Source organism: Bulleidia sp. zg-1006, assembly GCF_016812035.1.
Taxonomy (GTDB): Bacteria; Bacillota_I; Bacilli_A; order Erysipelotrichales; family Erysipelotrichaceae; genus Bulleidia.
In genome coordinates this window covers 864,307-1,094,992 of the sequence record NZ_CP069178.1, presented here as the reverse complement: position 1 = coordinate 1,094,992, position 230,686 = coordinate 864,307, and the positions used below count along the sequence as shown (strand labels likewise).

The following is a 230,686-nucleotide window of genomic DNA, read 5'->3' as shown; positions in this document are numbered from 1 at the left end:
GTAAAGTTAAAACCTGAATTAAAGAGTATGGCAACAACCAATACATCCGGTATCACAGGTGATGGTATTAAGATGGCAGAAGCCATTGGGGCTAATACAGTGGACATGAACCAAATTCAAATTCATCCAACGGTTGAATATGAATCAAAATCTTTGATTACAGAAGGTCTTCGTGGTGATGGAGCTATCTTAGTAAATTCAGAAGGTAAGCGTTTCTTTGATGAAGTTGGTACACGTGATGCGGTATCACAAGCTGAATTGAAGCAACCGGGCGGTTTTGCATGGTTGGTTGTGGATCAGGCTATGGTAGATAAATCCAGTGTTATTGCCGGCTATATCAAGAAAGGTTACACCAAGACCGGTAAGAGTGCAGAAGAATTAGCAAAAGTGATTGGTGCTGATGAAGTAAATTTAGCGAACACCTTAAAGACATGGAATGGTTATGTTGCCAATAAGAAGGATCCGGAATTCAATCGTACAAGTTTTACAAATCCTTTAAATAAAGCACCATACTATGCAATTAAAGTAAGCCCCGGTGTACACCACACAATGGGCGGTATCCAAATCAATGAAAAGGCTGAAGTATTGAATAAAGAAGGAAAAACCATTGCGAACTTATTCGCTGCCGGTGAAGTAACTGGTGGGGTGCATGGGGCTAACCGTTTAGGTGGTAATGCGGTAGCTGACTTCGTTATTTTCGGACGTATTGCCGGAACAAATGCAGCTAATAATGTTAAATAAGAATTGAAAAGTCAGTGAAAGCTGACTTTTTTAAATGGTATTGCCGGAATTGGAAGGTGAAGCGAAAGATTCTGACTACCAATGAAAATTGATACATTAGTGGCTGATTTTAATTTAATTGAAGATGGAAAGTTTGAACAGTTCACTACTAAGAATGAAGTACTTAAAAAGCCTCACTAGAGGCTGATTTTTTTAAATTGTTCCCAGGGGAGATAAGGTTTACCAAAGTGACCATAATTGGTGGTTTGGGTATAGATAGGTCTTTCAAGGTCTAATTCTTGAATCATATTTTTTACCGAGAAGTTAAAGTTTTTTTGTACAATAGCTTCTAGTTCTTTATCGCTGTAAGCAGATGTACCAAAGCTATTCACATTGATAGAAATAGGATTTGGTTCACCAATTGCATAGGACAATTCAATTTGGCATTTCTTAGCTAAACCATTTGCGACAAGATTGCGACAAACATAACGAGCATAATATGCGGCGCTACGGTCTACTTTCGTTGGATCTTTGGATGAGAAACAACCACCGCCAATTGGCGCATAACCACCATAAGTATCCACAACAATCTTTCGACCCGTCGTTCCTGAATCTCCCCAAGAGCCCCCGACAACAAAGGAACCGGATGGGTTGATTAAGAATTTCGTATTTTCATCTATCAATTCAGGTTTGACAACAGGAACAATAACTTGCTCATGAATAAGTTTTTTCAATTCTTCTTGACAGATGCTTTGGCTATGTTGGCTTGAAATAACAATAGTTTCAATTCGCTTTAACTCACCATCTTCATACTCAACAGTTACCTGCGTTTTCCCATCCGGACCTAGTAAAGTTGGATTTTCTCGACGAACTTGTTCGAGACGTTTCGCTAACATATGGGCACAATCAATCGCAAAAGGCATATAAGATTTCGTTTCATCCGACGCAAAGCCAAACATAATGCCTTGGTCACCGGCACTATATTCCTCATGATTAACAGCGGAGTTAATTTCTGCGGATTGTTTATTAACTTTTAAAATCACATGGTATTCCTCCGGATAACCAATGTCTTTTAAGACTTTCTTGGCAATGCCTTCATAATCAATCTTTGCGCCGGTGAAAGCTTCTCCATAAACAAAGATGGTATCGTCTTTGATGGTCGCTTCCACAGCCATGTGGGATTTGGGATCTTGTGCTAAAGCCGCATCAAGAATAGAGTCCGCAATTAAATCACAGATTTTATCCGAATGTCCAGAAGTAACCGATTCAGATGTAAAATAATATTTTGCCACAATAAAAAGCTCCTTTCCTATGTCTTATACGAGTAGTGGAAGAGCTTCCGGGGATTTCTCCTTCTTCATCGTTGTCAGCTGTACCACCTTGCGTTTGCAGGTTGGCATGAGTTCCTAGAACTGACTCTCTCCCTCATTCTTGATAAAAGACCTTCACTTTATAGCATGCAAAAAAAGGACTGTCAAATAAAGTGTTCTACGCTATAATAAGCAAGAAGGAGTGCTTATGAATTGGAAAAATATAAAACCGGAAACACGAGAACAGATTTTATCGCTAACGATTTCGGGAATGATATTGATAGTATTTTATTTTGCGATTAGATATATTCCCTTTGTGATGCAATTATGGTCAAGTGCCATTCGCGCTTTAATGCCATTTGTGTTTGGCTTTATATTCGCTTTCTTATTAAATCCAATTCGCAAGATTATCGAATATAATGTGCTAAAACCGATGGGTTGGACAGAACGAATGAAAAGAATGGTCGCCAGTTTCATTTCTATCATCATCTTTTTATTGATACTGATAGGTTTCTTCTCTATCTTAATTCCTCAACTATACGCTAGTGTACAGACCTTCTCCAATGCCTTTCCGGGATATATGCAGTCAGGGTATCGTTATTTAGAAAGTTTACCAATCAATTTGAATGAGGTTTGGAATTATCTTAACGCTACCTTACAAACTTTCTTAGCATCTCTGCAAAAATGGTTAACCCTAAATACGGCTGGAGGAATTAGTCAGTTATACTATTCAGCCGTTTCTTTTGCACGGGGTATATTAGATTTCCTTATTGGTATTATCATAGCGTTCTATATACTTTTGGATGAAGAAAAGTTGAAATCGCAATTACGAAAAGTTGTTTTTTCCCTTGTTCCTTTTCCAAGAGCAACCAGCTTTTTCAGTGTTTGTCGTATGGTGATTGATACCTTCAATAACTTTATTGCCGGTAAGGCTTTGGATTCTTTGATTATTGGTATTGTTTGTTACGTGGGCTGTTTGCTATTAAGAATTCCATACGCACCACTAGTATCAGTCATTATCGGTGTGACGAATATGATACCTGTTTTTGGACCATTTATTGGTGGCATCCCATTAACGATTATGATTATCTTAATTAATCCATGGCGTGGCTTAACATTGGGGCTATTCATCTTTATTTTACAACAGGTGGACGGCAATATCATTGGTCCAAGAATTCTTGGCTCGGCAGTTGGTTTACCATCTATTTGGGTGATGTTTTCCATTATTGCAGGGGGTGCTATGTTCGGCATCGTCGGCATGATTATTGGTGTTCCTTTATTCTCGGTGATTTATGTTTTGTTACGTAATAAAACAACGGAACGCTTGAAAGAGAAAAAAATCCACTTAAAATGAAGTGAATCTCCTTTATTGGTTTGTCCAACTTTTGGGCTTCACTTAAAAAGACCAGTCTTTTTAGTAATATGGAGTGAATTGACTATAAGGATTCGCTTCTAACATTTTAACGTCTTTGACTTCAGGAACTTCATCCATTAAGATGGCTTTAATTCCATCATTCAGTGTTACATCGATGATACCGCAACCTTGGCAAGCACCGGTCATCGATACAATAACAACACCATCATCAAAGCCAACCAATTCACAATCACCACCATCCGCTTGGATGTAGGGTCTAATCTTATCTAATGTGTGTTGGATTCTTCCTAAAAGTTCCTTTCTTTCAGGATGAATCGCAATTTTATCAATAACATCGGGCATACGTTATTTTTTCTCCTCTTTATACCTATATCCTACTATTAAGTTTTTTTAACTGTCCACTGAAGTGATTAAGGATTGTGCTATACTTAGTAACGGTAGGGGCAAGAAATGGAATATAAAGTTGGACAAGTTGTAGAAGGAAAAGTAACAGGATTACAGCCATATGGAGCTTTTGTGTCAATTGATAAAAACATAAGTGGTTTAATCCATATTTCCGAAATTTCCGATGGCTTTGTGAAAGATATTCATTCTTATGTAGAAGTTGGTCAGCTTATTAAAGCGAAGATTATTGATTTGGATGAAAAAAATAGTCAAGTGAAATTAAGCTTAAAGGCTCTTCAAAAAAGACGCTTTCACCAACGCCATGTAAGTTTGAGGGACGATAGACCAAGCTTGCCTCTGATGAGAAGGGGGTTTCGTAGCATCGAAATTCAGTTAGATAAATGGATTGAAGAGGCTAAAAAGGAGATGAAATGATGATGAAATTAGACACCGGTCATGCAAATTTAAAAGAAGATATTTTTTCTTATCAAGAAAAAGTAAGTGAATTACATCAAGCCATTATCAACCAAACCGGAGCCGGAAATGACTTCATGGGTTGGGTACACTGGGCTAAAAATTACGATCAAGAAGAACTTTCTCGGATTAAAGAAGTGGCAACGAAGGTAAAGGATAAGGCAGAGGTTTTAGTTGTTTGTGGTATTGGGGGTTCTTATCTGGGTGCTCGGGCAGCGATTGAAATGATTCAAGGCTTGTATTCGGATAATAAGACAGAGCTTATTTTTATTGGCAATACCTTTTCTTCAACGTATATTTCCCAAGTGATGAAGTACATTGAAAATAAATCGGTTGTTTTAAATGTGATTTCAAAGTCGGGAACAACAACCGAAACAGCTCTTTCTTTTCGTTTATTAAAAGAATTCATGGAAAAGAAGTATGGTAAAGAAGAATGTAAAACACGTATTATTGCGACAACCGATAAAGTGCGTGGAACTTTAAAGGCTTTAAGTCATCAAGAAGGATATGAAACTTTTGTGATTCCAGATGATATTGGTGGTCGTTTCTCTGTTATTACACCGGTTGGCTTAGTGCCGATGGCGATTATGGGTATTGATATCGATGAAGTTTATGCGGGTTTAATGAAGGCTTATGAGGAATTAAACACAGCTGATTTGCATCAAAATCCAGCTTATCAATACGCCATTTGTCGTCGTATCTTGCAAAATCAGGGCTACAATGTCGAATTGTTTGTGGCTTATGAACCACAATTAGCAATGTTAGCTGAATGGTGGAAGCAGTTATTAGGTGAAAGTGAGGGAAAGAATGGTCTGGGTATTTTACCGGATTCCGCTAACTTCTCGACCGATTTGCATTCCTTAGGGCAATTTATCCAAGAAGGAAAGAAGATTTTATTTGAAACAATTCTTCATGTGAATCAACCGCAAGAAGAAGTCTTCATTCCAAACGATGCGCAAAACTTAGATGGTATGAATTATTTAAGCGGCAAAGGCGTCGACTGGGTGAATAAGATGGCAGAACAGGGAACATTAGAAGCCCATACGGAAGTGGGTGCTGTTCCTAATCTTGTGATTTCTATGGAAGATATGTCGGCTTATAGCTTTGGTTATTTGTGCTATTTCTTCTTCTTAGCAACGGCTATGACTTGTTATATGATGGATATTAATCCATTTAATCAACCGGGGGTAGAAGTTTATAAGGCGAATATGTTCCGCTTATTAGGTAAGCCGGTGAAATAAGGTAGAAAGTGGGGTATATAGATGAGTGAAAAACATAATAGTCAATATATCCGCATGACCCAAACACCGGTGAACCGCTTAATTGTATCACTGGCGATACCGACGATTATTTCCATGTTGGTAACGAATATTTATAATATGGCAGACACTTACTTTGTTGGTACGATTGGTACTTCAGCCACAGCCGCAACAGGTGTTGTCGTAGCTATTATGGCTATTCTACAGGCCTTCGGTTTTATGTTTGGCCACGGTGCCGGTTCAAATATTTCCCGCTTATTAGGAAGTGAAAATAAGGAAGGAGCTCGTGAATATGGGGCGACTTCCTTTTGGCTTTCTATTTTTGTTGGTGTTTTAAGTGCTGTTTTGGGAGTATTGTTTTTAGATTCAATGTTGCGACTAATGGGTTCTACGGATACCATTCTTCCTTATGCCCGAATTTATGGTTGGTACATCTTGATTGCGGCGCCGGCTTTTACTGCTTCTTGTGTCTGCAATAATATTCTTCGCTATGAAGGAATGGCTTTTTTTGCGATGCTTGGCTTAACCGCAGGTGCTGTTTTAAATATCTTCGGTGATTATCTTTTCGTTCGGATTATGAATAGGGGAATTGCGGGAGCCGGATTAAGTACAACAATTTCACAATATATTTCTTTGTTTATATTGATTCTTCCCTTTGCCCAAGGCAAAACCCAATCAAAATTAAACATTCGTTATTTTAAAGGAAAATATGAATATATTAAAAATATTGTGACTTGTGGTCTACCTTCTTTAGCAAGGCAGGGATTAAACTCAATTTCAACCATGATTTTAAATAGCTCAGCCTCACTGTATGGAGATGCGGCGGTAGCGGCGATTTCAATTGCGACAAGAGTGGTGAACTTCATGTTCTGCATTGCGATTGGTATTGGTCAAGGCCTACAGCCGGTAGCGGCTTTTAACTATGGTGCAAAATATTATTCAAGGGTAAAAGAGGGAATGAAGTTTGCTTTAATGACCGCTTCTTCTTTGATGCTGGTTCTGGCATTGGCTACTTTCTTTAGTGCGGATGTATTAGTACGATTATTCCGTGATGATGCGGAAGTAATGGCGATTGGGAAAGTGGCTTTGCGCTTTCTTTGTGTGAGTTTTGTGTTTATGCCGATAGCCTCTTATGGTTCAATGCTGTTTCAGGCAATTGGTGAAAGTGGGATTGCAACCATTCTTTCGATACTACGTAGTGGCGGCATTTTAATTCCCATGATTCTTTTATTGTCCAATTTGCTTGGTTTAAGGGGCTTAGAAACGGCACAAGCTATTTCGGAAATTGTAAGTGGTTTATTAGCTATTCCATTTATTCTTCGCTCCATTCACCGCTTTCCAAAAGATTTTTATGGCTAAGAAGGAAGTTTATCTTCCTTTTTTTGGTTTTTCATACAAAAGGGGTTACATTTCGTGAAAGAATGAACTAATATGAAAGTAATGGGAGGTTTCAAGATATGAAGAAAGTGAGCAAGACTTTATTATCTGTACTACTTGCGACGTCCATGTTTGGTTGTTCAAAGGGTAGCACTACTTCTTCAAAGATGAAAGCCGGCACGTATACCGTTAGTGAAATGGGTATGAATGATAAGGTTGAAGTCTCGGTAGAAGTAGATGAAACAAGGATTAAGAGTGTTAAAGTAACAAAGCACTCGGAAACACCTGGTATTGGTGGTGAATTGAAAGATAGTAAAGGTCAAGTGATGCGAGCAGGCGGTGTTGCCCCAGTGGAATTGATTCCCCAAGAGATTGTAAAAAATCAAAGCTTAAAAGTGGATAATGTGACAGGGGCAACGATTACTTCAGCGGCGATTGTTCGTGGGGTTGAAAAGGCAATCAAAGATGCCGGCGGAAACCCGGATTCTTTCAAGAAGACAGTAAATTATGAAGCTCGTAAGGATGTTTCCGCTGATGTGGCTGTATTAGGTGGCGGTGGTGCCGGTTTGGCGGCGGCCATCGGTGCCGCTCAAAAAGGTAAAAAAGTTGTTATTATCGAAAAAGCAGGGGCTATTGGTGGCGATACATTAGTCTGTGGAGCAATTTATAATGCTCCCGATCCAGCTATGCAATCCAAGGTAAAGATGAGTGCAACAGTTAAAACAACGATTGAAAAAGCACTTAGTGAAAAACCGGTGAATGAAGCCCATAAGGCATTACAAGCAGAGGTTCAAAAGCAATGGAATACCTATAAATCAAGTGGGCAAAAAGGCTTGTTTGATACGAAAGAATGGTATGCTTTACAAACTTGGATTAATGGTGATAAAGTCGCTAATCTTGAATTGGTGAAAGTATTATGTTACCAATCGTATGGTGGTATGGCTTGGATTCAAAAAATGGGTATGACGTTCAAGGATAGTATTAGTCAAGGTGCAGGTTCTTTATGGCAAAGAACGCACACTTCAACGATGCCTATGGGAACAGGCTTTATGTCTGTTTATGCAAAACAATTGGATAGCTTAAAAGATAAGATTAGCTTCATCAATGAAGCGAAAGCCTCTAAGTTAATTATGAAAGATGGTAAGGCTGTTGGGGCTGTGGTTGTGGATAATCATACAAAGAAGGAATTCAAAGTCGAAGCGAAAGACGGTGTTGTTTTAGCAACAGGCGGTTTTGCGGCGAATGCGAAGATGGTTCAGGAATATAACAAGTCCGGTAAATGGCAAGATTTAAGCAAGACAGCATCAACCAATCGTTTCTCTTCTTCTCAGGGTGATGGTATTGTGATGGCGAAAGAGGCCGGTGCTTCTTTGACCGATATGGAACAAATCCAACTCTTGTACTTAGGAAATACAAAAGATGGACAATTAACGAAATATCCGGCTCGTGCAGCTTCGGGAACAGACCAAATTCTTTTCGTGAATAAAGAAGGTAAGAGATTTGTTCGTGAAGATGGTCGTCGTGATGAAATTTGTTTGAATGTTTTGAAACAAAAAGATGCTATGTTCTATATTGTGGAATCAGCAGATGGACCCGGTTATAAAGATATTAAAGATCCAAATTGGCGTTCAGCCGATGGCTTTACTTTCAAGTATCTGGAAGAAAATGGTTATGTTGTATCCGCGGATACTTTAGAAGAATTGGCTAAGAAGTTAAAGATGGATCCGGCTGCCTTAAAGGCTAGTGTGGATCAATTCAACGCTTCTGTGGATTCTGGAAAAGATGAGTTTGGTCGAACACTTTATACAACAAAACTAACTAAGGGACCATGGGTTGCGACTTCCAGGCAAGCTTGTATCCATCATACAATGGGTGGTATCACAATTGATACAAAGGGTCGTGTATTGAATGAAGCGAAGAAGCCGATTGCGAATTTATACGCGGCCGGTGAAGTAACCGGCGGTATTCATGGTGGAAACCGCTTAGGCGGTAACGCTGTTGTGGATACAGTTGTCTTTGGTAAGCTTGTATCGGATACCTTAGTGGCTGATCATAAGTAAGAAGAAAAAAGATGCTTGAGTAGGGAACGGTTCTCTACGAGAGCATCTTTTTTATTGGTTGAAAGTTAATTGGTCTTTTAATCCATCGGTATAAGAAATCGCGTATTGGTCTACCATGGTGTAATTCTTATCTTGAACTTTATCGGGGTTCATAACCCAAACTGCATTTATTTCTTGTCCGCTTTCTTGTTTGATTTTTTCAATTAGTTTCTTTCCATCTTCAATGCTTAGAGTAAATAAGCTTGTACTCATTGCATCAGCCAAACCGGAGTCAGCTGTTAATACGGTTACAGAACGATATTTATTGGCCGGGAATAAGGTTTTTGGATCGATGATATGGGAATAAGTTTTACCATCGCTTGCTATGTAATAACGTTCATAATCTCCCGATGTCACAAAGGAGAAATTACCTTGTTTCTTATAAGCTAATAAACCACCCGGTAGTTTACCTTCCGGATCGGTGATACCAATGGACCAAGCTTCGTTATTTGGTTTTGAACCAATGGTACGAATGTTTCTACCAACATTCACATAACCGGAGTGGACACCACGCTTTTCCAATTCTTTCGCTACCAGTTCACTCGCATAACCCTTCGCAATACCACCAACATCCAAACTAACTTTTGGATCCGTGATAAAGACCGTTTTCTTTTCTTCATCAATTTGGATTTTATCCCAACCACGATGGGACTTCGTTGCTTCTAATTCAGCTTTACTTGGCAGATTGCCCCTTTTCTTTTTCTGATTAAGAGCCATTCCTTCTTCTCGGTATTGATGCCAAAGTTTTAAAGTAGCCCCCATGGTAACATCAAATTCACCCTTGGATAAGTCGTACATCTTCTTCGCTTCTTTTAATAAATCAATGATTTCTTGTTCAACTTGAACCGGTTTTTTACCAGCTTGGTCATTGATGGTTTTTAGATTATGGATACCACTATAGCTACGATAAATATCGAAGAGTTCATTGTAATGTTTTAGAAGCTTGCTGCTTTCAATGAAATTTTTCTTAGCCTCTGCTTCCGTTTTCTTGGTATTTTCAAGATAAGCATACGAGGTATCAAAACCGGAGTCATAGCTGACATTTTTGTAGCTTGTGATTTTTGTTTCGGAACAAGCACTGAACAGGGTGACACTTAAGAGGGCGATAAGCATTTTTTTAGAAATTTTTTTCATACGCAATCAGTGTATCATATTTTGAAAGACAACATTCAAAAAGTTGAAATGTGGTATAATGTTATGCGTATTCGGGGAAAGGACTGAGATATTATGTCGATTTTTAAAGGGCCTATGAAAAGACATTTGGATGGCCATAAAGATTTAACGACATCTGTAGATGTTAATCACTCGATTGACCCTAATGATGTATGGGTGCCGATCGCCAGTGGTCCATCAGACATGACTGTTTGTGTTGAAATTGGATCGGAAGTAAAAATTGGTACAAAGTTGGCGGAAAGAAATAATCATTTCTACCTGCCGGTATTCTCACCGGTGTCTGGTACAGTGACAGAAGAAAAGAAAATGTTAGCAGGGGATGGTCGTCTGCACAATCATTTGCATATTGTGAACAACCATAAAAATGAATCTGCCCAAGCATTCCAGCCTCTTGATTACACGAAAGCAAGCCGTGAGGAATTACTGGACTTCGTTAAAAATGCGGGAGTTTTGGGTCTTGGTGGTGCCGGCTTTCCAACGTATGTGAAATACACTAAAGTGGATGGCATTGAAATGTTAGTGATTAATGCAGTTGAATGTGAACCTTTCTTAACAGCTGACTACAAAGCTATGGAAGAAAATATGGATGATTTAAAGTTAGGTGTTTTAGCCCTTGGTAAATTATCTAAAGCGGCTAAGGTGGTACTTGCAATTAAAGAAAATAAGAAAGCCATGATTGCTAAACTGAAAGAGACATTTGCCGGAACAAATGTTGAAATCAAGGCCGTTCCGGACGTGTATCCAATGGGTTATGAAAGAACATTAGCTTATCAACTAACAAAGAAGAATTATGATCGTTTACCAAGTGAAATTGGTTTAATCATCAATAATGCGAATACTGCCATTGCTTTAGGGAAAGCCTTAGTAACGGGTATGCCTATTACCCATAAGTATGTGACGGTTTCCGGGGATGCCGTTAAAAATCCACAAACTATGTATGCACCGGTGGGAACAACTTCAGGTGAATTATTAAAAGTGGCTGGTGGTGTGAAAGATGGCATTGAAGATGTTTTATTGATTAATGGTGGACCGATGATGGGTCGTGTTGTACCGAATGATCAATGGACTATTTCACAAAGTACCAATGGTGTAACGGTTATGAAACATGTCAAAGTCGATGCTGTTAACTGTTTGAGATGTGGTGCTTGTGTGGATCATTGTCCAATGGGTTTAGAACCGGTTCGTATTGCTGATGAACATAAAGTAGTGGATTATGCTCACCTAGTGAAGCTAAGAGCGATGGATTGTATTGAATGTGGATTATGCACCTATGTTTGTCCTTCTAAGATTGATGTAACGGAAAAGATGCGTCGTGCGAAGACTTTTGTTGGAGCTAAGATGAAGGCTGCTCAAACGGCTAAGGGAGGTAAATAGATTATGAAGTTCTCATTTCATTCAGCTCCTAACTATCGAGCAAAGCGTTCAATTGATGGCATTATGATGGATGTCAGTCTTGGCTTATTTGTTGTTCTTATCTATGCGATGGTTTGGTATGGTCTTAATAGTGGTTGGAATTATAGCTTACGAATTGGTTTCATGACCATCACTACTTGTGTGAGTGCCTTTTTAACGGAAGCAGTTTATTTCAAAGTGATGAAGAAGGATGTTTGCTTGTCTTTGAAACATTCTTATGTTTGGATTACAGCTTTGATTATTGCCTTAATCACGCGTATCAATGTGAGCTGTTACGCATTGATTATTGCGACTGTTATTGCGGTTTTATTTGGTAAGCTAATCTTTGGCGGTTTTGGCCAAAATATTTTTAATCCCGCAGCTTTTGCGGAAGCCATTATCATGAATTCTTTTGGGGCAAGTGTAGCGACGGATTTCACAACGGGGGCAACACCAATGTCTACCATGGCTAGTCATGGTTGGGTCATTAGTGGTTCTGCATTGGATTCGGTACTAAATCAATTCAATGGCTTAACCGGTTTATTATTAGGAAATTATTACAGTACAATCGGTGCTAGTTTTGCTCTATGTATTTTGTTGGTTGGTGCCTATTTGATTTACCGTAAAGCTATTGATTGGCGTTTGACTTGTACTTATTTAGCAGCGGTTTTTGGGATGAGTTTTATCACCGGTTTATTTCATGGCAATGCACTTGAATTTGCGATTGTAAATGTCTTAGGTGGTGGTGTTGTGTTTGGGGCTGTGTTTATGTTGACAGATCCTGTGACTTCACCAGTTAGTCCGGCCGGTAAGTATGTGTTCGCCTTTGGGGCTGCAGCTTTGACTTTATTGATTCGTTGGAAAGCCAATTTACCAGATGGTGCTTTGTTCTCAATTTTATTGATGAATATGTTAACACCTGCGATTGATAAGATGGTGGATGGTAGTCAAGTAAAGGATTTCAAGCGTATTTGGCGTAATACAGCGATTGTGCTTTGTGTTTGTTTGGTGGTTCCGGTTTTAGTGGGAGCTAATTTACAAGCGAAGGAAGTAAAAGCTGAGCAAGCAAAGACTTCGGAAAAGCCAAAAGTCAAAGCTTTAAAGGATAGTGATTTCAGTAGTAATGAAGCGAAGTGTACAAAGAAGAGTAAAGGAGTGTATGCTTGTGAAGCCAAAGGCTTTGAAGGTGTTTCAAAAGCAACAATCACGCTTGAAGGAAATAAAGTAAAGAATGTTGTTGTGGATTCCTTCGGGGATACAGAAGGGGTTGGCGATAAGGCAACGGAAGCAACAGAGCTAAAGAAATATGAAGCGGTGACAATGGATTCAACGATTGATGCCACAAGTGGAGCGACCCTTACCTCCAATGCGTTAAAGGCAATGGTTTATAAAGCTTTACAAGAGGCAAGTAAATAGGAGGGATTATGAAGAAAAAAGAGTTTTCAAGTGTTTATAAGACAGTCCTATTAGTAGCCTTGTGTGCTATATGTGGCTTTGTGTTATCACTTATCAATGCGCTAACTGCACCAAAGATTGCGGAAAATGCGATTGCGTCGGTTAAGTCTACTTTAGAAAAAATTTGGTCAGGTGCTACGTTTTCAGATGTGAGTTCGCAATATTTGGCTAAGGATAAAACGGGTTTAATCACAGGTGTTTATGAAGCAAAAGATAAAGGTTTAGCCTTCACTTTAAAAGTAAAAGGCTATAATGCGGATGGTTTTACTTTTATTGTTGGCTTTAATAACGATGGGACGGTTGCCGGGTATAGTGCTATTGAAGAAAATGAAACCAAAGGTAAGGGTTCAAAGGCTTTTGATTCAGACTATGTTGAAAAGATGAAGAAATTAACTTCTAAGGATTCAGTGGAATTAATTTCCGGAGCAACGGTAACGACGGCAGGTGTTAGTGATGGATTTAACGCAGCCAAGGCAGTCTTTAATGAAGCTAAGGGCATTCGTTATGATCCAAATGCGAAGCCGAAGGAAGCTGAAAAGCCAAAAGTCAAAGCTTTAAAGGATAGTGATTTCAGTAGTAATGAAGCGAAGTGTACAAAGAAGAGTAAAGGAGTGTATGCTTGTGAAGCCAAAGGCTTTGAAGGTGTTTCAAAAGCAACAATCACGCTTGAAGGAAATAAAGTAAAGAATGTTGTTGTGGATTCCTTCGGGGATACAGAAGGGGTTGGCGATAAGGCAACGGAAGCAACAGAGCTAAAGAAATATGAAGCGGCGACAATGGATTCAACGATTGATGCCACAAGTGGAGCGACCCTTAGCTCCAATGCGTTAAAGGCAATGGTTTATAAAGCTTTACAAGAGGCAAGTAAATAGGAGGGATTATGAGTGAAAAACAAGTTAAAAAACAAGGATTCTTCGGTCGTTTAATTAGCGATAACCCTGTATTTAGCATGTATCTTGGCTTGTGTTCAGTATTAGCGATTTCCACGAGTTTGAATAATGCGCTTGGTATGGGTATTGGTGTTATCTTTGTGTTAGTGTTATCCAATATGTTGGTATCATTGGTTCGTAATATTACTCCCGATGATATTCATATTCCTGTCTACATCACGATTATTGCGACTTTAGTAACGGTGTTATCGATGTTGATGCACGCATTTACACCAACTTTATTTACAGCTTTAGGGGCTTTCTTAGACTTAATTACAGTAAACTGTATTATTTTAGGTCGTGCCGAAGCCTTTGCTTGTAAGAATAATGTCGTTGATTCTATTAAAGATGGTTTCCAAATGGGCTTGGCTTATACAGGTGCTTTATTGTGTATGGCTTTCATTCGCCAAATTGTTGGAACGGGTGCTTTATCGTTAAGCAATCCATTTAATGACCGGTTGATTTTTAATCTTCAATTGATTCCGACCGGATTTGAGATTCCATTATTTACGGAACAGTTTGGGGCATTTATCACCTTTGCTTGTCTAGCGGCATTAGTTGCCAACTATAAAAATAAGTTAACTCTACAAGAAAAGAGAGGTAAATAAATATGGACTTATTTACTTTATTGATTAGTGGTTTATTTATCAACAATATCATCCTAACGAAATTCTTGGGTATGTGTCCTTTTATGGGTGTTTCAACTAAGATGGAATCGGCTTTAGGAATGGGTGTTGCGGTTATCTTCGTTATTTTTGGATCATCCATTATTTCTTGGACGATTTATCATTATGTATTAGTTCCACTTCATATTGAATACATGGAATTGATTACTTTTATCTTATTAATCGCCGCCTTTGTTCAATTTGTGGAATTGTTTATTAAGAAGAGTGCACCATCTTTGTATAAGAGCTTAGGTATCTATCTTCCTTTGATTACAACGAACTGTGCCGTTTTATATGTGGCGCAAAATAACATTAGCCAAGCATATGATTTAGTGCATACCATGGTCAATTCGATTGCGATTCCATCCGGCTTTGCGTTGATGTTACTGATTTTCTCAACTATTCGTACCCGTCTTCAACAAAATGATGTACCAAAGGCATTCCAAGGCAATCCAATCGCCATGATTTGTGCAGCTATTATGGCAGTTGCGTTCTCGGCTTTGGCAGGTTTAGTTTAATGCCGGCAGGAATGATTACCGCTTCAATCGCAGTTGGATTAGTGGCTTTGAATGTTTGGCTATTAAGGGCTAATCGTAAAACACCCGTTCCAAAGGATTGTGAAAATATGAAGCCGGATTGTGAAGCTTGTGGTTTGTTGGATTGTGAAATACGAAATTTATACAAAGAGAATAAGGTAGAGGAAGGTAAGTAATATGGAATTTGTTTATCCAACGGTTTCGATGATTGTTTTAGGAGCTTTAATAGGAGTCATCTTATCTTTTGCTTCAAAGAAGTTTGCGGTTGAAGTGGATACACGGGTAGAGGATGTTCGGGCTCTTCTTCCAGGTTTAAATTGTGGAGCATGTGGAACGCCCGGTTGTGATGCGATGGCACAAATGTTGGTGAATGGAGAAATTGATGTAAGTCGTTGTCGTCCATCTAATCCAACTCAAAAGGAAGCGATTAAGCAATATTTAGCAGAAAATAAGTAGAAATCAGAAGTGGCTATAGCCACTTTTTATATCTGGGGAAATATATTAAGGAAAGTAAGCAACGATTGCCTTCAATGGGCTATCCGAGTTTTATACAGGCAATAATAAAAAGCCTGAATCCCATCATCTATTAGTTGAAAATGAACTGCTTTGTTAGAGATACGATTTTACTTACACGTAGACTGTAATTTTGATAGAATAATACAGTTCTATAGAGGAGGATAAGAAATGAAGAACGGTTTTAAACGTGTGCTTACAACCTTTCTGGTTGCGACACTTCTTGTGGCTTGCACTAGTAAAAAAGCATCTGTAAGCCTAAAAGCAGGTACTTACTCAGCATCTGCCAAGGGCAAGAATGGAAATGTTACGGTGGAAGTTGAATTTGATACATCATCCATTAAATCCGTTAAGGTAAAACAGCAACAAGAAACTCCGGATATCGCTGCCGGAGCATTAAAGAAAATTCCGGAAGAAATTGTTAAGAAACAATCAGTAGAGGTGGATACTGTTTCTGGTGCTACTATAACAAGCAATGCGATTATTAATGCGGTTAAGGATACTGTAAAACAAGCTGGCGGTTCTGATGATACATTTACCGGAAAGCAATCAGCCACGAAGAAAGAAACGCAAAAATACGAAGCGGATATTGTTATTGTTGGAGCAGGTGCGGCCGGCTTATCGGCCGCTTTGCGTGCAACGCAAGCAGGGGTGAAAGTATTGGTGGTAGAAAAGGCATCATCTATTGGCTTTAGTAATGGAGCAATTGCCGGTGGTCCTGCAACGGCTTCTAATAAAGTACAAGCTGCTGAAAAGCAAGAAGTTTCCGTGGAAACATTATTTAAGAAACAATATGCTTGGTCTAGGGGAACAGTCAACGCTTTATTGTTGAAGAAAGTCGTTGAAGAAGGTGGACCACTGATTGATGATATGGTGAAGATGGGTTTGAAGGCTACACTTCGTCCGGATAACTACGGTGCCGGTTTCCGTGCTCGCTTGAAGTTAGAAGAAAAGGGAGAAGGTCGTTTTAAGTTCATTCAAAACTATGTTGAAAAACAAGGTGGAAAATTCTTATTTAATACAACTGGAGAGCATGTTGTACTAAATGATAAGGGTATTGTGACCGGTATTAAGGGAAAAACATCCACTGGAGCACCGGTTGAAGTGAAAGCTAAAGCGGTTTTATTGTCGACTGGTGGATACCTTGGTAATAAAAAGCTTTTAGCAGAGAAATTTGGTCATGTTGGTGTTGTTCCATTGGGTAGTACATTAAGTACCGGCGATGGTCTTGCTATGGCAAAAGAAGCCGGTGGGGTTGAGGAAAAGAATTCTTTCTCTCTTATCTTCAATGAATTTGCCGGTGAAAATGAAAAGAGTGAAGGCTGGCGAAAGAATGATAATCTTAAATACGCTATCTATGGCGGTTTATTAGTAAATGGTAATGGTGATCGTTTCATGAATGAAGAAATTATGGCAACGAAACCATTGGCCGGTGGAGAAGAAACACTTCGCCAAGGTTATTTCTACTCCATTATTGACCAAGATTACTTAAATGGTATGAGTTCTGTTGGTGTTTATGAATATTTAGGTAAACCGGAAGGCTGGTATGTTGGTAAAATGACCCAAAAAGGCAAGGTTTTAAAAGCGAAAGGTGAACAGTTAGATAAGGCAATCAAACAAGGCTGGGCATTCAAAGCGGACACAATTGAAGAACTGGCAAAGAAGGTTAATATGCCTAATCTTACAAAGACAGTAAACACTTATAACAAGATGGCTACTAATAAGAAAGATACCATGTTCTATAAGAGTTCTTACTTTATGACGCCCATTTCAAAAGGTCCATTCTATGCCTTTCAATATCAATCTAGTGCATGGGGAACCCTTGGTGGTGTAAAGGTGGATGATCAACTTCGTGTTATCAAGGCTGATTTCAAAGCTATTCCAGGATTATACGCAGCTGGTGTTGATGCAGGCAGTGCATTCACAACGCCATACTATGATAATGAAGGAGCCGCATTTGGTACGTCCTTATCTTCAGGTGGATTAGCTGGAAAAGAAATGGCAAAATACGTAAAAAAAGTAAAATAGTTTTATCGAAAAGGTCTGTCGAAGTGATGTGACCCCCAAAAGTTAGACTTTTTTAGCGTAGCAGTTTGTATGGCCGCTCCGCTATTTTTATGCAGCCAAGAGTCTAAGCCTGTATTGCACCGGACTTAGCCATCCCGGTTTTTCTTTTCTTCTTTCATTTTTTCTCTTTCTTCTTGCAAAATAAATTTATTTTTTAAAAATTTTCAAATGAAAAAGTGGAATGACTCCACTTTGTTTTTCAACTAGAACAAGTCACTATGTGTTCCTGTTCGTGTTAAGTACAAAATCAACTCACCATCGAAAATTTCATAAATTAAAAGCCAATCCGGAGCAATATGATACTCCCTATACTCTTTGAAATTTCCGGTTAAAGTATGGTCTTTATTCTTTTCCGGCAATGGCTTTCCAGTTGCCGGAAGGTTTAGAATATCAGTCAATAAAGATAAATCATACCCTCTCTTCTTCATCCGCTTTAGGTCTGTTTTCTTGTTTGTTAGAATAATGCACTTGAAAAAATAGCTTTGCAAGATAAATAATAAATACAAAGGAGGAATGGATATGAAAACAGCTATTTTTTTAGCCAATGGCTTTGAAACATGTGAAGCCTTAATTACCGTTGATTTATTAAGAAGAGCCGGTATGTGTATTGATATGGTATCCATGAATGAGAATTTAAAGGTTGAAAGTTCGCATAAAGTAGCGGTTCAAGCCAATGTTTTATTTAAAGAAACAAAGATAGAGGAATACGATATTCTAATTCTGCCTGGTGGAAAGCTGGGGACTATGAATTTGGAAGCCAATGAAGAATTAAAAAAGGCGATTCAAAAACACTTTGAACAAGGAAGATTCATTTGCGCCATTTGTGCGGCACCTTCTATTTTAGGCCATCTGGGTTTATTAAAAGGCAAGAAGTATACTTGCTATCCAGGCTTTGAGGAAGAACGTTTTGCTGGTGAGTACCAACAAAGTTTAATTGCTCAAGATGGCAATATAATCACCGGAAGAGGAATGGGAGCTACCATTGATTTTGCTTTAGCGATTATTGAAAGATGTGTTGGTTTAGATGCACGTAAACAAGTTGAAAAAGGAATTCAATATGAACACTCCTTTTTAGAACAATAACCTCAGAGATGAGGTTATTATTGACTATAGTCCGAAATCAGACTAATATGGACGTGTACAATAGGGGAAGATATGGATAAAAAGATACAAGAACAACTGTCTATCATGAATCATAGTATTAAGGAGATCATGGGGATTTATCGAAGCGCTGTTTCCCAAACCGGTATATCCGAAAATGAATTTTGGGTATGGTATACCTTAATTACTTCTGATGAAGCAGTTCGCCAACAAGAGCTTGTGTCGATGTGGTCTTTATCCAAACAAACCATTCACTCGATTGTCAATCGAATGGTATCGAAAGGGCAAATCAGTTTAGAAGTAGACATTAAAAATAAGCAGAAAAAAGTTATTCGACTAACCGAAGAAGGAAAAAAGTTCGGTGAATCCATTGTTCGACCGGTACTGAAGGCAGAAAGACGATCCTTTGCGAAGGTGGATGAAAAAGATCGTTTAGCAGCCATTCATTTTTTACAAACTTATATTCAAATTGTACAAAAAGAGATTGGTCTTAAAGAAGACTAGAAAGGAAAGAAAATGATATTTTGGATGATCGTACTAGCTGTGTTGTTGTATTTTCTATATACCTTTTTCATTTCCTTAGGAAAGGCTTTTAGAGTTTATCCAAAGACAGAAATATATCACCATTTTGCTCTTTTAATTCCGGCTCGGAATGAAGAAGTGGTGATTGGTCCCCTGATTGAATCACTTCAAAAACAGAATTATCCAAAGGAGGCTTATGATATTTATGTCTTGGTCAATAATAGCCAAGACCGTACTGAAGAGATTGCTTTAAGTAAAGGGGCGAAGAGGATTAGTATGGATCGCCCGGTGCATTCTAAAGCGGATGTATTAAAAGTGGCTTTTGAAAAATTAGATACCAATCAAGAGATAGAAGCTTATATTATTTTTGATGCAGACAATTTAGTTGATGCTCATTTTTTAGAGAATATGAACCGCGCTTATGGACAAGGTTACCGACTATACCAAGGTAGAAGAACAGGTAAAAATGTTCAGGATAATTGGTTAACCTCTTGTTATGAAGTGTTTTATATTTTACAAAATATGGTGTTTAATCATGCTCACGTGCAAGAAGGACATAGTGCTTCTTTAAATGGTACAGCTTGGATGATGGAAAAATCTTTCTTAAAAGACTATGGTTTTTCGGCTGAATTATTGACCGAAGATATTGAATTAAGCACGATAGCTCTACTACATGGTGAAAAGATTGGTTATGTGCATGAAGCTTTTGTTTATGATGAATATCCGGCTAAGCTAAAAACCGCTTGGATTCAATTAAAACGTTGGGTGTTTGGGCAATTACAATGTATGCGAAAATATACTTGGCAATTATTAAAAGAAACGGTGATTCATCGTTCTTTAAGCTGCTTGGATATGGTGGTGATATTGGTTTTCCCATTAATCGTGGTTTTATTTTTTGCGATAGTAATTGGAATGTATTTTTTACAAGCCGGCTTTGCCCGGTGGTTAGGGAAATCCATTCTTTGGATTTTGTTAGTAGCCTATGGCTTGATGCTGATAGTATGGTCTTTTGCGATTCGAAAGAATGGCTCAAAGCTGGTAGAACTTTGGAAAGGAATGGTTTTTTTCCCCGGGTTTATCTTTTTGTTTATATTACTGATTGTCTTGAATTTATTCCGTAAAAAGATTGAATGGCAAGCAGTTGTTCATGATCGGAAGCTTAGAATTGAGGATATGAAATGATGGAATTTTTAATGAAATGTTGGGGAATGTTTGTGGCACCAAGAGGAACTTATGAGGCTGCCGGTATGTTTTCTTGGGGGCATTGGCTGTTACTTGCAATGACAATTATTGGTGTTACCATAGCATTAAAGAAAACTTTACAGTTACCTTATAAGCAAATTGAAAACATCATTCATAATTTAATTGTTTTATTGACTATTTTAGAAATTATAAAAATATACTTTAACTTCCGTATTGGCAATGCGGCTATTTTAACGGCTTGGGTACCAATGTACTATTGCACCATTTGTATCTATGCCGGCTGGTTGATGATATATGGTCAAGGCACATGGAAATATTGTGGAGAAGTGTTTTTAGCGACAGGTAGTTTGGTTGGTGGAAGTTGTTTCTTGTTGTATCCAAGTTCTTCTTTATTACTCTATCCAGCTTTGCATTTCTTATGTGTACATAGTTTTTTCTATCATGGTTGCATGGTTTATATTGGTATATTGATGAATCGAAGCGGCTATTTTAAAATTCAGAAACAAGACTTTGATTTATATGCTCTTTATGTGTCTGCCTTTTGTGTGGTGAGTTGGATTTTGAATATCTTTTTAGATACGAACTTTATGTTTATTTCTATTCCTTTTGAAGGAACTTTCTTAGAAACATTATTTAATGTATTAGGATCTTCTTATACATTATTGTTGATTATTGTGCAAGTAACAGCACCATTTTGGCTTGTCCGATGGATCCAAAAGAAAACAAGTTTATTATCAAGACCGGCTTGGTATCCGGACATTTCATTAAGACTAGAAGAAGAAAAGAAGGTGGTTCCAATCAACTTACCAAAACATATTGGTTAATAGGAGGATGGTATGGTAGGAAAATATCAGGTTGTCACATTGTGTGGAAGTACTCGTTTCGAAGATGAATTTATGCAAGTACAAAAGAATCTTACTTTAGCTGGTAAGATTGTGATTGGTGTTGGCTTATTTGGTCATTCTGGTGATAATGAGGTTTGGGAAAAGATGGATGAGGGTACTTTGACGAAAACCAAAGAAATGTTAGATGATATGCATAAAAGAAAAATTGATATGGCGGATGAAATCTTTGTGATTAATAAAAATGGTTATATCGGCGATAGTACAAAATCAGAGATTGCTTACGCTAAGAAAATGGGTAAAAAGATTTCTTATTTAGAAGAAGCTAAGTAGGTATACACTAAAAAACAATGTCTTTTGAGGACATTGTTTTTATATTAAACATGGATTTCATTTGCTTGTTTCAAAGCAAACTTAGCCGCTAATGGTCCAATTAGTTCATAGACTAAAGTGGCGGAAAGAATAATAGTTTGAATTTCCTTACCAATTTCTCCCGGCATATCTTTGATGACTAAAGTAGCTAAACCAATGGCTACTCCAGCTTGAGGCATAAGGGCAAAGCCAATGTAGTTTTTAATGACAGATGGTTGTTTTGATAAACCAGAACCAAGATAAGATCCCAACCACTTTCCACCAAAACGAAGTACGATGTAAAGAACGCCTAAAACACCAACTTTTGGTAAAGCGGCTAAATCTAATTCAGCTCCCGATAAAACAAAGAAAAGAATGAAAAGAGGGTAAGTCCAATCATTGATGGACAGCAATACTTTTTGAGCATCTTTTCGAGTATTCACATAAGCAGAACCCAAAGCCATGCAGACCAATAAATCGCTTAAGCCAAGGTATTTCGCTAAAGCACAAGCCATTAGTACAAAACTAACACATAGGGACATTCGGTTCATAACCACTTGGAAATAGCGATGTAAGAATGATAGACAAATGCCTAAAACAATTCCTAGGACTAAAGAACCAAGTACCTTTGCGATTGGTAATAAAATGGTACTTATAAAAGAGAAACTTTGGTGGTTAACCATGCCAACGGCAATGGAAATAGAAATAGAATAAGCGATTAAACCAATTGCGTCATCCGCCGCCACAACGGGTAGTAACATTCTTGTTAAAGGACCATCTGCTTTGTATTGGCGAATAATCATCAAAGTGGCGGCGGGGGCTGTTGAAGCGGCCAGTGCGCCAAGGATAAGACATTCCGCTGGTGGAAAGCCTAATAATAAAGTGATTGTATCCACAATAAGAACTGCCCCTAAGGCTTCAAAAAGAGTGATTATTAAAGCCGGTTTTCCAATCGCCTTTAAAGCTTTCAATTCAAATTCATCACCAATGGAAAAAGCGATAAATCCCAAAGCCACTTCGGGAATGACTCCTAAAGACGATAAGATATCATGGTTGATAAATTGTAAAAGATGAGGGCCAATCAATACGCCAATAAGAATATACGCTGTTACATTTGGTAATTGAGCTTTTTTAGTGAGTAGGGTTAATAGTAATCCGGTTAAAATGGCTAAACCAAGATGAAAGGTAATACTCATCAATCGCTTACCCCTTCCCATCTAGTGACAGGTACACAGAATAGAACCCCACTATTTGGTAATTTTAAGTCACCGGAAATTTGATGAATGATTTCAATTCCTTTTTGGATTTGTTCATCTTTGAGAACAACCATAATGAGCTTGTTTTGAGGGCGTTCCGGATTTAGGAATTGACGTAAGCCGCCGAACATAGATAGTTCACTTACGGCATTGGAATTGTTTAAATTCGCTAACATCCCTTCACAGTCCAAGACACTAGCACCATGGAAGCCGGCTTCCATCATTTTCGCCAAAATGGGAGAAATACTTTCTTCGTGATTTGTAATATGAACAAGTAATTGCATAAATAGATAAATATCCCTTTCCTTCTATTATTATAAGATTAGTTAGGGTATGTTCAAGAAAAGTTCGGATTTAATCTGATCTATCTCAGGAAATAACATTTGAATATTATCGCATTTATAATCACATAATAATTGAGCAATAATTCAACTATAAAGGCAGATAACACTTGCGTGAATATTCATTCAAATGAACAATCAAAGCATTGAAAAGCCTTATTTTATCGTTATTTTTAATAGATTTTATCTTTTTGAATAATAAGGCTTGACGAGTGAAACATAGATGAGTATATTTGTGATATTGAATTCATTTCATTCAACTATTAGATTAGGGAAAGAGAGGAAAAAATGAACCATCCGATTAAAAAACTATTGGCTGTTTTCTTGGTTTCAACTTTGGGATTGGCTGGATGTTCGAGAAAAGCAACGACACGTGAAGCAAAACAAAAGAAGAAAGTCATTTATACGACCTTTTATCCAGTGCGGGATTTAACGAAGCGTATCGTTGGCGATAAGATGGAAGTCCATCAAATTATCAGAGGGGATCAAGAGCCTCATGATTATGAACTTCAAACCAAGGATATGGCTGAAATTTCAAAGGCTGATTTGATTGTTTATAATGGGGCAGGGATGGAATCCTTTATGGATAGTCTTAAAAAAACGGTAAAAGAAGATAAGAAGTTTCTTGATTTATCGAATGGCTTAACGCTTCTTGAAGCAAAAGCGAACCATGACCATGATAAGAAAGAAGAGCATAAGAAGGAACATAAAGAAGAACATCATGTGAATCCACATACTTGGTTAAGTATAAAAAATGCGATGGTTGAATTACGAAGCATTTATGAAAAAGTATCACAACTAGATTCAGAAAATAAAGATTTTTATAAGAAAAACTTAGAGAAGTCTTTAGCTGAATTTAAGAAATTAGATGAAAAATTTAAGACAGAATTAGCGAAATTACCGGCTAATTCGGAGAAATATTTTGTGGTATCTCATTCTGCCTTTAACTACTTAGCAAGGGATTATGGTTTAAAACAAGTTGCGGTTGCGGGTATTTCTCCGGAGGAAGAACCAACAGCGAAACAGTTAAAAACATTGGCAGATTTTGTGAAGAGTCATAAAATCAAAGTGATTTTCTTTGAAGGTAAGGCAACGCCAAAAGTAGCGGAAACCTTAGCAAAAGAAACGGGTGTTCGTACCGATGTTCTTTATACCTTAGAAAGTGTAACAAGCGAAGAAGAGAAACTAGGGTATCTTGGATTGATGGAAAAGAACTTAGAAAATTTGGTGAAATCATTTCATGAATAAAATTCTTCAGCTATCCAATGTAGGCTATACCTATGACAACAAAGAATGGATTTTGCGCCATTTAAATAGTGGCATAAATGAAGGTGAGTTCGTTGCGATGGTTGGAGAAAATGGGGCTGGAAAGAGCACTTTGCTCAATCTAATCCTAGGCAATCTAAAAGCCCAAGAGGGTGAAATTCGCTTATTTGGGGATTTGGTGCAAGAGAAGAATCACTATGAAGATATCGCTTATATCTCGCAAAATTCCGTCATGAATTATCGCCATTTTCCAACAACTGTTAGCGAAGTGGTTAAAGTTCATTTGCGTTATTTAAAAAAAGGAAAAGATGATTCATCCTATTTGAAGCTGGTTAACTTAGAAGAACAGGGCAATAAGACATTAAGTGAATTATCCGGCGGTCAGCTTCAAAGAGTAGCTATTTTGTTGGCGTTGATTAAGAACGCAAAATTCATCCTTCTGGATGAACCAACCACAGGGGTAGACCAAGTCTTTTCGGAAGAACTCTATCAAATGCTTGAACAATTGAGGAAAGAAGGCAGAACCATTTTAATGGTTACGCATCATCTTCAGGATGTGCAAAGTCATGTTGATCGAGTTTTAAAAATTGTGAATGGACAATGTGAGGAGGTTCAGTATGCTTAATTTGTTAAGCTATGAATTCATGCAAAGAGCCTTCCTTGTGGGAACTTTATTAGCGATTATCTTACCTTGTATAGGCTTACCAATTCTATTAAAGCGTCTATCCATGATGGGTGATACCTTGGCACATTCTTCTTTAGCGGGTGTTGCGATTGGTTTGTGCTTAGGAATTAATCCTTTATTAGGAGCTATTGTTGCCTGTGTGATAGCTGGTCTTAGCATCGAGTTTATTCAACAAAAATTAAAGTCTTATCAAGAAATATCAACGGTGATTATTCTGGCCGCCGCAATTGGCTTAGCCGGTATCTTCTCCGGTTTTACAGGAAATAGTAATTCCATTAATTCCTATTTGTTTGGGTCAATCGTAACCATTTCGGATGATGAGTTTTATTTGGTTATAGGAATATCAATACTGGTGATTGTCCTTTATCGATGGATATACGATCAATTGTATTTAAGCGTCTTTGACGCAAAGGCGGCTCCAATTTTAGGAGTCAATGCAAAGTTTGTGAATTTTGTATTCACCTTCTTAAGTGCAATTGCGATTTCTATTTCTGCGAAAACCATTGGCTCTTTGATTGTGTCCTCCTTGTTGGTTATACCGGTCATCTGTGCGATGCAATTTGCACGCACTTATAAGGCGACCTTATTCTTATCCATTGGTTTATCATTTTTGTTTGTTTACTTAGGATTGTTGGTTTCTTATTATGCCAATTTGAAACCGGGATCCGTGATTGTGTTAATCGCGGTGGCTTTCTTAATCATCGCAATGTTTATTAAAAGAAAGTAAAAAAGGAAGAAACATGAATTCTATTGTTAAAAAATCAAGTATGGCTATTTTGACTATTCTTTCTTTAAGTGCGTGTACTTTAACGCAAAAGCCGGTTTCTAAAACAGAGCCTGAAAAGAAAGAAGTTGTGGAAACAAAAGTCACAACCTATGAAAAAGATACGACGACAACGGTCTTAGTGGATGACACAAACATCCAAAAATCCAACATTACCAAAGTTGTAAAACATGGGGATCATTGGCATGTTTATACCAAAGATGGTAAAGAACATATTACTTACACGAATCCATCTCATTTAAAGGATGCTAATCATTTGGATTTAATTCCAGTTATCACGTTAAAGCAGTTAAAAACAAAGAAAGTGGTGTCTATCAAGGTTCATGGTAATCATTGGCATGTGTATACAGCGGATGGTAAAGAATATTTAACTTACCAAAATCCATCTTCACTATTTAAGAAAATTAAGATTGCTAAGTATGAAGGTTCTCATCATCCTAAAAAACCAAGTCATTCTATTCAAAATTTAGATTCTAAACCATCGGTGTATAAGATTCTAAAACATGGCGATCACTATCATATTTACACAACAGATGGTGGAGAATTCATCACCCACCAAGATCCTCGTCCCTTTTATCCAAACGCTAAATATGGTGAATACAAGGGAAATCATGCGGACCATCCTACCAATAAGCCAAAAAACCCAAAGGCGCTTTTACCAAAGCCAAGTGTTCCTAATCAAGATAAAGAAATGGGACCAATTGTCGGTGTTTTGCGTTTATCGGATTTAAAGGGTAAAAATATCACAAAGATTGTTGACCATGGTGACCATTTTCATGTGTATGAAAATGGCAAAGAAATTGGTATCACAAAGGAAAATCCAAAGGCTATGTTCCCTAAGGCAGAATATATTCCGAATGAAACCAAACCCGAGAAACAACCGGAAATTCAAGATAAAGATAAATTCACTTATGAGGATGTGAAAGAAAGGTTTGATAAAAAGGTAGAAAAAGTTCTATCTAAGAACCTACAAAAAATGACGCATTATGGAATGGTTACAGATGGCTTGGCTGTCTTTGGTATTCAAACACCAGATAAAAATGGTAAGTATTTCTACTGGTTACATGATTCCCATTATCATGCGATTAGTATCAATGACATCATTGCTATGGAAAAGCAAGGTTATTTTAATGGTGTTACAGCGAAAGAAGTGGTTGCGTTTTTGAAGTATAAAGTTAACCATGGTTATGAAATCAAAGATAAAATTGATACCGAAGAAGAAATGGAAGCTAAGGCAAAGTTTATTGCTGATTACTATAAGGTACCAGTTAGAAGAGTACGATGGTTTCTAGGTAATTATGTGATTATCGTCAATGGGGATGAGTTGGTAAGAATTTCAGCTTCTGATTTAAGTTATGAAGACGGCGTTGTAAAAGCACTAACTGTTTTACCCAAAATGAAAGAATTATCAAAATAAGGAACTAACAAAATTGAGCTAGAAACAGCTCTTTTTTCATATAATAATAACAAGAGGTAGACTATGAAAATGCATTTATACGGAAACTTACAAGAACAAAAACCTATTTTGTATCTATTTATGGAAACAAAAGAGCGATTGGCTTTTGAAGAAATGTACGCCAACACAAACTTTGTTGCACAAATTCATTTGGTGATGATAGATGAATTTGATTGGAACGGGGATTTAAGCCCTTGGCCAAGTGAAAAGCTGTTTAAAAAGGCAGATGATTTCAAAGGTCATGCGTCTAATTTCTTAGAAGCCTTTGAAAAGGAACGATTGGATATTGAAAAAGGAATTTCTTTTTCACAACGTTGGATTGGCGGGTATTCCTTAGCCGGTTTATTTGCTTTATATAGTTCGATACAATCAACCAGCTTTCAAGCTGTTTTATCAGTATCAGCATCGCTTTGGTACGATAACTTTGTGTCTTATTTGAAACAAAATACTGTTTATGCCAAAAAGGTTTATTTTAGTTTAGGCAATAAAGAAGCACAATCTAAGAATAATCGGATGGCTAAAGTTGAAATATGTACGAAAGAAATTTATGGTGTTTTAAAACAAAGAGGAATTGAAACTACATTTGAATGGAATGAAGGTGGGCATTTTCAAGATCCGGAGGCAAGAATTCTAAAGGGTATTCAATGGCTGTTGAAAAAGAAAAATTAGGAAAGATGGATTAAAAATGAAAAATGTAAAAAATTAAAAGTTCATGAAAGAATGAAATAAAAACAAATTTAAAAGGCTCAAAATACTGCTTTTTTGAATTATTTTATTCTTTAAAGTAAAAGGAAAAGTGAAAAAAATTTAAAATTTCAAACAATAAAAGAAAAAAAGATGGGAATTTGATGGGATTTTGAAATTTTTTTACTTGAATTTAAGGATGGAGGAGCTAATATAAATATATAAAGTGAAATCGTTCACATAATTAGGAGGTAGATTCGTATGTCTGAAAAAGCTGTTCAAAAAGAAACAGTTGGTTCATTTATTCTTAAAATCTTAAATGGGACAACTATTGCGATTGTAGTGGCTTTAATTCCAAATGCGATTTTAGCAACATTTCTAAAGCCATTTGCGTCAAATCCATTGGTTGCGGATTGGCTACATATTGTAACCGTATTCCAATTCTTTACACCAATTATGGCTGGTTTCTTGATTGGTATGCAATTTAAGATGAATGCTATTCAGTCCGCTACATTAGGTGGAACGACCTACATTGCTTCGGGAGCTTGGAAGTATGTGACGGCTATGGTGGCCGGTAAGGAAGTTGGTTTGTTCCAATTGGCCGGTATTGGTGATGTTATTAATACCATGTTGATAGCGGCTTTGGCTGTTTTGGTGATTAAAGCCGTTAGTCCAAAGCTAGGTTCATTGAACTTAGTTCTCTTACCAATTATTGTTGGTTTTGGTGTAGGTTGGATTGGAACACTTACATTACCTTATGTTTCCATGATTACAACCTTAATTGGTAAAGGTATTAATTCCTTTACCACTCTACAACCAATCTTAATGAGTATTCTTATTTCAATTTCATTCTCTATCATTATCATTTCGCCAATCTCGACTGTTGCAATTGGTTTAGCCATTGGTTTAAATGGTATGTCCTCAGCGGCGGCCGGTATGGGCGTTGCTAGTGCGGCGGCTTTGTTGGTGTGGGCAACCTTAAAAGTAAATAAACCTGGCGTTCCTACAGCCATTGCTTTAGGTGGTATGAAGATGATGATGCCTAATTTCCTAACCAATCCAATTATGGCTTTGCCGGTTGCGACAACGGCGGCGATTAGTTCCTTAACAGTTCCTCTTTTAGGAATGGTTGGTACACCTAGTTCAGCAGGATTCGGTTTTGTTGGATTAGTTTCACCATTAGCGGCTTTAAACGCCGGTTCAGTGAATGTGTGGATGATGTTAGTGGCTTGGATTGTGGTTCCTTTCGCAGTTGGCTATATCGTTGACAAAGTGTTAGGGGATATGCTACATCTGTATAAGAAAGAAATATTCGTGTTTAAAGGTTAATCAATTATAGAAAGAAGGATAAAAAATGTTAACATATATTGCCGGTTCAGGTGCGATGGGATGTCGCTTTGGTTATCAATTATTTAAAGCAGGTAAAGAAGTTATTTTATTAGATAAGTGGGAAGATCATATTAAAGCCATTCAAGAAAATGGTTTAAAGATTGTTGGTGATCAAGAAGATTGTGTTCGTATTCCAATTATGAAACCGGAGGAAGCGACACAAAAAGCTGATTTCATCATCTTATTCACAAAAGCAATGCAGCTGGAAAATATGCTACAAAGCTTAAAAGGAATTATCACGGATAAAACAAAGGTTCTATGCTTACTAAATGGTTTAGGACATGAGGATGTGATTAAAAAGTATATCCCGGAAAAAGATATTTTGATGGGTGTTACGGTTTGGACAGCTGGTCTAAAGGGACCGGGAACGGCTTTATTAACCTCCACCGGTTCGGTTAACTTACAATCCATTGATCCAAAGGGAGAAGCAGAAGCGAAAGCTTTTGTGGACTTAATGAATGAAGCCGGTTTGAAGGTTACTTATGATAAAGATGTGGTTCCATCTATTTGGCGTAAAGCTTGTGTTAATGGAACGATGAACTCCACTTGTGCTTTGTTAGATTGTACCATTGGTGAATTCTTTGCAAGTGAAGAAGCACTAAGGGTTGTCAATACAATCATTCATGAATTTGTAGCAGTTGGCGAAGCGACCGGTGTTGAACTGGATGAACAGGCGATTAAGGATTATGTGATGCATACATCCGTTGTGGCGGCCGGTCACTATCCATCTATGCATCAAGATTTAGTTCAAAATCATCGTCTAACGGAAATTGATTACATCAATGGAGCAGTAGCGAAGAAAGGTGATGCCTTAGGTATTCCAACCCCTTATTGCCATATGATTACAGATTTAGTTCATGCTAAGGAACATGTTTTAAAGATTAAATAGAGGCTGATTTTTCAGCCTTTTTCTTTTGTAAGAAGTTAGTCTTTTCTAACATGGCTTGTCAGTTGTACAATCAAATTACGAGGAGGATTTATTCATGCCGGTGACAGTTGATAAAGATACTTGTATTGGTTGTGGAGCTTGTGTTGACACTTGCCCCGTAGGAGCTTTAAGCTTAGATGAAGATGGAAAATCCGAATGCGATGAAAACACCTGTATTTCTTGTTTCTCATGCATTCCCGTTTGCCCAGTCGAAGCAATTTCCGAAAAAGACTAATCAACAACATGAGAAGAGCCAATGCCCGGGCTCTTTTTCATTTCTCTAAGACGATAGAAACAATTGAAAGAAAGCCGGAAGAAAGTTATCATAATTCAGTAAACATCGCTATTTTTTGGTGTGCTGATAGGAGAAAGAAATGAAGAAAATAGATGTTAAAATCCCAAATAAGAGCTATTCTATTTATCTGGAAGATGGATTGCTTGCTCATTTAAATACCTATCTAAATACACAAAAAAGGTACATCATCATTAGCGATACAGGTGTTCCAAAGAAATGGAAAGATTTGATATTAGACCAATTATCAAATACCGCTCTAATTGAATTTGAACAAGGAGAAAAACATAAATCCTTAGAAACATATTCTTTTCTTTTAAAGAAACTTGTGTCCTTAAAGGTAACACGCAAGGATATGATATTGGCTTTAGGGGGCGGGGTTGTTGGTGATTTAGCCGGTTTTGTAGCGAGTACTTATCGACGTGGAATTGCCTATATTCAAATACCCACAACCACTTTATCCATGGTGGATTCTTCGATTGGTGGAAAAACAGCGATTGATTTAGAAGGCTATAAAAATATAGTGGGAACATTCTATCAACCGGAGTTGGTTCTTATCGATCCTTTGGTTTTAAAGACATTACCGGTAAGACAAGTTTATAATGGCTTAATAGAGGCTTTAAAAGCCGGTTTGATTGCGGATTCCAGTTTATTTCAACTCTTTGAACAAGATGAATGGGTGATGGAAGATATTATCGAAAAAAGTCTATTTGTTAAAAAGAAAATTGTCGAGAAAGATGAAAAAGAACTTGGATTAAGAATGATTTTAAATTTCGGACATACATGGGGACACGCTTATGAAGCTTATGCGAAAGGAAAATTATTGCATGGCGAAGCGGTTGGTCTGGGTATGCTGGAAATGTTAGAAGAACCATTAAAAACAAGGCTTCAACGTGTTTTAAAGAAAATGAATTGTCCGATTCACTATGAAGTCAATCGTGAAAAACTCTTACCTTATATGGAACAAGATAAAAAAGTCAATTCTGCCGGCATTTCCATTGTTTTGGTTAAACAACTAGGAGAAGCCACAATTCAAACCATTTCATTTTCGGAATTAGAAAGGATGGTCGTATGTCCAACCATATCGGTGAAATAATTCGTCTAACGGTTTTCGGGGAAAGTCATGGAACTAAGCTGGGTGGTGTTTTAGAAGGTATTCCAGCAGGTATTTTATTACCGCTTGACTACATTCAAGACAAATTAAAGTTAAGAAAGGCGAAGAGCTCTATCTCAACGGCTCGTCAAGAAGAAGATCGACCTGTCTTTTTATCAGGTATTCATCATGGTTATACCGAGGGAACGGCGATTTCGTTTGTGCTGGAAAATAAGAATGCACAATCCAAGGATTATGAATTAAATAAACCAAGACCATCGCACGCCGACTATGTGGCCTATGAAAAGTATTTTGGTTATATGAATATGGCGGGTGGAAATATGTTTAGTGGTCGTTTAACCGCTATTTTTGTCGTTGCCGGAGCGCTTTGTCAGAAATTATTGGAAGATAAGGGAATTTATATTGGCAGTCATATTGAACAACTATATAATCTTCAAGATCGACCATTTCAGGTGTATAAGGAAGATATTCAAGTGTTAAGTCAATTGGATTTTCCGGTTTTAGATAGCTCTATTGCAAAAACTATGCAAGAATTGATTTTAGAAACAAAAGAAGAAAAGAATTCTCTTGGGGGTATTTTAGAGACGGTTGTCATTGGTCTACCACTTGGCTTAGGGAATCCGTTGTTTGATGGTTTAGAAAGTGAATTATCGAAGTCTTTATTTTCTATCCCGGCTATTAAAGGAATTTCATTTGGCTTAGGTTTTGATTTTACAAAATACAAAGGTTCAGAAATCAACGATGCTTTGTACTATGATAATGGTGCTGTTAAAACAAAGACCAACCACAATGGCGGTATCAATGGTGGTATTTCAAATGGAATGCCATTGATCTTCCATACCGTTGTAAAACCAACATCATCGATTGGCTTATCGCAAGATACGATTGATTTAGCAAACAAAAAGAACACAAGGCTTGCCATCCGAGGAAGACACGATCCGGCCATCATTCATCGGGCAAGAGTGGTCGTTGACGCTATGACTGCTTTTGTGATTTTAAACGCCTATATGAAACGAGAACAGGAATGTCTATGGCACGATTAGGTTTAATAGGTCATCCCTTACATCACTCCATGTCTTCTTTTATCCATCATTTTTTCTTAAATAAAGAGTATCAATTATGGGATATTTCCGAACAAGAGTTGGCTTCTTTTATCCAAGAAGAAGATAGTTTGAATGTGACTATACCGTATAAAGAAAAAGTTCTATCTCTTTTAAAAAGTTTAAGTAAAGAAGCGAAAGAAATAGGGGCTGTGAATACCATTCATCATTGTATTGGCTATAATACCGATGCTTTGGCTTTTGCGGATTGTTTAAAAGTCCATGGTTTTAAGGCAAAGAAGAAAAGGGTTTTAGTTTTAGGAACAGGTGGCGTTTCTAAGGCAATTCGTTATGTATTAAAAAAAGAAGGAGCTGTGGTTCAACCGGTTTCTCGAAGCAAAAAAGACAACGCGATTGCTTATGAAGAAATTAAGGATATGGATTACCAAGCCATTGTGAACTGTACACCAGTGGGCATGTTTCCAAGATTAAATGAAAGCTTAACTAAGTATTTGGATTTTTCAAAAGTTGAATGGTTGGTGGATGTTATCGCTAATCCATTGCGTACGAAGTTATTGCAAGAAGCTCCTTGCCCCTCCATGAGTGGTTTAGAAATGTTGGTTCGTCAAGCTGCTAAGGCGGATGAAATCTTTTTTGGTGTGGACATAAATGAAAAACAAATTCAATCTTGTTTAAAGGCACTTTGTTTTGAACAAAGGAATATTGTTTTCATTGGTATGGCAACTTCCGGCAAAAGCACCATCGCAAAAGCCTTTAATAAAGAGGCTTTGGATATGGATGCTATCATTGAAAAAAGAGAAGGTCTTTCCATAAATTGTCTTTTTCAAGAAAAAGGAGAAGTTTATTTTCGGGAAAAAGAATTAGAAGTAGCGAAAGAATTAGCGTTATCCAATCACCAAGTCATTGCGACAGGTGGGGGAATTGTTTTGAATGAAGAAGCGATGACTTACTTAAGAGCCAATGGTATTCTTATTTGGGTGAAACGGGATGTGGATAAAATGATTTTAGATAATCATCGTCCACTTTATCCATCAAAGAAAAAACTATATCAAATTTATGCGGAAAGAAAAGAATTGTATGCGAAATATGCGGATATAGAATTAGATAATAATTCATCCATAGCGGAAACCATCTTTCGCTTGAAGGAGAAAATGAAATGATTATAACGATGAAAAAAGAAATGCCAAGAGAAGAAATGGGAAAAATGCGAGCGCATTTTGAAAGCCTTGGTTTACAGGTGCATGAAATACCGGCCGATGAATTCTATATCTTTGGTTTGACAGGTGATACAGCTTCCTTAGATGAAAGTTCCATTAAAGCAAGTCCTTGGGTAGAAGTGGTGCGTCGTATTTCAGTCCCTTATAAATTGGCTAACCGTGCTTTTCATCCGGAAGATTCTCTTGTTCAAGTGGCTGATTTCAAGATTGGTGGTCAAGAAAAGATTGTTTTAATGGCGGGTCCTTGTTCTGTGGAAAGTGAAGAACAAATTATTCGTATTGGTACAGCGGTGAAAGAGTGTGGTGCTTCGGTTTTAAGAGGTGGCGCATACAAACCTAGAACATCGCCTTATTCCTTTCAGGGTTTGGGCTATGAAGGTATCTTAGCCATGAAAAAAGCGAAAGAAAAAACAGGATTGCCTATTATTTCAGAATTAATGTCGAGTGATAAATTAGAGGAATTTGTTGAAAATGTGGACATCATTCAAATTGGCGCACGAAATATGCAAAACTATGATTTATTGAAAGCGGTTGGTCGCACGAAGAAACCAATTTTATTAAAAAGAGCTTTGTCAGCCACGATTGAAGAGTGGATTATGTCAGCCGAATATATTCTTTCATCCGGTAATCCAAATGTGATTTTGTGTGAACGAGGTATTCGTGGTTTTGAAAAGTATACGCGAAACACCATGGATTTAGCGGTGGTTCCTATTATTAAACAAAGAACGCATTTACCAATTGTGATTGACCCATCGCATGCGACAGGGGATTGGAAATTAATTGAAGCGGTATCGTTGGCATCCATTGCGGCAGGGGCGGATGGCTTGTTGATAGAAGCTCATGATAATCCAGAGAAAGCGTGGTCTGATGGAGCGCAATCCTTAAAACCGGAAAAGTTAAAAGAGTTGATTCCAAAAGCAAAATTGGTTGCGAAGGCGATAGGGCGTGAATTATGACTTCCGTTTGTATTGAACATTTTAATGGGCAAGAAATAAGTTTAAAGGTACCGACTTCTAAGTCTTATGGTCACCGTGCTTTAATAGCGGCTTCTTTAGCCAAAGGGATTTCCAGCATTCAAAATCTTTCGGATAATCAAGATATTCAGGCAACTATGGCTTGTTTAAGAGGCTTGGGTGTTTCTTTTCGACAAGATGGAACTCAAACCTTTGTGCAATCTAATTTTCATCTACAAGATAAATTAGTACTAGATTGTCATGAAAGTGCTTCAACACTTCGTTTCTTAATTCCTTTGGCATTGACAGGTAATTCACCAATTGAATTCACCGGTACGAAACGACTTTTAGAAAGAGGACAAATGGTTTATGAAAAACTGGCGAAAGAAAAAGACTTTCTCTTCCAAAAAGAAGCTTATTCAATTCTAGTAAAAGGACCCATTCAAGCGGGTCATTATGTGGTGGATGGTGGTATTTCTTCACAATTCATCACCGGTCTTTTATTTGCGTTACCGTTATTAGATGGAAATTCCAGCTTAGAGATAAAAGGAAAGTTGGTTTCAAAAGATTACGTTGAAATGACTTTAGATATGCTTCGCTTAGCGAAAATTAAGGTTGAGAAACAAGGAAATTGTTATTTCATAGAAGGTAATCAAAACTATCAAGCCTTTGATTATGGAGTTGAAGGGGATTATAGTTCCGCCGCTTTTCTATTTGCGCTAGCCTTTTTACAGAATAAAGATATTCATATTGAAAATTTAAATAGCCATTCCAAGCAAGCCGATTTTAAAATAATCGAATTTTTAAAACAGCTTGAAACAAGGCAAGCTTCCTTTTTCGATGTAGAAGATTGTCCGGATCTTGCGCCTATCTTAATGGCGGTTGCTTCACAATTAGAGGGTAGAAGTCACTTTAAGAATATTCACCGCTTACGTATGAAAGAAAGCGATCGTGTTCAAGCCATGAAAGAGGAACTAGAGAAGCTTGGGATTGAAATGGAAGTCTATGCAAATGATGCTTTTATTACCGGGGGAAGGTTAAAACCAAATCAAGTGTTATATGGTCATCAGGATCATCGCATTGTGATGGCTTTGTCGGTATTGGCTACTTTAACTAACCATACTATGATTCAAGGTAGCGAAGCCGTGCAAAAAAGTTATCCGCAATTCTTTAATGATTTAAAGAAACTGGGCGTTAGAGTGGAGGAAAAAGAATGAAAACCATTTGGATTATCAATGGACCAAATTTAAATATGTTGGGTATTCGTGAAAAAGAAATCTATGGAAGAAAAAGCCTGAAGGATTTAGAGAAACAATTATTAAAAGATAATCCAAAGGTTCAATTGGAGTTTTTTCAGTCCAATCATGAAGGTCAAATCATTGATTGGCTTCAAGAAGCTTATTTTAAAAAAGTGGATGGTATTGTTATTAATCCGGCCGGTTATACCCATAGCTCGATTGCGTTAGCCGATGCCATCAAAGCCATTTCACCGCTTCCCGTTATCGAGGTCCATCTTTCTAAAGTAGATGAAAGAGAAGAATTCCGAAAAATTTCATACATCAAACCTTATTGTTTAAAACAAATTCAAGGAGAAGGATTTCAGAGTTATCAATTAGCGATAGATGATTTATTGAAATATATAGAATAAATCTTGTGGACTGTCATTAAATAGAAGTTCAAATTAGATGAGATGGGAATAGGCTTTAGAAATGAAAGTCAGTTTATTTGTCGACGCAAAGAATCTAGTTCCAGATATTATGATATAAGTGATACATCATTAAGTAAAAGTAGATTTAATCTTTTAAATAAGCGGTTTAAACCTTATCTTCAACGATGCTTCATATTGCTTGAATTCTTACATATTGAAAAACACCTTAGGCTATTATAAGCATGAATATATTGATTAACAAAAATAGGATACGATATAATGTCTTTGTAAGATTGTAATAAATTTAGGAGGATATTATGTTTAAGAAAAAGTCTATTTTAATACTATCTGCACTGTTATTATTAACTGCTTGTTCAACACCTGCTAAAAAGGCAACAGAAGCGCCTAAGCAACCAGTTGCAACTCAAGAAAAGAAAGACGGCGTTAAATTACCTGCTCAGGGAATGATGGCTGTTGCTTGGTATCAAACTTCTGCTGAAGCCAAGGCACTTTATACTCAAGGATATAATGCTGCTATTAAATCATTAGAAGAAAAAATCAAAAATAATAAATCAAACAAAAAATTAGCAGTTGTTCTTGACTTAGACGAAACTGTATTGGATAACTCACCAATTCAAGCACATTATGCCGTTAATGGCAAAGCATATCCGAAAGGATGGCACGAATGGGTTATGTATGGAAAAGCTGATGTTGTTTATGGCGCAAAAGAATTTTTAGATTTTGCTAACAAAAACGGTGTTGGAATTTTCTATGTAACAGATAGGAATGCTGAAACCGAATTTGAAGCTACTAAGAAAAATCTTATAGAAAAGAAACTTCCTTTACAATCCGATGCAAATCTAATGTTAAAAGCTAAGGGAGAAAAAGGGAAAGACGCTAGAAGAAAGAAAGTTGAAGAAACACACAAAATTGTTATGTTAGTTGGGGATAACTTACACGACTTCGCGACTCCAAAAGATGGCTCTCTACAAGGAAGAGATAATTTCGTTAAAGAAAATGCTAAAGAATGGGGAGATAAATTCATCATGTTACCAAACCCAATGTATGGAAGCTGGGAAGGAACATTATACAACAACGACTTCAAAAAATCAGACGAAGAGAAAGACAAACTTAGAAAATCAGCTTTAAAAATATTTAATATAGAAAAAAAGACAGTTGAAGAATATAAATAAAAAAATAAATATTACAATTTTACAAAAATAAAAACACTCCGTTGTAAAATGAAGTGTAACAAAAAAAGACATGCTCATCGGATATACTAAGTCGCAAAATAAGTATAGAAAGAGATGAGTATGCCTGCTGTTTATTTTACCACAAAACACTCTTATCATCACCTTTCCAAAGCAGGAGGTTCGGGTAAAATGAAGTTTTGACAATCCTAGACTGTTATATAAAGTTTTTCAATTTATGTCTTGCAAAGAAAAGAAATATTCGGTAATATATTAAAGCAACTTAAATAAGTAACGGTTCCTTAGCCAAGTGGTAAGGCAGCTGACTGCAACTCAGCGAGCGCCGGTCCGACTCCGGCAGGAACCTCTTGGGGAAGTGGCGGAATGGTAGACGCACAGGACTTAAAATCCTGTGTTGGAGACAGCGTGTGGGTTCGAGTCCCATCTTCCCCATCACGAGAAGTCAGGTAAAAACCCTGGCTTTTTTCATGTAAAAAAGGACTTGAGTTGATATAATAAAAAAGCATGAAGGAGGTAGATAAGATGGATGAATTCATGGAAGAAATGAGTGTCAGACAACTTAGAGAGATGATTGATCATTCAGAAGCTGCTTCCCTTTCGGAATATATACATGAAATCAATGCGGTGGATATTGCTCATTGTGCTAAAGAGTTAGAAGATGAAGAAATATGGAAGCTTCTTTCACTTCTAAATGTGCAAGATATTGCGCTTATTCTGGAACAATCCGATGAAGAATTGGGGATGCGTATTATTGATAATATTCCTTTAGAGGATGTGATGGATGTTTTGAGTTACATGCAAAAGGACGATATTGTTGACTTGATTGGTGAAATGCCTATTGGAAAAAGAAAGAATTTTATCAATAAGATGCACAAAGGAGATCGAAGCATCATCTCGCGTTTGTTGGAATATCCAGAAGATTCGGCGGGTGGTATTATGACCACTGCTTATATTGCTTTGAAAAGTGATTTACCGGTCGCAGAAGGTTTGCATAAAATTCGTGAAATTGCCCCAAAAACAGAAGTGATTGAAACCATTTATGTCGTTAATTCTCGTGGTCAACTAATAGGAACAGCTGATTTACGTAATTTCTTAACAGCACCAAAAGAGGATTTGATTTCCAGTTTTGCAAAAGGAAATGTGATTTCTGTTCCACCGGAAATGGACCAAGAAGAAGTAGCTCGTTTGGTTTCTAAATATGACTTAAATGCGATTCCTGTGGTGAATAAACATAATGTGATTTTAGGCATTATTACCGTCGATGATGTCATTGATGTCATGATTGAAGAGTATAACGAAGACATCTTGGAATTAGGGGGTGTATCAAAGGAAGAAAGTTTAGATACAACCTTATGGGAATCGGTTCGCTTACGCTTACCATGGTTATTGATTAATTTAGCGACAGCCTTTTTAGCTTCTATGACAGTTAAGATGTTTGAGAATACGATTGCTCAAGTCGTTGCCCTTAGTTCCATTATGACGATTGTGACAGGAATGGGAGGCAATTCCGGCAGTCAGACACAATCCATTATGGTTAGAGCCATTGCTACGGAAGAGATTAGCTTTAAGAAACACTTCCAATCTTTTAATAAAGAAATACTTCTTGGTATCATCAATGGTGCTATCAATGGCTTGGTTACCGGTATTGCGGTATGGATAATTTATCACAATTTCTATTTAGCATTGATTATCTTTATCGCAATGATTGGTAATTTAATTGTTGGTGGGGTATTTGGTTTTGCGGTTCCGGTATTATTAAAAAAACTGGGAGCTGATCCGGCGGTTGCTTCCAGTATCTTTTTGACGACGGCTACGGATGTATTGGGTTTCTTTATATTCTTATCCCTAGCGAAGTTATTCTTGCCATGGTTGGTGTAGAATATGACGAATGGTTTGGGTGTCATAGATATAAAATTTGATTTTTTCTTCCTCTAATGTTTCATCAATCCGACTGTAATACAGTTGGATTTTTTTGTATAAAGACTGATAGGATTCACTCATTTGAAAATCTTGTCCTGTGTATAAGGAATAAAAATACCAGAAGCTAAGTGTCCACATGACTTCATAGCAACTTTCTTCAATCCAAAAATCGCCTTTCTCTAAAGGGAGATCAACTTGTTCCAATAATTTTTCGATTAGAAATAAACCGTCCTGTGGAGATTGCCAAATATCCGTGTACACATAATTAAACGAATTTAGATATTCTTCATTAAAATAATCAAAAGCATCACCTAACATAAAATGAACTTTTTTTGTTTGTGGGAATTGTGGGTAAAGAAAGCGCTGAAACATCGAAAGAACAGCTTCACTTTTTTCAATTACGGTAATTTCTTTAACCTTTGGATTATCCAAAGCAAACCATAGGAAATAGCCAATTCCCAAACCGAAGGTAAGTACTTTTCCATGAGCCTTTTGAGCAGGGCGATAATTAGTATTGTATTCACTTGGAGCATCCATCATCCAATCCTTATCGTCTTGATAGAGATAAAGAGTTTCAAAGTGTTGATCCATGGCTCTTAATTTCATCCAATCGTTTAATTCCCGTTGCGGATCTTTTTGAATTTCATCACTATTGAATAATTCAAAACCGGCTGTCTTTTCTTTCTTGAAAGAGAAATGTTCATCTTTAACATAATCTAAGTGAATCTGCTGGTGATAGGGATTATTTTCCCATTCTTTTGTGGATAGAAAAAGAGAGGGCCATTCTTTCTTAGGACCTTGAAATTCCGCAAAGTTAGCTTCTTGGAGTAATTTCTGAACCTTTCTTTCGCCAGCTTTGGTTACATGATAAGCCAAAAAATCAGCTTTATAGTCTTGTTGGATATGGGCTAGACAACGATTAAAAAAGGCATCTAATGTTTTAGAAACTTGGATATTCATTTCTACTATTATACTGAAAGTGTTAAGATATTAGAATGTCGAAAGAGGAGAATTTATGGCACTGGCTCTTGGAATTTTTATTGTCATGTATGGCTTACTTTTATTTTTGCCGAACTATCGCCCTTATATTGCCTTAGGGGCGGCTGTTCTTTTTGTGTTAGTGGGAATCTTACCAATTTCTCATGTTCTCGGGGCAATCAACCGGAATGTGATTTTGATGCTAGCGGGAACGATGATGGTTGTTGAATTATTTATTCAGTCGCAAATGCCAATGTTGATGGCAGAAAAGTTACTTCAGATGACACCAAATGTGAAATGGGCAGTGATTGTATTAAGTTTATTTGCGGGAATCGTGAGTGCCTTTGTCGATAATGTAGCGACTTTATTGATGTTAGCACCAATTGGTTTATCGGTTTCTAAGAAGCTAAATATCAATCCAATCCCAATTATTATTTCCATTTCAGTCTCTTCTAATTTACAAGGAGCGGCGACTTTGGTGGGGGACACAACTTCTATTTTATTAGGTGCTTATGCCCATATGAGTTTTAATGATTTTTTCTTTTATCAAGGTCGACTATCGATTGCTTTTTCAACAGAGATAGGGGCTTTACTAACAATACCTGTTTTATTGTTCTTGTTTCGGAAAGAAAATGAAAAAGTATCGGTTCAAGTGGAAACGAAGGTAATGAATTTGGTGCCTAGTGGTTTGTTAATGGGGATGGTTGCTTCTTTGATTTTCGCTTCTCAATTTGAAAATAAACCAGAATTAACCAATGGTATGATTTGCGTAGGATTTGCATTATTTGGATTGTTATATGAAGTGCTTATTCGTAAAAAGAAAGAAAATGCTTTATTGGTGATGAAAGCGATTGATGTTAAGACTTTATTACTATTGACCGGCTTGTTTATTGTCATTCAAGGTATTACTGATGCTGGTGTGATTACGGAGATTGCGAAGCTTTTTGTGAAGATTGGCGGTCATTCTGTTCTATTGATGTATGTTTTGATATTGGTAGTATCGGTTGTGCTTTCAGCTTTTGTGGATAATATTCCTTATGTAGCGACAATGTTACCGGTGGTGCAAGGTATTGCCATGAATATGGGTATTCAACCAACGCTTCTTTATTTTGGCTTATTGATCGGATCTACTTTAGGTGGTAATTTAACACCGATTGGAGCTACCGCAAATATCACCGGTATTGGTATCTTAAATCGTGCCGGTTATGAGGTTAGCACGAAAGATTTTATGAAGATTGGTATCCCGTTTACCTTAGTAGCTGTCATTGGTGGCGGTCTATTCACTTGGTTTATTTGGGGAATTTAGCTGTTAAAAGAAAAACGCCTTTTTTCATGCTTGATAGAGATTTAACAGTTTCTTTTGTGATAGATTTTCATTTTCTGTTTTCTCGTAAGTTTTGCCATAATAAAAAGTAAATCTCCTTTAATTGCTTATCCAATTTTTGGGGGTTCACTTCATTTTTTATTCTTTTTTTGTGGATTGTCGAACGATCAATTCAACAGGGAGAAGAAGTTGATAGTTATATTGCGTATTGGTTTTGATTTGTTTGGATAATAACTTAGCTCCTTCATATCCCATTTGTTTGGATGGTAAGTCAACGGTTGTTATAGGTGGGTCAAAATTGGCGGAAAGGGGATTGTTGTTGAAACCAACGACAGCAATATCATCAGGACAATTTTTTCCAAGTTCTTTTAATCTTGAAATAACGGTGGTTGCTAGGGCGTCTGATCCGGCAAAGATAGCTTCAACATCCGGATGTCGTTCCAGCAATTCATCAACCTTTTCAGCACATATTTCTGCATTCCATTGGCAATCAAATAGATAACTTGAATCAAAATTGATTCCATGAACATCTAAGGCGTTTTTATAGACCATTAAGCGAATAGGATGATAATAATTATCATCGCTTGTGCCCCCGATATAGGCAATTTTTTGATAATGACTTTGAAATAAATGATTCATAATGAGTTGATTAGCATGAACTTTATCGTAACCAATGTTTGCGTAACCAGGTACAAAATGATCAATGAAAACAAACTTACAGTGTAGACTAGATAGAAATTCTTCTCTTTGATTGGGCAAATCTGTAACAATGAGTCCATCGAGTTGTTTTAACTGATTTTCAATATGAGAATAATTGTCATGAAATTGCTCGTAATTGGCAATCAGAGAAATGACGACATCATGCTTGGAACAGTATTCTTGTATACCTGCCAAAATATCATAAAAGAAAGAATCTCCATAGGTATAAGTAAGAGACATGAGTATTCCAATATGAATTGATTGTTTGTTGTTGTATTTTCTTGGTTTATAGCCTAATTCCTGCACGGTTTGCAAAATTTTTTCTTTGGTTTCGTTGGAAATCTTAAAAGCAGGGTCTTCTTTTAAAACCCTAGAAACAGTAGCGGGGGATAGATTTAATTTTTTTGCTATAGCTCTAATAGTGGTCATTTTTTCTCCTTGTGAAATATTTACTAAACAATTTTAACTCTTTCTATCATATATTTCAATAAAAAGTCATTATTTTTTGCTGTAAGCCTTTACAAAGAAAAAACTTCAGAATATAATTCAATTATAGAAAGTAAACAAATATAATGTTTACTAAACATAGGAGGAGGAAATGAAAAAGTTTGCTTTTATTGGAGCCGGTTCTCTTGATTTTACGAAAGATCTGGTTCGCGACATTTTGACCTTTGAAGCATTTCGAGACTGTGAACTTTACATGATGGACATCAATCCAATTCGTTTAAAGTATGCAGTAAAAGGGGTTCAAAAAATAATTGATGCAGGGAAATATCCTGCCAAAGTGGTTGGAACATTAGATCGAAGGGAAGCCTTAAAAAAGGCCGATGGTGTTTTGATTACCATTTTACAAGGTGGCGTGGATGTTTGGCGTCACGACATTGAAATTCCAAAAAAATATGGTGTGGATGTCTGTGTTGGTGATACACGTGGTCCTTCCGGGATTTTCCGCTTTTTAAGAACAGCTCCGGTCATCTTGGATATCATTCGTGATGCCGAAGAAGTTTGTCCGAATGCTGTTATTTTAAATTACACAAATCCAATGGCAATGTTGGTTAGCTATCTACAGTCCATGACTAAGATGAATATTACAGGCTTATGTCATAGTGTTCAAGGAACGGCAGAAATGCTGGCAAGATGGATTGGCGCGAGTGATAAGAAGGTGGAATATACCTGTGCCGGGATTAACCATCAAGCTTTCTATTTGGAATATAAGGTCGATGGCAAAGATGCTTACCCGGATATCTACAAAGCGATTCAGCGAGAAGAAATTGCTAATGAAGAACCGGTCCGAATTGAAATGTTTAAAAATCTTGGTTATTTTGTGACAGAATCTTCCGGTCATAATTCTGAATATGTATCTTGGTTTAGAAAACGTCCTGATTTAATTGAAAAGTATTGTACGCATGGAACAGGTTGGAATCCGGGAGCTCATGCGTATATTCTGGATGAATATTTAGGTAGAGAAGACACTTGGGAAAAGGAATATCAAGAATGGTTAAATTCAAGTGATGTCGAGCTAGAGAGAGGTCAAGAATATGCCTCCAATATCTTTAATGCTATTTTTGGCGATCAAACACCATTTTTCTTCAATGGCAATTTAAAAAATCATAATTTGGTAACGAATTTAAAAGAAGGAGCTTGTGTGGAAGTTCCGGTGGTCGCTACCAAAGAAGGTATCACACCAATTAAACAAGTCACCCTTCCAGACCACTTATCCATCTTAGTGAATAACTCTGCCATGATTGAAGAATTGGCAGTGAAGGCAGCCATAAATGGAGATCCAAATCTTGTTTATCAAGCTTGTTTATATGATCCTTTGACAGCTGCGGTATGTAGTATGACAGAAGTGAAAGAGATGGTTCAAGAAATGTTAAATCAAAATAAAGAATACTTATCTTATTTTAAAACACTAACAATCGATATGGAGAAAGTACATGAAAAAAATAATTAGTGCCATTATGGCAATACTTTTCTTAGTCAATATTGCCGGATGTTCTAAGGGTTCTAGCACAAGCCAAAAATCCGATAAAAAAGTCGTTTTGAAGATGTGGGCTCATCAAAATGAACCTTGGAATAATGCGTATAAGGATATCATAGCGAATTTTGAAAAAGAAAATCCAAATATTCGTGTAGAATTGGAAACATTTCCTTATAATGATTTTGAATCGAAGGTACAAACTTCTTTGATTAATAAAGAAGGAGGTGCTGATATCTATGAGTTGTGGGGTGGTTGGGCCCTAGATTTTGCGCCAACAGGAGCTTTAAAAGAAATTCCAAAAGAATTTGCTGAAAAAGTGAAAAAAGAATGCTATCCAGCAACTTATGGTGCTTTGGTGCATAAAAATAAATTATATGCTGTACCGATTGAGTTTAATATTGAAAATGGAGGTATGGTGGTTAATCTTCATCTATTAAAAGAAGCTGGTTTGAAAGTGCCGAAAACTTGGGAAGAATTAAAACAAACAGCTATTAAAGGAACTAGAAAAGATGGGAATAAATTTAAAGTAAAAGGGTTTGATTTTGTTAACTGGGATTCCGTATCTTATTATTTCTTGTCCTTTATTCTTCAACAAAAGGGAGCTTATATCAATGAAGATGGCACAGCTTTTAATTTCGAGACTGCAGAAGCCAAAAAATCCTTTGCAGAATTAGCTAAATTGGTGAAAGAAGATAAAGTAACAAATTTAGAGGGGCTGACTGGCGGAGGTAATTTAGAGGGTTATCAACAATTATATGCCAAACGAGCAATGATGGTTCCTCGAGGACCATGGATTGTTTCGGAAGGGATTCAATCGTTTAATCTTAAATTAGGAAAAGACTTTGATTATGTTGGGGTTCCTTGGTATACCAATCAACACCGATTTGCGGCTGAAACGGGATGGTCCTTAGCTATTAATGCAAAATCAAAGGAAGCGGCGGCCGCTCAGAAGTTTATTGAATATGTTTATCAACCAAAAGTAATGGAAAAATTAAATATTCGTTGTACTCAAATTCCTGCCCAAAAAGAAATTTCTCAAAGTGCATCTTATCAAAAGGAAATGCCTTATACAAAAGTGTTATTAGATATTTTGGATAATTCTCAATTCATTGGTCGCTTCAATACCGATCGTTTGAAAGAGGTTGTGAATGATACTTTTGTTAAATATTGTTCAAATGAATATAAGACGATAGAGGAAGCACTGAAAGAATTAAATAAAAAAGCGAATGCTTTTCTGAAGAAGAAATAAGCAATTGGCAAGGAATCTATCCTTGCCAATTTTATCAGTAGATAGAAGGACTTATGAAAAATAAAAAATTTATTTATTCCGTGATAATACCAACGGTTGTATTTATGTTCATTTTCATTGTGATTCCAATTGGAATAGGTTTAGCCATCTCCTTTTTCAACTATAATCCCTTGCGTGATAACAATGCTTTTGTTGGCTTTGAAAATTTTGTAAAGTTATTAAAAGATAAAGAATTCCTAGTGGCTATGAAAAATACATTTGTTTTTGTTTTTGGGACGGTTTTCTTAAATATCTGTCTTTCTTTAGCTTTAGCGTATTTTATTAGTCGTTTTAAATCCAATAAAGTAAGAAGTCTATTTCGTATGATTTTTTTCTTACCATGTATTGCACCGGTCGTTGCCACATCAGTCGTTTTTTCAAGATCAATTTTTCCAACGGATACAGGACTATTAAACATGGGATTAAATGCGCTTGGTCTAGGAAGTGTTAATTGGCTCGGGGATCCTAATGTATTAATGATTTCGGTTATTGTCTATACTCTTTGGGTGGATGTGGGATATAACATTATTTTATTTTCAGCCGGGATGGATGGTATTCCAAATCACATTTATGAGGCTAGTGATTTAGATAATACTAGTGAATTTAGAAAATTTTTTAAAATCACTTTACCTCTATTGGGTCGGACTTTTCAATTTGTGTTGGTGCAGACTTTAATTAGTCATTTTCAAATGTTTGCTCAATTTTCTGTTTTGATTTTGAAAGATGGTTCAAAAAATTCCGGTTTGGTTCTTTCCCGATATATTTACAAAACAGCTTTTGAACATAAAGATATGGGATATGCCTCGGCTGTTTCACTCGTTCTTTTCATCATCATCATGATTTTATCTTTCATTGAACAAAAGAAAACACAAGTGGATTGGGAGTATTAACTTATGAAAAAAGATATAAAAATATCAAAAATGATTCGTATTGTTTGTTTGGTGGTTTTTTCTCTACTTTTTTTAGCACCATATTTTTGGATGCTTTCAAATTCTTTTAAATCGACATCCGAAATTTTGTTAGAACCACAGCATTTATTACCCACAAAATTTACGTTGGCCGGATATATCAAAGTTCTGACAAAATCACCATTTTTTAGATGGCTTTTGAATAGTTTATTCATTACGATTATCGACACCGTAGTTATTTTATTTACTAGTTCTATCATAGGCTTTGTGCTTTCTAAATATCGATTTAAGTTAAGAAAAACAATGTTTTATATCATCCTGTTGACGATGATGGTACCGGCAACGGCTATGATGATTCCTAATTTTCTGTTGATTTCTACATTGGGCTGGTATGATAAATTAATTGCCCTCATTGTGCCTACTTTTTTCAATGCCTTTGGCATTTTCCTTTGTAAGCAATATATTGATGACTTGCCGAAAGAATTGTTTGAAAGCGCCATGTTGGACAATGCGTCTGACTTAAAAATCTATTTTAAAATTGTATTACCATCGATTAAGCCGGCCATTGGTAGTTTAGCGATTTTTACCTTTTTAGCTCTTTGGAATGATTATTTAACTCCACTGATTATGCTAAATTCAGCAAAGAATATGACATTACCATTAGCGTTATCCTTTTTCAGTGCACAACATATGTCCGACTTGTCAGCAACGATGGCGGCCGCTTCTTTGATTATGATTCCTGCTTCTGCTATTTTTATTCTTTTCCAAAATCAATTTATTAAAGGCATTACCATGAGTGGTATGAAATAAAAGGAGGAATGTGATAATGGTCAATGTAAAATTAAAAGATATCAATAAAGTTTATAACAATAAGACACATGTGGTTCATGATTTTAATTTGGATATCCAAGATCAAGAATTTGTTGTTTTTGTTGGACCTTCAGGTTGTGGTAAAACAACGACCTTGAGAATGATTGCCGGTTTGGAAGATATTAGTGCAGGAGAATTGTGGATTGATGGTAAAAAGGTCAATGAAGTGGAAGCGAAAAAGAGACATGTTGCCATGGTTTTTCAAAACTATGCTTTATATCCTCATATGACCGTTTATAAAAATTTATCTTTTTCCTTAGAAAACAATAAAGTTCCAAAGGAAGTGATAGAACAAAAAGTGCATGAAACCGCAAAAATTTTGGGTATTGAAGAATATTTAGAACGAAAGCCAAAACAATTATCTGGTGGGCAGCGTCAACGTGTCGCTTTAGGAAGAGCAATTGTACGAGACGCTAAGGTTTATCTTATGGATGAACCATTAAGTAATTTGGATGCTAAATTAAGAATCCAAATGCGAACAGAGCTGATTGAGCTCCACAAAAAAATTAAGGCAACCACCATTTATGTAACGCATGATCAAACAGAAGCGATGACAATGGCGGATAAAATTGTTGTGATGAAAGATGGCTATATTCAGCAAGTGGGTTCCCCGGAAGAAGTTTATGAAAAACCGGTTAATCGTTTCGTTGCCGGCTTTTTAGGTAGTCCACAAATCAATTTTTTGGAAGGGATATTTGATGGAAAACAGTTCTTGATAGATGGAACAATGAATTTTGATATACCAGAATTCATGTTAGCGAGTTTAAAAGAATATAAGGGAAAACCTTTGGTGGTGGGAATAAGACCGGAAGATATTTATGTGGAAGATATTGTTAAATGTACATTTCCGAGTGCGGTTTTCGATTTTAAAATTCATGTAAAGGAAATGCTGGGGCATGAATATATCCTTCATGGAGATATTCAAGGGCAAACACTCATCATTAGAGCTCCATTAAGGATTTTAGATAAAAATACACAAAATTTATCGGTGGCTTTTGACTTAAATAAAATACACTTATTTGATTTAGATTCAGGAGGTTCACTTTTATGATTTCATTAGAACAATTTAATCCTATCAGCGAGGCGGTTGTCAAAAAAACAAAGATTGATCAAGCGAAATACCCTGTTATCGACTTTCATACTCATATGGGAAAACTATTGTTGAAAGATCAGTATGATTTTTTGTATGATACCGAAACTTTTTGTGCTGAACTAGATTCCTTGAATATTAAACATTCTGTCAATTTAGATGGTTTTTTTGGGGAAGAACTAGTTAAAATGAACGAGAAAATCGGGAATTATAAAAATAGAATTACAACCTTTATGGGGATTGATTTTACAGAGTTTGATTCTCCTTATTTTCCGGAAATGACCCGAAATAGCATTTTAGAGTCCTATACCCAAGGAGCTAGGGGAATTAAATTATGGAAGAATATTACTTTATACAAAGGGATTCGAATGGATAATCCTAAATTAAATGTTATTTATGAAACGGCAGCTGAATTGGATATTCCAATTCTAGTGCATATAGCGGATCCAATTGCCTTTTTCAGACCTTTAAGCAGCAGCAATGAAAGGTATGAAGAATTAATTAAAAATCCAGAATGGAATTTTTCAGATCGCTCTAAATATCCTAGCTTTGAAGAATTGATGGCTATGCAAGAGAAAATGATTCAAGAGCATCCGAAGACTAAGTTTGTGATTGCCCATATGGGCAGTTACGCAGAAAATTTAGCTTGGGTAGCGGAACAATTGGATAAGTATCCTAATATGTTTGTGGATATAGCGGCTAGAGTGGCAGAGGTGGGACGAGTTCCATATTCTGCCAAAAGGTTTTTTACCAAGTACTCCAAGCGTATTTTATATGGGACCGATTCTCTTCCAACAGACTTGAGATTGCAGAAGGTTATGTTTCGGTTTTTGGAAACGGATGATGAATATTTTCCGTATCAGCCAGAAGGGGAAAAACCGGACCAAGGAAGATTTTCCATTTATGGAATTTCCTTGCCGGATGAAGCATTAAAGGATATCTATTATAGAAATGCTTGTTCGCTTTTGCATATAGATGTAAAAACGTTTGAAAAGAAAGGTTTGGAAAAATGAAAGAAAGCTATGTAATGGGAGTAGATGGTGGTGGAACTAAAACGGCTTTTGCTCTTTCTAAAAAAGATGGAATTATTTTGTCTTATATAGAGCTTTCAAGTATTAATTATCATGAATATGGCATAGAAACATGTAAAGAAATTATACAGAGTGGTATAGCAACTTTGTTGAAATCATCGGGAATTTCGATGGAAGAAGTAGAGGCAATTTGTTTTGGATTACCTTGTTATGGGGAAAATAGAGAATTAGATAATTCAATAGAAAGAGCTTTAAATGAAAGTCTGAAGATTCCTAACAAAATCTATGTGAATGATGGTGTGGTTGCTTATTTTGGAGCTTTAGATGGCTGTCCCGGAATAAATATTGTGTCAGGAACCGGTTCCATTGCCTATGGAATGGATGAAAAGGGGAAAATAGCTAGAGTAGGTGGCTGGTCAGAACAAATTGGTGATGAAGGAAGTTGTTATTGGATTGCTAAAAAAGGACTAGAGCTTTTTTGTAAGGAAGCCGATGGTCGCTTAAAAAAAGGGGCTTTATATGATTTGTGCTATCAGTATTATTCCTTGGTTGAAGATTGGGATTTTGTGAAAGTCATTGAAAAGCATTTTCTACAAAATAGAAGAAATACCGCTTCTTTTCAAAAGGTGGTATTAGAGGCCGCTAGGTTAAAGGATGAAGAGGCTATCAAATTGTATGAATTAGCCGCAAAGGAGCTTGTGTTACATGCAGTCGCTTTAAAAAGACAACTTCATTTTAATGAAACACAAGTTTTTGTGTCCTTAACAGGCGGTTTATTAAATGCGAAAGAATTCATAATAGAACCATTGACTAAGGAATTAAAAGAATCCGGTTTCCAATATTGTGCTTATAAGAAATCCCCTTTGGAGGGAGCTTTATTATTGGCTATACAAAAAATAGGGTCTAAAAGAAAGGTAACTGGTATTTGAAGTCGCCTTTTCAAAGGGGATTTTATAACCAGTTAAGCATCCTTGGTAGGATTTCATAAACGAGAGATATTGATGTGATGTCGATACATCATAAATAACTAGAGAGAATAAGAACTTCAAAAGCGAAATAATAACTCAGTGATATATACACACGCAAAACTTATCATAATTTTAATTCTCCTAGAGTTTATTTGGGAAATTTAAAAAATACCTCTTTCCAAAAATTGAAGTAAGTTTATAATAGTCAAAGTAAGAGGAAAAAATCATGAACCGGAAAGTATTAGCGATTCGTTATTTTAGTAAGACAGGTAGTATTAAAAAGTTAGCCGAAGCAATGGCTCAACAAATTCATGTGGATGCTTTGGATGTTAGTCATCCTGTCCTAAAGGCAGATATTCTATTTCTAGGTGCTTCCGTGTATTGGTTTGGTTTGGATCCTAATGTAAAAGAATTTGTGAAAACACTTCACCCTGACCAAGTAAAGAAAGTGGTTATTTTTTCAACCGCAACCTTTATAGAAAGGGCATATTCGGAATTAAAAGAGCTGCTTGAAAGACAAAATATTGAAGTGATTAATCGCCATTTTTGTTGTCATGAAAGCTTTATGCCTTTTCACTCAGATTGTCCAACAACAGAGGATGTTAGTGACGCAAAGCGTTTTGCAAAGGTATTAAGTGAAAAGTTAGATTGATTCGACGATGATAGGCACCCAATTTCTTGGGCGTTAAAATAAATATACGATCCATTAGTACATAGGGATTGATTTCTTGTATATAGAAGAAGTCAATCCTTTTCATTTGTATGAAATCCATTTCGTTTAAAAGCTACCGCATCAATGAGAAACACAAATAAAAAAGTCATTCGGGGAAAATGATAAAGTGATAGTGGAGGTGTCATCATGAAACAATTTGTGGTAGATAAAAAGTTTATAGAACGTGTTTCTTATGCATTAAGATTGTGTGCTGAGCAAAATGTGATTGGCTATGAACTTTTTTTACATGGTAAAACAATTCTGTATTATAGCGACATTCAATTAAGCTTAGATAAAGGGAATTGGATTAAAAGAAAACGCAAAACTTGCATCCGATTTGAACAATCCACTTTAGACTTAAGTATAAAAAATCAGGGTGACTTAGCGAAATTTTATCTTAAGTATGGTCTGCAAGAACAGTTTTATTGTTTAACGCCCGGTTCAGTACCCATCTTTAATGAAAATGAACAGTGTGTTGGTGCACTAACAATCACCGGTCTAACGCCTGAAGAGGATCATAAAATGGCTCTGGAAGTATTAGGCATAGAAGGAGGCATATAATGTTTAAATATTCACAGAAAACAATTGTCAATTATGGAGTAGGAAGCTTATCAGAAATTGGAAAACTTGTATTCCGTTATGGAAAGCGCTGTTTATTTATTAATAATGGCGAACCTTTTTTAGAATCAGCCTATAAAATTGTAAGAGCGTCTTTAGTAGACCAAGATATTCGTTTTGATGAGTTTTCTAATATTCAAGCCAATCCAAGTGTTGAAAATGTTATGGAAGGCATTGCCTTGACGTTACAAAATGATTATGACATTGTCTTCGGTTTAGGTGGAGGCAGTGTGATGGATAGTGCTAAAGCCATCTCTTTTCTTGCCAAAGAGACCAATATTAATTGGCAGGATGTATTTTCAACGTATACCTCACCCCACACCGATTATGAAGATCGCAAAGATGTATTACCACTCATTCTTACACCAACCACATCAGGAACAGGATCAGAAATCACTCAGGCTGCTGTTTTAACTTATGGTGATGAAAAATTAAGCATCTTCCATCCACAAATACGGGCTAAAGAAACCCTTATTGACCTGGAGTTAATGTTAACCTTACCCGCTTCAGTAACAGCCCAAAGTGGCTTCGATGCTTTTACGCATGCTTTTGAAAGTTATGTCAGTTTGAATGCCAATCCATTGGCACAACAGGATGCTTTACATGCGATGAAAAAGATTGTTGAAACATTACCGGCTTTAATGAATGATCTTAATAATCTTGAACTTAGAGAAGCGATGGCTCTTGCTTCTCTTGTAGCAGGTCGTGCTTTATCTAATTCAGCCGCTTCAATTCCCCATCCTTTAGCTGAAGTAATAGGGGGTTATACGAATAGAGCTCATGGTGCTATTCTTGCGTCATTGTATCCATCCTATATTCAAACATGTCAAAAAGAGAATACACCGGCTTTTCAAACAATTTCAAACTATGTATTTGGTAGTGAAGATTTATATGAAAATATTGTGGGCTTCTTAGAACAAATTCAACTTCATCATACTTTAATGAACTTTATTGAGCAGGAAGAAACATTAGAAAAAATATTAGCCCATCCTGTAATGGAACATTTACCTTTTGCTGATGCTAAGACACTGAGGACCATCATTAAAAATGCCTAAAATCATTGCAATTGATCTAGACGGTACTTTGCTGGATGATGAAAAAAAAGTATCTCAAGCCAATCAAAAGGCAATCCAAACGGCACTAAACGCCGGTTATCAAATATATTTATGCTCTGGTAGACCCTATGCGTTTGTCATGAAAATCAAAGCACAATTAGATGATCGCTTAAACATCGTGGCGTTTAATGGTGCTTATTGTCAAAATGAAAAAAAGGTCAAAAGTGTGCCACTTACCTATTTAGATTTAATCGCGATTGATCAAACGATCGATGACAATGCACCTTGTTTTTTTAAATCAATGGATTCGGTGTATTACACCCATGAAGATGAACGTTTCTTTTATGAAGGAATGGCAAAAAAACAAATCAATAAAATAGAAGACATAAAGTCTTGTGAAATTTTAAAAGTAGTGATTCTTAAGCAAAACAAGCATGCCCAAGCGCTGAAAGATTTTGTACAGGTTTATGAGTATGGTGATGCGGGTATGGAAATATCGTGTAAACAGGTAGATAAGGCTCTTCACTTTCAGAAAAATCATTATTATGCCATTGGCGATGGTATGAATGATTTGCCTTTATTTAAAAAAGCGACACGTAGTTTTGCGATGAGTAATGGTGATAAACTTTTACTTGAATATGCGGATACTATTGTTTCAAATAATAGTCATGAAGGAGTTGCAAAAGCGATTGCCATGATTTTAAACTTACCGCATTAATACAGTACCTAAATATATACTATCAACATAAAAACAACTTATAATAACGATGGAGGGACAATTATGAAACACATTAAAATTGCAGCCGGTTTAGCCCATGTTGACTATGGGCATATTGCAGATATTGTTAAAGAAGTAAGCGATGCAGGAGCGGATTATATTCACTCCGATGCCGCTGATATGCATGATTTACAAAATATGAAATTAATGGGAGGTCACCAAGTGATTGCCGGGATTCGTCCTTATACAAAAGCCCCCATTGAATGTCATATCTATACGGTCACAATGGACCGTATGTTTATTGAACAAATTGCTGAAGCAGGTGCTCAAATGCTCATCATTCCGGCGGAGCATTTTATTGGTGCACAGCTTGCGTATATCATTAATTGGTGTCGTGAATTGAATTTAAAAATCGGCTTAACCTTGGGGTGCTATACACCACTATGCTTTGTTGAAGAATCAATTTACGATATTGATAGATTGCATATTGTTACCCATGGTGTTGATGAAACGGATGGTAAAGACAATTGGGGCTGGCGAAGAAGTGTAACCGACCTTGTCAAAAGAGCTCGCGTTATGATTGATGAGAAAAATCCTGATTGTGAACTGGCAATTGATGGTGGTCTACGTCAAGAAAACATGGATGAATTAATCGCCTGTAATCCAGATGTCATCGTTTTATCTTCCGCTATTTTCAAAGATCCACAAGGACTAGTAGCCGGTTATAAAAATTGTCGTAGGGTAATTGATGCAGCAAGCCAAAAATACAATCTTGAATAAAATACAAGCGCAAGCGAAAACAGTGATAGCAATCATTTTGATTTCCTTACTTACCACACTTGCTGTCAACTTCTTTTTCGTCTTTGATAATCTTGCGCCGGGGGGCTTAACGGGACTGGCTTTAGTGTTGGCACGAATCATTAAGCTACCCATAGAGTACATGGTGCCCTGTATTACAATTCCATTATTCATTATCGGCTCTTTGCGACTTGGTGCCTCTTTTGGGATTAAAACCTTAAGCATCAGTCTATTGACTTCATTGATGATGAGGCTTGTGGCTAAAATGGATGTATTACACTTAGTGCGTCAATTTTCTCCAATATTGGCATTTGCCTTGTCGGCATTGATTGCAGGTGTTTTCATTGGAATTTCTATCAGCATTTCCATTAAAAACAAGGCAAGTACAGGTGGAACTGATTTATTAGCTGCCTTAATTAAATCGTTTTTTCATTGGAACTTAGCTATGCCAAAAGTGATTGCTTTGATTGATACGACCATTATTGTTTTAAGCGGTATCATCAATCGTAATATTGCGGTTTCCTTTTGGAGTTTCATCTCGTTACGCATTATCGTTAAAACGATAGAAAAAACGACTCGGATTAAGTGATGTTTTCCGGATCGTTTTTCTTATTGTAGTAATACAAAATTTCATTTCTGAGATAATCAAGATCGTCTTTAGAAGGAAGTACATTAATACTAAGTATAGGAGTTTTATATTGATTCTCTTTTGTTGCTTGAGAGTTAATGATCAGTAAATCAGCGTCATGCTCCATTTCTTTAAATTCATTATAGGGAATAATTTTCTCTATCTTAATTTCCGGAATGCTATGTTCTAAACGATATTTGAGTAATTGACCGCCGGAAGGGGCAATCGTACAAATCAGAATTGTCCGTAGTGGTTTTTTAAAACGTTCAATCGCCGAAGCGAGATGAAGGGCTAAAAAACTCATCTCATTTTCTTCCAGCTGATTCCAAAAAGGATCATTAATCATGGCAATGCTCCTTTTAACAATGCGAAACGTATTTTTATACTGTTTCTCGATATCAGGTAAAAGGGGATTTTGGATGATAATATCATGTGCCAAGCGAATGGCTGTTGGTTTAAGGTGATTTAAAAGATTTTGAATTAATTGCATATCTGCCACAAAAGCATGGGGTAAAAGGCTTGTCCAAGTGACTATCAATTGATTGACAAATTGTTCCACTTGATAATTATTCTCTTCTTTAGTATTTAGATAGGCCAACAAATAAACTTGCAAATAATAGTATTCATGTTCATGATACTCGGTTTTCTGAATCTTTTCTAAAAGGGCAATGATTTGGCTTGCGACGTCAAGATAAGGTTTTTCTTGCAGGGCTAATTTGAAGGTCTCTGAAATCTCGACAGTGGGAGAAAATTTCTGACGCGACATCATGACGAGAATTCTAATAATAAAGTGTGCATAATTATTGATAGAATCAAACTTAGAAGAGAAATCCGGTAAATGTTCAATAAGATAAGCAATCTCATCATCAGTCATATCAAAACCGGGATGTAAAAAATCACCACTACAAGCCCCTTTTTCTTTTTTAATAATTTTAAAAAGGATATGAAGGGTCTGTTCTTTGGCTAATAAATCAAAGATAGCATTGCGCAGGGCACGTTCTTTACCACTTAAATAAAAAGTTTTATCTTCATACCTTTGTAAAGTTAGATGGTAATATAAAAATAACTTTTCTATCGATTTAATATCACTATAAACACTTGATTTTGAAATATAAAAAAGTTCAGAAAGATTGTCCATGTTGTAATTTGTTTCAGTTAAAAGCGTTAAAGCAATCGCATCTTGTCTTATTTTAGGGCTTAAATCAGGATCTTGATCGTATGACTCTAAGAGCATTTTTAACTGATGTTGCTGTTTTTCACTACAATTAAGTAGGATACCATACCCTGTTTTTCTTTCTAGCGTTATACCATATTGGGCTAAAAAAGGCTCAATTAAGTCTAAATCGTTTCGGATGGTTTTATTGGAAACATCTAATTGCTCTGCTAATTGACTACTAGAAATGTAATTGTTTTGATCACATAAAATATTGAGTAACTGTTTGCGCCGTTGTTGCATCATAGAACCTCCTATTGTTGTATCATAGAGCCTCCTAACATTAATTTAACTATATCACAGGAAAGGATGAATATTGATGAATGAAAAAGAATTTTTAGATGACTTAACAAAACTAATCGCACAAAGATCCATCCGCGATTTATCAACCCGAACAGCTAATGCCCCTTTTGGTAAAGGTATTAGAAACGCAATGGATACGTATTTAGAAATCGCTGAAAGATTGGGATTTAAAACAGGCGATGTTGATGGTTATGCCGTCTATGCCCAACTAGGTGATAATGAAAGAGAACTAGGCATTTTAGGGCATTTAGATGTTGTTGAAGTGACAGATTTAAAGGCATGGAGACATGATCCTTTCCAACTAAGCCGAGAAGGGGATTTGTTAATTGCTAGAGGTGTCAATGATGACAAAGGTCCTTTGTTATGTGCACTTTATGCAGCCAAAGAAGCCTACGATAGGGCACAAGAACCTAAAAGAAGCGTCCGAATCATTGCCGGCGGTGCGGAAGAAACAACTTGGGAATGCATGGAGTATTACTTCCAACACCACGCACAACCGGAGCTCGGCTTTTCTCCCGATGGTAATTTTCCAATCGTTAATGGCGAAAAAGGAATTATTTGCTTTTCACTTAAGTTTAAAAATGAAGTCCACGATAAAATAAGTTCAACCCCTATCGTCAATTATATCTGCCATGATTTAAAGTTTAATAATAAAAGTTATACAGGGGATAAAATATTATCACGCAACCCACAACGGGGGGATAATTCCATTGATAAATTATTGGATGATTTAGATGGTCAAGCTATTGCTGAAAGAGCTTGGGCAAAGCTTATTAGAGATTTCTTTTATCATAATCCCTATTTAAACAACACAAAATTCCATTCAGAACACTTCGCAATGGGAAAACTAAGCGCTTGTTTGATGTCTTTAAATAGTGATGAAGACCAAGTGATTTTAAATGTTGATTTTCGATATCCGATATCCACCAATAAGCAAGAGATTATCGGCAATCTTGAAGTAATGAAATCACTTTATGATTTTGAATATGAAGTGATTCGTGAAAAACAACCTCTCTATGTCGCAGAAGAAAGTGAACTTATTCAAAAACTTAAGACAGCCTATGAGACGGTGATGAAACAAAAGGCAGATGTCTTAACTAAAGGTGGTGCGTCTTATGCCCGAGTCATGGATTGCGGCGTTGCTTTTGGTGCCTCATTTCCTTGGGATGATCCGAAACCACATATGCCTAATGAACAAATGTCCATCGACTCATTAAGAAAAGCGTATGCTATATATGTCGAAGCAATCAGGCTGTTATTGGAAATTTAAAAGCTTCCCCATTGATATGGCACATCAATAATTGTGAAACGAAATACATAATCATAAAATATAAACGAAAGGGGAGGATATCATGAAGAGACTTCAAGCAAAACTACAAACATTTTCAGGAGCAATGATGGTACCAATCATCTTACTTGTTCTTGTCGGTTTTTTTGTGGGTATTGGAAGCGCATTCACGAATTATATTTTTACAAAAGGAACAGTTTTACACGGTTTATTTAGTCTTATTACGAGTTTAGGTTTTATGTTTATGAATAACTTACCTGTATGGTTTGCTATAGCGATTGCATTTACCCTCGCTAAAAAAGAAAAGGGTTGGGCGGCCTTTGCAGGTATCGTACTTTATTTATCCTATATGACCGGTATTAAAAACTTCGCCGCCCTTCAAGGATGGACAGCAGAAACAACCAGTATCAAAGCCTTACTCAGTCAAGGTTATACAGAATTAGAAGCCATGAACTTTAATAACCTATGGGGAACTTCACTAGGTATATTCACTTACAACATGGGCATTTTCTCAGGTATTGTAACGGGACTTGTCACAGCGAAAATCCATAACCGCTTTGTGGATACAGAACTGCCTACAATGCTTGGCTTTTTCGCAGGAACCAAAACGGTCATTATTATGGTTGTCCTTGCCTCCATACCCCTTGCGATAGGAACCTACTATCTTTGGCCGTTTATCGCAAAAGGGCTTGCAAGTATTACTCATTTTATTGGTAAATCCGGCTTATTTGGAACTTTTGTCTTTGGTACGGTTGATAAAATGTTATTACCATTTGGTTTACATCACCTTATTGCCTTCCCGATTGAATATTCAGCAGTCGGTGGCGTGATGAAAGTTGATGGAGTGGTCTATGAAGGAATTAAAAACATCATGAATGCCCAAGCGGCCAGTGCCGGAGCAACCGGGTATCTTATAAGAAACTTTACCTCAGGAAGAATCCTATTCCAATTGGCTGGTTTGCCGGGGGCGGCTTATGCTATGTACAAACTTGCAAAACCGGAAAATAGAAAGAAAGTTGCAGCACTGCTTGTACCGGCGGTTATGACATTAGCTCTTGTTGGTATATCAGAACCAATTGAATATACATTTTTATTCTTGGCACCGCAATTGTATTTCTTCATCTACGCACCATTATGTGGTTTAGCTTATGTGATTGCAGAGGTGTTCAAAATATCTATTGTAGGTAATGCATTGCTATTTATGATACCAAACCTATTCCAACCACATAAGGTTCATGCGATGAGTTTAATCTTCTTATTGCCATTAACCTTTGCTGTTTACTACTATGTATTCAAAGTCGCAATTCAAAAATTAAATCTGAATACACCGGGACGTAAAAGTTCTGATGCGGAGTTAATCTCTAAAAAAGAATACCAAAAAATTCAAGCCGTACGCGAGGTAGAAGGAAAAGAATTAACCCTCGAAGAAAAAATAATTGAAGCACTTGGTGGCTACAATAACATCATCTCAGTTACAAACTGTGCAACCCGACTCCGTGTTGAAGTTAAAGACGCAGATAAAGTCCTTGACCGTGCTATTTGGGAAAATGAACTCCATGCTTTAGGGGTGGTTCAAGCCAAGAATAATTTCCAAATTATCTATGGTGTTCAAGTACAATCGATTGCTACGAAAGTAAAAGATTTACTAGGTATTGATTAGTTGTCTAAGGGGATTAAATCGTGAATTCAGGAAAGATAGATTAGGAATCTATCTTTTTTATTCTAATCAATCATAAAGATGTTTTCTTAGCTAAAGAAAGAATGCTGTTTTTTTATGAAAATTTATAAATTTTATCAAGATATTATAAATACCCTAAACCTTGTCTTTTCTATAATGGAAGTAGATAAAAATAGGAGGAGAAAAGATGTTTAGAAAGACTGTGTTAAATTTAACACTTGCTTGTACATTAGCTTTGGCTGTTGCCGGTTGTTCACAAAAGAAAATGACTAGTCTAAAAGATGGCACTTACACCGCCAGTACAACGGGTCATAATGGACCATTAGAAGTCAAGGTAACTGTCGCTCTTGGAAAGATTAAGGACATTGATGCAACGAAGAATGTTGAAACAAAAGGGATTGGCAGTTTAGCGATTGAAAAAATCAAGAATAAAGTTATTGCGAAACAAACTTTAAATCTGGATACAGCAACTGGTGCAACGATTAGTTCTGCAGCAACGTTAAGAGCCTTAAAGGATGCGTTAAAAGAAGCCGGTTTAACGAAAGAATCAGTGGATGGAATGCCGAAAGAAAGCATTAACCAAGTTTTAAGTGAAAAAGAATACCAATACGATGTGGTGGTTATTGGTGCTGGTGGGGCCGGTTTAACCGCCGCTATTCAAGCAAGAGCTAAGGGGGCTAAAGTTTTAGTTTTAGAGAAAACAAGTCAAGTTGGTGGTAACACGTTAGTATCCGGTGGTGGAATCAATGTGCCGGGTACCGATTTACAAAAAAAGAAGGGCATTACTGATTCGGTTGAACTTTATAAGAAAGACACATTAAAAGGTGGTGATAATGTAGGAAATCCAGAATTAGTCGATACGTTGTCTTCAAAGGCTTTAGATGCTTATCAATGGTTGGTAAAGGATGTGAAAATGAACTTCATCCAAGACCGTGTGCAACAATTTGGTGGTCATTCAGTGGCTCGTGCTGTTATTCCAGTTGGTAATTCCGGTTATGAAATGATGTCTAAATTAGAAAAATTAGCGATGGATAAGGGTGTTGATATTTTCAAAAACACCGGTGCTAAGAAGTTGATGGTGGACGATAAGGGAGTTATTACTGCTGTGATTGCTGAAAATGCCGGTAAAGAAGTGAGATTCATAGCGAAGAAAGCGGTTGTTTTAGCTTCTGGTGGTTTTGGTTCAAATATTGCAATGCGTAAAGAATACAATCCAGCTTACGATGAAAAGTACAAGACAACTTGTATTTCAGCCAGTTCCGGTGACGGTATCAATATGGCGAAAGATATTGGTGCCGCTTTAGTGGATATGAAACAAATTCAAGTTTATCCAACTTGCAATCCACAAACGGGTATTATTTCTTATGTCGCAAATGCTCGCTTTGATGGTGGTATCTTAGTGAACCAAGAAGGTAAGCGATTTGTGAATGATATGGGACGTCGTGATGTTATTTCCAACGCTATCTTAGCTCAACCGGGTAAGTATGCTTATCTATTATGGGGTCAAGAAGTCGAAAAGAATGGTCACATGACCAAAATGCACAAGAATGAATTTGAAAACTTAAAGAAATCCGCTTTGTTATTTGAAGCGAACAGCATTGAAGAATTAGCTGAAAAGACAAAGATTGATGTCACAACATTAAAGAAAACATTAGAGGCGTACAATGGCTATGTGAAGGCAGGTAGTGACCCGGAACAACAACGTGGGGGAAAATTACGTACGATTTTGCAAGGACCTTTCTACATTCAAAAAGTAGCCCCGGCCACGCATCATACAATGGGTGGCGTGAAGATTAACTCAAAGGCAGAAGTTTTAAATAAAGATGGAAAAGCAATTCAACACTTATTCGCAGCCGGTGAGGTGGCTGGTGGTGTTCATGGTACCAATCGTTTAGGTGGTAATGCGATTACAGACATTGTTGTGTTTGGTCGTATCGCCGGTGAAAACGCCGCTAAGTAAATAAACTTTGAACTGAGGTACATCAGTACTTCAGTTTTTTTGTGATACACCTTAAAATAAGTCTATGAAAAGATTATATGATGTTATTGTCCATCGTGTTTTTTTGATGTTGATTGCGTCTATTCTTTGTATCTCATCTATTTCTGTATTCACAATTTATCGTTATATATTACCCAATATGCAACAATTGGTAGACAATCATGTGAAGACCCAAGTTAGTGATATAAATTTATGGTTCCAATTTAATAGTGAATTAATTCGTTTGTATGCTACGCAATTTCAAAATGAAGAAATATCCTCTAAAAATAAAATCCACCTTCTGCATAAGCTTGAAGAATTTAAGGAAAAGTCCAACATTCAATACGATTCCTTGGGATTTATTACAAAGGAAGGGCGTAAGTATGTGACCGATAATTCCAGCTTTAGTGTGGATGATCGTTCCTATTTTGCAAAATTAAAATCAAGTAATCAAGATGTGGTGATTTCCGATGTGATTGAATCGAAATCAAATAAAAATAAAATTATCTTAATCCTAGCAAAAATATACGATGAAAAGCACCAAGAGAAAGGTTATATCAGCGCCGCCTTAAAGACTGAATATATCGAAAATCTAATGACCAATGTCGCAAGAGATTTCCATGCTTATTTGAAAAATAATAAGAATGAAACAGTGTTAGGAAATGATCAATTTCAACATACAGGCATTCATTTTGAAAAACAGTTGTATTCCTATTTAAATTTAACGTATGTTTTGGATATTCCACGAAGTTATTACATGAATACCATTCTTCTAACGGTTGTTCTTATTACTTTAGTGACGATGCTTTTATTGCTCGTTACCCAAAGAGTAACGCATCATGTGGTACATCGTTTAGTGCATCCAATTCAAAGCTTGGAATCGGTTATGCTGAAAACAAAGGATGGTGTTTTAGAAAAAAATGAGGAAGAAACGGAAATTCTTGAATTTAATCGTTTAAACCAAAAATATAACCAAATGATTGATGAAATTCATCATTTATTACAACAAGTCAAAGCAAAAGAAATAGAGCGCAACGATGCGAATAATAAAGCTATGTATGCCCAAATAAAACCTCATTTCTTGTATAACACATTAGAAACAATTCAAGCCATGGCATTTGATCATGAGGATGAAGATGTTGAGAAGGCTATTCATGATTTAGCGGTTTTCTTTCGCATTAGTTTGAGCAATGATCGACAAATTATCACTGTTCAAGAGGAAATTAAGCATGCACAAAGCTATCTGAATATTCAAAAGTTACGCTATCAAGATGTTCTTCAATATTCTTTTAATGTCCAAGATTTTGATTTAGAAAGACCATTTTTGAAATTTACTTTACAACCATTAGTGGAGAATGCAATTTACCACGGCATCAAGCTATTGAAGAAAAAAGAGTTAATTGTAATTCGTGTTTATCAAAGGGATGAAGATATTGTGATGGAGGTTGAAAATGTGTTTGAAGAACTAGATTTCAAATATATTGAAGAAATCAATCGAACTTTAAAGACAGGGAATAGATCGGATAATCAAAAGGGTTATGGTTTATTTAACGTGAACGCTAGAATTAAGCATCAATATGGGGAAAAGTATGGTGTTTGTTTAATAGCTGAAAATAATCGTTTTATTAGTCGTATGGTGCAACCGGGGAGATGAAGATGAATATATTGATTGCGGATGATGAAGAAATTATTAGACAAAATTTTATGAAACGCATTATAAAGGCCGGTCTACCATTTGACCTTATCTTTAAGGCAACGAATGGTGAGGAAGCTTTACAACTATTCAAGGAAGAAAGTATGGATATCGCTTTAATTGACATCAATATGCCTTTTAAAAATGGATTGGACTTAATTCGTGATATTCGTCAACAAAATAAAGAAGTTATCCTAATTATCGTATCGGGTTATGATAACTTCCGTTTTGCTCAACAAGCTTTGGAATTAGGGGTATTTCGTTACCTTTTAAAGCCGGTGGATGCGCAAGAATTTATTTCGGTTATTCAAGAAGCTATGGAACAGATTAATCAACATAAAAAGCCGCCGTATTCTTTATTAACGAAGAAAATATTGGAAGATATTCAAGCTAATATCAGTAATGAAAGCTATGGCTTAAAAGATTTGGCTAATCATCTTCAATTCAGTGAAGGACATATCACAAAGCTGATTAAAAAAGAATTGGCGAAAACATTCGTGGATTTAGTCACAGAACTTCGTATTCAACATGCCAAATATTTAATTGATAACAATGAAGTTAATTATAAAATGTATGAAATTGCGGAGGCTTGTGGTTTTCATAATCAATATTATTTCTCTCAAGTGTTTAAAAAGGTGGTGGGTGTTTCACCAAAGCAATATAGTTTTCGGAATTTAAATCCGGTAATAGAAAAGTAGATTTCTTATTTTGAAATCTACTTTATTAGTATAGAAGCAAGAACCGGCAGTACCAATGATAAAGAAGCATATAGAAAAAATGGCTTAAAAATGGTACAGTATCAAGCAATATAAACAAAAATAGTTTAAATTTAGAGGTAGTGTAAGATGAGGTTTCATGAATTTGGCGATAAAAAATTTCCACATATATTACTGATACATGGTGGAGGTAATTCTTGGTGGACTTATCTTCGACAAGCTCGTATATTATCAGATCAATTCCATGTGATTTTACCAACACTTGATGGTCATGGAGAAGAATATCAAAAAGATTATATTTCAACTGAAAAATCTGCACAACAAATCATGGATTACATAAAAAATAATTGTAATGGAAAATTGTTTGCTATAGGCGGTGTTTCTTTGGGTGGTCAAATTGCAATTGAGTTATTATCATTAGATAGTGATATAGCTCAGAAAGCAATAATAGATGGTAGTATTTGTATTCCGCAACCAAATTTATCACGAATTAGTACGATTATTGTAAAAATATTTGGAAAACTTATGTTTAGCAAATCAGCCGGCAAAATTCAATTAAGTTTGATGAAAAAAATGTATCCTAATATGGCTTATCCCGAAGAAATAGGAAATTATTATATGGAAGATATGCCAAGGTTACCCATGAAAACATTAATAAAAATGTATGAAACATACATGGGAACGTATAGATTGAAAGAAAGTATTACAGAAAACAAAGCACAGGTTCTATATATTTATGGTGAGAAAGAAATGCGTTGTGTCAAGGAATCAGCTAAACTATTTCAAAAGATGCATCCTGCTTGTATTCTCTACGAAGCTAAAGGTTATAATCATGGGTATTTATCTGCATATTTACCATTAGAGTGGATACAACCGGTTAATCCCTTTTTAACTAATTGATAATTTAATAAAAACCAACATAGAACAGTAAATCAAAAAATGAAAAGCTGGACTTAGCTGTTTCAAGTCATGAACTTTTATAAAAATATATGGCAAATTATGCTTAACTATAGGAAATTTTTTAGATGATTATCTTCAAAAATTATCTAAGCTTAAGATTACGAAAGATATGAGTGCACAGATGCAATATCAACTAAGTAACCATTATGGTGTTCTTATATGGCTAGGTTGTATACTTATATCAATTTTAATTTCTGTAATAATAGGATTAATAAATAAGAAGGGAAAATGCATCCTAAAATAAATGAGAACTTGAATAAACTTTACTTGAGATTTGTAGAGTACCTCCATAGGAAGATGATTAGATATTAAGGAACATGAATGCTATGAGCCATTATTGAGTTGTTGCACTTGATTTATCAATTGGAAAAGTACAAAAAAAAGGAAGCCTAGCTTCCCTAATCGACAGGGGTGGAGAGAATCGAACTCCCGTCAGCGGTTTTGGAGACCGATGTACTACCATTGTACGACACCCCTATAAAAAAATAAGTGACGCGTACGGGATTCGAACCCGTGAATGCCGCCGTGAAAGGGCGGTGTGTTAAGCCGCTTCACCAACGCGCCATATCGTGCTAGATGATAATAACATGATAGGGTTGTAATGACAAGCATTTTTGAAAAAAATACAAAAAATTATTATAATAAATTAAAGGAGAATTATATATGATTGATTATACAGAAGGATCAGGAAAACAGTATCATATTGGCGTTGGCAAAGGTGATGTTGGACGCTACGTTTTCTTGCCAGGTGATCCAAAGCGTTGTGAAAAAATTGCGAAGTATTTTGACCGACCAATCATGGTTGGTGATTCAAGAGAGTTCATCACTTATACGGGTTATCTAAACGGTGTAAAGGTTTCCGTTACTTCAACCGGAATTGGTGGTCCAAGTGCTTCTATTGCTATGGAAGAATTAGTGGCATGTGGAGCGGATACTTTTATCCGTGTTGGAACTTGTGGAGGTATGGATATTAATGTGAAAGCCGGTGACATTGTTGTAGCGACCGGTGCTATTAGAATGGAAGGAACCAGCAAAGAATATGCACCAATTGAATACCCTGCCGTAGCTGACTTAGATATGGTTAATGCTTTAGTTGAAGGTGCTAAGAGAGTGGATGCCTCCTATCATACAGGTGTTGTCGAATGCAAAGATGCTTTCTATGGTCAACATCGTCCAGAAACCTTGCCAAACGGTCAGGATTTATTAAGAAAGTGGGATGCTTGGTTAGGCATGGGCTGTAAAGCTTCGGAAATGGAATCCGCCGCTTTGTTTATCGTGGCCGGGTATTTGCATGTTCGTTGCGGGACAACGCTATTAGTTGTTGCCAACCAAGAAAGAGCGAAACAAGGCTTGCCAAATCCACAAGTGCATGACACAGATTTAGCCATTCGTTCCGCTATTGAAGCGGTTAAATACTTAATCGAAACAGACGAAGATAACTAATAGAAATACAAGCGATAAGGATCAAATGCAGAAGAGAAAGCCAAGAGCGAACTCTTCTTTTTTTCTAGCCATTGATAATCAAGAAAAGGGAATTCTTCACTCACTTCAATTGCGTAAGCTTCAATTTGCCAAATACGATGGGAAAAGATATGTTTATGATTTTTTAATTTAGTGTAGGAAAGAACGGGAAGGGAATATTCCTTTAGGAAATCATCAATTTTTATAAAAGAATTTAAGTTAACCGGTTCGTATAAATTCGCTAATAAGCTATCAGCGGAACGTCTATGAACTAAAATTTTATCTTTCGTGTAGAAAATTAAAAAACTATGATTCTCCGTTTTCTTTTTTGTCTTAGAAATACGGACGGGTAATTCATTTTGTTTTCGTTGTAAGAAACTAAAACACTTTTTAAAAATAGGACAATTTTGACAATTTGGATTTTTAGGTAAACAAACTTGTTCACCAAGTTCCATGATAGCTTGATTAAAATCACCATTATCCGTACTATTTTCTTTTGTGTATAAAGGTAAAAGCTGTTCTTTAACAAGTGACTTCATGGTCGGATCTAAGACATTTTGATAAATTCCTTCGTGACGACTATACACTCGTAGAACATTACCATCAATGGCTGGTACTCCTAAACCAAACGCAAAGGATGCAATCGCTCCGGCGGTATAATCACCAATACCGGCCAGCGATTGAATATCTTCTAATTTATGAGGGAAGATACCTTGAAATTTATCTTCAATTTGAATCGCCGCTTTTTTAAGATTACGAGCTCTGGAATAATAACCCAATCCTTCCCATAGGAACATTAAATGGTCATCTGAAACAGTCGCTAAATCATGAATGCTAGGTAATTCTTGCATAAAACGTTCGTATTTTGGCAAGACGGCTTCAATCCGTGTTTGTTGCAACATAATCTCAGAAATCCAAATAGGATAAGGATTTTTAGATAGACGCCATGGATAATTAATATGATGACTTCGGTACCAGTGGATTAATTGTTGAAATTCTTTTGCTTGAAAGGACATGCTTCTATACTAACAGACTTTTTTGTTTAAAATATGACTATGCTTCAAGTCAATTTTTAAAATTAGGGCTTTTCTTTTTTCCTAAATTTCCTTTATACTAAGCAAGTATGGATCAATTTTTTAGTACGCAAGGAACAGCGAGTGCTTTTGTGCCCCCAATGTGGGTATATGTTTCAGCTATTATTGTGATGGCTTTAGAAATGGTTTTTTGTTTGAAATATCACGATAAAGCATGGCTGAAGAAGTTCTTTTGGCTTTTTCAGCTTATTCAACTAGTCATCCTTTATGGTTTTTACATGGTTCAAAGAATTTCAATTTCAATTAGTTTGCCTTTATACCATTGTCGAGCCGCCATGTTTTCTTTGATGTTTATGAAAGACAGCAAGCTTAAAAAAATGTTTGCGGTGATTGGTATTTTTGGTGGGTTGCTGGCAATTTTTATTCCAATCATGGATAAATATGCTTGGCCACATGTGACCTTGGTTTCTTTCTATTGGGGACATTTTGCGCTATTTGGAAATTCCTTATTGTACCTTTTAGAAACCAAAAAGAAACTTTCACTTAAAGAAATTATTGGCATCAATTTGCTTATTGATGTTTTCTTGGCACTGGTTAATGAACTAACAAATGGAAATTATGGTTTCCTAAGAGAAACACCACTTATTGCCGGTTGGTCATTTTTAGCTAGATTAGTTTGTGTCACTTTATTCTTCTGCTTGGTTACGTATGGCATTCAAAAACTTACGGATTATCTTCAAACAAGAGTAAGTGTTTAGTTGAATAGATAGGATTGGCAAAATGCCAATTTTTTTATTGAATGAAGTGTAGAAGCTTTGTAATAAATAAAAAATCCCCTTGATTTGGGATAATAAACATAAAAGCAGGCGACGAGAATCGAACTCGCGTATTAACCTTGGGAAGGTCACATTCTACCATTGAATCACGCCTGCAACACCTTTAGTATAGCACTTGTCTTTCTTTCTGTTAAAAAAATTGAAAGCTAAGGCAATCGGTATCTTTTCTTTTTCCTTAAATTCGATTAGAATTTATTCTGTAGGAATGCGCAAAGCATGGAGGAAACGAATGAATCTAAGTAGTTTGCGATGGGATGTGATTTTAGGAGGGTTCGGTTTATTCCTCTTTGGTATTGGTTTTATGGGGGATGGTCTAAAAGCCGTTGCCGGTGATAAATTAAGAGATTACATCAATAAATACACCACCAACCCGTTTTCCGCTTTGATTATTGGTATTTTAATTACAATTATTATGCAGTCATCTTCGGCTTCAACCGCCATTACAATTGGTTTGGTGCGAGCCGGTTTGATGACTTTACCACAAGCTGCCGGCATCATTATGGGCGCTAATATTGGAACGACTTTTACCTCTTTATTAATTTCTTTGAATATTGATAACTATGTTTTATATTTTGTATTCTTGGGGGCAATGATTGTTAGTTTTGGTAAGAAAGCAAAAGTCAAGTCTCTTGGTACGATTATAATGGGCTTTGGTTTAATCTTCTATGGATTAAACGCAATGGGTTCAGCTTTAAGTGCCATCAAGGATTTACCGGAATTTGCTCAATTTGCGAAGGATATGGCAACTAATCCATTCTTAGGCTTATTTGCAGGTACGGTAATGACGGGAGCTGTACAGGCTTCTTCGGCAACGATTGGTATTGTGCAGAAATTATATGCGGCCGGGGCTTTGGAATTCATTGCGGTTTTACCATTTGTATTTGGGGCAAATATCGGGACAACTGTAACGGGTATCTTGGCTTGTATTGGTGGTAGTACAGCCGCCAAACGAACAGCCGGTATCCATATCTTATTCAATATCATAGGAACAACCGTAGGAATGATTTTCTTGCGTCCATATACCAACTTTATTGTTTGGCTATCAGGAATATTTGGTATTACGGGTATGGCGCAAATAGCGGTAGCGCATATGGTGTTTAATACAACCGCAACCATTGTTTTCTTCCCATTCATGAACCAATTCTGTGATTTAATTCGTAAAATTCTTCCCGGTGAAGAACCAAAACGTATTGAAATCAATATTGATGAATTAGATAGTAACTTAGCGGTGAACACCATTCCTTCTGTAGCGATTGACTCAGCTAAGACAGCAATCGTGAAGATGGCTTCAGTGGTGGATCAAGATAATCAAGATATTAAAGGGTATCTAAATAAACCGGGAAATGATGAAGATTATGAAAACCTAATGACCGGTGAAGATACAGTGAATAAATTGGATAAGAAGATTACCGAATTCTTAATTGCGATTTCTAAAAATCAACAATTAACACCATCGGATCAAACAGAATTGCGTCGTGGTTTAGAAATTACGAAGAACTTGGAACGTATTGGTGACTTAGGTATTAATTTAGTGGAATTCTTTAATATGGTTCGTGAGGATAAGACCACTTTCTCACCAGCAGCGATTGTGGATATGAACACCATGTTTGATGAATTAAATGAAATGATGAAGCTGTGTATTCGAGTGTATGAAGAACGGGATGAATTGGTTTATCATGAATTAATGGGAAAAGAAAATGAGATGGATGAAACAGAGTACGCCGCTCGTCAGGGTCACTTCACACGGATGGCTAATGGTGAGTGTACATCCTCGATTGCCTCTTCGGTGTATGTGGATATACTGGGAACGATTGAGCGTATGGGTGACCATGCTTGTAATATTGCTCGTTCAGCTATCTTGGATTATATTGATCAGGATGAACCTGACTTTGAAAAGCACTAATAAAAATAGAAAAATTAGGACTGGCTCCTAATTTTTTGTCTATTTAGAATGGTGCCGCCAATCCTTAGCCTTTACCCAAAGATTGAATTGTTTTTGATTGGATAAAGAAGTTAAGAAATTTTCTTTGGCGGTTGGGAAAGTGTGATAAATTTGCTTTAATAATTCTTTGGTTTCTTGGCGTTTGGTGTAGCCGTCGTTTGGACAAGTGCTTTTCACAAGTGGAAGCTTTTCGTGTTTGACGGTTTTACGAATCTCGTTTTCAAAGCAATAAATGAAAGGACGAATAAAATCCATATTCGATACTTTTAAGTGCATAGCAGGAGAAAAGGTAGAAATACGGGCTCCATAAATCATATTCATAAATAAAGTTTCGATGGCATCATCAGCATGATGGGCAAAGGCTACTTTATTACAACCATGTTCTTGCGCAGCCCGAATAATCGCTCCCTTTTTTAATTTAGAACATAAGGAACATTGGATTTTATCATTCTTGGGATGTAGTTTTAAAATTTCGTAGAGTTGAGTAGGATAATCCACGTATTCAATCTCTTTTTCTTGAAAGAAAGCTTTCAGGTCAGTAAAATCCATATTTCCAAACCCCATTTCCAAATGAATTCCAAGGACGGAGAAATCTTTATTAGCAATACGTTTGGCCGCTTTTTGATAAAGTGATAATGCATAGAGTAATAAGACAGAATCTTTACCACCAGACACACCAACACAGATACGATCACCATTTTGAATTAAATTAAAATCCGTGTCGGCTTTAAATAGTTTACCAATCACTTTTTTCATTGACATGTAACTAATTTTAACAGAATTTTTAGTTTTGTTTATAGAAATGATTAGCTTTTAGCAAGCTTTTTTATAGGAAATGAATATAATGAAATTGGAGGTAAAGTTATGAGTATTAATTTTAGAAAGGTTGCCGTCATTGGGACTGGTTTTGTCGGCTCATCGAGTGCATTTGCGTTAATGCAAAGCGGTCTTTTTTCGGAGATGGTCTTAGTGGATGTTATGAAAGATAAGGCAGAAGGAGAAGCGATGGATATTAATCATGGTGCCGCTTTATGCAATCCAATGAATATCTATGCTGGTGATTATGCGGATATTAAAGATGCGGCTATCATTATTTTAACGGCCGGTGCTAATCAAAAGCCCGGCGAAACACGTTTGGATTTACTAAAGAAGAATATTGCCATTCATTCATCCATTATGGCGGAAATTCGTAAACAAAATTGTGAAGGTATTTTATTAGTTGTCGCCAATCCGGTGGATGTTTTAACCCTCTATGCTCAGAAGCATTCTGGTATGCCTGAAAATCGTGTCTTTGGTTCAGGGACAGTATTGGATACGGCACGTCTTCGTTATTTGATTGGTAATAAATTAGATGTGGATGCACGTTCAGTGCATGCTTATGTGATTGGTGAACATGGGGATTCAGAAATAGTAACTTGGTCAAATGCGAATGTGTCCGGTGTCCCTTTAGCGGATTTCTTCGCTTTAAGAGGTATGCAAGGCAGTCTTGATTTAGAAACAGCTCAGAAAGATATTGCGGATGATGTGAAGAATGCCGCATATAAGATTATTGAACGCAAACATGCCACATACTATGGTATTGCCGCTTCAGTCGTTCGTATTTGTCGTGCCGTTTTAAAAGATGAAAAGAGCATTTTGCCAATTAGTACAGGCTTGCATGGGGAATATGGAATTGATGATGTTAGTTTAAGTGTTCCTGCCATTGTTGGTCGTAATGGGGTGGAGGAATTAGTGCCTATTCTTCTTTCTGAACAAGAAAGAGATGATTTATCAAAGTCAGCGAGTGTTTTAAAGAAGTCTTTGGAAGAATTGGATATGTAGGGGTGAAAAATGAAGGTATTAAGCTTTGGTTCCTTGAATTTTGATTATGTGTATGAAATGGATCATTTTGTTCAAGCAAAAGAAACTATTTCATCACTGCATTATAGTCGCAATTTTGGTGGTAAGGGCTTAAATCAGTCCATTGCTTTAGCGAAGGCGGGACTTGAAGTCTATCATGCCGGTATGGTTGGATTGGATGGTCAAGCATTTATTGATTACTTGCAGAAATATGGTGTTAAAACGGATTATTTAACTAAAAATGAAAGTCTTGCGACAGGGCATGCCATCATTCAAGTTTGTCAGGGTGAGAATTGCATTATCTTACATGGTGGTGCGAATGAAGCGATTGATTTTAAACAAGTGGATGAAGTACTAAGTCATTTTGAAAAGGGAGATTTGTTGTTAATTCAAAATGAAATCTCTTCTTTAGCGTATTTAATTGAAAGGGCACATGAAAAGGGATTAAAGATTGCATTTAATGTGGCACCAATGAATGATAAAGTGTTCCAATATCCTTTATCGTTTATAGATTATTTAATTGTGAATGAAGTCGAAGCAAAAGGTTTAGGAAATTGTGATTCTGATAAGATTGAAGATATTATTACTTCCCTGCAAAAAGCATATCCACAGACGGAAATTGTGATGACAGTGGGTAGCCGGGGTTCTTATTACATTCATGGTCAAGAATTAGTACACCAAGAAGCTTTTGTGGTTCAAGCGAAAGATACTACCGCGGCCGGCGATACGTTTACGGGTTTTTTCTTGGCAACGCTGTTCCAAGGAAGCACAATACAAAAAGCCTTACAAGTCGCTAGTAAGGCTGGTAGTATTGCTGTAACCAGAAATGGGGCAGCCCAAAGTATTCCAAGCATAGAAGAAGTAAAGAACTAAGGATTATTGTACCGAGTCCTAAAAATCTAACTTTTGGAGGTCATCTTATATTCCATTAAATTTTTGATGCAATTGATAAATGGCTTCTAAAGCTGTGACAATTTCTCTTCGTTCTCCTTCCATGGTTTTCTGTCCTTCATCCACGTAATTGCCAATTGAATCAGCGGTGTCTTTTTCCCATAACACAACATTGTTTAGGATTGACATCGTTTTAATATGGCGCAATTTTCCAACGGTGAACAAAGTCGCTGTTTCCATATCAGCCCCTAAGATACCAAGATTAGACCATTGTGCTTCTTCTTGAGCATTGGTGTCGGCATAGAAGCTTTCATGACTATGAACAATGCCCACATGATAAGACCATTGCTTTTCTTTCGCAACATTGATACAAGCTTGTAAGAAATCAGAATCACTAACAGCCGGGTAGCGAATATCAACATAAGCTTTGGAAGTTCCATCATCACGAACGGCCGCTTGGGCAAAGATTAAATCGCCAAGTTGAATATCACTTTGTAAGGCGCCACAAGAACCAATGCGAATCATGGTATCTACACCAATGTGTTTTAACTCCTCTATTGCAATGGCGGTAGAAGAACCACCAATTCCAGTTGAAATAGCGATCATATCCACACCTTTATAGCTACCTTTCATGCTTCGAAACTCACGATTGTATGCTAATTCAACACAGTTTTCTAAATAAGGTTTAATACGGTCTAAACGAGCCGGATCACCAGGCATAATGGCGTATTTCACTTGTAGAGTATCATTTAGATGAATGTGGGGTTCTAACATATTTCAGCCTCCTTTAAAGCTTGCTTTAATTCTTGTATGATTTCTTGTTTTTCATAATCGCTAATAAAAGCGGATTGAATGGCATAAAGGTTCATTTGAATAATATCTTTCTTTCTAAAGCCCATTTCATTAATACAGTGTCTATATTCATCCTCTAAAGTAACACCGGCTAAAGTCATATTATCGGTATTAATGGAAACAGGAACACCAAGATCATATAGCTTTTTTACTGGATGTTTTTGATAAGAAGGAACGGTTTGGCACTGGACATTGGAAGTAGGACATATTTCTAATAGAATGTGTTTTTCTTTTGTTGTTTGGCATAGTTTTAAGTTATCAATCAGATGATGACCATGTCCAATTCTCTGCACACCAAAGTCGATTGCATCTTGAATGGATTGAACGGGTTCACTATCTCCTGCATGACAAGTACAAGGAATGCCAAGTTCTTTAGCTTTTATAAAGAAAGAACGAAAATCACTTAAAGCCACAATTCCTTCAGCACCAGCTAAATCTAAAGCTACCACGCCTTTTCCTAAATATTTTTGACAAAGTTCAATGGTTTCTAAATTTGCTTCTTTATTAACGGATATAGGTCCAAGACTCATCATACAAGTGATGATACCAATTTGAATGCCGGGATAAAGGAATAGAGCTTGTTTGCGACCTTCTAAGACAGCTTCAACGGCTTTGGTTTGGGATAAGCCTTGTTGCGTATGCAACTGAGGAGCAAAACGGATTTCAGCATAGCGAAGATTTTGTTTGGCTAAATCTTCAATCAATTCTTTGGTGATGCGAATTAGAGAGGCTTCATCTTGCATCACTTTTAAAGGATGATCAAACATTTTCAGGTATTCATTTACACTTTTAGCATGAGAGCAACGACGAATGTATTCTTTGTATTCAGATAGTGTATTAGTAGGCATTGTTATCCTTTTTTGCGTTGCTAATTCCCAAAGGGTTTTCATACGAAAAGAACCATCTAAATGAAGATGTAAATCAATTTTAGGAAAAGAAAATTCACTCATTAAAAAGGACCTCCGATTTTTTCTCTTATTTTTGTATATAAACTTGTTGACAAAGGAACGCTTGTCGCAATAGAATGATGATAGTGAAAACGCTTACAGATATTTTAACTCATTTGGGTTGATTTTGTAAAAGTTAAATCGCTTTGGAAGGAGAAAAGATGAAAAAATTATACAAAGCACTTTTAGCGCTATTCTTAATCGTTCCATTAGTTGGTTGTGGCGCTAAGAAAGATGATGGAAAGGCTTCAACAGACAAGAAAGGTAAAGTCTATAAGGTAGCTTATTTGATTAATGGTAACTTAGGTGACAAATCTTTCTTTGATTCAGCGATGGCCGGCTTAACGAAACTTCAAAAGGATGGTCGCATCACGTTAAAGACAATTGAAATGGGCGGTACGGAACAAGATAAACCAAAATGGTTATCTACTTTATATGAAGTTTCCGAGAGTAAGGAATACGATGTGATTGTTGTGGGTACATACCAAATGCCTGACTATCTAAAGGAAGTGGCTACGAAGTATCCTAATCAAAAATATGCTATTTTTGATGATAACACACATGTAGGCGCAAACAAGAACGTCTTGAACCTAACTTACAAGCAAAATGAATTAGGTTATGTGGTAGGAACATTCGCCGCTTGTATGACAAAAGATACAAAGGTAAAGAATATCAACCCAGAAAAGGTATTAGGTTTCGTTGGTGGTGTGGATAGTCCGGTTATCAATGACTTCTTATATGGTTATATTGAAGGAGCACGTGCTGTGGATCCGGAAATGAAAGTGGATACTCGTTATACCAATGACTATGTAGATACCGCTAAAGCTAAGGAATACGCTTTATCCATGATTGCTGATAAGAAGGCAGATATTATTTGGGGTGTTGCCGGTAATGCCGGTAATGGTGCTGTGGAAGCGGCTTTGGAAAAGAAAGCTTGGTTTATTGGGGTTGACTCCGACCAAGAGTTATCTTTATCCGCAAACGCCGCCGCCGCTACATTAACTTCCGGTTTAAAGAATATTGGTAATTCTTTGATTTGGGTATTTGATGAATTAGATGCTGGTAAAGAACACTGGGGAACAGAAGTTTCTTTAGGCTTGAAAGAAAATGGTGTTGGTATTGTAACGGATAAGAATTTTAAGAAGTATGCTTCGGAAGAGACACAAAAGAAAGTTAATGAAGCCTTGAAGGCTGTCTTAGATGGTAAAGTGAAAGTTCCGTCTGCTTTAGGCGATAAAGAAAAGAAATTAGAAAAATTGCGCGAACAAGTGCGCCCTTAATCACGTAAAGAAAGATTGATGAGATAGGGCAACTTATCACATTCATCCTCTATTTTTACGAGAAGTAAAAATTTATCGTACGTCTTGTGTTTAGATCCAATTTTCTTCTCATTTCCAAGGGAGGGGGATTGGATTTCTTTTTTCATCATTTAAATAATCAATTAAAGAGAGGTAAACATTATGAATGAAGAATATGTCATTCAAATGAAGGGCATCAAAAAGATTTATCCGAATGGTGTAGTTGCCAATCAAGGTGTTAATTTGGATGTTCGTAAAGGTGAAATTCATGCTCTGATGGGTGAAAATGGAGCTGGTAAATCAACTTTGATGAAGATGTTGTTTGGTTTGGAACAGCCAACGGAAGGAGAAATTTTCATCAATGGTGAAAAGGTGAATTTATCATCACCAAATGTGGCGATTGCAAAAGGAATTGGAATGGTGCATCAACACTTTATGTTGGTACCAAGTTTGACAGTAGCTGAAAATATTGTTTTAGGAATGACACCAAAGAAAAATGGCATTTTTATTGACCGTCAAAAAGCTATTCAAATTACAAAGGAGTATTCTAAGAAATTTAATTTGTTGGTGGATCCAAATGCACGCGTTGTGGATATTCCCGTTGGTATGAAACAAAAAGTGGAAATTTTAAAGGCATTGGTTCGTGGAGCTAAGATTTTAATTTTAGATGAGCCGACCGCAGTTTTAACCACCCAAGAAACAGTGGAACTGTTTAAAGAATTAATTCATTTAAAGCAACAAGGCTATACTTTAATCTTTATTTCCCACAAGTTGAATGAAATCATGGAAATTACCGATCGTTTAAGTATCTTACGAGGTGGTAAATTCTTAGGTGTTTATGAAACTGAAGATGTGACACCGGAGAAAATTTCTCGTTTGATGGTTGGTCGTGATGTGGTTTTACGAGTTGAAAAAGAATCAGCGAAGCCAAGTGAAGAAGTGCTTAAAGTGCGAGATTTAGAATTCGTGAATGATTGGGGCAAAAAAATGCTGGATAAAGTTTCTTTTTCGGTGCGCAAAGGAGAAATTCTAGGAATTGCCGGAGTGGAAGGAAATGGGCAAAAGGAATTGGTGGATATGTTATTTGGCTTGGATCGACCAAATGCGGGTTCTGTTACAGTTAATGGTGAAAACGTTCTTGGTCTAAAGCAACAACAGCTTCGTCAAAAACATATTTCCTTAGTTCCGGAAGATCGTATGTTATATGGAATTGCGGCTAGCGCATCAGTTGAAGAAAATCTTTTATCCGATCGTTGTTCGCATAAAGAATATAATAAGGGACTTTTATTCAATATGAAAGCCATTCATGAAGCTTCGGACAAACTCATTCAAGAGTATAAGGTTTTGTGCAAGAATCATGATCAAAAAGTGGCTATGTTATCGGGTGGTAATATTCAAAAGGTTGTTGTGGCGCGTGAATTTTCTAATCAACCGGAATTGATTATTGCTGATCAGCCAACACGTGGAATTGACGTTGGAGCAACGGAGTTCATTCGTAGGAAATTGGTGGAATTATCCCGCTCAGGTATTGGTGTTTTATTAGTATCGGCAGATTTAAATGAAGTCATGGAATTATCGGATAGCTTGATTGTGATGTATGGTGGAAAGATTGTGGCTTATTTTGAAGATACGTCGAAATTGGACGATGAAACCATGGGACGTTATATGTTAGGACTTCAGAAACAAACACCAGAAGAAATAAAGAGGGTATGTCATGAATAAGAAAAGAAGCTTGATGTTCAATGTGGTTCGAGGAGCCATGGCGATTGGAATTGCTTTATTGGTAGCGGCTGTGTTTATCTTTATTAGTTCTAAAGGTGATTCTTTAGGGGAAAAGCTAAGCTCTACTTTCTCTGCTTTATCGACCATGTTATTTCGACCTTTATTTAAGGTCGACGGTAGTTTTAGTGTTAAGAGTTTTACCGATATTTTGGCAAGTATGATTCCAATTATCTTCACCGGTTTAGCAACTTGTGTGATGTTTTCTGCGAATCAATTTAACTTGGGGTCGGAAGGCGGTATTCTTCTTGGTGCTTTTGTGACTTCTTTGATAGCTGTTTATGTGCCTTTACCGGGGGCTTTATTACCAATAGTTGCTATATTGGCAGGAACTCTTGTGACGGGTCTAATGATGTTAATACCGGCGGTTTTTAAGGCAAAACTAAATGTGAGTGAGATGGTTAACTCATTGATGTTGAACTATGTCATTATGTACATCATCAAGTTCTTAATGAATACCTTTATAGCTGATAAAACAAAGGGTACAGTACAAACGGCAAATTTCCAAACAAACGCATTATTGCCACAACTAATTGATAATGGATCAAAATTATCGATTGGTTTTGTTGTGGCCATCGTGATGGTTATTCTCATTACTTTATTCATGTATCGCACGCGCTGGGGTTATGCGGTTCGCATGATTGGTATTAATAAAGAATTCTCGATGTATTCGGGATTGAATGTAGCCTTCATCATCATTTTGACCCAAGTGGTTGGTGGTTTATTAGCTGGAATGGGCGGCGGTATTGAAATGCTTGGTAAGAATATTTATTTTGACTGGACGACTTTACCGGGTTATGGCTGGACTGGGGTTACGGTTGCGATTTTGGCTGGCAATAATCCTGCTTTTACACCATTAGCAGCCTTCTTTATTGCGTATTTAGCAAAAGGCTGTACATTAATGTCTACTTATACAAGCGTACCAGCACAATTAATTGATATTATCCAAGCAACCATTTTCTTATTCTTTGCTGCGAATCAATTCTTAGCGAAGTATCGTCAACGCTTGGTAGTTAAGAGTGCTGAAGAAGAGCTAAAAGAAAAATTAATTAGTGAAGGAGGTAAACAATAATATGTTTGAACTAATATTAACTCCTGAATTCTTCTTCTCGGTATTTCGTATCACAGCTCCAATTCTATTTGCGGCATTAGCGGCGGTGATTTGTGAAAAGGCGGGAATTTCAAACATTGGTTTAGAAGGAACGATGATGCTATCAGCCTTGTTTGGTTCTTTGTTTGCGTATTATTCATCCAATTGGCTGATTGGTTTAATCGTAGCGATTGTAACGGGTATTTTAGTTAGTTTATTGATGGGCTTCTTTGCCTTTCACTTAAAGACCGATGTCATTTTGACGGGAACGGCCATCAATATGATTGGCTCTGGTGGAACCATTTTCTTGGTTAAGATTATTACAGGAATGACGGAAGGCAAACAATTTACTTCAACGACTTCTTTTATTACCAAAGAATTACAGATACCGGACATTCATATTCCTGGTTTGGAAGCTATTCCATTTATTGGTTCAGTTCTTTCGGGGCATAATTTATTGACCTATGTGGCTTTTATTTTAGTGGCTGTAACTTGGATTTTATTGTATCGAACATCCTTAGGCTTAAATATTCGTTCAGTTGGAGAAAATCCAAATGCGGCTTCTTCAGTGGGTGTTAGCGTAAAAAAAGTGAAGTACATTACAATGGCGATTGCTGGTATTCTTTGTGGATTGGGTGGTGCCTTCATGTCGATGTACTATGCGGCTGGTTGGTCTTTGGATATGGTAGCAGGACGTGGTTTTATCGCTTTAGCGGCACAAGCTATGGGAGCAGGTGAACCCGTAGGGGCGATGTTTGCGGCAATGATATTTGGTTTAGCTCAAGCTTTAGGTATCAAGATTTCAGCAACCGGTATTGATTCAAACCTGGTTTCGCCAATTCCATATTTGATTACCATCATTGGTTTAGTTATCTTTGCTTTACATGAAATTCGTAAAGCAAAACGTTCTCGCTCAAAAGAAGCTTTACAAGAAGTCAGTGGTGATAAATAAGGAAGCCTATGAAAAAGATAGCGTTAATTTTAGATGGGGATCCAGGACATGATGACGCAATTGCTTGGGTTTTAGCTAAGTCGAATCCACTTTTTGATATACTTGCGGTAACAAGTGTGGCAGGTAATCAGACTTTGAAAAAGACAACGTATAATACACAACGCATTTGTACATTATTAGGTATTCAAGCTCCGATTGCGAAAGGAAGAGAAGTGCCTTTAATGGCAGATTTAATTACAGCTAGTAATTTTCATGGAGAATCGGGTTTAGATGGACCCGCTTTACCGGAACCTAGTATGGAATTATCGCCTTTATCTTCGGTTTCTTTAATGGCAAAGGTTTTAAAGGAAAGTAAGGAAAAAGTAACGATTGTTGCGACAGGTCCTTTAACCAATGTAGCTGAATTATTATTGGTACACCCAGAACTAAAGGAAAAAATTGAACGCATCTCCATCATGGGAGGAGGTTTGCGTAATGGTAATTGGACATCAGCGGCTGAATTTAATATTTATGAAGATCCAGAAGCGGCGGATGTTGTTTTCAAAGCGGGTATTCCTTTGATTATGTGTGGTTTGGATGTGACCGAAAAAGCAATTGTCTATCCGGAAGATGCGCAGAAAATTAGGGAGGTTGGTAATCAAGTAGCGTCTATTGTGGCGGATTGGTTGGCCTTCTTCTTTAAGCATCATAAGGAACTTGGTTGGAATGGTTCACCCTTGCATGATCCTTGTGCTATAGCGGTTTTAATGAAGCCGGAAATCTTTGAAATCAGGAATGCTTATGTACAAATTGATACGAAAGGACAATATACAAGAGGAGCGACGATTGGTGATTTGGATGGTAAGTTAAGTGGAAAGGCTTGTAATGTTCAAGCTGTTATAGGCGTTGACCGTCATGCGTTTGTAGAATTGTTGGTGGAAAGCTGTCAAGCTTACCAAGGACATGAGGTGAAAATATGAGTGATGTTATTCCGATATGGATTGATACGGACACAGGTGTTGATGATGCGGTTGCTCTATTATGTGCTTTTCAATTAGATAATCTTTTGATTAAAGGTGTATCAGCGGTTGCTGGTAATGTTGGTCATGATCGAACCTTTGTGAACGCTAGAAATGTGTGTTCATTAGCCCAAAGAGAAGATATTAAAGTATATCCGGGGGCTAATAAGCCTTTGTTGATTGATTTAAAGGATGCGGCGTTTGTGCATGGAGCAGACGGTTTAGGTGGATCTATCCTTCCAGATTCAAATGCACCTTTGGAAGAAAAGAGTGCTTGGGATGCGATTTATGAAGCGGCTTTAGAAGAAAAAGGAAATTTAGAAATCGTTGCTGTAGGACCACTAACGAATCTGGCACTTTGTTTGTATAAGTATCCGGACTTAGTGAAATATGTAAAACGTATTTTAATCATGGCCGGGGCGGCGCAAGGGGGTAATAGTACACCATGTTCTGAATTTAATATTCATGTAGATCCACACGCGGCGGAAACAATCTTTAAATGTGGTATTCCAATTATAATGTTTGGTTTAGATGTGACCATGAAAGCTTACCTAGAAGTAGATGAAGTCAAGGAAATGGCGAAAGAAAAAACGGCTGTGAATGAATTTTATCTCGCTTCCACAAAATCGAACATTGATTTATACACCCGTTATTATCGTCCAATGTTGTGCTTACATGATGTTTGTCCAATTCTTTATTTGAAGTATCCCGATATTTTTAAAGGGCAAAAAGCCGGTGTTTATGTAGAAACTCAATCTGAGATTAGCTTTGGTAAAACCGTAACGGATCTTTGGAGTGATGCAAAGTTTCCGGACCGACACACTTTTGTGATATTAGATGTTCATCGAAATCGTTTTAAAGAAATCGTGTCTAATTTATTAGCCCAATACAAATGAAAACCACTTTTCTAAAAAAGTGGTTTTCATCACATAAATATTTTATAGGGGGAGAGAATGAGTATCAGTTCTTTTAACTGACACCCATAGAATAGAAGAAGAATATGGGAAGATAATGGATTTAATCTGAATTTTATGTGAACATTTCTTCTAGCCAAAAAGAAAACCGACCGAAGTCGGTTTTCTTTCTATAAATGGGAGAGAATGAAGAATCAGTTGTTATCAACTGACAGCTATACTATATCTAAAGGATGTGTGGAATAAATGAAAGACAGGTGAATTTTATCTGAACATTTAAAAAGAATTTTTAAAAAACAGTAATGCCGTTGAAAGCATTTTTATTTACTTTTACAATAGATACCGGAGGTTTGTAGAATATGAAAGTAAATGAATTTGCGAAAAGAATTGGTTTGCCAAATTCAACAATTCGTTTTTATGATCGAATTGATATTACTGAAAGTACGCGTGTTGAAACGAATAATTACCGTAATTATAATCATTTAGACGCATTAAATATTTATAGTGCCCAATCCTTAAGAGGCTTTCATTTTAGTATTGATAAAACCAAGCAAACTTTGAATTCAAACTTAGCGGAATGTATCGAAAATTTTAACAATGAAGAAAAAGAACTGGAATTAGAAATTCTTCGCTCTAAACAACGCTTATCCCGCTTACAAGAAATCATGCGCTTTGTTGATCAAGCAGAGAAAACGCATAACCAATGCTTTGAATACGATGTGGATGATTATTATATGGTTGAAAGCTTTGGTCAAGCAGAAGAAAAGAAGCTAAGTGAAAGGGAGAAAAAGAGCATTGAAGAGCTAAGTGATGCGTTACCATTTAGCTATGTAGCCATTCATATCCGTAAAGAAGATATTTTAAATGGAAAAGATAGAATTCCAACGCAAGTGGGCTTAGGAATTTTAGAGAATAAGCGAAAACTAATTGGCTTAGATTTGGATTCAAGTGTGCAAAAATTCCAAGGTGGAAAAAAATTATCAGTTTATGCTTATGTTGAAGATCCTTTCTTATTAGACCGCTCGCTTCTTTTGCCTGTTTTGGAGAAATTAGAAAAAGAAGGAAAAGAGCTAAGGGATTTTTATGGAAGATTGTACATTTCTTATACAGAAAATAACATTCGTTTCCATGGGATTACCGTTGGTTGTTCAATTGATTAAAATGAACGTATGAAAACAATTTTTTTTGATATTGATGGAACTTTATTATCTTTTCAAACACATCGTATTTCTAAACAAACCTTACAATCCTTATATCAATTAAAGGAAAAAGGCTTTCAATTAGCCATCGCTTCCGGTCGTTCACCCATTCAATTACCAAGCCTTGATTCTTCTTTAATCCGTTTTCCTTGGGACGCTTATGTATTATTGAACGGGCAGTACGTGTTAAATGCTAAGAAGGAATGTGTATATGATTTAGCAATCCCGGAAGAAAGTGTGCGTAAGTCTTTTGCGTATATGGCTAAAAAAGAAGCGGTTTGTGCTTACTTTGCGAAAGATCAATCGTTTTATGTTTGTCAGAATAAGAAAGTGATGGATTGTTTTAAACAAAATCCTTACTTACCTAACTTTTATGAAACAAATTCCATGGAAGAAATTTTAGCAAAGAAGATTTACCAAATTTGTCCTTATTTCTCCGAAGAGGAGGATAAAGCCTTTTTAGAAGCCGTTCCAGCTGTGAAATCACAACGTTGGATTGATGTGTTTGCGGATATGGTACCGGAAGAAGGTGGTAAATCGAAGGGTATTGAAAAGGCAATCGAATTATTTGGTTTTTCAAAAGAATGGGTTTGTTTTGGCGATGGTGGAAACGATAAGTCCATGCTTCAAAAGGCAACATTGAGCATTGCCATGGGGAATGCAAAAGAAGATATCAAAGCAATAGCGGATTATGTGACGGCAAGTGTAGATGATGAAGGTATTACACAAGCTTTAAAACATTTTGGATTTTTATCAAAATAGAATATACTTAAGAAAAAGGGAGAGTGTGTATGTTACTAAAAGTAGTTCGAGAAAAAGAAGTAACTTATTATAATAGTTACCAAATTAAAGCGGTTATCGTTAGTCGTGTGTATGAAGATGATGGTTCTTACGACGTTAGTTTCGACATGTATAATGGTTTAGAACCAATTCGTGTGTTTAAAGACAAGGAAAAAGCGGAAGAATTTGTGCAACGTTTGGCAACGATGATGTCAGATGAAAAAGCTTATGTCTTAGTCGATTGCGATAAACTCTAAGAGCTTAGGCTCTTTTTTATGAAAAAAGCTGATTACCCAGCTTTGAAAATACAAGAAATAGAATAAGCTTGATGATCGAAAGTGTAGGTTTGGAAATACTCTTCAGTTAATAGAGCATAAGTAGCTAAATGATTGCCTTTGGGAATAGCGACGCTACCAGGGTTTAAGAAATAAATATCTTCTTTTAAATTAACGCCTGGAATATGCGTGTGTCCAGAAAGAAAGAGATCACCTTTCTTTAGGAAAGAATAACTTTTGGGTTCATAGATATGACCATGACTTAAGAAACAACGCTTATTGCCCAGCTGAAAGAAGGAATAATCAGCAGTAATAGGAAAGTTTAAGACCATTTGGTCAACCTCGGAATCACAATTTCCACGCACGCAAATGATTTCTTTTTGATAAGTATTCAATAATTGAATGACTTCTTTTGGTTGGTAATCCTTTGGTAAATGATTGCGGGGACCATGATAAAGAAGATCACCTAAAAGTAAAATTCCATCCACTTGATGAAAATGGTAAGCATCCATGACTTTCTTACAAGCATCAAGTGAACCATGAATATCAGATGCGACTAAATAGGTTTTCATAAAGGCTCTCCTTTTCGACGTGCTATAATATCCACAAGTGAGGTATTGTATGATAAACAAACATATTGTACTTGGTATTACAGGAGGTATTGCGGCATTCAAAGCGACATCCCTCGTTACTAGTTTAAATAAACAAGGTTATGAAGTGCAAGTATTGATGACAAAATCAGCTTGTGAATTTATCACTCCTTTAACTTTTGAAACATTAACGAAGAAAAAGGTCTATGTGGATGTTTTTGATAAGAGTGAAGACGTTCTTGTCCATCATATTGAAATTGCAAAATGGGCGGATTTATTTGTGGTCGCACCAGCTACGGCAAATACGATTGCTAAGATGGCGAATGGTTTTGCGGACGATATGTTAACAAGTAGCTTTTTAGCGTCAACCTGTCCCAAATTGATAGTGCCTTCTATGAATACACATATGTTGGAAAATGCAATGACACAAGAAAATCTTAAAAAATTAGTGTCCTATGGCATTTCGGTGATGGAAAGTGATACAGGTTTATTAGCTTGTGGGGATGTGGGAAAAGGAAAATTCCCGGAGTCTGAAGCTATCATAGAAGAAATGGAACGTTTATTAGTACGTGAAAAAGATTTACTGGGTAAGACGGTTTTAATCAGTGCCGGACCTACTTTAGAAGCATTAGATCCGGTTCGTTATTTAAGTAATCATTCTTCGGGAAAGATGGGCTATGCTTTAGCGAAGGAAGCGAGAAATCGTGGCGCAAAGGTTTATCTGGTTAGTGGACCAGTTCGCTTGGGACAACCAAAGGATATGGAAGTTATTCCCGTTCAATCCGCAAAAGAAATGGCGGATGCCGTGTTTTCTCATTTTGAGCAAGCAGATATAACGATTATGGCAGCTGCGGTAGCGGATTATCGTCCATTAGAAATAAAGGAAGAAAAGATTAAGGAACAAGATTCAACTTGGACATTAACCTTAGAAAGAACAACCGATATTCTAGCTACTTTAGGAGAAAAGAAAAAAGCAACGCAAATTCTGGTTGGCTTTGCGATGGAAACTGAAAATTTATTAGAAAATGCACAAGCGAAGCTCATGAAAAAGAATTGTGATTACTTAGTTGCGAATTCTATTCGTGAAGTTGGCTCCGGTTTTGCCGGGGATACCAATCATGGCTATATCTTGTCAAAGAGCACCCAAGTGGATTTAGGCTTATTGACAAAAAAAGAATTGGCGAAGAAAATCATCGACCAAATCAGCAAAGGGGATTAAGAGGATGTTAGTGTGTGTGGATGTGGGGAATACGAATATTGCGATTGCTCTAATGCAAGGGAATACGATTGTGGATCGCTTTCGTTTGATGTCAAAGACACCTAGAACATCAGATGAATATGGTTTCTTTTTAATGAACTTGATGGACAAGGCCGGTGTGGAAGTGGCGGATTTAGAGGGAGTCATTTTATCCTCCGTTGTGCCAAAGTTAAATTATTCTTTGATTTCTGCTTTTAAAAAGTATTTGCATTGTAATACGATGATGGTTAACCATAAGATGAAATTAAACTTTCAATTGGTAACACCATATGCGGAACAAGTTGGTGCGGATCGAATTGTGAATTGTGCCTATATTCATCATTTTCATTCTAAGGGTGGTATTGTTGTCGACTTTGGAACAGCAACAACCTATGACTATGTGGATGAAAAAGGGGATTTTAAGTATGTTATTATTCAACCGGGTTTAGGTATTTCGGCAGCCGCTTTAACCAGTCAAACTGCTCAATTACCGGAAGTAGAGATTAAAAAACCAAACTCCATTTTGGGAACAAGTACTGTAACAGGTATGCAAGCGGGAATGGTGTATGGCTACCTAGGTGCAGTTAGAGAAATCATTCAAACGGCTAAGAAAGAATTGAATGATGAAGAAGCTTATGTGGTAGCGACGGGTGGTCTTGGTAAAGTCATTGCTAAAGAGTTGCAAGAAATTGATGAATATGATGGTGACTTAGCGTATCGAGGTATGCGTCATCTCTTTGACTTAAATAAAGAAGATTATGTAAAGAATTCAGATGACTGAGTTCTTTTTTCTTGGGCATTATAAGAGTACTATTTTTTTTCATCCGTATAATGAGGGTAAAGGAGGTATTCATATCATGAATTGGAAAAATGTGACAATTGCAGGTGGTGGTGTTTTAGGTAGCCAAATTGCTTTGCAGGTAGCTTACAGTGGATATAAAACAACGATATGGCTTAGAAGTGAGGATTCTATCACTCGTACTAAACCAAAGTTAGAAAGGTATAGAGATTTATACATCGCCGATTTAGAAAGTATGAAAGATGGGAAACATTACTTTCCTGGTTTGAGCAGACAAAAGAAACTTAGTGTTTCAGAAATGGATGCTTTGATTGAAAACTTTAAGAAAGCCTATCAGAACATTGTTTTAACAACTGATTGGCAAGAAGGTTTTGCGGATGCGGATTTTATTATTGAAGCAATCGCCGAAAATGTGGAAGAAAAGAAAGATTTCTATACGAAATTAAATGATTACACAAAGAATGATGTCGTAATAGCAACGAACTCTTCGACTTTATTGCCAAGTCAATTCAAGTCATGTATAAAGAATAAAGAGAATTATCTAGCTCTTCATTTTGCAAATCATATTTGGCGTCAAAACACGGCTGAAATTATGGGTCATGATGAAACGGATAAAAACTCTTTCGATGCTGTCGTAGACTTTGCTCAAAGTATCAACATGGTTCCTTTAAAGCTCTTTAAGGAACAGCCGGGTTATTTATTAAATTCTATGTTGGTGCCGTTCTTAAGTGCCGCGCAACAGTTATTGGCTGATGGTGTTGGTAATGTAGAAGATATTGATAAGGCTTGGACATTAGGAACAGGATCTCCGCTTGGTCCCTTCCGTATTCTCGATATTGTTGGCTTACAAACGGCTTATAATATTCAAATGATGAAGCCAAGCGCAAGTGACCCTCAAACACCGTCAGGGCGTGTGGCAACAATGTTGAAAGCGTATTTAGATGCGGGTAAAACAGGGGTTAACGCAAAGGAAGGCTTTTATTCCTACAAGGAAGAAGGAAAGTAATTTTCCTTCTTTTTTCATCTTGAAAGCCTTTTTTTATTTCATTATTATTATCTGAGAATAGGGGATTTTGTATGTCAGATATGGTTTTGATAAAGCCGAAAAGAGTTAGCGTTAAGAATATGATGATGATTGTCTTAGGATCCGCTATATACGCTTTTTCTGTGAATTATTTTTTATTACCATTAACGCTTTATTCGGGAGGGATACCAGGTACTTCCCAAGTATTAAGAACATTATTTTTTGCGCATGTTACACAAATGGATTTAGCAGGTTTGATTAACTTGCTATTTAATATTCCTTTGTTGATATTAGCCTATAAAACCATGAAAAAAAGAATGGTGGTTGGTACGATTGTTTCGGTCATTCTTCAAACATTGGTATTTACTTACTTTATGATGCCGAAAAAACCTATTTTAGATGATAAATTAGCGGGTATTGCGATAGCCGGTATTTTAGGTGGTGTTGGCTGCGGTTTGATTTTAAGTAATGGGGCCAGTGCTGGTGGTTTGGATTTAGTGGGTTTATATATGAGTTCAAAGAGTAAATCCATCTCTGTTGGTAAATTTAATACCTTGTATAACGTACTTTTATATATGGCTATGGCGCTGTTATTTAATGTTCAAACAGCTTTGTATTCGATTATTTATATTGTGGTATTTTCGTTAACAATCGACCGCTGGCACTTACAAAATATTGAAATCAAACTAATGATTTTTACGCATAATCCGACTGTCAAAGAAAAGATTATGAAAGAGTATGGTCGGGGAGTCACCTGTTGGGATGGTAAAGGAGCTTATACCAACCAACAAACCGAAGTGCTTGTGGTAATCGTAGATAAATCAGAAGTGAATGACGTGAAAAAGGATATTCGTCGTTTAGATAAGGAGGCTTTTGTGATAACGACCAGTGTCTTGGATATTAGTGGTGGCTACCAAAAGCGATTATTGTAGTTTTTTGAAGTGCCTGGAATGAATGGTGCTATAATGAATAGGGGAAAGGGAGTAAGTCGTACAATGTTAGTCAAGGATCTTTTAGCTGTTTATAATCGGAATGTGGATGATGAACAAAAGGCCATCATTATTGAGGATAATCATGAATTATTTCAGACCACGGAAATTTTAAGTCCTATTTATTTTTTGACGAAATTAAAGGAAATTTCCTATGCAGAATTGATTAATACATTTGGAGAACGAGAGGTGGATAACTTTTTTGATGAATTGGCTGACCAACGTTTTGGAACAACGTATTTAACCATTCGATTAAAATAATAGGAAGAGAAGAATGGAAAAAGGAGAAGAAATCATTTCTTCTCCTTTCTTTAATGAATAGGACTAATACTTTTTTTCAGTATTGTTGCGAATCACAAACGCCATCAACAAGCGGTTATCGTGAATAAGCTCAAGCCCAATGTACGCCAAGCCTTCACATTTGTTCCTTCTATGACATTCCAAGGAAGGATAGGGAAATTCATCCAAATTTATTTACTGGTCTTTGAGGCATTTTGTTTGTAGAATTTATAAGCTTCTAAAATAATACCGGCAATTAAGACAAGGCGACTTAATTGGAATAGGTAATAGCCGATTCCTTTTTGTAAAAGAGAAGAAGTCATTTTTTTACCTAAACCAAAGGCAGAACCCAGAGAGCTGATTTCTTGAAGGGTTTTATTGATTTGCCCAGTAGTAATGAAGCCAAGTAAAATGGTAATCAAAGCCAATCCAGGCAGAATATAGGATTTATATTTCCATTGAATTTTTTGTTTAAAAAAGATTGTAGCGATGCCGGCAATAGCTAGAATAAAGAAAATAAAACCATCACCAAGACTACCTGTTGGTGCGATTAAATTCATGGATTTGCCAAGCATTGAATAGTAGGGCAAGATACTTCCTAAGATAACAGACACAAATCCCACTAAATAAATGATTTCACTTAGATTCAACGAAATGCCTTGTACTTTTAACCTTTCTTTATCCGCAAAATCATTAGGGATGCTTTCATCCCATTTTTTCGTTGCATTGACGACATTGCCAAGCGTGTGTTGAGCCTTTTCTTTGATGTTATCTAAATCAATGGACTTTTTGAAAACTTCTTTTTTGAGGACTTCTTTTTCTTCATCCGATTTGGTGTTCCATTCTTCTTCTGTTAATCCAGTGTCCAGATAAGGTTTCCCGTCGGTTTCACAAAAGCGTTTTTCACCCTCTTCTAAGATATGAATCTTATCGCAAGATTCACAAATAAATACATGTTTCATCTATTTTCTCCCTTATTTATAACTTAATTTTATCATATAAAGAACATAAAAACCGATAAACTTTTGTGGCTTGTTTAGGCATCCGATCGCGAGAATCCATTCTTCATCAACAAGCTAGCTGTATATAGAACCTTATCTAAAGTTAGATATGTTTCTTTTTTCGCCATTTGAGCAATGGTTTCATTGGCTTGTTGGAGTAAGGAAATATCTTTCGTTGCCAAGAATTGTTGGTCGTTTTGACGAATGAGGGCATGACCTTGAGTTTGAACCGTATTTTGGTAGCGTTCAATCGTATTCGCTGTTTCCGCAAAATGAGCATCACTTAAGGCGGCAATAATACGATTTGCCCAATAGAAGTTTTCAGTGGTTACTTCAGCTGTGGTATTAGCTAAATAATCCGGTGTTTTCTCAATAGTGGTATAAAAAGGCACAAAAGCATTAAATACATTTGATCCATAACAAACCCATTCTATTGAACGATTTTCCTTTGGCATATAAGGGCGAATTTGCGTACAGGATAAGAAGTTATTACGGTTAATACCAATAGGACGATATTTTCCTTTTAATAAAGGATTAGCGTGGTTGCTGTAGGGATCAAAATCAGTCCCTTGATAATGATGAGAAAGAACGTATTTTACATCTTCAATCGTAATCTTTCTTTCTGGTTTTAAAGCAAATGGTAAACTATCCATTTCTGGTTTGTAATCGGCATGTTCACCATCCCATTGATAGGTGTTTGGGTTAAAGTATTTTAGCATCATCCAAGCTCTTGGTGTGTTATACACATGGTCAGCATCCGCATGAGAACCAAAAGTCCATCGCGGATTGAAAGTTCCATCTAAGGATAAGTCTAAGAAATTATCTTGCACAAAGTCTTTTAAATCTTTAGAACATAGATAATTCTCAGCATTTCCATAAGCATCCGCAAAGTCAAAATGGTCAATTCCTAATTGGTTAGGCATAACAACGTATTGATCATCAGGTACACGAATTGCCATCCAATGATGACCACCAATGGTTTCTAACCACCAGATTTCATCCACATCTTGAAAGGCAATCCCATTCATTTCATAAGTACCATATTTTTCCAATAAAGAACCTAAGCGTAAAATACCTTCACGAGCGGAATGAATGTAAGGCAGGGTAAGGGTGACGATGTCTTCTTCGCCAATGCCACCAATGATTTCAGGACGATTATCCGTTGCGGTCTTGTATTCAACTAAAGGATCCGCTGCTAGGACTAGTTCATTGGAAGTAATGGTTTCCGTTGCCGTCATGGCGATATTTTCTTCATTGACACCAGTCGCTGCCCAAATACCGATCTTACCTAAAGCATCGGGCATAGCGGTATAACGCATAGGATTTTTCGGTAATGGAATTTCCACATGAGATAAAACCGATTGATATATTTTTGCTTGCTCTTCCGGATGAACGACCACAAATTTCTTGGCTGTAAATTCTCCGGCTGGGGAATCTTCGTTTCTAGCCATCAGGGTTGAGCCATCATAACTGGCTTTTTTACCAACTAATAAGGTGGTACACGGCATAATTTTTTTCTCCTATCTAGTGTTTATTATGGTATCAACAGCATTTCATTATTTCAGTCGAAATAATTATAAAAATGCCTCCATTTATTTTATTATGCAGGAAACCATCCACAGATGAAAGAGAAAAAGAGTTATTTCTAGGTAAACAAAATAGGGGAGTGATGTATTCTAAACAAAAGGCTATAAACGGATATTAAGAAATAATCTTTGTTTTCCTACTTTTAAAAATATAATTATAGAAATATTTTAAGGATTGAATCAGATAGTATTTTTTAAGAGTTATTTTCATAATGATTTTCAAATATTTTTCTTTATAGTATTACCTTTATTTTTTGTTAAAACATATATGCTATAATATCTCAACGGAATGCTCCCCGTCATAAATGAATAGTAATATTGAAAGAATAGAAAAAATGGAACTGGTCAAAGTAGACGCCGCACGAATTAAGCAAGTAGTAGATACATATTTCCACTGGAAAACGCTTGATGCTGAAATTAAAACCCTATCCGGAACTAGAGGAATAAATTTCCCATCGGAACTATCAGAATATATGGCTTGTTATGCCTTGAATATTATGGTAAACAAAAAAGGTAGCGAGGGTGATGCGGTTGATATGACTGACCCAAATAATCCTTTGATTATTGAAATTAAAGGAAGTAGTGCAGAAAAAACTTCTGCACCTAATAGTTTTAGTCCCTCTGAACGTTTTGATGATTTGGTTTTTGTTAGACTAGAGAAATACGATGATGTGTTAAAAATATATCGCACAGGGATTAACTCTGAAAAATTAAAAAGCATAAAGGTTAATTCAACCCAAATTGTTGAAGATCAGCAAAAGCAAGGTCGTAGACCTAGATTTTCAATTCAAAAAATGATTGTTGAAGCCTATCAGTTAGAACCTGATGTAATTTTCAACATTCGAGATAAAACGATTGAACGCAAGAAATAGCAGAGAGGAGCAGGAGCATTCCTTTCTTTTCTGCTATAAATGTGCGACGTGCCGCAAATAATTTAAACAAGGAGGAAAACGTATGAAAAAAAGGACAGTAGGTAGTTTTTTTTCAGGTGTAGGAGGAATTGACTTAGGTTTTGAGAATACTGGTCTCTTTGAGATTGTCTATGCAAATGAAATTGATAAATATCCTGCTATAACATATGAAAGTAATTTTAATTTAAAAGTTGATGTAAGAGATATCAAAGATGTGAAAGGAAAAGAAATTCCTAATTTTGATATTATGGTTGGCGGTTTTCCGTGTCAATCATTCTCTTTGGCAGGATATAGACAGGGTTTTGATGATGAAAAAGGCAGAGGAACATTATTTTTTGAGATGGTTAGAATTTTGAAAGAAAAAAGAAAACTAAATAAACAACCTGGAGTTGTTTTCTTTGAAAACGTAAAAAATTTGGTAAGCCATGATAACGGGAATACATTTAGAGTAATTTTGGAAGAATTGAACGACTTAGGATATAAAGTGCAACAACAAGTTTTAAATGCTTGTGAATATGGAAATATTCCTCAAAATAGGGAAAGAATTTACATTGTTGGATTTCTAAATGACTTAGAATACGAAAAATTTCATTTCCCATTGCCCATTTTAATGGAAACAAAATTATCTGATGTTATTGATTTTAAACATAAACAAGATAGTAAATATTATTACACGAGTGAAAATTGTAAATTTTTTAACGAGTTAGAGAATAATATGAAAACGTCACATACAATTTATCAGTGGCGTAGAATTTATGTAAGAGAAAATAAAAGTAAGGTGTGTCCTACCTTAACAGCAAATATGGGGACAGGAGGACACAATGTTCCTTTGATAAGATGTAACACAGGTATAAGAAAATTAACACCTCGTGAGTGTTTTAATCTTCAAGGTTTTCCTAAAACATTCAAATTACCAAAAGATTTGAGCAATACTAGATTATATAAGCAAGCAGGAAATAGTGTTGTAGTATCTGTGATAGAAAAAATAGCATTTTGCATAGCAAAGGCTTTGTCTATTTAAAACGATAATCTATAACCGGACATGGCTGTGGAAAAACTGTACTTACAAGGTAGTAGAGAAGCATGACTTAATTGTTGGAAACTTAGACTGATAATGAAGGGACATAGAATACAGTTTTCCTGATTTAGATAAAATGATATTACTAAGTGAATATTTTTAAGTATCTAAGGTCCATTTATTAAAGGGAAAAGAAGATGTGCTTTTATTGAAATCAAAAAGCAACATGGTGTTGTGTACTATAGTTTTGATGAATTGAGATTAGAGATAGAAATATTTATACAGTATTATAACGAGCAACGAATAAAAGAAAAGTTTGAGGATTTCTGTTCAATACAGGCATCATCTTTTAACTACATAAAGAAAACGAGACAACCGAGGTCGTCTCGTAAAAAAGTCTAACTTTAAGGGGTCACCTCATTCACATACAGCTTTTTGTTTTAGTATAACTTAGCACCGGCCGGAATATGATTATCCACCATTAAGACATGAAGCACCTCTTCTTCCTTTTCAGTGTGTATAGCGGAAATAATCATCCCACAAGAATCAATTCCCATCATCTTACGGGCCGGCAGATTTGTGATTGCGATTAAGGTTTTGCCAAGCAATTCTTCTGGTTCATAGTACATATGAATCCCCGATAGAATAATACGGTCAACACCAGAGCCATCATCTAAAGTAAACTTCAATAGCTTAGTGGATTTAGGAACAGCTTCACAAGCTTTCACTTTAACAGCGCGGAAATCAGATTTAGAGAAAGTTTCAAAATCAACTTCTTCTTCAAACAAAGGCTCAATCTTAACTTTTGAGAAATCAAGTTTTTCGTTTGCTATAAAGAAACCATCATCCTTTGAACTCGATAATTTCTTTCCTTCTGTTCCTAAAGGCTTCATGGTTGGGAATAAGAGAACATCACGAATGGACTCATTTCCTGTCAGTAACATAACGAAACGGTCAATTCCAAAGCCAATACCACCTGTTGGAGGAAGACCATATTCTAAGGCTTCTACATAGTCTTGATCCATTTCTGAAGCTTCTTCATCCCCAGCCTCTTTAGCAACTAATTGATCTAAGAAACGCTGTTTCTGGTCAATTGGATCATTTAACTCAGAGAAAGCGTTGTTCATCTCAATACCCATAATGCTTAATTCAAAGCGCTCTGTGAAACGAGGGTCTTTACCTTTTTTCGCCAGTGGGGAAACTTCGATTGGATGACCCCAAATAAAGGTTGGTTGTTCAATCTTATCTTCACAGAATTTTTCAAAGAATAAACTAATGATATGACCAACAGACTTTTGGTGCTCTTCTACTTCAATATGATGTTCTTTCGCTAATTGAAGGGCTTCTTCTACAGACATTTCTTTCCAGAAATCAATACCGGTGCATTCCTTGACTGCATCGACCATATTCCATTTCTTGAATGGTGGTTTTAAAGAAATTGTCTTACCCATGAATACAAAGTCTGTCTTACCAAAGACTTCCATCGCTACATTTTCATAAAGACCTTCGGTTAAATCCATCATGCCTTGCATATCAGAATAAGCACAATAAGCTTCCATAGTAGTGAATTCAGGATTATGTTTTAAGTCCATTCCCTCGTTACGGAAAATACGACCAATTTCATATACACGTTCCAAACCACCAACAATTAATCGCTTCAAAGGTAATTCCGTTGCAATACGAAGATAGAAATCACGGTCTAAAGCATTATGGTGTGTGATAAAAGGACGAGCTGATGCACCGGTTAATAAAGGTTGTAAAACAGGTGTTTCAACTTCGATATAACCTTGGGAATCCATGTAATGACGAATAGCAGAAATAATTCTTGATCTTAAAATTGCCACATTTCTGGAATCATCATTGGTGATTAAGTCTAAATAACGACGGCGGTATCTTTCTTCTTTATTTTGCAGACCATGGAATTTATCGGGCAAAGGCAGTAAAGCTTTTGTTAGGTGAGTGTATTCATGCGCTTCAAGTGACAATTCACCTGTTTGTGTTTTCATAATAGAACCTTTAATGCCGATGATGTCCCCTAAATCACTTTTTTTGAATAATTCATAGCTTTCTTCACCAACAATGCGTTGATTCATCACAATTTGAATGCGACCAGTCTTATCTAGTAAGGAGATAAAACCCATTTTACCCATTCTGCGCTTCATCATGATACGACCGGCAACGGTTGTTTCAACTGGATTTTCTTCTAATTCTTCTTTGCTTTTAAATCCATACAAATCTTTGATTTCTTGGGCATGGGATTCTTGGTGGAATCCTTGACCAAAAGGGGCAATTCCTTGTTCAACTAAGGCGTTCATCTTATCTAAACGCGCTTGCATTTGGTCGTTTAATGGTAATTCTTGTTTCTGATTGTTTGCCATATAACCTCCTTAAGACAATAAAAGCACTTCGTTTAGGGACGAAGTGCTTGTTCGTGGTACCAACCCTAATTTACGGAATTATTCCGCCTATTTAGTCAAAAGTAACGTTTTTCACCGGTTCACTCCAGAGTCTTTAGCGCATACAACTTCCCTTGTCTAACTTTCACCATCATAGACTCGCTAAAAGGTTCTGTTCTAAGGCCTTCTCCATCAACGTGTACAGCACTATTCTACAATTGTTCTGAGTTCATTTCAATTCCTGTTTAGTGGTATAATGCAAAAAATAAGGAGGTGTTTCTATGAGCCAAGTCGCCGCTTTTTTTGACATTGATGGAACAATTTATCGAGAAGGGTTGATTACCGAGGTTTTTAAGAAGCTCGTTACCCATGAAATTATTGAAGGGGAACGCTGGCGTGATGAAGTTCAACCAGCTTATTTAGCTTGGGATCGACGCCAAGGGGACTATGATGATTATTTACAGAAAATGGTCGCTATTTTCAAGGAAGTGTCCGTTGGTATTTCTTCGGAACACATTACTCTAATTGCGGATCGCGTGATTCAACAAAAGGGGGAAAGAGTGTATCAATTTACCCGTAATGAAATTAAGAAACATAAAGAATTAGGTCATAAAATTATTGCGATTTCCGGTTCGCCGGATGCGTTGGTGAAGAAAATGGCAGAGAAATATGAATTTGATGATTGGCGTGGAACCATTTACCATGTGGATAAAAAGGGTTACTACACAGGAGAAGTAACTCCGATGTGGGATGCTGAAAGTAAACGAAAAGCCATTCATCAATTAGCTAAACAATATGATTTAAATTTACAAGAGTGCTACTCATATGGAGATACCAACGGTGACTTTGCGATGTTTGAGGAAACCGGATATCCAAGCTGTATCAATCCAACCAGAGAACTTCTTCATCGTATACAAATGACCGATGAAATTCGCAAGAAAATACAAGTGGTTGTGGAAAGAAAAGATGTGATTTATCACTTGAATATTGATCACATTTACTTAGATAGTTAAAAAGAAATGGATTTCCATTTCTTTTTAACTTCTAGTCCGCAACGGCTGCATCAAGAGCAATTTGCATCATACGGGTGAAACTGGTTTGTCTTTCTTCTGCGCTGGTTGCTTCATGAGAGACAACACTATCGGAGATGGTTAATAAACAAGCCGCATTCTTAGCTAAGATACGAGCATTGTTGAATAACGCAAAGCTTTCCATTTCAACACAAAGACAATGTTTCTCATTGACTAATTCTTCAAGGCGACTCTTAGCTTCGTTGTAGAAAACATCTGAGCTATGAATAACACCTTCATGAACGGGAATATCTAAATTTTTAGCTGCTCTCAATAGCTTTTCATTTAGTTCTTTCGATGGATAACCATATTCATCTTCATAACCTGATTGTACCTTTGCATAACTACTTTCAGAATAAGCCGCATTGGCTAAGATAACATCAAACATCTTTAACTCCGGAACATAAGCCCCGGCAGAACCAATACGGATGATATTTTCAACATCATAATCCTTGAATAGCTCATAGCTATAAATACCAATGGATGGCATACCCATACCAGAAGCCATAACGGATACCGGCTTACCTTTCCAAGTTCCTGTATAGCCTTGGATACCACGAACGTTATTCACTAAGACAGGATTTTCCAGGAATGTTTCAGCAATGAATTTTGCTCGTAATGGATCACCGGGCATTAAGACAGTTTTCGCAAATTGACCTTTTTCAGCACTATTGTGTGGAGTTGACATAATAACCTCGCTTTCTTATAGTTCCATTATATAGAAAGTTCGGCATTTTTTCCAAAGCTATCCTTATCAAGATGAAGTTTTACTTCCTTTAGAACCCTTACTACCACCTTTTGCCATATTTTCCAAGATATTAGATGAAAAAGAAGTGGTTAATTGATTACGACGACGTTCTCTATCTAAAGCTAGGGTAATCAGTTGGTTCATTAGCTTAGTGAAATCAACATCTTCTTCTTGCCATAAATAGAAAGCAAGGGAGCCGGGAATAGTATTAATTTCATTCACATAAATTTTCTTCGTTTCAGCATCCATAATGAAATCAATACGACAAACACCAGCTGAATCTAAAACACGGAAAGTGTCTTTTGCCAGTTGTTGAATGTATTTTGTTTCTTCGTTAGATAAAGGAGCGGGCACCATTCTTGAAGTCGCCGCCATACCAGAATCCCCTTTACTCCCCCCAGCTCCATACTTTTTATCAAAGTCTAATAATTCCTTTTCTTGTTGGGTTACTTCTTCTAAAACGGAAGCCTTTGAACCGGTATAATCACCAATTACAGAACAGTTGATTTCTCGCATTGGTTTGATAACTTTTTCAATAATAACTTTTTCATCATAACGCCTTGCGTCTTTAAATGATTCCAAAAAATCTTCATGATTATGAGCAACGGAGATGCCGATTGAAGACCCCGTACGAGCCGGTTTTAAAATGACCGGATAGCCTAGGGTATTCACTTTTTCTAAGATTTGTGTTTGATAGTTTTCAATATCTTGTCCATAAACCCAAAACCAAGGTGTAATTGGTAAGTGATTGTCATGAAGAATATGTTTTTGGAATACTTTATCCTGACCAACAACAGACCCATAAATATCACACCCCGCAAAAGGGATTTTCAGCATTTCAAATAGACCTTGAATGATACCGTCTTCACCGGTGGTGCCATGTATAACAGGGATAGCTAAATCAATATTTCCTAAATCCTTTTTTTGAAAAAAGCCAGTATGAATTGGACGAATGACACATTCATTACCTAAATTAACCAAAGTTACCTGTGTACTTTCCTTTAATAGAGCCGGAAGATTAGTGAAACTTTCCACCGCGAAAAATTTTTCTAAATTGTAATAAATTTTACGATCTTTTGCGATATAAAGAGGGATGACTTCATATTTATTCTTATCTAAGGCATGGATGGCTTGCTGGGCAGAAATAATTGATACCTCATGTTCAACCGACTCACCACCAAAAAAAACACCAACGCGTAATTTCATGTTAAAAACTCCTTTTTACTCATCCCATTATATAATGAGTTTAAGGTTTTGTGCTATGATGAACAAAAAGAGGTGAAAAGAAATGAGAGCCTTAGTTTTATCTGGCGGTGGCACAAAGGGGGCCTTTGAACTTGGAGCGGTAGAAGCATTGAAAGAAAGAGATGCGTATCATTTTAATTTGGTTTGTGGAACATCGGTCGGTGCTTTAAATGCCTTATTATTGGTTCAAAACGATTGGGATAAGATGAAAGATATGTATGCCCAACTAACAAGAGACCAAATTGTTCAAAATTTCATTCCTGATGACTTGAAGTTTCATACATTGATTGAACAACGCAAAAATTTGTCTACTAGTATCCGCGCTTATTTTCAACAAAAAGGATTGGATGTTAGTCCTTTAAAGCAGATGATTGATGATTATTATGACGAAGAAAAGTTTTTCTCTAGTCCGATTGATTTCGGGATTGTGGTAGCTCGAGCAAAAGATAAATCCGGCGTTTATGTGAATAAAGAAATGATGAAGGTACATGGCAAAGAATGGTTATTAGCCAGTGCTTCTGCCTACCCGGCTTTTCCAGTATGTACGATTGATGGGGAAGACTACATTGATGGTGGCTACTTTGATAATGTGCCGATTGATTGTGCTTTACAAAAAGGGGCTGATGAATTATTTGTGGTGGATTTAGGAGAAAAGCCACTACATCCGGAATGTGTCGGTGTTCCTTTTATTACCTATGTGCACCCACACTTAGAATTACCTCATTTCTTAGAATTTGATGTGAAGATGTTGGCTAGAAATCGTCGCTTAGGTTATCTTGAAACTAGGAAAGCACTCGGGGATTATGATGGTTATCATTATACTTTCCAACATTTTCCAACACCTCGGTTTTTCCGTTCTTTCTTTGTGAATTTACTTCGTTATGAAAGAAAGATTGAAGTGATTCATACGAAAGATAGTCATATTCATGCCGGTTATATTCAAGAAAGAGCTTTAGCTTTTAGTCTTGAGAAACAATTGGATGAAAAAGGTCTATTCATTTCTTTTTTAGAAGAAATAATGGTTTTCGCTAATTTGAATGATGAAATCATTTATTCCTATGAAGCCTTGAAGAATGAATTACTGATAGCCTTTAAAGAGGCTTTGATAGAACATATTTCTTTAAAAAAGAAGAAGGGATTGAATCCTGGAGAGGCCTTTGAGGCATTATTACAAACAAAAGTTTCGGGCAGGGAATGGATGAATGAAGAAGAGGCTTTGAATATTTATCCAAATGAATATGTGTTGGTGCAGTTCTTTATTGAAATGATGAAAGGATGAATTATGGCTATCGCAAAATTTGAAAAAGTGAGTTATGAACAATTTAAAAAAGATTTTTTAAAACAAGGCTATGGTGAAGAAGAGATTGAGAAGGCGTATCAGTTTGTACAATTACCAAAGCGTAGTACGGCCGGTTCAGCTGGTTATGATTTTGTTTGTCCTCTGGATGTCAATATAAATCAGGCAGGTCAGCTAATTCCAACAGGAATTCGTGCTAGAATAAAGGTCGGTTATGTTTTACTAGTGGTACCAAGATCTTCTTTGGGATTTAAGTGCCGTTTGGCCTTGGATAATAGTATTGGTGTTATTGATCGTGATTATTATCAATCGGATAATGAGGGTCATATTTTAGTGAAAGTGCATGCATCCAAGACAGTGGATTTAAAAGCCGGTGATCGTTTTGTACAGGGGATTTTTGTGCAATATGGTTTAGCGGAAGAAGAGGAAGTTGAAACCATGCGTAATGGTGGTATTGGTAGTACAAACGAATAGGAGAAAATATGGATCAAAAAAAATGGAAAGAAATCATGGAACAAGAACCCATTCCCAGTCATATCTTAGAAAAAATGCAGATGCTAAGAAGACATGGGGAAACGGTGATTGCCGATAAGTATATCAAAAGACCAACCATGATTGAAGGCATTCGTAAAGCTGCTACCTTGAATACAGCTGTATTAGATGAAGTTGAAAAACACATTCATGTGGGTATGAGCACACAAGAAATTGATGATATTGTGGCTGAATTCACCGAACAAAATGGTGGTATTTGTGCCCCTTATCATTTTGAAGGCTTTCCAAAGCACGTGTGTACTTCTGTGAATGAAGAAGTTTGTCATGGTATTCCAACGCGATTAAAGAAACTTCATGATGGGGATGTCATCAATGTGGATTGTACAACGATTGTGGATGGTTATTATGGGGATGCTTCGAGAATGTTTTACATCGGTGAGGTTTCAGAAGCAAGGAAGAAACTTTGCGAAGTTACGAAAGAAGCTTTGGAAATGGGCTTAAAGGCGGCCCAACCATGGGCTCATGTGGGTGATATTGGTTATGCTATACAAAATTACATCAAAAAAACCAGTTATTCGATTGTTCGCGATATTGGTGGTCATGGCGTTGGCTTGGAATTCCATGAAGATCCTTTCGTTGCTCATATTGGTCAGAAAGGAAGAGGCATGGTTTTAGTTCCCGGCATGGTGATTACCATTGAGCCAATGATTAATGCAGGTGGAGCCGGCGTGGTCATTGATCCTTATAATGATTGGACAATTTCAACCAGAGATGGTAAAGATTCTGCCCAATGGGAATATACGATCTTAATCACTGAAGAAGGAAATGAGGTATTAAGTTATTAATGTTAAATGAAACAATTTATGTGAGTGGTCATCGGCATCCGGATAGTGATGCGATTTGTAGTGCCATTGCGTATGCGAATTTATTGAATGAAACAGGAAGAAAAGCATTACCTTGTCGACAAGGACCATTAAATGAAGAAACGAAGTTTATTTTAAAGCGTTTTGGTTTGGATAATCCTTTATTGATGACGGATGCTAGAGCTCGTTTGTGTGATATTGAATTGGATACACCAACGACCATCAAAACACATGAGACAGTTCATCATGCTTGGCATTTGATGGAAAATACACAAAATAGAAGTCTATTTGTTGTGGATGATGAGGGAAGGTTAAAAGGGGTTTGCACAACTTCTGATTTATCGCGTTTTCGTTTTCATCCGGAAACAGACTTAGAACAATTGATGAAGACCGCTACTTTAGCGAACATTTCAAGAACCATTGGTGGTCACATTCGTTTTCAACCGGAACATTTCAGCTTTAATGGTCAAGTTCATGTGATTACAGTGGAAAAGATGGAAGATAGCCCCTATGAATTAAGGGATTGTATTGTGATGATGTCGGTGGGTTCAACGCGCCAAATCGATGCGATTCGAGAGGGAGCTAAGTGTCTTATCTTAACGATGGCGACTTGTGCATCGTTAGAGGTGATTAATGAAGCGAAGCGTTGGGGTTGTGCCATTATTGAAACATCTGAAAGTACCATGCACACGGCAGCTGTTATCAATGAGAGTTATTCAGTGGAACAAATTATGTCAGCTAATCCAATCACTTTTTTGGATATGGAGTATGTGGAAGATGTTGCTGTGAAGATGAATCATTCACGTGTGCGTTCCTATCCGGTTTTAAATGATAAGGGGGATATCGTTGGTGGAGTTTCACGATACCATACAAGAAATTATCATAAGTTACAAATTGCTTTGGTAGACCATTCCGCGACCAATCAATCGATGCAAAATATTGATAAGGGGGATATTGTAGCGATTGTGGATCATCATCATATTGGTGATATTACAACGAGTCATCCAATTGAATACCGCAATCATCGTTGTGGCTGTACTTGTACGATTGTTAATCTTTTATACAAAGAAGCTGGTTTAGCACCATCCAAACAAATGGCAGGGATAATGATGTCCGCTATTTTATCAGACACCTTGAATTTTAAGTCAGCAACAACAACGCAAGAAGATCAAGATACAGTGGAATATTTGGCTAAGATTGCGGAAATTGAAGATGTGAATGCTTATGCGATTGAAATGCTGGCGGCTTCGGTTGCTTTAAAGGATTCAACCCCAAAGGATATTCTTTACCGCGATTTGAAGTTCTACGATGTGGATCATTATCACATTGCGATTGGGCAAACAAATTTCTCTCATACAGAAGAAGTGCAATCCTTGATACCAAAGATGAAAGAACAGGTTTTCAAGGAACAAGAGAAGAAAGATTTGGATTTATTAGTTATGTTATTTACCGATGTCTTGGGCAATGGTTCTTACTTTGTGTATGGTGGTCCAATGGGCTATGTGTTAAAGGATTTATTGGAAACCATTATTGATGACCATAGCGGTTTTGATCCGAAAATTATTTCTCGTAAACAGCAATTAATGCCGAAGTTATCGGAATTATTAAAACAACAGTAAGAAAGAGGCAACATGATAGAAGTCCATTTAATTGGAACTGGTGGAACTGTTCCATTACCAAACCGTTGGTTAACTTCGCTATATATTAAGGTCAAAGGGAAAGCTACTTTGATAGATTGTGGTGAGGGAACACAGATTGCTCTACAAGAACAAGGGCTCTCTTTGAAACAAATTGATACGATTATTTTGACGCACTATCATGCGGACCATACGGCCGGTCTACCCGGTTTATTGCTAACTATGGCAAAAAATAGCCGTACGGAACCAATTCGTATTTATGGACCAAAAGGACTAAAGGAAATTATTCAAGGGGTTAGCTTAATTGCTCGTTTTATTCCCTTTGCGATTGAATGCATTGAAATGGATGGTCATTCTCATTTTAGACTAGAAGATTTAGAGGTACAGGCGTTTCCATTGGTGCATAGTGTGGAATGTTTGGGATACCGTTTTGATTTGAAGAGAAAACCAAAATTCTTAGTTGAAAAAGCACGGGCTTTCGGTTTGCCGGTGCAATATTGGTCTAAACTTCAAAAGGGAGAAACGATTACTTTCAATGGTCAAGAAATTCAACCAAGCGCTGTTTTAGGAGATAAGAGAAAAGGTATTTCTTTTGTATATGCGACAGATACTAGACCGGCTAGTTCCTTGGTGCAACAGTCTTTACAGGTGGATTTGTTGGTGGCGGAAGGAATGTATGGTGATGTTGAAAAGATAGAGAATGCACAAATGAATAAGCATATGATGATGCAAGAAGCTTGCGATATCGCTCGAAAGTGTCAAGTGAAACAACTTTGGTTAACGCACTATTCACCAGCCATGCCATTTCCGAAAATGTATGAAGATGAGTTGAAAGCAATTTATCCGAATGTAAAAATAAGTGGGGATGGACAAAATTGTATCCTTAGATTTGAGGAGGAATAGGCTTTGTGTATTATGTGATTGTAAATCCCGGTTCAGGATCGTACCGAAATAAAACATGGTTGTATGTAGAAAATGAATTTCAGAAAAGAGGTATTTTATATCAAGTATTCTTTTCGACGAAAAACCATGATGTCAACGATATTTTAAAAGGTTTACAGCATGGACAAGTGATGGATGTCATTATTATTGGTGGGGATGGTTCGATGAATTTAGCGGTCAATGCCATTCGCGATTTCACAAAGGTTCGTTTGGGGTATATACCAAGTGGATCGGGAAATGATTTTGGTCGGGGAATGAATATTACGCGTGATGCACAAGTGGCTTTAGAGGCTATTTTGAAAGAGGGATATCGGCAAGTGGATGTTCCGGAAATTCAAATTTTACAAGGGGATTATCCACAAAGACGTCGTTTCTTGATTTCTTGTGGAATTGGCTATGATGCTTTGGCTTGTTACCATGTATCCAAAAGTCATTGGAAAGCACCATTGAATAAGATTGGTATGGGACATTTGGTTTATCTTGCCTATGGTGCTTTATCCATGTTTGAATATAAACCATTTTCTTTAAGCGATGAAAAGGAAGAAATTGCCTTTATTGCGGTGATGAATCAACGCTATGAGGGTGGCGGTTTCTTATTTAGTCCTAACGCTAGTGCGGAAGATGGTTTATTGGATTTTGTTAAAATTTCTAAAATTAAGCGTTTTCGCATGGTGAGCTTGATACCAAGTGCTAGGGATGGTAAGCATGTGAATACACCCTATGTACATATTGAACAAAAAGATCAGGAACACTTTAAGTTTAATCAGCCTGTTTATATTCATGTGGATGGGGAAACCTTAGGTAAAGCAATTGAAGTAAAATTTTTGTTTTCATCAGGAAAACTTATTTTGTTGAATAATTAACTACACAAAAAAGCTTGTTGAAATCGCTATAAAATACAATCAACAAGCTTTTCTAGTGTGCTCGATGAGATTCGAACTCATAACCTTTTGATTCGGAATCAAATGCGCTGTCCACTTGCGCCACGAGCACATACCTTCATCATATTATATCATGATTTGTTAGGTTCATAACAAAGATTTAATATAAAATTTATGTGCTGAGGCAAGATTAAAGTTTATATCAAAATCCTAAAAGTGCTTTGTTTTAAAGGATGAATTCATACCATTCATCCTCTGTTTTTTGAAAACCAAGAATTTGAAAGAGGTATTGACTTTGTCTGTTGAAAGAATAGATATTGGCAATAACTTTATACATACCTTTTTCCTTCGCTAGTTTTATTATTTCTAACAAGCATTTTCTACCAATGTGTTTTCCTTGATATGGTTTGGATATAACAATGGCTATTTCGGAATTATCTCGCAAAGAAATATCACCTATTAAAACACCTTTGTATTCAATGTAGTAGCATTCACCATGTGTGTTTAGGTAATTGTACATACGATGTAAGCTTTCTAAATCATATGGTTTATTTCGGTTATCAACTTGTTTACAGATATCTAAATCTTGATACCAAGCAAGGAATACTTCATCATTTTGGTAATAAGGTATTAGTTTAAGGTCTTGATGAATAATCCTTTCTTTCATGAAATCACCCCTTGGAAAATATAGCAGATTTAAAAAGAATTGTAACTGTTTTTTGACTTTAGTACAATGATTGTAGGAAAAGTAAGGGGATAGAAACGGTTAGTTCATTTATCGATAATGCGAAAGTGATGGTAAAGGGATAAGTTATCACAAAAATTGGTATATTCTTTCGTTGTGAATCAGAGGATTATTCAAAAAGAAGACCTTACTTACTATTGGTCGGATGCAGAGGAAGACATCGTCTAAATAAAACCCGTTCATCTTTTGAAATGAATGGGTTTTATTTTTGTTTATCATGATGTATCTTTTCTTGATAAGAGTAGATGCAACCGCAATAATCTTGGCGATAGATATGATATCTTTGAACAAGTTCATTCGCTTTTTTAGCGCCATCGGCTTTCTTGAAATCCGAGAAGAAATACTTAGTTTTAGAAAAATGCTCTTGTAAAGAGGCGCCAATTTGATTGATTTTTTGCGAGTTCTTTTGGCGTGAAAAGGTCATAACTGTTGTGAAATAATCAAAGCCATGTTCTTCACCATAAAGATAAGATTCAACCATACGATCCTCATAGCACATAAAACAACGTTTCCATCCTTCCGGATCACTTGCTCTAGGTCTTAATTTTTCAATAAATTCAGCTTGTCGATAAGGCAATTCAATGATTGGTATTTCGTCCTTGTAACGCTCATGAAGATACCGTTTAACTTCATTAAAACGTTTATGATATTCACTTTCAGGATAAATATTAGAATTATTGAATATAATCGTTACATCAAAGTGTTCACGAAGAAATTCCAAAGGCCAACAAGCACAAACAATACAACAAACATGCAAGAGTAAACTTGGTTTATGACCGGGTTTTTCTTTTTTATTCTTTTCAATCTCTTTTAAAGACTGTAAATAATAGTTGGTTTTAAAAGAATGGCGAATGCCTTGGATGTATTTGATATATTCTTTCTTTTCTTCTTCAGTCATTGTCAATCAACATGCAATCGCCAAAAGAGAAGAAACGGTATTTTTCATCCACCGCATGGCGATAGGCTTCTTTCGTAAATTCATAGCCCATAAAAGAAGAAATCATCATTAACAAAGTGGACTTTGGCAAGTGAAAATTCGTTAGCATTACATCGCAAGTGTGCCATTCATAACCAGGATAAATGAACAAAGTTGTTTCACCATGGCATTCTTGAAATTGACCAAAGCGATTCCAAACGGTTTCTAAAGTACGAACGGAAGTGGTTCCAATCGCAACAATACGTCTCTTTTCTTGTTTTGCTCGGTTTAAAATAGAAGCTGTTTCTTTAGACATTTCATAGACTTCTGAATGCATGACATGATCATGGACATCTTCAACATCCATTGGTCGAAAAGTACCTAAGCCAACATGAAGCGTCACTTCTACAATTGTGATTCCTTTAGCTTTTAATTGTTCATCCACTTCTTTGGTGAAGTGTAAGCCGGCGGTTGGAGCGGCGGCTGAACCTTCTACTTTTGCGTACACGGTTTGGTAGCGTTCTGGATCAGCTAGTTTTTCCTTAATATAAGGTGGTAAAGGAACTTGTCCTAATTCATCCAGTATCTCTGTAAAAATACCTTCATAAATCATCTTCATTTGACGAAGTCCTTTTTCTTTGATAGAAAGACACTGTGCCTTTAAACATCCATCACCAAAAGAAACCATTGTGCCAACTTTAACCACTTTAGCATTACCGATTAAACATTCCCAAACGTCCTTTTCGTTTTGTTTCAATAATAATAATTCCACATGAGCACCGGTTTCTTCTTTAATACCAAATAAACGGGCTGGGATAACACGAGTGTTATTTCTCACAATGACATCCCCAGGTTTTAAAATATCCACAATATCATGGAAATGTTTGTCTTCATAACTTTGACTTTGCTTATGAATCCATAACATTTTAGAAGTTGCTCGGTCTTTTAAAGGACTTTGAGCAATGAGTTCATGGGGCAAATCATAATCAAAATCACCGGTTTTCCAATCTGTTTTCATCTAAAATCCTCTTTCATCAAAGCCCATATTGGCTAGGGTTTCATTCATAAAGTCCAAATAACGATCTTCTTTAATCGCCTTTCTTGCCTTTTCCATTAAACGAATTAAGAAACGAATATTATGAATCGACATTAAGCGAGTTCCAAAACCTTCTTTGGTTTTGAAAAGATGGTGAAGATAAGCACGACTATAATTTTCACAACAATAGCAATCACATTTCTTATCCAAAGGACGAAAGTCATCCTTGTAAATTGCTTTATGAATATTGATACGACCTTCACTGGTTAATAAAGTACCATGACGAGCAATACGAGTTGGTAGGACACAATCGCACATATCAATATTTCTTAAGACCGCTCCTAATAAATCATTCACCGCTCCAACCCCCATTAAATACCTTGGTTTATCTTCCGGCAGATAAGGGGTGCAATAATCCACCATACGCATCATCGTTTCTTTATCTTCACCAACGGAAGTACCACCAATCGCATAACCGGAAAAGTCCATTTCAACTAGTTTCTCAGCACAATAACGGCGTAAATCCTCATTATCCCCACCTTGAACAATACCAAATAAAGCTTGTTCATCAGGGCGCTCATTGGCTTTTTTACCGCGCGTTGCCCAACGAAGTGTTCTTTCCATGGACTTTTTAGCGTAATCATACGTGGCGGGGTAAGGGATACATTCATCGAAAGACATTATAATATCTGCACCAATTTTATTTTGGATTTGAATGGATTTTTCGGGAGATAAGAATAAAGAATCCCCATTGAAGATATTCTTGAAGTAAACACCTTCTTCAGCAATCTTTCTTGTATCCGAAAGAGAGAAAACCTGAAAGCCTCCTGAATCTGTCAACATGGGTCCTTTATAATTCATAAATTTTTGAACACCCCCAGCCCTAGCAATAATATCTTCACCGGGTCTTAGCCATAAATGATACGTATTGGCTAAAACAACACCGGTGTGCATCGCATAAAGTTCTTCCGGAGAAATGAATTTAACAGTAGCTAAAGTGCCAACAGGCATAAACATGGGCGTTTCCACATCACCATGTGGCGTATGAAGGATACCGGTTCTAGCTGCTGATTGTTTACAAATATGTGTAATTTCAAAATTGATAGGGCTTTTCATAGAACCTCTCTTCCAATTTAGTATTATAACAGGAAAATAGAAAGTGCTATAATATTTCCATGAAATCGCACGTGATAGCGGTGGCTAATTTGGATAGCCGACGATTGATTGAAAAACGTTTTTATGCTAAACCGAAATTTGTGCTATATATGGTATTATTTTTATCATTGGCTTTGTTTGCGGTAAATGTGGTCTGGGGATTGATGGGTCTTGTGATAGCGGCGTATTGTTTAATTTGTCTATTCCAGTTTCCTGATATTCCTTTACTAGAAGTAACGAAAGATTATTTGGTCTTATATCAAAAAAGAGAGGAAGTCTTTTTATTGTATTGGGATGAACTGTATCGTTGGTCCTATGAAAAAGATTGGGAACAAGATCGAATCCGTTTTGTGTTATGTGATGATTCCATTCAAGTGATACCATTTTATAATAAAAAAAGGATTCAAGTGTATATGGATAGATATGCGCCAAAGAAAGAAGGGAAAGCATGAGTATTGTAGACGAAAGAGCAGTTGCGAAAGCGAAGATGGCAATGATTACAGAGGAAGATATTGCCGGTATGTCGATGATTTTTTCAATGTTTGCGGATGGAACTCGTTTGAAAATTATGTCGGCCTTATTTGTTTCAGAGATGTGTGTGGGTGATTTAGCTATTTTATTGAATATGAGTACATCAGCCATTTCCCATCAGCTCGCTTCTTTAAAGAAAACAAAATTGGTGCGTATGCGTAAAGAAGGTAAGAATGTTTTTTATTCAATGGATGATGAACATATTGAAAAAATCTTCCAAGTCACGTATTTACATGTGAAGGAAGACCATGACTAGAGTTATTGCAGTGGATGTCGAAACCGCCAATTCTAATCATAAAAGTATGTGTGCAATTGGATTAAGTGTTTTAGAAGATGGGGTATTAGAAGAAACTTTTTATAGTTTGATTAAGCCGGCTAAAAACGCCAATCACTTTGAATACTTCAATATGAAGGTACATGGTATTCACCCTAAGGATGTACAGGATGCACCAACTTTGCCGGAGGTTTATCCAAAGATCAAAGACTTGTTGGAAAGTGGAATTGTCGTAGCCCATAATGCTTTGTTTGATATGTCGGTGATACGAGATTGTTGCTTGAATACAGGTTGTCCTTTACCAAAGGTAGTTTATTTTGATTCGGTTCCTTTATCCAAAAGAGCCTTTCCTTTATTGGTCAATCATAAATTAAATACCGTAGCACAGTATTTGGATGTTCCTTTGAATCATCATCATGCCGGTTCGGATGCTTATGCTTGTTTAGCGATTGTGGCAGCGGTAATGTCGAAATATGAAATCTATGATTGTGAAGCTATGTTGCAACATTTAAAAATCCCATTGAAACACATGTAAAAAGTTTCAAAATGTTTCGTAATTATTTACATTTTCTTTTGAAAATAGTAGAATGATAAAGATGTTCAAGGGGAATCGTATGGAACTACAAAACAGTGCTTATTTTTGGCAAAAGGTTGATACACTATTTTTATCAAGTGGATATACCATTCTAAGAAAAAAAGGGGAAAGACATCCCCAATTTCCAAATTTAATTTATCCGGCTGACTATGGTTATGTAAATGAAACTAAGAGTACCAATGGTAATGGTGCTAGTCTTTATGCCGGTAGTGAAAATCGGAATAAGATTACTTCTTTAGTGATAGCAGTTGATATTCTTAGTCGCGAAATGGATGTTAAGATTTTAGTGGGCTGTAGTCCTGAGGAAGAGGAAGCCATCCTTCGTTACCTCAATCAAACGGATTACCAAAAGACTATCTTAGTTCGTAAGGGTGAAGAATTGCCAAGCTGGGCACAAACAGACGATTAGTCGTTTGTGTCTTTTTTTATTGGTCGACCATTGAAGTCACAAAGCAAGTAAGGATCTAAATGTTCGTTCATAATCGAAGCTGCGACAACACATGCTTTACCATAAACTTCAGGATAACTTAGTTTACTGACACCTAATTCTGTTTGGATGGCTTCATGCTGTAAATTTAGAAAATCTAAAGCTGAGTCCTGTTTTAGCATCATCGAAGATATAAAGGGATTTAAGCCATAAAACTTTTCAATACGCCTTACCCATTTGAATTTGGTCGCATTTGGTTTTAAAAGCAGTAAACCAATCTCAAAGTCTGCCAAACAAGAAATAAGTTTCTTGACCTTTACATCCACATGAAAGATTTCTTTGAATAAACACTGATACATTGTAGCGACTAATTCTTTATTGACATGGTTTAGATGGACGTGTTTATGCACTCGATAATCTTGAATTTTCAATCCTTGTTGAGACAAAGACCAAGTATCAATCTGTGATTCAATTTCAATATGAGCATTCTTATGATTTAGCTCTTTCGCTTTGGCGTCAATAAAGGGATGTGAGAAAGCGTCTAATACATAATGAGAAATAAAACCTGCTACATAGGGCTTTAAACGTGGCTTTAGTTGCTGATACGATGTAAGAAATTCTAATGTTTCTTTTACTTTCTCCCGATGCAAACGCCTGCCTAATTGATTAAGTTGACCAAAAGAAGTGGAGGAGAAGAAAAGAAAGTCCGGACCTTGAGAGCCTAAAAGATAAAGCGCATTAAAAGGAATTTCTTGACGAACAGATGGTGAATATAAGCGATACACGGCCTTCGCAAAGATGTCATGAGTTGTAGCGGCTGGCATTATAATTCTCCTTGTATTTCTTTTAAGCGTTTGGCTAGACCATCTATTTTCACTAATGGTAAGGAACAAAGGGCAATACGAATTCCCTTTGGAACAAGAGCACAATAAATATGGTGCTTGATAAGAGCTTGATGATAAGCTTCTCGTTTTTCATCACAAACCAAGGTCAAGAAGAAACCTTCTTTAAAAGGATAATAGCGTAAACCACAAGCATCAGCTTGTTGCATAAATAAGTCAGCTCTTTTTTTCAATAATTGAACGGCTAAGTCTTTTTCTTTTAAATAAGCTTCCGGATGAATTAAGATGTTGGCAATATTTTCCATACCGGAATTGGATATATTTGACCACAAAGAACGTGCTTGTTTATCCATGACATGTAGCACAGCATCCACAACTTCTTGTTTTTGATGGAGCATAAGTAAAGCACCAAGACGCATACCGTAAGAGGTAAAGCTTTTAGAACAACTATAAGCAATCAAAGCTAAAATGTTATGATCTAATTCATTCCAAACTTCTAAGAAAGCACGACCATCACTATGGAAAGTATAATCCATATAAGCCACATCATTTAATAAAATGATGTGCTTATCTTTAGGTAAGCTATTTAGAAAAGAAACCAGTTCTTGCCATTCGGAAAGACTTAAGCTATAACCAGTTGGATTTTGACATGGATCATTGATGACAAGCAGGAATTTATCATTGGATGGAAGCTGTTCTAAAATAAGTTTTTTAAGACCATTTAAATTAAAATGATTTTCTTCAAATAAGGAATAATAAACAGCTTTTAAATTATGTTCACTAGCCATTAACTGATACACAGGCCAAGCAATCTCAGGGATTAAAACCGTTTGACCTGCTTCTAAGAAATTCGAAAAAGCTAGGGCGACAGCTCCTGTACCCCCCGGTGTCGCAATGACTTCTTTTTTAAATTGAACTTTTTTATCTTGAAAAACCCATTTTAAAATGGCTTGACGATAATTTTCATTTCCTTTAAAGGCTGAAGCGTAAGCGGCTTTAACCGTATGGGGAATTTCATCATATGGCGCAAAGACGCTATCAAAAGCGAATAGTTGACCATTTTCATCATACAAAGTACCAATTGTCGCATTAACTGTTGTTGGCTCGAAATCCTTCTTTGCTGTTTCGGATAACGAAAAAACCGTATCCACCAGTTCATCTGTATTTTTTGTTTTCTTTAAAAAGCTCATATACATAATCCTCTTTTCACCATTATACTCCAAAACAAAAGGCATTTTGAAAAGCCTAGAAACGCAATGGAAAGTCATTTTTGACTGTACGTAGATGTTTGGCATTAAGAATAGGAATTAAAGCATTGAATAATAGAAGGAGAAGAATAACTTCCAGTGGGAATAAACTTGTGTTTTTAATGGCTGAAGCAGTCATATAGCCCCAAAGTGTTTTTTTGGTATAAAGCATAGAGGACCAAAGACTATTTAAGAAAATATTGGTAAAGATGGAGTTGCACATTTTAGCTAGAATTAAATGACGAACTTTAATTTGATTGCCATATAAGAAGATGCCGTAAAAGAAACTACCTAACATAGCGGTTAAGATATAGCCTGGAAAGTAAGTCCCATTTGGTTGCAACATAAAACCAAGGGTATCGGTAATAGCTGCTGACAGCATGCCGGCCACAGGACCTAAGATACTAGCTTCAACTGCCACTAAAACAAATCCAAATCCAGCTCTTAAATTATGGGATACAGTGATGTGAAGATAGTTGGTAGCGATAATTTTTAAAGCAATGAAAATAGCCATGATGGCAAGATAACGGACATCTTTTAAGTTTTTAGCACTGTTTGAAAACCTTTCTTTTAAATTCATCAAATTCTCTATCCTTTCTAAATTAGACCTATCTAAAATAGCATAGACCTAACCATAAGACAATTAAGAACAAGAGTATCGTATATCATCAAATGGATGGCTATCGTGTATAATGATTCTATGACTTATTTATCCATCACAATAGACAACTTAGAAGATGTAGAAAGCTTTGAAAAGGCAGGGGCTGAAGAGTTTATCTTTGCTTTTCAAAATAGTTGCTTTAGTTCCGCTCGTTCTTTTCTGAAGGAAGAGTTGATTCATTTAAAAAAAAGAATGATGAAAGAACGGAGAATGGCGGTTTTAATGAATCGCTTATTTTCCCAGTTTGAAATTAAACAAGCTCAAAAGGATTTACAGGATTTGTTAGAAGCGGGAATAGAAAGCATCTTGTTCGCTGATCTAGCTTTGTTACAGAAAGCAAAGGAATTAGGTAGAATGAAGCAATTGATTTATTCGCCGGAAACACTAGTTACTTCTTCTTTAGATGCTGAAATATGGATGAGCCTTGGTCTTCAAAGAGCCGTTATTTCACCTTTATTAACGGAAAGGGAAATCATGACAATTTCATCGATGGTTCCGCATCTTTCTTTACCCATTCATGGCTATCAGATGATGTCTGTTTCCAAGCGTCATTTGTTAAGTGCGTATCAAAATTACAGCCATTTAGAGCACAGCTTGGTCCGTAATCAAAAACTTTGGATTCAAGAAACCCATCGCGATGGACATATGCCTATTTATGAGGATGAATTTGGAACCGTGATTTATACGGATTTTGTTTTACAAAGTTTTAAGTATATTCAAAAGTTTGTTGAAAGGGGAGTTGAACGCTTGGAAATGAATTCTCATTATTTAAGTAAAGAAGAAAATGAACAGGCTATTCAATCTTATAGTAAGATTTTAAATGGAGCCAACTATGAAGAAGAGGAAATGAAGTATAGAAAGGCATTTTCCGATTTGCCGTTGGAAGATGGTTATTATGGTCAAAAAACGATACGGTGAGGGTATGAAAAAACCGGAATTATTAGCGCCGGCCGGTGATTTAGCCAGAGCGAAAACAGCTATTCTATATGGGGCGGATGCCATCTTCCTAGGTGGACAGAATTTTTCATTGCGTTCTCGAGCTTCAAATTTCAGCTTAGAAGATATTCAAGAAGCTTGTGTTTTTGCGAAAGAACATGGTTCCAGAGTGCACGTGACGGTTAATGTGATACCGCATGAGGAAGATTTTGATGGTTTAAAAGAGTATTTGAAAAGGCTGGAGGACTTTGGTGTAACAGCGATTATCGTCGCTTCCCCGGCGATTATGCGTATTGCTAAAGAGGTGGCACCGAAACTAGAGCTACATTGTTCTACACAAATGTCGATTACTAATGTGGAAACAGCGAAATTCTTAGTGGATGAATTTCATTTAGACCGCGTTGTTTTAGCTAGGGAATGTTCTATTGAAGAAGTAAGAGCTATCACAAAAGAATGTCCGGTGGAAGTGGAAGCCTTTATTCATGGTGGTATGTGTGTAAATTATTCGGGGCGTTGTACTTTATCTAATCGTATGACTCTAAGAGATGCCAATCGTGGTGGATGTGCACAATCGTGTCGTTGGGAATATAAGTTGTTTGATGGAGATGAAGAATTAAGTCAGAGACAATTATTTACCATGAGTTCAAAGGATTTAATGGCAGCTGAATACATTTATGATTTAATGGCGGCGAATGTGCCTTCCTTTAAGATCGAAGGAAGAATGAAGACGGAATATTATGTAGCGAATGTGGTGCGTGCTTATCGTGAATTGATTGATGCAATTTATTTGAAACAAGCACCATTAACGAAGGAAGAAATGGCAGTTCATTTAAAAGAGATTGCCCGTGTGGAAAATCGCGAAACAGCGAGCGGTTTGTACCCGGGTGAAAACGATATAGAAACAATTCTTTATCATCCAACGACCAATCATGATGTTAATCATGATTTCATTTCAACCATTATGGAATATAAAAATGGGACTGCTAAAATGCAGGTACGGAATGCGTTTTGCCTTGGGGAAACACTGGAAGTATTATCACCAGGCATGCCAAAGCGTTCTTTCGTGGTAAGCCATATTCAAAACATCAATGGTGAGGTTATGGAAAGAGCGAAAAGACCAATGGAAATTGTTGAAATTCCAGTTCCCTTTGCATTGAAGAAGGATGATATTATCCGTCGAGGTAGAGTATGATTTTAGAAGGAGCAACTTCCATCAAAGCGGCTTTGGAAGCCAAAAAAAGAGTTATCAAGGCCTTGTATGTGGTTGAAAAGAAAAGAGACCGAAATTTAAATTATATTTTATTTAAAGCTCATGAAGCCGGTGTTCCTATTCATCGGGTTCAACGAGAAGAGATTGATGCTTTAGCATTGGGTAAAACCCATGGTGGTCTTTTAGCGGATGTCAGTGAAAGAAAAATGGATGAATTGGATATACAAAACAGCTCTTTTCTTTTAGTGGTAGAAGGAGTTGTGGATCCATTTAATTTTGGTTATATTGTTCGGACTGCCTATAGTGCCGGGGTGGATGGCATTTTAATGCCGGAGTATCATTGGCATGATTTAGAATCGGTTATTTTAAAGTCTTCGGCAGGAGCTTTTGACCATTGCCCCATCATTCAATCCAAAGATTTAGCTGGTGATTTAAAGCTTTTGAAACAAAAGGGCTTTACTGTTTATGCAGGCTATCGTCATCAGGCGATTGTGTATGATGAAGCCGATTACACAAAACCGTCTATTCTATGCGTTGGTGGTGAACTAAGAGGTTTATCCAAACAGGTGTTGGAACAGGTGAATCAAGCGGTTTATATTCCTTATGCGAACGGCTTTAAGAATGCTTTAAATGCGGCGAGCGCTTGTTCGGTATTCTGCTTTGAAGTATTACGACAAAGGAGGCATCATTAATGGAAAAGATTACTTCTTTACAAAATAAGAAAGTAAAAATATGGACTTCTTTACAAACGAAAAAGGGTCGGGATGAACATCAGCTTTTCCTAGTTGAAACGGAACATTTGATAGAGGAAGCGAATAATGCTCATGTTTTAAAAGCCATTCTTTCGGATGAGGATGGGGATATTCTTGTCACAAAAGAAATCATCCGGAAATTAAAAACATCGCAATCCACCATTCATAAACTTGGTTTATGTGCAATACCTCATTTTGAAAAAAAGAGATATAAGAAAGTTATTTTGTTAGATGAAGTACAGGATCCAGGTAATCTTGGAACGATTATTCGAACGGCTAAATCGTTTGGCTTTGGAGCTATTTATTGTAGTGAGAATTGTTGCGATGCTTTTAATGCGAAGTGTGTGCAATCTTCACAAGGGGCTATTTTTTCAATGCCTATCTTTCGCCAGGATTTAAAGAGTGTGATTGCTTTTTTAAAGAAGCAAGGTTTAAAAGTTTTAGGCACCAGTCTAAAAAAATCCATTCCATTAAAAGAAGTTCAGAAAATAAATGACATCGCTATCCTTTTAGGTAATGAAGGACAAGGCGTTAAGGATGAATTATTGGCCTTATGTGATGAAATCACACGCATTGAAATGGATGGTTTTGAGAGTTTAAATGTGGCAATAGCGGGAGCTATTTTAATGTATACCTTGCAATAGGATAAAATGGTTGTCAATGTTCAGTGAAAATGTCCCAAAAAATTTGTAATATAAGCGGGGAATCTTAATGAAGTGCCCCCTAAAAGTTAGACACCAATCCAACTTTTTGGAGTTATATTTTTTTATCCAAAAGAAAACGTGGTATTGTTGAAATACCACGTTTTAGATTAGTGTTGATTGTAAGTGATTACTTCACCAGTATAAGCGGCCTTCATAATATCCATCATATCTTGAATCATAGGCACACGAGGATTTGCTGGTGAACATTGATCTTCATAAGCTAAGTAAGCAATCTTCTCACGGTTTTCATCCCAAGTCTTTTCATCAATTCCTTGTGACTTGAAATTCATTTCCATACCAACATCAATTCCTAAGTCATAAACAGCTTGGGCAAACTTTTGAACACCTTCTTGAACCGTATCAAACTTCAAACCAATGGCACGAGCTAATTCACAATAGCGTTCATCAGCATTGTAGTATTGATATTTAGGCCATAAACCTGGTTTTTCCGGCTTTGTGCCATTATAACGAATGACATAAGGTAAGAAAGTAGCACAAGTTCTACCGTGAACTGTATGGAATTCGGCTCCAACTTTATGGGATAGTGAGTGACACATACCCAAGTAAGCATTTGCGAAAGCCATACCAGCCATGGTGGACGCATTATGCATCTTTTCACGAGCTTCTTCATCTTTAGCGCCATTATGAACGGCACGAGATAGGTATTCAAAGACCATTGTAACGGCTTTAAGTGCTAAAGCATCGGTATAGTCCGTTGCCATGACAGATACGTAAGCTTCACAAGCGTGAGTTAAGACGTCCATGCCGGAGTCGGCAGTTACTTTAGAAGGTAAGTTCATCACCAAGGCAGGGTCAACAATCGCAACGGTTGGGGTTAAGGAATAGTCAGCTAATGGATATTTTAAGTTTTTTTCTTTATCGGTAATAACAGCGAATGGAGAAACTTCAGATCCAGTACCGGAAGTGGTTGGGATACATACTAAGTTGGATTTCTTACCTAGTTCAGGATATTGGAAAGCACGTTTACGAACGTCCATGAATTTTTGTTTCAAGTCAGCGAAATCAACTTCTGGATGTTCATAGAATAACCACATTCCCTTAGCGGCATCCATGGCGGATCCACCACCTAAAGCAATGATAGTATCTGGTTTAAAAGATTGCATCAATTCCCAACCTTTTTTAACCGTTTGTAAGCTTGGATCAGGCTCAACATCACAGAATAATTGCACTTGGACAGGTTTTAAACGAGACGCTAATTGTTCACGAATGCGTTGTACATAGCCCAAGTCAACCATGGTACGATCGGTTACGATGAAGGCACGAGTGATTTCACGCATATCGCGTAGGTAAGTAATGGAGTTTTGTTCGATGTAAATCTTGCTTGGAATCTTGAACCATTGCATAGTATTTCTTCTCTTTCCTATCTTTTTGACATTGATTAAATTGATTGGACCAACGTTACCGGATACAGAGTTATGTCCATATGATCCACAACCTAATGTTAAGGATGGAATAAAGGAATTATAGATATTACCAATACCACCAAAGGTTGTAGGGGAGTTCCAAATCAAACGACAAGCTTTCATACGCTTACCAAAATCTTTTGCGAGCTTTTCATTTCTAGTATGAATGGCGGCAGTATGACCAATCCCATTTAACATAACCGTCGCTTCTGCTTTATCAAAGCCATCCGCAATACTATCTGCTTTTTCCATAGCTAGAACAGGGGATAGTTTTTCACGAGATAATGGTTCTTTCACACCCGGTTCTTTTACTTCAGCAATTAAGATAGAAGTCTTAGGATCCACTGTAAAGCCTGCTTGTTTAGCTATCCAAGCCGCCGCTTTACCAGCAACAGCGCTATTTAATCTTGCTTGTTCAACATTCTTGTCGTTGGCTTCACAACCAAACATGTATTTTTCCAATAGTTTCTTTTCTTTAGCGTTACAGAAGTGTACATTGTAATGCTTGAATTCTTCTTTGACATCGTTGTAAATTTCTTTATCCACAATAACCGTTTGTTCTGAAGCACAAATCATACCATTATCAAAGGCTTTGGACATAGCAATATCATTAACAGCTTGTTTGATGTTGGCGGTTGCTTCAATATAAGCGGGAGCGTTACCAGCCCCTACTCCCAAGGCAGGTTTTCCGCAACTATAGGCTGCTTTGACCATCGCATTACCACCAGTGGCTAAGATGGTTGAAACACCAGGATGGTTCATTAAAGCTGTTGTAGCATCCATGGATGGATTTTCAATCCATTGAACACAGTTCTTAGGAGCACCAGCCTTTAGAGCCGCCTCATAAACAATGCGAGCGGCTTCAGCAGAAGACTTTTGTGCATTTGGATGGAATGCAAAGATAATTGGATTTCTTGTCTTTAAGGAAATAAGACTCTTAAAGATAGCCGTTGAAGTGGGGTTGGTTACCGGGGTTAATCCAGCTACCACGCCAACCGGCTCGGCAACTTCGGTAATACCTGTTACTGAATCTTCACTGATGACACCAACTGTCTTTAAGTTACGCATGTAGTTCACCATGTATTCACAAGCAAATAGGTTCTTTGTGGCTTTATCTTCAAAGACCCCACGACCTGTTTCTTCTACGGCTAAACGAGCTAAGGTACCATGTTGATCCAAAGCGGCAACAGTAGCTTTTGCTACAATGTAGTCGATTTTTTCTTGATTGTAGCCAGCGTAATCATCTAAAGCAATTAAGGCTTTTTCAACCAATTCGTTGACTTCTTCTTGTGGACTTAAATTTTTTTCAGACATAACTTTCTCCTTCGTTATTGTTTTCACAAGTTCTATTCTACCTGCTTTAAAGGGGATTGCAATAGTATTTATTATTTTTTTCACATGTAAGCGATTTCAAATTGTTTTTTGATTCACAAATTCATTTTTAAGAAGAAATTGAAAATAATATGGTGACACTTATAGAAGTTCCAATATATGAATCTCCGTGTTTTTGGGCATTATTAACATTGACACGAACATAAGCAAAAAAAGTAGTGACAACGGTTATGAAGAATTAAAGTCAGAAATTGAACGATATATAAGGTACTACAATGAACAACGAATTAAAGAAAAACTAGGATGGATGCCACCTGTACAATACAGGATAGCATCCATGTGTTCCGCCTAGTTTATAAATATGTGTCCGGGATTCCGGGTACATATCAAAGTCTAACTTTTGGGGGTCGGTACACTTCCGGCAACCAAGAGAGATTAATAATAGGAAAACTTTTTCTCATTAGGAACTAAGTCAACTTCTTTGACTTGATAATCTTTAACTTGAATAAAACGACCATCCCCCTGTTGAATTTGATCTAAGAAAACCATTAGTCTTGTTTCGTCACCTTGCACATAAAATTCCACATTTCCATTATCTAAATTTCTAACTAAGCCAGTCAAACCTAAACGTAGGGCATTGGATTGACAAAAATAACGAAAGCCGACGCCCTGCACACGACCACTTACAACTCCATAATAACGTTTCATACTACAAACATTATGAATTAAAAGTTATACTAGTGGCAAGGAGTTCTTATGAAACAAATCATTTTATCCACTGCTTCTTTGGCTCAATCTTGGCTAGCCGATGACCTTTTGCCTCTTCTTCATAGGGAAAGTCGAGTTCTTGTCCTAACCTGTATTCGAGAAGAATTTCATGTGATTGGTGAAAGCTTAGAAGCTTCAACTCAAAAAGAAATTGCTCGTTCACTTTTTTATTATGGTGTCCCAAAAAACCAAATGTGTTTTTGCCGTTTGTTTGAACAGAATATTTCTAAAATCCGTCATGCTTTGGAGAATTGTGATGTAGTTATCTTTGTCGGTAATGATGCCTTATTGGCGCATCATCGTCTACTGGATTTTGATTTAATGGCAGATATTCAACGATATAAAGGGACAGAAATTTTAATTGGACCAATGGCTTATTTGTTTATTGGGAATAGTCAATTTTATCCTCTCAAAAGTGACATTCAGAATATATCCGGTTTGGATGTATTGTTTCATTATGTGGAAAGTGAAGAAAGTTTACGGGCTATTTTAAATGTATTAGAGGATCAAGCCTATGCAGTCATTGCTTTGAAGGAAAGTGCCGGTTTTATATATGAAGAAGGAGAGCTTATTCCGTTAGGGGATGCCTATTTATTTCAACCGAGTCAAATAGATGAGCTTTATGAAGCTTATTTGACTTATCAAGAGAATTAAATAATGGCGTTACAACTTTTTCTTGAATTCAGAACTATACTTAGCCATAAAATACCAACCTCCAATCGTTAGATTTTTAGTCTAACGCCATTGTGATATTGCTTCTAATTTTATGTTTCGCATTAAATATCAGAAGAGATATAAAGAAGTAAAAAATCTAATTTATGTTATTTGCGTAAATTGCAATAATAAGTTGAACATTGACAGTTAAGAAAACCGTCGTATTGAAAAGGACTAAACACTTGAAAATAAGCGTGTTTATCTCTATAATTTAAGCAATACGATGATAAAAGAGTAGTAACTTTCACTTGTATTAGGTAGAGAGATTCCGGTAGCTGAAAAGGAATTCTAATCAAGAAAGCGAATTCACTTTTGGAGTGAGATTAACCCTCTCCGCTAACGCCCGTTAAGCGTAATCAAGTTGCGTATGAAATACATGCGAAACAGGATGGTACCGCGTATATTTACGTTCCTGCAATTGTCAGGGACGTTTTTTATTGCAAGAAAGGAAGATTATGAACGAATCCATTAAACATTTACAAGAAAAAGCTTTGCAAGTTATTCAAGAGGCTAAAGATTTAGATATTTTAAATCAACTAAGAATTGATTATTTAGGAAAGAAAGGTTCTATCCAAGCATTAATGAGCCAAATGAAAGACTTACCAAAAGAAGAAAAGCCGGCTTTTGGTCAAGAAGTCAATGCCTTAAAACAAAGTGTTACGAAGGCTATCGAACAAGTTCAAAAGATTCTTGAAGAACAACAACTCTTCGCCCGTTTAGAAAAAGAAAAAATTGATATTAGTTTAAATGGTCACCAAAGAAAGTTGGGAACAAAGCATCCACTATTAGCCATTCAAGACGATATTGAAGAACTATTCTTAGGTATGGGCTATACCATTGCGGATGGACCGGAGGTCGAACTAGACCATTACAATTTTGAGCTGGCGAATATCCCTAAGGACCATCCAGCTAGGGACATGCAGGATACCTTCTATATTGATCCAAACACCTTATTAAGAACACACACCACTGCTATGCAGATGAGAGAATTAGAAAAAGCTAATGGTCAAGGAACGATTAAGCTGATTTGTCCGGGAAAGGTGTATCGTCGTGATGATGATGATGCGACACACTCTCACCAATTTATGCAATGCGAAGGATTGGTTGTGGGTGAGGATATCCGTTTATCCGATTTAAAGGGTACTTTATTAGCCTTGGCAAACACTATGTTTGGTAAAGGTAGACAAATTCGTTTCCGTCCTTCCTATTTTCCTTTTACAGAGCCTTCAGTAGAAGTGGATGTGTCTTGTCCGTTTTGTGAAGGAAGTGGTTGTCATGTTTGTAAGCAATCCGGCTGGATTGAAATTTTAGGAGCTGGTATGGTGCATCCAAAAGTTTTAGAGATGAACGGCTTTAATTCTAAAAAATACAACGGCTTTGCGTTTGGGGTTGGTTTGGAAAGAGTAGCTATGTTGAAGTATGGTATTGATGATATCCGTCATTTCTATACCAATGACACCCGTTTCTTAGACCAATTTCAAGAACTGGACTAGGAGGGAAGAAAGATGAAATTAAGTTATAAATGGTTATCACAATATGTGGATTTAAAGGGTATTTCAGCCCAAGAATTAGCTCAATCTTTAACCCGTTCCGGTCATGAAGTTGAAGGACTAGAAACCTTAGCAAGTGCAACAGGCTTGGTGATTGGTGAAATCATTGAATCAGAGCCTATTCCAAAAACCCATTTGAATAAAGTTCAAGTACGTATTTCCGATACAGATATTAAACAAATTATTTGCGGAGCTCCAAATTGTCGAACAGGATTGAAAGTAATCGTCGCTTTACCGGGAGCTAAGTTACCAATGGGTGAAATCAGTGCCAAACCAGTTCATAATTTAGAATCGAATGGTATGTTATGTAGCTTAAAGGAATTAGGTGTTGATACCAAATTACTCAGGGATAAACAAATCAATGGTATTGAAGAATTAAATCAGGATGCTCCAGTTGGTGAAACGAATGTGTTAGCCTATCTTGGTTTAGATGATACGATTTTAGATATTTCTTTAACTGCTAACCGTTCGGACTGTTTATCAATGTGGGCAATGGCTAGAGAAGTAGCGGCGATTGTAAATAGAAAGGTAACACTGCCAACATTACAAGAACATAGGGAAGTGCCATCTTCCTTTCAAATTCACTTAAAGACTGAAAAAGCATCGTATTATTTAGGAAAAGTAATTGGTAGAGTGAAAGTTGGTCCTAGTCCAAAGTGGTTAAAGGAAGCCCTTATTTCTTCCGGCATCAACAGTATTAATAATGTTGTCGATATTTCCAATTACGTTATGTTAGAAACAGGGCAACCGCTTCATTTTTATCAACTTAGTAAATTAAAAAACCATTCCATTGAAGTGGTAGATGGTCATCAAGAAAAAATTAGAGCCTTAGATGGTGTGGAATTCCAATTAGAACCAGAAGATATTGTTATTGAAACAAGTGGTCATTTTGCGGGCATTGCCGGTGTAATGGGTGGTGAAGAGTCCATGATTGATGATGAAACAACTTCGATTTTCATGGAAGCGGCACATTTCTCAACTGTACAAATTCGTCATACCGCAACGCGCTTGAATTTAATGACAGAGGCGGCTTCTCGTTTCATAAAGGGAATGGATCCATTAGCGGCTCAACAAGCTATTCAAAGGGCAACGGATCTTCTGGTTGAACTAGCAGAAGGTGCTGAGATTGAAGAAACGGTTGAAGCAGGACAGGATGGCTATACCGCTATTGAAATCAAAGAGACACTAAGTCATTTAAATCAAGTTTTAGGCACTAAATTCACCTTAGAACAAGTTTCTTCCATTCTCGAAAGATTGAATTTTACACCATTGGTGCAAGGAGATGAAATCACTTGTTATATTCCAAGCTATAGAAGAGATATGGAATTAGATGCGGATGTACAAGAAGAAGTGATTCGTTTGTTAGGATACGATGATTTAGATACAACCCTACCACGCATGGAAGCAACCGTCGGGGAAAGAAACGAACGCCAAATAGCCAAGCGTAAGACAAGAGAAACACTTATCTCTTTTGGTTTACAAGAGATTGTGACTTATACGTTACAATCCAAAGAAGAAAGTGAAAAAGCTTTATGGCCTTTGGGAGAAGCGATTTCTTTATCCATGCCGATGTCAGAGGCGAGAAGCCATTTGCGTACTTCTTTAATGACATCTGTATTAGCCAGTGTTCAATACAACATAGCCCATAAGAATTATCCATTAGCTTTCTATGAAATTTCAAAAGTGTATGCGAAGGGATTGGAACAAGAACGCTTATCCATTTTCTTAGAAGGAAATTATCAAGAGGATAAGTTATTTGGTTTAGAAGAAAAAAGTGATTTCTATACCTTAAAAGGTATTTTAATGGCTTGGTTAAAGAAATTTGGTATTCAGCAAGATCACATTGAAATCAAGGAAAACAATGAATATATAAGCCACTTTCATCCATACCGTTCGGCTTTGGTTTACTTGAATCATCAACTCTTAGCTATTTTTGGTGAAGTTCATCCAACGCTTCAAAAACAATATTCCTTAAAAGAAGCTTTCTATGCGGAAGTAAACTTAGAAGTTTTCTATCAAGTGAAAAGAAAGCTTCTTCACTTTAAGGAATTAGACCGCTATCCTTCAGTGGATCGTGACATTGCCTTGGTTGTTAAGAAGGAAATACCCGCGCAAAAGATTGTTGATACCATTCGTCAAAATGGGAAGCAGTTAGTTCGTCAAGTGGATATTTTTGATGTTTATGAAGGAAAACACGTTGCTAAAGAAGACAAGTCCATTGCTTTAAGAATTCGTTATCAAGATAGTGAACATACATTACAAGAAAGTGAAGTTAATGAGATTCATGAAAGTATTTTGCATGAATTAAAAGAAAAGTGTCAAGCGGTTTTACGTTCGTAAAAAGAAAAGGAAATATTTTTGGAATTTTCCTTATTCTTGAATTGTCAAGCTGAGTGCAACACAGTTGAATAATAGGCTTCATAGGGTGTTTTGAAACCAAGTCATCCCGTCGTGCTTTTTAGTTTGAGTGTGGTGTATAGCTTGATGATGCCTTATTTTTAATTCTTAGAACAAAGCAGTATCAAAGGTTTATATCAAGCCACAACGATGCGTGCTTGTGTCTTTATTCTGCTTTAAAGTGTTTTATAAATACTTATAGTGAATGAATTGACAGGGAAAGATATTGTGCTAAACTACTAATTAGCACATAACAGGCAAGAGTGCTAAAGGAGGTAATTATGTTAAAACCATTGCGAGATTATGTTGTGTTGGAAAAAGTAAAGGAAGAAACCGTTACGGCATCCGGAATCGTTTTGAAGACAAAAGAAGCTGGCGATGAACCAAGTCATGCGTTAGTCTTAGCGGTTGGTCCGGGTTTAACCGAAAATGGAAACTTAATTCCAATTGATTTGAAAAAAGGTCAACATGTCATCTATAAGAAGTATAGTGGTACAGAAGTAAAAGATAATGACGAAGAATATTTATTGATTAAGGCTGAAGATATTTTAGCCATTGTTGAATAGGAGGTTTTTATGGCAAAAGAATTAAAATATGCAAAAGAAGCACGTGATTTAATGGTAGAGGGAGTCAATCAATTAGCCGATGCAGTTAAGATTACTCTTGGTCCAAAGGGAAGAAATGTGGTGTTGGAAAAGTCATTTGGTTCACCGGTGATTACCAATGATGGTGTCACCATTGCCAAAGAAGTGGAATTAGAGGATAAGTTTCAAAATATGGGGGCGAAGTTGGTTTATGAAGCAGCGAATAACACCAATGAAGTAGCAGGAGATGGAACCACCACTGCCACTATCTTGACACAAGCCATGATTAACGCTGGCTTAAAGGCAGTGGATAAAGGAGCTAATCCGGTTTTAATGAGAGAAGGAATGGAAAAAGCGGCTAAGGAAGCAGCGAAGGCTTTATTAAATTCTTCTAAACAAATCACCACTAATGAAGATATTAAAAACATTGCGACGATTTCTTCGGGAAGTGAAGAAGTAGGTGAAATCATTGCTCAAGCAATGTCTAAAGTTGGTAATGATGGTGTTATCAATGTGGATGAATCTCGTTCTTTTGAAACAGTATTAGAAATGACGGAAGGTATGCAGTACGATAAGGGATATGTTTCTCCATATATGGTTTCTGATCGCGATAAGATGGAAGTTTCTTTAGATAGCCCTTATATTTTAGTGACAGATCAAAAGATTAACACCATTCAAGAAATTCTTCCTTTGCTAGAAGAAGTAGTGAAAGTGAATAAGCCATTGGTCTTGATTGCGGAAGATTATGATAATGAAGTGATGAGTACTTTAATTATCAATAAGCTAAGAGGAACCTTTAATGTGGTCGCAACGAAGGCGCCGGGTTTTGGTGATAACTCGAAGAACCAATTAGCAGACATTGCCGTTATGACTGGTGCTTCTTTCTGCTCAAAGGATTTAAATCAAAATTTAGCAGACTTAACTTTAGCTGATCTTGGTTCAGCGAAGAAGGTGGTTGTATCGAAAGATAAGACAACGATTATTGATGGTGCTGGTGATAAAGAAGAAGTTTCAAATCGTGTTTCGGAAATTAAGAAGACGATTGAAAATACAACATCTGATTATGATAAGAAAAAACTTCAAGAACGCTTAGGTAAGCTAACCAATGGTGTTGCTTTGATTAAGGTTGGAGCAACCACAGAAACAGAATTAAAAGAAAAGAAATTGAGAATCGAAGATGCCTTGAATGCAACGAAAGCCGCTGTTGAAGAAGGTGTTGTGTCTGGTGGCGGCTTAGCGTTGATTGAAGCTTATAAGGAAGTGAAGTCTAGTCTTAAGGAAGATGTAGTGGATGTACAACGTGGTGTAAATGTTGTGCTAGAAGCTTTAAAAACACCAATTTGTCAGATTGCTGAAAACGCCGGTTTTGATGGCAATGAAATTCTTGAAAGACAATTAGCGGAAAATAAGGGGATTGGTTTTAATGCTAAGAAAGGTGAATGGGTAAATCTCTCTAAGACAGGTATTATTGATCCAACTAAGGTGACTCGTTCAGCTTTACTCAATGCGGCTAGTATCTCTGGTTTATTCTTGACAACGGAAGCGGCGATTGCGGATTTACCAAGTAAAGAAGCTCCTGTTCCACAAATGCCTCAATATTAAAAACATAGAGTAACGAAGTAAAGTCAATTTCAAATTAATATATAAGGATTGATTTCTGTATTCTACAGGGGTTAATCCTTTTAATTTTGTGGTAATTCTTTGATTATTATCATCAATGCACTCTTCCATCCCCTTTTGTAATTCATCTAATGAATGAAATGTATATTCAACTCCATAAAACAGTATTATTCCGATAAGATGGTATAATGATGTGACCCCAAAAAGTTAGACTTTTGTTTTTGGACAAGAAAAGAAAAGTCCATTAAAATAGTAAAGGTGAATGGGAGACTAGTATGGTACTAGGAATTTTAGTAAGCGTTGCGTCTGTTGTCTTATGGGAAGCCTTAGGACACTGGGTTCAACATGTGCTTCATTTTAGTAAAAATAAAGAATATGGCTTTCCACTAGGAATTGTGGCTAGCTTTGGTATATTGGAATTTCTTTTCTTAATTGGTATCGGACTTCACTTCGGTCGTGGTTGGTTTGTGTTTTGGACCATTGTTCTAATTGCTTTTATGTTGTTTACGCTATGGTCACAACATACTAAGACATTTCATTCTTTGTTTCGTTGGCAATCCTTGGTTGTCTTGGGTAGTTGTATCTTAGGTTTTTTTCTTGTGAAACAATACGCTAGTTTGGATATCAATTTCGTTGATGGTTCTTTACTACAAGGCTTTCCTCTTTGGCAACAAGCTCTGCAATATTGTTTGCGTTATTTTCAAATTTCCTTTGGCTTATGGATTATTGTTATGAGTCTTTGGTTTTTAGGATCTTTGACCTTTAATATCGTGGATAGTTTTCACTTAAAAAATCCATGGTTTTGTTTCTGCGTGTTGTTAGCGGGTATTTTTTTCAGTTCCTTCCGTAGTCATCAATTGATTCAACTTGGTTCGATGAATTATTGGCGAATGCTGTTAGCGTCGTATTTGTTGTTTGTGTTGTATCGTCTTTTCTCTGAAAAAGAAGAAGTGGTTCATGTTTCTTTTATTCCCATGACAATTTTAGCCGGCTTATTTGTATCAGATGGCTTTGTTTTAATTAGTGTGGAATTATTGTTAGCTTATTTTATCTTTTGTTTGTCACGAAAAGAAATCCGTATTTTATATTGTTTGATTTTCTTGAATTTTCCATTAGTTCTTTATTTTGCCAGCTATTTGGGACAAAAAAATGTCTTTGCTTTTTTGCTGGTAGCTATTGGGTATGGCTTTTTACTAAAGATTAGAGATAATCAAAAAGTTTATGTGTATTTAATTGATGCGGAAATGTTTTTCTTGGATTACTATAAGATGATTTTTTTTGTAATTTGTCCAATTATATTGATGTTAGTAACCTTATTTCTTCGTTTTGCGATGCCCGATAATTTTATTACTTACCATTCCTTTTTGAACTACATAAAGGCGCAACCGGTGAATTATTATTTCTTTATTCGTAGCAATTGGCTGGAAATTATTTTAAGTACAATTCGTTGGATTGGCGTGATTATCTTCTTATGGCAATCACATAAACGAGAAGAGGATAGGTGGGTTCGTACTTTATTAGTTATGATGGTACTTTGGTTCGTTAATCCACTAACAATGGGTTTATTGGTTAAGATGAGTGGCTTAAATGCATTGACACTAGGTTTTGAAATTCTTTTTAATCCATTAACAGATTTATTATCTTTTATTGCTATCTATGAAATGTTCCAATGGACAGTTATTGGACAATGGGTATTGGAGTTAGTATTGGTTCTTGCTACTTTATTTGGTCACACATTTTCTTATTTACATGTACCGGCTGGACTGTATACCAATCTAATTGATGGCACAATGGAGGTCAAGAAATGAATGTCTATGATTGGGATAAGACTATTTATGATGGTGATTCTACTTTTGGTTTTATTCGCTATTTATTTTGCCATTATCCAAAGACTTTACTTAATTTACCAAGAATCATCTTTTTTGGAATTGGCTATGGCTTACAGCTTGTTTCAAAACAAAGCTTCAAGGAAAACCTGTTTCATTTGTTTGTGTATGTGAAAGATATGCCTCTTGCAACAAAACGGTTCTGTGAAAGTCATTTAGACCATGTAAAATCCTTTTATCAACAAAAAGAAGATGATGTGATAATTTCTGCTTCCCCTGAATTTTTAATTCAAGAATTTGGTCGTTTACTACACATCCAATGCATTATAGCGTCACCTGTTGAACAAAAAACAGGTCATTATATGGGTCTAAATTGTCATGGAGAAGAGAAGGTAAAACGTTTTTACAAACGTTTTCCAAAGGGAGAAATTCATGAATTTTACTCGGATTCATTAAGCGATACACTTTTGGCGCAACTAGCAAAAAAAGCCTTTTTAGTAAAAAAGGAGAAAGTGTTCGATTGGCCAAAATAAAAAGAGGATTAGATACAACTTACTCTGTACCTAATCTTCTTTTTTGTTTGATTATTTTTGTTGAGCTTGAACAGCAGTTAATGCGACAACACCAACAATATCTTCCCAAGAACAACCACGGGATAAATCATTCACCGGTTTCGCAATTCCTTGTAACATAGGACCATAGGCTTCCGCATTACCTAAGCGTTGAACTAATTTATAACCAATATTACCAGCATCTAGGTTAGGGAATACCAAGACATTGGCATGTCCTGCTACAGTGGAGTTTGTTGCCTTTAAGGCGGCAACTTCCGGAATAATAGCTGCATCCAATTGCAATTCACCATCGGATTTCAAATCACTATAGTCACGAGCGGCGATTTCAGCCGCTTCTCTTACTTTATCCACTAAAGCATGTTTAGCACTACCTTTTGTGGAATGACTTAAGAAAGCTACTTTCGCTTCTCCGCCAACAAGATACTCAAAACTCTTAGCCGAATCAGCCCCAATTGAAGCTAATTGTTCAGCTGTTGGATCTTGATTTAAACCACAGTCAGCGAAAATGAAGGTACCATTTTCACCTAAATCCTTATTCACCGTACTCATCACAAAGAAAGCAGAAACTAACTTAGCGTTTGCCGCCGTCTTTAAGATTTGTAAAGCAGGGCGTAGGGTATTGGCGGTTGAGTGACAAGCACCTGATACCAACCCATCTGCTTCGTCTAACTTCACCATCATAACACCAAAAGTCGTGTTATCTTCACTCAAAGTCTTACGAGCTAATTCTTCACTCATCCCTTTTGCTTTACGAAGTTCAGTTAAAGTTGTTACATAGATATCTAACTTATCACTTGTTTTTGGATTGATGATGGTTGCTTGGTCAATATTCAAAGCCAATTTTTTAGCATCATCTTTCACTTTTTCTTTATCCCCCAATAAAATTAAATTTGCTAAATCTTCTTCTAAAATTTTAGCCGCGGCACGGAGGGTTCTTTCATCTTCCGCTTCAGGCAAAACAATCGTTTTTTTATCCGCTTTCGCTTTTTCCTTAATGGAATCAATAAATGCCATACTGTTTTATTTCTCCTTTTAACCATCTTATTATAAACCAACTATTACCTTTATGCTTAATATGGGAAAGAGTATACTAACAAAGGGGTGAATATGAGTACATATACAATTGAAAATCAATGGGTTTTGGTTCAAGTTGATGAACAAGCCGCTGAAATTCATCATTTCCAATCCAAAGAAAATGGTTTGGAATATATGTGGCAAGGTAATCCGAAGTATTGGTCCGGTAGAAATCCAACACTTTTTCCTATGGTTGGAAAAAGTAAGAGTGGCTATTTAACCATCAAAGGGAAGCCTTATCAGATGGGTAACCACGGCTTTACAAGAAATAGCTTATTTCATTGCATACATCACGATGAAAATACCATTGCGATGGTTTTAGAGGATAGTGAAGACACATTAAAGCAATATCCATACCACTTTCGCTTAGTGATTGACTACATATTAGTTGCTAAAAAGTTAGTGATTCATTATTCCATTGAAAATAAGAATGAAGAAGTGATGCCCTTTCATTTCGGCTTGCATCCAGCTTTCAATTGTCCTTTAGAAAAAGGAAAGCATCAACAAGACTATCACATTGAACTTGCGCAAGAAGAACTAGTGAATGGTGTTTTAACAAGCAAGATTGATTTAGATCCAGTGGAATTGCGAAAAACCATCATTTTAGAAAAGCCAAGTAGTCGATGGTCAAAATTAAGCGATGGAAAACATTTTGTAAAAGTTTTTCATGATGGCTATCCTTGGCTTGCTTATTGGTCACCAGAAGCGCCTTTTGTTTGCATAGAACCGTGGTATTCTCATACCGATTTTACAGAAAATCATTTGGACTATGAGGAAAGAGAAGGATGTATTAAAATAGAACCTAAGGGAGTATGGCAGTGTTCCTATTCCATTGAAATTGATTAAGGAGAAAAGTATGTTTAAAATCATGGTTAAGAAAAATTATGAGGAAGTTTCAGAAGCTGCTTTTGAAGCATTCCGTCCGGTGATGGATAAAGAAAATTGTGTATTAGGTTTGGCGACCGGTTCTAGTCCGCTTGGCTTATACAAGAAAATGATTGAAGACCATCAAAAAAATGGTACATCCTATGCTAAGGCAATTAGCTTTAATTTAGATGAATACGTTGGTTTACCAAGAAATCACAAAGAAAGCTATTATACTTTTATGCATGAAAATTTATTTAATCATATTGATATTAAAGAAGAAAATACGCATGTTCCAAATGGTGAAACCGGCAATCCTGAACAAGAATGCAAAGATTATGAAACTGCTTTAAAGAAGGTATCCGTGGATGTACAAATCTTAGGTATTGGATCCGATGGTCATATTGCCTTTAATGAACCGGGGGCTTCTTTTGAAAGTGAAACACATGTTATGGAATTAACGGAACAAACACGTCAAGATAATGCTCGTTTCTTTGCGGGGGACATAAACCAAGTGCCTACCTTAGCTATTACGCAAGGTTTGGCTTCTATTATGCGCGCTAAGAAAATTATCTTAATTGCGACTGGTGCCAATAAAGCCCAAGCGGTTAAGAATATGTTAGAAGGGGAGAAGAGTGTGGATTGTCCAGCTTCTATTCTTCAAGACCATGCGGATGTGACAGTTATCTTAGATGAGATGGCAGCTTCTTCTTTGAGCAAATAAATTGTCATAAAAATTGTTTCTGTCATACTAAGAGCATAGAGAAAAGGAGAACTTAAAATGAATGTAATTAAAAATATGGCTGAATACGATGCAATCCTAAAAGACAATGAAAAAGTATTTGTGGATTTCTATGCGGATTGGTGTGGTCCATGTAAGATGGTTGGTCCATTAGTGGAACAATTATCCAATGAAATTAGTGACGTAACTTTTGTGAAAGTGAATGTGGATGAACAGCCAGAAATTGCTCAACGTTATGGTATTATGTCTATTCCAACATTGATTGCTTTCAAGAATGGTCAAGCTGTTACAACAACGGTTGGTTTCAAACCGAAGGAAGAATTAGAACAAGTTATCAAGGCTTTATAAAAACTGGGTTTCCATCCAGTTTTTCTTTTGTTTATAATTTATAAACTTTTTGTTTAAAAATATTGAATATCAGTTAAAAGATTGGTATCATCACTTTGGTATTGCCAATCTTTTTGTTTGGTAATACAAAACAAAGGAAAAAGTATGATTGATATTGGTGCAAGAATAAAACAATTAAGATTAAAAAATGATCTCACATTAGAGGAATTGGCTTCAAGAACGGAATTAACCAAGGGTTTTTTATCCCAATTAGAACGAAATCTGACTTCGCCATCCATTCAAAGTTTGGCTGATGTGGCAGAAGCCTTAGGGGTAAATTTAAGTGGTTTTTTTCAAGAAGATGTTGAGGAACAAATTGTCTTTCAAGCAGAAGATGCTTTTGTGGATGAACAAGAGGGTGTCAAAACCTTTTGGATTGTCCCCAATGCGCAGAAAAATAGAATGGAACCCATTCGTTTGGTTATTGAACCAAATCATCAATCAAAAGTCTTAGAGCCCCATGAGGGTGAAGAATTCGGTTATGTGTTAAGTGGAAGAGTCCATGTGGTTACCCAATCCCATCCAAAAGGATATGTGGTTCGTAAGGGAGATAGCTTTTATCTAACTGGAAAAGAAATCCATTGGATTGAAAATAGAGCTAAAAAAATGGCGGAATTATTGTGGGTATCAACCCCACCAAAATTTTAGGGAGAGATTATGGCAAAAAGACTAATAGAAATCAAGAATGTAGTGAAAACTTTTGGTCAACAAGTGGTACTAAAAGGCATTAATTTAGATATTTATGAAAATGAATTCGTTACTTTATTGGGACCATCCGGTTGTGGTAAGACCACTTTATTACGTATTATTGCCGGTTTTTTAGAAACCGATGGTGGCTCCGTTTTGATGAACGGTGAGGATATTGCGACCTTACCGGCGTATAAACGAGATGTAAATACGGTCTTTCAGCATTACGCTTTATTCCCACACTTAAATGTCTATGACAACATCGCTTTTGGTTTGAAAATCAAGAAAGAACCAAAAGACATCATTAATCAAAAAGTAATGCGTATGTTAAGTCTGGTTGGTTTGGAAGGCTATGAAAAACGCGATGTGACACGATTATCCGGTGGTCAACAACAACGGGTGGCGATTGCTCGAGCGCTGATTAATGAACCAAAAGTGCTATTGCTAGATGAATCATTGAGTGCCTTGGATAAGAATTTAAGAAAAGAAATGCAGTTGGAATTGAAGGAAATTCAACGTGAAGTTGGTATTACGTTTGTTTTTGTAACGCATGACCAAGAAGAAGCCCTTACGATGTCTGATAAGATTGTCATTATGCGTGAGGGGGAAATTGAACAGGTGGGCAGTCCTTTAGCGGTTTATAATGAACCGATTAATGAATATTGTGCTCGTTTTATTGGCGATTCCAATATTATTGATGGCACCATGGTAGCAGACCGTTTGGTTAGTTTTGATGAAAAAGAATACGTTTGTACAGATTATGGATTTGAAGCCAATCAAGAAGTGGATATTATGATTCGTCCGGAAGATATTGATATTGTTGCTAGAAATAAAGGCTTATTAAATGGCGAAGTGAAATCGGTTCTATTTAAGGGTGTTCATTATGAAGTGATTGTTGAAACCGCCAGTGGTACGGCTAAAACCATTACGATGCACGTCACCAAAGAACGTGATGTTGTCAATGAAGAATATGGGGAACGTATTTCTGCTTCAAACTTCTCGATGGACTTAGAAGATGTAGCGAATTTAAACGATGCTGAAGTTATTGCTCGCGCTAATGCTCAAGCTTGGCGTGAAGGGGAAGAAGAAAATATTTCTTTGACCGAAGTGCAATACCAAGTGGAAGAAAAGGTTGGTAGTTATGATTGTACCTTTGGAACGAGTAATGGTACTCGTATTACCATTCAAATTAAAGTGGTGGAGCCAAAAACAACTGAAAACCAAGCTAATCAAGAAGGAATTCAAGCCTTTGATTTCTATACAACTGTAGATGAGTTACAAGAATCCGTTGCTTTAGATACTGATTTAGTGCGTTGGGCAGATGCGTATGCTTGGGATATGGAAGATAATTCCAAGGTTGAAATTTGGGATGTGAAGTACGATTTTGATGTGGATGAAATCAAAGAAGGGGATTATAAGGTTACTTTCGCTACTCAAGGACGTGAATTAAAGCTAGAAACAACAGATGCGATTGCAGTGGGACAAAGAATTGGTTTGTCTTGGAAGCCAGAAGACATTCATGTCATGGAAAAGATGGTGTACTAATGAAGAGTTTTAAACGTTTGGTGTATCCATATGTAGTATGGATGACCATTATGATTGTGATTCCAATGTTGATGATTGTGTTCTATGCGTTCACAAAAAAGGGCAACTCGGTTTTAACCTTGCAGTTTACCTTGAATAACTTCATTCGTTTTTTCCAAGATCCAATCTTCCCGGCGGTTTTATGGCGTAGTTTAAAGATGGCATTTATCACAACGGTGATTTGTATTGTGACGGGTTATCCAACGGCCTATGCGATGGCGAAGCTAAAAGGAAATTCACAAGCTTTGATTTTATTGTTAGTGACGTTGCCAATGTGGATTAATATGTTGGTGCGTACCTACGCATGGCGCGGCATTTTAGCCATATTGAATTTGAGTCCGGAACTAAGGGTGTATGTGGGCATGGTGTACAACTTCTTACCATTTATGATTCTACAAATTTACACTTCTTTATCGAAGATTGATCCAAGTTTGTTAATTGCCGCTCATGATTTAGGTGCTAATGAGGCTCAGACTTTCCGTCGTGTTGTCTTGCCTTTATCGCTTTCAGGAGTGATTTCGGGGATTACATTAGTTTTCTTACCGGCAGTCTCTAGTTTTTTTATTCCAAAGCTATTGGGTGGTGGACAGTATGTGCTAATTGGTAATTTGATTGAAGATTATTTTGTTAGTACAGGTGATTGGAACTTTGGCTCAGCGATTAGTTTAATCATGGCAATCGTGATTTTAATTTCGATGTTTATTACCCGTCGCTTAGATCGTGAAACAAAGGGGGAATAATGCAAGAGAAACAATCTATTTTTTCAAAGGTTTATCTATGGTTGGTGCTTGCCTTCTTCTATGCGCCAATTCTATATGTGCTAATCTTTAGTTTTAACTCATCCAAATCTTTATCCAAGTTTGAAGGATTTTCAATGAAATGGTATGCCAAGATGTTTGCGAATCGAACGATTATGGAAGCCATTTGGTACACAGTGATTATTGCCTTATTAGCAACACTGATTTCAACCATCGTGGGAACAATTACGGCGATAGGTTTAAGTAAATCGAATCGGGTCTTAAAAGAAATGGTATCCCAAGTGAATAATTTACCGATGTTAAATCCGGAAATTGTAACGGCGATAGGGTTGATGTTATTTTTTACAAGTTTGAACATTGCTACTGGGTTTATGACGATGTTATTGGCACATATTGCCTTTTGTATACCATATGTGATTTTATCCATTATGCCACGTTTAAGAAGATTGGATCCAAACTTGGCTGATGCGGCTTTAGATCTTGGTTGCACACCAAACCAAGCCATGTGGAAAGTCATTATTCCACAAATTAAAGGAGGGATAATTGCTGGGGCTTTGGTTGCTTTTTCAATGTCTTTTGATGACTTTGTCATCTCCTTATTTACGACCGGTCCTGGTGTTTCCAATATTTCCATTTATGTGTATTCCAATGTAAAACGGGTGAATCCAACCATCAACGCTTTATCGAGTTTAATTGTCTATGTAATGACAATTATCTTAATTTTAATCAATGTAGTACCAATGGTACAAAAATATAGGAGAGAAAAGAAAAATGAAAAAAACAGTGAAGTTTATTAGCGTAGCCTTAGCTTTATCTCTATTAACTGCTTGTGGGAATAAGAAGGTGGAAACCACACAAATTGACGCCAAACAGAAATATGGTTGCAATAAAATTAATGTTTATAATGCATCAGAATATATCGCGGATGATACAATTAAAAACTTTGAGAAGAAGTATAACGCTCATGTCCAATACGATCTCTTTGATTCTAATGAAATGTTGCACACAAAGTTATTGGGAGGTAGTTCTTACGATGTGATTGTGCCATCAGATTATATGGTTGAACAATTATTAAAAGAAGATTACTTACAAAAGTTAGATAAGTCTTTAATTCCAAATTTATCCAATGTCAACCCAAGTCTTCTTAAGAAACAAAAAGACTTTGATCCAAAACAAGAATATTCAGTTCCTTATTTCTGGGGTAATGTGGGTATTGTTTACAATAAGAAAAAAGTCAATCCGGCTGATGTTGAAAAGTTGGGTTGGAATGTTTTTCGTGATACTAAGTACAAAGGAAAGATTTTTTTCTACGATAGCCAACGCGATGGGTTTATGGTGGCTTTAAAGGCTTTAGGGTATTCTATGAATACCAAGGATGATGGTGAAATAAAAAAAGCGTATGCTTGGTTACAAGAAATGAATAAGACAATGGCACCGTCCTATGTAACGGATGAAGTCATTGATGATATGGTCAATAATAAAAAAGACATTGCAATAATGTATTCGGGTGATGCTTCTTATGTTTTATTGGAAAATGAAGAGTTGGATTATTTCCAACCAAAGCAAGGTACAAATATCTGGACGGATGCCATGGTTATTCCTAAAAATGCAAGTTGCCCAGCTTTAGCTCATGCTTTCATTAATGAAATGGTTTCTAAAGAAGTTCAAAAGAATAACTCTAAAGCTGTTGGTTATACAGCTGTTATTCAAGAAGTGGAAGAAGAAATTGCGAATAATGAGTACGACGGCATCGCTTCTTATCGTCCTAGAACAAATTACAATAAGGATGAAGTGTTCCACTATAATCCAGGTGTGAAAGAAAAACTATCTGATCTCTGGACAAAAGTAAAAGTGCAGAAATAACGGGGAATAACCTCGTTTTTTTGTTATAATCGGATTATGACCATCGAAGAACTTATGCAAGCCATGGATATTAGTATCCGCTTAAAAGATCGAACAAGGCATTGTTATACACAAGAAGGAAGGCATGAAAGTGTTGCCGAACATTGCTGGATGTTGACAATGATGGCTTTTCTTTTAAAAGAAGAGTATCCCGATGTGGATATGAATAAAGTGATTGAAATGTGCATTATTCATGATTTGGGTGAAATCTTTACCGGTGATATTCCCAGCTTTGTAAAAAAAGAGAAAGATACCACTAAAGAAAAAGAACTTTTATTGGAATGGTTAGATCAATTATCACTTCCAACACAAGAAAGAATGAAGTCTTTGTATATTGAAATGGAAGAGCAGAAGAGTATGGAAGCGAAGATTTACAAGGCTTTGGATAAGATGGAAGCTGTTTTTCAACACAATCGTTCCAATATTCAAACTTGGCTTCCTTTGGAATATGATTTACAACTTACTTATGGTGAAAAAGAAGCTTCATTTTCAAGTTATTTAAAAGAATTAAGAGAAGCTATTCGTCAAGAAAGTCTTTTGAAAATTGAAAAAGAGACGTAAAAAGTATTTTCTTTTGAAAGGGCTTTATGTTATCATGAATTTGTAAAAAGCGTGTTACTGTAATGACAGGCATTAGCTCATTAGATTTTTTCTAATGAGCTTTTCTATATTAGAAGGGAAGAAGTATGGGTTTATTTTCAAAGAAGACGCAAGTGGTTGCTCCTTGTAATGGTCAGTTAAAACCACTAGAAAAAGTCAATGATCCGGTGTTTTCAAAAGGTTTAGCGGGAAAAGGCTTTGCGGTTATGCCAAGTGAAAATGAGATTGTTTCCTCGGTGGAGGGGGAAGTAACGATGGTTTTTCCGACTGGACATGCCTTTGGTGTAAAGGATAAAAAAGGTTGGGAATATTTAATTCATATGGGTTTAGATACAGTTACTTTAAAAGGTGAAGGCTTTGAAACAAAAGTAAAGGTTGGTCAGCATCTTAGAAAAGGGGATGTTGTTTCTTATATGGATTTAAATTTGATGAAAGAAAAAGGATTAGAAAGTGATGTTCTCGTTTTAGTTACCAATTCAGGCGATATGACAATGAAAGTATCTTATGGAAAAGTGGAAAAAGGACAAGTCGTTGCGGAAGTGAATCATGCTTAAAATTGAGAAAGTGTTAAATCACAATGTGGTTTTATGCCAAGATGATAAACAAAGAAATTTGATTGCTTTTGGGACTGGTCTTGGTTTTCAAAAGAAAGCCGGAGATAGTTTAGATGAAACGAAAATAGTGAATTTGTATGGGCTAAAGAATTTAGCTCGTTATGAAAAATTAATTAGTGAAACAGATAATCAAATTGTTTCTATATCGGAAGAAATCATTCGTGAATTAAAAGAATGCTTTTCACAAGATTTTGACCAAAACATCCATGTGTCTTTATTGGATCACTTACGCTTTAGTGTGAAACGCTATCATGAAAATATTGTTGTACAAAATGTGTTCGTAGATGAAACAGCTTATTTTTATCCCAAGGAATTTGCGTTTGCGAAAAAAGCTTTGCGTATGGTGAATGAAAGTTTAAAAATCAATCTTCCTTTAGCAGAAGCAGGTTTTCTTTGTATGCATATTCATGCGGCTTTGCACCATGAGGATTTAAGTTTTACAAACTTGAGCTTCCAAGTAATGAGTGATGTGCTTAGTCTGATTGAAAAGAACTTAGGCGTTGATTTAAGACAATACGAAGATGCTCGCCAACGCTTGATGACACATATTCGTTTTGCGGTAAGGAGATTTTTAGATCATAGTGAAATTCAAAATGATTTAAAGGAAGTCATTCAAGAACGTTATGCAAAAGCCTTCGCACTTGCGAAAAAGATTTCTGAAGTCATTGAAGAAAAATATGGTTTATTGCTAAATGAAGCGGAAATGGCTTATTTGAGTGTTCATTTAGAAAATATTATTCGTAGTATTCCCTTGGTCTAAACATAAGAATTCTTGTGTTCATACATAGAAAGAAAGGAGAGAATGTATGTTTAAGACATTACAAAAAATTGGTAAATCATTCATGTTGCCAATTGCTATTTTGCCGGCGGCCGGTTTACTTCTAGGTATCGGTGGTGCTTTATCTAACCCGACAACGGTAGCGGCTTATCCGGTTTTAGCGAATCCTGTTTTACAAGGGATTTTCCAAGTTATGTCGGCGGCAGGAAATGCGGTCTTCACAAATTTGGCTTTACTATTATGCATTGGTTTGTGCGTTGGTCTAGCAAAGAGGGATAAAGGAACAGCTGCTTTAGCAGGGGTTGTTGGTTATTTGGTGATGACGGCTACGATTTCTGCTTTATTAGCCATCTTTAATCCTAAAGGAAATGCGATTGATACAGGTGTGATTGGAGCTGTTGTGATTGGTCTGATTGCGGTCACATTGCATAATAAGTACCAAAATATTCAATTGCCTCAGGTATTAGGCTTCTTTGGCGGTTCTCGTTTTGTGCCGATTGTAACCAGTTTTGCGGCAATTGGTGTTGGTGCAATTTTCTTTGTGGTATGGCCTCCATTCCAAAACTTATTGGTGACTTCCGGTCAATACATTGCTAAGGCTGGTCCAATTGGAACATTCTTGTATGGTTTCTTAATGCGTTTATGTGGTGCAGTTGGTCTTCATCATATGGTTTATCCCATGTTCTGGTACACCGAACTTGGTGGTGTTGAAACGGTTGCAGGTGTTTCCGTGGCTGGTGCTCAGAAGATTTTCTTTGCTCAACTAGCCAATCCGAACCATGTTGGTTTATTTACCGAAGGAACGCGTTTCTTTGCTGGTCGTTTCTCAACAATGATGTTTGGTTTGCCGGCGGTTTGTCTGGCGATGTATCATTGCGTACCAAAAGAACGTCGTTCAAAGTACAAAGGCTTATTCATTGGTGTGGCTTTAACTTCCTTTATCACCGGAATTACGGAACCAATCGAATTTATGTTCTTGTTTGTTAATCCGTTGTTATATATTATTCATGCTTTCTTTGATGGTGTTAGTTTCTTGATTGCGGATGTATTGAATATTTCGATTGGTAACACTTTCTCTGGTGGGGTAATTGACTTCACATTGTTCGGTATCTTACAAGGAAATGAACATACAAATTGGGTATTACAAATTCCATTTGGGCTAGCGTGGTCCGTACTTTACTATTTCTTCTTTCGATTCTACATCACTAAGTTTAATGTGATGACACCTGGTCGAAGTGAAGAAGAGGAAGAAGAAATTAAGGTGGAATCGAAGTCCTCAATAAAGGAGGAATCAGTAGAAATTATTACGGCTTTAGGTGGCTCTGAAAATATTGAAGATGTGGATGCTTGTATCACTCGTTTGCGAGTGAATGTTAAGGATTCTTCAAAGGTAGATAAGGCAAAACTAAAGAAGATTGGCGCAACAGATGTATTGGATGTAGATGGTGGTATTCAAGCTATTTATGGAGCGAAAGCGGTTCTCTACAAGAATAATATGATTGAGATTTTAGATTTAGATGAATAAGAGATAGCCCTGAGATTGTACCGACCCCTAAAAGTTAGACCAAAATCTAACGATTGGAGGTCGGTATTTTTATGGCAAAATATTCATATGAGTTTAAGAAACAAATCGTTATGGAGTATCTGAAAGGAAATGATGGTTTTCAATCCAAAGGCGAAAAAAGAGTTAAAAAAAGCTCTTGTCAAAAGGGTTAGGCAATGGTAATATAAATGGGCACTGAAAAATAGATATGCGCCGATAGCTCAACTGGATAGAGTATTTGACTACGAATCAAAAGGTTGCGGGTTCGACTCCTGCTCGGCGCGCTTTCGGGATGTAGCACAGCTTGGTAGTGCACTTGATTTGGGATCAAGGGGTCACAGGTTCGAATCCTGCCATCCCGACCATTTGGCGAGATAGCTCAGTTGGCTAGAGCAATCGGTTCATACCCGGTAGGTCGTGAGTTCGAATCTCACTCTCGCTACCATTTGTTTTTTAACAAGAGTGTTACCACATGAGGACCCTTAGCTCAGTTGGTCAGAGCTATCGGCTCATAACCGATTGGTCGAAGGTTCGAGTCCTTCAGGGTCCACTATTGGAGGAATACCCAAGTGGTTGAAGGGTCCGGTCTTGAAAACCGGTAGGTCGAGAAATCGGCGCCTGGGTTCGAATCCCAGTTCCTCCGCCATTATTAACACTCAAACACATCGCGAGGTAGAGCAGTCCGGTTAGCTCGTCGGGCCCATAACCCGGAGGTCGTTGGTTCAAATCCTTCCCTCGCAACCATTGGCTCTGTAGCTCAGTCGGTAGAGCAAAGGACTGAAAATCCTTGTGTCGGCGGTTCGATTCCGCCTGGAGCCACCTTGTGGAAAACCCCAATGAAATTGGGGCTTTTTATTTGTTATAATGGTCATATGAAAAAAACACTTATTATTGGTACTGTACAAGCCGAATGGCTTGAATATGTTAAAGAATTACCTAAAGGGAATGAAGATTATGAAGTTCTTTCTTCTCATTTGCAACTAAGTGGTTCAGCTTTAAAAGCGGCCACTGTTTATCAACAATTTGGCTTTCCTTATGAAGTGATTGCTCCTGTGGGAGAGGGGAGCGTTGGTGATGAACTAGGTAATTATTTATCTGAGAAACAAATTGATGTGCAACATATTGAAGGCATTCATGGTTCATCGACTTTGCTTATTGATACAAAGAATCGTTCTAATCGCATTTATGCTCCAGGAGTTGAATTTAATATTTCAAATAATTTATTTACAACGATTGAGCCAAAAGACTTTGAACGTGTTTTGGTATTTGGGGATGCTTTGATTAGTGAAAATGCGAAAGATGTGCTTGGTTTATTAGAAGAAATCGGACAAGAAGTTTATTTCGCACCAGGTTCTTATTTCCAAGCCATTGAGGATGAACTATTAGATGCTATGTTGGATTTGCATCCAATTATGGTTTTAGAAGATACGGATTTATTATTAGAAAATTTTGATTATTTAGAAACGATGATTTCCGGTTTACAAGAAGAGAGCCAAAATACCATTTTATTCTTAGCTCAATTTCAAGCTTTATATGGCTTTGAATTAAAGCAAAAGTTCTTATTAGAAAATCGTGCATTTGCAGATGAAGAGTACATTGCAATTGCTTATTCACTGGCAAAGTTAGCTAATATTGACGCAAGGAACGCACTATTATTTGCCCAAGAAATGGGCATAGCTGCCAAAAACCATCAAACGCTTTCTTCTCAACAAATTACATTATTCAAACAACGATTAAAAGGAATGATTTTGCATGCATCATAAAACAAAAGATACTTTTTGGAAAGACCTCTTTTTAGAACATATTTTTACGTATTTTAATTTTTTAAATGTGCTTCTTTTTGTTTGGGTTGCTAGCATTGGGCGAATAGAAAATGGTCTTTTTATGGGCGCATGTTTGTTTGCGGTTGTCACAAGTGTGTACCACTCCGTTAAAGCAAGACACCAACTTAAAAAGATGGAATTATTTGTGCAAGAAAAATACCATGTTTATAAACAAGATAAACTTTTATTGCGAGATGAAATTGAAGTAGGTGATCAAATTGAAATATCCGTTGGTCAACAAATTCCGGTAGACGCTATTTTGCTAGAAGGAAATTTAGAAGTCAATGAGGCTTTATTAACTGGGGAAGAGCAGGAAGTCATTAAAAATCCGGGAAGTGCTTTAATTGGAGGAAGCTATGTGCTGTCAGGACAAGCTATCTTAAAAGCAAGCACAATAGCCCAAGAGAGTAAAGCCGAACAAATGATTCAAGAAGCTCGTAAAGTGAAAAAAGGAAAGATGGGTCTAGTGAAAGAGTTGGATCAATTCTTATGGTTGATTTCTATTTTATTAGCACCACTTGGCATTGCTTTATATCTTGTTCAAATTTCTAAGATTGGCTATGAAGCAACCGTTTTAGCAACAGTGGCCGCTTTGATTGGTATGATACCGGAAGGTCTGTTGGTATTGACCAGTATGTCTACGATGATTGGTGCTCTTCGTTTGAGCAAAAGGTATGTCCTAACCCAAAACTTGAATGCTTTAGAAAATTTAGCGAGAGTAGATACCATTTGTTTGGATAAAACAGGAACTCTAACAACCGGTCAATTAAAAGTTAAAGAAGTGACTTGGTTAGAAACTTCTTATGAAAGACAATTAAAATTGCACATCAGTCAAGAAACAACGAATAACCCAACGCAACTTGCATTACAGAAATATTTTGGTAAACAAGAGGAACGTTTAGAGGAGTATTTATCTTTTTCTTCTAAGCGAAAGTACAGTGCTTCTAAAATGAAGGATGGTTCTATTTTTTTGGTTGGCTCGATGGAATCGTTTGGTGGTGAATTACCGGAAAAGCTAATTTGGGAACAAGAAGCCGGGAATCGTGTGATTACTTTAGCTCAAGGAAAAGGAAAGTTAGATCAAATCGAAGGAGTAAAAGCAATCGGCTATGTGGTTTTAGAGGATGAATTGAAGAATCATATTCAAGAAACATTAGCCTATTTACAAAATGAACATGTAAACCTACGCATTATCTCTGGTGACCATGAAAGAACGGTCGCTTCAATTGCTCGTAAGGCTGGTTATCAAAATCTAACAAGAAGTGCTAATGTGAATGAAAAATTGGATTATTCTTTACAAGTGTTCGGTCGTACGCTTCCGGAACAGAAAAAGGATATTATTAAGCATCTTCAACAAGAAGGGCATATTGTTGCGATGGTTGGTGATGGGGTGAATGATGTATCGGCTTTAAAACAGGCGGATGTGTCAATTAGTTTTGAAAGAGCTCATGCAGCTGCTAAGAATGTGAGTGATATTGTCTTAGTTCATAATGATTTTGCGCAAGTCCCAAAGGCGATTGAAGAGGGAAGGAGAATTATTTTTAATATCTCCAATAGTGCTTCTTTGTATTTTATGAAGACTATTTATTCCTTTGTCCTTACGATTTTGTTGTTGGTTTTAAAATATAGTTATCCTTTTTTGCCTATTCATTTAACCGTTTTATCTGCCTTTGGTGTAGGTATACCTACTTTCTTATTACAATGGGAAAGTCATCCGGATCCAATTCAAAAAGATTATTTAAAAAGGGCTATTTTAAAAGCCGTTCCGTGTGCTTTTCAATTATTACTTGGTATCATCGTTCTTCGTTATTTACAATTGTCAAGATGGATTCTGCTTTGGTCAGCCATGAGTTATATTGTTGCTTTATTGGTGATATATCCACCAATTACTAAGATGAGAAAAATAGTCATTATTTCTATGGCATTAGCGTATAGTCTTATCTTTTTATGGTTAATGCTTCATCAATCTATGGATGTATCAAGTTTACAGTCCTTACAGGATATAGGAATATTGCTGGCACTCATCTTTGCCCAAAGTTTCTTCTACTTTGTCTTAATTGGATTAAAAAGGAAGAACTAGCACTTTGTTTTATCATAGAGTAAAATGGAATAGCCTTTAGGAAGGCTATTATAGGCGGTCATGGTGGAATGGTAGACACGCTGATCTCAGACGTCAGTGAGGAAACTCATGCAGGTTCAAGTCCTGTTGACCGCATTTGTAAAAGGAATATTCTCTTAGCTTAAGGAGATAAGGCAATCATTCGTCTAATCTTCAAATAGTATTCTTTGGATCAATCAACCTTTATGTAAAAAACAAGGCGTTTTTTCATATTTTAATAGTAATTATTCCAAATAAATTCTAAATCTAGTAAAAAATAGTGGTATTTTTTGTATAAATTCGTGTAGAATAAAACTATATATAAGAAAGCTTATAGCAGAGAAGGAGATTTTTATGAGAAAAGTACATAATGGAAAAGTTTATGATACAGAAACTTCTGTGTTTGTGATGTCGTTGAATATAGAAGGATTGAAGCGCGATCTTTATCAAAAATCAACAGGGGAGTTCTTCTTGTATGACGAAAATTCGGAAAGAATGCGTCCACTTCGTTTTAAAGAGGCTCAGCACTATGTATTTGAACAAGGCACAAAAGAAATCCAAAATAAATTCTTTGGTGCGATTGAAACGAATCATGAAAAGATTTTAATTTCAGCCTATATTACAAAAGCTCAAAAAGCTCATTTAAAGAGAGCGGCCGCTATTCACGGTAGTTCCATTTCAGCCTTGATTGGTCAATGGGCGGACTCTTTGGATTATTTCGATAAATAAGGAGACGAAAGTCTTCTTTTTTTATACAATAAGGGTATGAATTTATTCCAAGAAGAAAATGATGAATTGAAAGAACCGTTGGCACACCGTATGCGACCTAGGACATTAGAAGAAGTGGTTGGTCAGTCACATATTTTAGCAAAAGATAAATTGTTATATCGAGCTATCCAAGCCGACCGTTTGTCTTCGCTTATTTTAACGGGACCAACAGGAACAGGAAAAACAAGTTTAGCAATGGTGATTGCTCATAGTACAAAATCTAATTTTGAACAAGTCAATGCGACCATAGCGGGTAAAAAGGATTTAGAAAAAATTGTTGAAGAAGCTAGAAACTATAAGGAACAATATGGTAAAAAGACGATCTTGTTTATTGATGAAATTCATCGTTTCAATAAAGCCCAACAAGATTACTTACTACCTTTTGTTGAAGAAGGATTGGTCACTTTAATTGGGGCAACCACTGAAAATCCTTATTTTGAAGTCAATCGAGCTTTATTATCAAGAAGCACGGTCTTTCAATTAAAACCACTTTCTAAAGAAGATATTGTGCAACTTTTAAAAAGAGCTTGTGCTGACCATAAACGAGGAATGGCTGTCTTTATGCCCCTAGTTCAAGAAGATGTTTATAGCTTTTTGGCTCAAGCTAGTGATGGTGATGCAAGAGTAGCTCTTAATGCTCTTGAATTAGCGATATTAACAACCGATGCGAATGAGGAAGGTTATCGTGAAATCACATTAGAAATAGCGAGTGAATGTATTCAAAGAAAAGTACTTCGTTATGATAAGGATGGGGATAATCACTACGATACTATTTCTGCTTTTATTAAAAGTATGCGCGGTTCTGATCCCGATGCGACCATTTATTATCTGGCTAGGATGTTAGAGGCAGGGGAGGATGAACGTTTCATTGCTCGTCGTATTATGATTTGTGCTAGTGAAGATGTTGGTAACGCTGATCCTAGAGCGATTGAAATTGCGACAAGCTGTGCTTTGGCAATGGAAAGAGTCGGTTTACCGGAGGCGACGATTATTCTAGCTCAAGCTTGTACCTATGTGGCTTGTGCACCAAAATCAAATGCAAGCTACTTGGCACTTCATAAAGCTCAAGAGGCAGTTAAAAAGTATGGTAATCTTCCGATACCGGCCTATTTAAAGAATATCGTGATTGAGGGTGAAGAGAATATTGGTAAAGAAAAAGGCTACCAATACGCTCATGATTATCCTCATCATTATGTGGAGCAACAGTATTTGCCCGATGCGATTAGAAAAGAAGTCTTCTATCGTTTTAGTGATAATGCTTATGAAGCAAAACTGAAAAAATATTTTGCATATATCGGTAAAAAGAAAATCGGGAAAGAATGAGCGTAATATTAGCACTCATTCTTTTTAAGTGCTAAAATAATAGTCATAAAAGAAAGGTAACTAAACTATGGCAGAAATCGTTCCTATTTATAACGTTGTTATTCTTCCTCATTCCACAGTTTTCCTAACGAGTGAATCTTTTAAAGAAGCCACCGGCAAAGAAGCGAAAGTGGGTGAAAAAATATATTTTGCATTAGAGAAGAAAGCATTGAATGAAGAAAATTTTCTTCCTGAAAACTTTTATAGCTTAGGTGTATCGGGAACTATTACCGAAGTACATAACGATGGTTTTTTAATTGTTAAAACACACAATCGCATTGAGTTTGAAGATTTGTATTTAAATGCGAATCGTACTTTAGGGGTTACCAGTGTCATCAACAATCCTGAAAAAGAAGATGTGGAGGAAGAAAATTACCAAAGCCGTATTCAAGGTCTAAAGAATAGTTTAATTCAATTTACATCGCAATATCGTTGGGCATTAGGAGCAAAATCCTATATCCAACAGATGACTACAGCGGAAGAAATTATGACAGGCATGTCGCAACTCATCAGTATTAGCGCTGAGGATAAATATGCGTTGCTAGTTGAAGATTCGCAAGAAAAACGTTTATCGATGATTGAAAAATATGTTTTGGAATATACAGAGATGAGCAATGTATCCAAAGCGGCCAGTTCAGCTCAAGAGGAAGACAATCAGAAAGCTTATCGCGAAATGGCAATTAAGAAACAAATTGAATTCTTGCAAAAAGAGTTGGATGAGATGCATCCGGAAAATGTAAGTGATATTCGTAAACTGGAAAAAAGAATTCAAGAATCCGGGATGAATGAAACAGCTCTAAAAGAAGCTGAAAAAATTCTTTCTCGTATGAAACAAGAAGGTTCTAATTCACCGGAATATGGGAATCTTTATAACTATTTAGATTTTTTAACTTCATTATCTTGGCAAGTTCCTTTGGCTGAAAAAATTGATATTCATAAGGCGGAGGAAATCTTGGATGAAAATCACTATGGTTTAAGGAAAGTGAAAAAGCGTATTTTGGAACAAATTGCCGTGATGGATTTAAACCACCAACAAACCGGCTCTATTCTTTTGTTCGTGGGAGCTCCAGGAACCGGTAAGACCTCCGTTGGTAAATCCATTGCTCGTGCTTTAAAGCGTGAATATGTCCGTGTGGCTTTGGGTGGTGTTCGTGATAGTTCGGATATTCGTGGTCATCGTCGCACTTATATTGGAGCCATGCCCGGTCGTATTATGAATGGTATTCAGAAGTCCGGTTCTTCTAATCCGGTAATGGTGCTGGATGAAATTGATAAATTATCAGCTTCGTACAACGGGGATCCGGCTTCGGCTTTATTGGAAGTGTTGGACCCTGAACAAAATAACACCTTCACGGATCATTACATGAATGTACCTTATGATTTATCGAATGTTTTATTTATTTGTACAGCGAATAGCTTGGATTCTATTCCGGAGCCATTATTAAATCGTATGGAAGTGATTGAATTTCAAGGCTATACGGAAAGTGAAAAGTTCCAAATCGCTAAGCGTCATTTATTGCCAAAATCCATGGCAAAGATGGGTATTTCTAAATCCATGTTAACGGTCAGCGATGATAGTATTCGAGCTATCATTTCGGGTTACACGATGGAAGGCGGTGTGCGTGGCTTAAAAAAGAGGATGGACCAAATTTGTCGTTATACAGCGGTATTAGTTTCTCGAGGTCGCGCATCAAAATTCCGTGTCAGTCGAAAAAACTTATCAGAAGTATTGGATATGGATCCAATTGAACATGCTAAAATTCAAAGAAATGCCAAGGCCGGTATTGTGACCGGTTTAGCTTGGACAGCGGCCGGTGGTGAGATTCTCTTTATTGAAAGTCTAATGAGCGAGGGTAAAGGGAATATTAAGATGACGGGGCAACTTGGTTCAGTGATGCAAGAATCAGTGCAGATTGCTTTATCTCTAGTGAAGACGATATTTCCAAAAGAAGCGAAACAATTGGAAAACCATGATATTCATATTCACTTCCCATCTGGTGCTGTTAAGAAAGATGGTCCAAGTGCCGGCATAACGATTACGACGGCACTAGCTTCTTTGTTGACGAATCAAAAAGTTCATCCAAGTTTAGCAATGACAGGTGAGGTTTCACTTCGTGGCGGTGTGCTGGCGATTGGTGGTTTGCCTGAAAAGTTAATGGCAGCGCTTCGATCGGGGGTAAAAACAGTTTTAATTCCAAAGGATAATGAAAAGAATTTAAAGGATGTCCCACAAGAAGTAAAAGATCAGTTGAAGATTGTTCCCGTTGCAACAATTGAAGAGGTTCTATCGATTGCTGGAATTAAGAAGCAAAATAGTGTCATTCGGTAAATCTATAGACAGTTATCTATAACTAACTTATACTAAATAAAAAGGAGAGGAAATGGTATGAAAATTGAGTTAAAAGAAATTGAAAGACTAGAGAAAAAATATAGTAAGAATGAGAAAGCGACGGTATTACGTCATGCTTTAAGTACGCATCCATTAAATGATGTTGTCCACAATGAAATGGCAGACCGAGATAACCAAAACATGTTCTCCTTAGATTTAGAAACAATGCCGGTGACGAACCAACTTCAATCAGGACGTTGTTGGATTTTCTCGGCATTAAATGTTTTAAGAGAAGCGACAGCTAAGAAATATAACGTAGAAGAATTGGAATTCTCACAAAATTATGTAGCATTTTACGATAAATTAGAAAAAGCCAACTGGTTTATGACCTGTGCCATTCAAGAAATCGGGGCTGGATTAGATTCTGAAAAAATGCGTTTCTTACTCAAAGAAGCTGTTGGTGATGGTGGTCAATGGAATATGTTAGTGAGTTTGATTCGTAAGTATGGAATTGTTGTAAAGTCCGCAATGCCGGAAACTTACCAATCATCCCATACAAACTCCAATATTTTATTAAATCGTCGTCTACGCCGTTTTGTTTTGGATATTCAAGGCAAGAATGAAACGCAAATTGCTCAGTTGCATAAAGAGGCCCTAGAAGAAATTTATGGTTTATTAGCTTCTTGTTTCGGTTTACCACCCAAAACATTCACTTGGGAATATCGTGATAAAGACAAAAAATTCCATCGCTTAGAAAACCTAAATCCAGTGAAATTTTATGAAGATTTAGGTATTGCTTTAGAAGATTATATCTATATTATCAATGGACCAACCGCAGACAAGAAATTCTATCAAACATATTCGGTTGAATTATTGGGAAATGTAGTGGATGGTGAGGATATCTGTATGTTAAATCTACCAATGGATGAGCTGAAAGAAGCTGTTATTGCCCAAATGAAAGATGGTATGCCAACATGGTTCGGTTGTGATTGCTTACAGTTTGCTAATCGTACAACAGGGGCGTGGGATGATCAACAATATGCTTATGCTTCTAGCTTTGATATGAAATTAGAAATGAGTAAAGCAGAACTGTTGGATAGTCATGAATCCATGATGAATCACGCCATGGTTTTGACAGGTGTTAATTTAGTAAATAATCAACCAAATCGTTGGAAGATTGAGAATTCTTGGGGCGATACGATTGCTCATAAAGGCTATTTCGTTGCTTCGGATACATGGTTTGATCAATATGTTTATGTAGCAGCGGTCAATAAGAAGTATTTAAGTAAGAAAGCCTTGAACGCTTTAAAGAAACCATCAAAGGTCTTAAAACCTTGGGATCCGTTTGGAACGCTAGCAAGCACAAAATAAAGATGAGAGAAATCTCATCTTTTTCTTTGTATAATAGAGATGATGTTAGGAGATAAATGATGAAAACATATATTGGAATTGATTTAGGTGGAACGAATGTGCGAGTGGCTAAGGTCAGTGAAACAGGGGAAATATTAGCTAGTATAAAAAGCGCTTCTTATGGAAATGAAGGCGTTGAAAAGGTGTTATCTAATTTGAAATCTTTGGTTCGTGAAATTCCCAATTGGAAAAATTGTATAGCAATCGGTATTGGTGTTCCAGGTCCTGTCAACACCAAGACAGGAGCGATGAATTTAGAAACAAATTTACCGGGTTTTCAAGGCTATCCTTTAGCCGGTGAATTAAAGAAAGAATTTGGGATGCCTGTGTTTATTGATAATGATGCGAATGTGGCTGCTTTAGCGGAAGCGATGGTTGGTGCCGGAAAAGATTTTTCCAGTATTTACTACGTAACAATTTCAACGGGTATTGGTGGTGCTTTCGTTTGGCATAAACAAGTGATTTCGGGAAGTCATGGTTTTGGTGGAGAAATTGCGAATATTATCGTTGATCGTAATCGTGAGAAGATTAATTATTTAAATGTTGGGGCAATCGAAAATGAAGACAGTGGTACAGCGATTGTTCGAAAAGGAAAAGCTTTATTCCCTCAAGAAGATATTCAACACGCCGGTCAAGTATTCCAATTAGCGAAACAAGCTAATCCAGATGCCTTGAAATTAAAAGCAGAAATCGTCCGTGATTTAGGACAATTGTTTGCGACAATCTCTTGTGTTGTGGATCCTGAAGCTTTTGTGTTGGGCGGTGGCGTTATGAAATCAGCTGACTTGTTCTTTAGTGAAGTGATTGAATCCTTTAAAACACAATCACATACCTTTGTTGGTGATACACCATTTTTAATGGCAGAATGTGATGAGCCGGGGGTTATTGGGGCGGCAATGTTGCCAATGTCACAAGGATTATGATTTTTCATATGGCGGATGATCGTCTTTATCGTTATTGGGTTTGTTTATTCTAATATAGGTTTAAAGAAGAAAAAAGTGGACTTCGATGAGAAGAGAAAGCTTCAGTGTGAGATTAGGGAAGATAGTTTAAGGTTCATTTACCTTCATGAAAAGTATCTCTTGGTTGATGACACTCACGAAATGAAAATGCTAAAATAAAGGTAGAAAAGGGAAGAACCTTTTTCTATAGGAGGTATCATATGCGTTTTGAAATTGTTGGTAAGAATGTGGAAATCACAAAGGCTATGCGTAGCCAAATTGAAGACAAGCTAACCGGCTTAGAAAAGTATCTCTTAGTGGAGGATGATACAATAGCTCGTGTTGTGGCTCGTGTGTATCCAAAATCACAAAAGGTGGAAATTACCATTCCAACCAAGATTGGCACGGTTCGTGCTGAAGTTGTTCAAGAGGATTTCTACGCGGCTCTTGATTTGGCGATTGACAAGCTGGAGGATCAAATTCGTCGCCAAAAAACGCGTCTTTCGAAGCGCCATCGTGAACATTTAGCGAAAGCTTTCATTGATGAAAGCGCAAAAGCAGAGGAGAAAGAAGTTCCGGTTCGTACAAAAATTATTCAAGCGGATAAGATGTCCCTTGATGAAGCCATTCTTCAAATGGAATTATTGGGACATAGTTTCTATGTCTATACGGATGAGGAAACGAATAAAAAAGCCATTGTTTATCAACGTGATTTAGGTGGTTACGGTTTACTTGAGGTACAAGAATAAAAGGCACTAGTTGCCTTTTTTTAGTGGTAAAATTCAATTTAAATTGGTGTAACAATAGTTTATATAGAGGATTTATGATTTTAAGGGAATTTCACGTAGATTGGTAATACGTGGTTGAAAGGAATATAAGATGTGTATCCAGTGTTACCAAGATCAGCAAAGAATTCTGATGTACGTCGGTCAAGCTTACCAATGTTGTAAAAAGAAATTTCAACGAAGTGCATACGATGAACAATTTTTGAACTTGATCGAAAAGGCACTGATGACCTGTTCAACAGAAACAAATTGGATTATTCGTTATGATTATTTAGAAAAGAAGAAAAACAATTGGTACATGGAATATTTTGCTAAATCTTCTTATTATCGTTTAAAAAAAGTAGCGATTGTCGAATTCTTAAATTGCCTAGAACTCTCTTGAATGATAAAATTAGTAAAGCTTTTCCAAGGGGAATATAGGAGGACAAGTATGAAAGGTATTGCAGCATCGCAAGGTATTGCTATTGCGAAGGTTTATAAGCTAGAACAACCGGTTGTGGAAATTGGTGCAGAAGTAAAATCAGTGAATGAAGAAATGGCTATTTTAGATAAAGCCATGGCAAAGACTATTTCAGATATTGAAGCGATTAAGGAAGTAGCTTCTAAGAGCTTAAAGGCAGAAGAATTAGAAATCTTCGATGCTCATTTAATGATGGCAAATGATCCGGAATATCGCTCCTCCATTGAAAGTTCTATTCAAAATGATGGGGTTAGTGCCGCTAGTGCCGCTAAGAGTGTATCGGATAGGATGGTTGGCATGTTTGAAAGCATGGATGATGAATATATGAAAGCTCGTGCAACGGACATTAAGGATGTTTCATTCCGCCTTTTATGCAATATTTTAGGTAAAGAGATTCCAAATCTTGTGACTTTAAAGGAACCGGTTGTGATTGTAGCGAAAGATTTAACACCATCGGATACAGGTTCTTTAAATAAAGAATACGCAAAGGGTTTTGTGACTGAAATGGGTGGTCGTACTTCTCATTCGGCTATTATGGCTCGTTCTTTAGAGATTCCGGCTATTGTTGGTTGTGGTGATTTACTAAGCCAAGTTAAGAATGGTGATGAAATTATTTTAGATGCGATTGCAGGAGAAATCATTTTAAATCCAAGTTCTGAGCAAGTTGTATCTTATCAAGAAAAATGGCTGGATTTCCAAAAAGAAAAAGAGGAATTAAGGAGCTTAAAGGATAAAGATTCCATGACCTTGGATGGTCATAAAGTGGATTTAGTCGGTAACATCGGATCACCGGCAGATGTACAAGCTGTTTTGGATAACGGTGGTGAGGGTGTTGGTTTATTTCGTACTGAATTTTTATATATGAAGAGTGAGGAAGATTTCCCTAGTGAAGAGGTTCAATTTTCTGCTTATAAGCAAGTGTTAGAAGCGATGGAAGGTCGTCAAGTAGTTATTCGTACTTTGGATATTGGTGGCGATAAGAAATTAAAGTACTACCAATTTGAAGAAGAAATGAATCCCTTCTTAGGAGTTCGTGCGGTGCGTTTCTGCTTAATGAGAAAAGATGTTTTTCGTACTCAATTGCGAGCCCTATTAAAAGCTTCTGCTTATGGTAAGTTAGCGATTATGTTTCCAATGATTGCGACTGTGAATGAATTCCGTGAGGCTAAGGGATTGTATGATGAAGTTCGTGCTGAATTAGAAAAAGAAGGCGTGAAGATGGCTAAAGTTCAAGTTGGTATTATGATTGAAATTCCGGCAGCTGCGGTTAATGCAGACCAATTAGCGAAAGAAGCGGATTTCTTCTCTATTGGTACAAATGATTTAATCCAATACACCATGGCAGCTGACCGTATGAGTCAAAATGTTTCTTATCTATATCAACCATTCAATCCATCCGTTCTCCGTTTAATTAAGATGGCGATTGATGGCGCTCATTCACAGGGTAAATGGTGTGGTATGTGTGGTGAAATGGCTGGTGATGCTCAAGCTTCTCCTATTTTATTGGGACTAGGATTGGATGAATTCTCTATGTCAGCAGTTTCTATTTTGCCAGCGCGTAAGGTAATCAATTCTTTGAGTTATGAAGAGATGAAGAAACTAGCGGATGAATGTGTTCAATTGGCAACAGCAGAAGAAGTGAAAGCTCATATCGAAGAAGTATTAGGAAAATAAAAAAGAGGCTAAGACTTTAGTTGTGCAAGAATCTTTGCATAGAAGAAGTCTGCCTCTTTTCTTGTTGTTCTCTTTAGAGGGTTGAGCACGCAAAGCATGGGAAATAATAAACCATGATGTTTGGTGGTATAGGTGCTATTAGAAAAGCTTTAATAAGGTAAAAAATACCCCATAAGATGATTGATTATGTAGAGATAGATAAGTTTGCATACACTATTACCACTCAGCAAATGTGTATATCTAATTCAGGAATCATTGATTTAGGTAATGGCAATAAAAGAAGGAAAAGCTTGTAGTGAAGAGGTGTTTGAATAGATAAGCAAAGAAAAGGTACAATATCATCAATACTGTATAAAAAGCCATTCATCATGGCTTAACTTGTTTGGATGGTACTGAAAATTCTTGTTGATCATCTAATCTTAAACAAAGAAGACAACGACCAAAGACACAACCGCCATCAATATGAAAGACATCGTGGTCGGTATGAATGATATGGTTTTCATATTGTTTCCCATAAATGAAAGTTGGAACATGACCGACGATTAAAGTGCTATTAGAAAGAGAATTGGCAGTTAAATCCTCTTCACACCAAACCAATGTGTTTTCTTTAAGTGAAGGAATTAAATGGTAATCTTTTATTTCTTTTCCTAAACCAGCGTGCACAAGGGAGTATGGATGATTTTGTACTTTTAGGTTTTGATAAGGATTTAAACTTTCTAAGTAACATTTAATGTCATAGCATTCGGGATTAGATAAAGATAAAAATTGATCAATGGTCGAGGCACCACCATTGGCTTCCATCCACAAACGAAGTTCATAACAAGCCGGTTCTTTTTGACGATTGTTTTTTAAATCAATTAAGTAATCTGCATAATCTCTTAACCAAACATCATGATTACCTAAAATGACAGTCATATTTGACTGAGCCATAATAAATTGTAATAAAGGAATAGATTTAGGACCACGATCACAAATATCACCGTTGATGTACAGATGGTCATATTGATTGAAATGAATTTTATCTAACATTTCTAAAAATTCATCATAACAGCCGTGCAAATCACTCATAACATAGGTAGACATATTTCTATTCTAACACAAGCCATTTATCTATACAGAACGAAGGCTTTTTGATATAATGGCGTCGTTTACGAAAAGAAAGAAGGTATATCGATGGGAAGAGCACATGAAGTACGAGCTGCTTCGATGGCAAAAACAGCTGCCATGAAATCAAAATTATATTCGCGTTTCGGAAAGGAAATCTTTATTGCGGCGAAGTCTGGTGTTCCTGATCCTGAAATGAACTTAAATTTAAAACGAAAGATTGCGGAAGCTAAGAGCAATCAGGTTCCTGCCGATGTTATTAAGCGTGCCATTGAAAAGGCAAAAGGTGGCGATGCAGACAATTATTCAGCAGCTCGCTATGAAGGCTTTGGTCCTGCTGGAGCAACGGTTATTGTGGATTGCTTAACGGATAACACCAATCGCTCAATTACAGATGTTAAAACCTGTTTTAACAAGTGTAAAGGATTTAAGATGGTTAATGCCGGTAGTGCTTCTTATACTTATGAAAGTGTGGGATTATTTGTATTCCCATTTGAAGATGAAGAAGCCATGTTGGATGCCATGATGGAAGGCGATGTGGATGTTTTAGATATGAATGTTGAAGATGGCGTGATGACGGTTAAAACTTCTTTTACTGATTTTGGCAAGGCGCATGAAGTTTTTGAAGAAAAGTTTCCAAATTTAACATTTGAAACTTGCGAAGCCACTTGGTTGCCAAGTGAATATGTGACATTAACTGAACAGGAAGACATTGATGCCTATCACAAGTTAATGGATATGTTGAATGAAGTGGATGATGTGGATAAAGTCTACTCAAATGTTTTAATTCAATCAAAATAACAAAAGAAGGACCTAGGGCAATATGTATCGACCCCCAAAAGTCTACTGATTGGAGGTCACCTCAATAAATATAGGTCCTTTTACTTCGCGTTCGATGAGCTCTTGTTCGTGATGAACAAGGGCATAGCTGTAGGTGGTTCTTAATTCTATTTGACGAAGCTTTTCATCTAGCTTAGAGAATTTCACAATAGCGGGGAGCTTTTTATTTTCTTTTAACCATTTTCGCCCAATCGTATTGAAACCAAGAATACGAAATTGATGAAGTGGTTTTAGGGATTGAACATCTTCTTTTTTAATATGATTTAGGATTTGTAGACAAGTTCTTTGAATACGAGCTTGGGTGTAACGATAATTCACTGCCATATTGATGAATTTTTCAAAGTTTTCACATTCCTTAGCACAGTTGATTAAATGTTTCTCAATGCCTTCTTGGACTAGGAAAAAGGATTGTAACTCTTTTCTTGTGCTAGATAGAAGTTGGAAGCGAAGGAAAGGGTAATACTCGTTCCAATGATGAAATTGTTTGCCTTGAAAGGATAGCGGTGTTGCTTTGGAAACATCTTGTTTATGTCTTAAAGCATAACGGATGCCTTGGGCAGAGGCTAATTCTTTATTTTTCAAGCTATGATACGCTTCTCCTTGGCGTTGAATTAAATAAGGCTGGATGGAGGAGTTCTCTAAGGCTTTTAAGTAACTAACCGCTAGAATGTCATTTGGTAACATGGCTCCAGTTAATAAAGAATAAGCTTTTGGAAAGGAACTACCATCCCGCATTGCTTCGTGTAAATAATCGGGATTGACGGGAGTTTGGGCAATTTCTTTTAGATTTTCCAGATTACCACATTCACTACCAAAACAAACATAGTCCACTTGTGCTAACTGAAGGATTTTAATCGCAGCTTTGGCGAATTGAGAAGCACTTTGACTAGCATAAATATAAGGTAATTCAATGACCACATCCACACCTTGTTTCAAAACGTCTTCGGTCCTAGTCCATTTATCTAAGAGGGCCGGCTCTCCTCGTTGGACAAAATTACCAGATATCACAACAATGATAGCGTCTACTTGAAGCTCTTTTTTTATCTTTTGAATTTGGTAAAGATGACCAAAGTGAAAGGGATTGTATTCCACAACAATACCACAGGTTTTCATCTATTTTCTCCTTCTACCATGCTAGAATAGCAGGAAACTAGAACTTTAAGCAATGTATCTGTGGGTTTGATTGACTTTAGGCTTCCCTTTGGTATAATAATTAGGCGTTATTAGGTAAGGAGAACGAAGTGAAGTGGACGAAGGCGCAGTTATTGCAAAATGACAACTTACATTTGGATCAAGATTTACAGTTTTCACAAGCTGATTTGGAACAAATGCCGGAGATTTTAGCGCTTGAGAATGTTCATCTAGTCGCCCATGGTTATCTGAATGAAGAAGAAACAGAAGTTTTAGTTCATTTAGACTTGGAAGGTGATATGGTACTTCCCGATTCCATTACGAACAAACCTCTTCGCTTACCATTTCAAACGGAAAGCGATGAAGTGTATAGCTTCGTTCCAAGTGAAGAAGATGGTGTTCGCCTAGTTGAAAATGGTGTTGTGGATTTGCATAAAGCAATCTTAGATGTCATTCAATTAGAAGTTCCTCTACAAGTAACACAAGCAGCCGATGATGAGTATCCCGAAGGGGATGGCTGGAAGGTCTATAGTGAAGCTGCCTATCAACAAAGTCAGGCTAAGGAAATGGATTCTCGTTTGGCAAAGTTGAAAGAATTTAAAGAACAAGATTAGGAGGTGCAATAAGATGGCTGTTCAACAAAGAAGAAATTCAAAAACACGCAAGAACAAGAGAAGAACGCACTACAAATTAGCCGCTGCCACATTCGTGAAGTGCCCTAATTGTGGCGCTTACAAGCTTCCTCACCACGCATGCCCAAGCTGTGGTAGCACAGGTAAAGAAAGTTCTGCAGTAAATGCTTAAGACTGATCCTTTTGGAAAAGTCTTTTTATTTTTTAAAGAAGAAGAGAAGTTCTTTTCTTCTTTTTTTGTGTCTTATTAGAAGCTGTTTTCAACGATAAAACACTTGAAAAAGGATAATTTTTTGATAAAATGTGGTAGAAAGTGGTAAGAAGTGGGAAGGAGTTATGAAATGAGAATGTTTACAGGTGAATATCGCCATAACTTAGATGCTAAAAACCGTTTGATGATTCCTGCTAAATACCGTGACCAATTAACCCTCAAGATTTATGTGACCGAATGGCTGGATGGATGTTTAGCCGCCTTTGCACAAGAAGAATGGGAAACTTTGGTGCAAAAGCTCAACAGCTTACCAATAACCAATGCTAAGGCAAGAGCCTTTGTTCGTCGTATCACCGGAAAGGCGGATGAATGTGCTTTAGATAAACAAGGTCGTATTCTTCTTCCTCAATTCCAATTAAGTGATGAAGGGTTTGAAAAGGCTTGTGTGGTAGTTGGTGCTTCCAATCACTTTGAAATATGGCCGGAAAAGAAATACGACGAGTATAGCAAAATCGGTGGTGACAACTTTGAAAACTTTGCGGAAGACTTAACGGAGATGCTTCTATGAGTGAACACATTTCGGTTTTGTTAGAAGAAAGTATGGAAGCCTTAAATCTCCATCCGGATGGTATTTATGTGGATGCAACTTTAGGTCGAGCCGGGCATAGTACAGAGATTTTAAAGCAATTAAGCACCGGTCATTTATATGCTTTTGATAAAGATGAACAAGCTATTGAAGAGTGCTCTTTAAAACTTAAAGATTACGAAAAGAAAGTAACTTTAATTCATGCAGATTTTTCTCGAATGGTTGAAAAGCTTCATGAGTTAGGAGTTGAAAAAGTCGATGGTATTCTTTTTGACCTTGGTGTTAGTTCACCACAGTTTGATCAAGGTGAAAGAGGCTTTAGCTATCGATTTGAGGCACGCTTGGATATGCGCATGGATCAAAAGCAGGATTTGGATGCTTATCAAGTGGTCAACAATTATAGTGCTAAAGAGTTAACCGATATTTTCTTCAAGTATTCAGAAGAACGCTATGCACCTAAGATTGCTAGTAAGATTTGTGAAGTTCGTGCAATCCAACCAATTGAAACCACTTTTGAACTAGTAGACATCATTAAATCTTGTCTACCGGCAAAGGAGTTAAGAAAAAAGAAACATCCAGCAAAACAGGTGTTCCAAGCCATTCGTATGGAAGTTAATGATGAATTAGGATCGCTGGAACAAGCTTTAAATCAAGCTTGTTCATTATTGGAGGAAGGTGGTCGCTTGGCGGTCATTAGTTTCCACTCGATTGAGGATCGCATGGTCAAACATATTTTAAAGAAACATTGTGAAGTTGAACAACCGGACACAAGACTTCCAATTAAATCCAGGGATATAAAGCAAGCTGACTTTCGATTGGTGCATAAGAAACCAATCCTAGCAAAAGAAACAGAGCTAGAAATCAATCGTCGATCGCATAGTGCGAAGTTAAGAGTAATAGAGAGAAGGATAAAGGAATATGGCACGTCTTGTTAAGAAAACAAAAAAAGTGAAAAGAAATTTAGATGGTATTTATATGATGACATTTATTTTAGCGTTTATACTATATTTGGTATCATCTTTGTTCATTAGCAATTTGAATAACTCTTTAGCAACTCAAGTGCAAAAAGTGAAATCAGAAACAGCGACATTAGAGTTACAAAACAACGCTATTGCGGTTGAAACACAAAAGTTATTGGTTTCTGATCGCATTAATAAAATTGCAAATAAAAAAGGTTTAACTCGTAATCAAGCTAATATCACAACCGTTCAAACTCCTGATACCAAAATGGGTGAGTAAGTATGGCAAAAAAGAGAGTGATAGCAGAAAGTGGAAAAATATTAGTGGTTTCATCACTGGTTTTTTTCCTTTTGATCTATTCTGTCTTTCAGGTAAGCATTGGGAAATACCATATGCGTTCAAAGACGGATTTAAAACCATATATTGATAAAGCAAATGTAGTCACAAAAACTGAACAAGCTCTTCGGGGTGTGATTTATGATCGCAATGGTAATGTCTTAGCCCAAGATAATCGTACCTACGATATTATTTGTGTTTTGAAGGAGCGCTTAACCGGTGATAAAAAGCCGGCATATGTCAAAGATAAAGAACATACGGCTGAGGTTTTAAGCTCTATCTTAGGTATTTCAAAAGAAGAGCTTCGCAAAAAATTCAATCAAAAAATCTACCAAACTGAATTGGGTGTAAAAGGTCGTAATTTAAGCAAGGCAACAAAGGAAAAAATTGATGAAGCCAAGCTTCCCGGTATTGAATTCCGAGATTCTATTAAGCGTGTTTATCCAAATGGACAGTTTGCTACGAATTTGATTGGATATGCGGTTAGTGATACCAAAGGGAATACCGTTGGTAAGATGGGATTAGAAATGTATTTAAATAACTATCTCACAGGGGAAAATGGATCGATTGTTGAACAAAGAGATAAAAATGGCTATGTATTACCAGGTATGAAACAAGAAACCAAAGCGGCAGTGAATGGCAATAACGTGACTTTAACCTTGGATTCCGGTATTCAAAATACCCTCGAGGAGTCTATGAAACAAACTATGAAGAATATGAAAGCGGAAGCAGTTTGGGGCGCGGCGATGGAAATTGATACCGGTCGTGTGGTGGCTTGGGGTCAATCCAATTCTTTTAATCCAAATACACTTGAAAACATCAAGGAATACTCAAACTTTGGTATGCAAATGCCATATGAACCGGGTTCAACAATGAAATCGTTCACCTGGGCGGCGGCTATGAATGAAAGTAAGTATAATGGTGAAAAGAAAGCGGAGGGAAATAAATGGTGTTTTACATCCGATAATAAAAATAACCCTGTTCGTTCAAGTGAAAGCAATAGCTATGGTTGTATCTACAACGCTCGTCGTCGTCAATGGAATAGTCAAAGCTTAGATTCCGGTTTAATTCATTCTTTAAATACGATTGCGGCAACGATTTTAACCGAATACATCAATCCAACCATTTATTTGGAATATTTGAAGAAATTTCATTTCTTTCAAAATGTGGATACCGATGGTATTCCGGAAACCGCCACAAGTCTAAATTATAATTATCCGGGAGATAAGGTTGCTTTATCCTTTGGACAGGGTTCAACGGTAACACTGATTCAATTGTTGCAGGCTTATACGGCTTTAACCGGTAATGGAGAATTGGTAAAACCATATTTTGTGGAATCAATTAAGGATGCTTACGATTCTTCCAAGGTGATTTATCAAGCCAAGAAAACGGTTGTTGGTAAACCTATTAAAGCCGAAACAGCCAAGCAAATTCAAAAAGTAATGACACAGGTTGTTCATAATAAAACCGGTTCAGCGAAGTATTACCAAATTCCAAATGTGAAATTGATGGGTAAGACCGGAACAACCCAAGTAGCGGAAAAGGGTAGTTATGATACAGGAAAGACAATTTCTTCTTTCATGTGTGCGATGCCGGCTGAAAATCCAAAGGTTTTGGTGTATTATGCGTTTAAAGGACCGGATAATCTAAGTGCTCATGTCGATGTTGAGCCACAAAAGGCTTTCTTAAGAAAGGTTGCGATGACCTATGGTTTTAGTGATAAAACGGTAAAATCAAGTGAACAAAAAGATAAAGGAACACAACTGATTCAATCCACGATGCCAAATGTTGTGAATCATAGTTTGCCTTATGCTAAGCAACAATTGAAATCAAGCAAAGTCAATTTATTGGTTCTCGGAGAAGGACAATCGGTTATTAGTCAATATCCACTTGCGACACATCGTGTATTATCAAATGAAAAAGTATTTTTAGTGATGGATAAGAATCAATTTAATCTACCGGATTTGCGTGGTTGGTCGCGTAAAGAAATTGAATCATTACGAGATGTGACGGGATTAAATTTTGTCGTAAAGGGAAATGGTGTTGTCTTGAAACAGTCCGTTCCAGCTAACTCTGTGGTGCATAAAAATGATAAGATAGAAATTCAGCTAGGAACATAAGGGGAAAAAGAGAATGAAGAAAAAATATATAGAAATTGGTATTTATCTCTTAGGATGCATTATTGTTGCGCTTGGAATGCCGACTACATCAGCGATGGCTTTCTATTTAAGTAGTGCTTTAGTGTTGGTGATTATGCCTAAATTCATCCAATATTTAAAGAAAGTATCTATCCAACAAACCGAATCAGAATATGCTTTAGAAAAGAAAAGCGGAACACCTATTATGGCAGGACTATTGTTCTCCCTTGTGACAATGGTAACGACTATTATCTTTGCGCCAAATAAAGGCGATTTAACACTATGGATGTTAGTGCTAGGGCTTGTTGGCTTTGGAATGATTGGATTTGTGGATGATATGACGGTTGTTTTGAAACGAAATAACGCCGGTTTAAAAGCGAGAACTCGTTTATTGATTGAAGCCATTCTAGCTATTGTGATGACATTTCTTCTTTATCAAATGAAAGGCTTGGATTATTTAAAAGGAGCTTCTATTTTCCAATGCCTCGGCTTTCTTATCATTATCCTATTGATGTTTATGGGATCAACTAATGCGGTCAATTTAACCGATGGTATGGATGGTTTAGCCGGTGGGGTGAGTTTGATTGCTTTTATGGCTTATTTTATCTACGCTATTCAGAAACAATTACCAGTCATCGCTATCTTTTGTGCGGCTATGGGAGGTAGTTTATTTGGTTATTTATTCTTTAATCATAAACCGGCGAAGGTTTTTATGGGCGATACAGGCTCTTTAGCTTTGGGTGGTTCTTTAGCAACGATTGCCTTGATTACGCACACTGAATTAGCTTTGATATTAATTGCCGGTATTCCTGTTCTTGAAGCCATGAGTGTTATCATTCAAATTAGTGCAGTAAAATTATTTCATCATCGTGTTTTCCCTTATACACCAATTCATTATAGCTTTAAAATCTGGGGATTGAAGGAAGTTCAAGTTGTTTATTTATTCTGGTTATTGGAATTTTTCTTTGCGATGATTGGCTTATGGCTATTAATTCATTAAAAAGCTCTACAATAGAGCTCTTTTTTTTGTTATAATTGTCGAACTGGGAGGAAGAATGAACAAAGAAGTCTTCGATGTAAATCATCCATCGGTTCAATTAGCGATGGTTTTAAAATTAGAACAGATGAAAAGGACACAAGTTCCGACTCTTAGTTATAGTGACTTAGAAGACTATTTAACTTTGTTTATCTGGAAAAATGGAATAAGCGATAGCTTAACCGAGGCGGTGGATACGATTTGGAAGATTGAAGCGAAAGATATTATTCGTTTTTTATCGGTCCAAGCCATCCGTGAGGGGGCTAAGATGCCAATAACCGATTTTTCAGAAATGATTGGAGGATAAGATGCCAAAAAAGAAAAATAAAAGAGGAAGTCTAGGGGTATTCGGTTTAATCGTTGCTCTTTTGATTGTATTGGCTTCCACAACCTATAAGACCATTATTCGTCATATTAACCTTGGTCTTGATTTGCAAGGGGGATTTGAAATCCTTTACCAGATTGAGCCGCTTCAAAAAGGGAAAGCGGTGGACATGCCGTCGGTCATCAATAGTATCAGTAAGCGTGTGAATGTCTTAGGGGTAAACGAACCACAAATTAGTGTGGAAGGGAATAATCGTGTGCGTGTCCAATTGGCTGGTGCCAAGGATTTAGATACGGCTCGTAAGTTAATTGGAACTACCGCTAAGTTAACCTTCCGTGATGTGAATGATAAAGAGTTAGCCGATTCTTCCATCCTGCAAGAAGGTGGTGCTTCTTTAGCTTACCAAAATGGTGAACCGGTAGTTTCTTTTAAAGTAGCTAATAATGCGAAATTCCAAGCCATTACTAGAGAAATCTCCAGAAAAACCAAAGGTGAAAATGTTATGGTTATCTGGTTAGACTATAAGGAAGGTGATTCTTATAAAGCGGAAGCACAAAAACAAGCGCAAGGAAAAGAACCAAAATACGTTTCTGCGGCTTCGGTTAACCAAGCCTTATCAGGTGATTCCATTATTCAAGGTAATTTTACGGAAGAAAGTGCTCGTACCTTAGCGAACTTAATCAACTCCGGTTCTTTACCAGTGAAGTTAAATGAAATTTCTTCCAATGTTGTTTCGGCGGCTTATGGGCAAGACGCTCTTAGTAAGACTGCTTTTGCGGGTATGATTGGCGTTGGTATTGTGATGCTATTTATGATTTTCATGTATCGTTTACCGGGTATCATCGCTTCTATTATGTTGATATCTTATATTTGGGCTGTTTTTGGTATTTATGCCTTAATGGGTGCTACCTTTACTCTATCGGGTATTGGTGCCTTGGTATTGGGAATTGGCATGACAGTTGATGCGAATATTGTCAATTATGAACGTATTCGTCAAGAAATGTATGCTGGTAAATCGATTCGAACTGCTGTTAAAGAAGGGCAAAAGCTATCTTTTGCGGCTGTCTTTGATGCCCAATTCACAACCTTAATTGCGGCTTTAATTATGTATATTTGGGGTTCTGGTACGGTCAAAGGCTTTGCGACAATGTTGATGATTACTGTCTTTATGACATTGGTCTTAAATGTTGGTTTATCTAAGATTTTATTAGATCTTGTTGTGAAGTCTGGTGTTTGTGATAATCATCCAACTTGGTTTGCAGTAAAACCAAACCAAATTCCAGATGTTTCAAATGGTGAAAAACAGTTCTACACAGGAACACATCATGTGGATTATGTTGGTAAAGCGAAATATCTAATTCGTACAGCAATTGTAGTGATAGCACTTTTCTTAGGTCTGGGTATTTTTAATCAAGTCAAAGGCAATGGTTTCTTTAACTTAGGAATTGATTTTAGCTCTGGTACAAAATTAACCGTTGCTTCTAATAAGAACATTACAACAATGGAGGTTCAAAAGGAATTTGAAAAGTTGGGCTTAAAGGGCTATTCTTTCCAGGCGTCTGGAGATAAGACGGTTTATGCGACAACCAAGCAAGCTATCTCAACGGAACAACTAACCCAAGTGAAGAAAGATTTAAAGAAGGTTTATGGACAAGAACCCGGTGATAATATTGTTACACCGGTGGTTGGTCGTGACTTAGTTCATAATGCCTTTATCTTAACGATTGTGGCTTGGATTGCGATGATGTCTTATGTGACCATCCGTTATGAATGGGATTATGCCTTATCCTGTTTGCTGGCTTTGGTGCATGATGTCTTAATTGTGTTAGCCGTCTTTGGCATATTAAGGTTAGAAGTGAATATTGAGTTGATTTCAGTCTTATTGACGATTATTGGTTATTCGATTAATAACTCCATTATTGTCTTCGACCGTATTCGTGAACAAATGAGACTTCATAAGAATAAAGCAAGTGTTGACTATAAGATGGTTGTCAATGATGCCATTGATGCGACGATTAAAGAAGCCCTTAATTCTTCCTTTACAACGATTGTTCCAGTTATTATTTTATTAGCTTTTGGAAGTCGAGCTATCTTCACATTCATCTTTGCGATGCTAGTGGGACTAATGGCCGGTACTTTCTCATCTATTTTCATCTCACCAATTTTATGGAACTACATTCGTACACACCATAAACCAAAGGAAAAGAATAAGAAAAAGAAAGAAAGTCGAAAAGAACACTTGGATGAATACACTATTCCAGGTATCAATGCTTAAGAATAATTAGAAGCCGTAAAATCGAATGATCTTACGGCTTCTTTGCTGGGGGAGATATGGAAATAAAGGCACTATTGTTCGATTGTGATGGTTTGATGTTTGAAACTGAAAGCATTGCGAATAGGATTTGGCAAGAAGCAAGGAGTATTTATCATAAAGAATTACCCAATGATTTTTTTCGACATATCACTGGTTCCGGTGGAAAAGAAATAGCGGATTATCTGCATCAACTTCATTTTGACGATATTGAGATTTTCGTTAAAAAAAGACATTTTGATTTAGATTTTTGGTCGTATTCAAAAGGACTGTTTAAATCGCAAAGGATTAATTCCTTTATTTCAATACCTTGAAAAAGAAAAGTATAAGCTTGCGATTTGTTCGTCCTCCCATTCGGAGTATGTGCAAACTTTAGTAAATACTGTTTCTTACCCTTTGCAGTTTGAAACAATTATTGGCAGAGATATGGTTAAATATGCTAAACCAAATCCAGATATATTCTTGTTAGGGGCAAAAGTATTAGATGTAAATCCAAAAGAGTGTCTTGTTTCAGAAGATTCAAAAGCGGGTATCTTAGCCGCAAAAAAAGCAGGTATGCATTCTATCTTCATAGAGGATACAATAAAAGTGGATAATGACTTCAAGGAAGCGATTGATTTTAAACTTGATAGTTTATTAGATGTAGTGGATTTATTAGAGGAGAATAAGCATGTTGGAACAATGGAAAACTTTATGCAAAGATAAAAAAATAGCGATCTGGGGTTTAGGTCAAGAAGGAGAATCATCGTATTATTTTTTGCACCATTTATTACCGGAAATGGAACTCACTTTAATTGATCAAAAAGGTTCACCGGCTTTTCAAAAGAACTATGAAAAAGCTACTTTAAAGACCATTGAAGAAGTGAACTTACAAGATTTTGATTGCATCTTAAAAGCACCAGGTATCGTTTTAAAACCTGATCAAGAATTAGAAACCATTAGCTCGCAAACGGAATTATTTCTAAGAATGTATCGTGAACAAGTTATTGGTATTACTGGTACTAAGGGTAAAAGTACCACTAGCTCTTTAGTCTATGCGCTTTTAAAACAAGAGAAAAAAGTGGTTTTAGTTGGCAATATCGGTAAACCATGTTTCGAGGAAATCGAAGCTATGGAACAAGGTGCCTTGGCGGTTTTTGAATTATCTTGTCATCAAATGGAATATACACGTGTATCTCCTCATATTGCTGTGTTTTTAAATCTTTATGAAGAACATTTGGATCATTATGGCAGCTTTGCAAAATATGGTTTAGCGAAATCCCATATCTATGCTTACCAACAAGACAATGATTTAGCGATTGTTCATCCTGATTTACCGGATTTTTTACCAAAGCTTCAGAAAGCTTGGTATCTTCAAAAAGATGTTTATGCGAAAGATGGGTATTTCATCAATCCGGTTGCTAAAATGACTATGCCCAAGACAAAATTAATTGGTCATCATAATGAACAAAATATGGCGATAGCAGTGGCGATTGCTATGGAATTAGGGATGCATCGAAAAGCTATTGAACAAGGTCTAAAAGAATTTGAACCTTTGGAACATCGTTTGGAATACATAGGTGAATATAAAGGCATTCATTATGTGAATGATTCTATTTCCACCATTGGTCAATCTTGTATTCAAGCTATTGAAAGCCTTCCCTTGGTACAAACCATTTTAATTGGTGGTATGGATCGTGGCATTGATTATCAGGTATTGGAGAATTACATTCAAACCCATCCAATGTACTACTATATTTTCATGTATGCGACAGGAAAAAGAATTCTTTCGGAATTAGGAAAGAAAGAAAAGAATTTCTATGCAGTAGAAACGTTGAAAGAAGCTGTTTCACTAGCGAAAAAGATTACGAATCAAGGAAGAATGATTTTATTATCGCCAGCCGCTTCTTCTTACGATGCTTTTAAAAACTTTGAAGACCGTGGTCATCAATTTAAGGAAATGGTGAAAAATGATGTGGAATAAACAAAAGATAGAATATAATCCTTATCCCGTAGAAAACTTAGTGGGTAAGCTATTAAGCATGGTGACAGAAGATGAAACCAAAATTCAAGAAGTTTTATCAGCGCCTAGAGAAATTGTATATTCCAAAGCTGATTGTGTTTTAAAGTGTGTTGAGCGTTTAAAAATGGCGAAAGAGAAACAAGAGAAAGTCTTAATTGCCGGCGATTATGATTGTGATGGTGTTTGTTCAACCGGTATCATGAAATATAGCTTGGATCAATATGGGATTAAAAATGGTTATTATATTCCGGGCCGCGTCAAAGAGGGCTATGGCTTACAAGTGCATACGGTTGAGCTGGCGAAAGAAAAAGGTTATTCTTTGATTTTGACAGTGGATAATGGTGTAAAAGCCTTTCCCGCTTTGGAAAAAGCGAAAGAGCTAGGTATTGAGGTAATTGTGACCGACCATCACCAAATTGAAGAACCGGTTCCGGTGGATATTCTTGTGCATCCAACTTTTATGGAAAAAGAGTATCGTTATTTTTCAGGAGCAGGAGTGGCTTTAGAAATTTCTTATTATCTAATTGGTGAAGTCAAAGAAATGATTGCCTTAGCCGGGGTTGCTGCCTTGGGGGATGTGATGCCTCCCTTTGCACAAACACGAACTTTAATTCAAAAAGCAGTTCAATATTTGCAAGAAGGTTGTGTTCCCGCTTTGCAAAAATTAGTTTCTAAGGGTAGTCAAATCGATGTTCAAACACTTCAATTTACTATTATTCCTAAGTTAAATAGTTTAGGAAGAATGAGCCATTTAGCGAATGTGAACCAATTAGTCAAGTACTTATTAACCAAGAATGAAGAAGCCCAAAACAAAATGGCCAAGCAGATTGATCAAATCAATCAAGAAAGAAAAAAAGCTTCCCAACTGAAAGCAAAAGAATTGGAAAATAAAGTGCAGGGGAAAGCGATTGAAGTTCTTTATGATCCAGATTTGTTAGAAGGGATTTGTGGGCAAATTGCAGGTCGAATAACAAACCAAATTAAACGTCCTTGTTTGGTGTTAACGAAAACCGATGGTGATATTATCAAGGGAAGTGGTCGTTCTGTTCCGGGTGTGAATTTATTTGAAGCTTTAAAAGACTTTGCGTTTTTTGAAAGCTTTGGTGGTCATGAACAGGCTTGTGGTTTAAGTGTTTCAGAAGAAAATTTTTCAGCTTTTCAAACCTATGTCGCCAATCTTCAGCTTGAAAGTCAAGAAGATAAGGGCAAAGATGTATTGGTCTTGGAACCGGAGGATTTAAGCTTTAAGGCAGTGCAAGCTTTAATGAATTTAGAACCTTATCCAAGTGAATGGAAAGAGCCATTGATTTGTATTGAAAAACCGGATTTTATTGAATTTAAAGCCTATTCTTCTATGCAAAAATACAGTTTTAAAGTAAATGGAGAAAAAGTAGAAGCTATTCTTTATGCTAATAAAGGCATTCAAGCCAATTTACAAGCTTCCCACTTTATTGGCACCCTTTCCATTAATTCTTTTCGGAATCAAGAGAAAATCCAAATGGTTATCGAAGATTTATGGTGACAATGATATAATACAATTGCATTTTTAAAAAAGGAGATTATTATGGCACTCAATTTAGTAGACTATATCGCCTCTATTCCGGATTTTCCAAGCAAGGGAATCTTGTTTAGAGACGTTACGCCATTGATTCAAAATGGAGAAGCGTTTCAAGAAGTAACCAATCAATTAGAAAGCTATGCTAGAAAAGTCAAAGCGGATGTCATCGTCGGACCAGAAAGCCGTGGTTTCATTTTTGGTTGTCCTTTAGCTGTACAAATGGGTATTGGTTTTATTCCCGTACGCAAACCGGGAAAATTACCTCGCGAAACTATTTCTAAAGGCTATACTTTGGAATATGGTACTAACGAAGTGTTTATGCATAAAGATGCCATTCAATCTGGACAACGTGTTTTAATCGTGGATGACTTATTGGCAACAGGCGGTACTGCAAAGGCAACTTGTGAAATGGTTGAAGAACTAGGTGGTACGGTTGCTGGTTGTGCTTTTATCATTGAGTTATATGGTAATGGCATGGAAGGAAGAGAAGTGTTAAAAGATTACGATGTCTTTAGTATGGTGGAATTAAGCGATCAATAAAGCAAAGCAGCGATAGTTCGCTGCTTTCTTGGAATGAAAGGAGGAGAGATGAAACAATTCATGAATAATCCCGGTGTATCGGATGTTTTAGAAGAAGCTAAATCCTACATTCATCAAGAAGAATCTCTCTCCTTGATTGAAAAGGCGGCTAATTACGCCATTGAAAAACACGCTGGTCAATTTCGTAAAAGTGGGGAACCTTATTTTATTCATTTAGCGAATGTGGCGTATATCTTGGCTACCTTACGAGTGGATCCACAGACGATTAGCGCCGGTTTTTTGCATGATGTCATTGAGGATTGTGGTGTTTCAAAAAGTGTGTTAGCTGAAGATTTTGGTGAAGAAGTCGCTTCCTTGGTGGAATCTGTCACAAAGATTGGCACTTTAGAATACAAGGGGAAAGATGACCCTGAATATCAAGCGGCGAACCATCGTAAAATTTTTATTGCGATGGCCAAAGATATACGTGTCATTTTAATTAAGCTTTGCGATCGTCTGCATAATATGCGCACACTTCAATTTCAAACTGAAGCAAGCCAAAAAAGAATTGCATCAGAGACGTTGGATGTGTACACGCCTATTGCTCATCGCTTGGGTATTTCGACCATTAAGAATGAACTAGAAGATTTAAGCTTTTATTATTTAAACCGTGACGAATATTACCGTATTGCACATTTAGTGGAAGCTAAGAAAACCGAACGTGATCATAATGTGAATGTGATGATTCAAAATATTTCAAAGATTTTAAAAGAAAATCATTTGGAATTCCGTATTTTCGGGCGTTCAAAGCATTTGTATTCCATTTATCGAAAGATGAAAAAAAAGAATAAGCGCTTTGATGAAATCTTAGATTTGCTAGCAATCCGCATTGTAACAAAAACAGAATTGAATTGTTATGAAGTCTTAGGGTATATTCATGCAACTTATAAGCCGATTCCCGGTCGTTTAAAGGATTATATTGCGGTTCCGAAACCAAATATGTATCAATCTTTGCATACAACAATAATTGGTGATTCGGGCAAGATTTTTGAGGTGCAAATCCGTACAGAAGAAATGGATGCCATAGCGGAAAAAGGTATTGCGGCTCATTGGCGTTATAAAGAAGGAACGAAATACGACAAACACACCGCCAATAAAGAAATTGAAGCCAAGCTATCATGGTTTAAAGATTTTGCGATTTATTCAGAAGAAAATTCCAGTCCTTCCGAATACATGGAAACTTTACAAAAGGATATATTTGAAGCTAATGTTTATGTGATGACACCAAAAGGAAGAGTCATTGATTTACCAAGTGGGGCAACTCCTTTAGACTTTGCGTATCGGATTCATACCGATGTTGGTCATACAACCGTTGGTGCGATTGTGAATGATGCTATGGTTCCTTTAAACACGACCCTTCATACTGGAGATGTGGTCAATATTCGCACTCAAAAAGGAACAGGACCATCAGAAGACTGGTTAAATGTTGTTAAGACCAATCAAGCTAAGAATAAGATTAAAGCTTATTTCCAAAAGAAAGAATCACAATTAAAAGAAGATCGTGTTCCAGATGGTGAACGTTTATTGAGCGAAGAATTGAGAAAACGTGGTTTTGATGCGAAAGAATACATGGATAAAGCAAAAATCATGGATGTTTGTAACTCAATGCAGGCACAAGCTTCAAATTATACAGAGTTGATGTATGGGATTGCGACCAGAAATATTAGTGTTAGCTCAGTGGCTGAGCGTTTAACAAACCAAAAGTCCAGGGTGGCAGAAGATATGAACTTATCTCGTTCCTTAAATAAAGCGGCGGTTAAGAAAGTATCAAAGTCCGGTTTAGTGGTGCCGGGTATTGATTCGATTAAAATGTCTTTAGCGCATTGTTGTTTACCGGTGTACAATGATGAAATCGTTGGTAATATCACCAAGACGGAAGGGGTGAAGGTGCATCGAACCATTTGTCCAAACGCAAAGCACAAAGGAGCTCATTTAATTGATGTCTATTGGGGGGATAGAGAAGTTGATCAAACTTACCAAACTGATTTGTTGGTCATCGCCAGTGATCGTAACTTTTTACTAACGGATATCGTAACCGTTGTTTCACAATGTCGATTAAATTTAGAAGCTATCAATGCGACGACTAATCATGAAACCTTAACCGCTCGCTTCACAATGTCGGTTCGTGTAAAAAATTTGGAGCAGTTAGAGAATTTAATGGCAAATATTCGTAAAATTGATTCCATTCTATCGGTGGAAAGAGCGATTTATTAAGACCTGTGCTATAAAGCAGGTTTTTCTTTTGAAAAATAGTGTATAATGACGAAGACAATTCAAAGAAAGAGAAAAGAACAAGGAAACCAATTTAGCGACAATGGTTTGGTGTAAGCATTGATGGTTGAATTGTTTGGGACACTCGGGAGAAGATTTTCTGAAAAGAGTAGGAAAGTACGTGATACTGCGTTAAGGTTAAAGAGCATGGACTTAAGTTCATGAATTAAGGTGGTACCGCGCATCAGCGTCCTTTTCTAAGGACGTTTTTATTGATTAAGAAAGGATGAAGTTATGAGTTATCAAACACCAAGAGGAACTTACGATATTTTGCCAAAAGAGATGAATCAGTGGCACTATGTGGAAGAAGTAATCCGCCAAACAACAAAAAAATACCGTTATAAAGAAATTCGTACACCATATTTTGAAGAAACGAGGGTTTTCAAACGAGAAAATGATTCTTCCGATATGGTCAATAAAGAAATGTATACTTTTGCGACGGGAGATGAATCGTATACCCTAAGACCAGAAGGAACAGCAGGGGTGATTCGTGCTTTTGATCAACATAAATTATATGGTTTTATGGAATTACCGGCTCGTTTGTATTATTTAGGAGCGATGTTCCGCCATGAACGCCCACAAAAAGGAAGACAACGTCAATTCACTCAATTTGGGGTTGAAAATATTGGTGCTAAATCTCCTGAATTAGATGCTGAAACAATCGCTTTAGGCTATGACATTGTGAAACAAATGGGTATTTCTTCCATTAAGGTCTTAATTAATACTTTAGGGGATGATGAGTCAAGAGCGAATTATCGTCTAGCTTTAAAGGAACACTTTAAACCACATTTAGAAAATTTATGTACCGATTGTCATCGTCGTTATGAACAAAATCCATTACGTATCTTGGATTGTAAGATGGATCATAATCAAGAATGTTTGCACAATGCGCCTCGTCTAATGGAGTATTTAAATGAAGAATCAAGGGACTATTTCAATCGTGTTTTAGCCGCCTTGGCCGCTTTGGGTATTCCTTATGAAGTGGATGATCGCTTGGTGCGTGGTTTGGATTATTACACACATACGGTGTTTGAAGTGGTTTCAACCCGTGAAGATAGTGGTGCCCAAGCAACGATTTTTGCGGGTGGTCGTTATGATCACTTTGTGGAATATTATGGTGGACCAGATATGTCGGGTATTGGCTTTGCGATTGGAATGGAAAGATTAATCTCTTTAGCAAGTGATGAAGGTCATGATTTTGGCGAAGATAATACTTGTGATGCTTATGTGATCGGTTTAGGAGATGTTAGTTTAGAAGTCTTAAAGCTGGCGCAAGAGTTAAGGCAGAATGGTTTTCATACAGAAGCGAACTTACTACCAAGATCTTTAAAATCACAATTTAAGTCTGCCGATCGTAATCATGCCAAGTATGTCATTATTCTTGGTGAGGATGAGGTTAAGAATCATAAGGTGAATGTTAAGCGAACAAGCGATAAGACCCAGGTAACGATTGAACGTCAAGAATTAGTTAAAAAATTAGAAAGCTGGGATAAAGAAAATGCTTAGAAATCGGGAAAATGGAAGTTTAAGAAAAGAAGATATTGGAAAAAGTGTTCAATTGGTTGGCTGGGTTCACACAAGAAGAAATTTCGGATCGATGGTGTTTGTGGATTTAAGAGATTGCTCAGGCTTGGTTCAACTGGTCATTCAAGAAGAAGATATTCCGGAAGTAAAGGATATTCGTAGCGAATATGTTTTACAAGTAGAAGGAAAAGTAGCCCTTCGTAAAGATTCGAATCCAAAGCTTGAAACGGGAGATATTGAGGTTCTTGTTTCTAAGATGTGTGTTTTAAATACCGCCAAGACGACACCATTTCCAATTAAAGATGATTGTGATTCTTTAGAAGAAACCCGTCTTCAATATCGCTATTTGGATTTAAAAAGACCAATCTTACAAAAGAATTTAATGTTAAGAGCAAAAGTGAAATCTGTTGCAAGAAGGGTATTGGAAGAAGAGGGATTTTTAGAAGTCGATACACCGACATTAGCTCGTTCAACCCCGGAAGGGGCACGTGACTACCTAGTGCCATCCCGTATTTATCCAGGAAAGTTTTGGGCTTTACCACAATCACCCCAGATTTATAAGCAATTATGTATGATTGCTGGATTGGATAAATACTATCAAATTGCTCGTTGTTACCGAGATGAAGACTTAAGAGCAGACCGCCAACCTGAATTTAACCAAATTGATATTGAAATGAGTTTTGCGGATGAAGAAGACATCTTTGCGGTGGTTGAAAAGTTGATGAAGACCATTTGGCAAGAAACCAAAGGAATCGACCTAAAGACACCATTTAAAAGAATTTCTTATTTTGATAGCTTAAATCGTTTTGGTTGTGATAAACCGGATTTACGTTTTGGAAATGAAATTCAAAATGTAAAAGACATCTTTTCTAAATCGGACTTTGTCGGTTTCCAAGAAGGATTAAGTGTTAAAGGAGTGATTGGGGCCTTATACTTTGAAAACGTAGCCGATAAGTATTCTCGTAAGACACTCGATCAACTTCAAGAATTTGTAAGACATGGCTTTGGAGTTAAAGCTCTAGCTTATTTGAAAAAAGAAAACAATGCTTATACAGGTTCGATTCGTAAAGTAATTAGCGAGGAAGAATTAAAATCTTTAGATGAAAGGCTTCAAGTTCAAAACAATGGTTTGATATTCATTATTTCAGGTATAAAAAATCATAGCTTAAGTGCTTTGGGGGCTTTACGTGTTCGTCTTGGTAAAGAATTGAATTTGGTTCCGAAAGGAGAAAATGACCATTTTGTTTGGATAACCGATTTCCCAATGTTTGAATACTCGGAAGAGGAACAACGTTGGGTAGCGACGCATCATCCTTTCACCGCTATTCGTGAACAAGATATTCCTTATATGACGTCTAATCCAGAGCGTGTATTATCTCGAGCTTATGACTTAGTTCTTAATGGTTATGAATTATTATCAGGCTCAATTCGTATTCATGATCAAGCCTTGCAAGCTAAGGTGTTTGAAGCCATTGGCTTAACTTTAGAACAAGCGAAAGAAAAGTTTGGTTTCTTTTTAGAAGCTTTCCAATATGGTGCCCCACCTCATGGTGGTGTGGGGATTGGCTTAGAGCGTTTGGTCATGTGTTTAGCTGGTACGGATAATATTCGTGATGTGGTGGCTTTTCCAACAACGAATTCTTCTATGGATTTGATGTCACAAAGTCCTAATGTAGTGGATACTAAGCAATTGGATATTCTTGGTATTGCTGTTAAAGAAGAAAAATAAATTTTTTAAGCACTTTCAGGTGCTTTTTTTATTGACAAAGGGAATTACTGTATCATATAGTTAATACAGATAGTACAGTTAATACAGATGGAGGTAACATGTTTCTATTAAATTTACAATCCAAGATACCTCTTCAAGAACAAATTAAGAATCAGATGATCCGTTTCATTGAAGTTGGTATTTTGAAGGAAGAAGATCGTTTGCCATCGGTTCGACAACTAGCTCAAGATAATGGGATTAATCCCAATACAGTGATGAAAGCGTATAGTGAGCTAGAAAAACAGGGTTTTGTGTACAACATTCCTAAAAAAGGTGTTTATGTCGCAAAAATCAATGTTGAACAAAGTGTGGAGGATGAAATTTTAGACTTTCTAAGACCATTCCAAAGAAATGGAATGAGCCAACAGTGTTTAGAAGCAATCATTCAAAAACTATATAGGGAGGAAGGACATGCTTGAAATCAAAAAAGGAACAAAAGCCTTTGGTCCAAACAGTGTTTTACGTGAATTGGATTTAACCATACCAACCGGTTCTATCTTCGGTTTGGTTGGTATCAATGGAGCAGGAAAATCGACTTTACTTCGTACTATTGCGGGAGTGTATCGATTGAACGATGGTGAAATTTTATTTGAAGGAAAAAATACCTATTTAGATGCGAACATACGTAATGAAATTGCGTTTGTGTCTGATGATTTGTACTTTCCAACCGGTTCTACTATTGCCGGTCAAAGAGTTTTTTACGAGAACTTATATTCCTTTTCTAAAGAAAATTACAATCGTTTTTTAAAGATGTTTGAATTAAAAGAGGAGATGACCATCTCCACTTTATCCAAAGGAAACAAAAGAAGAGTAGCGTTATTGTTTGCTTTATCCATTCAACCAAAGCTATTGCTTCTGGATGAGGCTTACGATGGCTTAGAACCTTTAATTCGTTTGAAATTTAAGAAGGTATTAGCACAACTGGTTGAAAGTGAGCAGTTAACCGTTATTATCTCATCGCATAGCTTGAAAGAATTGGAAGATATTTGTGATTCATTTGGTATCTTAGAGGACGGAAAGCTTCTTCGTACAGGGGATTTGTTGGATTCTAGGGATGATTTGAATAAATATCAGCTGGTTTTTAAACATGATTTCACAGCCAATGATTTCAAGAATTTCGATGTTCTTCATTTTGAAAAAGAAGGTCATGTTTATCAGTTGGTTATCCGTGGTTCAAAACAAGAGGTTCAAGAAGAACTTAATAACTTAAATCCATTACTGTTGGATGTATTACCGGTGAACTTTGAAGAATTATTTATTTATGAATTAGAAAGTAGAGGAAGCTTAGATGAGTAAGGCCTATTTTAAGTATCTTTATCAATCAAAGAGAATACTATGGAACTTTTTAACGCTTATCTTCTTTGCAATTTGTTTTACCCCGTTATTATCAAGCTGGGAATCGAATTACGATCGCTTAATTAAGGTCGTTTCCATTGCCTTTATTTTAGCGCTTATTTTGAGTTTTGTTTTGCCGGGTATCTTCTTCTCAGTTTACCAAAGACGAAAAAGTGCGGATCAGTATTTTTCACTTCCCCTTAGTCGTAAGACTTTATTAGTAACAACAATTGGTTTTGCGTGGGTGTTTGTATTCATGAACTGGTTATTGGTCACTTTATTAGCCCAGTCAATTTTAAGGACTACGATTCAACCTTTTCAATATTTCATTATTTATATTATTTATATGGCAGTTATTATCCTAGTGTTACTTTTGATACATAGTGTGTTGTTTTTAGTCGCAAACAATATATTTGATGGGGTGGTGATGACGTTTGCGTATTCGTTTGTCTTCATGATTGTTTTCTACTTACAAGAATCTTTCTCCTATTCTTTGGTGGCGGGTAAAAATGGTTGGAGTGTTGCTTGGTTTAGTCAATTATTTAAGTTATTTTCACCGGAAATCATGGTTACGGAGGATGTCCAAAGAATTTTCTTAAGAATTTTCTTAGGGAAAACAAATATGTATACTTTTAATAGTGCGTTTTATCCGCCTTGGTTTACGATTACTTTATTGCTTATTTACGGAATAATTGCGACGGTTGGCTTGACTCGTTACTTCATTCGTCGTTCTAGTGAAAATGCGGAATTGGTTTCTAACGATGTTATGGCCTACCCATTTATCGTTCATGTCTACTTGTTTGGTTTGATGATGGCAATCGCTTTCCAATATTGGAATATACCGTTTGTTGCAGTGAGTGTTCAGATATTGGTATTACTAGTGGCGTATGTGGTGGCGATGTTCGTATATCGTCGGAAGATTACCTTATCAAAAAATAATGTTATTAGCTTTATTTTAGCCATTATACTTAGTTTTGGCATTGCTTTTGCGGGTAGAATAACCAAAGGTTTTGGTTTGGCTAATCAGTATAAATTAAAAGTCGGTGAAGAACTGGTTTATAGCGTTGAGGAATATGAAGGCTATAAGTTGCAAGTTCGTATTCCGGTCAATAAAATGAATCAGTATAAAGAAGTTGTGGATATTATGGAAAGGTATCGTAAAAGTGTTATTGATAAGTACTATAAAATAGGCGCAAATTCAAAAGAAAGATGGATTGGTTATTTTGATGTTCATAATGAAACCAAAACAAATAAATTTTTAAATCGATATTCTTATAATATTTATCGTCCATTAAATGATCGAGATATTGATACATTAAAGAAATATCCGGAAATTGTTGAATTTAAGAAAGCAGAAGAATAAGCTTGTATTTTATCATAATTAAAAAGAAATAAAAGACTGGTAAAACAGAAATCTAATTCTTATAATAAACTTGTCAGAGGATTTGTATTTTTCTAACATTTCGATATAAGGGAATTCTGACTAGGACCTCGGTGTTGAATGCTTGATTGAATCAAGAATCCTAAAGAGGAAATAAGAATACCCACCTCTACATAAGAGGGAACATATCAACCTCTGACTTTTTCTATGCTTTTACGACTTTTCATTTCATGGAAATTTGATAGAATAAAGCCGTGCAAATAAAGATATTTCATACAAATGATATTCATAGCCAATTTTCTTTTTTAGAGAATGTATTTGTGTATTTACAAAAACATAGAACAAAGAATGATTTCTACTTAGATGCTGGTGATTATACGGATATTAGTCATAAAATCGTAAGTGCTGATCATGGTCAAATGGCTTTGGAGTTATTATCCCTTTGTCAACCGAATGTATTAACAGTTGGAAATAATGAAGCGGATTTAGGTGTTCATCTGAAAGATTTATTCAAAAAATTCCCTTATATTTCTGCTAATTTAAGTGATGAATTGAATCAACCATTACCACATCTTCCGTCTAGTAAGCTCTTAAAAGTCTTGGATAAGACCATCTTAGTGATAGGACTAACGCCTTATTACAACGAACATTTAAAAGAAAATGGTTATAACAATTTTATGGTGATGGCTCATCTGAAAATACAAGAACCTTTTGCGTGTTTAAGAAGAGTTTTGGATGAAAGAAAAGGGCAGTATGATTATTGTCTTTTACTTTCCCATAGTGGTTATTTTGTGGATGAAAAGATTTTAGAAAATTTTAAAGAGATTGATTTTATCTTAGGTGGTCATTCCCATCAAAAGATTTGTTCTAATCGTTATTTGCAAGGTGGTAAAGGTGAATTTTTAGATGTTTTGACACTAGATGTTTTGGAAGATGGTATTCATTTTTTGAAAAGTGAACAGCTTGTTTTAGCCGATGAAAGAAGTTCTAGCTTTGATAAACAAATGAATATCTATTTAAATAAAGCAGATGCCATTTTAGAAAAGGAAATGGAAGTTTATGATGAGTTAATTTTTGATGCTTTTCATTCTTGTGAGCTGATGCGTTTTCTTTGTGATGCTTTATGGAAGGATTATGGACAAGATTTGGCTGTAATGCACCATGGTATTGCGAACCATTCTCTCCTTCGTCCGGTTAGTCAAAAATCATTGTTAGAAACTTTCCCATCGAAACTTAATCCAACCATGTATGAAATAAAGGGGAAAGAAATCTTAGAAGCCTATTATTTATCAAAGGTAGAAGATCATATTCGTCAATCGGGAAAGGGACCTGGGTTTCGAGGAAATGTTTTAGGTACATTGAGTTTTAGTACCAATGTGGAAGAAAAAGAAAATTGTCTTTTCGTAAATGGTGAAAAGATACTAGAAGAGAGAGTCTATTCGATTGTAACGGATGATTATTTACAAAGAGGAACAGGTTATCCGAGTTTAAAAGTGGCGGATGAGATTTGTCATTATGATAATCGCTTTATTCGTGATGTAATGGAACATCATTTAATGGACAAAGATTTATTTTGCCATATTAAGAACTTGAAAGTCCATTAAAAAATAGATAGAATAAGCAGGTAAAAGCGAGGTAAATTAGATGCCAGAATTTTTTAGTTCATTAGGGATGTTTTTAGCAGGGGCGGTCGTATCGGCTATCGTTACTTTTTTCTTAACAAGACGTGCATTTGAAAAGCAATTGAAAGAAAACCCACCTGTAAACGAAAAGATGATTCGTGCGATGTTTATGCAGATGGGTCGTAAACCAAGTGAGGCTCAAATCAAAGCGGTCATGAAAACTATGAAGCAATAAAGGACAATAAAAGAATTGTTCTTTTTTATGCACAATTCATCCTTTACTTATTCCCTATCGAAAAATGGAACGCCATACATATTATAGTTGTAACAATGTGAAGGCTTTGCTAAGATGAATGTGCATATAGCTATATGCAGGGAGGAAAAATGAAGAAAAAAATCAATTTGTTTTTGAGCTTAGTTATGGCTTTAACACTTGTTGGTTGTTCAAATCAAGGTAAGTATAAAGCCGGTACCTATGAAGGTATAGGTAAAGGACGAAATGGAGATATCAAGGTTTCTGTAAAGGTTTCAAAAGATAAGATTGAAACCGTCAAGGTTACAGAACAAAAAGAAACAGAAAGCATCGCAAAACCTGCTTTAGAACAAATTCCAAAGGCAATTGAAAAAGCCAACCGTGCAAATGTAGACACTGTATCTGGTGCTACTATTACTTCTAAGGGGATTGTGGAAGCAGTTGCTGATGCTTTAAAGAAGGCCGGTGCTAAAGAAGATGGCGGTAAGGCTGAACATAAGAATGTTCCAATTACTTACAAAGAGGGTACTTACGCAGGTAAAGGAAATGGTTATAATGGATTAATTTCTCTGAGAGTTACTTTCTCAAAGGATGGCATCGAAGATATTAAATATAGCAGTAAAGAAACAGCCCACATCGGTAAACCTGCTTTTAATCATTTGGTAAATGATGCCAAGAAAGCGAATGGGGCCGGTATTGATGTTGTCTCCGGTGCAACATTTACTTCCGTTGGCTTTAAGAATGCCTTAGTGGATGCGGCTTCACAGGCAAAGGCTAGTGATTTAGAGGGCTTTAAGAAAAATAAAGTGGTTCGTAAAGCTGGTCAAAAGATAGAAGAAACTTATGATGTGGTTGTTGTTGGAGCAGGTGGAGCAGGTATGGCTACGGCGGTTCAATCGGCACAATCCGGTAATAGTGTTGTTGTGGTTGAAGAAAATGTTGAAATTGGTGGTAATACAGTCGCTTCCGGTGGTCAATTTCAATCGGTTCAAAAGTATTTAGTTTGGGATGCAACGAATCCAAATGCGACAACAGGTACTTATAAAGGCAAGAGCTATAAGAAGGTAAAACAAGCTGCTGGTAATATCACCATTCTTAAGACCATCTTAAATTGGAATGAAAAAGAGTTTGATGGTAATTACTTCAAAAATCATGCGTTTGTGGCCGGGGATATCAATGAATTATCGAAAGCTGGTGTGCATAAGGAGTATCTGGGTACATTACAAGCCTTAAAGAAAGAAATTAAGGCTTACATCAACTGGGCACAACCTAAGTTAGCCGCTGGTACAGCTGAAACAGAATTACCATTGTTCTCAACGGTTAATTTGCACATCTTCCAAACATATTATGGTGGTTTAAGACCAAATGCGAAGAAGACTGAATGGATTTATGGTAACTATGAATTAGTATCGCAATTCGTTAATGGCGGTCAAGATCTTAAGGGCTGGTTAGAATCACAAGGAGCTATGTTTGATAACTCCATTCAACCGACAATCGTGGGTGCTTTATGGAATCGTGAAAATGACTTCTTAGGCTCGGACTTAAATAAAGATGGTGTTCCTGATCGGGATGGTGCCAATAAGAAGGGTAAATCGGTATGGAATACATACTTTGTTCCGACAAAGAATACATTATTAAAGACCGCTGAAAATCATGATAAGAATAAGATTTTATTACGCACAAAAGCGATGGAATTGATTGTTGAAAATGGTAAAGTAACGGGTGTAAAGGCACAGAAATACGATGGTACAGAAGTTGTCTTACACGCTAAGAAGGGTGTTGTTTTAACGACTGGTGGTTACGCCGCTAATATCAAGCGTGTTAAAGAAACAAATAAATACTGGAAAGATGGTGCCATTACGGATTCCACTAAAACCACCAATCGTTCTAGCTTAGTCGGTGCCGGCTTGGATATGGCACAAAAGGTCGGAGCGCAATTAACCGGTATGGGTTATACACAATTAATGCCTATTTCTTGGGTCGATAATGGTAACCTTGCTTTCGGTGGTGGCGACTATGCGATTCATGTGAATCCTAAGACAGGAAAGCGTTATGTTAATGAAGCAGGGGAGCGCGACGTTCTATCTTTAGGCGAATTTGATAATGGTGTTAGCTTTGAAGGTTCTAATGGTACAGTTATTGAAATTGCTAATAACGATCACAATATTCCTGGTCCATACCCATACGGTACACCAAAGGATGAAGATCTTACTTTGTGGAATAGTGATGTAAAGAATCGTCAATACACTCGTACAGTGGATCAATTAGGTGACTTATTCAAGAAACTTGGCTTAGAAACTAATGCTGAAGAAGTGAAGAAGACAATCATGGAATACGATAAGGCTTTAATGACTGGTCAAGATAAGAACTTAAACCCAACCAAAACAGGTTGGACAAGTTTGATTGGCAAGGCTGAAAAGGACGCTAATGGTAAGTACAAGCCGGAAACATACACATTAGATGGTGTTAAGTTAAAGATTCGTCTAATAGCCCCTTCAACGCACCATACAATGGGTGGTTTATTGGTTGACAGCAAGCGCCATGTCCTTGATAAAGATGGTAAAGCCATCAAGGGCTTATATGCGGCTGGTGAAGTAACCGGCGGTATCCATGGTGGTAACCGTTTAGGTGGTAATGCGATTGTTGAAATCTTTGTTTCAGGTCGTATTGCCGCGAAGACGATTGTTGAAGACAATAAATAGAAGTTTCCGGATTAAAAGGGCAGTATTTCATAGGAAATGCTGTCTTTTTCTGCTTAAGAAAAGAGGGATAATCTATTCTTTTGACCTATTTTCTGCCGTGAAATAGTTATCATATAGATATTACATGACTATTTTTAACTAATGAGTGTACCATCTAAAGCAAAAATCCTTTATTTTCAATGCGAAAGGACTATAATTAATTTATATCAAGGAGGACAAAATGAGTACAGAACATAAGAAAGTATTCGAAGCGATGGATGGTAATACAGCCACAGCGCATGCTGCCTATGCGTTTACAGAAGTAGCCGGAATTTACCCAATTACGCCATCGTCACCAATGGCGGAAAATGTTGATGCTTGGTCAACGGCAGGTCGTAAAAATATCTTTAATGATCGTGTTAAGGTTGTTGAAATGCAATCAGAAGGTGGTGCGGCCGGTGCCATCCATGGTGCTTTACAAGCCGGTTCTTTAGCCACTACATTTACTGCTTCACAGGGATTATTATTGATGATTCCAAATATTTATAAATTAAAAGGAGAAATGTTACCGGGGGTTATACATGTGGCTGCTCGTACTTTAGCTACCCATACCCTGAGTATCTTTGGTGACCATTCTGATATTTATGCAGCTCGTCAAACGGGAATTGTTCAAATGTGTTCCCACTCTGTTCAAGATTGTATGGATTTAGCTGGTGTAGCGCATGCTGTTGCCATCGAAGCAAGTGCACCAGTTATGCATTTCTTTGATGGTTTCCGTACATCACATGAAATCGACAAGATTGAAGTGATGGATTATGATTTTTTAAAGTCATTAATTAACCAAGAAAAATTAGTTGCTTTTCGTAAGCATGCCTTAAATCCACATGGCAATTCTGTTGTCCGTGGCGGTACGCAAAATGATGATATTTTCTTCCAAGCCGCTGAAGCCCAAAATAGTCATTTTGAACAAATTCCAGAAATCGTAGCTTCTTACATGAAGAAGGTATCGGATTATACGGGTCGTACTTATGCACCATTTGTTTATACAGGCGCACCTGATGCACAACGTGTTATCGTTGCAATGGGTTCTGTAACCGATACAATCACAGAAACGATTAATACGTTGGTCAAGCGTGGTGAAAAAGTTGGTTTGGTTAAGGTTTACTTATACCGTCCATTCTCAGCAAAGATGTTAGAGGATGTTTTACCGGCTAGTGTTAAGAGCATTGCGGTACTAGATCGTACCAAGGAACAAGGCTCTCGTGAACCATTGTTCTTAGATGTTGTTTCAGCATTACGTAAACACAAAGACCTAACTATTATTGGTGGTCGCTACGGTTTATCTTCTAAAGACACAAACCCATCAGATATTAATGCCGTTTATGAAGAATTAAAGAAGAGTAATCCAAAGGAAGAATTCACAATCGGTATTGATGATGATGTCACGAATTTATCCTTGGCGAAAGCACCAATTTCAGTGGATAGTGATTATACTTCTTGTCTATTCTATGGTTTAGGATCAGATGGTACGGTGGGTGCCAATAAATCGACAGTTAAGATTATCGGTAATAATACAGATCTTTACTCCCAAGCTTATTTTGCATATGACTCCAAGAAGTCAGGTGGGGTAACTCGTTCTCATCTACGTTTTGGTAAGTCACCCATTCATTCTCCTTATTACATTGATAAAGCTGAATTTATTTCTTGTTCACAAGAATCCTATTGTTTCCAATTTGATATGGTTCGTGATTTAAAGGAAGGTGGCACTTTCTTATTGAATACCATGATTCCTGCTGATGAAATTGTTAGTCGTATGCCCAATCGTTTATTAGCCACTTTGGCAAAGAAGAAAGCAAAGTGGTATATCATCAATGCGACAAAGCTAGCGCAAGAAACAGGCATGGGTCGTCATACAAATACCATCTTACAATCGGCTTTCTTCAAGCTTAATGAACGAATCATGCCTTATGATAAGTCGCTTGACTTGATGAAACATTCAGCTGAAAAAACGTATGCTCGTAAGGGGCAAGAGGTTGTGGATGCGAATATTCGTGCAATTGAAGCTGGGGCTGATGGTTTAGTTGAAGTTCCGGTTGATAAAGCTTGGGCTGATTTAACTTACTCAAAGGCTTTATACAATGAAACAGGTGATCGTTATTACGATGAATTTGCACAACGTATCAATGCCTTAGACGGTAATAATATGCCGGTATCAACCTTTGTTGAACAAGGTATATTAGATGGCTCTGTTCGTAGCAATGAAGCTTTCTTAGAAAAAAGAAGCGTGGGTGCTTTCGTTCCGGAATGGGATGTGAATAAATGTATTGAATGTGGTAAGTGTGGATTTGCTTGTCCTCATGCTACAATTCGTTCCGTTTTAATGGATGAAAAGGAATTAGCGAAGGCGGATGAAATCGCTAAAGCTAATAAGCTTGAGCTAACTTACAAAGATCCAACTCCTGCTTATAAGGGTGCTAAAGAAGCTGGTTTGAAGTTCCGTATTCAAGTATCAACGGAAAACTGTGTGGGTTGTGGTGTATGTATCACGGTATGTCCGGTGGACGCATTAAGTGCTAAGGATATTAATACCCAACGTGAACAACAAGCCTTGGCGGATTACTTATATAAGGAAGTTACTTATAAGCCGGAATTTGGTAATAACAATACGGAAGCGGGTGTTTCCTTAATGATGCCTTATTTTGAAGTATCCGGTGCCTGTCCGGGTTGTGGTGAAGCCGGTTATTACCGTTTAGCAACGCAGTTATTTGGTAAGGATATGATTATTGCGAATGCGACAGGCTGTTCGATGATTTACTGCTCCGCAACGCCAGTTTCTCCATTTGTGACTGACGTAAATAATGATGGTCCGGCTTGGGCTAACTCCTTATTTGAAGACAATGCAGAATATGGCTTTGGTATGGCTATTGCTAATGCCTATAAGTCAGCGCATATCTTAAAAATTATGGAAGATAACTTAGATACAGTTGAACCGGAATTGAAGGCTGATTTTGAAGTTTACTTAGCAGCGAATGATAAGCGTGAAGAACAACGTAAGATTAAGGCAAGCTTAGTAGAACACGTTAAGGCATCGAAAGTTGAAGCTGTTAAAGAACTATTGGCTTATGAAGATGATTTAGTATCGAAGTCGGTTTGGATTGTCGGTGGTGATGGTTGGGCTTATGATATTGGTTATGGTGGATTAGACCATGTCATGGCCAATAACTTAGACGTAAACGTGCTTGTCTTAGATACCGAAGTTTATTCCAATACAGGTGGACAATCTTCGAAGTCCTCACAAGCCGCATCCATTGCGAAGTTCGCCGCCGGTGGTAAAGCATTAGCGAAGAAAGACTTAGGTCAAATCTTTATGGAATATGGTACGGCTTATGTAGCATCTGTTTCGATGGGAGCTAACCAAGCACAAACCATCAAGGCTTTCAAGGAAGCCGAATCGTATAAGGGACCTTCCATCGTGATTGCTTATGCGCCATGTATTGAACAAGGTATTAAAGGTGGCTTGATTAACATGCCGGTTACTCAAAAGAACGCTGTTGAATGTGGTTATACAGTTCTTTACCGCTATGATCCACGTAATCAAAAACCGTTAACGCTTGATTCTCGCACACCTAAGTGGGATAAGTTCAAAGACTTCTTAATGAATGAAGGACGTTACTTCAACTTAGTGAAGATTAAGGGTGAAGAAGAAGCGAATAAGCTATTCGATAAGGCTTTACAAGATGCTCAAACACGTTATGCCAAGCTTCAAATGAAGAAGCGCATACAAGACGAGCAAGAAGCTTAAGAATACAAGAAAGAGTGTAATCACTACACTCTTTTTATTGGACTTGCTTATTTAGACTAGAAAATTGTGTAAAATACATGAAAAAAAGTGCGATGTTCAAAATGAGAGTTATAATAATTTGTTGTATGGAGGACAAATATGGAGCTCGAACAAATTAAAAAACTCCTTGATTTAGATGAAAAAACAAGGAAGGAAGTGGCGGCTGCTCATGAAGAAAAAAACCAACTTCTAGCTAAAATTGCAGTTGAAGAACAACGACTTTCTAAAGAAGCTTGGGATAAAGTGAATGAAACCCTTGAACAAAAGGAAAAAGATATGGTACAAGAAGTAGCGGATGAAAAAAAACGTTTGGAACTTAATTTCACTGCCAACAAAAAGAAGCTTGAAAAACAATTTCTTGAACATCGCGAAGAGTGGATCACAATGCTTATCAAGCGTGTTACTTCTTTGGAAGAGGACCATGAGTAGTTCTCATAATGCCATCATGGCAAAAGTTCGTTCCATGTATGGTCATCGCTTGCAAGAAAGTGATTATTTGAGTTTACTCAATAAAAAAAGTGAAGCGGAAGTCGCTACTTTTTTACAAAACAGCGAACTCTTTCATGATTGCTTAACAGGAATTAATGTGAAGGCCATTCATCGTGGTCAATTGGAGGTTCTAATTCGAACAGAAATTTTTCATCGCATCAATAAACTTATTCGTTATATGGAAGCAGACGGGAAGCATCTCGTTCACAATTTAATGGCGAATACAGAAATAGAATTGATTATGATGAAGATTCGTGCTTTATCCTCCAATAACTCGGTTTCAAAGGAAGATTTAATCACCCATATGCCCTTGTATGTTTCGCAATACAGTAGTTTTGATTTTATGGGTTTAAGTGAAGTATCTGATTTTGAAGAACTCTTGCATTTATTAAAGGGAACAGCGTATGCGACGGTGTTAAAACTTTATCGTTCAAAGCCAATTGAGGAATTAGACTTTGTGACCTTAGAACATCGGCTTCATGAAAGAATGGATGAAGAAATGATGATGTACATTCGCCAATTTGGTCATGAAGATACGCAAAAGAAGATGAATGAGATAGTAAAGATTGTCATCGAATTAGAGAACATTCAGATTATTTATCGATTGAAGAAATACTTTCAATCAAAACCCGAACAAATCCGTCCTTTATTGATGAAACAATCCGTCTTTATTCCTTGGAAGACTTTAATGGAATGGTTGGATACTTTGAATGCCGATCAAATTTTAGAAAAACTGCAACAAACAAGGTATAAAAAATACATTGGATTCAATCATTTTCAATACATTGAACATTTCACAAAACGGATTCAGTATGAACTAAATCGTCACTTGATTTACCAAGAATTAAATCCAAACATTTTAATGTTTGCTTACATTCATTTAAGTGAAATTGAAATTCAAAATTTGATTGATATCATAGAGGCTGTTCATTATGGCATTAGTCAAGATCGAACGAGAGCGCTATTGATTTATTAGAAGAAGGTATTATGGCAATTGAAAAAATGAAATATGTATCTCTTTCTTGTTCAAAATCGCACTTGAATGAGATGTTAGAGATGATTGGGAAAAGTCAACCGATTCATCCCATCTTGGCTAGTCAATTAGTAGAAGATAAAGAGGGTGTTTTGTTGAATGAAGAGAATCCTTATGATTCTTACGCACAAAGTTTTCAAAATATTGGTCACATGGTTGGTTGTGTTTTGAAAGAAAAAGAACCAACGGGGACTTATTCTGAAGCCGAAATTCAGAATTATATCGCCGAATTAAATCATGAGTTTGGTTTAGATACCAATGGGGAAGTGGAAATATTATCGGAGGATGATGAGAAAGCCTTGCATGAATTAGCACCTTTGGGTTTTGAAAGGATGAAAGAAGCACAATATTTAAACTTTGGTCTAGGACGTTTGCCTTTGGATTCCTATAAAAAGATTTCTCTTTATGCTGGTGAAAGTTTCTCCATTCATAAATTACATAGTAATAATCAATACGTTTGGTTAGTCTATGTGACCAGTGATGCATATTTGAAACGAACACAGAAAATTTTTCATTCTTTATTCTTTGAACCAATTCAAATTCCAGCTTTTGACCGTGAAAAGAGGGTTCAAGAATGTCGATGGAAGATGATGGATGTGTATTCGTATTGTTTGAAGCAATCGTCTATTTTAAAGCTATATCCTTATGTCTTAAAGAAGGATGAAAGATATGAATTCGATGGTTTTGTACCAGCCAGAAAGATACAGAGCTTTAAAGCTTTATTTAAGGATGTAAGCATTCAAGAAAAAGAACCATCAGAAGTTTCCATTCCTTGTCCAACTATTCTTAGAAATAATTGGTTCACAAGACCATTTGAACTTTTTGTGGAAATGTATGGATTACCTAAATACGATGACTTTGATCCAACAAGCTTTGTGGCAGTTACCTACTCCTTAATTTTTGGCATTATGTTTGGGGATTTGGGACAAGGCTTGGTATTGGCTATTCTTGGTTTCTTACTAGAAAAGAAAGCTAAGTTATTTGGTATTATTGCCCGTGTGGGTGTTACTTCTTCTATTTTTGGTTTCTTATATGGATCTGTATTTGGCTTAGAAGAGGTATTAAATCCAATTCACCAACAAATTTTCAATGTTCGTGAAAAGTTATTGGATGTGATGGATGGCTCTAATACGATGGGTTTATTAATTAGCGCAGTTTTACTTGGTGCTAGTTTAATTCTAATCACAATGTTGATGAATATTTGGAATAATGCCCGTCATAAACGCTGGATAGAAGTTTTTCTCTCGCAAAACGGAATGGTTGGCTTTGGTTTCTATGGCTTTATTTTAGTGGCTATTGGAGCCCGGACTTTATATGGAATAAGTCTAACATCGTTACCATTTATGATTGTGTTTGTGTATCTACCATTACTATGTTTCTTATTGAAAGAGCGCTTTGAAGCGGTAGTGGAAGGGCATTCTTTTAAACCGAGTGAAGGTTGGCTTGGCTATGTTGTCCAAAATTTCTTTGAAGTTTTTGAAATATTATTGAGCTTTGTAACGAATAGTTTATCGTATTTGCGTGTAGGTGGTTTCATTTTATCGCATGCCGGTATGATGCTGGTGGTGATGACTTTAATGAAGATGACCGGTACAGCCGGGATTGTTGTTTTTATTATAGGAAATATCTTCGTTATGGGCTTAGAGGGTTTAATTGTTGGTATTCAAACCTTGCGTTTGGAATATTATGAAATGTTTTCACGCTACTACACAGGTGGTGGCACAAAATTTGTAGCATATAGCACAAAGAGTGCTGACTAAGGAGAAAAGTATGTTATTATCGTTTAATCAAATTGTTTTACCATTTATGGCTGTTATTTTAATTGTTGGTCCTTTATGGCTGATTGTTCGTCATGGTGTTAATCAAAAGAATGTGAAGTCAAGGCTTTTAACGCAAGTGGCTCTATTCGTTGCCGCTTTCTTAACGACGATTGTTTTACAAGCCAATCAATTCGCTTCATTTGCTGAAGAAGCAACACAATCCAGTAATAGTAACACTGGTTTAGGCTTCCTTGCGGCAGCTATTGCGGTAGCCGGTTCTTCTTTAGGTGCCGGTTGGGCTGTTGCGAGTGCAGCTCCGGCAGCGATTGGTGCCGTTAGTGAAGATGGAAATAACTTTGGTCGTGCTATTATCTTCGTTGCTCTTGGTGAAGGGGTTGCGATTTATGGTCTATTGATTTCCATCTTAATCATCAACAAGCTTTAATTATGAAAGCCTATTGTATATCGGATAATGTGGACACCCAAACCGGCTTACGTTTAGTTGGTATTGATGGTGTGGTATTGCATGAAAAAGAAGAAATTTTAAAAGCATTACAAGAGAAAATCAAGGATCCATCCATGGCGATTATTTTTATGACCACGAAAGCGATGAATGAAGTGGCGGATGTGGTCGCAAAATGGAAGATGAATTTAAAACAACCTTTGATTGTAGAGATTTCTGACCGCCATGGATTAGCGAAGATTAGTGAAAGAATTGATGGTTATATTAGTTCTGCCATCGGTTTGAAATTGTAGGAGGGATATGGAAGATTACGAAAAGAAAATCCTGGATGCGATTGAACAGGGTGTAAAATCAGAATCCCAAATGGTTTTAGATACGTTAAAAAATGAAATTAATCAAATACACGATGAAACGTTGACCCTTTATAAGAAAGGTTTACAGCAAGAAACAAAGCATTATTTAGAAAAAGAATTTAATGATTTAAGAGCGGCCGTTGCTAATCAAAAATCCCAAGTCAAGTTTGAATATATGCAAAGTTTATTGAATATGCGCTTGGAGTATATTTCTGAAATGGTGAGCGAGGTTGAACAAAGGATACATGCTTTTGTGAAAAGTGATCAGTATCGTACTTACTTAGTCAAAAATTTAGAAAAGGCACCCGTTTTAGAGAGTGGCTATTTCTATGTTCGAGAAGAAGACAAAGACTTATTTCAATCTATTTTGGATGAAAAAAGTATGAAAAATGAAATAAAAATACGTTACTTTCAATTTGGTGGATTTAGCTACATTGATTTTTATCAAGGCTTGGAGTTTTCTTGTGCTTTGAAAGAACGTTTGGACGAAAGTTTAGATTGGTTTAGAAGCCACTCAGGCTTTATCTTAGAAGGAGGCAACTAACATGGCAAAAATCTATTCCGTCAATGGCTCGGTTATTTCTGTGCTAGAAACACAGGATTTTGCTATGAAAGAAGTGGTTCATGTTGGTAAGCAGGGTTTATTAGGTGAAGTCATTCGCATTGATAAAAATAAAACTATGATTCAAGTCTATGAAAGTACAGTTGGCTTAAAACAAGGGGATGAAGTTATCGGTACAGGTAGTTTGTTAAGTGCGACTTTAGGTCCTGGTATTTTAGGCAATATCTTTGATGGTATTGAACGACCCTTAATGGCTATGCAAGACCGACAAGGTCCTTTTATTGCGGCAACTACTCCTATTCCTTCTTTGGATGAAAATAAGAAATGGAATGTTCATGTGGATGTAAAGGTAGGAGACCATGTTCAAGAAGGGGATATATTCGCCGGATGTCCTGAAACTTCTTTGATTGAACATCGCTCTTTAGTTCCTATTGGTTTGAGTGGAACGGTTGTTCGGATTAGTGAAAATGGTTTGTATAGTGTTAAAGACTCAATCATCGATGTTCAGTTGGATAAAAATAAAGAAGTGGTTTCATTAACTTTAGCGCAAAAGTGGCCAATTCGTAATCCTCGTCCTATTCAAAAAAGAGAAAGAATTCAAATTCCTTTGATTACAGGTCAACGGGTCATTGACACTTTATTTCCTTTGGCTAAGGGTGGAGCCGCGGCTATTCCTGGCGGCTTTGGAGCTGGTAAGACCATGTTACAACATCAAATTGCTAAGTGGTGTGATGCTGATATTATTATTTACGTTGGTTGTGGTGAACGTGGTAATGAGATGACACAAGTTTTAGAAGAGTTTGCTCAATTGGTGGATCCTAAGAGCAATCGTCCTTTATTGGATCGTACTTGCTTGATTGCAAATACTTCCAATATGCCGGTGGCAGCCCGTGAAGCTTCAATTTATACAGGCGTAACGATAGCAGAATACTATCGTGATATGGGTTATCATGTGGCTCTAATGGCAGATAGTACTTCGCGTTGGGCAGAAGCTTTACGTGAAATTTCCGGTCGTTTGGAAGAAATGCCGGCTGAAGAAGGCTTTCCATCGTATTTACCAAGTCGCATTGCTCAATTCTATGAAAGAGCAGGGATGGTTAAAACTTTAAATGGATGTAAAGCTTCGCTTTCTTTGATTGGAGCAGTTTCCCCACAAGGAGCTGATTTCTCAGAACCAGTTACTCAAAATACCCGTCGCTTTGTGCGTTGTTTCTGGGCTTTGGATAAGAACTTGGCTTATGCTCGTCATTATCCGGCTGTGAATTGGAATGATTCTTACTCGGAATATTTAAATGAATTGACAGCTTATTATGACCATCAAGTATCTCGCAATTTTGGGGATTTAAGATCTGAAGTTCAAGAAATCCTTCATGAAGAAGGACGCTTAATGGAAATTGTGCGTTTGATTGGATCGGATGTTTTACCGGATGATCAAAAACTAAACTTGGAAATAGCACGAGTGATTCGGGTTGGTTATTTACAACAAAACTCTTTCCATAAGGAAGATACGTATGTTCCAATGTCGAAGCAGGTCAAAATGTTAGAAGTCATTCACCATTTAAAACAAGCTTGTTTACCATTGATTCAGAAACATATTCCGGTATCTTTAATTTTAAAAACCGGCATTTTTGAAGAAGTGATTAAAATGAAATATTCGGTACCTAATAATCGATTAGAATTATTGGATGAATTAAAAACAAAAATTGATGCTGAATTAGCGACGATACGATAGGAGGGTATCATGAGTATTCAAAAATTAGGTTTATCACAAATTCAAACTTCCTTAGTCGCCTTAGACCATTGCGAAAATATAGGAAATGAAGAAATGGTTCAAATCCAACTTAAGGATGGTCGTTGTCGTTCGGGTCGGGTGGTTCAAATTCAAGGGGATAAAGCAATTGTTCAAGTCTTTGAAGGAACGGATGAATTAGCTAAAAACAATACGAAAACGAAGTTCTTAGGGCATCCAATGGAGTTAGGTGTTTCCAATGAAATTTTAGGTCGTGTTTTTAATGGATTAGGCGAACCAATAGATAACTTAGGTCCTGTTTTTGTGAAAAAATATGCGGATGTGAATGGCAAACCTTTAAACCCTGTTTCCCGTCAATACCCTCGTAATTACATTAATACAGGTATTTCCGCCATTGATGGTTTGAATACTTTAATTCGTGGGCAAAAGTTACCGATTTTTTCCGGCTCCGGCTTACCACATGATCAATTGGCTATTCAAATTGTTCGTCAAGCACACTTAACCGGTGATGATGCGGAGAACTTCTGCATTGTTTTTGGTGCTATGGGGGTTAAGAAAGACGTTGCTGATATTTTCCAAAAATCCTTTAAAGAAACAGGGGTTATGGAAAAGGTTTGTATGTATTTAAACTTAGCGGATGATCCAATTTTGGAAAGAATTATGACCCCTCGTCTTGCTTTAACGGCTGCGGAATATTTAGCTTTTGAACAACAGCGCAATGTATTGGTTATTTTAACGGATATGACAGCTTATTGCGAAGCCATTCGTGAATTTTCGAGTACTTCCGGAGAAATTCCTTCACGCAAAGGATATCCGGGTTATTTATATTCAGATTTAGCTTCCCTTTATGAAAGAGCGGGCATTATTCAAGGCGGTAAGGGTTCAGTTACTCAAATTCCCATTTTAACGATGCCAAATGATGATATTACTCATCCAGTACCAGATTTAACCGGTTATATCACCGAAGGACAGATTGTCCTAGATCGTGATTTATTTATGAATGGAATTCAACCGCCAATCGCCATTCTTTCCTCTTTATCCCGCTTGATGAAGGATGGTATTGGTGAGGGTTTAACGCGTAAAGATCATCAGGCAGTGGCCAACCAATTATTTGCCTCTTATTCCCGAGTGCAAGAAGTACGTTCGCTAGCTTCCGTTATTGGTGAAGATGAATTGTCAGTAAAAGACCGACAATACATGAAGTTTGCTCGTCAAGTGGAAGCGGTCTTTATTGGTCAAAAGGATGACAATCGTTCCATCATTGAAACATTAGATTTAGCTTGGGCTTTATTATCTACGCTACCAAAGGAAGAATTAGATCGTTTAGACGATGCCTTCATTCAAGAATATTACAATACTCAAAGAGCGCAAAATGTGATTGATTTAGCGAAAAAAGGAGCGATATAATGCCTGTGCAAATGCCCACAACAAAGGGAAACTTACTTCGTTTAAAACGCAGGTATGATTTAGCGAAAAATGGTTATGATTTAATGGATCGTAAACGTCATATTTTGATTAAAGAAATGATGGCTTTGGTTGAGAAAGTGAAAGTCTTGCGTGAGGAAATTAGTGATGCTTATAAGCTAGGTTATTATCTTTTACAACAAGCCAATATGTCTTCGGGAATCATCAGTTCGATTGCAGAACAGGTAGCGATTGCGGATGAGGTAGAATTGACCTATCGTTCCGTGATGGGGGTGGAAATTCCCAATGTGCTATATACACCAAAGAAAAATTTAGAAATTCCCTATGGTCTTTTAAATACTTCTTCCCGTATTGATGAAGCTTATTTACAATTTCAAAAGATTAAGGAATTGAGTTATACTTTGGCTGAAGTGGATAATGCGGTATATCATTTAGCTGCGGCGATTGCTCAAACGCAAAAAAGAGCGAACGCTTTAAAAAATGTGGTATTACCTCGTTTATCTTCACAAATTCAACACATTTCTTCGGCTTTAGAAGAAAAAGAAAGAGAGGAATTCTCACGTTTAAAAGTCATTAAAGCACAAAAGGAAAACCATCGTTCATGAAAGTCTTACTATATTTTGAAGGTCAAGATGCCTTAGCAAAATCAGGAATAGGACGTGCACTTCAGCACCAAATGAAAGCCTTAAGTTCTCAAGGAGTGGAGTATACCACGAATCCTTGGGCAGAAGACTATGATATTTTGCATATCAACACATGGGGAATGAATTCCGATGCCATTATTCATCATGCTAAAAAAATGGGTAAGAAAGTGATTTATCATGCTCATAGTACAATGGAAGATTTCCGTAATTCTTTCACTTTTTCCAATGTGATTGCTCCCTTTGTGAAAATTCGTTTGGTGGATTTGTATAAACAAGCCGATGCGATTATTACGCCAACACCATATTCAAAATCACTATTAGAGGGATATGGCTTAAGGCAAAAGATTTATGTGATTTCAAATGGGATTGATTTAAATCGTTACGCTTATGATGAGCAAAAAATTCAATTGTACCGTGATTATTTCCATTTACAAGCCAATCAAAAGGTTGTTATGGGGGTGGGTTTATTATTCAAACGAAAAGGTATTTTGGATTTTATTGCAGTTGCGAGACAATTACCGCAATACACATTCATTTGGTTTGGTGATATTTCAAAGTTAATCATTCCACCTGAAATTACCTTAGCTATTCAAGAGGCACCTAGCAATTGTATTTTTCCCGGTTATGTGAAAGGCTCCTTGATTGAAGGCGCTTATCATGATGCCGATTGTTTCTTCTTTCCAAGCTATGAAGAGACCGAAGGGATTGTGGTATTAGAGGCACTTGCTTCAAAACAATCGCTTCTTTTAAGAGATATTGCTTGTTATAATCCATGGTTAAAGAATGGTGAAAATGCGTATTTAGCAAATAATAATGATGAATTCATTGAAAAGTTACAAGGGATTATTGAAAAGAAATTACCTAATCTTTCTAAACAAGGTTATTTAGTAGCTAAGGAAAGACGCATTGAAGAGGTTGGTAAACAATTAAAAGCTGTGTATGAAGAGGTGTTGAACCAGTAAAAAGCCTACAAAAGTAGGCTTTTTACATATTTTCAAATAGAGAGTTATTTCAGAAGAGGATAAGCTTGAAGTATTACTGAAATGTTCAAAAGAAGGAAAGAATAGTATAATAATTGCATGCTGAAATTTCTTAAAAGACTACTTAAAAATACGGCATTCAACATCTTTCTTGTCTTTGCGCTGACAGGCTTTGTATTTTTTATGACAATGAAAGATCATTATCAAGACGTCATTAATCATTTAAAAGCGGCGAACCCTTGGATTTTGATTTTATTGGTTGCCTTACTTGTTTTAGAAAAAGCATTATTGGCTAAAGGCTTAGCTTTAGAAGTGCAAGTTAGTCATAAAAACTACCGTTTTAAAGAAGGACTTATGAATGCCTATGTTGCCGGTCTTTTCAACAACATCACCCCAGGTGCCTCAGGTGGTCAAGTGGCTCAGCTTTATATTTTTCGTAAACAAGGTGTCTCAGTTTCAAGTGCCGTAGGTGTTTTATGGCTTGATTTTATTGCCTATCAAGCCACGATGATTGCGGTGGTGTTAGTCTTATTATTGTTACGTTTCGGTTATTTTTATCGTACCTATTCCTCATTCTTTGCGATTGTTTTAGGCGGTTTTTTAGTTGCGACAGGGGTAATTGTTTTCTTGATTTTATTAGCTAAATCAAAGCGTTTTTATACTTGGATTACAACTAAAGGTATTTATATTGGGGCTAAATTACACATGGTAAAAGATGTGGATGCCTCATTAAGTCGCTTGGATAAAACATTAGAGAACCTAGCTCATGAAATTACTATTCTTCATCAAAATCATCGATTGGTATACCAATTAGTAAGCATTAATGTTTTGCGTTTCTTAATTATTTATTCTGTACCGGTACTTTGTGCTTGGGCTTTGCATATTCCTTTTACACTATCGAATGTATTGGATATGATGGCGCTAAGTTCTTTTGTGGCGATGGTGAATGCGTTTCTACCAATGCCAGGCAGTAGTGGGGGAACGGAAGCGACTTTTGTCTTGATGTTTTCGACGATTTTTACATCTGCACAAGCTACATCAATTATGATTTTGTGGCGTTTATCGACTTTTTATCTAACTCTAATCATCGGGGCAATTGTATTTCTTATTGTCAAGATGAAAAACGAATAGAAGGGAGCCTTTTATGCGAATTGGTCTATTTTCCGATACCTTTGTGCCAGAAATCAATGGTGTAGCGAATTCCACCTATATCCTTTTTCAAGAACTAAAAAGACATGGACATGAGGTTTATGTCATCACCACCTATACAGGAAAAGAAGATATGGAATGGAATGAAGATCAGGATGTTTTACGTCTTAGTGGTATTCAATTGAAATTTCTATATGGTTATGTGATGGCTTCGCCTTTTCATTCGGAGGCTTTGGAAGTCATTCGTTCGTTAAACTTACAAATCATTCATGCCCAAACTGAATTTGGGGTGGGGATTTTTGCTCGTATTTGTGCTAAGCATCTAGGTGTTCCATTGGTATCGACCTATCATACAACCTATGAAGATTACACACACTATGTGAATTTATTGAATTCAAAAACAGTTGATGAAGTTGGTAAGATGGCGGTAGCTAAACTATCAAGGCTATATGGTGAAAGCTCGCAAGAAGTCATTACACCTTCTTTAAAAACCAAGGAAATGCTAGAAAACTATGGTATTCAAAGAAGACTGACGGTTATTCCCACCGGTCTTTCTTTAGAGCGTTTTAATCCCAAAGAGTTTAGTGAAGAAAGAAGATTAGAAACCAGAAAGAAATATGGTCTAGCGGAAAATCGTTCCATTATTATTTATGTTGGTCGTTTGGCCAAGGAAAAGGCTTTGGACTTGGTCATAAGTGGCTATGAAGTTGCCCTTAAAAAGGGAGCGAAGAGTCAACTGGTGATTGTTGGTGGAGGACCTGATTTCGATAGTCTTAAAAAGCTAGTTTCTAAACAAGGCTTAGAAAAGGATGTCATCTTAACAGGACCAATTCCTCGTGAGACTGTACCGGATTTATATCGTAGTAGTAACGCCTTTGTGTCCGCTTCTTTAAGTGAAACGCAAGGGATGACTTTTATTGAAGCCTTGGCTTCCGGTTTGCCATTGTTTGCTAGAAAAGATGAGGTCTTAGATGGTTTGTTAATGCCAAATGAAACAGGCTGGTTTTTTGTAGATGAAGAAAGTCTGGCTAATGCGATTTTAGAATTTGAAAAAATGGATGGTCATGAATATGGAAGATATTGTCAACGCTGTGTTTCGGTCACAAAACCATTTAGTGCGGAAACTTTCTACACAAAGATTTTAGAAGTGTATAGTCGAGTGATTGATTTCAATCGCATTCAATATGAAATCTTACGAATGCGAACCAAGGATACGATTGTTGAGTTGTACTTAAGATCTAGTGAGCAGGAAGAATTGCGCTTGAAAGTATCGGTGGATGATTATTATGAATATGGTTTAAGAGCGCATGGTTTCTTTAATCACCATATTTATAAAGTTCTTAAAGAAAAAGAAGTGCAAACAGCGGCTTATCAAGCTTGTTTAAAAAAAATAGCTATTAAAGATCGAAGCCAAAAAGAAATTGTGGATTGGTTAACTCAAAATACCCAATGTTCTTTAGATAGTGTGCAAGCGATTATTCGTAGTTTAAAAGAAAAGGGCTATTTAAATGATGAACGCTATGCCCGAGAGCATATACATTCTTTATTTTCATCATTATTTGGTGAAAATGAGGTTCGCCGTCGTTTAGCGAGAAAAGGAATTTCTGAACATCTTATTCAAAAGGCTTTACAAGAAGAACCAGTTCAAGAAGAAGATTTTGCGTTGGAATACGCCCGAAAAATCCTTCGTTCTTCCTCTTATTCTTTAAAGAAAACGAAAGAAACCATTCGTATAAAGCTTCGTCAAAGAGGTTATAATGACGATTTAATTGATCGAGTGATGGTTCAACTAGATTTTAGTAAAGTGGATGCAAAGGAGTTGGATTATTTACGCAAATGTGCTAATCAAGCTAAAAAACGCTATGCACGGAAATATTCAGGAACGGATTTACGCAATCGAATTTATCGTTATTGCTTAAATCAGGGTTATAGTTATGAAGATGTTTATACAGTAATCAATGATATGGAGGATGATGATGCCTAAGATTAGTGAATATGTGGTTGGTGAAAGATACCAATTACCACTTTTGGTCAAAGATGTTAAAAATGGAATGACAAATAAAGGAGCGCCTTATTTGTCGATGATACTTGCGGATAGTTCCGGTAGTTTAGAAGGTAAAATGTGGGATGTTCGTCAAGAAGATATTAAATTGATTCAAAATGGTCGATTGATTCAATTTACATTTGATGTTTTGGACTATAAAGGACAAATGCAAGGTCGTATTTTAAGTGCTGGCAAAGCCGGTGAAAACGTGGTTGTAGAAGACTTTGTGTTATCTTCTCTTATTCCCGAAGAAAAGCGGAAAGAAGAGGTAAGGTCTTACATTGATCAGATTTCTTCACCGGTTTTAAAGAAGCTGGTGATTGCGATGTTTCAAAAGGTGGGACAGAGGTATTTTGATTATCCGGCCGCCTCTAAAATTCATCATGCGTTTTTGGGTGGTTTATCAGAACATAGTTTAAGTATGGTCAAGACTTGTTTGGCTCTATGTGATCTTTATCCTCAACTCAATAAAGATTTATTGATTAGCGGGGCTTTAGTTCATGATATGGGAAAGACAGAAGAAATGTCCGGTCCAATCACAACGGAATATACTTTACAAGGTCGCTTAGAAGGTCATATTTCTTTAGCGAATGGTTGGTTAAGCGAAGTCGCAAAGGAATTATCCTTAGAAGAAGAGGAAGAAACGATTTTATTGCACCACATGATTTTAAGCCATCATGGTCATTTAGAATATGGTTCACCAGTATTACCTTGTCTTCAAGAAGCGGAAATTCTTTCTCTTGTGGATAATATTGATGCTCATTTGAATACATTGAAGCTTGCTTTAAAGGAAGTTGAGCCAGGCTCTTGGACAAGTCGTTTATTCTCAATGGAAAATCGCCAGTTCTATAAACCAAAGGAGAAATAGGATGTCGGTATCATTACGTTTAACACAATTGGTTGCCAGGGTTTTAAAGAAGATGGGAAGAGGCGGTTCTTTTCCCGGAACTTTGGGTTTGAAGTTCGATAAAAAAATGATTTCAAAATTTCAAATGCCGGAAATTGTGATTTTAGTGACTGGTACGAATGGAAAAACCACTACTTCTAATTTAATAGCTGAAAGCTTACGGCAAGCCGGCTTAAAAGTTGTTCATAATCGCAAAGGGGATAATTTGAATGTTGGTATTGCGTCTTTATTAGCGGTCAATAGTGATGGTCATTATCATATTCAAGCCGATGCTTGTGTGATTGAAGTGGATGAATTAACGCTTTATCGTCAATTTAAGGATCTTCATCCAACGCATTTGGTGGTGAATAATTTCTTCCGTGATCAATTGGATCGAGCCGGCGAAATGGAAACAATCATTCGTCGTATTGAAGAAGTCACAAAGGATTTTAAAGGGACTTTGATTTTAAATGGAGATGATCCGAATGTGGTTCGTTTGGCGGATAATGCTAAACAAGCAAAGATTCAATTTTTTTCAGTTGGTGAAAATGCCATATCCCAAAAGACAAGTGATGAAGCCAGTGAGGGTAAGTTTTGCCCGCGTTGTTCCAATCGTTTGGTGTATGAGTATTATCAGTATTCCCATATTGGTCGTTTCCATTGTGAAAAGGATGACTTTGGACAGATTGAACCAGCTTTCTATGTGAGTGCAATCGACTATGAGAATCATCGTTTTCAAGCTTTAGGAAGAAGCTTTTATTCCTTTATGAATACAATCTATGCCATTTATAACTGTGCGGCGGTTTTAACAGTTATACAGGATTTAAAGTTAGATGTTGAATGTGCCAATAAAGTTTTTCAAAGCTTTGAAATGAAGGAAGGTAGGAATGAAGTTTTTGCGTTATCCAAGCCTTGTGTGATCAATTTGATTAAAAATCCGACTGGTACGAATGAGGTTTTGAAGTATATTCTAAGTGATGAGAAGGAGAAGAATATTTTGATTATTTTAAACGATAATGATCAAGATGGCTGTGATGTTTCTTGGATTTGGGATGCTCACTTTGAACGCTTATTAAAAGGCAATGTACGTCATGTTGTAACTTCGGGGCTAAGGGCTTATGATATGGCTTTGCGTTTGAAATACGAAGGCTTGGAAGATAAAGTGATGGTTAAAGAGAAGGTAGAGGAAGCAGTAAATTTCTTGGATGAAGATCATTGTCCTTCTTACGTGCTTTCAACGTACACCGCATTACATGCGACACGTCATATTCTTGGAAAGAAGGCAAGTCAATGAAATTAGTTCTTTTATGGATGTACCATGATTTGATGGATTTGTATGGTGATAAGGGAAATATTGAAACTCTAAAGTATCGTTGTGCCAAACGTAATATTGATTTGGAAGTTAGGACTTGTTCTTTAAATCAAAAAGCGGAAATGGAGGATGTGGATATTTTCTTTATGGGTGGTGGTGCCGATAAGGAACAAAATCTCATTTATCAAGATTTATTAAGTCGTAAAAAAGCGATTCAACATTTATTGGATAAGGGTTGTCAATTTTTATTGATTTGTGGTGGATACCAACTATTTGGTCAATATTATAAGGATCAAGATGGAAAGGTTGTGAATGGTTTGTCCTTCTTTCCGTATTATACAGTCGCTAGTGATCGTGGGCATCGTTGTATTGGTGATGTTGCGATTGAAGTTAATTTGGGGAAAGAAGTGGTTCAAGTGCTTGGTTTTGAAAATCATGGTGGTCAAACGAAACAGGTGGAAACACCTTTTGGTCGTGTATTAAGTGGTCATGGCAATGAATATAAAGGTTCTTCGGAAGGTTTTATGAATGAACAAGTGATTGCGACCTATATACATGGTCCTTTATTACCGAAAAATCCAGAAGTAGCAGACTTTGTATTACAAAGAGCTTTGGCAAGAAAAGGAATGACAATGGCTTTAAAATCCCTTGATGATGAATGGGAAAATAAAGCGAAAGAAGTGATGTTAAAGAGAATGGGATTAGCTAGATAGAACGAAAGAAAATAGTAAAGATAAGAAAAAACACCCATCAGTTATTAAGCTGATGGATGTTTTTTATAAGGATTTTAGGAAGTTAGCAATTTCTTCATCTTGGCAATTTGGGTAGAAGTATTCTTCAAAGTGTTTGCCGGAGATTGTTTCTTTTAAGAAATCATGGTCGATTTCTTTCAAGATATCCATTAGAGGACGATATGTGATTTCTTTAATACCATCTAAAATCTTTTTATTACGTTGTTCGGGCTCTCTTCTTTCTTTTGGAAAACCGCTACCAAATTCTTCGGCAAATAGTTTTTCAAAGGTATAACGAAGATTAACTTCACCACCCCAACCAAAGTTTTGGGCAAAAGGCATAGCGATACAGTTACCATCATTCACTTGTCCAAATAAGAAAGCATCTAATGGATTTGTGATATGACCGCAAAGTACATTTGGAAAAGAGTTGCAGGCTAACATAGCTCCTTGTCCGGTGCCACAACCTGTGACTACAAAGTCAACAGCTTTTGTTGTTAATAGGATAGAAGCTAATAAACCATTTTTAACATAGGTTAATTGAACATCATCTTCCGCTGAATACATACCATAGTTATAAACAGTATGACCTTTCTTATCCGCTTCTTCCTTCAAAGCAGTGTAGACAATTGAATTTTTAGCGGCTTGTGAATTTTCATTAATTAATGCAATTTTCATTTTTTCCTCCTTATTATTCCGGTTGACGACCAATATAGGCTAAGATACCACCATCTACATAAAGAATGTGTCCATTCACAAAGTTACTTGCCTCGGATGCTAAGAAGACAGCCGGTCCCATTAAATCTTCTGTTTCTCCCCATCTTTCTGCAGGAGTTTTCGCTACAATGAAGCTATCAAATGGATGACGACTACCATCCGCTTGTCTTTCACGAAGGACAGCTGTTTGTGGAGTAGCGATATAACCAGGTCCAATACCATTGCATTGAATGTTATATTTACCATATTCTGAACAAATATTTCGTGTCAACATCTTTAAACCACCCTTAGCCGCCGCATAAGCACTAACGGTTTCACGACCTAATTCAGACATCATGGAACAAATGTTAATGATTTTGCCATGACCTTTTTTAATCATGGAAGGGATAAGTGCTTTAGAAACAATGAAAGGGGCGTTTAAATCCACATCAATGACTTGACGGAAATCCTTCGCCGACATTTCAATCATTGGAATACGCTTGATAATACCGGCATTGTTAACAAGAATATCAATAATACCAACTTCTTTTTCAATTTTTTTAACTAAGGCTAAGACAGCTACCTCATCGGTCACATCGCATACATAACCATGAGCTTCAATACCTAGTTCTTTATAAGCAACTAAACCTTTATCCACTAATTCCTGCTTAATATCATTAAAAACAATAGTGGCACCAGCTTTTGCGTAAGCAGTCGCAATCGCAAAACCAATTCCATAACTAGCCCCTGTAATAAAGGCAATCTTTCCTTTTAAAGAAAAGGAATTCATTTCAAACATACTTTTTCCTCCTGTTATCTTTGCACACGTCCTGAACCATCCCCCTGTGCAAGGGTTAGAACTTCATTCACTTTCACACGGTTGAAGTCACCTTCAATACTATGTTTTAAACAACTAGCCGCTACTGCGAACTCAATTCTTTCGCTTGGATCACTTAGGTGACGACAAGCATAAATTAAACCGGCCCCAAAGGAATCTCCGCCACCAACACGGTCGACAATGTGCATGTGGTATTCCTTTGAAAAATAGGTCTTTCCATTTTCATAAAGCATAGCTGACCAAAGATTTTCACTAGCGGACAAGCTCTTTCTTAGAGTAATAGCGATGGTTTGGCAACCAAAAGTATCTTGAAGTTTCTTGGCAACTTCTTCATAGCCTTCTTTGGATAATTCTCCTGTTAAGACATTGGTTGAGCTAGCCTTGATACCAAATACTTTATCGGCATCTTCTTCATTAGCGATACAAACATCCACATAAGGAACAAGCTTAGACATCGTTTCTTTGGCTTGTTCACTAGTCCATAATTTCTTACGGAAGTTTAAATCACAAGAAATCGTTAAGCCAAGCTTTTTCGCTTTTTGACATGCTTCTAAAGTAATATTGGCAATACTAGGATTTAAAGCAGGGGTGATACCCGTAAAATGGAACCAATCAGCCCCTCGAAATATCTTTGACCAATCAAAATCCTCCGGTCTTGCTTCTGAGAAAGAAGAGTGCGCACGGTCATAGATGACTTGACTAGCTCTTTGACTAGCTCCTTTTTCTAAGTAATAAATGCCAAGCCGATTACCACCACGACAAATCAAAGAAGTATCGACACCAAAGCGTTTTAATTCATCCACTGCCCATTGACCAATAGCATGCTTTGGTAATTTAGTGATGTAAGATACTTCTTCTTGAAAGTTAGCTAAACTAACGGCCACATTGGCAGCACAACCACCAAAGCTGGCTTCAAAATCATTACTTTGACCAAAACGATAATAGCCATGAGGGGCTAACCGTAACATAATTTCACCAAATGTGATAACTTTCATTCTATACCTCCATCTTTACATCAGGATTGATGATATGAACACCAAATCCGCCAATTTCCAAATCCAAGTATGCAAAATTGATGCGATGACTCTTTTTATTACGAGTAATCGTTTCTTCTATGGCATGAACACCCATTTTCTTTAACTGATACAAAGCTCTTTCGGGATAAGGGGTATAAATACCAATATGACCATTTTTACCATGACCTTGCCCATGTAAGACTTCAAATCCAACACCAGCAAAGTTTGACTTCGGTTTCTTATAGTATGTGAAATGAAATAGCTGGCAAAGAAGCTTGCATACTTTTTCTGAATCTTCAGGACTACTGGAATTAATGCCAATGTGGATGAGTTGATACTTTAATAGAGATTTAATGGCTTTGGCAGCTAAGTTTTGGATGGTTTCCCAGTCCTTTGCCTGCACAATATCATTCGCTAGCATAAAGCTACCACCAATCGCTATTACATTAGGCAACTGTAAGTAGTCATGCATATTCGTTGCATTGATACCACCGGTTGGTAAGAATTGAACATTTTGATAAGGACCGCTAAAGTCTTTTAGCTTTTTCGCACCACCACTACTTTCAGCCGGGAAGAACTTTAAGGTTTTAAGACCTAAAGATAAGGCTTGTTCGATTTCACTTGCGGTAGAAACTCCAGGTAAAATAGGTATTTCTTGTTCCAAACACCACTTAACAATCGCCGGATTTAAACCTGGTGTCACAATAAAGGAAGCACCAGCTTCTTTGGCTTGTTTAGCTTGTTCAATCGTTAAAACCGTACCTGCTCCCAACAACATATTCGGTAATTCGGAATGAATTTGTTGAATAGCACTTACTGCATGTTCGCTACGGAAAGTGATTTCCGCTACATCAATGCCACCATTGCACAAAGCTTTCGCTAAGGGTAGGGCATCTTCGGCTTCAAATATCTTTACCACAGGAACAATGCCGATTTGCGAGATTCTTTCGTATAAATCGTTCATTGTCGTCCTCCTTTTCATGCAATGTTATTTTAGTTTAGTAAACCGGTTTTGTCAATAAAATGAACTAAACCGGTTTATTTTTTTAAAATATGGGAAATTTATGGTAAAAACGCTTGACATAATTCATAAAAAGCCTATAAAATAGGACTTGCTAGTAAACCGGTTTTATTTGGAGGTGAGAAGGATGGCTAAATCGATCCATATTGAAACGATTGCCCAAAGAGATAGATACTTACATTCTGAATTACTTAGCAAAAAGGAATTAGAAGAAGCGATGAACTTGTGTGTGAAACAAGTGGAAGCGAATTTAGATTATTTCAAAGATAAGTTTCCTTACTCTTGTACGAAACAAGGTCAATATCCAATCATTGAGAACATTGAATGGACAGATGGCTTTTGGACGGGAATGTTATGGCTATGTTATGAATACACAAAAGAAGAGAAGTATCGTGACCTAGCTATGAAGAATGTCGCAAGTTTTTCCAATCGGGTGAAAAAACGGATTGCGTTAGATCACCATGATTTAGGTTTCCTATATTCTTTATCTTGCGTTAGTGCTTACAAAATCACGGGTAGTGATTTAGCGAAAGAAGCCGCTTTGTTGGCGGCGGATAAATTGATGGAACGTTGGCAAGAAAAGGGTCAATTCCTACAAGCTTGGGGACCTAAGGATAGTCCGGAACATTATCGTTTTATCATCGATTGTATGATGAATATTCCATTATTGTATTGGGCTAGTGAGGTGACAGGAAATCTTCGTTACGCTGAAGTCGCAAGTTTGCATTTTAAGACAAGCTTGCAATATGTCATTCGGGAAGATGCTTCTGCTTTCCATACCTTCTATATGGATTATGAAACAGGAGGACCATCTCATGGAGCTACTCGACAAGGTTACTCCGATAGTTCGTCTTGGGCTAGAGGGCAAGCTTGGGGTATTTATGGTATTCCATTGAACACTCGTTACACTAAGAATATGGATAACATTCCTTATTTTAAGGGTATGTTACATTATTTCTTAAATCGTTTACCAAAAGATGATGTGTGCTATTGGGACTTAATCTTTAACGATGGTTCTAATCAATCCAAAGATTCTTCAGCAGCGGCGATTGCGGTGTGTGGAATTTTAGAGATGCTACCATATTTGAAGAATGATGAAGATGCGAAAGTCTATGAACACGCCGCTGCACTTATCCTTAGATCTTTGATGCAAAATTACGCAAATAAGGAAATCAAAGCTGGACAAGCCATTCTTGAACATGGTGTCTATTCTTGGCACTCTGGCAAAGGTGTTGATGAAGGAAACATCTGGGGTGACTACTATTACATGGAAGCCATTTATCGGCAGTTGAAACAATGGAATTCCTATTGGTGAGGAGGAAAATATGAATACACCAAATATCGTTATGACCAGAATTGATGAAAGACTGGTTCATGGACAAGGTGCCCTATGGGCAAAAACATTAGGTGTGAACACAGTGATTGTTGCTAATGATGCGGTTAGTGAAGATCATATGTCACAAACTCTAATGAAGACAGCTTTACCAAAGAGCTTAGCTGTTCGCTTCTTTAGCATTCAAAAAGTGATTGATATTATTCACAAAGCCAGTCCTCAGCAAACCATCTTCTTAGTGGTTAAGGATTGTGCTGATGCTTTAAAGCTTGTGGAGGGTGGTGTACCGGTGAAAGAAATCAACATTGGTAACATTCATAATGCTGAAGGTAAAGAAAAAGTTACTCGTTCTATCTTCTTAGGAGCAGAAGATAAAAAAGCTCTTAAGACAATGGTCGAACAATACAATATTCAATTTAATACGGTCACAACACCGGGCGGAACCGATGGGGCTGCTCAGGTGGACATAAAAGATTACCTATGATCTAGAGAAAGGGGAAAGATATGGTAACTATTAGTTTGGTTCAAGCCATCTTAATTGGTTTATGGACTGCATTCTGTTATTCGGGTATGTTATTTGGTATTTTTACCAACCGCGCTATTGTTTTAAGCTTTGGCGTTGGTTTAGTCTTAAATGATATACCAACAGCTTTAAAGTGTGGAGCAATTGCTGAATTAGCTTTCATGGGATTTGGTGTTGGTGCTGGTGGAACAGTTCCTCCAAACCCAATTGGTCCCGGTATTATTGGTACTTTGATGGCAATCACCGTGCCTGGTGTTACACCGGAATCGGCATTATCTCTATCACTTCCATTTGCGGTAGCGATTCAATTTTTACAAACAGCAATTTACACCGTTCGAGCTGGTGGGCCAGAATCGGCTGCGAATGCACTTAAGAAACAAAACTTCGGTGCTTTCCGTTGGCACGCTAACGCAACGATTGTCTTATTTGCGGTTGTTGGTTTCGCATTAGGCTTCTCAGGCGCTTATGCAATGGAATGGTTAAGCAGTGTTGTTAAATTAATTCCTGCTCAATTGTTGAAGGGCTTATCAGTAGCTGGTGGTATGTTACCGGCAATTGGTTTTGCTATGATTATGACAGTTATGTTAAAGAAAGAATTAATTCCTTTCGCCATCCTTGGTTATATCTTAGCCGCTTACCTAAAGATGCCGGTTATGGGAATTGCTTTAGTTGGCGCTTGCTTCGCTATTAAGTATTACAACGATTCCAATAAGAAGACTGTTGTCCAAACAGAAAACGGAAATGGAGAAGAACACAATGACTGGATTTAATAAATTAACGAAGGCCGATTACACAAAGACCACTTTACGTGCTTACTTTTTACAAAATGGCTTTAATTATACCAACTATCAAGGATTAGGTTATGCTTTAGTTATGTATCCTGCATTCAAAAAAATGTATGGAGATGACAAAGCTAAGTTAGCGAAAGAATTAGAAAGTAATTCAGAATTCTATAACACAAACCCAAACTTCTTACCATTTGTGACATCCATTCATTTAGCCATGGCTGATAATGGTTATGATTACGAAGAGGTTCGTGGTATTAAGATGGCTTTAATGGGACCTTTGGCTGGCATTGGTGACTCTTTATCACAATTCTGTATTGCCCCATTGTTCTCAACTATCTTTGCATCTATGGCTATGCAAGGCTTTAGCCTGGCACCATTGTTATTCTTATTAGCTGAAAACGTTACTTTATTAGCGATTAAGTTAATTGTGGGTGGCTATGGACGTAAGCTTGGTACTGATATGATTGATAAGTTATCTAGTCAAATGGGTACCATTTCCGAAGCTGCTAGCATGATTGGTGTTACCGTTATTGCTGGTTTGGCTGCAACATTTGTGAAGATGAATGTGAAAGTTTCCTTAGCGGCCGGTCAAATTCAACAAGGTGTAAAACAATCTACCGTGAATATCCAAGCTATGTTGGATAAAGTAGCACCTGCCTTACTTCCAGTGCTTTATACATTATTGATGTATTATCTCATTAAGAAGAAAGGCATGACAACTTATACTTTGGTTTTGATTACGGTTGTACTCGGTATTGCCTTAAGTTTCTTAGGTATTTTAGGATAAACAATCAAAAGGAAGCGACGAAATGCCGGCTTCCTTTTTCTTATTTATGAAAACATATGAACAAATTATGGATGAAATCATCCTCCAAAAGAAAATAAATCAATCCCATTTTAACGATACAGAAGCTTTAAAGAACGCTGAGAGAATTTTAAAGAATACTTTCTTATTTAATCGTCGTTGGGATATGGAACGCTGTTTAAAAGCTTATACGCTTCAACCAATGGATTGGTTGGCTCATCCAAACGAAGATGAAGAATGGTGTTTTATGCTTAATCGAATGGATTATCTCAAAGATTTAGCGTTAGCTAGTCAAATGACAGGGGATAAAAAGTATCTTATTAAGGCAAAGGAATTGATTTTTCTTTGGCTTAAAGATCATTCGGAAATAAAAGATAATCCATCTACTAGAACATTAGATACCGGTATTCGTTTATTGAATTTTTATGAATTATTACCGTATCTAAAAGCCTTTCAGCTTCTAACAAAAGAAGAAACAGATACCATTCTTTCCAGTATGAAAGCCCAGATTCTTTATTTAAAAAAATCTTGTAAAACTAAATATACCTTAAGCAATTGGGGTAGTATTCAAATGGCGTCTTTGGTGATTGTATTGCCTTTGTTTCAAGAATTAAATGAAGAATATAAATGGGCTAAAGAAGAATTAAAAACCCAGCTAGAAATGCAAATCTATCCGGATGGCATGCACTGGGAACAGTCAACGATGTACCATGTGGAAGTGCTGAATAGTCTTCAGAAGGTTTATTATTACGTAGACTTAGAGGAAGAATTGAAAGTTTTATTAGCGAAGGTAATGGCTAATATGACCAATGCTTTAAAACACTTAATCACACCAAAAATGAAGATAGAGGCTTATGGTGATAGTGATGAAGTTGGGGTAGAAGATGTTTTATTGCGTTCTTCTTTTCTCTTGAAACAAAAGGATTATCTTTCTCTGGTGAAAGAAGTGGATGGTGAATCTTTCTTTGCTTTTGGACAAGATATTGTAGACTTTTATCAAAAACAAAATAAATCAGAACCTAAGGAAAGGTATTATGATGGTATCTATTCTGGTATCTACACAATACGTAGCTCTTGGGATAATAAAGCCGATTATTTGATGTTTCTAAATAGTTCTTTAGGTAGTGGACATGGACATAGTGATAATCTGCATTTCAGTTTATTTATAGAAGGCAAGCCAATTCTAATTGATTCAGGTCGTTATAGTTACCGAGAAGATTGTGCTTTAAGACCATTTTTGAAATCCCAAAGAAGTCATAATTCTTTATTGGTGGATGATAAAGAAATCTGTGTACCAAAGGGTAGTTGGTCATATAATACTTTTGCGAAAGTCTTGCCTAGCTATGTTCACCATGAGGATGGTGTTCATTATTTAGAAGGAACAATCCTATCTGAAAATCCTTTGGAAGTTTGGACGAGAAAGCTTGTCTTTATTGAGGAGGGTATTTGCTTGCTGGTGGATCAAGTGCATTGTCAAGGTGAGCATAAAGTAAGCCAATTCTTTCATTTTGATTCAAGTATTACTTCAATGGAAGAGCTTAATTGGTATCATAGTGGTTCTTTAAGTGTCAAGAAAGACGTTTGTTCAAAGCAATACAATCAATTGGAGGATCATTTTGTCGCAAAAGTTGACCATTGCCTTGTTGACGAAGGAAGTTTTGTGACATGCTTCTATCCTCAAGAAACAAAGCTGACACAAGTACCTATTCAACAAGGGAATCAAGCTGTTCTATCAGACAAACAAGGCTTAGCTTATGAAATTAAATTAAAAAATGGTAATTGTTATACGATTGCTTTTTTGCAAGAAGAAATATACAAAGGAACGAAGATTTTATTTTGCCGGAATGTGCCATTCCATGCAAAAGCGGTTGTCATTCATAAAAAACAGCTATATCGTTTAAGAACTTCGTAAAGGATATGGTAATATAGTAGGAAGAAAGGTTTCTATGAGCGAAAAAATAACGATTACAGAGATTGCTGAAAGAGCAAATACTTCCAAAACAACTGTTTCCTTTTACCTAAATGGGAAAATGGATAAGATGTCGGAAGATACAAAAAAAAGAATTGAAAGGGTCATTGCTGAAACAAACTATCATCCCAGCATGGCGGCCCGTTCTTTAAATGCGAAACACACACGCTTGATTGGGGTGATTATTGGGAACATTACCAATACATTTGCGAATCAGATTGTTAAAGGAATTGATGATTTTGCTCGTGGAGACCATTATCAATTGATTGTCGGTAATAGTAATTACGATTTCGAAATTGAAGAAAATTATGTCAATCGTATGTTATCCATGGGCGTGGATGGCTTTATTATTCAGCCATCTCGACGTTTTTCTTCTTTGACAAAACTCATCAAAGAAAAGGGTAAAGAAGTGGTATTCATTGATTCGCAAGTATCCATGGATGATGAAAAATGGGTAAAAACGAATAACTATGAAGCTGTATTAGCTTTGATTTCCGAGTATGGAGACAAGCAATATGATGAATTTATGATGATTACCGCGGATCCTAGTGTGCTAAGTACTCGTATGGAAAGAGTGAAGGGCTTTGAGGATGCATTAACTCTAAAAGGTTTAACTTGGAAAACAAAGATTGTGGATGGAGATATTCAGGTTGAAGAGTTACAAAAGCTCATTGAAAGTGAATTGAGGTTTGGCACAAAGACTTTAATCTTTGTTGCCAATTGTTTCTTATTACCAAGAGTTTTCTTAGCCATGCGTAATTATCGAAATTTAATGCCAGAAACGATAGGCTTAATTGGTTTTGATAACACGGAATGGACGAATTTATCTGCTCCTTCCGTCACAACGATTGTTCAACCAGCCTATGAAGAGGGTTATCAATCGGCAAAGATTCTGATTGATGCTATCGAAAAGAAGTGGAAGGAATGTCCAAACCAAATCTTATCTTGCGAAATTCATTGGCATGAATCCACCTTATAAAAGGAAATGGCAACCATTAGGGGCTTTCACTTAGAGATTCAATTTCTTAAAAAATTAATCGGCACAATTAGTAGAAATACTAGTTATGCCGATTTTTCTTTGTTTTGTGGGATATCTACTACACCGATATATAATATCCATATGGTTTGTTTCTTTATTCTGGTTCTGTAATTTTAATAGTTAATTCTTATATTAGCTAGCCTTGAGAGATAGTAAAATCTGGCGGTTAAAAATTTTTAGGGGATTAAATATAAAATGTTAGCATGGAGATAATCACAGAAATATGATATATTAATTAAAAATATCGATGGAGGAAAATTATGTCTGTAAGTTACAAAAGACTATTACATATGATGATTGAAAAAGATATTTCCAATCAGGATTTAATGCGTGATGCCAAAATTTCGGCAAATATAATTACCAAAATACGAAACGGACAATATATGGCTTTAGATAAAGTGGAAAGTATCTGTATGGCTTTAAATTGTACACCTAATGATATATTGGAATTTATACCGAAGGAAAAGATAAAACATGAGTAATGAAATAAAGTTATTTGAAGGAAACAAAATACGCTCTTCTTGGGACAGCGAAAAAGAAGAATGGTATTTTAGTATTGTTGACATTATAGGAGTTTTGACGGATAGCAAAGATTCCGGAGCATATTGGCGAAAATTAAAACAGAGATTAAAAGAAGAAGGTAGTGAGGTCGTGACGTTTTGTCACGCACTGAAATTAAAATCTCCTAAAGACGGTAAGATGTATAAAACAGACGTTGCTGATATGCAAGGAATCTTTCGTATTATTCAGTCTGTCCCAGCTCCTAAAGCAGAGCCTTTTAAGATGTGGCTTGCAGAAGTTGGAAAAGAAAGAATTGACGAAACAATTGACCCTGAACTAACAATAGATAGAGCTTTGGAAACCTATCTAAAAAAAGGCTACACAAGAGAATGGATTAATCAAAGATTACAAGCTATTCAGGTAAGAAAAGAACTTACAGACTCTTGGCAAGACCATGGAGTAACAGAAGGAAGAGAATACGCAATTCTTACTAATGAAATTTCAAAGGCTTGGTCTGGAATGATAACCAAGCAGTATAAAGATTTAAAAGGTCTAAAAAAGGAAAACCTAAGGGATAATATGTCCACTACTGAACTTATATTAAATATGCTGGCTGAAACTGCTACAAAAGATATTGCAGAATCTACTAATCCGCAAGGTTTGGAAGAAAATAAAAAAGTAGCTAAGCGTGGTGGAAATATTGCCGGAAATGCAAGAAAAGAAATAGAAGCGGAAACAGGAAAACCTGTAATTACATCAAAAAATGCAATTGACTTTGGGAAACTAATTGATGATGTTACAAAAACAATAGATAAAGGAGATAAAAACAATGACAAGTAACCAGAAACTTGAGCTTACTTGGCTTGGTAAAGATAAAGAAATAAAATTAGAACCTAGAATTTTGATTGAAAACAAGGAATTATCCAATACAGAAAATGACCCTGAAACTGAAAATATGCTTATTCACGGGGATAATCTGCTTGCACTGAAAGCGTTGGAAAGTAAGTATTCAGGAAAAGTTAAATGTATCTATATCGAGAAGAAGTATATCAAAAGGATACAATTAAACTTCTAGGTGAATTTTTTATCTTCAAGGTAGGATGTATAATTTAATAAGCAGAAAATAATGAATTTGACCATGCCGGGTCAAAATTTTTTATTTAAGATGGGGCGTCAAAAATAAAGGGTGTCTAGCAAAAATCAAAAAGTTAGTGATTATAATGTTTTGAAGTGTGTCAAAAAAATAGGAAAAGTTTCATTGTGCTAAATACGGTAAATAGGTAATAAAGAGAAGATTTAATATCAAAGAGATTGCTTTTGATAGATGGGGTGCTGTTCAAATGGTTCAAAATTTAGAGAACATGGGATTTACTGTAGTTCCTTTTGGACAGGGCTTTAAGGATATGTCTCCACCGACAAAGGAGTTAATGAAACTAACGCTGGAGAAAAAACTTGCTCATGGTGGGCATCCTGTCCTTAGATGGAATATGGATAATATTTTTATTAGGACAGACCCTGCCGGAAATATCAAAGCAGATAAGGAAAAATCCACGGAGAAAATTGACGGAGCCATTGCGACTATTATGGCATTAAATCGAGCCATTCGTTGTGGGAATACCAATGCAGAGAGTGTGTACGACAGTAGGGGTATTTTATTTGTGTAAAAATTATCGTTTCGTTACGAATACAAATATTATTCCGTATACAAGGCATTATTCCATAGAGTTGTATTGTTCCACTAAATGATATATGTTATTCCTTATTCGTTTATATTGTTCCGATAAAATGGTATAATTAGGAAATACTGGAGGGATAATTGATGTATATTACAGTGAAACAAGCATCTGAAAAATGGGGGATATCTGATAGAAGAGTAAGGATTTTATGCTCGGAAGGGAAGATTCCCGGTGCATATCAAGAAGGACGGGTTTGGAAAATACCCTATGATGCAACAAAACCGACTGATGGAAGATATAAAATTAAGGAATCACTCATTCCAATCATAGAAGATAAATTAGAAATGCTTCGAAAAAGAAGACCTTTAACAGAAGGAGAGCTGGAGAGGTTAAATGAAGAATTTCTAACAGAATATACTTATAACTCAAATGCAATCGAAGGCAACACGTTAACTCTTCGAGAGACAGACATGGTTTTGAGAGGACTTACTATTGAACAGAAATCATTAAAGGAACATTTGGAGGTAATTGGACATAAAGAGGCCTTTGATTATATAAGACAGCTTGTTAGTGAAAATGCTCAAATATCTGAAAAAGTAATAAAGGATATTCACTATTTAGTCTTGGTTGATAAAAAAGAGGATAGAGGAATATACAGAAGAGTGCCTGTTCGGATTATGGGTGCTGCACATGAACCTGTACAGCCCTATTTGATTATACCTAAGATGGAAGAACTACTGGAACAATATAAAAACAGCAAGGAAGATATTGTGACTAAGCTTGCTCGTTTTCATATCGAATTTGAAGGTATACATCCTTTTATTGATGGAAATGGAAGAACCGGAAGATTACTGGTTAACTTGGAACTAATGAAAGTGGGCTATCCGCCGATAGATATAAAGTTTACTGATCGCTTAAAATATTATGAAGCCTTTGATGAATATCATGTAAAACATAATCTATCGGCAATGGCAGACATGTTTGCAAGATATTTAAATCAGAGACTTGATCTATATCTGTCTATGTTGGATGAGCAAAAATAGATAAGTCGTTAGATAATTTAGAATTTATGGAGGTGATATATTATAGAACCAACAGATTTTTCATGGAATAAATTTGAACAATATATATTTAAAGAAGGTAAGTGGGAAATACCCTCAAAGCACAAAATTAAAATAAATGATTTATCAGAGAAAAGGAATACACTAGAATTAATTTTATATAAAATGCCTCAAAAATACCTAGCAATGTGGGCAATAAAAAATGCTCAGCCATTTTTATCGTTTATAGAAATTGGTGATAATGAATTAAAAGAATCAATTATACGTGAAACGACAAATAAGATAAATATGCGTATTGACGGAAAAATAAATGCCTATGAACTAAGAAATGCCGGTTTTTTAGCAAATAAATTAGGGCAACAGTCTATCAATGAGTTAAGTAAATTCTCGGCAAGAGTATTTGCTCAATCCATAGCAACAGGTCATATGAGAGCACATGCTATTGTATCATCTGATTATGCTATTAAAGTTATTAATATTCTATTCCCTAAAAATATGATAAAGGTTGAAGAAGAAAGAAATCGTCAAATTGAACTTGCAAATCAAATTTTAGAGAAATATGATATTGAAACAAGGTCCAGTTTATAAAACAAAATAGACATTTAAAGCATCTACAAATAAAAAAGTAGGTGCTTTTTCTATGGAAATCAGGAGGTAACGATGGGACTATTTAGTGGACTTTTTAAATCAAGAGATAAACCAGAAAACAAACTCAGCAATAATAGTTATTCCTTTTTCATTGGGCAATCATCCAGTGGGAAACGAGTCAATGAACGAACAGCGATGACCATGAGTGATGCGTGGAAATAGGGATAAGCATTTCAGAACTTGATTTACTTACAATTGGAATGGTACTAGATATTTGGACTGAAAAATCAAATGATGGAGTGAAATATAGCAAGGTGGCAGGGCAGGCTGAGTTTGATAGGTTCTAACATATAAAAAGGGCAGAAATTTGCCCTAATATAAAACTAATCATTTGTATGTTTGATGATATCCTCAATGTTTCTGCCTGAATAAAAAATACGAACGATGGAAACAGTCGTTAACTCATCATCAACACGATAAAAAATCATATAATTATCAACCGGAACTTTATATATTTTCATGGAAGTCCAAGGCTCCCATTCAACAAGAGAGTGTCTTGCCGGCAATGTATCAAGAGAGCGAATCATCTTTCTGATACGGGATGATTGGTTATCAGCTGCAATACGTGCCTGTAAAGTGAACCGAATATATTCATATATTTCTGTTAAATCTTGTAAAGCCTGCGGCGAGTAAATTACTTTGTAGGTTTTGCTCATATGCCATATTCCTTTGAAAAGTAGTCATCGACTTCATCTACACTATAGGATTTTCCGGCATTTAAAGAGTCAATTCCTTTTTGAAGTTCTAAGTCCAGTTCTTCTTTGGAGAGACTGCCTAGAGCTAAAGGTTTTTTAGGCGGAAGGCGAAGTTCAAAAGGCATACCTTTTTGAAGAACAATTTGACTGTAAAGCATTTGTATTGCACTGGATGGAGAAATTCCAAGCTGACTTAAGATGCTTTCAGCATTTTCTTTTAAGTTTGTATCGATTCTTGCATAAACAGCATTTGTATTTGCCATGGGTGTCACGCTCCTTTCTTGTCTATATTATACAGGAAAATAAATGCAAATGCAAGCATACGCAAGCAAATAAGAAACATAGATTTAATAAAAATGCGTATTTACGAGATATTTTTAAGTAAATTAACAGATTATCACTTGCTTAGTTTAAAACACATCTAGTATTTTTTATTTGATTGAAGAGGATTAAAATTAGAGGATAGATAATGCACACTTGCAAATGCCAATGCAATGTTGTATAATTATCTCAAAGAAAGAGGTGATTTTATGGCTAAGACAGCGAATTTATATGCACGTATTGAACCGGGATTAAAGGAACAAGCAGAGCAAATATTAAATGCTTTAGGACTACCACCATCAAGTGCTATTACTATGTTTTATAAGCAGGTGGTTATGCAACAGGGACTTCCTTTCGATGCAAGATTAAATTACAGAAAACCACTTGATATATCTTCTATGACAAAGGATGAATTTAATATGGAATTAGAAAAAGGATACCAAGACGTCCTTGAAGGAAGGACTAAACCGATAAATGAGGTGTTTGAATCTTTGAATAAGGAATTCGGTATATGAGTTATTTAGTTACTCTTACCCGGGAAGCAGAGGAGGACTTAAGAGGAATTTATGCCTATATTACTTTTAGCCTATTGTCTCCTCAAAATGCAAAAGGTCAGATAGACAGGATTCAAAAGGTTATACAAAGTCTTGATGAGTTCCCTATGAGACACCGTTTGGTGGATAGTGAACCATGGAAAAGCAGGGGAGTACATATTGTACCATGTGATAATTTCTTGATTTTTTATTTAGTTAAAGAAGAAAAAGCGGAAGTTATTATTTCAAGGATTCTATACGGAAAAAGGAATCTGGAAGAAGAACTAAACTCAGATAGTAATCATGATAAAGAATAGACTTGAATTTTTTATAGAAAAATTATTAATTAGGATGAACTAGGCAAGTCTACCGCTGACCAATATGCGGTATAGAAGTGGTTGGGTTGAAAGTTTAGACTTTACTTATAGAGGGTAGAGGAAAGTAGAAAATGTGAAAAATGAAGAGCAGGTAAAAGATAAGTCGAAGTAAAAGTATAGCCTGTATAACTGAATATTAAATTGTTTTAAGACACTTGCTAAATAGTAGGTGTCTTTTTCATGCCCATTTTTAGGAAGGAGGGATACAAGTGGCAAATAGAATAAAGGGAATTACTGTTGAAATTGGTGGAGATACTACCGGTCTTGATAAAGCCTTAAAAGGTGTAAACTCCACAATTAAATCAACGCAGAGTACCTTGAAAGTTGAAAAACCATATAGAAAGATAGATAGAAAGAAATATTTTACTGAAGAGGTTAGAGCAAAAATTTCGGAGCAAAGAAAGAATAAGCATCTATATCGTAGAAAGAAATCAGCTACACCTTTTACAGGACTCATTGAATGTGATAGATGTGGAAACACATTTACTTCTTTAAGATCAACGCTAAAAAGTGGAGAGAACATAACTTATCTTTCATGCAGATCCAAGAGAAGTGAATGTCCTCATAATTCCATACAAGATGTGACACTCAAAAAACTAGTCTGTGAGGTGCTAGAACTTGAAGAATTTGACGAGGAGGTAATGGATAAAGAAATAGAGCGAATTTACATCGCAGATAATTAGGTCAGATTTAAATTCAAAGATGGACATGAGGAAATCAAGGAATATCTTGAGAAAAAGCGTGGAGTTCCTTGGATTAAGGAAAGACGAGAAAAGCAGATACCACAGATACGTGAATACTGGAAAAATAAGAAACAAGATAAGGAGTGATAAAAAATGGTCGTAAGAAAGGTAACCACAATCCCTGCAACCATTAGTAAATTTAATCAATATCCAATAAGCGAAGTAAAAAGAAGAAAAGTTGCAGGATATGCCAGAGTATCAACCGATAGCGAAGAACAGCAAACATCCTACGAAGCACAGCTTGATTACTATACAAACTACATCAAAAGTAGAGAGGATTGGGAGTTCGTAGAGGTCTATACAGACGAAGGTATCACTGCAACCAACACGAAAAAGCGTGATGGATTTAAGCGAATGGTAAAAGATGCTCTTGATGGAAAGATAGACCTCATTGTCACAAAATCAGTCAGCCGTTTTGCAAGAAATACGGTCGATAGCTTATCTACTATCAGAAAGCTAAAGGAACATGGGACAGAAGTATTCTTTGAAAAAGAAAACATCTGGACTTTTGATAGCAAGGGAGAACTACTCATCACGATTATGTCCAGCCTTGCCCAAGAAGAATCAAGATCCATTTCAGAAAACTGCACATGGGGACAAAGAAAGAGGTTTGCTGATGGTAAGGTTACAGTACCTTTTGAAAGATTTTTAGGATATGACAGGGGAGCAGATGGAAACCTAGTGGTTAATCATGAACAAGCCAAAGTTGTAAAAAAGATTTATAGACTTTTCCTTCAAGGATATTCACCTTTTGGAATTGCAAAAGAACTAACTTCAGAGGGGATATTAACACCCGGCGGGAAGAAGAAATGGTCAGCCAGAACAGTTGCAACAATACTTAGTAATGAAAAATATAAAGGTGATGCACTGCTGCAAAAGTCATTTACAGTTGATTTCTTAACCAAGGAAAAGAAAAAGAATGAAGGTGAAATACCTCAATATTATGTAACAGGAAACCACGAGGCTATTATTCCACCAAGTACATTTGATAGAGTACAAAGGCTACTAGAACAAAGAAAAGCCGGTAAAAACAGAATTTCAAGCGTTAGCGTTTACTCGAGCAGGATTAAATGTGGAGACTGCGGATCGTGGTACGGTTCAAAGACATGGCATTCAACCAGCAAATACCGTCAGAAAATTTGGCAATGCAATCATAAGTTTGAAGAAAAATGTAGCACTCCTCATTTGACGGAAGAAGAGATTCAAAAGTTATTCTTACAGGCAGTCAACAAGCTGGTTAAGAATAAGAAAGAGATTATTAGCACCCATAAAGAAATGGCAAAGATAATATTTGATACCTCATCACTTGAAAAAGAAAAGATTGAACTTGAAGAAGAATTAAATATAGTTGCTGAGCAAGTGAATGACTGTATAAACGAGAATGCTAGAAAAGTTCAAAACCAGGATGAGTATGAAGTAAGATATACCAGTTTAGTAAATAGGTTTAATGCTACAAAGGTTAGGCTGGATGAAATCAAGCAAACCATCATAGAAAAACAATTCAAGCGTGATGAGGTAGAGGACTTTATAAAGGAACTGGAAAAGCAAGATTTCATGAGAGAGTTTGATAAAAATGTATGGCTTAGCATGGTAGACTACATTACAGTACATCATGATGGAAAGATTGAATTCACATTCCTTGATGGCAGTCGGATAGAATTAAATAGATAGAAATCGAAACAGGAATTCTATTGATGACCAATCAGGAAATTTTACATCATGGTATGAAAACAAAGTGATGGAAGACCGATTTGAAATCAGTCAAAATGAGAAATTAAAAAAAGATATTAAACGATTAAAAGAAGCTACAAGATAGAGTAAAATTTAGTTCGATAAAATTGAAAACTGAAAATGGCGCAAAATATCTGGTGTAAAACTGGAAAAAGAACATATTGGACACCAATCCGCACCCCAGATTCACCTATCTCGGGTTATCAACCCAGCTGTATTATTTATGTGCCTTGTTATATAGTTTTTGAATATCTTTGGGAAGTTTATCTGGAAGCAGGGCATTAATGCCATCCTCAGTACCATCTTGCAATGCTTTATCATAATACCAACATTTAAACTCGAGCATGGCAAGAGTTTTTTCAAGCTGTTTTATTTCAGAAAGTACAGCTTTTTTACGAGATTCAAATAATTGTTTTCTATCGAAGTAGCTTGATGGGCCTTCCATAACCCACTGGAAGAATCGCTTAATATCTTTTATTTCAAGACCGGATAATTTTAAACATTCAATAACCCGTAAAGCTTCAATTTCAGTATCTCTGAAATATCTGATATTGCCTTTTCGCTCCAGATGAGGGAAGAATCCTTCTTTATCATAGTATCTTAATGTGGAGATTGGGAGATTAAACATCTCTGAAACTTGTCCAATTGTATACATATATTTACCTTCTTTCGATTATAAAACAATGCTTGACCTAAAGTTAACTTTAGGTCTTATAATCATATTATAATACATGAAGATTTTATTTTCAATATGAACTTATATGGAGGTATTTGATAATATGAAAACAGATGAACTTAAGCTAGTTGCGGAATGGGACAAGACATTTCCTAAAAGTGAGAAGGTGGATCACAAGAAGGTCACATTTATAAATCGATATGGCATCACACTTGCTGCAGATATGTATATTCCAAAAGAGCCTAAGAATAAATTTCCTGCGATTGCAGTAAGTGGACCTTTTGGAGCAGTAAAAGAGCAGTGTTCCGGACTGTATGCCCAGACAATGGCAGAGAGGGGGTATCTGACTATTGCATTTGATCCGTCTTTTACAGGTGAAAGTGGTGGAAAACCAAGATATATGGCATCTCCGGATATTAATACAGAGGATTTTATGGCTGCAGTAGATTTTCTTTCAGTTCAGGATAATGTGGATGCAGATAAAATCGGTATTATTGGAATTTGCGGATGGGGTGGTATGGCCATTAACACAGCAACTCTTGATACCAGAATCAAGGCAACAATTGTTTCGACAATGTATGATATGACAAGAGTGAATGCCAACGGATATTTTGATTCTGAAAACAATGAGGAAGCTCGTTATAATTTAAAGAAAAGGCTAAATTCAATTAGAACAGAAGAATACAAAAAAGGTGAGTACTCAAGGGCTGGTGGATGTATCCCTCTTCCGATTCCAGAGGATGTGCCATTCTTTGTGAAAGATTATAGCGAATACTATAAAGGCAGAGCCTATCATGCCAGAAGCCTCAATTCAAATGACGGATGGAATGTGATTGGCTGTCAGTCATTTATGAATCAACCGATTCTTAAATACAGTAATGAAATCAGAAGTGCAGTTCTTATTATGCATGGAGATAAGGCACATAGTTATTATTTTGGGAAAGATGCATATGAAGCTATGATTAAGGACAGTAATTACACTGATAATAAAGAGTTTCTTACCATTACAGGTGCTGTTCATACAGATCTTTATGATAATTTAGAAGTAATCCCTTTCGATAAGATACAGAAATTCTTTGAAGAAAATGGAGTATGATAGTGATGTAAAAGAAAGTATTAACTATATCAACAAGTTTAAGAGGTAGAAGCAATGCGAACATTATTTTGTACTATTCTGTCTATGGTGATACTTGTTTCTATGGTGGGATGTGGAAATATAGTAAATGACTGTGGCAATAAAAATCAGACAGATAAAATTACTGGGGAAGCTAAAAGTGACAGTCAAAGTGTAAATAGTAAAGAAAGTCAGAAATATGATATGAAATTATATATTAATGATACGCTTGTTCCTGTTATATGGGAGGATAATGCTTCAACGAGGTCACTAATGGAAGATGTCTCAGAGGGTGATATGGTTATCAGCATGTCCAGGTACGGAGGTAATGAGCAGGTGGGTTCATTGAGAAAGCAGTATAGAAGTAATGATAAACAGATGACCACACACAATGGGGATATAGTCCTTTATAACAGTAATAATCTTGTTGTGTTTTATGGTTCAAATTCATGGGCATATACGAAGCTTGGAAAAATAAATTTACCGGAGCAGGAAGTTACAGACTTATTGTCGAATGAAGATGTAATAATAACGATTAAAAAGTAAGGGGTGGTGATTAGAATGGGAAAAATTATAAAGACAGCAGGCAGAAAGTAGCGTTTACTGATATTTTAAGAATTATGGGAATTAATCTGGTAGAATTGCAAAATTTGATGTGAAAATTTAAAGATTTAATTCAATCTAGTTATAATATACAATTTGATTTTAGTGTAAGGACGGTAGCAATACCGTCTTTTTTAATGCCTACAATAAAAAGTTTCAGAGTATAGAGGAATAGTTTCGGAGTTCAAAGGAAAAGTTTAATTGTATCAAAGACAGTAAGATACTAGATGTGTATTATGCTGGAAACTCAAATTCTATCCCATTGCTAGGAGTGGGCATAACCAGATTCAATAACTGTAATGTTTTGGAACAAGAATTGTTAAAATAGGCTGTAATGACATTTAAAGCAAGAAAAATCAAGTTTAATAACGGGACTTCAATAAATTTTATTTTGAGTGGAAATATTATAGAAAACTGAAAGAAAGCCTACTTAGTGTTTTTATTAACATTAAGTAGGCTTTCAGTTAAATCAAATTTTGCAATACATCCCTAACTGAACGCTTTATTAGTGGTTGCCATTTTTAATTTGTTCTAAAAGACTAGAATAATTTGGATTGTTTGTTTCTAAGAATGTGGTTTTAAAACCATCTTCTTGAGAATAACGAGGTAATAAATGAATGTGGAAATGAGGAACCGTTTGACCAGCCATCTCTCCAGCATTGCTTAGAACATTAATGCCTTTTGCGTCAAGGTTGTGAACTAATGTTTTTGATAAATCAGATACCACCGCCATAAGCTTTATAGCTTCTTGCTTTGGACAATCTAATAAAGAACTATAATGTTTCTTAGGAATAACAAGGGTATGTCCCTTCGTTGCTTGAGAAATATCTAAGAAAGCTAAAATATCTTCATCCTCATAAACGTTGTAGGTGGGAATTTTACCAGCCACAATATCACAAAATAAACACATATTACTTAGCGTCCTGAACTAATGATTGAGGATAATCAGACTTCATCGCATCATAAATTCCCTTATCATAAACATGGAATTTATACTTCTTAAAGAAATATGTGTTAGAGTCAGAAGTGATTTTATCGTTTCGCCTTAAATATTGAACAACGGAATCCTTTAACTCTTTCGTGTTTTTAGAATGAACACGAACTAAGTTATAACTAGATCCATTAGAGCTTGTAACAGTTGTCCAACCTAATTTTTCATTTTGGGATTGTACTGCATTACGAACTAAAGCATCGATTTGCTTGGAATCTAATGTGAAGATTTGTTTAATGAATTTACCAGAGGCTTTATGAGCATTGGCTACTTTTAATGGATCTTCACCTTTTTTAATTTTCGCTAAAGCTTCTTCAGAATCTTTCTTGGAAGAGAATCTTAAGACCGTCGCTTGTACTGGTTGGTACTTTTTAACAATCGTATCGTAGTTTTCATTGATATATTTTTCGGCTAGTTTTTTGGCTTGTTGCGATGGAATTAAATACTCTTTGACGTATTGTTCTTCACTTAAATTTACTCTTTTCAAATAAGCAAAGAAGTTATCACCATACAATTTTTTATAGTTCGCTAATGTTTCTTGAGCGTTTTTTCTCATTTCATCATTGACAGGGACTTCTTTTTCAGAAATTTTCTTAATGGCCATAGAGTTAACCGTACTGGCACCAGAGGATTTCTTCATGAAATTATAAAGAGACCCTTTTGTGATATTTTCACCGCCAATACTAACTAAAGTATCTTTCGCATCCTTTACTTTCGTAACGGCATCACTACATCCTGCTAGGGCTAAGGCTACCACGAAAGCGATAGCTACCTTTTTCATAGATTTCATCATTATTTAGCCTCACTTTCTTTTACCCCAAGAGAAGCCTTGAGGGTATTTTCCAATTCTTTATTGCCTTTGAAGTCAACGCCTAATTCTTTCGCTTTTTCCCAAATGGCCGGGTTACCTAAAGTGTTGTCATAGCTGTTGACTAATTGTAGGAATGGATTACTTTTCGCATTTAAAGCGCCAAGGGTATTCGCCGTTGTTGCATCGGCTTTAATTTTAAAGAAACCAAAGTTAGAGGAATAAATCCATTGGCTAACTTCACCTTCATTTAAAGCTAAAGCGGCTTCTTTAAAGGAAGAATCTAACTTAGAAGTATTTTTATCAATAATACCTAATTTACCACCGTTTGCGACAGCGGATGTATCTTCTGTGTGTTTGGCGGCAACTTTAGAGAAAGCAGTACCGGCTTTTAATTCTTTATCAACCGCATCCATCTTCGCTTTTTCTTTTTCAGTAGGTGTCTTACTTGCTTTTTTAGCATTTTCAAACTTCACCAAAATGTAAGAGATTTGTCGAATCTTAAGTTCATCAAAATGTTTCTTAGCATAATCTGCCGCAATTTGTGAAATCTTTTGTTGGTTGAGTAAGTATTCTTCTAAATCGGTATAACCGGTTGGTTGTAAATCTGTTCTTAGTTTGGCTTCATAGTTTGTACCAAATTTTTGTTCATAACGAGCAATAATGGTTTTCTTCTGTGCCGCTGAAGTATCCTTCATCGTATTGGTAGTACTTATTGCCATATCGGCGACTTTTTGTTTAAAAAAAGTTGTAAGAGCTGATTTGCCAGATAAACGATAAAGTTCATCGTAAAGATTATTCGCAGTCACATTGTTATTATCAACTGTAAAGACGACATCTTCACCATTTATTTTCTTTCCTTTTAATTTACCTTTGTTGGTGTCGTAGATGTAATAGACAGAAATACCAATAAAAATAATCACGATTAGCATTACGAACCAATTTTTCTTTAAAAATTTGCCCATCGGGACCTCCTTTGCAATTATGTAAAATTATAAGGTAAAAAAAGTCACTTATCAAATAATCATCTAACAAGGCAAAATAAGGGAAGAATGCTATAATTTTTTTCAACGAGGAGAATTATGAAAAAATTAGAAATTAAGAACCTACATGTTTCAGTTGGTGATAAAGAAATATTAAAAGGAATTAATCTGACAATTGGCGAGAATGAAGTACATGCTCTCATGGGTCCTAATGGAAATGGAAAGTCAACTTTATTGGCTGCGATTATGGGTAATCCTACCTATACGGTTACAGAAGGATCGATTTTCTATGATGATAAAGACGTATTAGCAATGCCGGTTAATAAACGTTCGATTGCCGGCTTATTTTTAGCGATGCAATACCCGCAAGAGGTACCTGGAGTAACGAATTCAGATTTCTTACGAGCAGCGATGAATGCTCGTCGGGATAAACCGGTGCCTTTATTTACCTTTATTAAGAGCATGGAAAAAACGATTCAAGACTTACAAATGAAAGAAGATTTGGCTCATCGTTTCTTGAACGAAGGCTTCTCAGGTGGGGAAAAGAAGCGTAATGAAATCGTACAAATGGAAATGTTACGACCAAGTTTATCGATGCTGGATGAAATTGATTCTGGTTTGGATGTAGACGCAATGCATGTGGTGGCTAAGGCAATCAATCAATTGCGTCAAGAAACAAAAATGTCTTTGATTATCGTTTCTCATTATGACCGTTTCTTTACAATGATTGAGCCACAATTTACGCATGTGTTAGTAGATGGCAAGATTGCCCTTCATGGTGATGGTGATTTAGCGCGTCGTATTGATCAAGAGGGCTATGATTGGGTGTATGAAGAATATGGTATTATCCCACCGGAAAATGTAAAACCAAAAGTAAAACCAAGATCCACCCTTGGTAGTTGTGCTGTAAAAGATATGGTGTCTAAGGGAGAAGAAAAATGATTCTCATTCGTTCCAATGCGGAAATCCGTTTAGAAGAAGGCTTAACGGAAATTGTGGTGGATACGGACCGTGATATTGAACTTTCTTTGGAAAATCGTTGCGATGTTGCACAAGTCTTAATTCGTATTGAAAACGTCGGTAAGTTTCATTTTAGGACATTTAATGCGGAAAATAGCTCAGCTCGTTATTTGTTGTGGAATGCTTCTAAGTCTGCTTTAGAAACACAAGAACATCATGAAGTACTAGCGAAAGCCGATGCTCGTGTCTTATATGCGGAGTTATCCAAGCAAGAAGTGAAGAGAAAGGTATGGATGGCATTGCGTGAACCGGAAGCGCATGGATTGCTAGCTAGTTCATCTCTGGTGTCCAACCAGTATCATTTAGTTCAAGATGTGGTTAATTTCGCTCCCCATACTTTAGGAGAAATTCAAAATTTTGCGGTTATTTTAAAGGGTGGCGATTTGTATATCGATGCGATTGGTAAAATTGTGAATGGAGCTTCTAAATCCCAATCTCACCAACAATCTCGAGTCATGTGTTTCGAAGAGGGACAAAAGAGTACCATTATTCCTGAATTGATTATTGATGAAGACGATGTACAAGCTTCACACGCAATGACCATCGGTCGTTTGGATGCTGAAACTTTGTTCTATATGCAAACACGTGGTTTAAGTGTGAAACAGGCTACGGCTTTAATTGCCCATGGTTATTTACAACCAATTACCAACTTTTTACAAGACGATGGCTTAGAAAAGAAATTAAGCGAGGAATTAGAAAGTGAGCTAAGAAATTTATGATCAATCCTTCCGAAATACGCTCACAATTTCCCATGCTTCAAAATCATCCGGAATTAATTTATTTGGATAATGGAGCGACGACTTATAAACCAAATTCAGTTATTCAAGCGATTCTTTCTTATTACAATGACTTTACATCTAATGTAGAAAGAGGTGACTATGAAACAGCCGTCAAGGCAGATTATGCTTTTGAGGCAGTGCGTCAAAAGATGGCTGACTTAATTCATGCTCAATCGAGTCAAGAAATTGTCTTTACAGCCAATGTAACATCTTCTTTAAATCAAATTGTTTATGGACTTCGTAAACAATTAAAAACAAAAGATGTTGTCTATATTACCGAAGGAGAGCACGCCTCTAATGTGCTTCCTTGGTTTCGTTTACAAGAAGAATTAGGAATTGAAGTGGAATATTTACCTGTTGATGAAGTGGGAAGAGTATTATTAGATAAAGTATCGTTAAAAGAAAACACCAAGGTGATTTCCATTGCGGAAGTAACGAATGTATTAGGGACGATTCAGCCCATCCGAGAATTGAGCCAATTAGCTCATGAGGCCGGCGCCATTATGGTTGTCGATGCAGCCCAAACTATCGCTCATCATAAAGTGGATGTACAGGATTTAAATGTGGATTATCTTTGTTTTTCGAGTCATAAAATGTATGGACCAAATGGAGTTGGCATTTTATATGGTAAGAAGCCGCTTTTAGATGCATTAGAACCAATTGGTCTTGGTGGGGGAATGAATGCTCGTTTTTATCGTGAGGGGCGAGTGGAATTAAAAGAAGCTCCACATAAGTTTGAAGCCGGTACACCAAATATTGAAGGGGTAATCGGCTTAGGAGCGGCGTGTGATTTCTTATTAAACATAGGCTTGGATGAAATTGAAGCGTATGAAAAAGACATAAGAGCTTACTTTTATGAACAAGTGAAGGATTTTGACTTTCTTGAGATTTATAACCGAGAAAATGCGTTTGGACCAATTACGTTTAATGTAAAGGGAATTTTTTCTCAGGATGTGGCTGGTTATTTAGCCCACCATCATATTGCGGTTCGCTCCGGTAATCATTGTGCCAAGCTATTGCACCATATTATTGGTACAGACCAATCGGTACGAGCTTCATTAGCGATTTATAACAATAGAGAAGATATTGACCAATTTGTCAAAATAATTCATGAAATTAGTCTGGAAAAGGCAATTGATATCTTTTTTTAAGGAGGAAGTATGGGAAATTCAGAATATCGGGATCAGCCGAATGTGTTAAGAGAATTGATTTTAGATCATTACCAATACCCGCATCATCATAAATTAGTGCGCGCAGAAACTTATCAATCGGTTCATATGGCCAGTGATAGTTGTATTGATGATATAACAGTCGAAGCTAGGATTGCCGATGGTAAGATTTTAGATATTAATTTTGAAGGAGCGGCTTGTGCTATTTCGACCGCTTCTACTTCGATGATGTCGGATTTATTGATTGGCAAAACAAAAGAAGAAGCCCAAGCTTTGATTACGAATTTTTTACATATGGTACATGAAGAAGAATATAATCCGGATACACTTGAAGAAGCGATAGCGTTAAAAAATGTGTATCGCCAAGCCAACCGAATTAAGTGTGCCACCATTGGTTGGACAGCGATTCAAAAATTATTAGAAAAGGAGGATGAGAATGGTAGAAAATAATGAAGAAGTCTTATCATCCCAAGATAACTATAAATATGGTTTTCATGATGAAGTTACAAGCATCCTTGACACAGGAAAAGGCATCAACGAGGACGTGGTTCGGCAAATTTCAAAAGCGAAGAATGAACCGGAATGGATGTGTGAGAAAAGAGTGCAAGCCTTTCATGTTTTTGAAGAATTAAAATTACCCAAATGGGGACCGGATTTACAGGACATTGATTTTCAGGATTTTA

The 230,686-nt window shown here is 36.6% G+C and carries 227 protein-coding genes, 14 tRNA genes, 1 pseudogene, 1 riboswitch and 2 other annotated features (2 of these 245 running past the window's edge); of the genes and pseudogenes, 196 read left to right on the top strand and 46 right to left on the bottom strand.

Annotated elements, in window-relative coordinates; translation table 11 throughout:
* Nucleotides 1-741, top strand: the 3' portion of a protein-coding gene (locus JOS54_RS05515; protein WP_203244623.1) for a flavocytochrome c. It extends 1,107 nt beyond the left edge of the window; 741 of the gene's 1,848 nt are visible here — the last part of the coding sequence; its start codon lies beyond the left edge, outside the window; its stop codon occupies nucleotides 739-741.
* A 176-nt stretch (nucleotides 742-917) separates the two neighbouring features.
* Here JOS54_RS05515 and metK read toward each other — a convergent pair whose 3' ends face one another.
* Nucleotides 918-2,012, bottom strand: a complete 1,095-nt coding sequence (gene metK / locus JOS54_RS05510; protein ID WP_203244622.1) for a methionine adenosyltransferase — start codon at nucleotides 2,010-2,012, stop codon at nucleotides 918-920.
* 62 nt (nucleotides 2,013-2,074) lie between these two features.
* A riboswitch (SAM riboswitch) is annotated at nucleotides 2,075-2,161 on the bottom strand.
* A gap of 77 nt (nucleotides 2,162-2,238) precedes the next feature.
* On the opposite strand from metK, the gene JOS54_RS05505 reads away from it, so the two are divergent.
* Entirely contained in the window at nucleotides 2,239-3,384 is a 1,146-nt protein-coding gene (locus JOS54_RS05505) for an AI-2E family transporter (RefSeq protein ID WP_203244621.1), read from the top strand.
* 60 nt (nucleotides 3,385-3,444) lie between these two features.
* Here JOS54_RS05505 and JOS54_RS05500 read toward each other — a convergent pair whose 3' ends face one another.
* Nucleotides 3,445-3,747: a NifU family protein gene (locus JOS54_RS05500; RefSeq protein WP_203244620.1), complete on the bottom strand. Its 303-nt coding sequence runs from the start codon at nucleotides 3,745-3,747 to the stop codon at nucleotides 3,445-3,447.
* Nucleotides 3,748-3,855: 108 nt separating this feature from the next.
* On the opposite strand from JOS54_RS05500, the gene JOS54_RS05495 reads away from it, so the two are divergent.
* The 4 genes from JOS54_RS05495 (at nucleotide 3,856) to JOS54_RS05480 (ending at nucleotide 8,959) form a co-directional block, all read left to right on the top strand.
* The gene (locus JOS54_RS05495; RefSeq protein WP_203244619.1) at nucleotides 3,856-4,224 is read left to right on the top strand and encodes a CvfD/Ygs/GSP13 family RNA-binding post-transcriptional regulator; all 369 of its coding nucleotides are present in this window, start codon (nucleotides 3,856-3,858) and stop codon (nucleotides 4,222-4,224) included.
* On the top strand, nucleotides 4,224-5,504 hold the full coding sequence (locus tag JOS54_RS05490; RefSeq protein WP_203245788.1) for a glucose-6-phosphate isomerase: 1,281 nt from the start codon (nucleotides 4,224-4,226) through the stop codon (nucleotides 5,502-5,504). Before JOS54_RS05495 ends, JOS54_RS05490 begins: the two co-directional genes overlap by 1 nt.
* 21 nt (nucleotides 5,505-5,525) lie before the next feature.
* Nucleotides 5,526-6,881, top strand: coding sequence for an MATE family efflux transporter (locus JOS54_RS05485; protein ID WP_203244618.1), 1,356 nt, complete (start codon nucleotides 5,526-5,528; stop codon nucleotides 6,879-6,881).
* A 98-nt stretch (nucleotides 6,882-6,979) separates the two neighbouring features.
* Entirely contained in the window at nucleotides 6,980-8,959 is a 1,980-nt protein-coding gene (locus JOS54_RS05480) for an FAD-dependent oxidoreductase (RefSeq protein ID WP_203244617.1), read from the top strand.
* A 51-nt stretch (nucleotides 8,960-9,010) separates the two neighbouring features.
* Here the strand turns inward: JOS54_RS05480 and JOS54_RS05475 are convergent, their stop codons facing one another.
* Nucleotides 9,011-10,132 carry an FAD:protein FMN transferase gene (locus tag JOS54_RS05475; protein ID WP_203244616.1) on the bottom strand — a complete coding sequence of 374 codons (1,122 nt, stop codon included), beginning with the start codon at nucleotides 10,130-10,132 and terminating at the stop codon, nucleotides 9,011-9,013.
* A 114-nt stretch (nucleotides 10,133-10,246) separates the two neighbouring features.
* On the opposite strand from JOS54_RS05475, the gene JOS54_RS05470 reads away from it, so the two are divergent.
* The 8 genes from JOS54_RS05470 to JOS54_RS05435 all read left to right on the top strand — a co-directional run bounded on the left by JOS54_RS05470 (nucleotide 10,247) and on the right by JOS54_RS05435 (nucleotide 17,689).
* Entirely contained in the window at nucleotides 10,247-11,545 is a 1,299-nt protein-coding gene (locus tag JOS54_RS05470; protein WP_238928331.1) for an RnfABCDGE type electron transport complex subunit C, read from the top strand.
* A 3-nt stretch (nucleotides 11,546-11,548) separates the two neighbouring features.
* On the top strand, nucleotides 11,549-12,979 hold the full coding sequence (locus JOS54_RS05465) for an RnfABCDGE type electron transport complex subunit D (RefSeq protein WP_203244614.1): 1,431 nt from the start codon (nucleotides 11,549-11,551) through the stop codon (nucleotides 12,977-12,979).
* 8 nt (nucleotides 12,980-12,987) lie between these two features.
* Nucleotides 12,988-13,890 carry an FMN-binding protein gene (locus JOS54_RS05460; RefSeq protein ID WP_203244613.1) on the top strand — a complete coding sequence of 301 codons (903 nt, stop codon included), beginning with the start codon at nucleotides 12,988-12,990 and terminating at the stop codon, nucleotides 13,888-13,890.
* Nucleotides 13,891-13,898: 8 nt separating this feature from the next.
* A complete protein-coding gene (gene rsxE / locus JOS54_RS05455; protein WP_203244612.1) occupies nucleotides 13,899-14,555 on the top strand; it encodes an electron transport complex subunit RsxE in 657 nt (218 codons plus the stop codon).
* A 2-nt stretch (nucleotides 14,556-14,557) separates the two neighbouring features.
* Nucleotides 14,558-15,130, top strand: coding sequence for an electron transport complex protein RnfA (locus JOS54_RS05450; protein WP_203244611.1), 573 nt, complete (start codon nucleotides 14,558-14,560; stop codon nucleotides 15,128-15,130).
* Complete coding sequence (locus JOS54_RS05445) at nucleotides 15,130-15,324, top strand: hypothetical protein (protein ID WP_203244610.1); 195 nt, start codon at nucleotides 15,130-15,132, stop codon at nucleotides 15,322-15,324. The genes JOS54_RS05450 and JOS54_RS05445 overlap by 1 nt, the downstream gene beginning before the upstream one ends.
* A gap of 1 nt (nucleotide 15,325) precedes the next feature.
* The gene (locus JOS54_RS05440; RefSeq protein ID WP_203244609.1) at nucleotides 15,326-15,604 is read left to right on the top strand and encodes a (Fe-S)-binding protein; all 279 of its coding nucleotides are present in this window, start codon (nucleotides 15,326-15,328) and stop codon (nucleotides 15,602-15,604) included.
* A gap of 228 nt (nucleotides 15,605-15,832) precedes the next feature.
* A complete protein-coding gene (locus JOS54_RS05435; protein WP_203244608.1) occupies nucleotides 15,833-17,689 on the top strand; it encodes an FAD-dependent oxidoreductase in 1,857 nt (618 codons plus the stop codon).
* Between the two features lie 242 nt (nucleotides 17,690-17,931).
* On the opposite strand, the gene JOS54_RS07890 is transcribed toward JOS54_RS05435, so the two are convergent.
* Entirely contained in the window at nucleotides 17,932-18,216 is a 285-nt protein-coding gene (locus JOS54_RS07890) for a type II toxin-antitoxin system YafQ family toxin (RefSeq protein ID WP_255557536.1), read from the bottom strand.
* A 31-nt stretch (nucleotides 18,217-18,247) separates the two neighbouring features.
* Between JOS54_RS07890 and JOS54_RS05425 the strand changes: the two genes are divergently transcribed.
* From JOS54_RS05425 to JOS54_RS05405, 5 genes are all read left to right on the top strand, one after another.
* Entirely contained in the window at nucleotides 18,248-18,811 is a 564-nt protein-coding gene (locus tag JOS54_RS05425) for a DJ-1 family glyoxalase III (protein WP_203244606.1), read from the top strand.
* Nucleotides 18,812-18,883: 72 nt separating this feature from the next.
* Nucleotides 18,884-19,333 (top strand): MarR family winged helix-turn-helix transcriptional regulator, encoded by a 450-nt coding sequence (locus JOS54_RS05420; RefSeq protein WP_203244605.1) that lies wholly within the window; start codon nucleotides 18,884-18,886, stop codon nucleotides 19,331-19,333.
* 12 nt (nucleotides 19,334-19,345) lie between these two features.
* Nucleotides 19,346-20,533: a glycosyltransferase family 2 protein gene (locus JOS54_RS05415; RefSeq protein WP_203244604.1), complete on the top strand. Its 1,188-nt coding sequence runs from the start codon at nucleotides 19,346-19,348 to the stop codon at nucleotides 20,531-20,533.
* Nucleotides 20,530-21,378, top strand: coding sequence for a YwaF family protein (locus JOS54_RS05410; RefSeq protein WP_203244603.1), 849 nt, complete (start codon nucleotides 20,530-20,532; stop codon nucleotides 21,376-21,378). The genes JOS54_RS05415 and JOS54_RS05410 overlap by 4 nt, the downstream gene beginning before the upstream one ends.
* Before the next feature lie 12 nt (nucleotides 21,379-21,390).
* Complete coding sequence (locus JOS54_RS05405) at nucleotides 21,391-21,729, top strand: hypothetical protein (protein ID WP_203244602.1); 339 nt, start codon at nucleotides 21,391-21,393, stop codon at nucleotides 21,727-21,729.
* Nucleotides 21,730-21,773: 44 nt separating this feature from the next.
* Here the strand turns inward: JOS54_RS05405 and JOS54_RS05400 are convergent, their stop codons facing one another.
* Together JOS54_RS05400 and JOS54_RS05395 are read right to left on the bottom strand one after the other, a co-directional pair.
* Nucleotides 21,774-22,943 (bottom strand): cation:proton antiporter, encoded by a 1,170-nt coding sequence (locus JOS54_RS05400; RefSeq protein ID WP_203244601.1) that lies wholly within the window; start codon nucleotides 22,941-22,943, stop codon nucleotides 21,774-21,776.
* Nucleotides 22,943-23,287 (bottom strand): hypothetical protein, encoded by a 345-nt coding sequence (locus JOS54_RS05395; protein ID WP_203244600.1) that lies wholly within the window; start codon nucleotides 23,285-23,287, stop codon nucleotides 22,943-22,945. Before JOS54_RS05395 ends, JOS54_RS05400 begins: the two co-directional genes overlap by 1 nt.
* A gap of 345 nt (nucleotides 23,288-23,632) precedes the next feature.
* On the opposite strand from JOS54_RS05395, the gene JOS54_RS05390 reads away from it, so the two are divergent.
* The 18 genes from JOS54_RS05390 (at nucleotide 23,633) to mgtE (ending at nucleotide 39,910) form a co-directional block, all read left to right on the top strand.
* Nucleotides 23,633-24,592 (top strand): metal ABC transporter substrate-binding protein, encoded by a 960-nt coding sequence (locus JOS54_RS05390; RefSeq protein ID WP_203244599.1) that lies wholly within the window; start codon nucleotides 23,633-23,635, stop codon nucleotides 24,590-24,592.
* A complete protein-coding gene (locus JOS54_RS05385) occupies nucleotides 24,585-25,235 on the top strand; it encodes a metal ABC transporter ATP-binding protein (protein ID WP_203244598.1) in 651 nt (216 codons plus the stop codon). The genes JOS54_RS05390 and JOS54_RS05385 overlap by 8 nt, the downstream gene beginning before the upstream one ends.
* On the top strand, nucleotides 25,228-26,022 hold the full coding sequence (locus tag JOS54_RS05380) for a metal ABC transporter permease (protein ID WP_203244597.1): 795 nt from the start codon (nucleotides 25,228-25,230) through the stop codon (nucleotides 26,020-26,022). The genes JOS54_RS05385 and JOS54_RS05380 overlap by 8 nt, the downstream gene beginning before the upstream one ends.
* 13 nt (nucleotides 26,023-26,035) lie before the next feature.
* The gene (locus JOS54_RS05375) at nucleotides 26,036-27,496 is read left to right on the top strand and encodes a hypothetical protein (RefSeq protein WP_203244596.1); all 1,461 of its coding nucleotides are present in this window, start codon (nucleotides 26,036-26,038) and stop codon (nucleotides 27,494-27,496) included.
* A gap of 63 nt (nucleotides 27,497-27,559) precedes the next feature.
* Nucleotides 27,560-28,204 (top strand): hypothetical protein, encoded by a 645-nt coding sequence (locus JOS54_RS05370; protein ID WP_203244595.1) that lies wholly within the window; start codon nucleotides 27,560-27,562, stop codon nucleotides 28,202-28,204.
* A 276-nt stretch (nucleotides 28,205-28,480) separates the two neighbouring features.
* Nucleotides 28,481-29,548 carry a PTS sugar transporter subunit IIC gene (locus JOS54_RS05365; protein ID WP_203244594.1) on the top strand — a complete coding sequence of 356 codons (1,068 nt, stop codon included), beginning with the start codon at nucleotides 28,481-28,483 and terminating at the stop codon, nucleotides 29,546-29,548.
* A gap of 25 nt (nucleotides 29,549-29,573) precedes the next feature.
* A complete protein-coding gene (locus JOS54_RS05360; RefSeq protein ID WP_203244593.1) occupies nucleotides 29,574-30,497 on the top strand; it encodes a 2-dehydropantoate 2-reductase in 924 nt (307 codons plus the stop codon).
* Between the two features lie 94 nt (nucleotides 30,498-30,591).
* Nucleotides 30,592-30,771: a 4Fe-4S binding protein gene (locus JOS54_RS05355; RefSeq protein ID WP_203244592.1), complete on the top strand. Its 180-nt coding sequence runs from the start codon at nucleotides 30,592-30,594 to the stop codon at nucleotides 30,769-30,771.
* Between the two features lie 139 nt (nucleotides 30,772-30,910).
* Nucleotides 30,911-31,924: a 3-dehydroquinate synthase gene (gene aroB / locus JOS54_RS05350; protein WP_203244591.1), complete on the top strand. Its 1,014-nt coding sequence runs from the start codon at nucleotides 30,911-30,913 to the stop codon at nucleotides 31,922-31,924.
* Nucleotides 31,900-32,985: a chorismate synthase gene (aroC, locus tag JOS54_RS05345; protein WP_203244590.1), complete on the top strand. Its 1,086-nt coding sequence runs from the start codon at nucleotides 31,900-31,902 to the stop codon at nucleotides 32,983-32,985. The genes aroB and aroC overlap by 25 nt, the downstream gene beginning before the upstream one ends.
* Entirely contained in the window at nucleotides 32,973-34,163 is a 1,191-nt protein-coding gene (locus JOS54_RS05340) for a shikimate kinase (RefSeq protein WP_203244589.1), read from the top strand. The genes aroC and JOS54_RS05340 overlap by 13 nt, the downstream gene beginning before the upstream one ends.
* Complete coding sequence (gene aroF / locus JOS54_RS05335; protein WP_203244588.1) at nucleotides 34,160-35,176, top strand: 3-deoxy-7-phosphoheptulonate synthase; 1,017 nt, start codon at nucleotides 34,160-34,162, stop codon at nucleotides 35,174-35,176. Before JOS54_RS05340 ends, aroF begins: the two co-directional genes overlap by 4 nt.
* Nucleotides 35,173-36,390: a 3-phosphoshikimate 1-carboxyvinyltransferase gene (gene aroA, locus JOS54_RS05330; protein WP_203244587.1), complete on the top strand. Its 1,218-nt coding sequence runs from the start codon at nucleotides 35,173-35,175 to the stop codon at nucleotides 36,388-36,390. The genes aroF and aroA overlap by 4 nt, the downstream gene beginning before the upstream one ends.
* Nucleotides 36,387-36,821 carry a type II 3-dehydroquinate dehydratase gene (gene aroQ, locus JOS54_RS05325; RefSeq protein ID WP_203244586.1) on the top strand — a complete coding sequence of 145 codons (435 nt, stop codon included), beginning with the start codon at nucleotides 36,387-36,389 and terminating at the stop codon, nucleotides 36,819-36,821. Before aroA ends, aroQ begins: the two co-directional genes overlap by 4 nt.
* A 317-nt stretch (nucleotides 36,822-37,138) precedes the next feature.
* On the top strand, nucleotides 37,139-38,014 hold the full coding sequence (locus JOS54_RS05320) for a 5'-nucleotidase, lipoprotein e(P4) family (RefSeq protein WP_203244585.1): 876 nt from the start codon (nucleotides 37,139-37,141) through the stop codon (nucleotides 38,012-38,014).
* Between the two features lie 293 nt (nucleotides 38,015-38,307).
* Nucleotides 38,308-38,378: transfer RNA gene (locus JOS54_RS05315), tRNA-Cys, on the top strand.
* Between the two features lie 3 nt (nucleotides 38,379-38,381).
* Nucleotides 38,382-38,464, top strand: a tRNA-Leu gene (locus JOS54_RS05310).
* A gap of 90 nt (nucleotides 38,465-38,554) precedes the next feature.
* On the top strand, nucleotides 38,555-39,910 hold the full coding sequence (mgtE, locus tag JOS54_RS05305; protein ID WP_203244584.1) for a magnesium transporter: 1,356 nt from the start codon (nucleotides 38,555-38,557) through the stop codon (nucleotides 39,908-39,910).
* On the opposite strand, the gene JOS54_RS05300 is transcribed toward mgtE, so the two are convergent.
* Entirely contained in the window at nucleotides 39,887-40,912 is a 1,026-nt protein-coding gene (locus JOS54_RS05300) for a hypothetical protein (protein ID WP_203244583.1), read from the bottom strand. The genes mgtE and JOS54_RS05300 overlap by 24 nt on opposite strands.
* Nucleotides 40,913-40,967: 55 nt before the next feature.
* Between JOS54_RS05300 and JOS54_RS05295 the strand changes: the two genes are divergently transcribed.
* Nucleotides 40,968-42,236, top strand: a complete 1,269-nt coding sequence (locus JOS54_RS05295; RefSeq protein WP_203244582.1) for an SLC13 family permease — start codon at nucleotides 40,968-40,970, stop codon at nucleotides 42,234-42,236.
* Nucleotides 42,237-42,392: 156 nt separating this feature from the next.
* On the opposite strand, the gene JOS54_RS05290 is transcribed toward JOS54_RS05295, so the two are convergent.
* Entirely contained in the window at nucleotides 42,393-43,382 is a 990-nt protein-coding gene (locus JOS54_RS05290) for a LacI family DNA-binding transcriptional regulator (RefSeq protein WP_203244581.1), read from the bottom strand.
* A 169-nt stretch (nucleotides 43,383-43,551) separates the two neighbouring features.
* Here JOS54_RS05290 and melA point away from each other — a divergent pair, with 169 nt between their 5' ends.
* From melA to JOS54_RS05225, 13 genes are all read left to right on the top strand, one after another.
* Nucleotides 43,552-44,907: an alpha-galactosidase gene (melA, locus tag JOS54_RS05285; protein ID WP_203244580.1), complete on the top strand. Its 1,356-nt coding sequence runs from the start codon at nucleotides 43,552-43,554 to the stop codon at nucleotides 44,905-44,907.
* Nucleotides 44,891-46,183, top strand: coding sequence for an extracellular solute-binding protein (locus JOS54_RS05280; RefSeq protein ID WP_203244579.1), 1,293 nt, complete (start codon nucleotides 44,891-44,893; stop codon nucleotides 46,181-46,183). The genes melA and JOS54_RS05280 overlap by 17 nt, the downstream gene beginning before the upstream one ends.
* A gap of 53 nt (nucleotides 46,184-46,236) precedes the next feature.
* Nucleotides 46,237-47,112: a carbohydrate ABC transporter permease gene (locus tag JOS54_RS05275; RefSeq protein ID WP_203244578.1), complete on the top strand. Its 876-nt coding sequence runs from the start codon at nucleotides 46,237-46,239 to the stop codon at nucleotides 47,110-47,112.
* A gap of 3 nt (nucleotides 47,113-47,115) precedes the next feature.
* On the top strand, nucleotides 47,116-47,940 hold the full coding sequence (locus JOS54_RS05270) for a carbohydrate ABC transporter permease (RefSeq protein ID WP_203244577.1): 825 nt from the start codon (nucleotides 47,116-47,118) through the stop codon (nucleotides 47,938-47,940).
* Between the two features lie 16 nt (nucleotides 47,941-47,956).
* A complete protein-coding gene (locus JOS54_RS05265) occupies nucleotides 47,957-49,051 on the top strand; it encodes an ABC transporter ATP-binding protein (protein WP_203244576.1) in 1,095 nt (364 codons plus the stop codon).
* Nucleotides 49,048-50,103, top strand: coding sequence for an amidohydrolase family protein (locus JOS54_RS05260; RefSeq protein WP_203244575.1), 1,056 nt, complete (start codon nucleotides 49,048-49,050; stop codon nucleotides 50,101-50,103). The genes JOS54_RS05265 and JOS54_RS05260 overlap by 4 nt, the downstream gene beginning before the upstream one ends.
* Nucleotides 50,100-51,050 carry an N-acetylglucosamine kinase gene (locus JOS54_RS05255; RefSeq protein ID WP_203244574.1) on the top strand — a complete coding sequence of 317 codons (951 nt, stop codon included), beginning with the start codon at nucleotides 50,100-50,102 and terminating at the stop codon, nucleotides 51,048-51,050. The genes JOS54_RS05260 and JOS54_RS05255 overlap by 4 nt, the downstream gene beginning before the upstream one ends.
* Before the next feature lie 265 nt (nucleotides 51,051-51,315).
* Complete coding sequence (locus JOS54_RS05250; protein WP_203244573.1) at nucleotides 51,316-51,741, top strand: flavodoxin domain-containing protein; 426 nt, start codon at nucleotides 51,316-51,318, stop codon at nucleotides 51,739-51,741.
* A gap of 207 nt (nucleotides 51,742-51,948) precedes the next feature.
* A complete protein-coding gene (locus JOS54_RS05245; RefSeq protein ID WP_203244572.1) occupies nucleotides 51,949-52,362 on the top strand; it encodes a heme-binding protein in 414 nt (137 codons plus the stop codon).
* Nucleotides 52,362-53,474, top strand: coding sequence for an iron-containing alcohol dehydrogenase (locus tag JOS54_RS05240; protein WP_203244571.1), 1,113 nt, complete (start codon nucleotides 52,362-52,364; stop codon nucleotides 53,472-53,474). The genes JOS54_RS05245 and JOS54_RS05240 overlap by 1 nt, the downstream gene beginning before the upstream one ends.
* The gene (locus JOS54_RS05235) at nucleotides 53,467-54,192 is read left to right on the top strand and encodes an HAD-IIB family hydrolase (RefSeq protein WP_203244570.1); all 726 of its coding nucleotides are present in this window, start codon (nucleotides 53,467-53,469) and stop codon (nucleotides 54,190-54,192) included. Before JOS54_RS05240 ends, JOS54_RS05235 begins: the two co-directional genes overlap by 8 nt.
* Nucleotides 54,193-54,255: 63 nt before the next feature.
* Entirely contained in the window at nucleotides 54,256-54,972 is a 717-nt protein-coding gene (locus JOS54_RS05230) for a ribulose-phosphate 3-epimerase (protein ID WP_203244569.1), read from the top strand.
* A complete protein-coding gene (locus JOS54_RS05225) occupies nucleotides 54,941-55,579 on the top strand; it encodes a YitT family protein (RefSeq protein ID WP_203244568.1) in 639 nt (212 codons plus the stop codon). The genes JOS54_RS05230 and JOS54_RS05225 overlap by 32 nt, the downstream gene beginning before the upstream one ends.
* On the opposite strand, the gene JOS54_RS05220 is transcribed toward JOS54_RS05225, so the two are convergent.
* The gene (locus JOS54_RS05220; protein ID WP_203244567.1) at nucleotides 55,572-57,077 is read right to left on the bottom strand and encodes a transcription antiterminator; all 1,506 of its coding nucleotides are present in this window, start codon (nucleotides 57,075-57,077) and stop codon (nucleotides 55,572-55,574) included. The genes JOS54_RS05225 and JOS54_RS05220 overlap by 8 nt on opposite strands.
* Before the next feature lie 73 nt (nucleotides 57,078-57,150).
* Here JOS54_RS05220 and JOS54_RS05215 point away from each other — a divergent pair, with 73 nt between their 5' ends.
* The 6 genes from JOS54_RS05215 to JOS54_RS05190 all read left to right on the top strand — a co-directional run bounded on the left by JOS54_RS05215 (nucleotide 57,151) and on the right by JOS54_RS05190 (nucleotide 65,387).
* Nucleotides 57,151-58,404: a Sapep family Mn(2+)-dependent dipeptidase gene (locus JOS54_RS05215; RefSeq protein WP_203244566.1), complete on the top strand. Its 1,254-nt coding sequence runs from the start codon at nucleotides 57,151-57,153 to the stop codon at nucleotides 58,402-58,404.
* A gap of 82 nt (nucleotides 58,405-58,486) precedes the next feature.
* On the top strand, nucleotides 58,487-60,082 hold the full coding sequence (locus JOS54_RS05210; protein ID WP_203244565.1) for a PTS transporter subunit EIIC: 1,596 nt from the start codon (nucleotides 58,487-58,489) through the stop codon (nucleotides 60,080-60,082).
* 205 nt (nucleotides 60,083-60,287) lie between these two features.
* Nucleotides 60,288-62,060, top strand: coding sequence for a flavocytochrome c (locus JOS54_RS05205; protein ID WP_203244564.1), 1,773 nt, complete (start codon nucleotides 60,288-60,290; stop codon nucleotides 62,058-62,060).
* A gap of 64 nt (nucleotides 62,061-62,124) precedes the next feature.
* Nucleotides 62,125-63,732, top strand: a complete 1,608-nt coding sequence (locus tag JOS54_RS05200) for a sensor histidine kinase (RefSeq protein ID WP_203244563.1) — start codon at nucleotides 62,125-62,127, stop codon at nucleotides 63,730-63,732.
* A 2-nt stretch (nucleotides 63,733-63,734) separates the two neighbouring features.
* On the top strand, nucleotides 63,735-64,469 hold the full coding sequence (locus JOS54_RS05195) for a response regulator (RefSeq protein ID WP_203244562.1): 735 nt from the start codon (nucleotides 63,735-63,737) through the stop codon (nucleotides 64,467-64,469).
* A gap of 147 nt (nucleotides 64,470-64,616) precedes the next feature.
* Nucleotides 64,617-65,387 carry an alpha/beta fold hydrolase gene (locus tag JOS54_RS05190; protein WP_203244561.1) on the top strand — a complete coding sequence of 257 codons (771 nt, stop codon included), beginning with the start codon at nucleotides 64,617-64,619 and terminating at the stop codon, nucleotides 65,385-65,387.
* A 466-nt stretch (nucleotides 65,388-65,853) separates the two neighbouring features.
* On the opposite strand, the gene JOS54_RS05185 is transcribed toward JOS54_RS05190, so the two are convergent.
* Together JOS54_RS05185 and JOS54_RS05180 are read right to left on the bottom strand one after the other, a co-directional pair.
* A tRNA-Trp gene (locus JOS54_RS05185) sits at nucleotides 65,854-65,924 on the bottom strand.
* A 13-nt stretch (nucleotides 65,925-65,937) separates the two neighbouring features.
* Nucleotides 65,938-66,011 (bottom strand) — tRNA-Glu (locus JOS54_RS05180).
* 99 nt (nucleotides 66,012-66,110) lie between these two features.
* Between JOS54_RS05180 and udp the strand changes: the two genes are divergently transcribed.
* Nucleotides 66,111-66,890 carry a uridine phosphorylase gene (udp, locus tag JOS54_RS05175; protein ID WP_203244560.1) on the top strand — a complete coding sequence of 260 codons (780 nt, stop codon included), beginning with the start codon at nucleotides 66,111-66,113 and terminating at the stop codon, nucleotides 66,888-66,890.
* On the opposite strand, the gene JOS54_RS05170 is transcribed toward udp, so the two are convergent.
* Complete coding sequence (locus tag JOS54_RS05170; protein ID WP_203244559.1) at nucleotides 66,887-67,924, bottom strand: A/G-specific adenine glycosylase; 1,038 nt, start codon at nucleotides 67,922-67,924, stop codon at nucleotides 66,887-66,889. The two genes, udp and JOS54_RS05170, sit on opposite strands and share 4 nt — an antisense overlap.
* Nucleotides 67,925-68,031: 107 nt before the next feature.
* Here JOS54_RS05170 and JOS54_RS05165 point away from each other — a divergent pair, with 107 nt between their 5' ends.
* Complete coding sequence (locus tag JOS54_RS05165) at nucleotides 68,032-68,700, top strand: TIGR02206 family membrane protein (RefSeq protein ID WP_203244558.1); 669 nt, start codon at nucleotides 68,032-68,034, stop codon at nucleotides 68,698-68,700.
* A 103-nt stretch (nucleotides 68,701-68,803) separates the two neighbouring features.
* On the opposite strand, the gene JOS54_RS05160 is transcribed toward JOS54_RS05165, so the two are convergent.
* Nucleotides 68,804-68,874 (bottom strand) — tRNA-Gly (locus tag JOS54_RS05160).
* A 133-nt stretch (nucleotides 68,875-69,007) separates the two neighbouring features.
* Here JOS54_RS05160 and JOS54_RS05155 point away from each other — a divergent pair.
* Nucleotides 69,008-70,681 carry a Na/Pi cotransporter family protein gene (locus JOS54_RS05155; protein ID WP_203244557.1) on the top strand — a complete coding sequence of 558 codons (1,674 nt, stop codon included), beginning with the start codon at nucleotides 69,008-69,010 and terminating at the stop codon, nucleotides 70,679-70,681.
* 39 nt (nucleotides 70,682-70,720) lie between these two features.
* Here the strand turns inward: JOS54_RS05155 and JOS54_RS05150 are convergent, their stop codons facing one another.
* Nucleotides 70,721-71,482 carry an ATP-binding protein gene (locus JOS54_RS05150; protein WP_203244556.1) on the bottom strand — a complete coding sequence of 254 codons (762 nt, stop codon included), beginning with the start codon at nucleotides 71,480-71,482 and terminating at the stop codon, nucleotides 70,721-70,723.
* Nucleotides 71,483-71,584: 102 nt separating this feature from the next.
* On the opposite strand from JOS54_RS05150, the gene JOS54_RS05145 reads away from it, so the two are divergent.
* Both JOS54_RS05145 and JOS54_RS05140 read left to right on the top strand, forming a co-directional pair.
* Nucleotides 71,585-72,541, top strand: a complete 957-nt coding sequence (locus tag JOS54_RS05145; RefSeq protein ID WP_203244555.1) for an L-lactate dehydrogenase — start codon at nucleotides 71,585-71,587, stop codon at nucleotides 72,539-72,541.
* 9 nt (nucleotides 72,542-72,550) lie between these two features.
* The gene (locus JOS54_RS05140) at nucleotides 72,551-73,432 is read left to right on the top strand and encodes a ribokinase (protein ID WP_203244554.1); all 882 of its coding nucleotides are present in this window, start codon (nucleotides 72,551-72,553) and stop codon (nucleotides 73,430-73,432) included.
* A 45-nt stretch (nucleotides 73,433-73,477) separates the two neighbouring features.
* Here JOS54_RS05140 and JOS54_RS05135 read toward each other — a convergent pair whose 3' ends face one another.
* Together JOS54_RS05135 and add are read right to left on the bottom strand one after the other, a co-directional pair.
* Entirely contained in the window at nucleotides 73,478-74,224 is a 747-nt protein-coding gene (locus JOS54_RS05135; protein WP_203244553.1) for a nucleoside phosphorylase, read from the bottom strand.
* The gene (gene add, locus JOS54_RS05130) at nucleotides 74,218-75,252 is read right to left on the bottom strand and encodes an adenosine deaminase (RefSeq protein WP_203244552.1); all 1,035 of its coding nucleotides are present in this window, start codon (nucleotides 75,250-75,252) and stop codon (nucleotides 74,218-74,220) included. The genes JOS54_RS05135 and add overlap by 7 nt, the downstream gene beginning before the upstream one ends.
* Before the next feature lie 158 nt (nucleotides 75,253-75,410).
* Here add and JOS54_RS05125 point away from each other — a divergent pair, with 158 nt between their 5' ends.
* The 9 genes from JOS54_RS05125 to JOS54_RS05085 all read left to right on the top strand — a co-directional run bounded on the left by JOS54_RS05125 (nucleotide 75,411) and on the right by JOS54_RS05085 (nucleotide 84,516).
* Nucleotides 75,411-76,529 carry a BMP family ABC transporter substrate-binding protein gene (locus tag JOS54_RS05125; protein WP_203244551.1) on the top strand — a complete coding sequence of 373 codons (1,119 nt, stop codon included), beginning with the start codon at nucleotides 75,411-75,413 and terminating at the stop codon, nucleotides 76,527-76,529.
* Nucleotides 76,530-76,709: 180 nt separating this feature from the next.
* The gene (locus JOS54_RS05120) at nucleotides 76,710-78,269 is read left to right on the top strand and encodes an ABC transporter ATP-binding protein (RefSeq protein ID WP_203244550.1); all 1,560 of its coding nucleotides are present in this window, start codon (nucleotides 76,710-76,712) and stop codon (nucleotides 78,267-78,269) included.
* A complete protein-coding gene (locus tag JOS54_RS05115) occupies nucleotides 78,262-79,398 on the top strand; it encodes an ABC transporter permease (protein WP_203244549.1) in 1,137 nt (378 codons plus the stop codon). Before JOS54_RS05120 ends, JOS54_RS05115 begins: the two co-directional genes overlap by 8 nt.
* A 1-nt stretch (nucleotide 79,399) precedes the next feature.
* A complete protein-coding gene (locus JOS54_RS05110; RefSeq protein WP_203244548.1) occupies nucleotides 79,400-80,368 on the top strand; it encodes an ABC transporter permease in 969 nt (322 codons plus the stop codon).
* Nucleotides 80,369-80,376: 8 nt separating this feature from the next.
* The gene (locus JOS54_RS05105) at nucleotides 80,377-81,327 is read left to right on the top strand and encodes a nucleoside hydrolase (RefSeq protein WP_203244547.1); all 951 of its coding nucleotides are present in this window, start codon (nucleotides 80,377-80,379) and stop codon (nucleotides 81,325-81,327) included.
* On the top strand, nucleotides 81,324-82,262 hold the full coding sequence (locus tag JOS54_RS05100; protein ID WP_203244546.1) for a nucleoside hydrolase: 939 nt from the start codon (nucleotides 81,324-81,326) through the stop codon (nucleotides 82,260-82,262). Before JOS54_RS05105 ends, JOS54_RS05100 begins: the two co-directional genes overlap by 4 nt.
* Before the next feature lie 377 nt (nucleotides 82,263-82,639).
* Nucleotides 82,640-83,440 (top strand): MerR family transcriptional regulator, encoded by an 801-nt coding sequence (locus tag JOS54_RS05095; RefSeq protein WP_203244545.1) that lies wholly within the window; start codon nucleotides 82,640-82,642, stop codon nucleotides 83,438-83,440.
* Between the two features lie 9 nt (nucleotides 83,441-83,449).
* Entirely contained in the window at nucleotides 83,450-84,241 is a 792-nt protein-coding gene (locus JOS54_RS05090; RefSeq protein ID WP_203244544.1) for a Cof-type HAD-IIB family hydrolase, read from the top strand.
* A gap of 29 nt (nucleotides 84,242-84,270) precedes the next feature.
* On the top strand, nucleotides 84,271-84,516 hold the full coding sequence (locus JOS54_RS05085; RefSeq protein WP_203244543.1) for a hypothetical protein: 246 nt from the start codon (nucleotides 84,271-84,273) through the stop codon (nucleotides 84,514-84,516).
* A 32-nt stretch (nucleotides 84,517-84,548) separates the two neighbouring features.
* Here the strand turns inward: JOS54_RS05085 and yfcE are convergent, their stop codons facing one another.
* Nucleotides 84,549-85,106, bottom strand: a complete 558-nt coding sequence (gene yfcE / locus JOS54_RS05080) for a phosphodiesterase (protein ID WP_203244542.1) — start codon at nucleotides 85,104-85,106, stop codon at nucleotides 84,549-84,551.
* Nucleotides 85,107-85,155: 49 nt separating this feature from the next.
* Here yfcE and coaBC point away from each other — a divergent pair, with 49 nt between their 5' ends.
* From coaBC to JOS54_RS05055, 5 genes are all read left to right on the top strand, one after another.
* A complete protein-coding gene (coaBC, locus tag JOS54_RS05075) occupies nucleotides 85,156-86,343 on the top strand; it encodes a bifunctional phosphopantothenoylcysteine decarboxylase/phosphopantothenate--cysteine ligase CoaBC (RefSeq protein WP_242518103.1) in 1,188 nt (395 codons plus the stop codon).
* A 4-nt stretch (nucleotides 86,344-86,347) separates the two neighbouring features.
* Nucleotides 86,348-87,142, top strand: coding sequence for a type III pantothenate kinase (locus JOS54_RS05070; RefSeq protein ID WP_203244541.1), 795 nt, complete (start codon nucleotides 86,348-86,350; stop codon nucleotides 87,140-87,142).
* A 76-nt stretch (nucleotides 87,143-87,218) separates the two neighbouring features.
* On the top strand, nucleotides 87,219-88,166 hold the full coding sequence (locus JOS54_RS05065) for a 3-hydroxyacyl-CoA dehydrogenase (RefSeq protein WP_203244540.1): 948 nt from the start codon (nucleotides 87,219-87,221) through the stop codon (nucleotides 88,164-88,166).
* A 71-nt stretch (nucleotides 88,167-88,237) separates the two neighbouring features.
* Nucleotides 88,238-89,116 carry a YitT family protein gene (locus tag JOS54_RS05060; RefSeq protein ID WP_203244539.1) on the top strand — a complete coding sequence of 293 codons (879 nt, stop codon included), beginning with the start codon at nucleotides 88,238-88,240 and terminating at the stop codon, nucleotides 89,114-89,116.
* A 33-nt stretch (nucleotides 89,117-89,149) separates the two neighbouring features.
* The gene (locus JOS54_RS05055; RefSeq protein ID WP_203244538.1) at nucleotides 89,150-89,434 is read left to right on the top strand and encodes a hypothetical protein; all 285 of its coding nucleotides are present in this window, start codon (nucleotides 89,150-89,152) and stop codon (nucleotides 89,432-89,434) included.
* A gap of 209 nt (nucleotides 89,435-89,643) precedes the next feature.
* On the opposite strand, the gene JOS54_RS05050 is transcribed toward JOS54_RS05055, so the two are convergent.
* Nucleotides 89,644-90,414: a hypothetical protein gene (locus JOS54_RS05050; protein WP_203244537.1), complete on the bottom strand. Its 771-nt coding sequence runs from the start codon at nucleotides 90,412-90,414 to the stop codon at nucleotides 89,644-89,646.
* 74 nt (nucleotides 90,415-90,488) lie between these two features.
* Nucleotides 90,489-91,961, bottom strand: coding sequence for a C69 family dipeptidase (locus JOS54_RS05045; RefSeq protein ID WP_203244536.1), 1,473 nt, complete (start codon nucleotides 91,959-91,961; stop codon nucleotides 90,489-90,491).
* Between the two features lie 413 nt (nucleotides 91,962-92,374).
* Between JOS54_RS05045 and JOS54_RS05040 the strand changes: the two genes are divergently transcribed.
* From JOS54_RS05040 to JOS54_RS08000, 3 genes are all read left to right on the top strand, one after another.
* Nucleotides 92,375-92,911, top strand: a complete 537-nt coding sequence (locus JOS54_RS05040) for a Bsp6I family type II restriction endonuclease (RefSeq protein ID WP_203244535.1) — start codon at nucleotides 92,375-92,377, stop codon at nucleotides 92,909-92,911.
* An 82-nt stretch (nucleotides 92,912-92,993) separates the two neighbouring features.
* Complete coding sequence (locus JOS54_RS05035) at nucleotides 92,994-93,971, top strand: DNA cytosine methyltransferase (protein WP_203244534.1); 978 nt, start codon at nucleotides 92,994-92,996, stop codon at nucleotides 93,969-93,971.
* A gap of 231 nt (nucleotides 93,972-94,202) precedes the next feature.
* The gene (locus JOS54_RS08000) at nucleotides 94,203-94,370 is read left to right on the top strand and encodes a hypothetical protein (protein WP_370541392.1); all 168 of its coding nucleotides are present in this window, start codon (nucleotides 94,203-94,205) and stop codon (nucleotides 94,368-94,370) included.
* 38 nt (nucleotides 94,371-94,408) lie between these two features.
* Here the strand turns inward: JOS54_RS08000 and lysS are convergent, their stop codons facing one another.
* Entirely contained in the window at nucleotides 94,409-96,346 is a 1,938-nt protein-coding gene (gene lysS, locus JOS54_RS05030; RefSeq protein ID WP_203244533.1) for a lysine--tRNA ligase, read from the bottom strand.
* A gap of 299 nt (nucleotides 96,347-96,645) precedes the next feature.
* Here lysS and JOS54_RS05025 point away from each other — a divergent pair, with 299 nt between their 5' ends.
* Entirely contained in the window at nucleotides 96,646-97,377 is a 732-nt protein-coding gene (locus JOS54_RS05025) for an HAD family phosphatase (RefSeq protein ID WP_203244532.1), read from the top strand.
* Between the two features lie 31 nt (nucleotides 97,378-97,408).
* Here JOS54_RS05025 and deoD read toward each other — a convergent pair whose 3' ends face one another.
* The gene (gene deoD / locus JOS54_RS05020) at nucleotides 97,409-98,122 is read right to left on the bottom strand and encodes a purine-nucleoside phosphorylase (RefSeq protein ID WP_203244531.1); all 714 of its coding nucleotides are present in this window, start codon (nucleotides 98,120-98,122) and stop codon (nucleotides 97,409-97,411) included.
* 66 nt (nucleotides 98,123-98,188) lie between these two features.
* Entirely contained in the window at nucleotides 98,189-99,388 is a 1,200-nt protein-coding gene (locus JOS54_RS05015) for a D-alanine--D-alanine ligase family protein (protein ID WP_203244530.1), read from the bottom strand.
* A gap of 82 nt (nucleotides 99,389-99,470) precedes the next feature.
* Here JOS54_RS05015 and JOS54_RS05010 point away from each other — a divergent pair, with 82 nt between their 5' ends.
* The 6 genes from JOS54_RS05010 to JOS54_RS04985 are packed head-to-tail and all read left to right on the top strand — an operon-like array spanning nucleotide 99,471 to nucleotide 105,521.
* Nucleotides 99,471-100,706: a patatin-like phospholipase family protein gene (locus JOS54_RS05010; RefSeq protein WP_203244529.1), complete on the top strand. Its 1,236-nt coding sequence runs from the start codon at nucleotides 99,471-99,473 to the stop codon at nucleotides 100,704-100,706.
* 3 nt (nucleotides 100,707-100,709) lie between these two features.
* Nucleotides 100,710-101,198 carry a deoxyuridine 5'-triphosphate nucleotidohydrolase gene (locus JOS54_RS05005; RefSeq protein ID WP_203244528.1) on the top strand — a complete coding sequence of 163 codons (489 nt, stop codon included), beginning with the start codon at nucleotides 100,710-100,712 and terminating at the stop codon, nucleotides 101,196-101,198.
* Between the two features lie 8 nt (nucleotides 101,199-101,206).
* The gene (map, locus tag JOS54_RS05000; RefSeq protein ID WP_203244527.1) at nucleotides 101,207-102,061 is read left to right on the top strand and encodes a type I methionyl aminopeptidase; all 855 of its coding nucleotides are present in this window, start codon (nucleotides 101,207-101,209) and stop codon (nucleotides 102,059-102,061) included.
* Nucleotides 102,061-103,698, top strand: a complete 1,638-nt coding sequence (locus tag JOS54_RS04995) for a putative manganese-dependent inorganic diphosphatase (RefSeq protein ID WP_203244526.1) — start codon at nucleotides 102,061-102,063, stop codon at nucleotides 103,696-103,698. Before map ends, JOS54_RS04995 begins: the two co-directional genes overlap by 1 nt.
* A gap of 12 nt (nucleotides 103,699-103,710) precedes the next feature.
* On the top strand, nucleotides 103,711-104,619 hold the full coding sequence (locus tag JOS54_RS04990) for a ribonuclease Z (protein WP_203244525.1): 909 nt from the start codon (nucleotides 103,711-103,713) through the stop codon (nucleotides 104,617-104,619).
* A 5-nt stretch (nucleotides 104,620-104,624) separates the two neighbouring features.
* On the top strand, nucleotides 104,625-105,521 hold the full coding sequence (locus tag JOS54_RS04985) for a diacylglycerol kinase family protein (RefSeq protein WP_203244524.1): 897 nt from the start codon (nucleotides 104,625-104,627) through the stop codon (nucleotides 105,519-105,521).
* Between the two features lie 56 nt (nucleotides 105,522-105,577).
* Here the strand turns inward: JOS54_RS04985 and JOS54_RS04980 are convergent.
* The 5 genes from JOS54_RS04980 to tgt all read right to left on the bottom strand — a co-directional run bounded on the left by JOS54_RS04980 (nucleotide 105,578) and on the right by tgt (nucleotide 109,352).
* A tRNA-Arg gene (locus JOS54_RS04980) sits at nucleotides 105,578-105,651 on the bottom strand.
* 114 nt (nucleotides 105,652-105,765) lie between these two features.
* A complete protein-coding gene (locus tag JOS54_RS04975; RefSeq protein ID WP_203244523.1) occupies nucleotides 105,766-106,206 on the bottom strand; it encodes a GNAT family N-acetyltransferase in 441 nt (146 codons plus the stop codon).
* Between the two features lie 280 nt (nucleotides 106,207-106,486).
* Nucleotides 106,487-107,182 carry an epoxyqueuosine reductase QueH gene (locus JOS54_RS04970; protein WP_203244522.1) on the bottom strand — a complete coding sequence of 232 codons (696 nt, stop codon included), beginning with the start codon at nucleotides 107,180-107,182 and terminating at the stop codon, nucleotides 106,487-106,489.
* Nucleotides 107,175-108,218: a tRNA preQ1(34) S-adenosylmethionine ribosyltransferase-isomerase QueA gene (queA, locus tag JOS54_RS04965; protein ID WP_203244521.1), complete on the bottom strand. Its 1,044-nt coding sequence runs from the start codon at nucleotides 108,216-108,218 to the stop codon at nucleotides 107,175-107,177. Before queA ends, JOS54_RS04970 begins: the two co-directional genes overlap by 8 nt.
* On the bottom strand, nucleotides 108,219-109,352 hold the full coding sequence (gene tgt, locus JOS54_RS04960; RefSeq protein WP_203244520.1) for a tRNA guanosine(34) transglycosylase Tgt: 1,134 nt from the start codon (nucleotides 109,350-109,352) through the stop codon (nucleotides 108,219-108,221).
* A gap of 59 nt (nucleotides 109,353-109,411) precedes the next feature.
* On the opposite strand from tgt, the gene JOS54_RS04955 reads away from it, so the two are divergent.
* From JOS54_RS04955 to JOS54_RS04940, 4 genes are all read left to right on the top strand, one after another.
* A complete protein-coding gene (locus tag JOS54_RS04955) occupies nucleotides 109,412-109,843 on the top strand; it encodes a hypothetical protein (protein WP_203244519.1) in 432 nt (143 codons plus the stop codon).
* A complete protein-coding gene (locus tag JOS54_RS04950) occupies nucleotides 109,840-110,178 on the top strand; it encodes a metalloregulator ArsR/SmtB family transcription factor (protein ID WP_006627100.1) in 339 nt (112 codons plus the stop codon). Before JOS54_RS04955 ends, JOS54_RS04950 begins: the two co-directional genes overlap by 4 nt.
* Nucleotides 110,171-110,731 (top strand): 3'-5' exonuclease, encoded by a 561-nt coding sequence (locus tag JOS54_RS04945; protein WP_203244518.1) that lies wholly within the window; start codon nucleotides 110,171-110,173, stop codon nucleotides 110,729-110,731. Before JOS54_RS04950 ends, JOS54_RS04945 begins: the two co-directional genes overlap by 8 nt.
* A 79-nt stretch (nucleotides 110,732-110,810) precedes the next feature.
* Complete coding sequence (locus tag JOS54_RS04940) at nucleotides 110,811-111,200, top strand: Inorganic pyrophosphatase (protein ID WP_203244517.1); 390 nt, start codon at nucleotides 110,811-110,813, stop codon at nucleotides 111,198-111,200.
* On the opposite strand, the gene JOS54_RS04935 is transcribed toward JOS54_RS04940, so the two are convergent.
* Genes JOS54_RS04935 through JOS54_RS04925 form a run of 3 tightly spaced genes read right to left on the bottom strand, consistent with a single transcriptional unit; the run spans nucleotide 111,197 to nucleotide 113,887 of the window.
* Nucleotides 111,197-112,042, bottom strand: coding sequence for a zinc dependent phospholipase C family protein (locus JOS54_RS04935; RefSeq protein ID WP_203244516.1), 846 nt, complete (start codon nucleotides 112,040-112,042; stop codon nucleotides 111,197-111,199). The genes JOS54_RS04940 and JOS54_RS04935 overlap by 4 nt on opposite strands.
* Complete coding sequence (locus tag JOS54_RS04930) at nucleotides 112,042-113,250, bottom strand: pyridoxal phosphate-dependent aminotransferase (RefSeq protein WP_203244515.1); 1,209 nt, start codon at nucleotides 113,248-113,250, stop codon at nucleotides 112,042-112,044. The genes JOS54_RS04935 and JOS54_RS04930 overlap by 1 nt, the downstream gene beginning before the upstream one ends.
* A gap of 55 nt (nucleotides 113,251-113,305) precedes the next feature.
* Nucleotides 113,306-113,887, bottom strand: coding sequence for a folate family ECF transporter S component (locus tag JOS54_RS04925; protein WP_203244514.1), 582 nt, complete (start codon nucleotides 113,885-113,887; stop codon nucleotides 113,306-113,308).
* Between the two features lie 96 nt (nucleotides 113,888-113,983).
* Between JOS54_RS04925 and JOS54_RS04920 the strand changes: the two genes are divergently transcribed.
* From JOS54_RS04920 to JOS54_RS04905, 4 genes are read left to right on the top strand one after another with little or no spacing between them, the layout of a single operon-like run.
* The gene (locus tag JOS54_RS04920) at nucleotides 113,984-114,886 is read left to right on the top strand and encodes a U32 family peptidase (protein WP_203244513.1); all 903 of its coding nucleotides are present in this window, start codon (nucleotides 113,984-113,986) and stop codon (nucleotides 114,884-114,886) included.
* A complete protein-coding gene (locus JOS54_RS04915) occupies nucleotides 114,864-116,096 on the top strand; it encodes a U32 family peptidase (protein ID WP_238928329.1) in 1,233 nt (410 codons plus the stop codon). The genes JOS54_RS04920 and JOS54_RS04915 overlap by 23 nt, the downstream gene beginning before the upstream one ends.
* Nucleotides 116,093-116,806, top strand: coding sequence for an RNA methyltransferase (locus tag JOS54_RS04910; protein WP_203244512.1), 714 nt, complete (start codon nucleotides 116,093-116,095; stop codon nucleotides 116,804-116,806). Before JOS54_RS04915 ends, JOS54_RS04910 begins: the two co-directional genes overlap by 4 nt.
* Nucleotides 116,806-117,510, top strand: a complete 705-nt coding sequence (locus JOS54_RS04905) for an RNA methyltransferase (protein WP_203244511.1) — start codon at nucleotides 116,806-116,808, stop codon at nucleotides 117,508-117,510. The genes JOS54_RS04910 and JOS54_RS04905 overlap by 1 nt, the downstream gene beginning before the upstream one ends.
* A gap of 167 nt (nucleotides 117,511-117,677) precedes the next feature.
* Here the strand turns inward: JOS54_RS04905 and adhE are convergent, their stop codons facing one another.
* Nucleotides 117,678-120,335 (bottom strand): bifunctional acetaldehyde-CoA/alcohol dehydrogenase, encoded by a 2,658-nt coding sequence (adhE, locus tag JOS54_RS04900; RefSeq protein ID WP_255520656.1) that lies wholly within the window; start codon nucleotides 120,333-120,335, stop codon nucleotides 117,678-117,680.
* A gap of 160 nt (nucleotides 120,336-120,495) precedes the next feature.
* On the opposite strand from adhE, the gene JOS54_RS04895 reads away from it, so the two are divergent.
* Nucleotides 120,496-120,678 carry an IS3 family transposase gene (locus JOS54_RS04895; RefSeq protein ID WP_370541390.1) on the top strand — a complete coding sequence of 61 codons (183 nt, stop codon included), beginning with the start codon at nucleotides 120,496-120,498 and terminating at the stop codon, nucleotides 120,676-120,678.
* 83 nt (nucleotides 120,679-120,761) lie between these two features.
* Here JOS54_RS04895 and JOS54_RS04890 read toward each other — a convergent pair whose 3' ends face one another.
* The gene (locus JOS54_RS04890; protein ID WP_203244508.1) at nucleotides 120,762-121,034 is read right to left on the bottom strand and encodes an acylphosphatase; all 273 of its coding nucleotides are present in this window, start codon (nucleotides 121,032-121,034) and stop codon (nucleotides 120,762-120,764) included.
* 48 nt (nucleotides 121,035-121,082) lie between these two features.
* On the opposite strand from JOS54_RS04890, the gene JOS54_RS04885 reads away from it, so the two are divergent.
* From JOS54_RS04885 to groL, 5 genes are all read left to right on the top strand, one after another.
* The gene (locus JOS54_RS04885; RefSeq protein ID WP_203244507.1) at nucleotides 121,083-121,748 is read left to right on the top strand and encodes a hypothetical protein; all 666 of its coding nucleotides are present in this window, start codon (nucleotides 121,083-121,085) and stop codon (nucleotides 121,746-121,748) included.
* A gap of 274 nt (nucleotides 121,749-122,022) precedes the next feature.
* Nucleotides 122,023-122,225: a binding site (T-box leader), on the top strand.
* Between the two features lie 38 nt (nucleotides 122,226-122,263).
* Nucleotides 122,264-123,301, top strand: a complete 1,038-nt coding sequence (gene pheS, locus JOS54_RS04880; RefSeq protein ID WP_203244506.1) for a phenylalanine--tRNA ligase subunit alpha — start codon at nucleotides 122,264-122,266, stop codon at nucleotides 123,299-123,301.
* A gap of 12 nt (nucleotides 123,302-123,313) precedes the next feature.
* Nucleotides 123,314-125,698 (top strand): phenylalanine--tRNA ligase subunit beta, encoded by a 2,385-nt coding sequence (gene pheT / locus JOS54_RS04875; protein ID WP_203244505.1) that lies wholly within the window; start codon nucleotides 123,314-123,316, stop codon nucleotides 125,696-125,698.
* A 338-nt stretch (nucleotides 125,699-126,036) separates the two neighbouring features.
* The gene (locus tag JOS54_RS04870) at nucleotides 126,037-126,321 is read left to right on the top strand and encodes a co-chaperone GroES (protein ID WP_203244504.1); all 285 of its coding nucleotides are present in this window, start codon (nucleotides 126,037-126,039) and stop codon (nucleotides 126,319-126,321) included.
* Between the two features lie 9 nt (nucleotides 126,322-126,330).
* A complete protein-coding gene (gene groL / locus JOS54_RS04865; protein ID WP_203244503.1) occupies nucleotides 126,331-127,941 on the top strand; it encodes a chaperonin GroEL in 1,611 nt (536 codons plus the stop codon).
* Here groL and JOS54_RS07995 read toward each other — a convergent pair.
* Nucleotides 127,897-128,124 carry an IS3 family transposase gene (locus JOS54_RS07995; protein WP_370541418.1) on the bottom strand — a complete coding sequence of 76 codons (228 nt, stop codon included), beginning with the start codon at nucleotides 128,122-128,124 and terminating at the stop codon, nucleotides 127,897-127,899. The two genes, groL and JOS54_RS07995, sit on opposite strands and share 45 nt — an antisense overlap.
* A gap of 110 nt (nucleotides 128,125-128,234) precedes the next feature.
* Here JOS54_RS07995 and JOS54_RS04855 point away from each other — a divergent pair, with 110 nt between their 5' ends.
* The gene (locus tag JOS54_RS04855) at nucleotides 128,235-129,767 is read left to right on the top strand and encodes a hypothetical protein (RefSeq protein ID WP_203244502.1); all 1,533 of its coding nucleotides are present in this window, start codon (nucleotides 128,235-128,237) and stop codon (nucleotides 129,765-129,767) included.
* Nucleotides 129,764-130,318: a haloacid dehalogenase-like hydrolase gene (locus tag JOS54_RS04850; RefSeq protein WP_203244501.1), complete on the top strand. Its 555-nt coding sequence runs from the start codon at nucleotides 129,764-129,766 to the stop codon at nucleotides 130,316-130,318. The genes JOS54_RS04855 and JOS54_RS04850 overlap by 4 nt, the downstream gene beginning before the upstream one ends.
* A 51-nt stretch (nucleotides 130,319-130,369) precedes the next feature.
* On the opposite strand, the gene pta is transcribed toward JOS54_RS04850, so the two are convergent.
* Complete coding sequence (gene pta / locus JOS54_RS04845) at nucleotides 130,370-131,371, bottom strand: phosphate acetyltransferase (RefSeq protein WP_203244500.1); 1,002 nt, start codon at nucleotides 131,369-131,371, stop codon at nucleotides 130,370-130,372.
* Between the two features lie 93 nt (nucleotides 131,372-131,464).
* On the opposite strand from pta, the gene JOS54_RS04840 reads away from it, so the two are divergent.
* The 30 genes from JOS54_RS04840 (at nucleotide 131,465) to ptsP (ending at nucleotide 155,540) form a co-directional block, all read left to right on the top strand.
* A complete protein-coding gene (locus JOS54_RS04840; protein WP_203244499.1) occupies nucleotides 131,465-132,277 on the top strand; it encodes an aldose 1-epimerase family protein in 813 nt (270 codons plus the stop codon).
* A 10-nt stretch (nucleotides 132,278-132,287) separates the two neighbouring features.
* Nucleotides 132,288-133,019, top strand: coding sequence for a glucosamine-6-phosphate deaminase (nagB, locus tag JOS54_RS04835; protein WP_203244498.1), 732 nt, complete (start codon nucleotides 132,288-132,290; stop codon nucleotides 133,017-133,019).
* A gap of 57 nt (nucleotides 133,020-133,076) precedes the next feature.
* Entirely contained in the window at nucleotides 133,077-133,385 is a 309-nt protein-coding gene (gene trxA / locus JOS54_RS04830; RefSeq protein WP_203244497.1) for a thioredoxin, read from the top strand.
* 147 nt (nucleotides 133,386-133,532) lie between these two features.
* Nucleotides 133,533-134,072 (top strand): helix-turn-helix domain-containing protein, encoded by a 540-nt coding sequence (locus JOS54_RS04825; protein WP_203245784.1) that lies wholly within the window; start codon nucleotides 133,533-133,535, stop codon nucleotides 134,070-134,072.
* A gap of 9 nt (nucleotides 134,073-134,081) precedes the next feature.
* Nucleotides 134,082-135,656 carry an ABC transporter ATP-binding protein gene (locus tag JOS54_RS04820; protein WP_203244496.1) on the top strand — a complete coding sequence of 525 codons (1,575 nt, stop codon included), beginning with the start codon at nucleotides 134,082-134,084 and terminating at the stop codon, nucleotides 135,654-135,656.
* Nucleotides 135,656-136,435, top strand: a complete 780-nt coding sequence (locus JOS54_RS04815) for an ABC transporter permease (RefSeq protein WP_203244495.1) — start codon at nucleotides 135,656-135,658, stop codon at nucleotides 136,433-136,435. Before JOS54_RS04820 ends, JOS54_RS04815 begins: the two co-directional genes overlap by 1 nt.
* Entirely contained in the window at nucleotides 136,435-137,250 is an 816-nt protein-coding gene (locus tag JOS54_RS04810) for an ABC transporter permease (protein ID WP_203244494.1), read from the top strand. The genes JOS54_RS04815 and JOS54_RS04810 overlap by 1 nt, the downstream gene beginning before the upstream one ends.
* Nucleotides 137,225-138,316, top strand: coding sequence for an ABC transporter substrate-binding protein (locus JOS54_RS04805; RefSeq protein ID WP_203244493.1), 1,092 nt, complete (start codon nucleotides 137,225-137,227; stop codon nucleotides 138,314-138,316). The genes JOS54_RS04810 and JOS54_RS04805 overlap by 26 nt, the downstream gene beginning before the upstream one ends.
* Nucleotides 138,317-138,352: 36 nt before the next feature.
* Nucleotides 138,353-138,916, top strand: a complete 564-nt coding sequence (locus JOS54_RS04800) for an HD family hydrolase (protein WP_203244492.1) — start codon at nucleotides 138,353-138,355, stop codon at nucleotides 138,914-138,916.
* 125 nt (nucleotides 138,917-139,041) lie between these two features.
* A complete protein-coding gene (locus tag JOS54_RS04795; protein WP_203244491.1) occupies nucleotides 139,042-139,509 on the top strand; it encodes a PTS glucose transporter subunit IIA in 468 nt (155 codons plus the stop codon).
* A complete protein-coding gene (locus tag JOS54_RS04790; RefSeq protein WP_203244490.1) occupies nucleotides 139,502-140,329 on the top strand; it encodes a PRD domain-containing protein in 828 nt (275 codons plus the stop codon). The genes JOS54_RS04795 and JOS54_RS04790 overlap by 8 nt, the downstream gene beginning before the upstream one ends.
* Nucleotides 140,330-140,375: 46 nt before the next feature.
* Nucleotides 140,376-141,872, top strand: coding sequence for a PTS transporter subunit EIIC (locus tag JOS54_RS04785; RefSeq protein ID WP_203244489.1), 1,497 nt, complete (start codon nucleotides 140,376-140,378; stop codon nucleotides 141,870-141,872).
* A 228-nt stretch (nucleotides 141,873-142,100) separates the two neighbouring features.
* Nucleotides 142,101-142,174 (top strand) — tRNA-Arg (locus JOS54_RS04780).
* Nucleotides 142,175-142,178: 4 nt separating this feature from the next.
* Nucleotides 142,179-142,255: transfer RNA gene (locus JOS54_RS04775), tRNA-Pro, on the top strand.
* A gap of 3 nt (nucleotides 142,256-142,258) precedes the next feature.
* A tRNA-Met gene (locus JOS54_RS04770) sits at nucleotides 142,259-142,335 on the top strand.
* A 31-nt stretch (nucleotides 142,336-142,366) separates the two neighbouring features.
* Nucleotides 142,367-142,440, top strand: a tRNA-Ile gene (locus JOS54_RS04765).
* A gap of 5 nt (nucleotides 142,441-142,445) precedes the next feature.
* Nucleotides 142,446-142,536: transfer RNA gene (locus tag JOS54_RS04760), tRNA-Ser, on the top strand.
* 20 nt (nucleotides 142,537-142,556) lie between these two features.
* Nucleotides 142,557-142,634 (top strand) — tRNA-Met (locus JOS54_RS04755).
* A 2-nt stretch (nucleotides 142,635-142,636) separates the two neighbouring features.
* A tRNA-Phe gene (locus tag JOS54_RS04750) sits at nucleotides 142,637-142,709 on the top strand.
* Between the two features lie 53 nt (nucleotides 142,710-142,762).
* Entirely contained in the window at nucleotides 142,763-143,653 is an 891-nt protein-coding gene (locus JOS54_RS04745; protein ID WP_203244488.1) for a carbohydrate kinase family protein, read from the top strand.
* Nucleotides 143,643-145,793 (top strand): HAD-IC family P-type ATPase, encoded by a 2,151-nt coding sequence (locus JOS54_RS04740; RefSeq protein ID WP_203244487.1) that lies wholly within the window; start codon nucleotides 143,643-143,645, stop codon nucleotides 145,791-145,793. The genes JOS54_RS04745 and JOS54_RS04740 overlap by 11 nt, the downstream gene beginning before the upstream one ends.
* A 54-nt stretch (nucleotides 145,794-145,847) precedes the next feature.
* Nucleotides 145,848-145,928, top strand: a tRNA-Leu gene (locus JOS54_RS04735).
* Nucleotides 145,929-146,165: 237 nt separating this feature from the next.
* Nucleotides 146,166-146,540, top strand: a complete 375-nt coding sequence (locus JOS54_RS04730; protein WP_203244486.1) for a hypothetical protein — start codon at nucleotides 146,166-146,168, stop codon at nucleotides 146,538-146,540.
* A 36-nt stretch (nucleotides 146,541-146,576) separates the two neighbouring features.
* The gene (locus JOS54_RS04725) at nucleotides 146,577-147,902 is read left to right on the top strand and encodes a replication-associated recombination protein A (protein WP_203244485.1); all 1,326 of its coding nucleotides are present in this window, start codon (nucleotides 146,577-146,579) and stop codon (nucleotides 147,900-147,902) included.
* A 67-nt stretch (nucleotides 147,903-147,969) separates the two neighbouring features.
* On the top strand, nucleotides 147,970-150,270 hold the full coding sequence (gene lon / locus JOS54_RS04720; RefSeq protein ID WP_203244484.1) for an endopeptidase La: 2,301 nt from the start codon (nucleotides 147,970-147,972) through the stop codon (nucleotides 150,268-150,270).
* Nucleotides 150,271-150,327: 57 nt separating this feature from the next.
* Nucleotides 150,328-151,641, top strand: a complete 1,314-nt coding sequence (locus tag JOS54_RS04715) for a C1 family peptidase (RefSeq protein ID WP_203244483.1) — start codon at nucleotides 150,328-150,330, stop codon at nucleotides 151,639-151,641.
* Between the two features lie 59 nt (nucleotides 151,642-151,700).
* Nucleotides 151,701-152,603, top strand: a complete 903-nt coding sequence (locus JOS54_RS04710; RefSeq protein WP_203245783.1) for an ROK family protein — start codon at nucleotides 151,701-151,703, stop codon at nucleotides 152,601-152,603.
* A gap of 239 nt (nucleotides 152,604-152,842) precedes the next feature.
* Nucleotides 152,843-153,370, top strand: coding sequence for a ribosome hibernation-promoting factor, HPF/YfiA family (gene hpf / locus JOS54_RS04705; RefSeq protein WP_203244482.1), 528 nt, complete (start codon nucleotides 152,843-152,845; stop codon nucleotides 153,368-153,370).
* Between the two features lie 130 nt (nucleotides 153,371-153,500).
* Entirely contained in the window at nucleotides 153,501-153,788 is a 288-nt protein-coding gene (locus tag JOS54_RS04700; protein WP_203244481.1) for an MG284/MPN403 family protein, read from the top strand.
* Nucleotides 153,789-153,836: 48 nt separating this feature from the next.
* A complete protein-coding gene (gene ptsP, locus JOS54_RS04695) occupies nucleotides 153,837-155,540 on the top strand; it encodes a phosphoenolpyruvate--protein phosphotransferase (RefSeq protein WP_203244480.1) in 1,704 nt (567 codons plus the stop codon).
* 366 nt (nucleotides 155,541-155,906) lie between these two features.
* On the opposite strand, the gene JOS54_RS04690 is transcribed toward ptsP, so the two are convergent.
* The gene (locus tag JOS54_RS04690) at nucleotides 155,907-156,623 is read right to left on the bottom strand and encodes a metallophosphoesterase (RefSeq protein WP_203244479.1); all 717 of its coding nucleotides are present in this window, start codon (nucleotides 156,621-156,623) and stop codon (nucleotides 155,907-155,909) included.
* Nucleotides 156,624-156,713: 90 nt separating this feature from the next.
* On the opposite strand from JOS54_RS04690, the gene JOS54_RS04685 reads away from it, so the two are divergent.
* Nucleotides 156,714-157,445: a YebC/PmpR family DNA-binding transcriptional regulator gene (locus JOS54_RS04685; protein ID WP_203244478.1), complete on the top strand. Its 732-nt coding sequence runs from the start codon at nucleotides 156,714-156,716 to the stop codon at nucleotides 157,443-157,445.
* A gap of 42 nt (nucleotides 157,446-157,487) precedes the next feature.
* Here JOS54_RS04685 and JOS54_RS04680 read toward each other — a convergent pair whose 3' ends face one another.
* The gene (locus JOS54_RS04680) at nucleotides 157,488-158,597 is read right to left on the bottom strand and encodes a nucleotidyltransferase family protein (RefSeq protein WP_203244477.1); all 1,110 of its coding nucleotides are present in this window, start codon (nucleotides 158,595-158,597) and stop codon (nucleotides 157,488-157,490) included.
* Nucleotides 158,598-158,725: 128 nt separating this feature from the next.
* Between JOS54_RS04680 and JOS54_RS04675 the strand changes: the two genes are divergently transcribed.
* From JOS54_RS04675 to JOS54_RS04485, 39 genes are all read left to right on the top strand, one after another.
* A complete protein-coding gene (locus JOS54_RS04675; RefSeq protein WP_203244476.1) occupies nucleotides 158,726-159,229 on the top strand; it encodes a DUF177 domain-containing protein in 504 nt (167 codons plus the stop codon).
* Nucleotides 159,230-159,242: 13 nt separating this feature from the next.
* Complete coding sequence (gene rpmF / locus JOS54_RS04670) at nucleotides 159,243-159,419, top strand: 50S ribosomal protein L32 (RefSeq protein ID WP_203244475.1); 177 nt, start codon at nucleotides 159,243-159,245, stop codon at nucleotides 159,417-159,419.
* Between the two features lie 169 nt (nucleotides 159,420-159,588).
* Nucleotides 159,589-160,026 (top strand): division/cell wall cluster transcriptional repressor MraZ, encoded by a 438-nt coding sequence (gene mraZ / locus JOS54_RS04665; RefSeq protein WP_203244474.1) that lies wholly within the window; start codon nucleotides 159,589-159,591, stop codon nucleotides 160,024-160,026.
* Nucleotides 160,023-160,979 carry a 16S rRNA (cytosine(1402)-N(4))-methyltransferase RsmH gene (rsmH, locus tag JOS54_RS04660; RefSeq protein WP_203244473.1) on the top strand — a complete coding sequence of 319 codons (957 nt, stop codon included), beginning with the start codon at nucleotides 160,023-160,025 and terminating at the stop codon, nucleotides 160,977-160,979. Before mraZ ends, rsmH begins: the two co-directional genes overlap by 4 nt.
* Nucleotides 160,963-161,283, top strand: coding sequence for a hypothetical protein (locus JOS54_RS04655; protein ID WP_203244472.1), 321 nt, complete (start codon nucleotides 160,963-160,965; stop codon nucleotides 161,281-161,283). The genes rsmH and JOS54_RS04655 overlap by 17 nt, the downstream gene beginning before the upstream one ends.
* A gap of 2 nt (nucleotides 161,284-161,285) precedes the next feature.
* The gene (locus JOS54_RS04650; RefSeq protein WP_238928327.1) at nucleotides 161,286-163,460 is read left to right on the top strand and encodes a penicillin-binding protein; all 2,175 of its coding nucleotides are present in this window, start codon (nucleotides 161,286-161,288) and stop codon (nucleotides 163,458-163,460) included.
* A 13-nt stretch (nucleotides 163,461-163,473) separates the two neighbouring features.
* Nucleotides 163,474-164,478 carry a phospho-N-acetylmuramoyl-pentapeptide-transferase gene (gene mraY / locus JOS54_RS04645; RefSeq protein WP_203244471.1) on the top strand — a complete coding sequence of 335 codons (1,005 nt, stop codon included), beginning with the start codon at nucleotides 163,474-163,476 and terminating at the stop codon, nucleotides 164,476-164,478.
* Nucleotides 164,479-164,533: 55 nt separating this feature from the next.
* On the top strand, nucleotides 164,534-164,821 hold the full coding sequence (locus JOS54_RS04640) for a post-transcriptional regulator (protein WP_203244470.1): 288 nt from the start codon (nucleotides 164,534-164,536) through the stop codon (nucleotides 164,819-164,821).
* Between the two features lies 1 nt (nucleotide 164,822).
* Entirely contained in the window at nucleotides 164,823-167,114 is a 2,292-nt protein-coding gene (gene secD / locus JOS54_RS04635; protein ID WP_203244469.1) for a protein translocase subunit SecD, read from the top strand.
* Nucleotides 167,115-167,170: 56 nt separating this feature from the next.
* Complete coding sequence (locus tag JOS54_RS04630) at nucleotides 167,171-167,464, top strand: HAD family phosphatase (protein WP_203244468.1); 294 nt, start codon at nucleotides 167,171-167,173, stop codon at nucleotides 167,462-167,464.
* Nucleotides 167,397-167,855, top strand: a complete 459-nt coding sequence (locus JOS54_RS04625; RefSeq protein ID WP_203245781.1) for an HAD family phosphatase — start codon at nucleotides 167,397-167,399, stop codon at nucleotides 167,853-167,855. Before JOS54_RS04630 ends, JOS54_RS04625 begins: the two co-directional genes overlap by 68 nt.
* On the top strand, nucleotides 167,821-169,113 hold the full coding sequence (gene murD / locus JOS54_RS04620) for a UDP-N-acetylmuramoyl-L-alanine--D-glutamate ligase (protein WP_203244467.1): 1,293 nt from the start codon (nucleotides 167,821-167,823) through the stop codon (nucleotides 169,111-169,113). Before JOS54_RS04625 ends, murD begins: the two co-directional genes overlap by 35 nt.
* Nucleotides 169,100-170,674: a DHH family phosphoesterase gene (locus tag JOS54_RS04615; RefSeq protein WP_203244466.1), complete on the top strand. Its 1,575-nt coding sequence runs from the start codon at nucleotides 169,100-169,102 to the stop codon at nucleotides 170,672-170,674. Before murD ends, JOS54_RS04615 begins: the two co-directional genes overlap by 14 nt.
* Before the next feature lie 42 nt (nucleotides 170,675-170,716).
* Nucleotides 170,717-171,250, top strand: a complete 534-nt coding sequence (locus JOS54_RS04610) for an adenine phosphoribosyltransferase (RefSeq protein WP_203244465.1) — start codon at nucleotides 170,717-170,719, stop codon at nucleotides 171,248-171,250.
* A gap of 48 nt (nucleotides 171,251-171,298) precedes the next feature.
* Entirely contained in the window at nucleotides 171,299-173,503 is a 2,205-nt protein-coding gene (locus tag JOS54_RS04605) for a bifunctional (p)ppGpp synthetase/guanosine-3',5'-bis(diphosphate) 3'-pyrophosphohydrolase (protein ID WP_203244464.1), read from the top strand.
* A gap of 53 nt (nucleotides 173,504-173,556) precedes the next feature.
* Nucleotides 173,557-173,758 (top strand) — a binding site (T-box leader).
* Nucleotides 173,759-173,794: 36 nt separating this feature from the next.
* Entirely contained in the window at nucleotides 173,795-175,066 is a 1,272-nt protein-coding gene (gene hisS, locus JOS54_RS04600) for a histidine--tRNA ligase (protein ID WP_203244463.1), read from the top strand.
* Nucleotides 175,059-176,813 carry an aspartate--tRNA ligase gene (aspS, locus tag JOS54_RS04595; RefSeq protein WP_203244462.1) on the top strand — a complete coding sequence of 585 codons (1,755 nt, stop codon included), beginning with the start codon at nucleotides 175,059-175,061 and terminating at the stop codon, nucleotides 176,811-176,813. The genes hisS and aspS overlap by 8 nt, the downstream gene beginning before the upstream one ends.
* 98 nt (nucleotides 176,814-176,911) lie before the next feature.
* Nucleotides 176,912-177,271 carry a GntR family transcriptional regulator gene (locus tag JOS54_RS04590; RefSeq protein WP_203244461.1) on the top strand — a complete coding sequence of 120 codons (360 nt, stop codon included), beginning with the start codon at nucleotides 176,912-176,914 and terminating at the stop codon, nucleotides 177,269-177,271.
* Nucleotides 177,264-178,148, top strand: a complete 885-nt coding sequence (locus JOS54_RS04585) for an ATP-binding cassette domain-containing protein (protein ID WP_203244460.1) — start codon at nucleotides 177,264-177,266, stop codon at nucleotides 178,146-178,148. The genes JOS54_RS04590 and JOS54_RS04585 overlap by 8 nt, the downstream gene beginning before the upstream one ends.
* On the top strand, nucleotides 178,141-179,550 hold the full coding sequence (locus JOS54_RS04580; protein WP_203244459.1) for a hypothetical protein: 1,410 nt from the start codon (nucleotides 178,141-178,143) through the stop codon (nucleotides 179,548-179,550). The genes JOS54_RS04585 and JOS54_RS04580 overlap by 8 nt, the downstream gene beginning before the upstream one ends.
* A 272-nt stretch (nucleotides 179,551-179,822) precedes the next feature.
* Nucleotides 179,823-181,172, top strand: coding sequence for a metallophosphoesterase (locus JOS54_RS04575; protein ID WP_203244458.1), 1,350 nt, complete (start codon nucleotides 179,823-179,825; stop codon nucleotides 181,170-181,172).
* Between the two features lie 40 nt (nucleotides 181,173-181,212).
* Complete coding sequence (locus JOS54_RS04570) at nucleotides 181,213-181,425, top strand: YneF family protein (RefSeq protein WP_203244457.1); 213 nt, start codon at nucleotides 181,213-181,215, stop codon at nucleotides 181,423-181,425.
* Between the two features lie 149 nt (nucleotides 181,426-181,574).
* Complete coding sequence (locus tag JOS54_RS04565) at nucleotides 181,575-184,145, top strand: FAD-dependent oxidoreductase (RefSeq protein ID WP_203244456.1); 2,571 nt, start codon at nucleotides 181,575-181,577, stop codon at nucleotides 184,143-184,145.
* Nucleotides 184,146-184,365: 220 nt separating this feature from the next.
* Nucleotides 184,366-187,926: a pyruvate:ferredoxin (flavodoxin) oxidoreductase gene (gene nifJ, locus JOS54_RS04560; protein WP_203244455.1), complete on the top strand. Its 3,561-nt coding sequence runs from the start codon at nucleotides 184,366-184,368 to the stop codon at nucleotides 187,924-187,926.
* A 138-nt stretch (nucleotides 187,927-188,064) separates the two neighbouring features.
* Nucleotides 188,065-188,394, top strand: coding sequence for a hypothetical protein (locus JOS54_RS04555; protein WP_203244454.1), 330 nt, complete (start codon nucleotides 188,065-188,067; stop codon nucleotides 188,392-188,394).
* 16 nt (nucleotides 188,395-188,410) lie between these two features.
* Entirely contained in the window at nucleotides 188,411-189,430 is a 1,020-nt protein-coding gene (locus tag JOS54_RS04550) for a V-type ATPase subunit (protein WP_203244453.1), read from the top strand.
* 11 nt (nucleotides 189,431-189,441) lie between these two features.
* Nucleotides 189,442-191,247 (top strand): V-type ATP synthase subunit I, encoded by a 1,806-nt coding sequence (locus JOS54_RS04545; RefSeq protein WP_203244452.1) that lies wholly within the window; start codon nucleotides 189,442-189,444, stop codon nucleotides 191,245-191,247.
* A gap of 10 nt (nucleotides 191,248-191,257) precedes the next feature.
* Nucleotides 191,258-191,692, top strand: coding sequence for an ATP synthase subunit C (locus JOS54_RS04540; protein ID WP_203244451.1), 435 nt, complete (start codon nucleotides 191,258-191,260; stop codon nucleotides 191,690-191,692).
* Between the two features lie 2 nt (nucleotides 191,693-191,694).
* Entirely contained in the window at nucleotides 191,695-192,003 is a 309-nt protein-coding gene (locus tag JOS54_RS04535) for a V-type ATP synthase subunit F (protein WP_203244450.1), read from the top strand.
* A gap of 7 nt (nucleotides 192,004-192,010) precedes the next feature.
* On the top strand, nucleotides 192,011-192,607 hold the full coding sequence (locus JOS54_RS04530) for a hypothetical protein (protein ID WP_203244449.1): 597 nt from the start codon (nucleotides 192,011-192,013) through the stop codon (nucleotides 192,605-192,607).
* A 1-nt stretch (nucleotide 192,608) separates the two neighbouring features.
* Nucleotides 192,609-194,357 carry a V-type ATP synthase subunit A gene (locus tag JOS54_RS04525; protein ID WP_203244448.1) on the top strand — a complete coding sequence of 583 codons (1,749 nt, stop codon included), beginning with the start codon at nucleotides 192,609-192,611 and terminating at the stop codon, nucleotides 194,355-194,357.
* Nucleotides 194,358-194,366: 9 nt separating this feature from the next.
* Nucleotides 194,367-195,782: a V-type ATP synthase subunit B gene (locus tag JOS54_RS04520; RefSeq protein WP_203244447.1), complete on the top strand. Its 1,416-nt coding sequence runs from the start codon at nucleotides 194,367-194,369 to the stop codon at nucleotides 195,780-195,782.
* The gene (locus tag JOS54_RS04515; protein WP_203244446.1) at nucleotides 195,782-196,405 is read left to right on the top strand and encodes a V-type ATP synthase subunit D; all 624 of its coding nucleotides are present in this window, start codon (nucleotides 195,782-195,784) and stop codon (nucleotides 196,403-196,405) included. Before JOS54_RS04520 ends, JOS54_RS04515 begins: the two co-directional genes overlap by 1 nt.
* A complete protein-coding gene (locus tag JOS54_RS04510) occupies nucleotides 196,402-197,406 on the top strand; it encodes a glycosyltransferase (RefSeq protein WP_203244445.1) in 1,005 nt (334 codons plus the stop codon). Before JOS54_RS04515 ends, JOS54_RS04510 begins: the two co-directional genes overlap by 4 nt.
* Before the next feature lie 117 nt (nucleotides 197,407-197,523).
* Complete coding sequence (locus tag JOS54_RS04505; RefSeq protein WP_203244444.1) at nucleotides 197,524-198,555, top strand: lysylphosphatidylglycerol synthase transmembrane domain-containing protein; 1,032 nt, start codon at nucleotides 197,524-197,526, stop codon at nucleotides 198,553-198,555.
* Nucleotides 198,556-198,568: 13 nt separating this feature from the next.
* Nucleotides 198,569-200,557: a RecX family transcriptional regulator gene (locus JOS54_RS04500; protein ID WP_203244443.1), complete on the top strand. Its 1,989-nt coding sequence runs from the start codon at nucleotides 198,569-198,571 to the stop codon at nucleotides 200,555-200,557.
* Nucleotides 200,550-201,485, top strand: coding sequence for a 3'-5' exoribonuclease YhaM family protein (locus JOS54_RS04495; RefSeq protein WP_203244442.1), 936 nt, complete (start codon nucleotides 200,550-200,552; stop codon nucleotides 201,483-201,485). Before JOS54_RS04500 ends, JOS54_RS04495 begins: the two co-directional genes overlap by 8 nt.
* A 1-nt stretch (nucleotide 201,486) precedes the next feature.
* A complete protein-coding gene (locus tag JOS54_RS04490) occupies nucleotides 201,487-202,797 on the top strand; it encodes a Mur ligase family protein (RefSeq protein ID WP_203244441.1) in 1,311 nt (436 codons plus the stop codon).
* The gene (locus JOS54_RS04485) at nucleotides 202,794-203,528 is read left to right on the top strand and encodes a type 1 glutamine amidotransferase (RefSeq protein ID WP_203244440.1); all 735 of its coding nucleotides are present in this window, start codon (nucleotides 202,794-202,796) and stop codon (nucleotides 203,526-203,528) included. Before JOS54_RS04490 ends, JOS54_RS04485 begins: the two co-directional genes overlap by 4 nt.
* Before the next feature lie 63 nt (nucleotides 203,529-203,591).
* Here JOS54_RS04485 and JOS54_RS04480 read toward each other — a convergent pair whose 3' ends face one another.
* Genes JOS54_RS04480 through JOS54_RS04465 form a run of 4 tightly spaced genes read right to left on the bottom strand, consistent with a single transcriptional unit; the run spans nucleotide 203,592 to nucleotide 207,060 of the window.
* Nucleotides 203,592-204,224, bottom strand: a complete 633-nt coding sequence (locus tag JOS54_RS04480; protein ID WP_203244439.1) for an RpiB/LacA/LacB family sugar-phosphate isomerase — start codon at nucleotides 204,222-204,224, stop codon at nucleotides 203,592-203,594.
* 13 nt (nucleotides 204,225-204,237) lie between these two features.
* Entirely contained in the window at nucleotides 204,238-205,041 is an 804-nt protein-coding gene (locus JOS54_RS04475) for a gluconate 5-dehydrogenase (protein ID WP_203244438.1), read from the bottom strand.
* Nucleotides 205,042-205,055: 14 nt separating this feature from the next.
* Nucleotides 205,056-206,075, bottom strand: coding sequence for a sugar kinase (locus tag JOS54_RS04470; protein ID WP_203244437.1), 1,020 nt, complete (start codon nucleotides 206,073-206,075; stop codon nucleotides 205,056-205,058).
* Nucleotide 206,076: 1 nt separating this feature from the next.
* Nucleotides 206,077-207,060: a bifunctional 4-hydroxy-2-oxoglutarate aldolase/2-dehydro-3-deoxy-phosphogluconate aldolase gene (locus tag JOS54_RS04465; protein ID WP_203244436.1), complete on the bottom strand. Its 984-nt coding sequence runs from the start codon at nucleotides 207,058-207,060 to the stop codon at nucleotides 206,077-206,079.
* Nucleotides 207,061-207,244: 184 nt separating this feature from the next.
* Between JOS54_RS04465 and JOS54_RS04460 the strand changes: the two genes are divergently transcribed.
* The 13 genes and pseudogenes from JOS54_RS04460 (at nucleotide 207,245) to JOS54_RS04400 (ending at nucleotide 217,622) form a co-directional block, all read left to right on the top strand.
* Nucleotides 207,245-208,432, top strand: a complete 1,188-nt coding sequence (locus JOS54_RS04460) for a glycoside hydrolase family 88 protein (protein ID WP_203244435.1) — start codon at nucleotides 207,245-207,247, stop codon at nucleotides 208,430-208,432.
* 10 nt (nucleotides 208,433-208,442) lie between these two features.
* Nucleotides 208,443-208,934: a PTS system mannose/fructose/N-acetylgalactosamine-transporter subunit IIB gene (locus tag JOS54_RS04455; RefSeq protein ID WP_203244434.1), complete on the top strand. Its 492-nt coding sequence runs from the start codon at nucleotides 208,443-208,445 to the stop codon at nucleotides 208,932-208,934.
* Between the two features lie 20 nt (nucleotides 208,935-208,954).
* Complete coding sequence (locus JOS54_RS04450) at nucleotides 208,955-209,743, top strand: PTS mannose/fructose/sorbose/N-acetylgalactosamine transporter subunit IIC (protein WP_203244433.1); 789 nt, start codon at nucleotides 208,955-208,957, stop codon at nucleotides 209,741-209,743.
* Nucleotides 209,730-210,548, top strand: a complete 819-nt coding sequence (locus tag JOS54_RS04445; RefSeq protein WP_203245780.1) for a PTS system mannose/fructose/sorbose family transporter subunit IID — start codon at nucleotides 209,730-209,732, stop codon at nucleotides 210,546-210,548. The genes JOS54_RS04450 and JOS54_RS04445 overlap by 14 nt, the downstream gene beginning before the upstream one ends.
* A gap of 22 nt (nucleotides 210,549-210,570) precedes the next feature.
* A complete protein-coding gene (locus JOS54_RS04440) occupies nucleotides 210,571-212,478 on the top strand; it encodes an alginate lyase family protein (protein ID WP_203244432.1) in 1,908 nt (635 codons plus the stop codon).
* Nucleotides 212,479-212,512: 34 nt separating this feature from the next.
* Nucleotides 212,513-213,514, top strand: a complete 1,002-nt coding sequence (locus tag JOS54_RS04435; protein ID WP_203244431.1) for a LacI family DNA-binding transcriptional regulator — start codon at nucleotides 212,513-212,515, stop codon at nucleotides 213,512-213,514.
* 320 nt (nucleotides 213,515-213,834) lie between these two features.
* Complete coding sequence (locus JOS54_RS04430; protein ID WP_203244430.1) at nucleotides 213,835-214,056, top strand: helix-turn-helix transcriptional regulator; 222 nt, start codon at nucleotides 213,835-213,837, stop codon at nucleotides 214,054-214,056.
* Entirely contained in the window at nucleotides 214,049-214,915 is an 867-nt protein-coding gene (locus JOS54_RS04425) for a BRO family protein (protein ID WP_203244429.1), read from the top strand. Before JOS54_RS04430 ends, JOS54_RS04425 begins: the two co-directional genes overlap by 8 nt.
* The gene (locus tag JOS54_RS04420; protein WP_203244428.1) at nucleotides 214,905-215,150 is read left to right on the top strand and encodes a hypothetical protein; all 246 of its coding nucleotides are present in this window, start codon (nucleotides 214,905-214,907) and stop codon (nucleotides 215,148-215,150) included. Before JOS54_RS04425 ends, JOS54_RS04420 begins: the two co-directional genes overlap by 11 nt.
* Before the next feature lie 217 nt (nucleotides 215,151-215,367).
* A pseudogene (locus JOS54_RS04415) lies at nucleotides 215,368-215,739 on the top strand (terminase TerL endonuclease subunit); the annotation flags it as partial.
* 155 nt (nucleotides 215,740-215,894) lie between these two features.
* The gene (locus JOS54_RS04410) at nucleotides 215,895-216,794 is read left to right on the top strand and encodes a DNA-binding protein (RefSeq protein WP_203244427.1); all 900 of its coding nucleotides are present in this window, start codon (nucleotides 215,895-215,897) and stop codon (nucleotides 216,792-216,794) included.
* Nucleotides 216,795-216,977: 183 nt separating this feature from the next.
* Nucleotides 216,978-217,400, top strand: a complete 423-nt coding sequence (locus tag JOS54_RS04405; protein WP_238928324.1) for a putative immunity protein — start codon at nucleotides 216,978-216,980, stop codon at nucleotides 217,398-217,400.
* Between the two features lie 72 nt (nucleotides 217,401-217,472).
* Complete coding sequence (locus tag JOS54_RS04400; protein ID WP_203244426.1) at nucleotides 217,473-217,622, top strand: hypothetical protein; 150 nt, start codon at nucleotides 217,473-217,475, stop codon at nucleotides 217,620-217,622.
* Between the two features lie 161 nt (nucleotides 217,623-217,783).
* On the opposite strand, the gene JOS54_RS04395 is transcribed toward JOS54_RS04400, so the two are convergent.
* Entirely contained in the window at nucleotides 217,784-218,116 is a 333-nt protein-coding gene (locus JOS54_RS04395; protein ID WP_203244425.1) for a type II toxin-antitoxin system RelE/ParE family toxin, read from the bottom strand.
* Nucleotides 218,113-218,418, bottom strand: a complete 306-nt coding sequence (locus JOS54_RS04390; RefSeq protein ID WP_203244424.1) for a type II toxin-antitoxin system RelB/DinJ family antitoxin — start codon at nucleotides 218,416-218,418, stop codon at nucleotides 218,113-218,115. The genes JOS54_RS04395 and JOS54_RS04390 overlap by 4 nt, the downstream gene beginning before the upstream one ends.
* A 267-nt stretch (nucleotides 218,419-218,685) precedes the next feature.
* Here JOS54_RS04390 and JOS54_RS04385 point away from each other — a divergent pair, with 267 nt between their 5' ends.
* The 4 genes from JOS54_RS04385 (at nucleotide 218,686) to JOS54_RS04370 (ending at nucleotide 221,800) form a co-directional block, all read left to right on the top strand.
* Nucleotides 218,686-218,991, top strand: a complete 306-nt coding sequence (locus JOS54_RS04385; RefSeq protein ID WP_203244423.1) for a type II toxin-antitoxin system RelB/DinJ family antitoxin — start codon at nucleotides 218,686-218,688, stop codon at nucleotides 218,989-218,991.
* Nucleotides 218,988-219,326: a type II toxin-antitoxin system RelE/ParE family toxin gene (locus tag JOS54_RS04380; protein WP_203244422.1), complete on the top strand. Its 339-nt coding sequence runs from the start codon at nucleotides 218,988-218,990 to the stop codon at nucleotides 219,324-219,326. The genes JOS54_RS04385 and JOS54_RS04380 overlap by 4 nt, the downstream gene beginning before the upstream one ends.
* Before the next feature lie 269 nt (nucleotides 219,327-219,595).
* Entirely contained in the window at nucleotides 219,596-220,069 is a 474-nt protein-coding gene (locus JOS54_RS04375; protein ID WP_203244421.1) for a recombinase zinc beta ribbon domain-containing protein, read from the top strand.
* Nucleotides 220,070-220,222: 153 nt separating this feature from the next.
* The gene (locus tag JOS54_RS04370; protein WP_203244420.1) at nucleotides 220,223-221,800 is read left to right on the top strand and encodes a recombinase family protein; all 1,578 of its coding nucleotides are present in this window, start codon (nucleotides 220,223-220,225) and stop codon (nucleotides 221,798-221,800) included.
* 277 nt (nucleotides 221,801-222,077) lie between these two features.
* Here the strand turns inward: JOS54_RS04370 and JOS54_RS04360 are convergent, their stop codons facing one another.
* On the bottom strand, nucleotides 222,078-222,515 hold the full coding sequence (locus JOS54_RS04360; RefSeq protein WP_163562220.1) for a MerR family transcriptional regulator: 438 nt from the start codon (nucleotides 222,513-222,515) through the stop codon (nucleotides 222,078-222,080).
* A gap of 124 nt (nucleotides 222,516-222,639) precedes the next feature.
* On the opposite strand from JOS54_RS04360, the gene JOS54_RS04355 reads away from it, so the two are divergent.
* Together JOS54_RS04355 and JOS54_RS04350 are read left to right on the top strand one after the other, a co-directional pair.
* Nucleotides 222,640-223,632, top strand: a complete 993-nt coding sequence (locus JOS54_RS04355; RefSeq protein WP_203244419.1) for an alpha/beta hydrolase — start codon at nucleotides 222,640-222,642, stop codon at nucleotides 223,630-223,632.
* An 84-nt stretch (nucleotides 223,633-223,716) separates the two neighbouring features.
* Nucleotides 223,717-224,196 (top strand): cyclophilin-like fold protein, encoded by a 480-nt coding sequence (locus JOS54_RS04350; protein WP_203244418.1) that lies wholly within the window; start codon nucleotides 223,717-223,719, stop codon nucleotides 224,194-224,196.
* A gap of 562 nt (nucleotides 224,197-224,758) precedes the next feature.
* On the opposite strand, the gene JOS54_RS04345 is transcribed toward JOS54_RS04350, so the two are convergent.
* Genes JOS54_RS04345 through JOS54_RS04335 form a run of 3 tightly spaced genes read right to left on the bottom strand, consistent with a single transcriptional unit; the run spans nucleotide 224,759 to nucleotide 227,017 of the window.
* On the bottom strand, nucleotides 224,759-225,163 hold the full coding sequence (locus JOS54_RS04345; RefSeq protein WP_203244417.1) for an HIT family protein: 405 nt from the start codon (nucleotides 225,161-225,163) through the stop codon (nucleotides 224,759-224,761).
* A gap of 1 nt (nucleotide 225,164) precedes the next feature.
* Nucleotides 225,165-226,037, bottom strand: a complete 873-nt coding sequence (locus JOS54_RS04340; RefSeq protein WP_203244416.1) for a hypothetical protein — start codon at nucleotides 226,035-226,037, stop codon at nucleotides 225,165-225,167.
* Entirely contained in the window at nucleotides 226,037-227,017 is a 981-nt protein-coding gene (locus JOS54_RS04335) for a peptidylprolyl isomerase (protein WP_203244415.1), read from the bottom strand. Before JOS54_RS04335 ends, JOS54_RS04340 begins: the two co-directional genes overlap by 1 nt.
* Nucleotides 227,018-227,134: 117 nt before the next feature.
* On the opposite strand from JOS54_RS04335, the gene sufC reads away from it, so the two are divergent.
* The 5 genes in view from sufC to sufB are tightly spaced (at most 9 nt apart) and all read left to right on the top strand, a layout consistent with a single transcriptional unit that may run on beyond the window.
* Nucleotides 227,135-227,977: a Fe-S cluster assembly ATPase SufC gene (sufC, locus tag JOS54_RS04330; protein WP_203244414.1), complete on the top strand. Its 843-nt coding sequence runs from the start codon at nucleotides 227,135-227,137 to the stop codon at nucleotides 227,975-227,977.
* Entirely contained in the window at nucleotides 227,974-228,774 is an 801-nt protein-coding gene (locus JOS54_RS04325) for a SufD family Fe-S cluster assembly protein (RefSeq protein ID WP_203244413.1), read from the top strand. Before sufC ends, JOS54_RS04325 begins: the two co-directional genes overlap by 4 nt.
* The gene (locus tag JOS54_RS04320; protein WP_203244412.1) at nucleotides 228,771-229,985 is read left to right on the top strand and encodes an aminotransferase class V-fold PLP-dependent enzyme; all 1,215 of its coding nucleotides are present in this window, start codon (nucleotides 228,771-228,773) and stop codon (nucleotides 229,983-229,985) included. Before JOS54_RS04325 ends, JOS54_RS04320 begins: the two co-directional genes overlap by 4 nt.
* A gap of 9 nt (nucleotides 229,986-229,994) precedes the next feature.
* On the top strand, nucleotides 229,995-230,453 hold the full coding sequence (sufU, locus tag JOS54_RS04315; protein ID WP_203244411.1) for a Fe-S cluster assembly sulfur transfer protein SufU: 459 nt from the start codon (nucleotides 229,995-229,997) through the stop codon (nucleotides 230,451-230,453).
* A protein-coding gene (gene sufB / locus JOS54_RS04310) for a Fe-S cluster assembly protein SufB (protein WP_238928323.1) crosses the window boundary here: on the top strand, nucleotides 230,440-230,686 show its 5' end (the start). 1,163 nt of this gene lie beyond the right edge of the window; 247 of the gene's 1,410 nt are visible here — the first part of the coding sequence; its start codon is at nucleotides 230,440-230,442; the stop codon falls past the right edge of the window. The genes sufU and sufB overlap by 14 nt, the downstream gene beginning before the upstream one ends.

What these genes read in the sequence shown, in the direction of transcription:
- JOS54_RS05035 (WP_203244534.1), top strand. Translation starts at nt 92,994, where the DNA reads ATGAAAAAAAGGACAGTAGGTAGTTTTTTTTCAGGTGTAGGAGGAATT.
- murD (WP_203244467.1), top strand. Translation starts at nt 167,821, where the DNA reads ATGTTGGAACAATGGAAAACTTTATGCAAAGATAAAAAAATAGCGATC.
- JOS54_RS04335 (WP_203244415.1), bottom strand. Translation starts at nt 227,017, where the DNA reads ATGGGCAAATTTTTAAAGAAAAATTGGTTCGTAATGCTAATCGTGATT.
- JOS54_RS04410 (WP_203244427.1), top strand. Translation starts at nt 215,895, where the DNA reads ATGTATATTACAGTGAAACAAGCATCTGAAAAATGGGGGATATCTGAT.
- JOS54_RS05295 (WP_203244582.1), top strand. Translation starts at nt 40,968, where the DNA reads ATGGCACTGGCTCTTGGAATTTTTATTGTCATGTATGGCTTACTTTTA.
- JOS54_RS04915 (WP_238928329.1), top strand. Translation starts at nt 114,864, where the DNA reads ATGGTCAAAAAACGATACGGTGAGGGTATGAAAAAACCGGAATTATTA.
- aroF (WP_203244588.1), top strand. Translation starts at nt 34,160, where the DNA reads ATGATTATAACGATGAAAAAAGAAATGCCAAGAGAAGAAATGGGAAAA.
- hisS (WP_203244463.1), top strand. Translation starts at nt 173,795, where the DNA reads ATGAGTTATCAAACACCAAGAGGAACTTACGATATTTTGCCAAAAGAG.
- JOS54_RS05100 (WP_203244546.1), top strand. Translation starts at nt 81,324, where the DNA reads ATGAGTGATGTTATTCCGATATGGATTGATACGGACACAGGTGTTGAT.
- JOS54_RS04885 (WP_203244507.1), top strand. Translation starts at nt 121,083, where the DNA reads ATGAAACAAATCATTTTATCCACTGCTTCTTTGGCTCAATCTTGGCTA.
- JOS54_RS05115 (WP_203244549.1), top strand. Translation starts at nt 78,262, where the DNA reads ATGAATAAGAAAAGAAGCTTGATGTTCAATGTGGTTCGAGGAGCCATG.
- JOS54_RS05490 (WP_203245788.1), top strand. Translation starts at nt 4,224, where the DNA reads ATGATGAAATTAGACACCGGTCATGCAAATTTAAAAGAAGATATTTTT.
- JOS54_RS05320 (WP_203244585.1), top strand. Translation starts at nt 37,139, where the DNA reads ATGTTTAAGAAAAAGTCTATTTTAATACTATCTGCACTGTTATTATTA.
- pheT (WP_203244505.1), top strand. Translation starts at nt 123,314, where the DNA reads ATGAAATTAAGTTATAAATGGTTATCACAATATGTGGATTTAAAGGGT.
- JOS54_RS04745 (WP_203244488.1), top strand. Translation starts at nt 142,763, where the DNA reads ATGAAAAAAACACTTATTATTGGTACTGTACAAGCCGAATGGCTTGAA.
- JOS54_RS04545 (WP_203244452.1), top strand. Translation starts at nt 189,442, where the DNA reads ATGGCAATTGAAAAAATGAAATATGTATCTCTTTCTTGTTCAAAATCG.
- JOS54_RS04850 (WP_203244501.1), top strand. Translation starts at nt 129,764, where the DNA reads ATGAATGTCTATGATTGGGATAAGACTATTTATGATGGTGATTCTACT.
- JOS54_RS05410 (WP_203244603.1), top strand. Translation starts at nt 20,530, where the DNA reads ATGATGGAATTTTTAATGAAATGTTGGGGAATGTTTGTGGCACCAAGA.
- JOS54_RS04795 (WP_203244491.1), top strand. Translation starts at nt 139,042, where the DNA reads ATGGGTTTATTTTCAAAGAAGACGCAAGTGGTTGCTCCTTGTAATGGT.
- JOS54_RS04855 (WP_203244502.1), top strand. Translation starts at nt 128,235, where the DNA reads ATGGTACTAGGAATTTTAGTAAGCGTTGCGTCTGTTGTCTTATGGGAA.
- JOS54_RS04935 (WP_203244516.1), bottom strand. Translation starts at nt 112,042, where the DNA reads ATGCCAGCCGCTACAACTCATGACATCTTTGCGAAGGCCGTGTATCGC.
- JOS54_RS05145 (WP_203244555.1), top strand. Translation starts at nt 71,585, where the DNA reads ATGAGTATTAATTTTAGAAAGGTTGCCGTCATTGGGACTGGTTTTGTC.
- lon (WP_203244484.1), top strand. Translation starts at nt 147,970, where the DNA reads ATGGCAGAAATCGTTCCTATTTATAACGTTGTTATTCTTCCTCATTCC.
- JOS54_RS04990 (WP_203244525.1), top strand. Translation starts at nt 103,711, where the DNA reads ATGATAGAAGTCCATTTAATTGGAACTGGTGGAACTGTTCCATTACCA.
- JOS54_RS05340 (WP_203244589.1), top strand. Translation starts at nt 32,973, where the DNA reads ATGGCACGATTAGGTTTAATAGGTCATCCCTTACATCACTCCATGTCT.
- tgt (WP_203244520.1), bottom strand. Translation starts at nt 109,352, where the DNA reads ATGAAAAGCCCTATCAATTTTGAAATTACACATATTTGTAAACAATCA.
- JOS54_RS05375 (WP_203244596.1), top strand. Translation starts at nt 26,036, where the DNA reads ATGAATTCTATTGTTAAAAAATCAAGTATGGCTATTTTGACTATTCTT.
- JOS54_RS04350 (WP_203244418.1), top strand. Translation starts at nt 223,717, where the DNA reads ATGGTGATACTTGTTTCTATGGTGGGATGTGGAAATATAGTAAATGAC.
- JOS54_RS04380 (WP_203244422.1), top strand. Translation starts at nt 218,988, where the DNA reads ATGAGTTATTTAGTTACTCTTACCCGGGAAGCAGAGGAGGACTTAAGA.
- aroQ (WP_203244586.1), top strand. Translation starts at nt 36,387, where the DNA reads ATGAAAACCATTTGGATTATCAATGGACCAAATTTAAATATGTTGGGT.
- JOS54_RS05445 (WP_203244610.1), top strand. Translation starts at nt 15,130, where the DNA reads ATGCCGGCAGGAATGATTACCGCTTCAATCGCAGTTGGATTAGTGGCT.
- JOS54_RS05240 (WP_203244571.1), top strand. Translation starts at nt 52,362, where the DNA reads ATGTTTAAATATTCACAGAAAACAATTGTCAATTATGGAGTAGGAAGC.
- JOS54_RS04340 (WP_203244416.1), bottom strand. Translation starts at nt 226,037, where the DNA reads ATGATGAAATCTATGAAAAAGGTAGCTATCGCTTTCGTGGTAGCCTTA.
- JOS54_RS05250 (WP_203244573.1), top strand. Translation starts at nt 51,316, where the DNA reads ATGAACCGGAAAGTATTAGCGATTCGTTATTTTAGTAAGACAGGTAGT.
- JOS54_RS05420 (WP_203244605.1), top strand. Translation starts at nt 18,884, where the DNA reads ATGGATAAAAAGATACAAGAACAACTGTCTATCATGAATCATAGTATT.
- JOS54_RS04430 (WP_203244430.1), top strand. Translation starts at nt 213,835, where the DNA reads ATGTCTGTAAGTTACAAAAGACTATTACATATGATGATTGAAAAAGAT.
- JOS54_RS04940 (WP_203244517.1), top strand. Translation starts at nt 110,811, where the DNA reads ATGGAACTACAAAACAGTGCTTATTTTTGGCAAAAGGTTGATACACTA.
- JOS54_RS04930 (WP_203244515.1), bottom strand. Translation starts at nt 113,250, where the DNA reads ATGAGCTTTTTAAAGAAAACAAAAAATACAGATGAACTGGTGGATACG.
- JOS54_RS05015 (WP_203244530.1), bottom strand. Translation starts at nt 99,388, where the DNA reads ATGAAATTACGCGTTGGTGTTTTTTTTGGTGGTGAGTCGGTTGAACAT.
- JOS54_RS05140 (WP_203244554.1), top strand. Translation starts at nt 72,551, where the DNA reads ATGAAGGTATTAAGCTTTGGTTCCTTGAATTTTGATTATGTGTATGAA.
- JOS54_RS05435 (WP_203244608.1), top strand. Translation starts at nt 15,833, where the DNA reads ATGAAGAACGGTTTTAAACGTGTGCTTACAACCTTTCTGGTTGCGACA.
- JOS54_RS04630 (WP_203244468.1), top strand. Translation starts at nt 167,171, where the DNA reads ATGGAAATAAAGGCACTATTGTTCGATTGTGATGGTTTGATGTTTGAA.
- mraY (WP_203244471.1), top strand. Translation starts at nt 163,474, where the DNA reads ATGAAGAAAAAATATATAGAAATTGGTATTTATCTCTTAGGATGCATT.
- JOS54_RS05195 (WP_203244562.1), top strand. Translation starts at nt 63,735, where the DNA reads ATGAATATATTGATTGCGGATGATGAAGAAATTATTAGACAAAATTTT.
- JOS54_RS05050 (WP_203244537.1), bottom strand. Translation starts at nt 90,414, where the DNA reads ATGAAACATGTATTTATTTGTGAATCTTGCGATAAGATTCATATCTTA.
- JOS54_RS05090 (WP_203244544.1), top strand. Translation starts at nt 83,450, where the DNA reads ATGAAAACAATTTTTTTTGATATTGATGGAACTTTATTATCTTTTCAA.
- JOS54_RS04690 (WP_203244479.1), bottom strand. Translation starts at nt 156,623, where the DNA reads ATGTCTACCTATGTTATGAGTGATTTGCACGGCTGTTATGATGAATTT.
- JOS54_RS04710 (WP_203245783.1), top strand. Translation starts at nt 151,701, where the DNA reads ATGAAAACATATATTGGAATTGATTTAGGTGGAACGAATGTGCGAGTG.
- JOS54_RS04955 (WP_203244519.1), top strand. Translation starts at nt 109,412, where the DNA reads ATGAAATCGCACGTGATAGCGGTGGCTAATTTGGATAGCCGACGATTG.
- JOS54_RS04820 (WP_203244496.1), top strand. Translation starts at nt 134,082, where the DNA reads ATGGCAAAAAGACTAATAGAAATCAAGAATGTAGTGAAAACTTTTGGT.
- JOS54_RS04355 (WP_203244419.1), top strand. Translation starts at nt 222,640, where the DNA reads ATGAAAACAGATGAACTTAAGCTAGTTGCGGAATGGGACAAGACATTT.
- JOS54_RS05480 (WP_203244617.1), top strand. Translation starts at nt 6,980, where the DNA reads ATGAAGAAAGTGAGCAAGACTTTATTATCTGTACTACTTGCGACGTCC.
- JOS54_RS05380 (WP_203244597.1), top strand. Translation starts at nt 25,228, where the DNA reads ATGCTTAATTTGTTAAGCTATGAATTCATGCAAAGAGCCTTCCTTGTG.
- JOS54_RS05450 (WP_203244611.1), top strand. Translation starts at nt 14,558, where the DNA reads ATGGACTTATTTACTTTATTGATTAGTGGTTTATTTATCAACAATATC.
- JOS54_RS04585 (WP_203244460.1), top strand. Translation starts at nt 177,264, where the DNA reads ATGCTTGAAATCAAAAAAGGAACAAAAGCCTTTGGTCCAAACAGTGTT.
- JOS54_RS05370 (WP_203244595.1), top strand. Translation starts at nt 27,560, where the DNA reads ATGAAAATGCATTTATACGGAAACTTACAAGAACAAAAACCTATTTTG.
- JOS54_RS05065 (WP_203244540.1), top strand. Translation starts at nt 87,219, where the DNA reads ATGAATTGGAAAAATGTGACAATTGCAGGTGGTGGTGTTTTAGGTAGC.
- aroA (WP_203244587.1), top strand. Translation starts at nt 35,173, where the DNA reads ATGACTTCCGTTTGTATTGAACATTTTAATGGGCAAGAAATAAGTTTA.
- JOS54_RS04725 (WP_203244485.1), top strand. Translation starts at nt 146,577, where the DNA reads ATGAATTTATTCCAAGAAGAAAATGATGAATTGAAAGAACCGTTGGCA.
- JOS54_RS05105 (WP_203244547.1), top strand. Translation starts at nt 80,377, where the DNA reads ATGAAAAAGATAGCGTTAATTTTAGATGGGGATCCAGGACATGATGAC.
- JOS54_RS04405 (WP_238928324.1), top strand. Translation starts at nt 216,978, where the DNA reads ATGCCTCAAAAATACCTAGCAATGTGGGCAATAAAAAATGCTCAGCCA.
- JOS54_RS04610 (WP_203244465.1), top strand. Translation starts at nt 170,717, where the DNA reads ATGGCACTCAATTTAGTAGACTATATCGCCTCTATTCCGGATTTTCCA.
- JOS54_RS04605 (WP_203244464.1), top strand. Translation starts at nt 171,299, where the DNA reads ATGAAACAATTCATGAATAATCCCGGTGTATCGGATGTTTTAGAAGAA.
- rsmH (WP_203244473.1), top strand. Translation starts at nt 160,023, where the DNA reads ATGAGTGAACACATTTCGGTTTTGTTAGAAGAAAGTATGGAAGCCTTA.
- JOS54_RS05465 (WP_203244614.1), top strand. Translation starts at nt 11,549, where the DNA reads ATGAAGTTCTCATTTCATTCAGCTCCTAACTATCGAGCAAAGCGTTCA.
- JOS54_RS04550 (WP_203244453.1), top strand. Translation starts at nt 188,411, where the DNA reads ATGGCAAAAGTTCGTTCCATGTATGGTCATCGCTTGCAAGAAAGTGAT.
- JOS54_RS04525 (WP_203244448.1), top strand. Translation starts at nt 192,609, where the DNA reads ATGGCAAAAATCTATTCCGTCAATGGCTCGGTTATTTCTGTGCTAGAA.
- JOS54_RS04680 (WP_203244477.1), bottom strand. Translation starts at nt 158,597, where the DNA reads ATGAAAACCTGTGGTATTGTTGTGGAATACAATCCCTTTCACTTTGGT.
- JOS54_RS05425 (WP_203244606.1), top strand. Translation starts at nt 18,248, where the DNA reads ATGAAAACAGCTATTTTTTTAGCCAATGGCTTTGAAACATGTGAAGCC.
- JOS54_RS05040 (WP_203244535.1), top strand. Translation starts at nt 92,375, where the DNA reads ATGGAACTGGTCAAAGTAGACGCCGCACGAATTAAGCAAGTAGTAGAT.
- JOS54_RS05390 (WP_203244599.1), top strand. Translation starts at nt 23,633, where the DNA reads ATGAACCATCCGATTAAAAAACTATTGGCTGTTTTCTTGGTTTCAACT.
- JOS54_RS04945 (WP_203244518.1), top strand. Translation starts at nt 110,171, where the DNA reads ATGACTAGAGTTATTGCAGTGGATGTCGAAACCGCCAATTCTAATCAT.
- JOS54_RS04685 (WP_203244478.1), top strand. Translation starts at nt 156,714, where the DNA reads ATGGGAAGAGCACATGAAGTACGAGCTGCTTCGATGGCAAAAACAGCT.
- JOS54_RS05085 (WP_203244543.1), top strand. Translation starts at nt 84,271, where the DNA reads ATGTTACTAAAAGTAGTTCGAGAAAAAGAAGTAACTTATTATAATAGT.
- JOS54_RS04570 (WP_203244457.1), top strand. Translation starts at nt 181,213, where the DNA reads ATGCCAGAATTTTTTAGTTCATTAGGGATGTTTTTAGCAGGGGCGGTC.
- rsxE (WP_203244612.1), top strand. Translation starts at nt 13,899, where the DNA reads ATGAGTGAAAAACAAGTTAAAAAACAAGGATTCTTCGGTCGTTTAATT.
- JOS54_RS04480 (WP_203244439.1), bottom strand. Translation starts at nt 204,224, where the DNA reads ATGAAAATTGCATTAATTAATGAAAATTCACAAGCCGCTAAAAATTCA.
- JOS54_RS05005 (WP_203244528.1), top strand. Translation starts at nt 100,710, where the DNA reads ATGGCTATCGCAAAATTTGAAAAAGTGAGTTATGAACAATTTAAAAAA.
- pta (WP_203244500.1), bottom strand. Translation starts at nt 131,371, where the DNA reads ATGGCATTTATTGATTCCATTAAGGAAAAAGCGAAAGCGGATAAAAAA.
- JOS54_RS04975 (WP_203244523.1), bottom strand. Translation starts at nt 106,206, where the DNA reads ATGAAAGAAAGGATTATTCATCAAGACCTTAAACTAATACCTTATTAC.
- JOS54_RS04465 (WP_203244436.1), bottom strand. Translation starts at nt 207,060, where the DNA reads ATGAACGATTTATACGAAAGAATCTCGCAAATCGGCATTGTTCCTGTG.
- JOS54_RS04650 (WP_238928327.1), top strand. Translation starts at nt 161,286, where the DNA reads ATGGCAAAAAAGAGAGTGATAGCAGAAAGTGGAAAAATATTAGTGGTT.
- JOS54_RS04910 (WP_203244512.1), top strand. Translation starts at nt 116,093, where the DNA reads ATGATTTTAGAAGGAGCAACTTCCATCAAAGCGGCTTTGGAAGCCAAA.
- JOS54_RS05495 (WP_203244619.1), top strand. Translation starts at nt 3,856, where the DNA reads ATGGAATATAAAGTTGGACAAGTTGTAGAAGGAAAAGTAACAGGATTA.
- JOS54_RS05395 (WP_203244600.1), bottom strand. Translation starts at nt 23,287, where the DNA reads ATGCAATTACTTGTTCATATTACAAATCACGAAGAAAGTATTTCTCCC.
- JOS54_RS04905 (WP_203244511.1), top strand. Translation starts at nt 116,806, where the DNA reads ATGGAAAAGATTACTTCTTTACAAAATAAGAAAGTAAAAATATGGACT.
- rpmF (WP_203244475.1), top strand. Translation starts at nt 159,243, where the DNA reads ATGGCTGTTCAACAAAGAAGAAATTCAAAAACACGCAAGAACAAGAGA.
- JOS54_RS05355 (WP_203244592.1), top strand. Translation starts at nt 30,592, where the DNA reads ATGCCGGTGACAGTTGATAAAGATACTTGTATTGGTTGTGGAGCTTGT.
- JOS54_RS04420 (WP_203244428.1), top strand. Translation starts at nt 214,905, where the DNA reads ATGACAAGTAACCAGAAACTTGAGCTTACTTGGCTTGGTAAAGATAAA.
- melA (WP_203244580.1), top strand. Translation starts at nt 43,552, where the DNA reads ATGAAAAAGTTTGCTTTTATTGGAGCCGGTTCTCTTGATTTTACGAAA.
- JOS54_RS05265 (WP_203244576.1), top strand. Translation starts at nt 47,957, where the DNA reads ATGGTCAATGTAAAATTAAAAGATATCAATAAAGTTTATAACAATAAG.
- JOS54_RS04800 (WP_203244492.1), top strand. Translation starts at nt 138,353, where the DNA reads ATGACCATCGAAGAACTTATGCAAGCCATGGATATTAGTATCCGCTTA.
- JOS54_RS05110 (WP_203244548.1), top strand. Translation starts at nt 79,400, where the DNA reads ATGTTTGAACTAATATTAACTCCTGAATTCTTCTTCTCGGTATTTCGT.
- JOS54_RS05055 (WP_203244538.1), top strand. Translation starts at nt 89,150, where the DNA reads ATGAATAGGGGAAAGGGAGTAAGTCGTACAATGTTAGTCAAGGATCTT.
- JOS54_RS05120 (WP_203244550.1), top strand. Translation starts at nt 76,710, where the DNA reads ATGAATGAAGAATATGTCATTCAAATGAAGGGCATCAAAAAGATTTAT.
- JOS54_RS05170 (WP_203244559.1), bottom strand. Translation starts at nt 67,924, where the DNA reads ATGTCCTTTCAAGCAAAAGAATTTCAACAATTAATCCACTGGTACCGA.
- JOS54_RS05095 (WP_203244545.1), top strand. Translation starts at nt 82,640, where the DNA reads ATGAAAGTAAATGAATTTGCGAAAAGAATTGGTTTGCCAAATTCAACA.
- JOS54_RS05460 (WP_203244613.1), top strand. Translation starts at nt 12,988, where the DNA reads ATGAAGAAAAAAGAGTTTTCAAGTGTTTATAAGACAGTCCTATTAGTA.
- JOS54_RS05225 (WP_203244568.1), top strand. Translation starts at nt 54,941, where the DNA reads ATGCAGCAAGCCAAAAATACAATCTTGAATAAAATACAAGCGCAAGCG.
- JOS54_RS05205 (WP_203244564.1), top strand. Translation starts at nt 60,288, where the DNA reads ATGTTTAGAAAGACTGTGTTAAATTTAACACTTGCTTGTACATTAGCT.
- JOS54_RS04655 (WP_203244472.1), top strand. Translation starts at nt 160,963, where the DNA reads ATGGCACGTCTTGTTAAGAAAACAAAAAAAGTGAAAAGAAATTTAGAT.
- JOS54_RS05025 (WP_203244532.1), top strand. Translation starts at nt 96,646, where the DNA reads ATGAGCCAAGTCGCCGCTTTTTTTGACATTGATGGAACAATTTATCGA.
- JOS54_RS04700 (WP_203244481.1), top strand. Translation starts at nt 153,501, where the DNA reads ATGTGTATCCAGTGTTACCAAGATCAGCAAAGAATTCTGATGTACGTC.
- lysS (WP_203244533.1), bottom strand. Translation starts at nt 96,346, where the DNA reads ATGGCAAACAATCAGAAACAAGAATTACCATTAAACGACCAAATGCAA.
- JOS54_RS04590 (WP_203244461.1), top strand. Translation starts at nt 176,912, where the DNA reads ATGTTTCTATTAAATTTACAATCCAAGATACCTCTTCAAGAACAAATT.
- JOS54_RS05280 (WP_203244579.1), top strand. Translation starts at nt 44,891, where the DNA reads ATGAAAAAAATAATTAGTGCCATTATGGCAATACTTTTCTTAGTCAAT.
- JOS54_RS04530 (WP_203244449.1), top strand. Translation starts at nt 192,011, where the DNA reads ATGGAAGATTACGAAAAGAAAATCCTGGATGCGATTGAACAGGGTGTA.
- JOS54_RS05045 (WP_203244536.1), bottom strand. Translation starts at nt 91,961, where the DNA reads ATGCCGTGTACCACCTTATTAGTTGGTAAAAAAGCCAGTTATGATGGC.
- JOS54_RS05405 (WP_203244602.1), top strand. Translation starts at nt 21,391, where the DNA reads ATGGTAGGAAAATATCAGGTTGTCACATTGTGTGGAAGTACTCGTTTC.
- JOS54_RS04870 (WP_203244504.1), top strand. Translation starts at nt 126,037, where the DNA reads ATGTTAAAACCATTGCGAGATTATGTTGTGTTGGAAAAAGTAAAGGAA.
- JOS54_RS04810 (WP_203244494.1), top strand. Translation starts at nt 136,435, where the DNA reads ATGCAAGAGAAACAATCTATTTTTTCAAAGGTTTATCTATGGTTGGTG.
- JOS54_RS04785 (WP_203244489.1), top strand. Translation starts at nt 140,376, where the DNA reads ATGTTTAAGACATTACAAAAAATTGGTAAATCATTCATGTTGCCAATT.
- deoD (WP_203244531.1), bottom strand. Translation starts at nt 98,122, where the DNA reads ATGTCAACTCCACACAATAGTGCTGAAAAAGGTCAATTTGCGAAAACT.
- JOS54_RS05200 (WP_203244563.1), top strand. Translation starts at nt 62,125, where the DNA reads ATGAAAAGATTATATGATGTTATTGTCCATCGTGTTTTTTTGATGTTG.
- JOS54_RS05300 (WP_203244583.1), bottom strand. Translation starts at nt 40,912, where the DNA reads ATGAATATCCAAGTTTCTAAAACATTAGATGCCTTTTTTAATCGTTGT.
- JOS54_RS05245 (WP_203244572.1), top strand. Translation starts at nt 51,949, where the DNA reads ATGAAACAATTTGTGGTAGATAAAAAGTTTATAGAACGTGTTTCTTAT.
- JOS54_RS05220 (WP_203244567.1), bottom strand. Translation starts at nt 57,077, where the DNA reads ATGATGCAACAACGGCGCAAACAGTTACTCAATATTTTATGTGATCAA.
- JOS54_RS05260 (WP_203244575.1), top strand. Translation starts at nt 49,048, where the DNA reads ATGATTTCATTAGAACAATTTAATCCTATCAGCGAGGCGGTTGTCAAA.
- trxA (WP_203244497.1), top strand. Translation starts at nt 133,077, where the DNA reads ATGAATGTAATTAAAAATATGGCTGAATACGATGCAATCCTAAAAGAC.
- JOS54_RS05360 (WP_203244593.1), top strand. Translation starts at nt 29,574, where the DNA reads ATGTTAACATATATTGCCGGTTCAGGTGCGATGGGATGTCGCTTTGGT.
- JOS54_RS04920 (WP_203244513.1), top strand. Translation starts at nt 113,984, where the DNA reads ATGGCTATCGTGTATAATGATTCTATGACTTATTTATCCATCACAATA.
- JOS54_RS04325 (WP_203244413.1), top strand. Translation starts at nt 227,974, where the DNA reads ATGATTCTCATTCGTTCCAATGCGGAAATCCGTTTAGAAGAAGGCTTA.
- JOS54_RS05060 (WP_203244539.1), top strand. Translation starts at nt 88,238, where the DNA reads ATGTCAGATATGGTTTTGATAAAGCCGAAAAGAGTTAGCGTTAAGAAT.
- JOS54_RS04470 (WP_203244437.1), bottom strand. Translation starts at nt 206,075, where the DNA reads ATGAAAGTTATCACATTTGGTGAAATTATGTTACGGTTAGCCCCTCAT.
- JOS54_RS05190 (WP_203244561.1), top strand. Translation starts at nt 64,617, where the DNA reads ATGAGGTTTCATGAATTTGGCGATAAAAAATTTCCACATATATTACTG.
- JOS54_RS05275 (WP_203244578.1), top strand. Translation starts at nt 46,237, where the DNA reads ATGAAAAATAAAAAATTTATTTATTCCGTGATAATACCAACGGTTGTA.
- JOS54_RS04495 (WP_203244442.1), top strand. Translation starts at nt 200,550, where the DNA reads ATGCCTAAGATTAGTGAATATGTGGTTGGTGAAAGATACCAATTACCA.
- JOS54_RS05415 (WP_203244604.1), top strand. Translation starts at nt 19,346, where the DNA reads ATGATATTTTGGATGATCGTACTAGCTGTGTTGTTGTATTTTCTATAT.
- JOS54_RS05235 (WP_203244570.1), top strand. Translation starts at nt 53,467, where the DNA reads ATGCCTAAAATCATTGCAATTGATCTAGACGGTACTTTGCTGGATGAT.
- JOS54_RS04995 (WP_203244526.1), top strand. Translation starts at nt 102,061, where the DNA reads ATGTTAAATGAAACAATTTATGTGAGTGGTCATCGGCATCCGGATAGT.
- aroB (WP_203244591.1), top strand. Translation starts at nt 30,911, where the DNA reads ATGAAGAAAATAGATGTTAAAATCCCAAATAAGAGCTATTCTATTTAT.
- JOS54_RS04385 (WP_203244423.1), top strand. Translation starts at nt 218,686, where the DNA reads ATGGCTAAGACAGCGAATTTATATGCACGTATTGAACCGGGATTAAAG.
- coaBC (WP_242518103.1), top strand. Translation starts at nt 85,156, where the DNA reads ATGATAAACAAACATATTGTACTTGGTATTACAGGAGGTATTGCGGCA.
- hpf (WP_203244482.1), top strand. Translation starts at nt 152,843, where the DNA reads ATGCGTTTTGAAATTGTTGGTAAGAATGTGGAAATCACAAAGGCTATG.
- JOS54_RS04615 (WP_203244466.1), top strand. Translation starts at nt 169,100, where the DNA reads ATGATGTGGAATAAACAAAAGATAGAATATAATCCTTATCCCGTAGAA.
- JOS54_RS05255 (WP_203244574.1), top strand. Translation starts at nt 50,100, where the DNA reads ATGAAAGAAAGCTATGTAATGGGAGTAGATGGTGGTGGAACTAAAACG.
- JOS54_RS05500 (WP_203244620.1), bottom strand. Translation starts at nt 3,747, where the DNA reads ATGCCCGATGTTATTGATAAAATTGCGATTCATCCTGAAAGAAAGGAA.
- JOS54_RS05270 (WP_203244577.1), top strand. Translation starts at nt 47,116, where the DNA reads ATGAAAAAAGATATAAAAATATCAAAAATGATTCGTATTGTTTGTTTG.
- JOS54_RS04715 (WP_203244483.1), top strand. Translation starts at nt 150,328, where the DNA reads ATGAAAATTGAGTTAAAAGAAATTGAAAGACTAGAGAAAAAATATAGT.
- JOS54_RS05485 (WP_203244618.1), top strand. Translation starts at nt 5,526, where the DNA reads ATGAGTGAAAAACATAATAGTCAATATATCCGCATGACCCAAACACCG.
- JOS54_RS04475 (WP_203244438.1), bottom strand. Translation starts at nt 205,041, where the DNA reads ATGTTTGAAATGAATTCCTTTTCTTTAAAAGGAAAGATTGCCTTTATT.
- ptsP (WP_203244480.1), top strand. Translation starts at nt 153,837, where the DNA reads ATGAAAGGTATTGCAGCATCGCAAGGTATTGCTATTGCGAAGGTTTAT.
- JOS54_RS04740 (WP_203244487.1), top strand. Translation starts at nt 143,643, where the DNA reads ATGCATCATAAAACAAAAGATACTTTTTGGAAAGACCTCTTTTTAGAA.
- JOS54_RS04440 (WP_203244432.1), top strand. Translation starts at nt 210,571, where the DNA reads ATGCCGGCTTCCTTTTTCTTATTTATGAAAACATATGAACAAATTATG.
- JOS54_RS04370 (WP_203244420.1), top strand. Translation starts at nt 220,223, where the DNA reads ATGGTCGTAAGAAAGGTAACCACAATCCCTGCAACCATTAGTAAATTT.
- JOS54_RS05010 (WP_203244529.1), top strand. Translation starts at nt 99,471, where the DNA reads ATGAGAGCCTTAGTTTTATCTGGCGGTGGCACAAAGGGGGCCTTTGAA.
- JOS54_RS04390 (WP_203244424.1), bottom strand. Translation starts at nt 218,418, where the DNA reads ATGGCAAATACAAATGCTGTTTATGCAAGAATCGATACAAACTTAAAA.
- JOS54_RS04540 (WP_203244451.1), top strand. Translation starts at nt 191,258, where the DNA reads ATGTTATTATCGTTTAATCAAATTGTTTTACCATTTATGGCTGTTATT.
- JOS54_RS04445 (WP_203245780.1), top strand. Translation starts at nt 209,730, where the DNA reads ATGACTGGATTTAATAAATTAACGAAGGCCGATTACACAAAGACCACT.
- JOS54_RS05155 (WP_203244557.1), top strand. Translation starts at nt 69,008, where the DNA reads ATGAATCTAAGTAGTTTGCGATGGGATGTGATTTTAGGAGGGTTCGGT.
- JOS54_RS04805 (WP_203244493.1), top strand. Translation starts at nt 137,225, where the DNA reads ATGAAAAAAACAGTGAAGTTTATTAGCGTAGCCTTAGCTTTATCTCTA.
- udp (WP_203244560.1), top strand. Translation starts at nt 66,111, where the DNA reads ATGATTGATTATACAGAAGGATCAGGAAAACAGTATCATATTGGCGTT.
- mraZ (WP_203244474.1), top strand. Translation starts at nt 159,589, where the DNA reads ATGAGAATGTTTACAGGTGAATATCGCCATAACTTAGATGCTAAAAAC.
- JOS54_RS04485 (WP_203244440.1), top strand. Translation starts at nt 202,794, where the DNA reads ATGAAATTAGTTCTTTTATGGATGTACCATGATTTGATGGATTTGTAT.
- nifJ (WP_203244455.1), top strand. Translation starts at nt 184,366, where the DNA reads ATGAGTACAGAACATAAGAAAGTATTCGAAGCGATGGATGGTAATACA.
- JOS54_RS04535 (WP_203244450.1), top strand. Translation starts at nt 191,695, where the DNA reads ATGAAAGCCTATTGTATATCGGATAATGTGGACACCCAAACCGGCTTA.
- JOS54_RS05070 (WP_203244541.1), top strand. Translation starts at nt 86,348, where the DNA reads ATGTTAGTGTGTGTGGATGTGGGGAATACGAATATTGCGATTGCTCTA.
- JOS54_RS05440 (WP_203244609.1), top strand. Translation starts at nt 15,326, where the DNA reads ATGGAATTTGTTTATCCAACGGTTTCGATGATTGTTTTAGGAGCTTTA.
- groL (WP_203244503.1), top strand. Translation starts at nt 126,331, where the DNA reads ATGGCAAAAGAATTAAAATATGCAAAAGAAGCACGTGATTTAATGGTA.
- map (WP_203244527.1), top strand. Translation starts at nt 101,207, where the DNA reads ATGGATCAAAAAAAATGGAAAGAAATCATGGAACAAGAACCCATTCCC.
- JOS54_RS04450 (WP_203244433.1), top strand. Translation starts at nt 208,955, where the DNA reads ATGGTAACTATTAGTTTGGTTCAAGCCATCTTAATTGGTTTATGGACT.
- JOS54_RS05125 (WP_203244551.1), top strand. Translation starts at nt 75,411, where the DNA reads ATGAAAAAATTATACAAAGCACTTTTAGCGCTATTCTTAATCGTTCCA.
- JOS54_RS04970 (WP_203244522.1), bottom strand. Translation starts at nt 107,182, where the DNA reads ATGACTGAAGAAGAAAAGAAAGAATATATCAAATACATCCAAGGCATT.
- JOS54_RS05165 (WP_203244558.1), top strand. Translation starts at nt 68,032, where the DNA reads ATGGATCAATTTTTTAGTACGCAAGGAACAGCGAGTGCTTTTGTGCCC.
- JOS54_RS04950 (WP_006627100.1), top strand. Translation starts at nt 109,840, where the DNA reads ATGAGTATTGTAGACGAAAGAGCAGTTGCGAAAGCGAAGATGGCAATG.
- JOS54_RS05475 (WP_203244616.1), bottom strand. Translation starts at nt 10,132, where the DNA reads ATGAAAAAAATTTCTAAAAAAATGCTTATCGCCCTCTTAAGTGTCACC.
- JOS54_RS04500 (WP_203244443.1), top strand. Translation starts at nt 198,569, where the DNA reads ATGCGAATTGGTCTATTTTCCGATACCTTTGTGCCAGAAATCAATGGT.
- JOS54_RS04425 (WP_203244429.1), top strand. Translation starts at nt 214,049, where the DNA reads ATGAGTAATGAAATAAAGTTATTTGAAGGAAACAAAATACGCTCTTCT.
- yfcE (WP_203244542.1), bottom strand. Translation starts at nt 85,106, where the DNA reads ATGAAAACCTATTTAGTCGCATCTGATATTCATGGTTCACTTGATGCT.
- mgtE (WP_203244584.1), top strand. Translation starts at nt 38,555, where the DNA reads ATGGATGAATTCATGGAAGAAATGAGTGTCAGACAACTTAGAGAGATG.
- JOS54_RS04640 (WP_203244470.1), top strand. Translation starts at nt 164,534, where the DNA reads ATGAACAAAGAAGTCTTCGATGTAAATCATCCATCGGTTCAATTAGCG.
- JOS54_RS05505 (WP_203244621.1), top strand. Translation starts at nt 2,239, where the DNA reads ATGAATTGGAAAAATATAAAACCGGAAACACGAGAACAGATTTTATCG.
- JOS54_RS04565 (WP_203244456.1), top strand. Translation starts at nt 181,575, where the DNA reads ATGAAGAAAAAAATCAATTTGTTTTTGAGCTTAGTTATGGCTTTAACA.
- pheS (WP_203244506.1), top strand. Translation starts at nt 122,264, where the DNA reads ATGAACGAATCCATTAAACATTTACAAGAAAAAGCTTTGCAAGTTATT.
- JOS54_RS05230 (WP_203244569.1), top strand. Translation starts at nt 54,256, where the DNA reads ATGAAACACATTAAAATTGCAGCCGGTTTAGCCCATGTTGACTATGGG.
- JOS54_RS05290 (WP_203244581.1), bottom strand. Translation starts at nt 43,382, where the DNA reads ATGACCACTATTAGAGCTATAGCAAAAAAATTAAATCTATCCCCCGCT.
- JOS54_RS04460 (WP_203244435.1), top strand. Translation starts at nt 207,245, where the DNA reads ATGGCTAAATCGATCCATATTGAAACGATTGCCCAAAGAGATAGATAC.
- JOS54_RS04400 (WP_203244426.1), top strand. Translation starts at nt 217,473, where the DNA reads ATGGGACTATTTAGTGGACTTTTTAAATCAAGAGATAAACCAGAAAAC.
- JOS54_RS04490 (WP_203244441.1), top strand. Translation starts at nt 201,487, where the DNA reads ATGTCGGTATCATTACGTTTAACACAATTGGTTGCCAGGGTTTTAAAG.
- JOS54_RS04320 (WP_203244412.1), top strand. Translation starts at nt 228,771, where the DNA reads ATGATCAATCCTTCCGAAATACGCTCACAATTTCCCATGCTTCAAAAT.
- JOS54_RS04890 (WP_203244508.1), bottom strand. Translation starts at nt 121,034, where the DNA reads ATGAAACGTTATTATGGAGTTGTAAGTGGTCGTGTGCAGGGCGTCGGC.
- queA (WP_203244521.1), bottom strand. Translation starts at nt 108,218, where the DNA reads ATGAAAACAGATTGGAAAACCGGTGATTTTGATTATGATTTGCCCCAT.
- JOS54_RS05210 (WP_203244565.1), top strand. Translation starts at nt 58,487, where the DNA reads ATGAAGAGACTTCAAGCAAAACTACAAACATTTTCAGGAGCAATGATG.
- JOS54_RS04730 (WP_203244486.1), top strand. Translation starts at nt 146,166, where the DNA reads ATGAGAAAAGTACATAATGGAAAAGTTTATGATACAGAAACTTCTGTG.
- JOS54_RS05385 (WP_203244598.1), top strand. Translation starts at nt 24,585, where the DNA reads ATGAATAAAATTCTTCAGCTATCCAATGTAGGCTATACCTATGACAAC.
- JOS54_RS05365 (WP_203244594.1), top strand. Translation starts at nt 28,481, where the DNA reads ATGTCTGAAAAAGCTGTTCAAAAAGAAACAGTTGGTTCATTTATTCTT.
- JOS54_RS04455 (WP_203244434.1), top strand. Translation starts at nt 208,443, where the DNA reads ATGAATACACCAAATATCGTTATGACCAGAATTGATGAAAGACTGGTT.
- JOS54_RS05215 (WP_203244566.1), top strand. Translation starts at nt 57,151, where the DNA reads ATGAATGAAAAAGAATTTTTAGATGACTTAACAAAACTAATCGCACAA.
- JOS54_RS04790 (WP_203244490.1), top strand. Translation starts at nt 139,502, where the DNA reads ATGCTTAAAATTGAGAAAGTGTTAAATCACAATGTGGTTTTATGCCAA.
- JOS54_RS05135 (WP_203244553.1), bottom strand. Translation starts at nt 74,224, where the DNA reads ATGTTAGAACCCCACATTCATCTAAATGATACTCTACAAGTGAAATAC.
- JOS54_RS04515 (WP_203244446.1), top strand. Translation starts at nt 195,782, where the DNA reads ATGCCTGTGCAAATGCCCACAACAAAGGGAAACTTACTTCGTTTAAAA.
- secD (WP_203244469.1), top strand. Translation starts at nt 164,823, where the DNA reads ATGCCAAAAAAGAAAAATAAAAGAGGAAGTCTAGGGGTATTCGGTTTA.
- JOS54_RS05150 (WP_203244556.1), bottom strand. Translation starts at nt 71,482, where the DNA reads ATGTCAATGAAAAAAGTGATTGGTAAACTATTTAAAGCCGACACGGAT.
- JOS54_RS04510 (WP_203244445.1), top strand. Translation starts at nt 196,402, where the DNA reads ATGAAAGTCTTACTATATTTTGAAGGTCAAGATGCCTTAGCAAAATCA.
- JOS54_RS05400 (WP_203244601.1), bottom strand. Translation starts at nt 22,943, where the DNA reads ATGAGTATTACCTTTCATCTTGGTTTAGCCATTTTAACCGGATTACTA.
- sufC (WP_203244414.1), top strand. Translation starts at nt 227,135, where the DNA reads ATGAAAAAATTAGAAATTAAGAACCTACATGTTTCAGTTGGTGATAAA.
- JOS54_RS04840 (WP_203244499.1), top strand. Translation starts at nt 131,465, where the DNA reads ATGAGTACATATACAATTGAAAATCAATGGGTTTTGGTTCAAGTTGAT.
- sufU (WP_203244411.1), top strand. Translation starts at nt 229,995, where the DNA reads ATGGGAAATTCAGAATATCGGGATCAGCCGAATGTGTTAAGAGAATTG.
- JOS54_RS04345 (WP_203244417.1), bottom strand. Translation starts at nt 225,163, where the DNA reads ATGTGTTTATTTTGTGATATTGTGGCTGGTAAAATTCCCACCTACAAC.
- JOS54_RS04505 (WP_203244444.1), top strand. Translation starts at nt 197,524, where the DNA reads ATGCTGAAATTTCTTAAAAGACTACTTAAAAATACGGCATTCAACATC.
- aroC (WP_203244590.1), top strand. Translation starts at nt 31,900, where the DNA reads ATGTCCAACCATATCGGTGAAATAATTCGTCTAACGGTTTTCGGGGAA.
- JOS54_RS04435 (WP_203244431.1), top strand. Translation starts at nt 212,513, where the DNA reads ATGAGCGAAAAAATAACGATTACAGAGATTGCTGAAAGAGCAAATACT.
- JOS54_RS04520 (WP_203244447.1), top strand. Translation starts at nt 194,367, where the DNA reads ATGAGTATTCAAAAATTAGGTTTATCACAAATTCAAACTTCCTTAGTC.
- JOS54_RS04580 (WP_203244459.1), top strand. Translation starts at nt 178,141, where the DNA reads ATGAGTAAGGCCTATTTTAAGTATCTTTATCAATCAAAGAGAATACTA.
- nagB (WP_203244498.1), top strand. Translation starts at nt 132,288, where the DNA reads ATGTTTAAAATCATGGTTAAGAAAAATTATGAGGAAGTTTCAGAAGCT.
- add (WP_203244552.1), bottom strand. Translation starts at nt 75,252, where the DNA reads ATGAGTGAATTTTCTTTTCCTAAAATTGATTTACATCTTCATTTAGAT.
- JOS54_RS04360 (WP_163562220.1), bottom strand. Translation starts at nt 222,515, where the DNA reads ATGTATACAATTGGACAAGTTTCAGAGATGTTTAATCTCCCAATCTCC.
- JOS54_RS04395 (WP_203244425.1), bottom strand. Translation starts at nt 218,116, where the DNA reads ATGAGCAAAACCTACAAAGTAATTTACTCGCCGCAGGCTTTACAAGAT.
- JOS54_RS04555 (WP_203244454.1), top strand. Translation starts at nt 188,065, where the DNA reads ATGGAGCTCGAACAAATTAAAAAACTCCTTGATTTAGATGAAAAAACA.
- aspS (WP_203244462.1), top strand. Translation starts at nt 175,059, where the DNA reads ATGCTTAGAAATCGGGAAAATGGAAGTTTAAGAAAAGAAGATATTGGA.
- JOS54_RS04815 (WP_203244495.1), top strand. Translation starts at nt 135,656, where the DNA reads ATGAAGAGTTTTAAACGTTTGGTGTATCCATATGTAGTATGGATGACC.
- JOS54_RS05470 (WP_238928331.1), top strand. Translation starts at nt 10,247, where the DNA reads ATGAAAAGACATTTGGATGGCCATAAAGATTTAACGACATCTGTAGAT.
- JOS54_RS04925 (WP_203244514.1), bottom strand. Translation starts at nt 113,887, where the DNA reads ATGAATTTAAAAGAAAGGTTTTCAAACAGTGCTAAAAACTTAAAAGAT.